A 230686-nucleotide genomic window follows, 5' to 3' on the forward strand; every position below is an offset into this window, starting at 1 on the left:
TGATATCGCAGTATCCAATACAAACCCTAAAGGAAATCAAACGATTCAGGCATCGGTTACTGTAACCAATGATGGGAATTATGATGGGGCAGAAGTCGTTCAGCTATATATCAGAGATAGGGTAGGGAGTATCACAAGACCGGTAAAAGAACTGAAAGGCTTCCAGAAAGTATTTTTGAAAAAAGGAGAATCTAGAAAAGTAACGTTCGATATCACTCCTGAAACGCTTAAATTCTATAACGGAGATTTGAAATATGACTGGGAATCAGGTGAATTTGATATTATGATCGGTACCAGCTCTACAGAGGTGAAGCATTCGAAGATCAATTGGACTAAATAAAAGTTACTCACAGAACTGTATATTGTGTTTTTTTGGCATGATTTTTAATAATACCTCGGTACTTATTATTATATGCAAATCAACATGAAAAAAACAATTTTATTGAGCACGATGTTCCTTGGTTCTTTAGTATTCGCACAAAAAGCACCTGTAGTAGGTGGCGATAGAGATGCACACGGATGTATTGGTTCTGCAGGGTACACCTACTCTCAGATTAAAAAAGACTGTGTAAGAACTTTTGAACAAAAGATCAAGCTAACGGAAGTTGCTCCGAAAGGAAGTTCTACTTCAATAGCTGCTGTTATTTTTAGCAAAGACATGAAAAAAGCTGAGCTTTTCGTTAAGGATGCCGAAGCAGGAAGCATCATCCTAACAAGAGCCGGAGGTAAAGCCAAGGCTTGGAAAAAGGATGGCTATGTATTGGTTCCTTTCAAAAAAAGCGGATACCAGCTTAAAAAAGATAATGTTGTGATCTATCAATAAGACTAGATGGCAAAAAATAGAAAGCTACTCGTATGAGTGGCTTTTTTTTGTAACTTAGAGCAAAACTAATACCCAGTTTGGGGACATAGTTTTACCCATCAAAAAACAAAAAATCTTATATATGAAAAAAACAATTTTATTCAGTGCCGTATTTCTTTGTTCCTTAGTTGTTGCACAAAAAAAAGCTCCAGTGGTAGGAGGAGATAGAGATGTTCACGGTTGTATCGGTTCTGCCGGATATACCTACTCACAGTTAAAAAATGATTGTGTAAAAACTTTCAATCAGAAAATAAAACTAAAGGAAGTAAGTTCAGATAAAAGTTATACTTCTATGACCGCAGTGATTTTCAATAAAGATATGAAAAAAGCTGAAGTCTTCATCCCGGATGGAGCTGCGAAAAGCATTATCCTGAATAAAGAAGGAAAAGAAAAAATCTGGAAAAGCGGAACTCACATTAAAGACAGCTATGTTTTAGTTCCTCACAAAAAAAGCTACCAAATCAAGAAAAATGAGGTAGTAATTTACGAATAAGATCAGATTTCAAAGAATAGGAAACCACTCGGAAGAGTGGTTTTTTTGTGGGTATATATTAATTAGTTTCAAATTGACTTTTATACGACAATTTCTGTCGCTGTACAGCGGTAATTTTACATCATAATAAGACGAATTGAGATTTGTATGATAATAATTTAATAATAAATAGTAAGATTTATGTTAAACCTAAAAAAGTTAATTTTCGTTTCTTAAAAAGTGTTAAATTTGCGCGGTTTCAATAAACTAATTACTAACTCAGAAAACAACAACACGGGAATGAAGAAATTCTATATCAATGCATTCACCTTATGCATGGTTTTGGGCATCTCTGCCCAAGAAGTGGTATGGCAGAAAGACATCAAATCCTCTACCCAGGATTTTCTCAGCCAGGTCACCACAACTATAGACCAACAATATCTTATTACAGGAAGTTCAATACAGTCTAAAAGCCAATCGCAAGCAGCCAGCAGCCAAAAGCAAAACAACGGTTATGATTTCCATTTGGTAAAACTCAACCAGCAAGGAAATGAAGTCTGGGAAAAATATTTCTCCGGTCAGAATCATGACTATTTATCAGCCACAGTTACCACACAGGATGGCGGATTTCTTTTAGCCGGAACCTCTTATTCAGGAAAAGGACTGGATAAAAAAGAGGATTCCAAAGGAGGTTCAGACATCTGGCTGATCAGAATCAATGAATTTGGAGATGAACTATGGCAGAAAACTCTGGGAAGTTCTTCCGATGAAGAAGCCAGAGCGGTGATTCAAACAACCGACTTAGGATTTTTTGTTGCCGGGAATGTACAAAATGCTGCAAAAGGTTACGGTTCCAAAGACGTCTTGATTACAAGGCTGGATAAAGATGGAAAAGAATTATCACAATTAATTTTAGGCGGAAAAGGTTTAGACGAAGTTGAGAAAATGATTCCCACGAAAGATGGTGGAGCATTACTGGGAATTTATTCCAGAAGTTCATCTGTTAAAAACAATAATCAGCAAACAAAGATCAATACAAATAATCCGTCTGACAGAGCAGCAATCCATAACCTATTATCTGCAACCTCCAAGCAGAGCGACAATTTCGGTGAAGGTGACTACTGGATTGTCAAGCTAGACAAAACCGGAAAAGTAGAATGGGAAAAGAACTTTGGAGGGAAAGGAGATGATCACATCAGAACCCTGGCTTTAACTTCAAATGGTTTCATCATTGGTGGCGAATCCAGATCGGAAAGATCAGGAAATAAAACAGTTGGCATTGAAGAAGGTACAGACCTATGGTTGATTTCTTTAAATGAAAGAGGAGATGAACAGTGGCAAAAATCCTACAATTTCAAAAACCGTGATATTTTAATGAGTATGAGTGTCCTTCATTCTGCTGATGACAAGTCTTCCAAAGGAGTATTGTTGGGGGGCTACACTCAGGCTGAAGGAAGAATAGAAACAGATGACGAAACCTTCTGGATGCTGTACTTAGATCAAAATGGCAATGAACAGTGGAGAAAGCATATCACCGGAGAATCTAGAAAAAAAGAGGAAAGGCTTTCCGATTTAAAACTCAACAGAGATGGTTCCATTGTTTTGGCAGGAACCAGTGCAGAAGAGCTTGGCAAAGAGAACTGGAAAATTGTAAAATTGGGAGACAAGCAGGTTGATCAATTGATCGAAAAATACGACATCAAAATCTATCCAAACCCAGTTTCAGAGTATGCTTATGTAGAAATCGGTTTTGATTTCAAAGATGCTGACATTCTTTTGTATGATATGAGTGGAAGACAACTTCAAAGTATAAAAACAAAGAACAGAGTAACTAAGATTAATACTCAGGCTTTGGTTCAGGGAGCATATCTGGTGACGATAAAAACTGATAATAATAAAACGGCGAATGCCAAATTAATTAAGAAATAAACACAAATGAAAAGAGTAATCGCCAAATTAATTTTCTTTTTCCCTATATGTGGTGCCCTTTTTTTGGCAAAAGGACAAGGGAAAAACTATGTAGAAGAACTCAACCGCAGTTTGCCTCAAAGTCCGGGTGTAAGCTCTTTAATGAAATTTGAAGAAGTTCCCGTGAGTCTTTATACAGGGATTCCGGATGTTAATATTCCTATTGAAAATTTCTCCACAAACAGTTCCAAATTAAACCTGAATATATCACTTAATTATCACCCTTTAAGTGCAAAAGTAGATGACGTAGCCTCAGAATATGGTTTAGGATGGAGTCTTTTCGCCGGGGGAATGATTTCCCGTACCATCAGGGATCTGCCAGATGAATCCGATCAGGTGACCGGAAAATATGGAATCTATTTTAATAGTCTGGAAACCTTTACAAATAACTATAATATTGTTAAAAATTATCTTCAGAATGGGAGTGGAAGCGGCTTCAATGATCAGAAGGCTTTTAGACAAATTTTTGAATCGGTTTTGTTCAACAGGTTTGATAATAGCTATGATCTGTACCAGTACAATTTTATGGGCTATAGCGGACGATTTTTTATTAAAAGAGATGAGACAACTGGACTCCTGAAATTAGTAAAACTGGATAAAAATAATTTTAAGATAGATTTTACTTTTGACAGTAAAAATGTGCCTATAAAGTTTGAAATTACTGATGATAAAGGATTAAAATATGTATTTAATGTGGTAGAACAGTCTTCACGTTCCTATCTCATCAATACGACCAATACATCCAATGTGAATACCAATGATAATCTTGAATATCAGAATTTAAATACGGGATTTTATCTTAGTGAAGTGTATGAGGATAGTAAATTATTAGTAAAGTTCAATTATACAAATGGTATTGAGCAGTCTGTATCCACTTTTATTGCTAAAAGAAGAGGGCCGCTTCATCCTTTTGATGGAAGTCTTCAATATTCAGATTGTTATGATGATATTGTCAATACTTTCCCGGCTAATTACGAGACCTCAACAAGTTTAAACCATACCTATAGCCGGTTTTTAGATAATATTGAGGTGAAAGACAGAGCCCGAGTTTACTTTGAATATACAGGAAACAGGACGGACAGCAATCTCACGATGCCTAATAATAACAAAAAACTCAGTACAATCATCATAAAAGATTTTTTTGGCAATGCGCTTACCAAGCAGTATAATTTTGACTATGTATATGATTCAAAAATGATGCTGAAAAAAGTATCCATTCTTGATAAAAATGTACAGGAAGACCATTCTTACACTTTTACTTATGGAGGGAATTCTAAACAGTTACCCTATGCGCCGGAAGATGTAAGAGGGGACTTATGGGGACATTATCGATGTGTACAGCAAACCCCAATTTTAGATTTGCTGGCTCCTCAAACCATGTTTGAATCTTCTCCCGGATGTATCGAGAGGGATGTTCTTACCAAAATGAAGCTGCCTACCGGAGGGGAGATTCGCTATAATTATGAATTGAACAGATTCAATTATAAACCGAGTTCTATTACACAAAGCCAGGATCCGACGGCTAATCCGATTGAGCAAATCACCGATTTTTCATCCAATCTGGGGAACTGGAATACCATGTCATCCTATGTAACGATCAATAATTTTGGGCAAAGTCCTGCTTATTTTTTCACACTCACAGAGCCACAGGAAATCTTATTTTATTCTGAAGGGGGGAGTTATACGAGCGAGCCGTGGTCTTTGAATTTTTACAAACTCAATGAAGCCACCGGTCAGATGGAAAATGCAATGGTTCAGGGGTTAGGTCCGCTTATTGACATAGATCCTAATTATAATCCGTGGCAAAAGAGAAGCTTTCCTGCTGGGAAATATTATGTAACATTAAGTACTGTATCCGGGAATATGCCGCATAACCCTATTCCTACCAATTTTACAGCAAGATTTTCCGGGTATTATCGAAAGGCGAATAATTCATTGAATTATTTGTATGGAGGAGGAATCAGGATCAGAGATATTGAATTCTATAATGAAAAAGTGCTGCAAAAACAGAAACTCTATGAGTATAATGATATTACAAATACTTCCAAGAGTAGCGGGGCATTGGTTTTTCCGATTCCTGTCTTCCAATATGAAGAAGCGTATAACAATATGTATTTATGCATTTCTCCTACTTCCACAGTTAAGAAGGACCATGGTTTAGATATGACCTATAATACGACATCCACCAAAAATGTTCTTTCATCAGAGAAAACAAAAGGAGCTGATGTGGGTTATCAATATATTACCGTTAAGGATATTGATTATACGGCAGCTTCCGATTCATCTGTTTTTAAAGGAAAAACAGTTCATCAATTTTCAAGTCCCATTGACTCACCCAATCCATTGTTTTCTTATTTTGCCATGTCTCCTCCGGCAGCGTATACTCAAAATACCGACTATCGCAGGGGCAATCTGCTGAATAAGAAAGTATATGATTCCAATAACAATATGCTTTTACAAGAAGAGAATACCTATGATGATCATTCTACTACTGAGATCACAGGTATTAATTTTCTGATTAAAAATAATTTTATTTTCAACAGGTTCAATACTTTTCATATTGACAATTATGAGTCATACAAGTTTACCATGAATAAGTGTACCAGTATGCCCTCTTTTTTATGTGAATATACTTCTGCAATAGGATTCGGTGTCAATCCGATGTCTTTTGTTCAATATTATTTTTCTAAGGAAATTGTGGGGAAAACCAATTTAATACAATCTAAGAAAACCCAGTATTTTCCTAATAATAAAACACTGAAAACGGTTGAAGATTACACCTATAACATTAGCGATAATATTGAAAAGAGTAAAACGACTTCATCAGATAATACGATAGATGAGACCTCTTATAAATATCCACTTGAGAAAGGAAATCTGTTTCTTATCAATAAAAATATTATAAGTGTTCCATTAGAAACGGAAACCAAAAAAGACGGATTAATCCTTTCTAAAGCAGAGTCTTTATATCCAGTCAGTCAGGCTGATGCAGATGCAAAAACTTCCGGACTGGCATTGCCTTATCAGATCAATTCTACAGATTTATCAAATACGATCTCAAAAGAATTTACCTATGATAAATATGATGAAATGGGAAATGTACAGCAATATACGGGAAGAGACGGAATTTCGACGGTTATTATCTGGGGGTATAATAAAACCCTTCCTATTGCTAAAATCGTAGGGATTACTTTAAGTGAAATTCCGGATGCTGTTATTGCAGCAGCCGTTAATTCTTCTAATTCAGATGCTGCAAATCCGGCTAATGAATCAGCCTTAATTAATGATTTGGTTACTTTCAGAAAAGCCATTGAAGCCCTTCCGAGAAGAACTCCTCAAATTACCACCTATACCCATAATCCTCTAGTTGGGGTAACCAGTATCACCCCTCCATCGGGAATCAGGGAAAATTATCTGTATGATGATGCCAACAGACCTCAGCAGGTAAAGAATATGGAGCAGCAGAAGGTGAAGGAAATGAAATACAATTATAAACACTAAACCGATGAAAAAACTCATAATCCCAATAGGAATCCTTATCATGGGAACTGCCAAGTCCCAGCTTTCCACGATTCCTGGTACAGAAAATTATGTTCAGACCAAAACGTATCTTGATTATAACGGAACCTCGGTAACAAAATCTTCAGAAACGGTTCAGTACCTGGACGGATTGGGAAGACCCAAACAAATAATCAATATAAAAGCATCCCCATTAGGAAAGGATGTAGTGGTTCCTATTGTATATGATCAGTTTGGACGACAGGTAAAAGAATACCTTCCTATTCCTCAAAGCGGTACATCAAATGGAGCGCTTGTTTCTGATCCCTTTAGTAATGTAAGCAGCAGCCCATATGGTTCGGAAAAGATTTACACAGAAAAGATTTTGGAAAATTCCCCTTTAGACAGAGTTCTGGAGCAGAAACAAGTGGGTAATGACTGGAATACAAAACCTGTCAGGTTTGAATATGCAGCCAATATAGGGAATGATGTCTACAAATTTGTTCCTACAACAGTGTGGGAAAATGGAGCTACTAAGACGGGTTTAACTATATCTGCTTATGATGTCAACCAGCTTTATAGGACTGCTGTCACAGATGAAGACGGGAATAAAACCTATGAGTATAAAAACGGACAGGGTCAGACTATTTTGGTAAGGAAAATGATTTCAGATGCAGAATATGCAGACACTTATTATGTATATAATGAATATAACCAGCTGGCTATTGTTCTTCCTCCCAAAGCTGTTAATCAGAGTATCACAGATGATCTTCTTAATACTCTTTGTTACCAGTACCGTTACGATGGCAGAAGTCGTTTAGTGGGGAAAAAGCTCCCCGGTAAAGGCTGGGAGTTTATGGTGTATGATACCCAGGATAAACTGGTGGCTAGTCAGGATGCAGTCTTAAGTGGAAAAGGGCAGTGGCTGTTCACCAAATATGACCAGCTTGGAAGAGTAGCTTATACAGGAATCAGTACAGGAGGAACAAGAGCAGAGGAACAAATTAAAGTAGAAAACTTTAGATTCAATAATGTTAACAGAATAGGAACTGTAGGTTTTTCCAGCCAGGGAATGGATGTGTATTATGGAAATGCAGATTTTTCCTATCCCGAATCTTCTTCTTTGGTGACTTTATTGTCTGTAAACTATTATGATACCTATCCTGCCTACAGCTTTAATCCCGCCCTCCCTGCCAATACAACGGATATGACTGTTTTGACAGATACCTCTTCTGCTGATGGAAGAAGTACCAGAGGACTTCCTTTGGTGAGTCTGGTGAAAAATATTGAAGATGATAACTGGACGAAGAACTATACCTATTATGACAACAAAGGAAGAGCCATTGGAAGCCATTCTATCAATCATTTGGGAGGGTTTACCAGAATGCAGTCTGAACTGGATTTTGCAGGAGTGCCCAAGAAAACGGTTACTATTCACAAGAGATTGGCAGCCGAGTCTGGAGTTACAATTACAGAACGTTTTGACTATGATAATCAAAACAGAGTATTGGTTCATAAACATCAGGTAGATGATAAACCGGAGCAGACTCTTGCCGAGAATAGTTATAATGAGATCTCCCAGCTTACAAATAAGAAAGTAGGCAATAATCTTCAAAGTATTGATTATTCTTATAACATCAGAGGTTGGCTGACCTATATTAATAAAGATCAGATGTCAATTCCTGATTTAGGAGGAAAACTATTTTCCTACAAAATAAAGTACAATCAAATCAATGGAGTTACCAATCCTGATTCTGCATTATTTTCCGGGAAAAATGTAAAGGAAAAATACAATGGTAATATAGCAGAAGTAGACTGGAGGGCTGTGGAATCTATAGGAGCTAACCCACCCATTGAACCTAAAAGATATGGTTATGCTTATGATGCTTTGAACAGACTTACAGCAGGGTATTATCAAAACCCGATGAACCCTTACAGTAAAGAACATACAGAATCTTTAGCGTATGACCTGAATGGAAACATAACAAACCTTTACCGGACTGCCTCTTTGGAAGGAAGTAATACAACCGCTACAGTGATTGATGAACTGGAATATATTTACGGATCAAATAACCTGACCAATCAGGTTTCTGTGATCAAAGACCACAAGAATAATCCTTCAGGATATGAAGGAGGAGGAGGAACCATTTTATATGACCTTAACGGAAATATGAAGCTGATGCCGGATAAAAACATCGCCAAAATTACCTACAATCACCTGAACCTTCCCGACAAAATTGAATATGGAAATATGGGCCTTGGCGGGGTTCATAACTACCTTTACAGGGCAGATGGAGCAAAGGTTCAGAAAAGGCTGCCAAAATTTGAATGTGGTTTTGTTAACTGCTATACAGTAACCGATATTACAGATTATCTGGATGGATTTCAATATTATCGCAGTGAATCCGATAACAATGGCGGAGGTGGTAGCGGAGGCCTTGGAGAGCTTAGCAGGATCTCCGAAAAATTGAAGTATGCCTATGAACAGCAGGCTTACAGCACAGAAAGTGGAATTGTTTCAGCACAGACTGCTCCTTTAGGAATAGCTGCTGTAAAGACTCCTCAGCTTGTATTCTTTCCTACGGCAGAAGGATTTTATGATTACCAAAAAGATCAGTATATTTACCAGTATAAGGATCATCTTGGAAATGCAAGGATAAGTTTCAAAAGAAACAGCGCAGGTGCTCTTGAAATCACAGATGCTAATGATTATTACCCATTTGGGATGAATCACCTGAAAACCGGAAATGCTTTCTTTGGATCAGGTAGTTATAAGAATTATAAGTTTCAGGAACAAGAGCTTCAGGAAACTGGTTTTTACTCGTTTAAGTGGAGAAACTACATGCCAGATGTAGGAAGATTCTTTAATGTGGATCCTCTAGCAGAAAAATATGTCTATAATAGTCCTTATGCATTTGCAGAGAATCGTGTAATTGATGGTAGAGAATTAGAAGGATTAGAATGGGTATCAAGTAGAAACTTAGAAAACAAGACTGTCAATTTACATCTTACATATAAACCTGTAAATAATACAGTAGGAGTTCTTTCTAATGCTCAAATGTCCGCTTTGACAAGAGATCGTGAAGCTCAAATTGTATCATCTTTTGGAGGGAAAGATTCTGCTGGAAATCAGGTTAATATTACTTTCAGTCAGAGTGATAAATCTACTATGATATGGGAATACAATACTGGTTATGATAAAAATAATGTTGATGATTTTAAAGGACAGAGTCAAGAGTTCTTTGATAATGCTACATATTTTACTAATGGAATGACAGATACTAATAACAATACACAGACAAATAGAACTCAGATTAATATTTTTACTACAGAAGGACTTGGTGTTGATGAAAAAACAGGGCAATTAGATTTTAATAATAAAAATATATCTGCTGTTGCTAAAACAGGTGCTCATGAAACAGGTCATACATTAGGAATAAAACATAATGATAAAGCAACTTTAAAATCCTCTCCAGATAATTTAATGCGAGAAGGAGGTCCAGGCACAAAAATAACTCCAGAACAAAGAACTAATGCTATTAAACTAGTAGAAGAACAACAACCTAAATCAAGACAATGAAAATATTTAATAAAATAATAGTTTGCTGCTTATTTGTTTTTTTAAGCTGTTCTGCTATAAAAACAACCGAAATATATGGCAAGGAAATGGAAATTGTTGATAATGTACGATCAAAAGTTTTAATTAAAAAATTTAATGCACAGGATAAAAATAAATCATTTTTAACTTTCACATCTGAATTTGATAATCTCATAACTGTTAAAAATGAGGATAGCATAATTCTTAATAAAAAGAGTGAGACCATGCCAACGTTAGGATTTACAACAGCCTGTATAATTTTTAATAATAAAGATGTTACAATTACTATTGATAATAAACAGACTATAAAATTGAATAAAGATCAACTACCTAAGTATAAGTTTATATATATTGGGAAAGATAAAAATCATTATAAAATTGAATATACAAATGAAGCAAAGTCTTTTATGTAAAAAAGTCATCTATAGAATACAAAAAACCACTGCGATTGCAGTGGTTTTTGATCTTTAATGATCAAAAACCTTATATTTACCAGTATAAAGATCATTTGAGAAATGCAAGAATAAGTTTCGCAAGAAACAGCGCAGGTGCTCTTGAAATCACAGATGCTAATGATTATTATCCATTTGGGATGAACCATCTGAAGACCGGAAATGCTTTCTTTGGATCAGGTAGTTATAAGAATTACAAGTACAACGGCAAGGAACTTCAAGAGACTGGGATGTATGATTATGGAGCAAGATTCTACATGCCGGACTTGGGAAGATGGGCAGTTGTCGATCCGTTGGCGGAAAAATCAACAAGATGGAGTGTTTATAGCTATGCATACAATAATCCAATAAGGTTTATTGACCCTGATGGAAGGCAAAATAAAGATATTACTATTCCAAGCGGAACTGATCAAAAAGGTATTGATGCTATAATGGCAAATCTTCAAAAATTGACTAGAGATAAATTAACAACTGTTAAGGGTGTTAATGGAAAAACACATGTTTTAATAGATAAATTTGAAAAAAATGGTAAATATGAAAATGGAACTCAATTAATAAGAGATTTAATAACTGATGAACATAATGTTGATATAAGAATTGGTAAAGCTAGTTTTGCTACAGCTAAAAATAAGGAATTAGCATCAAATGGTGTCGGAACAGATTCAGAGATAATATTTAACCCAACAGGAAAGCAGGATATGAGAGTTTTTGGAGAAGATGGAAAGACTATGTATGAAACAGCACCAAACTTTATTGTATTAGGACATGAATTGATACATGTTAAAGATCATTTTAATGGTACACTTAATAAAACTGAGGCTGAACATAGTTATTCAGATTTAAAGGGAATAAGGTTAATTGAAACACATCCTAAATCTGAATTTAGAGCATCTGGATTTCCAGGATTTGTAGGTAAAGATGGATATTCAGAAAATAAGATAAGAGAAGAACAGGAACTAAAATTAAGAGCATCATATGAAAGTTTTAGAGGTCGAACTAGGTAAAAGTATGATAATACTGTTTATGATTTTATTTTCATGTAAGGAAAATAAAGGCACACAAGAAAAAGATAGAAATGATAAACTTTCAGTTGAAATTTTATCAATTGAAAAGAAAAGAGCATTATATAATATTTCAATTTTAGTAGATAATAATAATGATGATAAATATGTAATGTTATATAAGTATCATGCATTTGAAGAAAAAGAGGCTTATCCAAAAGTAATTGAGAACGAAAGAGGAACAATTATTGATTATAATTTTTTTCTTAAAAATCATATAAATCATGTCCAAGATTCTATTATGAACGATCCTTCTATACAAAATACGAATGAATCATTCACTCTTTTTATATTACCTAAAGGAAAAACTAGGGTGACATTAAAGGACATCCCTATATCAAATACAATAAATAAAAAGTATTTACATTTATATTTTAGTAAAATGAAGGAAGAAACATTCAAGATATTACCAAAATATACAAAAGAATATGATATAATTGCGAACGAAAAAGGATTTAGAAATTATAAATTTTCTAAAAAAGTAATTACTTTTTAAAAGAAACTTGTGTTTGGATCCTCCGCTGGCGTGAGCGTTTCGCTCATGTCCAAAAATAAAACGAAAAACCACTGTATTAGCAGTGGTTTTTATATTTGAAATATGTTCAAACAATTATATTCCTTCACCCAATATAATTATTTAAATTTACCCAAACAGATTACCCAAAACTCCAATATCACCCAATATACCTACAGGGCAGATGGAGCAAAGGTTCAGAAAAAGCTGCCAAAATTTGAATGTGGTTTTGTTAACTGTTATACAGTCACCGATATTACAGATTATCTGGATGGATTTCAATATTATCGCAGTGAATCCGATAACAGTGGCGGAGGTGGCAGCGGAGGTCTTGAAGAGCTTAGCAGGATCTCCGAAAAATTGAAGTATGCCTATGAACAGCAGGCTTACAGCACAGAAAGTGGAATTGTTTCAGCACAGACTGCTCCTTTAGGAATAACTACTGTAAAGACTCCTCAGCTTGTATTCTTTCCTACGGCAGAAGGATTTTATGATTACCAAAAAGATCAGTATATTTACCAGTATAAGGATCATCTTGGAAATGCAAGGATAAGTTTTAAAAGAAACAGCGCAGGTGCTCTTGAAATCACAGATGCTAATGATTATTATCCATTTGGGATGAACCATCTGAAGACTGGAAATGCTTTCTTTGGATCAGGTAGTTATAAGAATTATAAATATAATGGAAAAGAACTACAGGAAAGTGGTATGTATGATTATGGAGCGAGATTCTACATGGCAGATCTTGGAAGATGGGGTGTAATTGATAACAAAGCTGAAAAGTACTCGCCAATGTCACCTTATACTTATGCTGGAAATAATCCAATTGCATTTATCGATCCGGACGGAAATGAATTAATTCTTTCATTTGCAACCGCTTCAGCAGAGCAATCTTATAAAGATTTAGTTAAGAATACACTCGGTGGAAAATATGAAGCTGTTTATACTCAAATCGCTGGTACAAGTACATATAAAGTAACTCTCAATATGATTAATAAAGATGCTTCATTGACGAAAGAGCAACAAGCTTTCTATGACAATTATAATGATATTGTTGGAGCGAAAGAGGTTGTTAATCAAGCTATTGTCGAAAAAAGCACGAAAGCTGAAGTAGGAAATTGGCAAACAGGTGATGTTGATATGGGAGATATTGTAGAGTTTGATAAAGCAGGTAAAGGTGGAACAAGCAGTGCGGGAGCACTCATTCACGAACATGTGGAGCAATTTGAAAAATCTAAAATGGGATTATCTAATGGAGATCTTGGAAAGACAAAACCAGATCCATCAGCTGTAGGTGGAAAAAAATATGTCGACTTTCTAAAAGCGCACGATAAAGCCTCCAAAGCAGAGGATAAAGTAAATGGCAATACACGAACTGAAGCAAATAATACTAGTAATAGTAATAATATTAATGTTTTCAAAGAAAAAGACGGAACCAGAACCAATCAAGCTTTATGGTTTCCAAGTACAGGAGGAGCGGAAGTAAAAAAATCAAAATTACCATAATATGAGACAAATAATTTATAGTTTGACATTGCTTTTAGTATTGATGAATTGTTACGCTTCAAATTCTGCGGAGAATAATAGCGTTATCTTTAATAATGAAAAGTGTAATGAAAATTTAGATTTTAAGAAAGAATATTTTTTTCATATTGGAATCGTAGATAGCCTTGTCAGGAAATCACAAAATAAACAATTTACAAAATCATTATTATTCGTTTCAAAATATGCACATGTCTCAGCCGAAAGTATGTTAAATTATGCAAATACATATCCAATGGCAGTATATGAAGATGATAGAAAAGGTTGGTTAGAATGGTATGAGAAAAATAAATGTAATAATATTCAGTTTAAGAAAAAATAACCTCCCAGCTGGCGCGAGCGTCTCGCTCGTGTTCATAAATAAAATAGAAAACCACTGCAATTGCAGTGGTTTTGCTCTTTCATCATCAAAAACTATTATATTTATCAATATAAACACGACTTGGAAAATATCCGTGTGAGCTTTGCCAAAGACAGCGCAGGAGCTTTTGAAGTTACAGATACTAATAATTACTATGCTTTTGGAATGAATCATGTAGGAGGAATTAAAAGTTTATTAGGTGGTTATTTGAACTATAAGTACAATGGAAAGGAATTGCAGGAAAGCGGGATGTATGATTATGGGGCAAGAATGTACATGGCAGATCTTGGAAGATGGGGTGTAATTGATAACAAAGCTGAAAAGTACTCACCAATGTCACCTTATACTTATGCGGGAAATAATCCAATTGCATTTATCAATCCGGACGGAAATGAATTAATTCTTTCATTTGCAACCGCTTCAGCAAGGGAATCTTATGAAAATTTAGTTAGTTCTTCACTTGGTGGAAAATATTCCGCTTCATATACTAGAATAGAAGGGACAGATAAATATAAGGTAACTCTTAACATGGTTAATAAAGATGCATCTATAACCGAAGAACAACAAGCTTTTTATGACATCTATAATAGTGTAGTTGGAGCAAAAGAAACAGTTAATAATAATATTCTCGAAAATAGTGAATTAACAATAATAGGAAGGTTTCAAACTGGAGATATAGATGTTGCAGATATTTTGGAATTTGATAAAGCAGGTAAAGGGGGGACGAGTAGCGCAGGAGCATTATCACATGAACATGCAGAGCAATTGGAAAAATCAAAAATGGGTATTCCTCAAGGAAAAATGGGGGAAATTAAAATAGATAAAGAAGGTAATAAGACATATCCCCAGTTTGAAAAAGCCCATGCTATGGGTTTTAAAGCAGAAAATAAAGTAAATGGAAACAAAAGAATTGAGCCAGAAAAAGGTAAAATGAATATTGATGTATTTCAAGAGAAAAATAAGACTAAAACATCTCAGGCTTTTTGGCCAACAGAATCAGGAGGGTTAAAGGTAAAAAAAACGACAATTCCTTAAATATGAAAAATATTATAATAGCATTACTTTTAGTTAATTGCATATCTAAAACAAACACTGATAATAACATTGCTATAAATAGTGGATGTGTAGAAAATTTTAAATTTAAAAAAGAATATTTTAATCATGTAAAAATAGTTGATAGTCTAATCTATAAAAATCAAAACTCACAATTTAAGAAATCATTATTATTTATATCAAAATATTCATACGTATCTTTCGAAAGCATGGCAAATTATGGGAGACTATATCCTGGTGGTAATTACAAAGAAGACCGGAAAGGCTGGATAGACTGGTATGAGAAAAATAAATGTAACAATATACAGTTTAAAAAAAAATAACCCGGAGGTGTCTATAAATACAATAAAAACCATTGCAGTATAAAGCTTCAATGGTTTTTAGATATTGGAATAAAAATTAATATATTATTCCAGTATAATGATCACTTTGGAAATGCAAGGATAAGTTTCAAAAGAAGCAGCGCAGGCGCTCTTGAAATCACAGATGCTAATGATTATTATCCATTTGGGATGAACCATCTGAAGACTGGAAATGCATTTTTTGGAAATGCTAGTTATAAGAATTACAAGTACAACGGAAAGGAGCTGCAAGAAAGCGGGATGTATGATTATGGAGCGAGATTCTACATGGCAGATCTTGGAAGATGGGGAGTTGTGGATCCGCTGGCGGAAAAGATGACGAGACATAGTCCGTTTAATTATGCATACAATAATCCAATAAGGTTTATTGACCCTGATGGAAGACAAAATGAAGATATCATAAAAGTCAATATGCAAGGTTATGTTCAAGAAGTTATTCCTCACGAAGGACAACATATTGTACAAGATACGGATGGAAACCAATTGAATTTTAATGATTATGGAAATGATCAGGAGCAATTACAAGCTGTTATAGATGAGGCAAATATGATGTCTCCTATAGATCTTCAATATGATGGGTTAAGACTCTTTACTCCTTACTCTGCACAACAGATGGCGGATGGTTTTAACACCATGGGTATTGGAAATATTAAAGATAAGGCTGAATATAGAAAATCTATAGTAGGTACGGGCAGTTTATCATACTTTACCTATGGAGTTAGTTTAGGACATGGTGAATTTGATTTTGTGGGAGAAATGGGTTTTCTTACAAGAAATGGAGATAACTATCCTAAATTAAAGGGACCTACGGATACTCCAGACGATGGGACAGGAGGTTTTGTAAGATTTGAAGGCAGTAATACATTATACAATGTATATGATGCTGGGAATTTTATGACAGGTAAGGCTTTTCAAATGACAGGATATTCTTTAAATATGGTTAAGACAGGTGCTGATATAAGTAGTAGAATAACTTTAAATGGACCTGATACACCAGCAGATCAAAAAGCTGTAACAGCAGGTTATAATTATAATAGGGTGGGATGAAAAAAATAAATATAAAATTAACGGCAGTAATATCTTTTAGTATTTTTATAATTAATATTCTTAAATATTATCTGATAAATATTGAAAAGTTAATCAGTCCTTATGGAGCTGACAATAGATTAATTAGTTTTATAATGTTGCCAATTATTGGAATAGGTATTATCTTATCAATAATCGTAATAATCAAAGGAATGAAGTCATTTAAAGCAAATGCACTAAATATAATTTTATCGCTTCCATTGATAATGTTTTTTGTATATTTTTTTTTCTTGAAGAAATAATTTGTTGTTTAGTAATTAGAGCTGATCATCTCTATTGCCACACGAATCTTTTCGTGAGAAAAAAGTAGCTAGATAATAACCTAGATAAAGAAAAGAACCACTGCTTCGGCGGTGGTTTTGTATAGATGACTGGGGAAACCGGGAGAGATTGTAGAAGTCAATAATTATTATCCTTTTGGGATGCTGCATGACTATACAACTACAAAACAGAATGCTTATCAGTATAAGTACAATGGTAATGAACTACAGGAAAGTGGTATGTATGATTATGGTGCAAGGTTCTACATGGCAGATCTTGGAAGATGGGGTGTGGTGGATCCGTTGGCGGAGAAATACAGAAGATGGTCACCGTATAATTACGTAATGAATAATCCAATAAGATTTATTGATCCGGATGGAATGCAAGTTATGGATCCCGGAGATAGATTTAAAACCTTAAGAGCTGCTGCAAATGATTTTGGAAAAGAATATAATGGTCCACCGCTGCGCAAAGTCTGTGACTTTGAGTAGATAAAAATGCCCCCTCCGCTTCGCAAAGTTTGTAACTTTGCGCTGATAAATAAAGAAACCCTCGCAAAATTGCGAGGGTTTTTTGTGTTTTATAGCGTAGTAATTTTCTACGAATACACTTTTTTAGCTTTAAAATCTCTTATTAAGGCATCAATAACTAAATAGATTTGTTCTTTAGCAGACTTTGGTAAATTACCAATCTCTTCTCCAATCCCTGGAACCAATATCAATAGTTCCTTCTGATGATTAAGCATTTCATTTGCTTTAATGATTTCCCGAATACGGATTTCTATGGTAAGTTGTATTTTTTTTAGAAAATTAAGTGTCCTCTTATTGATTACCTCAGTCTGTTTAAATACCTCTTTTGGTAGAAATCTTTTGTTTTCAGCTGTTGCACTGAAGTTTTTTATTGCTGCCACTGTTTTTTCACGTTCAGCATAAAGCAGCTTTAAGCTAAGGATATCTGCTTCAGGAACCTTTGTGAGTTTAATTTTATCAATATTTCTAAATGCATACATAGCAATATCTTTGGCGTCAGTCTTATCAGATTTTCCCCTACAAATCCCTTTCGATTGTTTGATTTCCAAAGCTGGACATTCTGCAAAGTCAACGCTCAATTCAGAGAGAATCAAGCTAAGGTTCATAGAATATACCCTTGTATTTTCATAACAAAATAAGGTATCTTGGAGACCAATGTCAGCTTTCTTTAATCCCTTCAACAGCATATTAATTCCTTTCTTATCATTAGTAATTCTTCCTTGATCAAGAAGTCTAGCTGTACTATCAATAATTTGATAGTCTAATGTATCCTTTGATACATCAATCCCAATGTAATTGTGATAATTTTCCATAACTTAATATTGTGATTAAACAAAAGTGTTGAATTCTTTAAAGCCTTTATTAGACCTTGAAGTCTATCATTCTATCTAAAGTTATTCAACAAAATTCAAAAAGGAAGCAGAGGACTAATGCGCCAGAAGAGTCTTACTTAGCGAGCGTCTAAGTTCACCTCTGCTTTCTTTTAATAAATTTACTCCCTTTTGAAAATTACAAAGTAAAGGCGAGCTTCTCGCTCGTGTCCACAAATAAAACAAAACCACTGCAATCGCAGTGGTTTTAGTATCTTAGTCAACGAAAACAAAATAAACATGATAAAATATCTGCTCATTCTTTTTCTATGTGCAATTGTCTCTGTTCAGGGACAGCAAGCCATGTCAGCAATTGCTAAAACTCAGGATAGTTCTTATGATATCCAGGATAGTGTCATGGTGAAAACCCGGGATGGTGCGATGATTTCTGCGATGATTGTGAAGAAGAAAGGAGAGAATGGGCCTCTTCCTGTGATTTTCCAGTTTACCATCTATGTTCGCGATACCGGACGGGATCTTCAAAGTTTGAAGAATGCTGCTGATAAAGGGTATATAGGCGTTATAGCCTATGCCCGAGGTAAAAGATTAAGTCCAAATGATATTAATCCCTATGAATTTGAAGCCACTGACACCTATGACGTTATTGATTGGATCAGTAAACAAAAATGGTGCAATGGAAGTATAGGGATGTATGGGGGCAGCTATAATGGTTTCAGCCAGTGGGCAGCCTGTAAAACGATGCACCCTGCATTGAAAACGATTGTCCCGTATGTGGCAAACCGTCCCGGAATGGGGCTTCCTATGGAAAATAATATATTCATTAACCCCAATTATGAATGGGCATTTTACGTCGGAAACAACAGATATCTGGATAATGAAACTGGAAACGACAGACAGCGTTTCAGGTCAATGATGTTTACATGGTGGGATAAAGGCGGGGCATACAACAAAATGGACAGCATTGATGGTACGCCCAACAGATGGTTTCAGCGGTGGATAACACATCCTGATTTTGATGAATACTGGCAGAAAATGGCTCCTTATAAAGACGATTTTAAACAGATCACTATTCCGGTGCTTGCTTTTGACGGATATTATAACGACTCCCAAAACTCCAGTCTTTATTATCTTAAGGAATTACAGAAGTATAGCCCGGACACTCCGTTTTATCTGATCATTGGCCCTTATGGGCATTTTGGAACCCAGCAAGGAGGTGAGAAAGAAGTGAATGAATACAAAGTAGATGAGGTTGCCCTCTTTGATATCAACAAAATTACCTACGAATGGTTTGATCATATCCTGAAAAACGGGCCGAAACCATCAGTCCTTAAAGATAAAATCAATTATGAAGTCATGGGAGCCAATGAATGGCGCAGTGCTTCTTCCTTTGAAAAAATGAACAATGATGTCCTGAAATTTTACCTTTCCCATCAAAAAAAGGGAAGTACTTACTTTTTAGATTCCAAAACTTCCAATAAAAATACATTCCTTTCACAGATCGTTGATTTTAAAGACCGAAAATTGACTGGCAACAGTGATTATTACCCGTCTCCGATAGAGAAAAGTGAGCTGGATACAAGTACTGGTTTCATTTTTACCAGCAATCCTGTAGAAAAACCAACGATTGTAAACGGTTCTTTTGTAGGCGGACTTCATGTTTCTATTAATAAAAAAGATGTAGATCTGGGAGTGACTTTATATGAATTGACTCCCGAAGGAAAATATTTCCATTTGTCATATTACATCGGAAGAGCCAGCTATGCAAAGGATATTACCCAAAGAAACCTTCTGAAGCCTGGAGACAAAACATGGATAGAATTTACCAACAGCCATTTCATAAGCAAAAAACTTCAGAAAGGAAGCAGACTGGTTGTGAAAATTGATGTTAATAAAAATCCGTTCTCCCAATTGAATTATGGAACAGGGAAGGAGGTAAGCACAGAAACCATCAAAGATGCTTTTATTCCTCTGCAGATCAAATGGTACAATGACAGTTATATGAAAATCCCAATATTAAACGACTAAAATATATGAATTGCTCCAAAAATACTATTATATTCTACATTTAAGAATCGACTTAGGAATCAGGAGTTTTAATAAAATTAAAATTTAATCCCCAGTTGCGTAAAGTCTCCAGACCTTGAGTTCCATATATAAGATTAAAGAACTTATATTGTATATGGATGACTACCCTCGCTCCTGTTGACTTGATATGTAAACATTAGAGAAATGAAAATGAAAAGTTATTATCGCTTCATTCCTATTTTATTAGGATTGATAACATTTATATATTTTTACTTGTACAGAATTGTATTCCTAAATAACAATTATTTCTATAAAAATAATGTGCAGGCAAAAATTGTCAGAGTTTATAATTATGAGAACAAATCATTACAATTTTATTATAGCAAAGATTATTGTATAACCACAACTGATACTAAAAATGATACGCTACAGATTGGTGATTCCATCTCCAAAAAGGCTAATACAGGTGAATTTAATGTTTACAGGAAGAATAATAAAGACAAATTTGAGTTTTATAAAAGCTTTAAAAAGTAATAAACCCGCTGCGCAAACCTTCAGACCTTGAGTTTCAGACATAAGATTAAATAATTTATGGATGAGTTTCATTTAATGGTAATGAAAGATTGTTTTTTTTAGTGTAAATTATATAAAATGAATAGGTTATATTTTTGTATTTGAAAAATATGTATATTGGTGTTACCAAATTAAAGCGCAATCCGAAAAGCATATAGAGTAGGAAAAAAATCAAAAAAATGTTATCATGAAAAACTTAAGAAAACTTTCAAAAAGAGAATTAAAAACAGTTCAAGGGGGTATCCCTATGTGTCTGCCAGGATACTTCTGGTGTTCATTCGTGAAAAAATGTATTGCTATAGGATCACCATGCGGACTTATTGATTAATTCGATTCATAAAAATAATGTAAAGAAAAGGCTATTTCAGAAATGGAATAGCCTGTTTTATGTTTTATTCACTCATTGACCTAGGAATCAGGAGCGCCAAGAAAATTTGAATGTAATCCGTTAAAAAAATTTCCACTGTTTGAGCATGGGTGAAATTTAGAGCCGAAGAAGAACCATTTGATCCATGCGAGTTTGGAAATTTTAGGAGTACATTCTAATTTTTAGCGGATGATTCCAGCCTTGAACTTTTGTATACTTTTGCTTTAAGGCAAAAGTATAATTGAAAAAAATATTATTTTGCAGTCTTAATTATAGAACTTTCGTGCGATCCAGAACAAACTATATTCTTGCTGTTTGTATCATTTTTCTCAATGTCACAATATTATTGGTAAATATATACATAATGAAAAATGGTTTTCGTCCTTTTGAAGGAGGTTTAAATTTTTCTATACTATTGATGATTTCAAATCTTTTTATCTTTCCTGCATCTGCAACATTTTTCAAAGACTTAAGAAGCAAGTTTATAATGTTAGTACTGAATATATTAGGAATAGTTGTGGCTGTTTTAGGAACTTTTCTTGCTTTTATGATATAACGATTCAATGCTAGGTTTAGAATAAGGTTGGGTATGATGTATTGTTTATCAATCGACCTAGGAATCAGGAGCGTCAAGAAAATTTGAATGTAATCCGTTAAAAAATTTCCACTGTTTGAGCATGGGCGAAATTTAGAGCCGAAGAAGAACCATTTGATCCATGCGAGTTTGGAAATTTTAGGAGTACATTCTAATTTTTAGCGGATGATTCCCGTCTTGAACTTTTGTATACTTTTGCTTCAAGGCAAAAGTATAAATCAAATCCTTTGCCTAATTCGGATATGGTTGAAAAATCATCAAAACAGGATTTTCATCTCTCACTGAAAAATCGTATTTTTGTGCATCTAAAAAGTAAAAGAACGAATGAATTCCTACAAAAATCCATTGGAAGAGCGCTACTCCAGTGAAGAAATGTTATTTAATTTCTCACACAATAACAAATTCCAGAATTGGAGAAAACTTTGGATAGCTCTTGCTGAAATCGAAAAAGACCTTGGACTTGAAATTACAGACGAGCAGATCGCTGAGTTAAAAGCTAATGCTGAAAATATCGATTATGAGAAAGCAGCAGAGTACGAAAAGAAATTCCGTCATGATGTAATGGCTCACGTTCACGCTTATGGTGATGTGGCGCCTTCAGCAAAAGGAATCATCCACTTGGGAGCAACTTCAGCTTTTGTAGGAGACAATACAGACTTAATTCAAATCCGTGACGGACTTTTAATCTTAAAGAAAAAGTTGGTTAACGTAATGAAGAACTTAGCAGACTTTGCTATTCAATATAAAGACCTTCCCACTTTAGGATTCACCCACTTCCAGCCCGCTCAGCTGACGACTGTTGGAAAGAGAGCAACACTTTGGTTACAGAGTTTGGTTCTTGACATCGAAGAGCTTGATTTCTTCCTTGAAACCCTTCGTTTCAGAGGAGTGAAAGGAACTACAGGAACTGCTGCAAGTTTCCTTGAGCTTTTCAATGGTGACTATTCTAAAGTAAAACACTTAGATAAAGAACTTTCAAAAAGATTCGGTTTTGATAAAGTTTTCGGAGTTTCCGGACAAACTTACGATAGAAAAATTGATGCTAAAGTAGTGGCTTTATTAGGAAATATTGCTCAATCTGCGCACAAATTCACAAACGATTTACGTTTACTTCAAAACCTTAAGGAAATTGAAGAACCATTCGAGAAAAACCAGATCGGTTCATCCGCAATGGCGTACAAACGTAACCCAATGAGAAGTGAGAGAATCGGGGCGTTGGCAAAATACGTAATGTCTTTGACAACGAGTTCTGCAATGGTAGCTTCTACACAATGGTTTGAAAGAACATTAGATGACTCTGCCAACAAGAGATTGACAATTCCTCAGGCATTTTTAGCTGTTGATGCCATTCTATTGATCTGGAACAACATCATGAACGGAATCGTAGTATATCCGAACAGAATCAATAAGCATATTATGGAAGAACTTCCTTTCATGGCAACAGAATACATCATCATGGAAGAAGTAAAAGCAGGGGGTGACCGTCAGGAAATTCACGAGGTAATCAGAGTTCACTCTATGGAAGCATCCAAGAAAGTGAAAGAAGAAGGAAAAGAAAATGACCTTATTGAAAGAATTTTAAATGATGATTCATTAAAACTAGACAAATCAAAACTCAAAGAAGTTTTAGATCCTAAGAACTTTATTGGTTTCGCACCAATCCAGACGGAGGAATTCATTCAAAATGAAGTTCAGCCGATTTTGGATCAGAATAAAGACCTGATAGGATTGGAAGCTGATCTTAAAGTATAAAACATATGCAGCCTTTTGGGCTGCATTTTTTATTTCCAACCCAATGAATATGAAAAAACTGCTAGTAGCCATTCTGTTGACACCAGTCATTTCTTTTGCTCAGGTAAAAGAAACTTTATATTATTTTAAATCCAAAGATTCTCTGGTTGGAGTAAAAAATAAAGACGGAAAAATCATTGTTCCTGCACAGTTTAAAATTTATGGATATCTTAAAGACGGAGATCCGGTAGAAGGAGAGACCATTCATTTTGATGGAACTAAAGCAGGAGAGGAGCAGGAGAAATATGCATGGGGATATATTTATGACAGAAAAGGGAACTATTTGTATCAGCCATTTATGTATGATAACGGAGCGGATTATTTTTCTGAAGGATTGAGAAGATTGGTTAAAAACGGTAAGATAGGCTTTGCAGACCGAAACGGAAAAACGATCATTCCGCCTGAACATGATTTTGCGGTCCCCTTCAACTATGGATATGCTGCATTCTGCGATGGCTGCGCATGGGAAAAGACAGATGATGAGCATAAAGCTGTTGTAGGTGGAAATTGGGGAATAATGAATACTCAGGGACAAATCGTTCAGCCTCTTGCAAAACATTCTGACAAAGAGGTAGAAATTGATGGAGAATATTATCCAAATCCCTTTCGATACAGCGGAAAAGAAAAAACCATTCTTAAGTTCTTTGAAAAACAAAATAAAAAGCTTTCAGACCTTTATCATGTGAATGTTTACAACAAATTATCTGATAAAGAAAAGAAACTCTTTTTTGAAATCGTAGAAAGGCCAAAAGAAAACTTTCCTTATTATCAGGTAAATACCTATAACCATCAAAAAAAAGAATTGGATATGCTGTATCGGTATAAATTTATGGTTTCAGAAGATGGCAGCACATTCTATGCATTAAATAGTTATAATGAGGAAAAAATTCCTTTTGAAGAATGGCTGAAAGAAGAAGTAAAACAAGCTGAACAATTTCAAAAAGAACATCCTGATAACCCAAATAAACTCAAAAGATAACCAGAATTAAACTTAATGAGAAAAAGTATATTCGTATGTATTGTTGCTTTGACATTTGTGAAGAACTATGCACAAACAGATAAAACAGTTTACTCAATAATAGATGCAGCAGCTCAGAAAGTTGCAAAAGAATCAAAAGCATACTCTGTTTCTGTCGGAATTATAAAAGATGGGAAAATCTATACCAAACATTTTGGTGAAATAGACAAAGGAAAAGGCAATAAAGCAAATGATAATACTTATTTTGCTATAGCCTCCATTACCAAACTTTTTACAGGGCAATTGTTGGCACAAGCAGTCCTGGATGGGAAAGTAAGCCTTGATGATGATGTGCGTAAATATCTTAAAGAACCTTATCCGAACTTAGAATATAATGGAGTTCCTATAAAAGTCAGGAATTTAATTTCTTATGAAACCGCCTTACCTAGAAATCTTCCTATTGATGATGAGCTGAGGAAAAACATGACAGATGAAACGGCTTTTCTATATGAGAAGCTTAATGATGGATATACAAAAGAAGACTTTAAAAAAGATCTGGGTACTGTCAAATTAAATATGGAGCCAGGTAAAGAATATAAATACAGCAATACAAGTCTGGAATTAACTGGCCTTATGCTGGAAAATATTTACGGAAAGAGCTATGAAACCCTTTTGAAAGAAAATATCTTTTCAAAAGCAGGGATGAATCATACCAAACTGGAGCTTGATAAAAATGAAGTTCAGGCCAATGGATATCATGAAAATTATCGTTTGATGCCAGTTTCAAGAAGCCTTCTGTGGGGTTCAGGTGGTTCGAAAACCGAATCTACCATGGGGGATATGGTGAAGTTTTTAAAAGAAGAACTGGATTCACAAAACAAAATTGTACAGGAGTCTCAAAGAAATATTAACAACAGTAAAGAAGGCTGGTTTGGGTATTTCTGGGATAGACAAATGATTACAGAATACGGTAAAAGAGGATTTAAACACGGAGGATCATATGGAATAAATACCTTGTTTACTATATTTCCGGAACAAAACATTGGAGTGTGTATCATTGTAAATATCAATGGGCCTGAAACATTTACTGCACTGTATAATGGTACCTCAAGTCTGATAGGAGATCTTATTACAATTTCAGATAAAAAGCAAGTGTATGGGTATTCCGTAAAGGGAGATAAAATCATTTTTTCTTACACACATCCGAAAAACCTGAACGGAAACCTGATTAATACTGTCGCTATCGCAGGTAGTTTCAATAATTGGGACTCTGAAAATAAAGAATATCAGATGATAAAAAAGGATAAAAACCTTTATGAATTGGAGGTTCCTGTCTCGAAATTTGAAAAAGGAAAAACCTACACTTTTAAATTTGTACTGAATAAAGAAGGGTGGATGGATGCTCCTAAAAACGCATCCAATAATGACGGCACCAAAGATAATAATCTGGCATTCGTTTTATAAGAAAAAGATAGAGGAAAAAGAAAGTAAAAGAGTAAATTTGTACTCAATAAGATAGGGGGGATGATAACACCCAAAAAGAGGATCAGTACAGAAAGCAATAATCTGTGATGGATACTCTGAAATCAGAAAAGTAAAAGAAAAATAAATCTAATATTAAAATCTGACATCTAAATTTTTAATAATGTTGCAGAATCAAAATCATCAACAATTAATGACGGATCTTAAGGAACTGGTAGACAAGACAAGGAGTCTGGTTGCGGTTCAGGTAAACTCGGCAATGGTGGTTTTGTATTGGGAAATAGGAAAAAGAATAAATGAAGATGTTTTAGAAAATAAAAGAGCAGAATATGGCAGAGAAGTCATTGTACAGATTTCTCAACAGCTTACATTAGAATTTGGAAACTCTTTTTCTGAAAAGAATATTCGAAAAATGATGCAGTTTGCGTCTGTTTTTAATGATTTTGAAATTGTCGCATCAGCGATGCGACAATTATCATGGACTCATTTCTTGCTCCTTATTCCTATTGCTGAAGATACTAAAAGAAACTTTTATCTTGAAGTCTGTAAGATAGAAAATTGGAGTGTGAGAACTTTAAGAGCCAAAATTAATTCTTTGCTTTTTGAACGGACTGCAATAAGCAAAAAACCTGAGAAAATAATAGATAAAGAACTGAAAAATTGGTCTGAAAATAACATTTTAAATCCTGACTTAGTTTTTAAAGACCCATATTTTCTTGATTTTTTAGAATTGAAAGATACCTTTTCTGAAAAAGATTTAGAAGAAGCCATTATCGTGGAACTCCAAAAATTCATTTCTGAGCTGGGAAGTGATTTTGCATTTCTTTCAAGACAAAAAAGAATCACAATAGATAATAGAGATTATTATCTGGATTTGCTTTTCTATCATAGGAAACTAAAATCTTTAGTCGTTATCGAACTGAAATTAGGTGAATTTGAAGCCAGTCATAAAGGTCAGATGGAGCTTTATCTCTCATATCTTAATAAATATGAAAAAGTAGAAGGTGAAAATCCACCTATTGGTTTAATCCTTTGTTCAGGAAAAAATTCTGAACATATAGAACTAATGAATCTGGAAGGGAATAATATAAAAGTAGCAGAATATTTACTTATATTACCTTCAGAAAAAGTTTTGCTTGAAAAATTGCATCGTTCAATAGAGATAGCAAGAAATAAATTTGAAAATAAAAAATAAATCTAATATTAAAATCTGACATCTAATGTCTAATAACAAAAGAATTTTCGTAGAAAAAAGAGGAATTTTCGATGTTGAAAGTCCAAAAATTTTTGATGAAGTAAAAGCAGTTGTTCCGGCAATTCAAAGTGTGAAAGTATACAATGTATATGATATTTTCAATTTGAATGACGGAGAATTTGAAAAAGTGGTGAACAATACTTTTGTAGATCCTGTTACTGATATTTTACATACAGAAAACCCAGTAAAAACTATTCATTTCGGAATGGAATTTTTGCCTGGCCAGTATGATCAGAGAGCAGACTCTGCACAGCAGTGTATCGCCTTGCTTACAGAAAATGAAAAATCAAAAGTAAGAAGTGGAAAGCTGATCGAATTTGAAGGAGTTTCTGAAGCAGATCTGGTTAAAATCAAAGACCTTCTGATCAACAAAGTAGAATCTCAGGAAAAAGACTTAACCATCTTAAATATCCCTGCAGATGAAACACCATCAAAAGTGATCATCCACGAAAACTTCATCAATTTCAATGATGGAGAACTTGAAGACTTCTATAACAATCATGGTTTTGCACTAGGATTAGATGACCTGAAATTCATTCAGGAATACTTCAAAACTGAACAGAGAAATCCTACGGAAACAGAATTAAAAGTATTAGACACGTACTGGAGCGACCACTGTCGCCACACGACTTTCGAAACAGAATTGTCAGACATTCAGTTTGAAGGTCAGTTCAAACACACATTGGAAACTATTTTCAATGACTATATCGAAAAAAGAAAATTCTTAGGCCGTGAGCTGAAGCCAATTTCCTTAATGGATCTTGCAACAGTATGCGGTAAATATTTCCATAAAACAGGAAACCTGGATAACCTGGTGATTTCTGACGAGATCAACGCATGTACCATCCAGATCGAAGCAGAATACGACGGTAAAAAAGAACCTTGGTATCTGTTGTTCAAAAACGAAACGCACAACCACCCAACAGAAATTGAACCCTTCGGAGGAGCATCTACTTGTTTAGGAGGAGCCATCAGAGACCCATTATCAGGAAGATCTTTTGTATTCCAGGCCATGAGATTGACGGGCGCTGCAGACGTTTTAGAATCGGTAGACAAAACATTACCAGGAAAATTACCCCAGAAAACCATTACAAAACAGGCTGCCAACGGATATTCATCTTATGGTAACCAGATCGGTCTTGCCACTACAATGGTTTCTGAAATCTATGACGAAGGCTATAAAGCGAAAAGAATGGAAGTGGGTTTCGTTACCGGAGCGGTTCCTGTAGACTGGGTAAGACGTGAGAAACCTGAAAACGGTGATTCAATCATTATCTTAGGAGGAGCAACAGGTCGTGACGGAGTTGGAGGAGCAAGCGGAAGTTCGAAAGAACAGGATGAAACCTCTATCCACACGATGAGTTCAGAAGTTCAGAAAGGTAATGCGGTAGAAGAGCGTAAAATTCAGAGACTATTCAGAAATCCTGAAGTGACGAAGCTGATCAAAAAATCAAATGACTTCGGAGCAGGAGGAGTTTCTGTTGCGATCGGTGAGATTGCAGACTCTTTAGAAGTGAACCTTGATGTATTGCCATTAAAATACGAAGGATTGAACGGAACCGAACTGGCTATTTCTGAATCTCAGGAAAGAATGGCGGTAGTCGTAGATCCAAAAGATAAAGAAAAATTCATCAAATTCTGTGAAGCTGAAAACATTGTTGCTGTAGAAGTAGCAAAAGTAACAGATTCAGGAAGAATGCAGATGTTCTGGAAAGGAGACAAAATTGTAGACCTTTCAAGAGCTTTCTTAGATACCAACGGATGTTCCAAGTCTCAGGAAGTGAAAATTACCCACCTTGATGAAGTAAAAGAAGATACTAAAGCTTTCACAGCAGAAAACTTCCTGAACATCTTAAAAGATAAAAACGTAGCTTCCCAAAAAGGACTGTTGGAAATGTTTGACTCTTCAATTGGAGCAACTACAGTGGCGATGCCTTTAGGAGGGAAATACCAGCAGACTCTGATGGAAGGAAGTGTGCAGACCCTACCCATTCTGGGAGCAAAAGACATTAAAACTGTTTCTTTGGCAAGCTGGGGATTTGATGCTGAAATTTCAAAACAAAACTCACTGTTAGGATCATCTTATGCTGTCGTGGAGAGTGTTGCGAAGATCGTTGCCATGGGTGGAGATTACAAAAATATCAGATTAAGCTTCCAGGAGTACTTTGAAAAATTAGGACAAAACCCTGAGAAATGGGGGAAACCTTTAGCCTCTCTTTTAGGAGCTTACGATGCACAGATCAAACTTGGTTTAGCAGCAATCGGAGGTAAAGACTCCATGAGTGGAACGTATCAGGATCTGAATGTTCCACCAACCTTGATTTCTTTTGCATGTGCCAACGGCGATAAAGAAAATATCATCTCTCCTGAATTGAAAAATGCAGGCAATAAACTGTATTTCTTCAATCATATTGCCCAGGAAAACGGACTTCCGAATTATGATGCTTTAAAAGAAGTTTTTGAATTCATCTTCGAAAATATCAAGGCAGGTAAAATTATTTCTGTGAAAACAGTGAAAGAAGGAGGTCTTGCAGTAGCGTTAGCAAAAATGAGCTTCGGGAACAGATTAGGTGCTGAAATCAATGCTGATGAAACCGTTTTATTAGCTAAAAATATCGGAAGCTTAATCATTGAAGCAAAAGAAGAATTAAGCTCAGCTGCTCTTCAGTTGATCGGAGAAGTAAAAGATTCAGGGACTTTAAAAATCAATAACCTTGAATCCAGTATTGTAGATCTGGTATCTGCCAATACAAACACATTCGAAAACCTTTTCCCAACAGTAGAAAAAGAAAAGATCACGATTGAAATTGATGAAAAATCAAACTCAATCCATCCAAGAAATATCATCATTAAAAAACACGGAATTGCACAGCCAAAAGTTTTTGCTCCAGTGTTCCCAGGAACCAACTGTGAGTATGATACACTCAATGCATTCCAGAAAGAAGGAGCTGTAGTAAGCAGCCTGCCTTTGATCAATATCAATCACCAGTTATTGGATGAAAGCATTGATGCATGGGTAGAAGAGATCAGAACATCTCAGATTCTGACATTCTCAGGAGGTTTCTCTGCGGGAGATGAGCCGGATGGTTCTGCAAAATTCATCGTTAACGTTCTGAAAAACGAGAAAATGAAAAAGGCAGTTCACGAATTGTTAGACAGAGACGGGATGATCATCGGAATCTGTAACGGATTCCAGGCTCTGGTGAAGTCAGGGTTGTTGCCATACGGAAGAATCAAAGATCTTGATGAAAACTCTCCAACATTGGCGCACAACGCAATCAGAAGACATATCTCTCAGATGGTGACTGTACAAGTGTTGAATGACGAAAGCCCTTGGTTAAAAGGAATGAAAGGTCAGACTTTCACTATTCCTATTTCTCACGGAGAAGGACGTTTCATGGCTTCAGAAGAAGAAATCAAGAAGTTGTATGAAAACGGACAGATCGCTACTCAATACATAGATCTTGATGGAAACATCGCTCACGGAATGCCATTCAACCCGAACAACTCATTATTCGGAATTGAAGGAATTACCAGCCCATGTGGAAAGATCTACGGAAGAATGGGACACCCGGAAAGATTTGCTGAAGGTCTCATGAAAAATATACCCACCGCGAATTATCACAATATATTCAAAAATGGTGTTGAATACTTCAAATAACAATACAGGAAAAATGATCGTCATCAATGGCGGTCATTTTTCATCTTTAGGAGGTTTCTACGAAGAGATCTCCAATGTTCTGATGAAAGATGCGGATTGGAAAGTAGGAACGCTGGATGGCTTTGATGATATTCTCTACGGAGGTTTTGGCATATTCGAAAACAAAGAAGAAATTGAAATCGTCTGGAAAGAATCACAGAAATCAAAAGAAGATTTAGGCTTTGATATGACCCGTGAATTTTATGAAAATAAAATAAGACAAGGAAAACCTTTCAATATAGAATTGATGCAGCAGAGATTAGATGATTTGAACGAAGGAAAAGGGCAGACCATTTTTGATATTCTTGTTGAAATTATACAATCGCATACCAATATTACGCTGAGGTTGGAATGATAAGTAATGATGCGGATTTTAAACCATTAAGAAGAGTAAAGTTTTTAAGGTAGGTTAAGATTCAGCAAAGATGAATAAAGTAGGTCGTTTAATAATAGCTTCAGCTTTTATCTTAATAATTCTTCACCTCTAATAAAATCTTAATGGTTCAAATAAGTTTACTCAACTAGGACACAAATTGATCTATTGCTGAGTGAAACGCCTTTGTGAACGAAAACATAAAATATAAACCTTTAGCGTCTTTTGCGTTAAAAACTATGCGAATTGAAAGATACTAATAGTTTTCTTACTATTTTTACTTCAACAAAACAGGAAACAATAAAAGCTGAATGAAGAAAATTATTTATGGGCTGTTCTTCGGTGACAGCATTACCTACGGAGAATATGACGGAGTTTTTGGCGGGTGGGTAGATATTCTGAAAAGATATGCCCTGCAGAAATTTCACGAAGGAAATGGAGATGAACTGATCCTGTTCAATCTTGGAATAGGAGGAGAAACTACAGAAGGATTACTGAAAAGGATTCCCCACGAACTGGACGCAAGAAATTCTCCCGACGGGAATATCGTTTTTTTAAGCTATGGAGCCAATGATCTTGCTATAAAAGAGGGGGTGCAGATTGTAGATCCTGAAAAATTTAAAAAGAATATGAAGACAGCCATCATACATGCTGCACAATTTTCAAATGAAATTTATCTTGTAAGCATTCTTCCTTTCTCTCAAAAGATAGATGGAGTAGTAGTAAGCTCAGGGAAGTTAAGAACTAATGAAGAAGTGATCATTTACAACCAGATCCTGAAAGAGCTGGCAGCCGAAAATTCGTTGAAATATATTGATTTTTATGCTGCATTTTTAGAAGATAAAGAGATTTTACTGTCTTCAGACGGTGTACATCCTAATGAAAAAGGCTATGGAATGATGGCCGAACTCGCTATCCCAATCATTGAAAAATATTTATAATGCCACAATTATTTTCTTACGGAACATTGCAGAAGGAGCAGGTTCAAATCGAGACTTTTGGACGCCTTTTACAAGGTGAAAAAGATACTTTATCAGGATATAAACTCAATATGCTTGAAATTACAAATCCGGAAGTATTACGGAAAAGCGGGCAAAAATACCATCCGGTATTGGAGTTTTCAGGGAATGATGATGATCAGGTAGAAGGCGTGCTTTTTGAAGTAACAGAAGCGGAAATCTTCCTGGCAGACGAATATGAAGTAGACGATTATAAAAGAATTGAAGCTGTTTTTAAATCCGGAAAAAAAGGATTTATCTATGTTGGGAAATAGTCATTGCGAGCAAAGCGAAGCAATCCCACTAAACTCTTTTTTTTAATTCAATAGAAACGGGCTTTAGCCAAAACTTAAAAGACTCCTGACACACCGTTGTCACACTCTGTCTTTATCTTTGTCTTACAAAAAAATCAGGAAATGAATAACGTGAAAATAGAACCTTTTAAGATCATCGGGATCTCGGTAAGAACGACTAATGAAAATGAACAGGCAGCAAAAGATATTCCGGTATTATGGGGGAAAATGATGAACGAAAATATAATCAATTCGATTCCTAATAAAATAGACAACACCATCTATTCTATTTATACGGAGTATGAAAAAGACCATACCAAGCCCTATACAACGGTTCTTGGGTGCAAAGTAAAAAATCTTGACAATATTCCTGAAGGAATGGTAGGCTATTCTTTTGACGGTGGAGATTATGTAAAGTTTACGACAAAAGGAGACCTTTCAAAAGGTTTGATCATCAATGAATGGCTGAAAATCTGGGAAATGGATCTGGGAAGAGTATTTACAGCCGATTTTGAAGTCTATGGAGAAAAAGCACAAGACCCTTCAGATGCAGAAGTGGATATCTTAATTGCAGTGAAATAAAATCGAAAAGAAAAATATTGACTCATCAATAATAACAAAGCCTGCTGCATTAATGTTAGCAGGCTTTGTCTATTTTTACTATGGATTACTTATATAAAACATATTTTGTGTAATCATTAATTCCATCGTTATTATGATCTTCATTATCAGTAACAAGGAAGATGAATTTGTTGGATGAAAGTTCAAGCACTTTTGCGGTATTACTGCCTATTGTAACTTCCATATTGGCAGAAGAATAAGAGTAACTAATAGTGGCTTCAGCTTTTTGACATCCGGAACTGACACTGTTATAGTCTGTCATATAATACTTTCCGTCATTTCTGAATTCATAAGTGCTTTTCTTCTTGCAGTCATCAGGAGCATATTCTTTTATAACAGTCGTTTTATCAGTACCGGAAACTGTATATTGGGTTTGTATTTTCCATGTCCCCACAATATTTCCCGTAGTAGAATTTCCATTATTTTCTATAGGTAAAGTATCACTATCATTACCACATGATGAAAGAAGTACTAAACCTAGAACCCCCACCAAAATCTTTTTCATAAATTAATTTTTCGCGAACATAATAAAAAATATCCATTGAAGAACTTTGAATCTATAAAAACAGGTGCTTTATGATATAAATGGTAAAATGTATTTCCCATACACCAGAACCCCAACAATCACTGAGGCAATAGCTGTTAAAACAACAGCTCCTGCAGCAATATCTTTAATAAACCCGATTCTTTTGTCGAAATCAGGTTGAATGATATCACAGATCTTTTCAATGGCAGTATTGAAAATTTCAGCAGTCAGAACTGCAAAAGCAGCAATCAGGACCAAAGCAGCATCTGTACTATTCAGACGGAAATAGAAAATAAAGAAGAGGTTGACAAAAAATGCCAAAAGTTCAATCCGGAAATTCCTTTCTGTTTTTATCATCATAAAAACACCCCGGAAAGCATTGAGAAAACTTTTATGGATAGGAGGTTTTTGCATGATTTCTAACTTTTCACACAAAGATAGACTTTGTATTTTGATAAAAAAATGAATCTTCACGGAAATCAGAGCATAATGTCAAGGCTCAAAACAGATTAAGGATATTTGTTCAAAACTACTCCATATTATTCTTTTCTTTGTTGTATCTATTTATTATATTTGTACAAACTTATTTTATAAATCTATGAAATTTATTATTTCAAGTGGTGAACTGCAGAAGGCTTTGCAAACTGTAAGTGGCGTAATATCAAGCTCTCAATCGAGACCGATTTTAGAAAACTATCTTTTTGAATTAGACGGAAATAATGTTACCATTACAGCATCTGACGGCGAGACAACTCTTGTTACTTCTCTGGAAGTAAAGTCTGATGATACAGGTAAATTTGCTGTTCCTGCTAAAATTTTTCAGGATTTTATCAAGACATATGGAGAACAGCCTCTGACATTTGTTGTAAAAGACAATGCCGAAGGAACTGGCAGCCAGCTTGAGATTTTAGATGAAAAAGATAATTTCGCAGTAGCATTAGACAATGCGGATGACTATCCGGAATTGCCAGAATTCGACGCTTCACAAAGTGTGACGATGCCGGCAGGAGTTTTGTCTGAAGCTTTGACGAATACCCTATTTGCGACAAGTAACGATTCTCTTCGTCCGGTAATGACAGGAGTTCTTTTCCAGTTTGGAGAAAACGAAACCAATTTCGTTTCTACAGACTCCCACAGATTGGTGGTGTACAAAAGAGCAGACCTTATCAATGCTGAACCAATGGAGTTTATCATGCCTAAAAAGCCTCTGAACATTTTCAAAAATATCCTGGCAAGTTCTAATGAAGACGTTACGATCGACTTCAATGAGAATATGGCTAAGTTTACTTTTGGTAAGCATATCTGGATCTGTAGACTGATTGATGGAAAATATCCAAACTATACAGCGGTAATTCCGAAGGAAAATCCAAATGTATTGACGATCAACAGAAACCTTTTGTTGGGAGCGATCAAAAGAGCATCCATCATGTCTAATAAATCTACCAATCAGGTAAGATTTAAGCTTTCTGGAAATATTCTTCACCTTCATGCTGAAGATACTGAATATGCAAACAAAGCAGACATGCAGATTCCTTGTGACTACAACGGAGAAGATATCAATATTGGATTCAGTTCAAAATTCTTAACAGAAATGCTGACGATTTTAGGATCTGACGATATCACCATGAAAATGTCCCAGCCTAACAGACCGGGAATCATCGAACCTCTTGACGGTCTTGAAGAAAACGAAAATATCTTAATGTTATCAATGCCGGTAATCGGATTGTAATAGTAAAGTATACCAATAAAAAAGAAAGCCGGAATTTTCCGGCTTTCTTTATGAATTAGTGTTTGATGATTTTATTTAAAATCAATTTTTTGATTTAGCTCTATAGGATTGTTTTTTTCTCTTAAACTTTTTTGAATTTCAAAAGTTGATTCTCTGAAATTTAACTTTTTCATACCACCATTTCCATCATCAGTCATTGCTTTATATCCTGATGTTTTTATGTATGCATAAGGATCATTATAGAAATCCTGCATAAGCTTTTTGAATACTTCCCAATTGATTTCTTTTCCACCATTTTCTTCTGATGTATATAAATTTTTATGGTCAAATTTTTGAGTTTTAATTAATCGGAATGAATAATCTTCCTTATCATCATATATTTCTATAATCAAACCAGGCAAACCATGAAATATATATGGTCCTTCGGATATTTGAATTTCGTGAGAAAACCATGCTGTCCAATGTCTGCCTCCATATGTTGTTTCAGCTTTTTGACATTTTATATTTCCAATCATTCTGATATCGTCAGTTAATGTCCAATTCATGACATTAGTCATTGGGATATAAAACTTATCCCTGCTTATCATTGATGTGAAATATCTGAAAAATTGATTTGATTTTAGTTTTTTTTTCAGATATATTTGCTCATTAATGTTAGGGTAACCCATTCCATAGCCATTCCCATAATAGATCATAGAATCTGATTTTTTTCTTGTATCATCACGGAAAACTGATTCCTGATTTAAAATATCCAGATAATATATTTTGGATTTTGTTTTTTTATATAATGTTGATGGTCTATAGACAAGTTCATACATAATTGTCAAACTTTGAGAAGGAACAATAATATATGTAAGAAAAAAAAGAAGTAATATGACCTTTTTAAAAGTATATTTTTTATACATTTTAAGTTTATTATAAATCCCCTCTTTTACAAAAAAAAGGGGATAAATTATCTACATACATCTAAAAGCTGCCCATTCTCCTACGGAATTATCTCTTCCAATGTAAAGTCCACATTCAAGTCCATACTGAGCACAAATATCATTGTTGCCCGTACTGCACATGTCACCATAAGATGTTCCGCCTTTTAAATCTCTCAATTCATTTCGTGATAATTTTTTTAATTTTTTCATAATGCATTTATTTTAAAATTTGTAATTTAAATTTATATATAATTTTTTATTTTTAATTGTGGGAAACCGTATTTTCTAAAAAAAATCTATTTATAAGTAAATGAATCTCTGTTGGTTGTGTTTTTAAGTTGTAATATTCTTTAAATTACTATTATTACTTTATTTTGTCACTTTTAAAGAGCCTCTTTTTTAGTAGTTTTGTTCTAAATTAAAACGTTTATTTCGATCAATTTTCATCATGAAAATAAAAATACAGTCTTACCAAACCTCAGATTTTGCCGCAGAGTTCACAACTGAAAATTACAGTGTGATTCTATGGAAAGGGTCCGGTGTTTTTTCTGTGGATGATATCAATTATTCTTATAAGGGATACAATATCCTGTTTCTTTCTCCATACCAGAAGTTGAAGCTGGTGTCGGAGTCTGATGAAAATATCCATGTGCTTTTCTTCCATGGGGATTATTACTGTATAGAATATCATAAAGAAGAAGTGGCATGCAACGGGCTTCTCTTCAATAATATTTATCTGAATCCTGGGATTGAACTGTCTGAAGAGAACTATCATTATATTCTTGAGCTTTTTAATCATATCAAAAAAGAAGCATGTGAAAAACACCATTTTTCAGAATCCATCATCAAAACTTATATACAGCTTATCCTTGCGATTGGCAGTAAACAGAAAAGCAGCATTGAAAACAGTACGATTTCTACTGATAAGCTGCCGAATAAATATGCTGCAGAATTTCAGAAACTGCTGGAAGCCCATTTTAGAAATGAAAAAGAGCTGTCATTTTACAGTGACAAACTGAGCATCACCAATAATACATTAAGCAAAGCGGTAAAAAAAGAATTTGCAAAAACACCTACACAGCTGATCAATGAAAGAATCATCCTTGAATCTAAAAAACTGCTGCACCTAACGTATCGGTCTGTAAAGGAAATTGCTTCGGAGCTTGGGTTTACAGATGAATTTTACTTTAGCAGGTACTTCAAAAAATCGGTGGGATGCTCTCCCAAAAAGTACAGAGAAGAAGTAGGAATTTCTGTGGTGGCGAAAATGTCCATGTAATGTCCTCAAATATCTATGTTGGTGCTCTAAGCATGTGAATACCTTTGAAAAAAATAAATCACATGCAAAACAAGAGACTTTATGACCGTTTATTACAATTGGATACCTGGTTTTTCAATTTTCTAAGAATTTCAATCTTCATCGTTATGGCCTGGATTGGAGGCTTAAAGGCATTTCATTACGAAGCCGATGGAATTGTTCCTTTTGTTGCCAACAGCCCTCTGATGAGTTTCTTCTACAAAAATGCGGGCACTAAAGTTCTTAATGAAGATAAAAAACCTGTTGCAGAATATACTCTGTATAAAAACCCTGAGGGAAAAGTCGTTCAGAAAAACATTGATTGGCATCAGGAAAACGGAACCTATACATTTTCTTATGGATTGGGAACAATGATTATCGTGATCAGTATTTTGGTTGCATTAGGTATTTGGTTTCCTAAAATTGGAGCTGTTGGAGGGGCTTTAACATTTTTAATGTCATTGGTTACGCTGTCATTTCTGATCACGACTCCCGAAGTGTATGTACCCAATCTGGGAGGAGATTATTCCACACCTCAGTATGGATTTCCCTATCTCTCAGGAGCAGGACGTCTGGTCTTGAAAGATATTATCATGATGGCCGGAGGCCTGATAGTATTCTCTGATAGCTTAAAGAAAGCGGTGAGACCATCTCACTAATAAATCTACGAATCAGAAGCGAATCTATTAACGAAAATTTATTATCTTAAAGTCGCTTCTAAATTTCTCTATTTCTCAAAAAAACACGACATTTGTAGCTTGAAAAATCATACTGGAATACAGGGTGGAATTTCAAATAAAAGTTTCAAAATAGGGCGGATGAAATTCTAATACTCATCTGACGAATTAAACAAGTAGATAGATAAACAAATGAAAATATCAAACAACTGGCTGAAGGACTTTGTAAAAACGGAATCAAAAACTGAAAGAATCGGTGAATTCCTTACAGATATAGGTCTTGAGGTTGAAGGGATAGATAAATTTGAAAGTGTAAGAGGCAGTTTGGAAGGAATCGTTGTAGGTAAAGTATTAACCTGCGAGAAACATCCGAATGCTGACAAACTGAAGAAGACAACAGTAGACGTAGGAAACGGAAAAGTATTAAATATTGTTTGCGGAGCTCCTAATGTAGAGGCTGGGCAAACTGTTCCTGTAGCAGTTGTCGGAACTAAAATCTATGACAAAACCGGAAACTTTTTTGAAATTAAAGAAGCAAAAATCAGAGGTGAGGTTTCTCAGGGAATGATCTGTGCAGAAGATGAACTGGGTCTTAGTGAAGATCACGGAGGAATTATGGTGCTGGATGAAACCAAATATGAAGTAGGGAAAAACTTTGCTGACTATTTTGAGCTGACTAATGATGAGGTTTTTGAAATCGGATTAACACCGAACAGAACAGATGCAATGTCTCACTATGGTGTTGCCCGAGATTTGCATGCTTATCTTTCTACAAATCAACTAAAGTCGCAATTTAATAAAGTAGCTTCTGAAGCTTTGAATAATGAGGGAGCTCATGATTTCAAACTGGAAATTGAAGATGCAGAATTGTGTCCAAGGTATATCGGAGCTGTAATTGAAGACGTAAAAGTAGCAGAATCTCCATCTTGGTTAAAAGACAGACTGAAAGCGATCGGGTTAAGCCCAATCAATAACGTTGTAGATATTACCAACTATATTCTTCACGGATACGGGCAGCCGCTTCACGCATTTGATGCAGACAAAATTGCAGATAAGAAAGTGAAAGTAGGAGTCGTAAAACCGGGAACAAAATTTACTACTTTGGATGGGGTGGAAAGAACACTGAATGGTTCTGAAATCATGATCAAAGATGGTAAAGACCATCCAATGTGTATCGCTGGAGTATTTGGTGGTGCAAATTCCGGAGTATCTGAAACGACAAAAACAATATTCCTGGAAAGTGCTTATTTCAATCCGATTGCGGTAAGAAAAGGAGCAAAAGCCCACAGTTTGAATACTGATGCTTCTTTCAGATTTGAAAGAGGAGTAGACCCGAATATTACAAGAACGGCGATCACCCACGCTATTAAAATGATTCAGGAAATTGCTGAAGGAAAATTAGTAGGAGAGTTATTGGAAGAGTATCCTAAGAAAATAGAAGACAACTATGTGATCCTGAGATTCTCTAAAATTGAGCAGATTTTAGGAACAAAAATTCACAGAGAAAAAGTAAAGGAAATCTTAAAAGCATTGGAAATTCAGGTTTTAAATGAAATTCCTAATGGTTTTGAAATCTCTGTTCCTGCTTACAGAGCAGATGTAACAAGAGAAATAGATGTTATAGAAGAGATTTTAAGAATCTACGGATATAATAAAATTGATGCTCCACAGAAAATTTCGTTTACCCCGGTTAAGCTAAGTGCTAACGATCAGGATGAACTTGAAAATACATGGGCAAGAGGTTTACAGAGCCTTGGTTTCAATGAAGTGATGAATAACTCATTAACTTCTGTAAAAGATGAAACTGATGCGGTAAAATTGTTAAATCCTTTAAGCGGAGATTTGGCATTCATGAGAAAGTCTTTATTGGAAGGACTTCTTCAGAATACAGCATACAACATCAATAGAAAGAACCAGGACATCAAGTTCTTCGAATTAGGAAAAATTTATCACAAAAAAGAAAAATACGAAGAAAGAAAACAACTGGCATTATTGGTTTCCGGAAGAGATACTGCAGAAAACTGGCTTCAGCCGAAATCTGCTGTAAGTTTCTATAACCTTAAAGCTTATGTAAAGGTTTTATTGGAAAGACTTGCTGTAGACTATAAAGAAGTTGCTCTGTCTGATGAAAGATTCTCTGATGCATTGGTATATGAAGCAGATGGTAAAGCTTTGGTAAGAATCGGAAAAGTAGCTCCTGCATTATTAAAAGATTTTGATATCGATCAGGATTGTTTCTACGCAGAGATTGAACTGGAATATGCCCAGGAACTTCGTTCTAAAAACGAACTGAAATTCAAAGACATTCCGAAGTTCAACAAAATCAGAAGAGACCTAGCGTTATTGATCGATAAAAATGTAAACTATCAGGATTTATATCAGACCGCTAAAAAGAATAAATCTCCATTCATTAAGAGTGTTAATCTATTCGATGTGTATGAAGGTAAAAATCTTCCTGAAGGTAAGAAGTCTTATGCAATGAGTTTCGAGCTGTTAAACGAAGAAAAAACACTGGAAGAAAAAGAAATTACAGAAGTAATGGATTCTTTGATCAAATCTTTCCAGAAAGAATTCAACGCAGAGTTGAGATCTTAATACTTGAAAATATATATTTCATTATAATTGAAACGGACTTTATAAAGTCCGTTTTTTTGTTTTGAAACTGAGTTTATATGGATAGGCTTTGGCTAAAGCCATTTGAATATTGCTTTTTTAAGTAAACGGGCTAAAGCCCGTTCCTATTGAATATACTATTCGTGATATTTGTGAAATATTAGTGTTATTCGTGTTTAAAATGGAAGGGTTTTGTATTAAAGCTTGCTAAAACAATTCTATCCGAAGCCTTTATCCATTCCGTCAGGAACCTAAATATCTATAATTGTAAAATCTGCATAATCTTCGAGAGTATATTAAAATACAGATTCCTTGCTTTGCTCAGAATGACAAAAACACTGTAAATTTTATCGAAGATAAAATCCCTGCACCTTAAATCCGCTGCATATTAATATACTTGCGTCTTTGCGCTTTCCAATGTATAACTACAGATGGTACTTTCGTCCTTAAAAATAGCCCGGAAAAATATTTAAAATATAAGATGTTAAAGAATAATAAAATTTGCTGCAGCCCGTTTAGATAATATAATTTCCGTAAATTTGGATTAATTCAAAAAGTAAAAAATGAAAAATCTTTTTTTAAGTATATGTACAGCTGCCGTATTGGCTTCATGTGGAAGTATGACAAGCCCGTCTGCCTCTAAAGTAGGAAAGGCTCAGCCTGCTCTTGCCAGTACAAAATGGACATTGGCTGAAACGGTAAAAGGTAAAGTTCCGACATTGAATATTGAAGGAGAAAAGATCACTGGAAATGCAGGATGTAACAACTATTTCGGAACAGCTACCATAGATCCGTCTACAGGAAGTTTTACAGCGGGACAGATGGGATCTACGAAAATGATGTGTAGCAACATCGGAGTAGAGCAGAACTTTATGGATATGATGGGAAAAGCTAACAAATATGTGATTTCCGGTAATACTTTAGAATTGTACAAAGACAATCTTTTGCTATTGAAATTCACAAAATCAGAATAAAAAAACAAAAGGAACTCAATTGAGTTCCTTTTTTATGTTTAGAGTGTTATTAATCTTCCTCTTCTTCGTCGTACTTAGCCAATTCTTCGTCGCACCATTTGAACGCTGCTTCTACTACTTTAGTCGCCTCGTCTGCCATAGTTTCTTCATCATCACCCTCAAGATCATCTAACCACTCAACTTCTTCTTCCTCAACGTTTAAGATAAATCTTGGGTATTCTGTATGAACTACGAATAGATCTTCTGGAAACTCCGAATTATCTGCTAATAAAAACTTTGGTAATTTCATTTTTTTAATGTTTTAACTTTCTCAAAGATAAATAAAATTATTGATTTAAGATTACTTCAAAAACATTTTTGAAACTTTTTCAGCTTTTTTGCTTTCAGAATAATCGTAGAACCCTTCACCTGATTTTACACCCAGTTTTCCTGCTGTCACCATGTTTACCAATAATGGGTTCGGCGCATACTTAGGATTTTTGAAACCGTCATACATTACATTCAGGATAGCAAGACATACATCAAGACCAATAAAATCTGCCAGCTGAAGCGGACCCATCGGATGTGCCATTCCCAATTTCATTACCGTGTCAATTTCTTCCACACCGGCAACACCATTATAAAGAGTTTCGATAGACTCGTTGATCATTGGCATTAAAATTCTGTTGGCCACAAAACCAGGATAGTCATTCACCTCTACAGGAACTTTGCCCAATGTTTTACTCATTTCATAAATTGCATCAAAAGTCTCCTTAGAAGTAGAATATCCTTTGATAATTTCTACCAGTTTCATGATGGGAACCGGGTTCATAAAGTGCATACCGATTACTTTATCAGCTCTTTTAGTGGCTGCAGCAATTTTGGTGATAGAAATAGAAGAAGTATTGGTAGCAAGGATACAGCCTGCAGGAGCCAGCTCATCCATCTGGCCAAAGATCTTTAGTTTAAGATCCATATTTTCTGTAGCAGCTTCTACAATAAGATCTGCAGTTCCTACGGCATCCTTCAATGCTGTAAAAGTAGTGATGTTTCCTAGCGTTTCAGCTTTTTGCTCCTCTGTAAGGTTTCCTTTTGCAATGATTCTGTCAAGATTGGTAGTAATGGTTTTTAAACCTTTGTCCAGAGCTTCCTGAGATACATCTACAAGATTTACTTTAAAACCGCTTTGTGCGAAAGTATGTGCAATACCATTTCCCATGGTTCCCGCTCCGATAACTACAATGTTTTTGATCATTTTTCCTTTATTTTTTATAGATAGTTAAATTTTTTGATTCTGCAAGATCTGACTGTGCAACAATAAGTTCCGGATCAAAATTGACATTTCCTTTATTGCTTTGCTCTTTGCTGTTGTTTTGATTGGAAACAGTAGCCATAAGACCTCTTATAAGCCTTTTCTTTTGATTTTTTGTCAGATAATCTGTCCCCACGTATAATGTATATTCACCTTCTCTGCCCATTCCTTTTTGTATCAGGATTTCCAGGCTTTTGATCTGATATTTTCTCTTGAATTCTTTCAGAAAGCTGGCGACAGGTTTATCAGATGGCGGACCACAGCATACACTTCCATAGCTGATCTGTAAATAATTCTGATTCTTTTGTGAGTAAAAGAATGTAAAAGCTAATAGGGCTGTTGTTATTATTATTTTTTTCATGTTAAAATCGCTTAAAAATAAGCTTAAAATTTTATTTATTAAAATATTCCCAGACTTCCTTAGAAATATCAGAAATCATCCTGCAGTTTGCTGCGTCCGTTTCCATTGAGTTACTGACAAATACAGTTAATGCATAATGTTTGCCATTAGGTAAAGTAACGATTCCTATTTCGTTTTCTGCCCCTGTTAAGCCTGTTTTATTTTTTCCGGAAGCTCCCGTTTTTCTTGCCACAGGAGTATTTTTGGGAAGCTGTTCCACCATTTTGTTGAGTCCCGTTGAAGTAGAGAGCATAACCTTCATCAGATACTCTGTAGATTTCTTTGATACTAATTTTCCGTCGTACAGCTTTTTCAGAACGTCAACTGCAGATTTTGTAGTGCTGTAATTTTCATACTGAACATTCCAGTCTTTGTGCATGGCTTCTTCATTGTATTTAATCTGAAAACCTTTTACTCCTTTAGAATCCATGAACTTCTGAACAGTCTGTGTTCCACCCAATAGTTTGAGAAGAATATCACATCCATTGTTATCGCTTTTGGCAACAGTATATTCGATCACTTCACTTAACGGGATTCCAGCACTTCCTTCAGGATACTTGTCACGAAGCGGCGACCAGGTATTCTCCAGTACATTCGATTTGTTCAATACAATTTTCTGATCCAGAGAAAGTCTTCCCTGATCTACAAAATTCAGAACCGCTGCTGCAATATGAAATTTAAATACACTTTGCATAGGCAGCTTTTTGTCTGCATTTTTATCATACTTAAAACCATTTTCAAAGCCCAGAACAGAAACCCCGACCGTTGCTTTTTTATTCTTAAGAATTGAGTTTATTTTTTGTTCTAATATTGAAGTCTGAGCAAATGAGAATGCAGAGATCAGAAGAAAAAGGAATGCTGTTTTTTTCATAGTGGTATCATTAAAAAAGCCCTCTTCTGAAGACCGGAAGAGAGCTGCAATTTAAGATAATTATTACTATTTTACTTCAAAATAATTCAGATTGACCCCATCATTTTCAAAGAAAATTCTGATCTTGTTTTCTCCTTTCTGTAGAGGTATATTTTTTACAGAAACAGTGTTCCATGTACCTTTGCCTCCTGTTGAATGTAACGGAACAGAATACCTGATGTCAAGAGCGTAAATTTTTCTGCTTTAAATAAAATGTTAAATGATAGGGTGGGCATCTGATAAAAGTAAACTTTCTCACGAAGTCATTATGAAGCCTAACCAATTAATGCTTCGTTTGATTCGGAAAATCCTGTGTAGCATAACGAACTTTAATCTTCGGTAGCATCATGACAGGAGGAATTTTACCTGCAGTAACCAAAACTTGGTCTATTGGTCGCGCTTCAGAAGGGGAATCTGCAACAAATGCTTGAACGAGTCGGCTTCCGGATTGTGGGAGGAGAGTTTTGGGAATAGGAATGGCAAATCGATGCATTGTCAGCATCCAATCAGGGCGTCCACTGATAAGCTTTGTTGGAGGATGAACAATTTGTAAATCCACTGCATCAGCCAAAAGTCCGGTGGTAAATGGTTTTCCCTTGTTGAATAATACAACCGATCTATGTAACACTTTGGCGGATGCCTTTTTATAAAGGTCAATATCCGGGCGGTTCATAGGAATGGCGGAAAGTCCGGCTTGGTCTATTGTTAAAGGATTAATGCCTGTCTTTTCTTTAAGAACGGCGGCCATTTTTAGATAAGGCTTTTCTTCGCTGTAAATCGGTTTTTCTGCGGCATGACGCTCACCAACGTACACCAAAATTTTGCTTTCGGGAAAGGCTTTTACACCACGACGTATAAGGTTTTCGGCCTGTGCTTCTTCACGTTCTTTATCGGTATATCCGCGACCTGCAGTTTCGTAGGAAATGGGCTGGTATCCTATTGTTAAAGCTTGCCTTATAAAATCGGCAAAAACAGGATCATCCAGATAATATCCACTATAGGCATCACCAGCAGCTTTTACAACACCATCTTTGGAGAGTTGTTCCATTTTGGAACTTTCTTCATGGTCATCCGCGTAAGGTCTCAGTGCTTCTACCGCCAGAATCGTGTAACCGAGAGGTTTTAATGCCTGTGCTACTTCAAGAGCAAATGCACGGCCACGTGGATCCAAATGATTTTCGTTAAGAATAACAATACGTGTTTTGCGGGCACGCTTCACAATTTCTGCAATGGCAGGAATTCCTTTGGCTCGTTTTAAACCATCAATTTGTTCTTTAGGTACATGGAAATCTGCTCCTTTCGCTTTATTAAATGTTGGAATTCCTGTCATGGTTGACATAACTTGTGCCCATTGATCCACAATATCAGGATCGTCAATTTGGTCAATACTTTCAACATCTAAACGTTTTAGTAAACCAAATGAAGCATCCATATACTTTCCGTGTGACACATCCTTAATGGATTGTTTGTAAACAGCAATCAGGGTATCGTTGTTTATTTTTTTTATAGGTAAAATACGTTTAGTATGTTGTGCGGATACGATTGTAGCAGATAAAAATGTAAAAAGAAAAGTTAATACATTGGAAATGATGAATTTTTTGTTTTTCATTTAAGTCGATGTTGCTGTATGTAATATGCAATAATAGTTAAAATAAAATCATGAGAAATACTAATATCATTTATACATGAAACTTCTTGGAATTGGAAAAAGTAAAAAGAGACAAGAAACTTTAACATGAATTCATAGTACGTTAAGTAATGCCAAAAGAAATCCCTTTTAGATGCTAAAAGGGATCTGTAATGTAAAGAAATAATGACTATTTTACTTCAAAATAATTCAGATTGACCCCATCATTTTCAAATGCAATTCTGATTTTATTTTCTCCTTTTTTCAAAGGGACATTTTTGAAGGAAAATGTTTTCCAGTTTTCATTTTTTCCGGTCGCATCTAAAGGAACGGTAGCAAGCAACTCTCCGGAAGCCGTTTCAATTCTTATTTTAGAATCAGTAGCAGCCGAATATCTGATATCAAACGTATAATTTTTTGCTCCTTTCGATTGAACCGTATACTGAAGCCATTCTCCGGATTCCGTTTTTCCTACATAATACTGATTGGTAATTGTATCGTTACATTTATAGATATCTACACCGTCATTTCTCATCTGCTGTCCAAAGTTCCATTCAGACCTTTTAGCCGGATCACTTACCCAAAGATTAATGAAATCCTTATCCAGATAAGCGGCCCCGATTCTTCCCAAGTCATATTCCGAAGCAAATACTCTTCCCGGAACCTGATGATTTTTGAATGGCTTTGTTGAAGCATCCGTTGTCTGTCTGAACATCGCATCAATCACATCTTTTTTGATTTCCGTATTGCTCAGTTTATAATTGTCGGCAATTTGCATTAAAGCTTTCTTTGCATATTCTTTAGAAGGCTTTTCACCGCCATTTTTCCAGTAATCCAATAGTTTCTCATACTCAGGCGTGATTTTCACATTGGTAACTCCTGCGATGTTGTCAATCTTTTTCATTGGCCAGAATGCATACCCAATATTATGCTTATCCAAAAGCTGAATCAGCTCAGTAAACCATACATTAGAATTCTCACCGGTTTCCCCCAGCCAGATCGGTATATTATGTTTCTCTCTAAGGTCCAGTGCAAATTTCAGTGTCTGGTCATCATTATAGTTCCAGTATTTATGGAAACTGAACGCCATATTGTTGTCCCAGAGAGCCGGCAGCCCGTTATAATTATTTCCCCATCCATTTCCTTCAATGAAAATGATATGTTTCTTATCCACCTCTCTGATGGCTGCTGTAATATCTTTTTGAAGCTTCCATAGTGGAGCATTAGACATTTCATCAGTACCATTTGGGTTTTTACCTGTGAAATTAATATTAGGTTCGTTGATCAGGTCGTAGCCTCCAATCCATGGATTGTCCTTATATCTTTCGGCCAATTTTTTCCATAGCGCTATCGTTTTTCTCTGATTCTCTTCATTTTCCCACAACGAAGGCTTAGACTTATCATTATCAGAGATATTGGCATCATTTCCCTGACCGCCGGGAGCCGCATGAAGGTCCAGGATCAGATAGATTTTATTATCTGTACACCATCGAAGCAGATCATCAGTCATCTTAAAACCCTCTTCCAGCCACGTATCTTTGCCTTTTACAGCCTCTTTTTCAATCGGAAGAGTATAAAGATTGTAATGCATCGGAAGTCTTATAGAATTGAAGCCTGATTTTGCCAGAAAATCAATATCCTGTTTCGTGATTCCGTTTTTATGATAAGCTTTGTAGAATTCATTCATTCCATCTTCACCAATTAATTCTGCAATTTTCTCCTTAATTTTATACTGAGGTCCTGCAAAATCAGCTGTTTTCAGCATATATCCCTCCTGAAGCATCCAGCCGCCTGGACCAAGGCCTCTCAATTGAATATTTTCACCTTTATCATTAACAATTTTCTGCCCGGAAGTCTTTAATAATTGAGATGTCCCAAATTGAGACAATAAAACTGCGGATAATAGAATAGCTCTTTTCATAGTAGTTTCAATGGTTTAAAATAATAGGAAATATTTTTAGAAATTAGTCATAATGAATGGTCACATCATAATAAGAGTCTACATTCAGACCATTTATTTTGCCGGGAATCCATTGTATATGTGAAACAAAATCTTTCAATTGTTTATTGAATTGTTTTTCAAATATATTGTTTTTTTTGTTTTGAAATTCACTTTCTACTGATAAATCTTTAATTTTTCCGTTTTTAGTGAGTATAAACGTAGCAGAAGTATAAGAGTAATATTTTTCTTTTTTCCTAATGTATTCTTTAGGGATTGGGTGCTTTTGAAGGTAATCAACTTGAATTTTTTCAAACTGATTATCCATTGTGGAATTAGGATAACGTGAAAGCTCATCACATCTTTCATAAGAAAACACTTCATCAGGATGACTTTTTATAAACTGTCGTTTTGCAGTATCTCGCAAAGAGTCCATAAATTTCTTGCCGAAGCTTTTTAGAATAAGCCTGTTCATCTCAATTTCCCTGCAGTTTTCATACTGATCATTAGGAAATCTTACACAGGATATTGGGATTTGTTGGGTTTTTATATGATTCTGGTTCAGAAGTATGATAAATTCTTCTTCTCCCAGATAATCAGAGCCTAAACCGGAGAAAATGGTCCAGGTATAATTTTTATAATTGAAATCATTTTGAGCCTGCTTTTTTTGATCATCACAATCTATCTCGTAACCACTTTTCTTCTGATTACAAGATAGCATTGTAATAGCTGCCAGAAATAGAGCAGACTTTATTTTCATATTAACTGATAAGCTTCATAATTTGCAGAGCTATTTTTAGTGCTTCAGTTCCGTCTTCAAGGGATACTTCTACATTTTTGTCACCTGTGATGGCATCTGCAAAAGAATTTAATTCATCAAGAATAGCATTGTTAGGCTGAATATTCGGATATTCAAACAAGATCTGATTCTTCTCTCCATCAGCATTCTCAATGATCATATCAAATGGAGTAGGGCTTTCAGGAGCATCCTTCATTCTGATCACCTCAGCTTTTTTCTCAAGAAAGTCTACAGAAATATAGGCATCCTTCTGGAAGAACCTGCTTTTTCTCATGGCTTTCATAGAAATTCTGGAAGTAGTAAGGTTGGCTACACACCCGTTTTCAAACTCTATTCTTGCATTCGCAATATCCGGAGTCTTGCTTACCACACAAACACCGCTTGCATGGATGTTTTTAACCTTGGATTTCGCCATACTCAATAGAATATCCAGATCGTGAATCATAAGGTCCAATACTACAGAAACATCTGTGCCGCGTGGATTAAACTCTGCCAGCCTGTGGATTTCAATGAACATCGGATTGCTGATATATTCCTTAGTCGCAATGAAAGCCGGATTGTATCTCTCAACATGTCCTACCTGTGCCTTGATTCCATTTTCCTGGCATAAACGAAGAATTTCTTCTGCCTGCTCAAGAGTCTGGGTAACCGGTTTTTCAATAAAGAAGTGGAGACGTTTTTCAATCGCTTTTAAGGCGTAATCGTAGTGATAAATCGTTGGAGTGACAATATCAAGCATGTCAATCTGCTCCAATAATTCATCAAAATTTTCAAAATATGTATATCCGAATTCGGCTTCTAATTTCTTTCCGTTTTCAACATCTTTATCGTGGAAACCTACAAATTCATATCTATCTGATTGATTAAGAAGTTTTAAATGTATTTTTCCCAAGTGTCCGGCACCTACCAAACCTGCTTTTAACATAGCTGTATTAAATTTTTGTAAATATAGTGAATGTACATTTATAAAATACATGACTTTTCACTTGGAGATATTCAAGATGGAACACGTTTATTCATTAAAGAAATTATAGTAAATTCACGGTCTAAAAAATAACGATGAAAAGACTCATTTTGATGGTACTCTTCTTTGGATTATGTACTGCAGGATGTATAGGAGATAGCCCATATGACCCGCAGGCTAAATGTGGAACTCCAACAAATCTGATATTTGAAAAAGTGAATAACCGGCTTTCCTGGAGCATTATTAGTCAGGGCGAAGGATATTATGAAATACAGTATGGGGAACCTGGTTTTTCTTTAGGAAAGGGAACCACAGTGGTCACCAATAAGAATTCCTATAATCTTCCTCTATATAAAGATAATAAATATGACCTTTACGTGAGAAAAAATTGCGGAATAGACAATGGCCGCAGCAACTGGGCGGGACCTGTTACCGTTTTGGCCGGCAATACAACAACTTGTGTAAAACCGGGGTATGCAACGTATTCAAAAACAACTTCTTCTGTGAATTCTTCTGTTTTTGATGCTACAGTATCCTGGGAAAATGATGGGGTTTCTGCATATGAAACTGTTTTGACAATCAGTTCTGCACCTCCTGCAAGTGGAGATTTGGTGTTTGCAGGTCAAAAAGCCATCTATGTAGGGCTAAGTAAAACAGTGAATTATAACTTTTTTGTGAGAAAAAGATGTGCTGATAATACCTTCAGCGATTTTTACGGACCTTATCCGATAAAGTGGAATTAAGAAATAAGAATAAAGCAGTCATTTTTTGATTGCTTTATTTTTTGTGGATAATTCTTTGCTCCAATTTCTGAAATCTAAAATCTAATTTCTTACTTTTGTCAAATGCAGGATTCGTTTGTACATAAAGGAAAAAGAAAGATTTTAGTTGAATATCTTCGACACAGAATTGGAATTTCGGATGAAAATGTACTTCGGGCGATGAGTGAAGTTCCGAGACACCTTTTTATCGAAAGTATTTTTGAAGATTTTGCCTATGAAGACAGGGCTTTCCCAATTCTGGCACACCAGACCATTTCCCATCCTTCCACGGTGGCGGAACAGTCTGAATTGTTAAAGATAAAGGCAGGTGAAAAAGTGTTGGAAATCGGAACAGGATGTGGATACCAGACCGCAGTTTTATTGGCAATGAAAGCCCATGTATATACTGTGGAAAGGCAGAAGGATCTGTTTGATTTTTCTAAAAAGAAACTCAGAGAGCTGCATCTCTATCCCAAGTTTCAAAGCTTTGGGGATGGTTTTGCCGGATTGCCTACTTTTGCACCTTTTGATAAAATTATAGTGACCTGCGGAGCTTCCACACTCCCTACAGAACTGTTGAAACAGTTGAACATTGGAGGAATTATGGTCATTCCATTAGGACCAACGGATGAGCAGGTTTTATTCAGGTTTACAAAAGTAGGTCCTACAGAATTTGAGAAAGAAGAATTTGGGGCGTATAAATTTGTGCCGATGTTGGGAAATACCAATCAATAATTCTATCAAAAGAACGGAACTGGTAGAGGAACTGGTCTCAAACACCAATTCTTTAGTAAACCGATCTTATTAATAGGAACGGACTTTAGTCTGTTTTTTATCAATAAAAATTCACCAGACTTTAGCCAAGATTTAAAATCTTTTAACTCCATTTCGGAATGAAAATTGATGGAATTAAAACCCCTCGATCTTGAAATTCCTCATCAGGAAAAAATAAAATAGATACTGAACAAACATTCAGATGAAAAGAAATAAATTTTTAATATTAAAGTTCAATAACCTTACTTTTTGCGAGTGAGGTTTTTTATTTACAATCATCAAACAACAGTATAATGAAAGTTTTTATCAATAAAAGAATTCCCGAAACAGGAATTAAAATGCTGGAAGAAGCAGGCCTGGAAATGATAATACCGGAAAATGAAAACCTTTCTTACGAAGAATGGCTGGGCTATTGTAAAAATACAGATACCATCCTAAACGTAGGGGGTGATTTTAAATATGACAAGGAATTTTTTGATGCCTGCCCAAATGTCAAAGCTATTGCTTTATATTCTGTAGGGTTTGATCATGTGGAAATAAAAGAAGCCACACAAAGGCATATTCCGATTGGAAATACCCCTGATGTTTTGAGCAGGGCCACTTCTGATGTAGCTTTTTTACTCATGCAGTCTGTGGCAAGAAGAGCCAGTTATAATTTCCAGAAAGTAAAAGATGGAAACTGGAATGCATTTGATCCTTTGCAAGCTTTGGGACAGGAACTGTACGGAAAAACGCTGGGAGTTTTCGGATTGGGGCGCATTGGCTATGAAATGGCAGAGAAATCAAAGAAAGCTTTTGGAATGAATATCATTTATCATAACCGAAATCATAATGAAGAAGCAGAACGAGAATTGGGAGCAGCTTATGTTTCTTTCGAAGAGCTGATCAAAAACTCAGATGTATTGAGTGTTCATGCCAACTTTACCCCTGAGCATAAAGAATTATTCAATTATTCACTATTTGAACAGATGAAACCGAATGCTATTTTCATTAACACGGCCAGAGGAGGTTTTCACAATCAGAAAGATCTGTATAAGGCGTTGGTAGATAAGGAAATATGGGGAGCAGGCCTGGATGTCACCAACCCGGAGCCGATGGCATCGGATGATCCTATTCTTGGGCTTTCAAGTGTTTGCATTCTCCCACACATTGGATCTGCTACTGTTGAAGCCCGTAACGGGATGGCAAGACTGGCAGCAGGAAATATTATTGCTTTTTCAAAAAATGAAAAAATGCCTTATTGTGCAAATCCGGACGTTTATTCTGATCATTCATCATAACTTGGAATTATTTTTGTTCTGACTATATAAACCTAAAACCTTACCTATCATGGCACCAGAGAAAAATATTAATGAACAAAACAAGAGGTTAGAACAAATGGATTATAATCCTAATGAAGATATATTTAAGAAAGAAAAGCACATTTCGCTTGATGGAGACGGTAATCCTATTTTAGAAGAAGATTTTGACGAGGATAAAATTGATAAAGGTTTAGATATCCCCGGCACAGAGGATGATGATGAAATGGAAGAAATAGGAGAAGAAGATGAAGAGAATAATTACTGGAGTCTCAGCGATAATGAAGATGACCATGAAGAAGAAAACGATGATGTTTTAACCTAAATTTTTACGAAAAACAAACCAGCCTTATTGATTTTCAGTAAGGTTTTTTTATGTTGAATAAGGACTTCCTTGGGTAGGGGGAAATTCCCCTCCCTCGGAGGGGTGGATTCAAAAATTTACAGAATTTTTGAAGACGGGGTGGTTCCATAGTGCAGCACAATAAAACCCTCTAATTCCTTCATTACAACATTTAGATTATTCCTCACATCAAAATCTGTAATTCTGAAAATAAGCAGTCCTAATGACTCAAGAAATTCCTCCCTTATCCCATCATAAACCTGCTTTTCATCATGGCTTGAACCATCTATCTCAATAATAAGTCCCAGAGTTTTCACATAGAAATCAACGATATAATTTCCAATAATCCTTTGTCTGTCAAAATCAATTCTATGAAATTTTTTTGCACGGACTTTCTTCCAAAAGATCACTTCACCCAAAATTCGGGCTTTGCGTTTTTCTTTTAGTAATACTTTTAAATAGGGATTGTAGGGGAGGTTTTCCACGAAATTCCTACGGATTGAAATTCCATTGATAATGGTTAAGATTTCTTTCATGATTGTTTGTGTTTTTAACCACCCCGTCTTTCAAAGTTTTATAAACTTTGAAATCCACCCCTCCGGAGGAGGGGAATTGAGGTACATCTTTTCAAATATAGTATTTAATTCAAATCTTCGTTTTGTGAAAAGGCAAATAAGCAAATGTATTCCCTTCGCTATTTAGCTTACCCCCTTGCCTATATTTTCTAATTTGAATATCTTTAAAACTTCAAACATTGTTTCAACATAGACCTTTAAATAGCAATATGACATTTCAAGAACAGATACAGCAGGGGATTCCTAATCAGCTGCCACAACCAAAACCATACGAGGCCAATATCAACCATGCTCCGAAGCGTAAAGAAATTTTAGGAGAAGAAGAGAAAAAACTGGCATTGAAGAATGCTTTACGTTATTTTGATCCTCAGTTTCACGCAGAGCTGATTCCTGAATTTAAGCAGGAACTGGAAGATTATGGAAGGATTTATATGTACCGTTTCCGTCCGGATTATGAAATGAAGGCGAGACCTATTACAGACTATCCCGGAAAATCTGAGCAGGCGAAAGCGATTATGCTGATGATTCAGAACAATCTGGATTATGCCGTGGCGCAGCATCCTCACGAACTGATTACTTACGGTGGAAACGGAGCTGTTTTCTCAAACTGGGCACAATACCTTTTAACAATGAAATATCTGTCAGAAATGACGGATGAGCAGACGTTGACCATGTATTCGGGACATCCGATGGGGCTTTTCCCTTCTCATAAAGATGCACCAAGAGTAGTGGTGACGAATGGAATGATGATCCCGAACTATTCAAAACCCGATGACTGGGAGAAGTTCAATGCACTGGGGGTTACCCAATATGGACAGATGACCGCGGGAAGTTATATGTATATCGGTCCGCAGGGGATTGTTCACGGGACAACGATTACGGTGTTAAATGCTTTCAGAAAAATTAAAAAAGAGCCGAAAGGAGGACTTTTTGTAACCTCAGGATTAGGAGGAATGAGTGGTGCTCAGCCAAAAGCAGGTAATATCGCTGGCTGTGTTACGGTATGTGCCGAAGTGAACCCTAAAATCACCAAAATTCGTCACGATCAGAAGTGGGTGAATGAGATCTATGAAAATCTTGATGAACTGGTAAAAAGGGTAAGAGAAGCACAGGACAATAAAGAAACGGTGTCTTTGGCTTACCTTGGGAATATTGTTGAGGTTTGGGAAAAATTTGATCAGGCAGATTTAAGAATCGACATTGGGTCAGATCAGACTTCACTTCACAATCCTTGGGCTGGAGGGTATTATCCTGCAGGACAAAGTTTTGAAGAATCGAATATCATGATGGCTGAGAACCCTGAATTATTCAAAGAAAAAGTTCAGGAAACATTGAGAAGACATGCTGCAGCCATCAACAAACATACAGCAAAAGGAACGTATTTCTTCGATTATGGAAACGCCTTTTTATTGGAAGCTTCCAGAGCCGGAGCTGATGTAATGGCGGATAACCCTACATTGGGAAGAGAATTCAAATATCCAAGTTATGTACAGGATATTATGGGGCCTATGTGTTTCGATTATGGTTTCGGACCGTTCCGTTGGGTATGTTCCAGTGGAAATCCGGAAGACCTGCAGAAAACGGATGATATTGCATGTGCAGTATTAGAAGAAATGGTAAAAAACTCTCCTGAAGAAATTCAGCAGCAGATGAAAGACAACATCCAGTGGATCAAAGGAGCACAGGAAAATAAACTGGTAGTAGGTTCACAGGCAAGAATCCTTTATGCAGATGCAGAAGGAAGAATGAAAATTGCTGAAGCCTTCAACAAAGCCATTAGAAACGGAGAAATAGGACCTGTGGTATTGGGGAGAGACCACCACGATGTTTCGGGAACAGATTCTCCTTACAGAGAGACTTCCAATATCTATGACGGATCAAGATTTACTGCGGATATGGCGATTCACAATGTGATTGGTGACAGTTTCCGTGGGGCTACCTGGGTTTCCATTCACAATGGAGGTGGCGTTGGCTGGGGAGAAGTAATCAACGGAGGTTTCGGAATGCTGTTGGACGGAAGCGATGATGCAGACAGAAGACTGAAGTCTATGCTTTTCTGGGATGTGAACAACGGAATCTCAAGAAGAAGCTGGGCAAGAAACGAAGGCGCTATTTTCGCCATTAAAAGAGCCATGGAAGCAGAACCGAACCTGAAAGTGACGATTCCAAACCTTGTAGACGAAAACTTACTGTAATATATACCATTCAGCATTGGCAACCATCAACAAAAAACTGTTTTCACACCTGAACGTAGAGGATAGTGATCCTGTATGGGAGAAGTTTGCTGAGGTTGAATTTTCAAAGAAAAATATATTTCCGGACGATAAAGCCTATCTTGTAGAAGATGGGCTTGTCCGTAAATATTACATCAACAGCACATCGGATATTGACACCGAAATCTGTGCAGAATTTTACTTTCCCGGTGATATTTTTACCGTTGAAGAAAAAAGCTCCGATGCTGTTTACGAATCTATCAACAACGGACTGGCTTGGGAAATCACCCTTGATGAGGTGAAAGATATGTTCGCGGTAAATCCACACTGCCGTTTCGTTCAGAATTACTATCTGAGCAGAAAACTTAATGCTGCTATGAAACGGGAAATGCTTCTGCTGAAAAACACTCCGCAGGATCTCTATGAATACTTGCTGAAGAACAAACCTCATTATATTCAGAATATTCCTCTGAAATACCTGGCTTCCTATATTGGGATTACGCCTATCTCTTTAAGCAGAATCAGAAAGAGGATTCATTAAGGCTAATAAAAAAAATATTATTAGAGTGTCATTCACAACTATATACCTGCTTTATAAGTTGAAGAACTATAGATATATCAACTTTATAAACGCAAAGTTTTTATTTTCAGCTACGCAGTATTTAAGTAAGCAAAGCGTGGATCGATTGAAAATCGATTTGATGAAGCGAAGCCTTATCACTAGCTTGGTCAACGGCTTGCCGTCATCTTTGCACTCTTAAAATCTGGAGTTTAATAATAAAAACCTTTGCGTTCAACAATGATCAGCACGATTCATCAATTCAAAAAATAACTACAGGAATTCAAGATGATAATTCACTTATATCTTTCCTCCTCCTGTCCCAATTAATTATCTTTTGTTTATTGTCTTGCCTTCCGGAAGTCTTTTCCTTTGCTGAAAAAAGAATATGGAAATACAAAAACTCAACTGGGCAGGCATTCGTCTCACTTCTCATCACAAAACTATCTTAATAGATGCGGTGGAAGACTTCTCTTACTATAAACCTGTTTTGGGTGATGCTGTAGAGAATCTTATGGAATTTTCAGAGCATGTGCAGGCAGATTATATCCTCTTTACCCACTTGCATCTCGATCATTTTGACAAAGGAGTGATTCGAAAATGCTTAAAGAAAGACGGAAAGCTAATCGTCTATGCAGGACTGGAATCTGTTGTGAAAAAGTTGGTAGATGATGTAGAAATCATTGTTCTTGATCTTAATGAAACCTTTACAGAAAACAATATCACCTTCAAACCCGTATTTGCCATGGATGGAGTGGGAGAAATACAATCCTCCTGGATCGTAGATGATGGGACTACCAAAATATTCCATGGCGGAGATACCATCTGGCATAATCAATTCTGGAAGCTCGGAAAAGAAAATCCAAACATAGACTATGCCTTCTTACCGGTAAACGGTGTCATTGTCAATTTTGAGATCATCGGATTGGAATATAGTCCTGTTCCCGCTTCTCTTAATCTGAAAGAAGCTTTTGCTGCGGCTCATCTTCTACATGCCAAAAAGCTGGTGCCTATTCATTACGGATTGTTTGCTCATGAGAAATGCTATATTCCTCAGGTTTTTGATGATCATGATTTGAAGAGCGTTTCGGAGGAAGTAGGACAGGAGTATATGATTCTGAAAGATGGAGCCGTGTTGACAGAATCTTAAATGGTATTAGTAAGGAAAATTGTCATTCTGAATGAAATAAAATGTAATGAAGAATCTCAACAGGAATTGGATGGTAAAAAAACTCCTTGGTTCATTTTAGTAAAAACAAATTAGAAAACGCAAAGGCGCAAAAGGTTATTAAAATAAACTTTCTTAAGGCGCAAAGATTTTATCTCCGATAAAATTGATGACGTGTCACTTGCTGGAAATCTCACATTGAGCAAAGTCGAAATGTTCTTGCGCCTTACCATAAAACGCTCAAAAACCTTGCGCCTTTGCGTTTTTCCAATAAAAAAGCTATGAAAAGTTTTCAATAGCCTAGTCTTGATAATCGATGAGTTTATATTCTATTTACTCTGTTTCTATATAGTTTTTCAACTCTTCGAGATCTGTCCAGACATAAGAAGAGCCGTATTGACAAATATAAATACCATCCTCCTCAAAAATAATACTGATATTAGGCATTTTTCCAGTGTTCTCCGCATGCCTGAAATCCCGGAAGAGTTGATGGGCATATTCATATTTTTTCTCAAAAAGAACAGAGTTTTCCAACAACTCCTGAATTTCTGCAGTTTGTCTGTCTGTAAGATTTGTTTTTAATTTATATTCGAATCCCATAATGATTCCTAATATTTCAAAATTAAAATTTTGTCTGAAAATAAGATCTTAAAATTAAAATTGTCGGTAAATTATTTTGAGTTTATTTTTTGAATGTAGGTGTGGGAATTTTCGTCCGTACCAATGTTAACTGTTGTTTTGTTTAAACTCTATGACGAAATCTTTATTGTTTAAATTTCCTTTCAGTATGGCTTCATTTTGTTCAATTATTTCTAAAACACCAAGATCAAATTCTTTATGATGATTAGGGCAAAGAACAACTAAATTTCCTATTATGCTTTGTCCACCATTTTTTACAGGCATAATATGTGCAACTTCAACATAATTGTTACCATTTTTAGTTGAAATTTTTGAATTGCAATCAGGAAACTGACATTTATAATCATATATTTTTTTATATAGATTAACGATTGGGCTATCACTCCGAAGTATTTTGTTTATTTCCAATAGTTGTTTTTTAGGACTTATTTCTTGCATCTTCTGATTCAAATATTCAAGTTGTTCGAAATAATCTCTAATATTATTTTTATTTCTTCCATTTGTAAGCTGATGGTCAATCAATGTTTGGGTAAATATATTATTTGAAATATTTAAAAAGCCCAAACCAAAATTTCCGCAATATTTTTTAAAGTCTAAAAATCCTACTATGTTATTTAATAAAATAGGTTTCTTAACGTAACTGCCTGTACCTACAACATCGATAAAATCTTTATAGTCAGAGTTGAAGTCTTCAATTACGAATGATGCCCATAGATAATAATTTTTAATTTTATTTTCTGTCTTTCCAACAATTAAAAAACATATACTTCCTTCCGCTTTAAAAACACTTTTTTTCCTCGTGTATATCCAAGTTTGCCTTATAGGCTTATCATTCAATTCGATGCCTTCAATTTTTAGATTAAAATCCAAGTCATCCGCAGGATACTCTTGGAGATTATCAGCATTATGGTATTGTATGTAATATTGGGATTCGGTATTCATAAATTTCACTAATACATATATTAGTATATTGCGTTATCTAAACTATATTATCAAATATATAAAAACTATCTAAACTATAATTGTAGGGAAGTTTTAATTTAGAATGTAATTTTGGAAGCTAATATTAGTGGAGAGTGAGATATTTAAATTTCTTCAGTGATGCCATCTTCTTCAATATCGATTCCATCTTTAGCAAGTGTGTCATAATATAGTTTAGTTAATTCTGATGTTAATAAATCATCATTTAATATTTTTATAAATAAATCTTTAGAAACTTTAGTGTCTAAATTGAATTGGGTTTCATCCTCATTTAATCTAATTTTCTTTTTAGTTAAAGGATGTGATTTTGAAAATGCTATGATTTCAATATTAGGAATATTTAATTTTAAAACAGGGGAACTTCTGGCAACTTTTGTAAGCTTACGTGCAAAAGTAATATCATTTACGAGCTCAGTAAGAGAATCTATATTAGCTACAATATTCATTCTTTCGATTACTTCTAAGCTTGATGTAGCTTCTCTAATAATTACATCATGGATTCCAAAACTTTTTTCAATGGATGGTAAATCTATTATTATTATCTGATTATTTACTCTCATGGCTTGAAATTTAGGAGAGATTCTAAGTAATTCTTCATCAAATTTTTCTAATCGATGATTAGATTTTTTTAAAAATGCTCCTCCTCTTCCGATTACTTCAATTGCAGAGACATTTTTGAATAATGTTATTTCATTATTATTATCAGCTAATACAATAATTAATGATTTTATATCGGCAAATTTTGAATGTCTCAAATTGAAATTTGGTAATCTATCATTACCAACTACAGACTCTAATAATCTTAGTTTATCAGGTATTTCTAGATCATATTGATAAAAAGCTTTACCTCTTTCATCAGCTGTTGATAAAGGTAAAACGAAATAATCATTTTTTTCAATTATCATATTATTAATAGAATTGACAAATAATATTTTAAATACAGGTAAATCTTCTGCCTTAATATCTAATTTCTTAGGTTCTTCATTTTCTCCTGTTAATGCATAAATTATTATTTGTAATTCGCCTTGTGGATTTGATAAAAAAGTTAAAGCTTCGTCTAGTTGGGTTTTATTCATTGGGTTTTATTTTTGATGCATAATAAATTCTGTCGTCAAGTTTAAAATACTTTACTCTATCGTGTATTGTTAGTTTCTGTTTTGTTATTAATATCCTTGATTTCCTTATTTCTCCATTTCTGAATTCTCCTTCCACTTTATATATTCTGAACTGCAGTATTGCTAATGTTGGATTTGCATAGAATAAATCAGTTCTTATATAAATTATACTTATTATTAAAAGGATAAATACGAAAACAATTACATATCTTAAATTTTCAAATTGAAAGCATACTAAAGGAATGATATATGTAGTTAAAAATGTCAAATGTTCGTAATCTATATTTTCAACCTCTGAAATTTTAAATGATAGTTCCGGTGTCCCTTTTGATTGATAATGGAAATCAATAAAAGAATATAAGCCGATGATAAGTGCTAATAAACAGAATAATGGGATTATATTATTAACAATTAAATATTCAATACCAACAAATTCAAAATCCTCCTTAAAATAACATGGAATATGAGAAGTTATAATAATAATCATAACAAATAAGAACCATAACGAAAGAAAGAATAATCCAATTTTCCTAGACATATTTTTAATCTTATAATTTTCAAATATATATCTGTTAAAGTATACTTCCTTACGGTTTCCCATAACTCAAAAACTTTCCACTCCAACATTCTGCTCACAACCTCCCCAACCTCTCCGGAGCTCTAAAACAATAGTAAACCAAATCTCCCGAGTTTCAGGGGTGTTTGTGACTGAACAACTTTTAATTACAAAACATTTTAAAACCCTTTCCAACCTTTTCTACCATAAACTCATCTTTATAAGCAAAAGAAGACTATGAAAATTACTATGCCCAAACCCTGCCACGAAAACTGGAATACAATGACCCCTGATGAGAAAGGAAGATTCTGTACCGTCTGTTCCAAAACGGTGAGAGATTTCAGGAACGCTCAGGACGATGAGATCATAGATGTTTTTGCGAAGGCAACGGAAGAGATCTGTGGGAATTTCAATCCGTCACAGCTTAACAGGGATTTAAATTATTCCTATATCAATGCTTTATTGGTGAAATTTACAGTTGGTGTCATGCTGACAACGGGAGGGATGGTACGTGTGAATGCACAACAAAATAAAGCTAATGATACTTTAAAAATTGAAGAAGTGCAGGACGTTGTCTTGTCTGAATTCAGGAAAGAAAGGAGATTACTTGGTTCAGTTTCTGTAGTGTCCATGGATGCTTTAGCCTGCAAAGAAAAGGAAGGTAAAGGAGCCGTTTCCGATGTACCCCAAATATTGTTCAGCCAGATCTCTCCTAATGTGCATCAAGAGACAAGTGCAATACGCATTGGAGGGGTACCTTCAAGCGGAGCAAAACCCTATAATCCATTGTATGTTGTAGATGGAAAAATAAGTGATTATGAGAAAGTAAAAGCACTGGATCCTAATGTAATAAAAACAGTTAATGTTTTGAAGGAAGCTTCTGCAACGGCAAAGTATGGCAAAAAAGCAAAAGGTGGAGTAGTTGTAATTACGACTAAAAGGAAAGATAAGAAATAAACGATATTTCAAATACAATGTGCCAATATTCCTATTATTAATTTATATTAGTATAAAAAATAACCATGAAACTTACCATACCTAGGCCTTGTCATGAGAACTGGGACAATATGACTTCCGAGGAAAAGGGAAAATTTTGTTCTTTCTGCTCTCAATCTGTTTATGATTTTACAGATCTTTCGGATGAGGAAATCAGTAATTTTAATTTTGATCAAAAGACATGTGGCCGGTTCCGGGAAGACCAGCTAGGCAGGAATCTGAATTTATCAATTGCAGGTAAGATGGCAGCAGGACTGCTGATTGCAGGTGGAGGTTTGTCAACATTCCACGCACAGGAAGCAAAATCTCAGGAAATAACAATGTCTAATGTTGCATTCAATAAACTGGCTGATTCGCCAAAAGAAGATACACTTAAAAAGAAGTCTTTTAGGTTGATAATAGGACAGACGGTTTCAGAGCGAAAAGATCATGTCTTAATTTTATTGGACAATAAAAAGAGCTCTGCAGAGGAATATAGACAACTGCCCCCTGGTAGTATTGAGAGTATCAACATTATCAAAGATAAAACTATTTTGGAACAATACGGTAAAGAAGCTGAGGATGGAGTGATAGTCATTACAACGAAGAAAGAAAAACAACACTGAAAAAAATAAAATTTTCTATTACAGATTTACAATTATATAACTCCTAAAAAATAACGATGAAACTTACCATACCAAAACCCTGTCATGAAAACTGGGAAACAATGACAGCCGATGAAAAAGGAAAATTCTGTGGGGTTTGTTCTACAACAGTAACAGATTTTACAGGCTATTCGGATGAAGAACTTTTAATGAGCTTTAAGTCTGATAAAAAGGTTTGTGGAAGATTTACAGATGATCAGCTGGGAAGAAATCTAAACTTCTCATTAACCTCCAAAATAGCCTTAGGATTATTGGCCGCCGGTGGGATGATAACAACTGCCAAAGCACAGGAATTGAAAGGTGAAGAAGTAAAGAAAGTAGACTTTAAAAAAGGACTCCAGGGGGTAGAAGTCATCAACAATACATTAAATAAAACCACGTGGCTGGGTATGCCTACTGAGGAGGAAATTGAGGCTACACAACCGTTGATCCTTCTGGACAATAAAAAGATAAATGAAAAGAAGATGAAAAAAATAAACGGAGATAAAGTGAAAAGCGTAAAAATACTTTCCGGTGAAGGAGCCACTAAATTGTATGGAGCCAGAGGCAAATATGGCGTTATTGTGATTGAAAGTAAAAAATAAGAGCATGCTGAAATTTATGCAATAGGGGTGATTATCATTCGGAATCAATTGTTTTTTACCCAATAAATTAATACATTGAAGGATGAAAAAAATTGGAATTATAGGTTGTGGCTGGTTGGGCGGTCATATTGCAGAAAGATTATCCGGGCAATATGAGATTTTTGCAACCACTACATCTGAGTCTAAAATACAGGATTTATCAGATAAAGGATATCACGTTACACAGGTTAGTTTTGAAGACGATAGATCCAAAACAATAAGAGAATGGGAAATTGCACCGCAATTGGATGCCGTGATTATTACCGTTCCTTTTGCAGGCGTAAGGGGTGCTGAAATCCCATTGCAGGAGAGAGCTCAGAATCTGCTTACATTTCTTGGAGATTATAAAGGGCAGCTCTATTTGATGAGTTCTACCGGCGTATATCCGAATATTGATCAGGAATTTACAGAAGATGACCGATCTGCAGAGGATGTTCCCAGTGAAAGTGCAATAGCAAACAGATTCCCGGAGGTCAATATTTTAAGACTGGCAGGATTAATGGGTGATCAGCGCCTTTTAAAGAATTATAATATTTCAAACTTGGACTTGCTGGTCAATCATATTCATTATGCCGATATCTGTTCGGTTGTTGAAAAAATGCTGGAAAATAAATCTCATTCCAAAGTCTATAATGTGGTGGCCCCTGTTCATCCCAATAAAGAAGAGATCATCAATGCCCAGAAAGATCTGCCTTATTCAGGAGAACGCACGACCGAAGGCCGAATTATTTCATCAGAAAAATTAATTTCAGATCTGAATTTTGAATTTCAATATCCTGATCCGAGGTATTTCCATTTGTAAATGGTTCAGGAAATGGAGTGATTCTGATGACCCCTAAAAAGAAAAAAAGAATGTAAAATAAGAGTTCCGGCGATCGAAGATCGCCGGAACTCTTTATAATATTAAAAGCAAAAGCTTATTTTCCCACGGCTGCAATAGCGGCCTCATAGTTGGGTTCCTGTGAAATATCCGGTACCTGCTCTTCGTAAATAATGTTTCCTGCAGGATCTATCACAACAACAGCTCTGCTCAGTAATCCTTTCATCGCAGAATCTACCAGTTCCACCCCATAGTTCCATCCGAAATCTGAACGGAAATCTGAAAGCATGATCACATTTTTGATCCCTTCCGCACCACAGAATCTTTTCTGGGCAAACGGCAAATCTTTGGAAATACAAAGCACTACCGTATTGGGAAGATTTCCTGCATCCTCATTGAAATGGTGTACAGATGCAGAACAAACTCCTGTATCTACACTCGGAAAGATATTCAGGATGACATATCTTCCTTTGTAGGAATCCAGCGTCTGATCATTCATATTGACATCGGTAAGGGTAAATTTAGGCGCAGGCTTATTCAGGGCCGGCAATTTGGCATAAGTATGTACTTCTTTTCCTCCCATTAAAACGGTATTGGTTGCTTTGGATTTTTGAGCAAAGCCCACCGCAGAGAAGAATAACAAGGTACTGAAAACTAATTTTGAAAACATGAAAATTTATTTTTCAGCTAAATTATTCTTTTTTCAGGAGCTAAGATTAATTTTAATTCAAATAGATCGAATCTATGATCAGATTATTTTTTTCAAAACATTTTACTTCTACCTTTATATTATCAAACGTTGCAGTTTCGAAGTGTCATTCAGAATGACGAAAATCAAATTGTTTGATTTTTGAGACAGCCTCAATTTTATCACATAAAAAAATAGAAAGATTTATGAGTTCAGAAAATACAGCATCATTCCATCACATTTTTAAAAATGAAAACGAAATCCCGGAAGAATATAAAGTACCGGTTATTCATCAGAAAACCTATCTGCTGAATGGTGAGCTGGTAGAATGGAACGGAGAGGTCACCGAAATCTATTCTCCGGTATGCATTCCTACAGAAAACGGATTAGAAAGAAAACTTTTGGGAAGTATCCCGAATATTGGTCCCAATGAAGCGATGGAAGTGCTTGAAGCCTGTGTAAAAGCTTATGATAACGGTCTGGGTGAATGGCCTACAATGTCTGTGGCAGGACGTATCAAATGCATGCAGAAATTCGTATACCTGATGATCCAGCAGAGAGATCTGGTGATTAAACTGCTGATGTGGGAGATCGGGAAAACATTGGCCGATTCTACCAAAGAATTTGACCGTACTGTAGATTATATCAATCAAACCATTGATGCCCTGAAAGACCTGGATAGAGAATCTTCACGCTTTCAACAGGCAGAAGGAACTATTGCACAGATCAGAAGAGCTCCGCTAGGAGTAGTCTTAAGCATGGGTCCATTCAACTATCCTTTGAATGAAATTTTCACCACCCTTATTCCTGCTTTGATTATGGGCAACACCATCCTGTTCAAACTTCCAAAACATGGGGTATTGGCTCACTATCCTTTATTAAACGCTTTTAAAGAAGCATTCCCGAAAGGAACTGTAAATACATTATACGGAAAAGGATCAGAAATAATCACCCCGATTATGGAAAGCGGAAAAGTGAATGTGCTGGCTTTCATCGGGTCAAGTAAAGTCGCTAATGGACTGAAAAAACTGCATCCTAAAGTAAATCGTCTAAGAGCAATTCTGAGCCTGGATGCAAAAAATGCAGCTATTGTTACCAAAAATGCAAACCTGGATGTAGCGGTAAGTGAATGTATTCTGGGAGCACTTTCTTTCAACGGGCAACGCTGTACAGCATTGAAGCTGATCTTTGTACAGAAGGAAGTTGCAGAAGAATTTACCAAGAAACTAAGTGAAGCGGTATCTGCTCTTAAACCTGGACTGCCATGGGAAAAAGAAGTGAAAGTAACTCCGCTCCCTGAAGTAAATAAACCTCCTTACCTGAAAGAATGTATAGAGGATGCTTTACAAAAAGGAGCAGCCGTCCTGAATAAAGATGGAGGGTATACAGAACAATCTTTTGTTTTTCCGGCAGTGGTATATCCTGTAAACAGCGATATGAAGCTGTATCATGAAGAGCAGTTTGGTCCGGTGATTCCTGTTGTTCCGTTTGAGGACATAGAAGAACCGATAGAATACCAGGTGAATGCATCCCATGGAATGCAGGTGAGTATTTTCAGTGAAGATGCGAATGAAGTTGCAAGACTCATTGATCCTTTTGTAAACCTTGTAAGCCGTGTTAATATCAACTGCCAGGCACAGCGCGGACCGGATGTCTTTCCTTTTACGGGCAGAAAAGATAGCGCTGAAGGAACGCTTTCTGTTTTTGATGCACTCCGTTCATTCTCTATCCGTTCTTTGGTTGCTGCAAAACTGACGGATTCTAACAAAGAATTACTCAATACTATCGTCAGAGACCATGATTCCAACTTCTTGAGCACCGATTATATTTTCTGATTCTAAACGGTATCGTATTTAACATAAATAAAAATCCTCAATTAACTGCTGTGTTTTTTGAGGATTTTTTTAACTTAATGCCGGAAATTAGAGTTTTGTGTTATAATAAGGTGGTGTTTTTGTAAATATCACCTAAGGATTAGTGTGTACATCATGTCTTCACCCGAAAAAGAATTTTTAGAGAAAATTGAAAAGCACAAAGGTGTTATTTTCAAGATTTCTAAAATGTATATGGATAATAAGGACGATCAGAATGACCTCTATCAGGAGATCATTTACCAGGCTTGGAAATCATACGGTGATTTTCAAAAGAGAAGTGACTTCTCTACATGGTTGTACAGAACTGCGCTCAACACGGCAATTGTTTTTCTGCGGAGTGAAAAAAAACGTAGTTTTATACAGAACCAGAATATAGATGGGCTGGGCGTTCGGCAGGAACCTTATAATGATACGGATGATATGAAAATGAAAATGATGTATGAAGCCATCCATCAGTTGAGCTCCATTGATAAGGCCCTTATATTTTTCTTTTTAGAGGGCTTTTCGGGAAAGGAAATTTCTGTTCAGCTGGGAATTACCGAAGTGAATACACGGGTAAAATTGAAAAGGGCAAAAGAAAAGCTGAAAGAGATCATTGCCAGACAAGGAGGAGGTTCCAATTAAAACATAAAACATGGAGTTAGAAAACTTTAAAGAACTTTGGAATAAAGATACAGGAAAGGAGTCTCCTGAAATTTCTCTGGAAAAGCAGAGAGAAATACATTCTCCGTTGCAGATGCTGAAAATCAATATGGAAACTGAATTTTGGCTGATGGTCATTACACTGCCATTACTTTTGACCAATTTTCCATTTGCTTCTACAGATTCTAATATTAGAACTATATCAGCATTTGTCACCATCCTGACACTCGCTTTTATCGTTTATTTTTATTCCCGTTTTCGGAAATTGTATAAACTGCTTCGGAAAAACAGCATCAATACGAATTACGATTTATTCAATCTTAAAACACAGCTTCTTATCTCGAAAGAAATTTACATTTCCTATTATATCTCCTACATACCTCTTGGTTTCATTCTGTCATTGATCAAAATTAATTTTCATTTTGACATGGAGTATAACTTGGCCATTTTCGGAATAAGTCTTCTGATTACTCTGTTACTGGTTGCTTTTATTATAAAGTATTGGATCTATTATATGTATGGAAGGTATATAGATGATGTGGTACGCCTTGTAGATGAGCTCAATGATATTGAAGTAAAATCTTTAACCCAGAAGAAGGGAACATGGTTTGAACGTTCACAGAAATTTTTCATGAACAAGTTTGGAATTAAAGGAAATGTAGTGAACACTGTGATATGGTTTGCATCCATGTATATTTTGATCATTGTATTCCTGACAGTTGTACTTTTAATCATCATCATAGCAGGAGCGAAACTGGATTTCCTTGATTTCGGATCATTGCAAAGAGCATTAAATAAACTGAATTAGAAATTATTTTATCTTCTGCAAATTTTCTATCTTTAAAAACTTGAGTTGTAAAAAAATATCAGATGGATGAGATTAAAAATCAGATGTATTCTATAGAAGAATTTCTGGAACTCGTAAAGAATAAACAGGACCGGAAGGCATCCTATGATCCGGATTATAATTATGCGGTATATTCTTCAAAAGATGAATTTAAGCCGGAAATGAAGGTTTTTATCGGGGATCCGCTGGATATTGGTGAGGATGATAGCGAAAGCTTGCCTGATTTTGTTTTTCATAATAAGCTAAAATATATGTGTTCTGATGAGAACATTCAGGATGTTGTGGATCTTGCATTCCGTCAGCGTGCCGAGGTTACATGCTCTCAGCTCATCACGGCATTGAACCATTATCTTGAAAAAGATGATTTTTTAGATTGTAAATAACAGTAGAATAAGATATTAAATAAAGAACCTGATATAAAAAATGTCAGGTTTTTTTTATGCCATATTTTTACTTTTTTATACTAACTGATTGTATTGTAAGAAAATTGTACAAATTAAAAAAAACATACAATGAAGTTTGGCGGTATTTTTCTATCAGTTTTTTTATTTCTTTTGTAAAAAACTGTAACAATTTTTTTAAACGAAAACTAACTCTATAGAGTAACAAGCCATGACCTCACAAGAAAAAGAGTTTATAAGTAAAATTGAACAGCATAAAGGAATCCTATTTAAGATTTCTAAAATGTACATGACTGAAAAAGAGGATCGTGATGATCTTTTTCAGGAGATTACATATCAGCTCTGGAAAGCATTTCCCAGCTTCAGAGGAGATAGCGAATTTTCAACATGGTTGTACAGAATTGCTTTAAATACAGCAATTATTTTCCTTAAATCAGAAAAAAGGAGAAGCTTTATTACCAATGAAGATTTTTCTAACCAGATGATTGTTCAGGAAGACTACGACTATCATAAAGAAGACCGCCTGGTTGAAATGTATAAGGCTATTCATCAGTTGAATCCTATTGATAAAGCCTTTATATTCTATTATCTGGAAGATTTTTCAGGAAAGCAGATTGCAGAACAGATGGGAATTTCTGAAGGGAATGCAAGAGTGAAAATGAACCGGGCAAAAACTAAACTTAAAGATATCTTAAGCCAAATAAAAACAAACAAACATTAAAATCAGTAATCCAATGAATATCGATGAATTGAAAAACACCTGGAATGAAGATATTGTGGAGGAAACTCCTGAAATAAGCACAGAACAAAGAAATAAGCTCAATCTTCCCCTTGAAAAAATACGTAAAAATATGCGTGTGGAATTCTGGTGGGTCATAGGAATCTTTGTCTTTGCCTTTTTAGTCTGCTCATTCTGCCGACCCTTCAAATTACAATTATATATAACGGTCTTAATTGCCTCCATGCTTATTGTCACCGTTTTCTTTTTTAGCAAGTTCTTTAAATTGTATAATGAAATCAGTAATCCTGTACCAAAGACCTATGATTCTCTGAAAGATCTGGTCATGCAGCTGAATCTGAATAAACAGTACTACCTTTCATATTATATCAGTTTTGCACCATTTATGGTATGTGAAATCCTTATTGTACTGGAGTTTATTCCCTGGCCTAAGCCTTTAAGTGAACTGAAGATTGCCGTGATCTTAATTGGTTCTGTGATAGGAGGGCTATTCTTGCTCTTCCTGGCTGGGAAATTTTGGTTTTACCGGTATTACGGAAGATATATTCAACATATTGAAGGTCTTTTGGAAGAATTAAAAAGATAGATAAAAAATATTTCGGCGGGCTAAAAGCCCGCCGAAATATTTTTATTAATTATTGTCCTTTATTTTCCTTTTCTTTTGCGATTTCATTTTTTATCCAATCCAGCTGAGGATCTTTTTTATCAATAATATCCTGCATACTTTCAGTAACGACAACATCAGGGACAACTCCTTTTCGTGAGTCTGAGAAATTGATATTAGGCTGTACAAGCAATAATCCGATAGGAAACCTAATCTCAGAATTGGGAAGCTTTTGATAAGAATAAAAGCCTGCTACAGTTCCATCATTGGCGCCACCTGTTTCTTCTCCCACGAGAGTGGCTCTTTTATCATTCTTAATCTTGGCAGTAATGATAGAAGATGCTGAGAAACTTCCACCATTGATCAATACAAAAACTTTTCCGTGAAAGGCTTGCTTATTAGGCTTTGTAGGTTTATCAGCCTTCATTTTGTAGAAAACCTTTCCATCTTTTTTATAAGTACTGAAAGCCTGTGCAAAGAAGTAACTTGGGTAGGCTATGCTTTTAAGAGCATATTCCAAAGGATTGCTTTTTCTGAAATAATTCGTGCGCAGAGGAGTATCCCTTGAGGTCACCTGGGAAGGTTTGATCAGGGTAAATGGTACTTCTGCCAAATAAGAATAGAGATTATTGATTTCATAGAGAGAGCCTCCATAATTATTTCTGACATCTATGATGAGGTAAGGAGACTTTGCATTATTAATCTTGGCAAATGTTTTTTTATAAAATTCATCCGAATACTCTCTGGAGAAGCTTTTCACTTTTATATAAGCAATGGTACTGTCTTTATCCAGAAATTTGAAACTCCTGTTATAAGAATTACTGGAAGCTACATAGTCATTCAGTTTCTTTTCCTGAGTCTTTTTTTTCATTTCCTTATCCTTTTCAAGATCAGAATCAGATTTTATTTCTCGGGTTAAAGTATAAGTCTGTTTTTCTCCTTTAAAAAGGGTCTCAAAGGTTGCTTTGCTGGGAAAGCCATTTTCAGCAGTATAAAAATTAAAGAATAAATCTTTTAAGAAATAAGGATAAAAAGTAGTATTGTCACCATCACTGCTGATCAGGCTTCTGTACTTCTTGATATACTCTGAAACGGGAACTTTATTGATGGATAAAATTTCAGTTCCGGGTTGTATATGATTAATAGAATCTCTGTTTTGAACAATATACATCTGCTCACCTGAAATATAATATTCGAAACGGCTGAACATTCCCTTCTGATGTTCCAGCTTTTTTAATTCTTTTTTGGTGAATTTTTTTCTGGGAATTCTCAATGAAAGATGTCCCTCACGGATTCCTGCAATAACCGGCTGAAGTTTAAAATAAAACTGAAGAGGAGTGAGCGGCTCTGTGAGAGTCTGTTTTAGGCTGTCAAATTTATGGTCCAATTCCTGCTTGGGAATGTACCAATAGAGTTGAGGGTGCATCTGCTGTAATTTTGAATAAGCATAATCTACATCCTCCTTAAGCTGTTCCGGTGGAATATATGAAGCCCGCTGTTCGTTGTGTTTTTTTATAGAGGCACAGGACGAAAGTATAGCGAGAAGAAATATTACCGAATAATTTTTCAATTTCTTTGAGTTTTTTAAGGTGCTAAAATAGAAAGTTTAAAATTAATCCTGATGTAAATGAATAATAAATTTTCTACAACACCTGATAAAATTAGTTAAAAAATAGAGTAAAATGAAATATGTTTTCATTTAAAAGCAAAAGTTGATACATTTGACACTTATTTTTTGCAGATGATTTATTGGATTATTACGTGTGTGGTTGTCTTAACGGTTACTTTTTTTGTCGTGATCAATATGAAGGTGTTTGGAGGAGTGCCAAAAGGAAAACGGCTAAAACGTATGAGGCAGTCCAAACTTTATAAAAAAGGACAGTTTCAGAATATCAGCCATACACCATCTATTACAGAAGGCTACAAAATGTCAAAGGTGACTTATGATTTCTTTTTGGGTAAAAAAGATCCGTTGCTGAAACCTTTGAAAGACATTCCTTCTATTCATACCAATTTGAAAGCTATAGATAAAAGTACAGATGTTTTTATCTGGCTGGGACACTCATCTTATTATTTTCAGACAGATGGTGTTTCCTTTTTAGTGGATCCTGTATTGAGTTTGTATGGTTCTCCTTTTAAATACTTTAACAAAGCATTCAAAGGTTCTGATATCTTTACCCCTGAAGATATTCCAGATCTCGATTATCTGGTGATTACTCACGATCATTTCGACCATTTGGATTATCCAACTGTAAAATCCATAAAAGATAGAACGGGTATTGCCATTTTGCCTTTGGGAGTAGGAGCCCATTTGGAAAGATGGGGATTTGGAGAAAACAAGCTTATTGAAGAGGAATGGGGGACAGAAGTTACTCTTAAGAATGATATAAAAATTATTTTTACCCCTGCCAGACACTTTTCCGGCAGGAGAATCAGGCAGAATGATACTCTTTGGAGTTCCTATGTTTTGAAGACGCCTACAAAGAAAATTTTCTTAGGAGGAGACAGCGGTTACGATACCCATTTTAAAGAAATCGGTGATCAATATGGCCCTTTTGATTATGCTATTCTTGAAAACGGACAATACGGAGAAGCATGGAGATATATTCATACCTTACCAGAAGATGTTATTCAGGCTAGTACTGATCTCAATGCGAAGCGTATTATCCCCGTTCATGCTGCAAAATTTGCGTTGGCTCTTCACCCATGGAATGAACCTTTACAAAAGATAACAAGTCTTGGAAAAGCAAAAGGACTTAGCATCCTCACTCCGATGATCGGTGAGGCTGTAGATCTTAATCAGTCAGAACAGCAATTTACTGCCTGGTGGGAAAACTGATCAGGCATGCCAGATCTCTTTATATCGTGCAGGGTGGTTTTCAAACTGTTGTCGGACAAAATCACATTCAGGGTCTACAAGCAAATCTTTTTCTTCTGCGTAACGTACCAGCTCATCCAGTAATAGTTTGGCATATCCTTTTCCTTCACGCTCTTCGTCAAGTTTCGTATAATATACGATAAGCAGTCTTCCGTCAACCTCTATGGACATATATCCTGCCTTTTCCCCGTCAATAAGTAGCTGCAACTCATCCTGATATTGAGATACCTGAAACTTTATATTTTCCATAATAATGTAAGATTTGGTTGATTAAAAATAAGTTGAGAAGATTTCCTGAAAAACATTCTCTCCATTAAAATTACGAAATTAAATAATATGAAGTAATGGTTTTTAGAAATCTTAACGAATTTTATAACATAAATAATAAAAATTTGAAATAATAAAATTCAATAGAAGATGGCTTTAGCCCGCCTTTAAAAAATGAAAAGAGATCCAGCGGCTTTAGCCAAAGCTTCAAAATATTTTCATTTTAGAAATCCCAAATTTAAAATCGCAACCTATTGATGACTTGTTGCTTACATGAATTGTTTTTAATAAAATTAAATACATTCCGATCATAATCTTAATGTAATTAGGATTTAATGATTCCATAGAATTATAAAAAATATTTCAAAGATAATCAGTTGTTTGTCATTTTTATTAACAAAAATTGGCATTTGTGTTTAAAAGTTGGCACTTTAATTGACTCTTTCATCATATCTAATTTTAAAGGGGATTGAAATGAAAAAGTTACTATTAACAGCGCTTCTGGTTGGGACATTCGGCTTGAGCTATGCCCAGTCAGATTATTATAATGACTACAGAAGAAGTATTTCGGATGTCAACTGGCAGAAGGTTGTTGCCGATCTGTTGCTTTCTACAGCACAAGCCAATCAGGTGTATGGATTGAATGACAGATATCGTGATTATGATTCGTGGAACAGAGTATATGTGGTGGATCCCGGAAGATGGAGAGGCGACCGATATAACGAACTGGAAAGAATCATGGGCAGAGAGAAGTATATTATCTTTAAAAAGAAATATTACAGAGGACAAAACCCAGTGATTGTTTACGGTAGAAATAAAAAGGATTATAAAAAATACCATAAGCAACAGGAAAAATATTATAAGAATCAAGAGAAATATTACAAAAAACAAAACAAAAATCACGGGCATGGCCGCGATGATGATTGGGATTAAACTATCATCAACTATATATTCACTTTTAAATGGCTGGCATCTTTGTCAGCCATTAATATTATATCAATCAGAATTATTTTTAGTGATTAATTTGTTTGAATTTTATAATTTTGATCTATGGAATCAAATGAGTCACTCAAAGGTTTTTATGAAAGAAATGCTCCCAATCTGGCATCACAATGTATTGGGGTCAGCAAGATGGGACACTTCAATGTGTTTTCACGGGAATATTGTTCCCCATTGACACCCTACAGCAGAAGAGATTATTATAAAATTTCTCTTATCATAGGAAAAGGGAAGCTTCATTATGCTGATAAATGGATTAAAGTGGACCGTCCTGCATTATTGTTTTCAAACCCCATTATTCCATATTCATGGGAAGCAGACGATGAAGATCAGAAAGGCTGGTTTTGCTTGTTTACAGATCAGTTTCTGCATAATGGAAGCCGTATGGGGAACCTTCAGGATTCTCCGCTTTTCAAGATTGGGGGAACTCCGGTTTTCTTTATAGATGAAGAACAACAGAAAACACTTGCGGATATTTATACGAAAATGATGACGGAAATTCAGTCAGATTATATTCACAAATATGATATGCTCAGAGCGTATCTTCATCTGATGATTCATGAAACCATGAGAATGCAGCCGGCAGAAAGTTTTGAACCTTATCAGAATGCTTCCCAAAGGGTTGCTTCCTTATTTATGGAACTTTTGGAAAGACAATTTCCTATTGACAGTCCTGAAGCTTTCTTAAAATTAAAAACGCCCAAGGATTATGCTCAAAGTCTTTCTATCCATGTGAATTCATTGAACCGTTCTGTAAAAGAGATGACTGGGAAAACAACCAGCCAGCAGATTACAGGAAGGATTATTCAGGAAGCCAATGCCCTGCTGCAACATACAGATTGGAATATCTCTGAAATTGCCTACGGATTGGGCTTTGAGGAACCTGCTTATTTTACCAATTACTTTAAAAAACAAACAGGAATTACTCCCAATGCCTTAAGAATGGATGTTGTTTGAATTTTATAATTCTTAGTTTGAATTCTATATCGCAGTTGGCCTCTGCATGTTCTAATTTTGTCCTATAAAATTAAATCATACCTATCATGAAATTTAAAAAATTAGGAAACACAGAAGAGCAATTGTCAGCAATCGGTTTAGGATGCATGGGAATGAGTTTTGCGTATGGGCCCACAGATGAACAGGAAAGTATCAATACCTTACACAGAGCTTTAGACCTGGGGGTAAACTTTTGGGATACCGCAGATATGTATGCCAATGGAGAAAATGAAAAACTGATCTCTAAGGTGTTGGTTCCGAACAGGGATAAGATTTTTATTGCCACCAAATTCGGATTCAGGTTTAAAGATGGTAAAGCTAGTCATAGTGGTGCTCCCGGAACCTATTTTGACGGTTCTCCTGAGTGGATCAGAAAGGCAGTTGATTTAAGCCTTCAAAGATTAAAAATAGATACTATTGACCTGTACTATGCTCATAGAGTAGACCCGAATGTTCCTGTAGAAGAAACAGTAGGAGCAATGGCGGAGCTGGTAAAAGCAGGAAAGGTGAAATATATCGGATTGTCTGAAGCTTCAGCAGAATCTATCAGAAAAGCCAACAAAATTCATCCGATTACAGCTTTACAGTCAGAATATTCTATCCTTACCAAAGATGTTGAAAAAGAGATCTTACCAACGATCAGAGAGCTGGGAATTTCTTTAGTGCCTTATTCTCCGCTTGCAAGAGGTCTTTTCACCAATATTTATGACGTGCAGAACCTTGGTGATGACGACTTCAGAAAATCATTACCGCGTTATCAACAGGAGTATCTTGAAAATAATACCAAACTGGCTAACGAGATCAATGAGTTTGCGGCTTCCAAAGGAGTGAAAGGAACTCAGCTCGCCCTGGCCTGGGTATTGAATCAGGGAGATGATATCATCCCGATTCCGGGTACCAAACGAATCAAATACCTGGAAGAAAATATTGCAGCCGTCAATATAGACCTCTCCCAGTCAGATCTCGATACCATTGATGCCATTCTCAAAAAATACCCGAATGTAGGGGAAAGATACACTGAAGGTTCAATGAAACTGGTCAACAACTAAAGACTAATATAAAAACTGAGTTCCTGCTTATGATGGGAGCTCAGTTTTTTGTTATTATTCTAAATGAGGAATGTATAATAATGAAAAACTAAATTATGAACAGAAGAGAATTAGTAAAGAGTGGTTTATTGGCAGGAACATTAAGTATGATTCCTTTTTCCAGTGTATGGGCAGAAACTCCAAAAACGCCTGAAAAAACAGGGGATGATCTTTCGGGCTTTAAAAAGCTGAAGCTTGGAGAACTGGAACTGTTTGTTCTTACAGATGGATACATTCATGAAGAAAATCTGAACTCATTTGCTCCCAGAGGAACTGTTTCAGAGCTGAAATCAATCCTTAAAGATCATTTCAGACCCGAGAATTATATTGATATGGCTATGAATATTCTATTGGTGAAAACAAAGAATAAACTTATCCTGTTAGATACCGGAATGGGTATTTTTGCTGATGAAAGAACCGGATTTCTATTAAAAAGCCTTCAGAAAGCAGGATTTTCACCAAAAGATATTACTGATATTTTTATCTCCCATGCACACCCTGATCATATTGGAGGCGTCGTTGATAAAAAACAGAATCTGGTTTTTCCGAACGCCAATATTTTCATTTCAAAAATTGAACATGACTTTTGGATGAAAGCCTCTATTAAAGACTTTCATAACAGTGCCCTGAAAGCACAGCCTGAATTTCTTAATAAGATTATCCCCGCTATTCAGAATGTTCTGAAAACAATTCAGCCAAAGCTTACATTCTATGACCTTAATAATCCTTTCTATGATTACTTCAGTTTTCAGCTGGCTCCAGGCCATACCCCCGGTTTGGTAGTGACAACCCTATCTTCTGGAAATGAAAAGCTGATCTACATTGCAGATTTGATTCATTCTGACATAATTCTTTTCCCACATCCTGACTGGGGGTACTTTGGGGATACCGATCTGGATATTGCAACCACCTCAAGAAAAAAGCTTCTTCAGCAGCTGGCAGATACCAAAATCAGAGCATTTGCCTATCATTTGCCATGGCCGGGTCTTGGTTTTACAAAAACAAAATCCGGTGGATTTGAATGGTTCCCGGAAAGTTTTATGAATTAGGTAATAGGTAATAGGTAATAGGTAATAGGTAATAGGTAATAGGTAATAGGTAATAGGTTGCAGGGATTAAGGAGTGGGAAATAGAAATTAAGAATATAAAAAGAAATTATCTTAATCTAAAGTAATGACGTGCTCAGCATTCCCTTCCGGAGGAGGGGTGGCAAAAATTCAAAGGATTTTTGACAGGGTGGTTAATCAGACAGGTTATGGAATCAATAGAAGCGGACTTTAGTCCACTTTCATAAACAAACCGATTCACCCGGCTTTAGCCAAAACGTATAAAATAACAGATCCTCCCGGCAACGAGAGGATCTGCTTCAACATAAGAAAAATTAGAGTTTTATAATCTCCAAGCCTCTCCAAATACAAGCTCAAAAGAATACAGTTTCCTGAACATCAGGTAAGTCATCGTAAGTACAGAGAAAGCAACTATTGCGTCTATTGTAGATGGAAAACCAAGTACCGCGATTTTTGAGAAGAATGCAAAGAGGATATCGAAAAACATCCCTGCAAATACCCATTCTTTTAATCTTAATAGCCTATTGGGTAGTAGTAGAACAAGAACCCCTGCAATTTTGAAAACGCCCAATATATAAATGAAATGAGAGGGATAGCCAAGCTGCTGAGTGATGTCCCAGACAACCGGATTTTTTGTAAGTTCAAAGAAACCGCTGGCTCCGAACCATAATGACATAAAAATGGCTCCCACCCAATAAATGATTTTTGTTGTTTTTGTTTTCATCGTTGTAATTTTTAATGATGATTGCGTTGTATAGAATTTTACTTAAAAGTCGTTTTTGCTGATCCTGATATCTGTCCGGTTTTTACATTTTGAATAAAAGCTATCACCTCCCAGTTTTCTGCTGAGAAACCTTCAGGAATTTTGAAAGTGGTTGTTCCTTCCAGCTGCTTATTCAATGAGATCTGGTTTTGTTTGTGAACAATCTGCCAATGATGCAGATGACGGCCTTCATTTTCCCCTTTACCTACCTGGGTGGAAGAATGCTTTTCAACCAGATTAATGAGAAGCATATTCTTAGGATCTGTAGCAGACGTTTTATACTGTACATTGATATCCTTTTGGGAAACACTTGCCGATAGCTCTACAGTTGTTTTTTTAGCATTAAGCAGGGCTTCCTGAATTGCATTTTTGATAGAATTTTCATTAGACCCTACAAATTCCGTTTTTCCATTGACAACCAGTTGGGGAGTGTAGACCTGTGAGTTCAATATACGGCTGTACTGCTGTTGTCTTTGTGAATTTTCAGCAGTGCTGAATCGGTCTTTCCATCCAAGGCGGTTCCAGTAATCAACATGGTAGGAGAGAAGATAAACGGGTTCATCTTTATATTCTTTTTCAATTTTCCCCATTAATTCATCTGCCGGAGGACAACTCGAGCAGCCTTCTGAGGTGAAAAGCTCCAAAACGGCAAAGCCATTATTTTCAGAAGTTGGGTGCTGTGTCGTCTTTTGGACTTTATCTTTATAAATAAATGCTGATGTAGCAAATAATAATAGAGTGAAAGCGCTAACTGTGATTAAGTTTTTTAGTATCATTTTTTTTAATTTGATTCAAAAGTAGATACTCTGTAAAGGCGGAAGAATAGAAAACAGGTCCAAGCGGACAAATCAAATGGTGAATCCGGAAATTGGGAAGGGAAAGATTTTAAGACTGGAAGCTGGAAGTTGGGAGTTTCTGGAGTGCAAAAAAGGAATAATATTTTATATTTTTTTATATTGAAAGATAAAATAAACAGGGTAGAACTTAAAAATTGAAACACATCAAATAAAAACAAAAGATAACCCTGACCATATCAATCAGGGTTATAATTTATTTTAAAAAGTATATTATGTGTTGGAATGGTTTCAAGTACTTCCAGCATCCATCCTGTAGCTTCCTTACTCCTCTATCTGTTTTCCAGCCAGGCAAAAAAACTATGCGTCTTCTCTTTATTAATAAGAAGTTTTTCGGGAGTTTCTACAGTGAGTTTTACCAATATTTTACGCTGAAAATAATATTCCATCTCTTTAATTGCTTTAAAATTAACAAGATATTGACGGTTGACTCTAAAGAATTGTTTGTCAGAAACTTGTTCCGCAACCTGTCCCAAAGGCTGGGTAAGGGAAAACTGCTGTTTGCCAAATGTTACCAGATGGGTTATTTCATTATGGATATAAAAATAAGCAATATCTTCAGTGAGGACTGTAGTATATTTCTGATTTTTAAAAACGAGAAAATTACTCTTTCCGGCAGGCTGATTGATTTTCTGTATAAGTGATTCCAGATCCGGAAGGTCACTTTTCTGAAAGAATTTTTTTAGTTCATCAACCTTTCTCAGGGCTTCTGCAATATCTTCTTTGGAAAATGGTTTTAAAACATAATCAACGCCTTTGCTTTTAAAAGCGTCCAGCGTATATTGATCAAAGGCGGTACAGAACACCACAGGGCAAGAAATGTCCACCGATTTGAAAATCTCAAATGAAAGACCGTCCGAAAGCTGGATATCCATAAAAATAAGATCAGGTTTGATCGTACTCAATCCTTCAATACTAGTTTCAATACTGTCGTAAACGCCCAATATCTTTGAGTTCGGTTTTAAATCTAAAATTAAATTCTGAAGGGATTTTGCAGCCCTGAATTCGTCTTCAATGATGATGATATTCATAGATTAATGGTAGTTTTATCTGAAAAGTTTTTTCGTCTGAATAGATAGTCACCTCCTTTTCCAGTAAATGCCTGTAACGCATTTTGATGTTGTCAAGTCCTACACCCAGAGAATCTTCAATGTTTACTTTTCGCTGTATAGGATTTTCAATGATAATTTTAGCGTCAGCGTTATAGATTTTAATATGCAAAGGCTTACTCTGCGAAACGATATTGTGCTTGATGCAGTTTTCTACCAGAAGCTGAAGGGTAAAAGGAGGGATGAGGGTTTGACCAATTTCTTTTCCAAGCTCATTGGTAAACTTAATGCCTTCTCCAAAACGGGCTTTCTGAAGAAAAAGATAGGCGTCTACTATTTTCATTTCTTCCTGAACACTGATCAGGTCTAGTTTTCTGCTTTCGAGGGTAAATCTGTAAAAATCAGAAAGTTTTACAATAAAATCAACCGTTTCTTCATCACGGGTTTCTGCCATTAGTTTTAACGTATTCAGACTGTTGAAAAGAAAGTGTGGATTGATCTGTTGCTTTAACAATTCATATTGGGCGCCCAGATTATCACTTTTTACCTTTTCCAGTTCAAGCTGTACCTGCTGGCCTGTATAATTATTCTGAAGCAGATGCAGGAACATATAGCACACCAGATTGATTAAAATACCCCTTACTTCAATCATCAGCATAACCGGCCCGAAATTGATATGAGAAAGAATAAGCTGCTGAATCCATGCCAGCCCAAACATGATCACCATACCAAAAGCGAGCACCACCATCAATCTTGAATACGATATATGCTGTCTTCGTTTTTCTGTACGGTTCAGCATATAAATATTGATATACCACATGATAACAGAAAATGCTGCCGTAATCCCTGAGTTGACCACTGCTTCTTTCCAGTTGAACTCATGAGAAGCAAGCTGAGGTACGGAAGATAAAAGACCCAGAAAAATGGAGCTTATCCAGATAATGACCTGTGAGATTTTTATTTTTTGCTGTTGCATGAAATCTGCTGATTTGAAAAGGTTAAATTAATGTTTTTTATTGAAAATATTATGATAAATAGTAAAGGGAAACTATTGTTCGCATTCACTATTCATTGGGTTTATCAAACATTTATAAAAAGTAGACCTGAGGTTGTCTTTTACGGTCTGCTGACAGGGGTGTAACTCATGAAATACCGGATTCTTTCTTCTTTGTCGGGTGGAGCCGCATTAGACTGATCATTTTTAACATCATAAGAAACATTTCCAGTAGTATCCGCCTGAACAGTTTCAATACTTATTAATTCTCCAGTGATGGTTCCGCCAATATATTGAGGATTATCATGATAGCGCCAGGTAACCAGTTTCATCACAGCACCAGCTTCCGGTGCCTTACTTTCTTTGGATAAAGATTCCAGCGCTTTTTCATTTCCATATAAAGCGGACATAGTCTCTTTCTTAGGATATAAAGATGTTGAAATGAATTTAAGATTCCCCGGGTCAAAAACAGCTCTCACAAGTTCATTGTCTTTATTATTGTTCTCTTTGCTGCAGGCGGTAAGGGAAACAAGGCTTACCAATAAGATGAAGATTGTATTTTTCATTTTTTCTGTAAATTTTGGATTAATCTTTGGGTATTTACTTTCATAGGAACATCAAACAGATAGCCTGTTTTTTCTGCTAATTGTCTGTGGCAGGCAATGCATGATTCTTTGGCGAAAGACGCTGTTTTTCCAGTTGGATGCAGTTCATCTCCTGAGAATTTTGCAAATCCCCAGCCCTCAGTATCTTTATATTGCTGGGCATCTTTTACCATAAACTGTGCATTGATGAATTTTCCCGGTCTGATCTCTCCGCCAGGCAGTTCCTGTTGTTTCCATACAGATTTTACCACAATACTTCCGTCTGGCCATGGATGAAAATTTTCTGTTTCCACGGCTTTTACAGCAATATCATTTCCATAGATAACACGGATAGAGTTGTCAAACAGCGTACTCATGCTAATCACTTTCCAGTTTTTGAAATCAGGAGTGTATTGAACTCCATTGGGAGACACCTGATGTTTTGCCGGAGTAGGAATGGGAGCGGTGGAGAATGAATGAGGTTCCATCTTATGTTGAGCTGATGGGCTTACAGAGGATAATGAAAGAGTATACTTTTTAATGGTTTCAATATCTTGTGCTGTAATCTTAGCGGAAGGGTGCAGAAGCGTATATTCATGGAGAGGCATTTTCTCACTCTGTATCATATTGAGAATAGCATACATCTTTCCCTGATGTTCGGCTGGGGAGTACTTTTCCCACTCCGAAAAATTAAGAACTTCTCTGGCTCTTTTGATGTCTTTGTTCACAGCCCAGGAAACAGGAGCAATTTTATCATACCAGTTTAGATTTTGCTGGTTAGAATGACAGCTGAAACATGAGTTTTCAAGAATACTGATCACTTCCCTTGGTGCTTCAAATTTTCCTGTAACCGGTTTTCCTTCTAAAGGTTTACTGAATAGCTGCAACCCTCCGAAGATTCCTAATATAGCCAGAAAGACTATTGCAATGGAGTTTCTCTTTTTCTTTACGGTATTCATAATGAGTATTGTTTTTATTTTCTGGACCAAAAGTAGGCAGGCAGCCTATGCTGTGAAATGGGAAACAGGATAAGACAGACAAATTAAAAGGTGAATCCGGAATTTTTGGCTCCGAAAACACACAAGAAAAATCCCGGTAATTATGTTACCGGGATATATTGAAATTATAGTTTACAAAATCATACCACCATCTATGATAATCTCAGTGCCGGTCATATAGCTTGAAATAGTATCATCAGAAAAATGAACAACCAATTTTGCAACGTCTTCTGCTGTTCCTATTTTTTTTAGAGGGATTGTATTAATCATCCATTCATTAATTCCTTCCAACGTTTTTTCATCTAAGCCGGCTTTATTCATAATCTCTGTTTTTATAGGACCAGGACTTATCATATTCACTCTTATTTTTCTTGGAGCTAATTCAGCTGCTGCGGTTTTTGCAATAGAGTTCAAAGCCGCTTTGCTTGCCTGATAAACAGAACTGTTGGGCTTATAAGTAGATGCTACAATAGAAGATAAGAATATTACAGAAGCTCCATCATTCAGTAAGGGGATGAATTTGTTTAAAGTAAAATAAGCGCCTCTGAAATTAATGTTCATCACCTGATCAAAATTTTCGACGTCCATATTTTCAATAGGAATCAATCCGCCCGTAATTCCTGCGTTGATAAATAAAATGTCAACCTTTCCGTGTTGATTTTCAACTTCTTGCTTTAGTAAATCAATGTCATCAAGATTTGCCTGATCTGCTACAAAGGGAATTGCTCCCAATTCTTCTGCTGCCTTTTCTACAGCTTCTTTTCGTCTTCCGGTGATGATTACGGTTGCTCCTTCTGAAATAAGTTCTTTTGCTGCAGCGAATCCGATTCCGCTGTTTCCGCCTGTTACAATAGCCAGTTTATGGGTTAATTTTTTCATTGTAAAATTTTTGACAAAGTTATTTCAAAATGGTATACTTTTGTAACCAGTATCACAGAGTATATCAGTATAACGAATGATATCACTTAACTTTACAAGTATGGAAAGAGATCAAACAGAAGAGCTTAGAGCCTTACAGGATACCCTTTATTTTATTGGAGGGAAATGGAGAATTCCGGTGATCAATTCACTTTGTAATGGGAACAGACGTTTCAGGGAAATTGAACGCAGTATTCCCGGAATCACCACCAGAATGCTTTCAAAGGAATTAAAAGATATGGAGCTGAATAAACTTGTTAAAAGAAATGTTTATCCGGAAACTCCTGTTTTAATAGAATATGAACCCACAGAATATTGCCGAACCTTTGGAAATATTATTCAGGAAATGATCAATTGGGGTAGAGAGCATAGAAGAGTGATTGTGGAGGATAGGTAGTGAGAGGTTGCAGATATTAGGTTGCAGGGATTAGGGACTAGGGATGCTTAATCTTGGTGAATAAGTATGTGCTCAACATTCCCTTCCTTTTGCCGGGGTGGTTTTAACACGGAGATTATGGTCACAAAAAAAGCCCCTTAAAAAAGGAGCTTTTAATTTATATCAAAACGAACAATTAAATTCCGTCAATGATTTCGTTTAAAACAGTGCTTGGTCTCATCGCTGCATACGTTTTATACGTATCAGTTTTATAGTACCCTTCAATGTTTTGAGGTTTACCCTGAGCACCAATTAATTCTGCATTGATTACTTCTTCGTTTTCCTGCATTGCCTGAGCAATAGGAGCAAACTTAGAAGCTAATTCAGCATCAGCAGTCTGGTTAGCTAACGCTTCAGCCCAGTACATTGCTAAATAGAAGTGAGAACCTCTGTTGTCAATCTGACCTACTTTTCTTGCAGGAGATTTATCTGTAGCTAAGAATTTAGCATTTGCTTCATCCAGTGCATCAGCTAAAACCTGAGATTTTGTATTCCCCTGAGTCTGTGCTAAATGCTCTAAAGAAGCCTGAAGTGCTAAGAATTCACCTAGAGAATCCCATCTTAAATATCCTTCTTCAAGGAACTGCTCAACGTGTTTTGGAGCAGAACCTCCGGCACCTGTTTCAAATAAACCACCACCGTTCATTAATGGAACGATAGAAAGCATTTTTGCAGAAGTACCAAGCTCAAGGATTGGGAAAAGATCCGTTAGGTAATCTCTCAATACGTTTCCTGAAACAGAGATAGTGTCTTTACCTTCTCTTGCTCTCTTCAGCGTTTCAGTCATCGCATCTTTTACATCAAGAATTCTGATGTCAAGACCTGTTGTATCGTGATCAGCAAGATATTTCTCTACTTTTTTGATGATTTCTCTGTCGTGAGCTCTTCCTTTGTCTAGCCAGAAGATAGCTGGTGTCTCAGATAATCTTGATCTGTTTACCGCTAGTTTTACCCAGTCCTGAATAGGAGCATCTTTAGTCTGACACATTCTGAAGATATCGTCTTTTTCTACTTTTTGAGAAAGAAGAACGTTTCCAGCCTCGTCCTGAACTTCTACAGTTCCGTCAGCAGACAATTGGAAAGTTTTATCGTGAGAACCATATTCTTCAGCTTTCTGAGCCATTAAACCTACGTTTGGAACAGATCCCATAGTGGTAGGATCCAGTTTTCCATGCGCCTTCATATCGTCGATTACAGACTGATAGAAACCTGCATAAGAACGGTCTGGAATGATACAAACTGTATCTTCTTCGTTTCCTTCTTTGTTCCACATTTTACCTCCGCCTCTTACAAGAGCAGCCATAGATGCATCAACGATGATATCAGAAGGTACGTGGAAGTTTGTAATTCCTTTGTCAGAATTTACCATTGCCACTCTAGGTCCGTTTGCCAAAGCAGCTTCAATATCAGCTTTGATGTCAGCTTCCTGAGCATTTCCTTTGATTTTATCGAAAAGATCAGCAAGACCGTTATTTGGATTGACGTCTAAAGACTTGAAAGTCTCAGCATATTTAGTAAATACTTCTTTGAAGAAAGTCTCAACAATAGCCCCGAAAATGATTGGATCAGAGATTTTCATCATGGTCGCTTTAAGGTGAGCAGAAAGAAGTACATTTCTTTTCTTAGCTTCTTCGATGGCTTCCTGAACAAATACTCTTAAAGCATTTAAGTTCATTACAGAAGAATCAATTACCTCACCAGCCTGAAGACCAGCGAAGTCTTTTAATACAGATTCAGAACCGTCGTTTCCTTTAAATACGATTCTGTATTTTGCAGCGTTTTCTAATGTAGTAGAATTTTCTGTACCGTAGAAATCACCATTGTTCATGTGCGCTACGTCAGTTTTGCTGTCAGATGCCCAGTTACCCATTCTGTGAGGATTAGCTTTTGCATAGTTTTTAACAGCTTTTGGAGCACGTCTGTCAGAGTTTCCTTCTCTTAATACAGGGTTTACAGCACTTCCTAATACTTTAGCATATTTAGCTTTGATTGCTTTTTCCTCGTCATTTTTAGGTTCTGCAGGATAGTTGGGAACTGCAAAACCTTTACCTTGTAGTTCAGCAATAGCGGCATCCAATTGAGGCACAGAAGCAGAAATGTTAGGTAACTTAATGATATTAGCGTCAGGTTGAGTAGCCAGTTGGCCTAGTTCTGATAAAGCATCACCAATTTTCTGGTCATCTTTTAAAAACTCAGGGAAGTTTGCTAGAATTCTTCCTGCCAAAGAAATATCTGGTACTGCGATTTCGATATTTGCTGATTTTGTAAAAGCTTTTACAATTGGTAAAAACGAGTGAGTAGCCAGCATTGGAGCTTCATCAGTAAGTGTGTAATAGATTTTTGATTTTTCTGACATTATACTGTTATTTTTTATTTGAAATTTTAAGTCCCACAAATTTAGTAAATATCATTGTTTTATTTAGGATATTTCCATAAAAAATAGAGGCTTTTGAATCTTTAATTGTATATCTGTATAATTTATGCTCGGGTTCTGTTTACATTTATTGGAAAACAATTTTATAATTTTCATAGGCTGCGCTTTTCTTCATAGCAATCTTCGTTTTTTCAGGCTGTTGGTATGGAAAAAATTTTGTTCGGAAAACTGATTATCAGGCGAAAGACTTTTATTTTTACTTTAAGATTAATTTAACCTTTATAAGACAGGAAAAATTTTCTTTTTTGATTAAATTTGAAGAACTAAAAAAATAAATATTATGTCCACGACAATCACTTTAAAAGGAAACGAAGTACACACAATAGGAACATTACCAGCTGTAGGGAGCTCTGTAAAAGACTTTGCATTGGTAGATTCAGGATTAGCGGTAAAAACACTTGAAACTTTTGCAGGAAAGAAAAAAGTATTCAATATTTTCCCAAGCATTGATACTCCTACTTGTGCTGCTTCTTCCAGAAAATTCAACGAAGAGGCTTCAAATCTTGACAATACAGTAGTGATCAATGTTTCAAAAGACCTTCCTTTTGCATTAGGAAGATTCTGTGCAGCTGAAGGATTGAATAATGTAGAAACCCTTTCAGACTTCAGAAGCAGCTTTGGAGATGACTATGAAGTGACTATCACAGATTCTCCTTTGAAAGGTTTATTAAGCCGTGCAGTAATTGTTACAGACGAAAACAATAAAGTAGTTTACACTGAGCAGGTTTCAGAAATTGCCAACGAACCTAATTATGATGCTGCACTTGCTGCATTGAAATAATTGAAATAATTTTTGTAAAAGCCTTGTAAAGTCAATTTTGCAAGGCTTTTTTTGAATATAAAAACGAATCAATAACACCAATGTTACAAGATAATTACAAGAAATATGGAGGATTTTTTCAGGTAGATGAAGAACATTTTGAAGAATTCTATGATCTTCTTCACGATACCAGGCTCCTAAAATCTGATTTTTTTCTGAAACAGGGAGAAAAATGTAAATATCTGGGCTTTGTTAAAAAAGGAACAATCAGGTCTTTCTATATCAATGATCAGGGACGCGAAATCAATTTTGGATTCTATTTTGAAAATGAATTTTTTACCGATTATGAAAGCATTCTTTGTGATACCGTATCCAATATGAACATCCAGGCGCTCGAAAACTGTGAAATTTTACTGCTGAGTAAAGATCATCTGCAGGATTTATACAAAAAGGAAGCCTATTGGCAGCAATTCGGGAGAATGATGAGTGAAAAGATTTATCTGGATGCCAAAAAACGGATTGATGATTTGTTGTGCTTTTCCCCTGAAAGCAGATATCTCAATCTTGTCAAAAAACAGCCTGCACTTTTTCAGAAAATAGCACAGAAACACATTGCCAGTTATCTCGGAGTAACAGAGCAGTCACTCAGTCGGATAAGAAGCAGGATTGTTAATTAACTTAAGTTAACGTCCACTGATATTTTAAACCGTAGCTTTATCATCATCAAACAAACCTTAACACAATTATTATGGAACAAAAAGAATTAACCATTATTTTGGTACACGGAGCATGGGGAGACGGATCGCACTGGCAATACATTATCCCTTCACTTACAAAAGCGGGCTATAAAGTAAGAAGTGTCCAGAACCCATTAACATCGCTGCAGGACGATATTAATAAGACTAAAGATCTTATTGATGCCCAGGACGGAAAAGTACTTTTAGTAGGACATTCTTATGGAGGTGCTGTTATTTCAGGCGCAGGACATCATGACAAAGTAGCAGGACTGGTTTATATTGCTGCTTTTGCACCTGATGCAGGAGACAGTCTGGGCTCTCTTTTAGGAAGGCGTGAGTCGCCGGGTGGAGCAAGTATTTATCCTGATAATAAAGGCTTTTTATGGATTAAATACGATGAATTTAAATCCGCTTTCTGTCAGGATTTAGATGATGAAAAAGCATTAGTGATGTCGTTGTCACAAAAACCTATTCACGGTCAATGTTTTGGAGATGTAGCGGGAGAACCTGCCTGGAAAACTCGCCCAAGTTGGTATCAGATCTCATTGCAGGACCGCATGATCCCTGCAGAAACTGAAAAAGAAATGGCAGAACGTCTTGAGCCTAAGAAAATAATCTCTTTGGATGCGGGACACGCTTCATTAGCATCACATCCAGAAGAAGTTACTCAATTGATTTTAGAAGCGGCAGCTTCCATTTAATACAATAAACAACACAATAATTGATTAAGCCTTGTGAAATTTTACGTAATTTCACAAGGCTTTTTTTAATGAAAAACGATTACAAAATGGTCAAGAGAATTGTAGCCAATATCAAAACAGAAAACCTCACGAAAGCAAACATTTTTTATCAGGATATCCTGGAACTGGATGTTTTGATGGATCATGGTTGGATCAAAACTTTGGGGAATGATGAAGAAACAAAAGTTCAGATCAGCTTTGCCGGGCAGGGAGGAAATGATACCGAAGTTCCGGATCTTTCCATTGAAGTAGATAATGTAGATGAAATATATCGCAAAATGAAAAATGCAGGTTTTGAAATCACCTACGAACTCACTGATGAAGAGTGGGGCGTTCGCCGGTTTTTTGTTAAAGACCCGTTTCAAAAACTGATCAATATACTCTCTCACCAATAAATACATTGTACAATGAAAGCAGAAAGAATTATTCCTGTATTAAGAATCTTCGACTATCAGAAAACAAAAGAATTTTATGTAGACTGGCTGGGATTTGAGATCGTTTGGGAACATTATTTTGATGAAAATACCCCCGTTTACATGGAAGTGAAAAGAGAAAACATCATTTTCCATTTAAGTGAACATCACGGAGACGGAACACCGGGAACAAGAGTCTCAATCTGGGGAGAAGGTGTTCCTCAATATCATAAAGAACTGATTGATAAAAAATACAAATACAACCGCCCCGGACTTGAAAAAACGTTCTATGGAGCCGTATCTTTTACAGTAATTGATCCTTTTGGAAATAAAATTACATTCGAAGAAGAATTTGATGAAGTAAAGCATAAAAATCTTGAATTCTATTCGCATGATTAATTTTTTTCAAATGATATAACTTATTTCGATTATACAATGTTTTTAAATATACATCAGGAATTTGCACCTCCGGAAGAACTTCGGGATACCATACAATGCTTTTGGTATAACAGAAGAGATTACGGAGAAAAACCGTCCGAATTTACAGTACTGCCGGATGGTTATGCTGAAATTATCTTTCATTTTGGCAGTGGATGCAGTATTGTACATGATGGGACTATTCAGGCTTTGCCTTCTCCGTTTATGATGGGGCTGCTCAATCAGCCTGCTGTTTTTTATGCTCAAAACCAATTGGAAATTATTGGGGTAAGATGTTTTCCATGGGCTGTTTTTGAGTTGTTGGGATTATCCTCAGAAAAAACCGAAAACGGAGTCCATACATTCGAGCATCCTGTGGCAGAGCTTCATTTTGTATTAAAAGACCTCATTACCCAAGGGAAGGTAGAAGAAGCCATTTCTCAGATAGCGCAATATTTTCTGAAATTACACGCACTCATTACAGTGGACAGTCTACTCTTCAAAGCAGGAGCAGCCATGAGGAAAAACTATGGAGCTATTCCCGTGAATCAGATAGCTGAGTCGGCTCATACAACAGTTCGGACATTAGAAAGAAAGTTTAAACAATCTTCCGGTCACACTGTAAAAGATGTATCCGGAATTATGCGTTTTGAACAGATAAGAAATCGATTATGGCATGCTCCGGAAACTCATATTGCTGCTCTGGCGCAAGAATTTGGATATACGGATCAATCGCATTTAAGCAGAGAATTTAAGCGGTATAGTGGTACAACACCCGCTGTTTTTGCCCATGAGGCCAGAAAAAGGAAGCAAATTGTAAACAATGATTTTGTCGCATTTGTACAAGCCTGATACAATTGCATTCCTGAATTTTGTGACATAATAAATACATCAAAAATTATGACACTTAAGCATAAAAAAATAGCCATTATCGGAGCAGGTCCGGTGGGTTTAACCATGGCAGTTTTGTTACAGCAGAAAGGCGTTGAAGTAAATGTCTATGAGAGAGATCTGAATGCGCAGACAAGGGTTTGGGGCGGCACATTGGATCTTCATCAGCAATCAGGACAGAAAGCCATGAAAAAAGCTGGACTTCTTGATCGATATTACGCTGCCGCATTGCCTATGGGAATCAATATTACTGATAAGCAAGGTAATATACTGTTTACAAAGAAAATTACACCCGAAAATCAATACGACAATCCGGAAATCAACAGAAATCATTTGAGAGAAATGCTGCTTGGCAGTCTGGAAGATCATACAGTAATCTGGGATATGAATTTTACCGGGATGGATGAAAGTGATGGCAAATGGCTGCTTCATTTTGAAGATAAGCCTGATGTGACTGCCGATCTGGTGATTGGTGCTAATGGAGGAATGTCCAGAGTAAGAAAATACGTAACAGATGCTGAGGTGGAAGAAACCGGAACGTTTATTATTCAGGGAGATATTCCGGAGCCTGAAAAAGTATGTCCCGAATTTTTTGAATGGTGTGATGGAAAAAGACCAATGGCGGCTTTTGAAGGCAATTTATTGGTAGCCAATCCATATAATAATGGAGCTTTGACTTATGGAGTTATATTTAAAAAACCTGAAGAATGGAAGGATGGCTGTACTTTGGATTTTAAAAATACAGAAGAGGTCCGTCAGTTTCTTTCCGAAAGACTTTCTTCATGGAGTAAGCGTTACCAGCAGTTATTTCGTTCAACTTCCTTTTTTGTAGGGCTGCCAACACGAAGAATTCCATTAGACAAACCCTGGAAAAATAACCGTTCTCTGCCGGTAACACTTATTGGAGATGCCGCACATCTCATGCCGCCTTTTGCAGGGCAGGGAGTGAATAGCGGGCTGAGGGATGCTTTAATTTTATCAGAAAATTTAACGGATGGAGAATATTCAACCCTATCCGAAGCTATTGGCGCATACGAAAAAAAGATGTTTGTCTATGCCAAAGAAGCACAACTCGAATCTGGTAAAAATGAACTGGAGATGCGCGACGTCAACTTTTCTTTTACAAGTCTTATCCAATAGTTGATGATTCTAAAGGGGCAATTAATGATCCGGATCATCAAATAGTAAGATGAATAAAACTTACCTTTACATTTTAATAATAGAATGAAACGTTCAGGAACAGCAGATCTACCTCTTCACTACGGCAAAGTACCGCCGTGGCTGTATGAGCGTATGTCTGTGCTCGGACTTTCCATTATTGAAGTCATTCTCATGGATTACGGTAAAGACGAAGTATTGCGCCGGCTGGCAGATCCTTTCTGGTTTCAGAGTTTTGGAGCAGTGATGGGAATGGATTGGCATTCTTCGGGAATTACCACTTCCGTTATGGGAGCTTTGAAACGTTCTATTAATCCCAATTCACAATCTTTGGGAATTTATATCTGTGGCGGAAAAGGTAAACTTTCCAGGGAAACCCCGTCAGAACTGATCCGGATTGCAGATAAAACCGGACTGAACGGAACAGACCTGGTAAGAGCCAGCAAGCTTTCTGCAAAGGTTGATAATACTGCCATACAGGATGGTTATCAATTATACCTGCACAATTTCATTCTTTCAGATAATGGAAACTGGAGTGTCATTCAGCAGGGCATGCATGAATCAGACGGAACAGCAAGACGGTATCACTGGCATTCTGAAAATATCACATCATTTATAGAAAAACCGCATACAGGAATTAATGGGATTTCAAGAGGACGAATTCTCAATCTTACTGATACCCATGCTTCAGACAACAGAAAAGGAATTCTGGATATTTCTCATACCGATTCAGTAGATGTCATGAAGGATTTTGCAAGACTGATTCTTCCTGCCCATCATGATGTTCAGGCTTCTGACGTAGATCTGAAAAGATTGGGAGCGCTTTTATATGTCACCCGTGAGCAGCAGCCTCAGAATTTTGAAGATTTACTGATGCTGGAAGGGGTGGGACCCAGAACCATGCAGTCCTTAGCTTTGGTAAGTGAAGTTATTCACGGAGCACCATCCAGATTTGCAGATCCGGCTAGATTTTCCTTTGCGCATGGAGGTAAAGACGGTCATCCTTTCCCGGTTCCTACCAAAACCTATGATGAAAGTATCAGTATTCTCAGAAAAGGAATAGAAAAATCCAAACTGGGAAATTCTGATAAATTGAATTCTTTGAATAAGCTTCACCAGATCGTAGCTACAGCAGAAAAAGATTTTACTCCGGATTTTGATATTCAGGAAGTCATTGAAGAAGAAAGACAAAACTCCTGGCGTTTTGGTGGAAAAACAGTGTTTGGAGATGCTCAGAAACCCAATCCTCCAAAATCCATACAGCTTTCACTATTCTAAGCTTTCTATCTCCTAACGTTCTGGTGATGTCAAATAAATGTTTCACCATTCCCATCCTTTGGAGGGGTGGCGGAAATTCAAAAAAATTTTGACGGGGTGGTCAATGTGTTCAAATAACTGTTTAAATTTCATCTGCTTTCAAGTATCTATTATTTCAGTGTCATAGATAACCTTTTATGAATACTTAAATAACTTTGTTTAATATTTTTTATCTTTAATTCAATTAAAAATTTTATTTTTAAAAACTTAAAAAAAATTGACCAAATGACGAATCAAGCCCTGGAAATATGTTACGATTTTCCTTTCTTTTTCCCTGAAGAACTTGCTGAAATATTTCAGGCTCATGAAAAAACATCATTCCAAAAAGGTGATTTTATTCTTGAAGAAGGAAAAACAGCCAATGAATATTATATTCTCGAAAGCGGATTGGCACGTTCTTACGTTAATGATTTCAACGGAAATGAAGTAACCACCCATTTTTTTACCGAAAATGAAGTCATTATCGAAGTTTTATCAATGTTTCAACGGGTTCCGTCCCAGGAAAATATCGTTTGTATTACAGACTGTGAATGCTGGAGGCTGGATTATGACACCTTTCAGGAATTATTCCATAAAATCCCTAACCTCAGAGAATGGGGGAGATCCTGGATGTCCCAGGAACTTTTTGCCTATAAACAGCGTTCTGTAGAAATGTTTACCCTTTCAGCAACCAGAAGATACCTTAATCTCCTGGAACAGAAATCTAAAGTCATACAATTTGCTCCCTTAAAACAAATTGCTTCCTACCTGGGAGTGACAGACACTTCTCTGAGCCGTATTCGTAAAGAAATCGTTTCCCATCCTAAGAAAAATTAAATCTTGCCTTATGACAAGTAGATTTTCATTACACCTTGGTAATTTTGGATAACAGTTTAACACTAAAATTACAAAAAATGAAAGTCAATCAAATCTATGTGAACCTTCCGGTAAAAGATGTGCAGAAAACAAAAGAATTCTGGACGAAGGTAGGTTTTCCAATCAATGAACAATTCTCTGATGATAAAGCAACCTGCGTTGTGTTGAATGATACCATCTATGTGATGTTTCTGCAGGAAGAATATTTTATGACCTTTACCAATAAACCTGTTGCCAAAGAGAATACCAGTCAGGTTCTTGTAGCAGTAGGTCTCAATAGCCGTGAAGAAGTTGATCAGGTAGTAAATATTGCAGTAGAAAATGGAGCATGGCAGCACGAAGAACCTCAGGATTACGGATGGATGTACCAGAACTCTTTCTGGGATTTGGATGGGCATGGCTGGAATATCACTTTTGCCGATATGTCTCAAATGCCAACAGAATAAAATACACCACTAAAAATTACAAAATGAATATTAATGATATTTACGTCAATTTACCAGTAAAAGACGTTCAAAAGACCAGAGCATTCTGGACGGAGCTTGGCTTTTCTATCAATGAACAGTTTTCAAATGATAAGGCAATATGTGTAGTGATGAAAAAAGATCATATCTATACTATGTTTCTTAAAGAAGATTTTTTCCAGACATTTACCAACAGACCTTTTGCCAAAGGAGATACTACACAGGTACTCCTTGCCATCGGAGTAAACAGTCGTGAAGAAGTAGATCATATGGTAAAAACTGCTATTGAAAACGGAGGATCAAAATATGGTGAGCCTGTAGATTACGGATGGATGTATCAAAGCAGTTTTGCAGACATCAACGGCCATCAGTGGGAAGTTATGCATGGGGATGCTTCCCAAATGCCTGTAGAATAATTTGTTATTATAAATACGCATCACATGGAAACACAATCAAACGATATAGAAATCATAAAAAATCAGGTAGCCAGTACCTATTATGTGATTACTTCGAATATCGATGGCATTTCCCATGAAGAATCTATGATTTTTCCCAATGGTGAAGCTAATTGTATGAACTGGATTCTTGGACATTTGATTCATATAAGAAATCCCTTATTGAATATTCTTGGAGAAGAATCTGTTTGGGACAGCGAAAAATTTTCATTTTACAACAGAGGTGAAATTGCTTTAGATCACAAAGATAAATTAATCAACTTCGAAGATTTAAAATCGTATTTAAAACAATCTCAGGACAGATTGGAAGCAAAACTCAATACGATTGAAAGTTTTCAGCCCGAAATGATTAAAGACATATCAACCCTAAGTCTTCATGAAATTTACCATAGCGGACAGCTGGGTTATCTCCGCAGAATTTTAGGAAAACCAGGCGCCATAAAATAAATCGGGCACTTAAAATTTTCAGACTAATTTTCATAGCGATCTGTGACAACAGATACAGTAGAATCATAAATAATCATCTGTACAATCTGTGTGAGAATCATTTTCAACACAAAGTTGAGAGTCTTTGCTTTGCTCGGAATGGCAAGTACACGATTGAAATATTAGCACTATCTTTTAGATGAGTACAATTTTATCGGAGATAAAATCTTTGCGCCTTAAAAACGTACAGTTTGTAAAATACCTTGCGCCTTTGCGTTTCTCCAACCCTCTAATATCTAATATCTAACTTCTAATCTCTAATTAAAAAATGGACACACCAAAATCAAAAAAAATGGAAGTCATTATTCCGGCTTACAGAATGCATTCCCAAAGCTTTATGAATGTTTTGGAAGGCATCTCGGAAGAAGACGCTTTGAAAAGAATTGAAAATAAAACCAATCATATTGTCTGGATGGCCGGAAACTTTGTCAACATGCGTTATGGTTTGGGCTGGGTACTTGGACTTCGGGATGAAGACCCTTACAGTGACTTGTTTTTTCAGGGAAAAGCTTTGGATGAAAGCTTTCAATATCCAACTTTAACAGAACTGAAGGAGAATTTTCATGCAATCTCCGCAAAAGTATACCAGAAACTGTTTGAAGTAACTGATGAAGAACTGGACGAAATATTTGAAATAGGAATGAATATCCCCTTCGTTAAAGAAACAAAACTCAATTTTGCAGGAATGTGCATCGGCCGTGAAGACTACCTGTGCGGACAGATAGGCTTGATGCGCAGAATTTTAAACTATCCGGGAATGAAGTATGATGTGGATGAAAACCTTACGTATTAACCGATGAATCCAGTAGAAAAAGGCTATAAGAAAGTCAACGGAATCCAATTGTATTATGAAATCTATGGATCTGGAAAACCTTTGGTTCTGATTCATGGAGGAGGTTCTTCTATGCTGTACGATTTTGAAGAGGTTATTGTAAGACTGAAGAATAGCTTTCAGTTAATAGGAATCGATCTGCAAAATCACGGGCGAAGTGAGCATCGTGATATTCCTGAAACATTTGAACAGGATGCGGATGATGTTGCCGGACTTTTGGCAGAGCTCAACATTCAAAAAGCCTCGTTCTGGGGATTCAGCAACGGTGGAAATACGGTGATGCAGGTTGCTCATCGCCATCCGGGAATCGTAGAAAAACTGGTTGTTGCCTCAGCATTTTATAAAAGAAACGGAATGATAGACGGATTTTTTGAAGGAATGCAGGAAGCTACATTTGAATCTATGCCGGAGCCTTTCAAAATTAATTTTTTAAACCTCAACCCGGACTTTTCAAAGCTGGAAAACCTTTTTGAGAAAGACTGCAGAAGGATGCAGACTTTTGAAGATTGGAATGATGAAGTGCTGGCTTCCATACAATCGCCTGCATTATTTATCAGTGGAGATAGAGACGTTATGAAACCGGAGCACGCAGCAGCGATGTGGCGTTTGGTGAAAGACTCACGATTAATGATCCTTCCCGGAACTCATGGCGTATATATGATGCCTGACTTTGACGGAAGTATTGATGAAAATTTAATAGACTTTACAGTCAAAGAAGTAGAAAAATTTTTAAACCATTAAGACCTTTAAAATAGTATGTTGAGGGAAGGTAAATCATAATAATCGATACGCCTTTAAATTAAAACTCTGCTTACTATTCATAGTAAATTAATCAATCCTTAATGGACCAATAGTAGAACCTTTATTTTATAATAATAACTTTAAAATTAAAAATCATGGCTAAATTAAATCCGTATCTGAATTTTGACGGAACAGCTGAAGAAGCGTTCAATTTTTACAAAACTATTTTTGGAGGTGAATTCGTCGGAGGAATTCATAAAATGGGAAATGCTCCAGGCACCGAAAACCTCTCAGAAGAAGAAAAAAACAGAGTAATGCACATCGCACTGCCTATTGGGGGTGACCTTTTAATGGCATCTGATATTGTACCCGGATTTGGGCAGACCCTTACCGTAGGGAACAACAATTATGTTTCTATTTTCCCTGATTCCAGAAACGAAGCAGACAGACTTTTCAAAGAACTTTCTGATGGCGGAAATGTAGAAATGCCGATTGAAGATCAGTTTTGGGGAGACTATTTCGGATGCTTTCAGGATAAATATGGTGTTCATTGGATGGTGAACTATAATGAAGAATATGCAAAATAATCCTATATTTAACTAATGATAAAAGAGATGAAGCTGTCTCAAAAGTGTCATTCTGATAGAAATGAAATGGAGTGGAGAATCCCATATGTTTGGGAATCAGTAATATTCTTGCTTCGTCAGAATAACAGAAACCCAATTTTTTGACTTTTGAGACAGCTGCAGCTCTTTATTTAAACTTTAAAAAAATAGAACTATGGATCCAATTAAAATAGACATTACAATTTTAGCACCGGTTGAAAAGGTTTGGAATTATTTCAATGAGCCAAAACATATTACAAAATGGAATTTCGCTCACGAAAGCTGGCAGTGCCCTAGTTCTGAAAATGACCTTAAGGTAGGTGGTAAATTCAAGACCAGAATGGAAGCTAAAGACAAAAGCTTCGGATTTGATTTTGAAGGAGTATATGATGAAATTATTCCTCATGAAATGATCAGATATCATATAGAAGACGGACGTAAAGTAGAAGTCGTTTTCGATAAAATAGATGAAAATACAACGAAAGTCATTGAGATTTTCGAGCCCGAAAAGCAAAATTCCGTGGAAATGCAGCGAGATGGCTGGTATGCCATTCTTAACAACTTCCACAAATATGTAGAGAATCATTAACTATATTTTTTTGTAGCCATGATCAATTTAGTTATCATGTCAAAGAGTTTAAATTTCATTTATACTTTTAATTATGACCCTCAAGAAGAATTTCTTCATGGGGTTATTGCAATACCTGCAAGAAGAGCTTTAGAAAAAGAAAAAATAAATTCTTTAGAAAAACTATCAGATTATTCTGAAAAAGAAATTATGCAGCTTCATGGTTTCGGGAAAAATACGATGGTAAAACTGAAGAACTATATGAAAGAAAATCAGGTAGGCTTTAAGGAAGTATAATACTATATAAACGAAATTGTATGCTTTTGCAGATAAAAACGACTTTTTTTAAGTGCAAAAGCATACAATTTCGCTTGCTCTATGTTTTTTGAAAAAATAGAATACCCTAATAAAATGTAAAATTATGAATAAAGATATTTTCCCATGTCTCTGGTATGACGGAGACGCTAAGCAGTCTGCTGAATTTTATTGTAAAGTTTTTGGAGGCGAAATTACAGCAGATACCCCTGTAGTGATGAATGTTGACCTGTTCGGACAGAGGCTGATGCTTCTGAACGGAGGTCCGGAATTTAAAAAAAATGCTTCCATCTCTTTCATGGTGATCTGTGAGACAGAAGATGAGGTTCAGAAATACTGGGACCAGTTACTGGATGGCGGTATGGCCCTGATGGAACTGGGTTCTTATTCCTGGAGCAAAAAGTACGGATGGGTTCAGGATAAATACGGTGTAACGTGGCAGCTGTTTTTGGGAGAGAAAGCAAGTGATCAGAAAATAATTCCTACTTTGATGTTTATCCATCAGAACAATGGAAAAGCAAAAGAAGCAATAGAGCTGTATACGCGGACTTTTCCCAACTCAAGCATAGGAAATATATTGACCTATGGAGCAGGAAGTGAAGGGCATGATATACCGGAACCGGCAGAAAATATTCAGCATGCTCATTTTGTTATTGACAATTACAGCTTATTCTGTATGGATAATTCTTATGATCATCAGTTTGATTTTAATGAAGGAATATCATTGGTTGTAATGACGGATGACCAGCAGCAGACTGATCATTATTGGAATACCCTGACGGCAGATGGAGGCAGAGAAAGTATGTGTGGCTGGTTAAAAGATCAATATGGAATGAGCTGGCAGATTGTACCTAAAAGACTCATTCAGCTAATGAACGACTCCGATCAGGAAAAAGCTTATAAAGTAGTTCAGGCAATGATGAAAATGCAGAAAATCATCATTCAGGATTTGGAAGATGCTTATCATTCTTAATTTATTTTCGGCGTATTGTTTGATATGATTTAGAGAAGAGATTTGCTTATGAAAACACAGAACAAGTCAAAATCTAAGTCAAAAGTCCCTAAAGAAGGGTTGTTTCCGGAAATTATCCGGAACGATTATAAGGGAAGCCGGAAGCTGCTGGGTAAAAAAGCAGTTATTTCCGGAGGAGACAGCGGTATCGGACAGGCTGTAGCCATTCATTTCGCCAGAGAAGGGGCAGACCTTGCCATTATCTATAAAGAAAGTGACAAAGATGCCAAAGAAACTAAAAGCCTTGTTGAAAAGGAAGGTCAGAAATGTCTTTTGATAAAAGGAGACCTTACCCGAAAGGCTTTCAGAACCAAATGCGCAGAAAAGATTAAAACAGAGTGGAAGAACCTTGATATCCTTGTTAATAATGCAGGAATTCATACCTCAAAAAACAGTCTGGAGAAAATCTCTGATGAACAGATTCAGGAAACGTTTGATACCAATATCCTTTCTATGATTTCTGTCACCAGAAATTTTCTTCCGCTGATAGGAAAAGGAGGACGGATCATCTGTACAACTTCTGTCACCGCTTATCGCGGAAGTGATCATTTAATTGATTATGCTGCGACCAAAGGAGCGGTCTTATCTTTTATCCGCTCATTGGCAGATAACCTTGCTGAAAAGGAAATTCTGGTCAACGGAATAGCACCGGGACCTATATGGACTCCACTTGTGAAAGAAGCTTTCGAAGACCTCTCCAGGTTTGGAAAAGATACTCCGCTGAAGAGAGCAGGACAACCTTCAGAAGTGGCGCCCGCTTATGTTTTTCTTGCTTCTAAGGATGCAAGTTATATTACAGGAGAAATAATTCACATCAACGGTGGTGATTTTGTCGGAGGATAGAAAAGAAGTTAGGAGTGATTGTACAATAAATCTCTCACTCTCCAACCCAATCACCAGCAACCTAAAACTTAAAAAAATATATGGAAAAATTATCATACGAAATAGAAATTAATGCCGAACCTGAAAAAGTATGGAGTGTGCTTTGGTCAGATATTACTTACAGGCAATGGACAACAGCTTTTACAGAGGGTTCTTTTTATGAAGGGGCTCTTGAAGAGAAAAGTATCGTTAAATTCCTGGATCCCAAAAACAACGGAATGTACAGCCGGGTAGAGAAAGTAATTCCTAATGAAGAAATAAAATTTTTGCATCTTGGTGAAATTTATGAAGGCATTGAAGTTGCTCAGGATTGGGGGGAGGCAACAGAAGCTTATTTTCTTGAGGAGAACGAAGAAGGAACATTACTGAAAACAGAAATTCAGACTCCTGCAGAGTTTAAAGAATTTTTTGAAGAGAAATTCCCGAAAGCGATGCTTATTGTTAAGCACTTATCGGAAAATCAGCTGTAGTCATACATGAAGGAGGTTTATGAAATATTCTAACCAATCATTAAAATATAAAATATGGAAACCTTATCATACGAAACAATAATTGATGCTCCCTTACAGAAAGTCTGGGACATTCTCTGGAGCCCTGAAACATATAGTGAATGGACCCGGTATTTCGGTGCCGGATCTGTCATGAAATCCGACTGGAAGGTAGGTGGCAAAACCTATTTTCTGAATGCTCATGGTGAAGGAATGGTTTCAACCATAGACAGTCTGGAAGAACCCAATCAGATTGTTTTCAAGCATTTGGGAATGGTAGATAAAAATGGAACAGAGGATACCCAAAGCAAAGAAGTAATGGAGTGGAACGGAAGCTTTGAAAAATATTTTTTGATCGATTTTGGAGGAAAAACAAAACTTCATGCCGAAGTTCAGGTTGAAAAACAATGGGAAGATCATATGAACACAGGTTTTACAAAAGGTCTGATGGTCGTGAAAAGCCTCGCTGAAGGAGTAAGCCTTGATTCAGTATAATGAAGTTTAGAATTTAAGGTTTAGAGTTTAAAGTTGAGAGTTGATGATGATCTAATCATAGTCTTAAGTTTTATATTTTAATCCCGTATTCCTGCTACCTATCACCTATTATCTCTCACCTAAAAAATATGAAACTATTAGTAATTCTTTTCGTAACATGTATTCTGGCGTTGCTGGGAACTTTTTTATTTCAGGGGAAACCAGATTTTATATTTTCAGGCAATCTGGGAATGGCAGTCTTTATTGTGTTTACAGGTTTTTCACATTTTAAATTTCAGAAGGGAATGGCGATGATGATTCCTGATCTTATGCCTGCAAAAATGTTTTGGGTATATTCTACAGGAGTCCTTGAAATTGCAGCAGGAATTGGTCTTATGATTCCGGCCATTCGTGAAATAACAGCAATTTTACTGATCATTTTTTATGTATTGGTTTTTATTGCCAATATCAATTCTTCCAGAAAAAAGATTAATATTTTTAAAGCAGATTATACAGGTCCTGGGATGAAATATCTTTATTATCAAAGGATACCCATGCAGATTATTTTAATAGTCTGGACCTGGTATTTTGGAATTTATTTACACTAAGTAAAAGACAGTCTTTAAGGCTGTCTTTTTTAATAAAATCATATTTTTTTATTTAATTGATAAAATAGTGTAACGTTTTATAGGGGTAAGGTGTCTTATTGTATAAGTGCATTTATTTTTTATTGTTTTAAAATAAGTGCTTTCTATAACTTTAACCTTAAAAACAGAAGTTATGCACCTAAATCACAAAATTTTCGGTACAGCCATAATTGTACTATCTACTATGATGATCAACGCACAAAGTTCTACAGCCAAGCTGCCTGGAGATCCTACTTTACCATCTTCCAAAGCTAATATTGAGAAACTTATCTCTTATGATAAAGGAAACTTTACCTACAAAGTTGAAGATTACTTTGCAAGACCAAAAGCTTCAGGATTTAAAATCTCTCCTGACGGGAAATATCTTTCTTATAAAGAAAAAGATCAGGACAAAAAAAATCATGTCTATGTAAAAGACTTAAGTACGGGAAAAGCTACCAAAGCCATCGTAGAAAAAGACGATCTGATCAAAGGCTACGGCTGGCTGAATAAAAAACGTCTTTTTTATACTCAGGATAAAGGAGGAAACGAAAATATTCACTTGTATGCTACAGATATTGATGGAGGAAACCAAAAGGATTTGACACCCTTTGACGGAGTTAAAGTAGGTTCTATTATTCCTGTAAAAGATACTGACTTCGTTGTGGTTACCATGAATAAAAACAATAAGCAAATCTTTGAACCTTTTAAAATCAACTATATTACCGGAGAAACTACCCAGTTGTATGAAAATAAAGATGTAAACAGTCCTATTGATGATTATATTTTTGATAAAGATGGAAATCTGAGAGGCTACAGCGTTCTGGAAAACGGGCTGACAACAAAAACATATTATAAAGATCTGCAGACAGGGAAATTCAACCTGATTAAATCTGCGGACTGGTCTGATACCTTTGGAATCATCAGCTTTAATGACAATTCTAAAAATAAAGATGAAGCGTATGTGGTGACCAATCTGGATAGTGATAAGGCAAGAATCGTCCTGTATGATCTAAAGAAAAATGCAGTGATCAAAGAGGTTTATTCCAATCCTGTATATGATGTGAGCTCAATAAGCACGGCTGGCAAAAACAGAAACTATGAACTGGATTATATCAGCTATGAAGGAACAAAAGGAGAGACTATTCCGGTAAGTAAATTTTATAAAGAAATTGATGCCCAATTAAAATCTCAATTTGAGGGCAAAGAGTTCGGTATCGCTTCTTCAGATGATAACAATGATAAGCTATTAGTTGTTGTGGGAAGTGATAAGCTTTATGGAACCTATTATGAATATGACACAAAAACGAAACAGACCAAACTTCTTTACAACCTGATGCCTCAGCTGAAGGAAGAAGATATGGCTGAAATGAGACCTATAGAATTCAAAAGCAGAGACGGAGTTACTATTCATGGATATATCACACTGCCTAAAGCAGCATTGGACGGCAAAAAAGTTCCAATGATTGTGAATCCTCACGGTGGTCCTCAGGGGATCAGAGACAGCTGGGGATTCAATCCTGAAGCGCAATTATTTGCGAGTCGTGGATATGCTACCCTTCAGGTCAATTTCAGGATTTCCGGAGGCTATGGTAAATCATTCCAGAAATCAGGTTATAAACAAATCGGAAGAAAGGCGATGGATGACGTGGAAGATGGAGTAAAATATGCAATCAGCCAGGGATGGGTTGATAAAGATAAAATAGCCATCTATGGAGGAAGTCATGGAGGATATGCAACATTAATGGGACTTATTAAAACTCCGGATCTGTATACTTGTGGAGTAGATTATGTTGGAGTTTCCAATATTTTCACTTTCTTTTCTTCCTTCCCGGAATATTGGAAACCTTATAAAGAAATGGTAAAACAGATCTGGTATGATCTTGATAATCCTGAAGAAGCTAAAATTGCTAAAGAGGTTTCTCCAGTGTTCCAGATAGACAAAATCAAGAAACCATTATTTGTAGTACAGGGAGCTAATGACCCAAGGGTGAATATCAATGAATCTGATCAGATTGTAAAAGCGATGCGTGCCAAAGGTTTTGAAGTTCCTTATATGGTAAAATATGATGAAGGACACGGATTTGGAAAAGAACCCAACAGAATTGAACTTTATAAATCAATGCTAGGATTCTTTGCAGAAAATTTTAACAAATAAACTATTAATTTTATAATGATGGAAACGGAAGGCTTTTGCCTTCCGTTTCCTGTTTATAGAGGTAGTGATAACATTATTTAACACTATATAACGGTATGATGACTCAGAAAAAAATGTTTTCTGCAGAAATTTGTGGAATCAAAAAAGATATTATGATACACAGATTATTTTTACTATTGTTTCTGACAATTACGATAACATATTCCAAAGCTCAGGGCAATGCTGGAGAACAGGTTAATATCAATGCTCAAAAACCATTAAAACTTTCAGTTCCTTTAAAGGACAATACCCGTGAAAGTATTGAAATTCCCTTTGAAGTAGATAACGGAATCATTTATGTACAGGCAGAATTCAATGGAGAAAATGGTACATTCATACTGGACAGTGGAGCTCCTGATCTTATATTGAATTCAGATGCAGAAAATATGGTTTACGATTCATCCAATAAAAGTGATGCCTCAGGCGTGGGAGGGAAGGTAAAAAAATCAGGAACTGCCCATATACAATCATTCGACTGGTATGGAATTACTCTTTCTGATGGAGATGTACTTTCTGTTTCCATGTCTCATCTTACAAAGAGAAAGATTTTAGGATTAATAGGATATCGTATATTTAATGATTACGCTTTAACCTTTGATTACAAAAAATCAAAGATTACCGGAACATTAAAAACATCCTTATCTCAGGAAAAAGAACGAAATGGAAAGCTTCTTGCAACAATTCCGTTTGAAATGTATAAGCATATTCCTGTACTTCAGATAGAAATTAATGGAAAGATGTATAATATGGGTCTGGATACAGGTGCTGCAGCCAATTTATTTTATGAAAAATATGTTCCCGAACTGAAAGAGTCCATCATCAGATATAAAGAATCTGACCTTACCGGAATTGGTGGAAAAGTTAAGGCAAAGAAAGGACGCGTTAAAAAAATAACCATAAGAGGTGTTGAATATAATAAGCTGAATTTTATTTTTGAAGATGCTACGCTTACTGCTCTCAACCAGGGCAGTACGTTAAAACTCGATGGTCTGTTAGGGTATGAATTCTTAAAGACCTATAAAACAACGATCGATTTTAAAGCTAAAGAAATCCGTATTTATGAGTAATGAACAAAAAACTGCTATTGAATTCAATAGCAGTTTTTTATTAGTCTATTATTAACCTATATCCGGTAGCTCTTATATTGATGATGCTTATTCTTGGATCATCGGCAAGCTGTTTCCGCAATTTGGAGATGAAAACATCCAAACTTCGTCCGTTAAAAAAATTATCGTCTCCCCAAAGCTCGAGTAATGTTTCTTTCCTGGAAAGAATGCCATCTTTATTCGTTGCTAAGCGATAAAGAATTTCACCTGACCTGGGAGATAGGCTGATTTCTTTTTCTTTATGGCTTAATTTGTATGTGGCAGAATTGTATTTATAATTTCCGATGGCAATTACTTTTTCAGGATTAGCAGATGGAGCAGATACATTCTTAACCAAACGGTAAATTCTTGCGGCTAATTCTTCTATGCTGAAAGGTTTTCGCATATAATCATCGGCACCAATTTCAAACCCTTTTAATACATCTTCTGTTAATACACGGGCAGAAAGAAGAATCAAAGGAATGCTGTTCCCCTGTTCTCTTAGTGTTTTGAGAAAAGTATAACCATCCAGTTTCGGCATCATAATATCGGCGACTACAATGTCAAAGTTTTCATTATGGATCGCTTCCAACCCATCTATGCCATTGGTAACCCATGTTACCGAAAAATGATCTCTGGTAAGCATATCAGCTGTGACTTCTCCTAATAATGGATCATCTTCAAGGTATAGTATTTTTATTTTAAGGCTCATAGGCTACTATTTTGATTTCTATTAAGGAACCTTCACCCTCAGGCTTCAAAACTCTGATGCTTCCTCCTTGATTTTTTAAAGTTTTTTTCACAAAACTCAGACCAAGCCCAAAACCTTTTACATCATGCAGGTCATCATTACTGATCCTGAAATAAGGTTCAAAAATTTCATCAGAATATTCACTGGGAATTCCTATTCCATTGTCTTTAACCAGAATTATTGTCTTTTTTCCTATTTGTTTTGCTGAAATAATAACTACTGGTTTTTTTTCTGAGTATTTTAAAGAATTGTCAATCAGATTTAGAAAAACTTGTTTCAGTTGTTCAGCGTTTCCTTTGATATAAATAGATTTATCAACTTCTTGAAATAGAATAGTTGCTTCATAGCTGTTGATAATAGTTGATAACATACTTTTTGTTTCCTCAAGTAAACTTAATAAATGAATTCCAGTGGTTAGCTGTTTATCTTTTGTGTCCTCTGCTTTGGCATTTTTGAGTATTGAATCTACTAAAAATGAAAGCTGTTGAGCCGCTTTTTGGATAATTGTAGCATATTTTCTGGCACCTTCTGGTTCCATGACAATATTATGTTTTTCCAATCCTTCTGCAGTAATCAGTAAAGTAGAAATAGGGATTTTTAATTCATGGGTCATATTTCTTGTAAAGATTTCTTTATTTTTTAACACCTTTTGGTTCAGGAGTAAAGTACTGTAAAGAATATAAAAAGTACCGATAAAGAGAATAATATAAAGGATGGAGAAAAGAATGATCCCCGGCATCTTATTCATGATGATGATTCTTGTTAGATGATCGATATGAATGCGATAGGTATTGTCATCATTGGAAGGGGTAACTTTGCCCGTCGTATTTTTTTCTTTAATAGGAAGATTTAGGGGATAGGTGCGTTTGGAGATTGCATTTTCATGATAAATAACTACTTCTTCATTGGATAATTCCGGAATTGATGTTTTAATATCTTTATATAATATCCTGTCCATAACATTGCTGTTAGGATCAAAAGAGGATGTTTTATAAAGAGTATCCTTCTTAATTTCAATTTTTAAAAGCTCAGTACTCGTTTTCTTTTTATTCGCTTTAGTTTTCGTTTTCGTTCCATTTTTAACCGTTTGTGCCACAAAATTCTGAGAATTCAAATTAGGATATAAATCGAACCGTATTTTTCCCTCACCAAATATAGAATCCAGCTTTTTTTTGTCACCATCAGAATTTCTTACCAAATTGTTAAATAGAATTTGGGTCATTTCAAATTTAGTCTGTTCAAGAAACTCTTTTCTTTTATTTTGAAAGCTGTTTATTACCCAATATCCCTGAAAGACAAGTATGATAATGGTTGTAATAATAAACAGTGGTTTTCCAAAACGTATTAAGAATTGACGCATATTATTTTTTTTTACTCTCTCGAAATTACGCATTATTAGGTACAAAAGATCGATAGGATAACACTATTTAACACTACATAACTTTGTGATAACCTTTATTTTCCTTTTTCTTCAGGAATTTTGCTCCCAATCTTAAATATACATTCAAAATGAATTTAAAAATGATCAGTGTAATGATTGCTTTACTTTTTAGTACTGCAGATCAGGCGCAAAAACAACAAATTCGACACCATCATCGTTCCGAAGTAGCTTCTCCTAAAAAGAAATTTGAAAAATTAAACTCTAATAAGACCTTAGACAGTCGGTATAAACTTAAAACCAATCCTGTACTTCCTTTTGATTCTATTGATTTTGAGATAGGTACAGATAATAGAATATATGTTAAAGGAAAAATAAATGATAGTGAAGAACTCAAATTCTTATTTGATACAGGGGCTACTGATATGGTTTTTAATCCTAATTCCTCTCATAAAATCAACCTGGATTATGATAAAGATGTTCTCAATACAGGAGCAACAAGTTCCGAATATGTAAAGTTCAGTACAAAAAATAAATTCCAAATTGGTCATAAGGTCATTGAAAATGTAAATTTTGTTGCCATTCCTTATCCTGCTGATTTTTGGGACGGAGTTATTGGATTAGATTTTATCAAAAGGAATATTACAAAAATTGATTACAAAAAGAAAAAAATATTTTTATATGATTCTGATTATCATCCAGATGAAGGAGAAATAGCATTCGAGATCAAATACCTATTAGGGGTTCCCACCATTACGGTTCCTGTCACTATAAATGCTCGTGTATATGAAGTGTCTCTTGAAGTTGATACAGGTTCAGATAGGGTATTGGATCTGAATACTCCTTTTGTAAAGAAACATGCTTTGCTAAATAGTATTCCTTCATTTGCGACATCTACAATTGTTGGTACTTCTGCTGAAGTGGGAAAACTTTATAATGTAAAGTTTGATAAAATTAAGATCGGTGATTATTGTTTACCCTTAATTCCAGGAGCATTTTCAACCATTAGCAGTGGTGTTCAGGCTAGTGAGAAGATGGATGGTGTCTTAGGAAACAACTTTTTGAAACGTTTTAATATGACATTAGATCTGAAAAGAAATATAATGTATCTGGAACCTAATGATCTTATGTATTCTCCTTTTTATGACTTTTTAGTAAACGGAAAATAGTTAAGATAGGTTTCCATAGGTTAAAATAAGCGGCAAGTGCCGCTTTTGTTTTTCTTGTTTACAAATAATATTATTTTAATGGTTAAAGAATGTACAGCTTATAAATACTATGAATAAAAGAAAAATTGATTTATAAGAAAAATATTTTAAATTTATTAAAGTAAAACCAAAAGGATAGCCGTCATAACAATATGGAGGTTGTCGAAAAAATAACAATGCCACAGAAGGAGAAAGAAAGCATCATCTCACAGACCGTTTCCAACTACGGAGGAAAGCTGATGTCTTATATTCGTCCCAAAGTGAAAAACACGGAGGATGCGGAAGATATTCTACAAGAGGTGTGGTATCAGTTCAGTAGCCTTACGAATATTTCTGAAATCGTAAATGTTGGAGGCTGGCTATACAGGGTGACGGCAAATAAAATCACAGACCGTTACCGTAAAAAGAAAACAGAAAATCTTGAAGATTTCGTATATGAGGATGAAGACGGCAGTTTTTCTATCAAGGATATTCTTTTGATGGATGAGAGCGCTGGCCCTGAAGTGAAGATGTTTCAGGATGAGATCTGGAAAAAACTGTTTGAAGCACTTGATGAACTTCCCGAAAAACAAAGGCTGGTCTACGTAGAAAATGAATTGAACGACAAAACCCTCCAGGAGATCGCCGATGAACAGGGAGAAAATATCAAGACCATCATCAGTAGAAAAAACTATGCTGTGAAGCACTTGAGAAACCGATTGAGAAAGTTATACGAAGATTTAAAAAGTTAGAAAAAGAAATTATGAATTATAGACACAAGAAGGGTTGGATTTTTTTATTGTTATGTCCACCAGTAATCTTAGCTGCAGTTACATGGATTGTGATGCTGCTTTGGAATTGCCTTCTTCCTGAAATTTTAGGAGTAAAAACAATTACATTCTGGCAGGCAATGGGAATACTGATCCTTAGTAAAATTCTTTTTGGAGGCTTCCATTTCGGTAAAGGAATGAAAGACTTCAAGGAAAGAAAAATGAGAGAAAGAATGGCAAGCTGGTCCCCTGAGGAAAGAGAAAAATTTAAGGAAGTTTGGAGAAATAAATGCTCAGGAGGATTCTTCAACAGAAACAACGAATAATTTAAAAAACTTTAAAGAAGTAGTAAAGTAAAATTACAATTCATTCGTCTTTATAAAAAACAAGAAGTAGTAAAATTTAAAATTTAGAAAAAATGAAAAATTCAGCATTAAAAGGAGCTCTCGGAGCACTAGCCGTTGTGGGTGTAGCATTAATTGCTAAAAAAGCAGTACAAAGAAAAAGATTTATCAAAAGTATTTTTGATGAGTATGGAATCAAAGAAAAATCACCTTTCGGACTGGCAGATAAGATCAGAGAAATGAATGAGGAAGACTACCAGGAACTGAAAGGGAAATTCAAAAAAGAATTCCATTCAAGATGCTGTAAAAAGGATAATACCTGTGAAGCATAAGAAGTAAAAACTAAATTGAAATTGTTGAACTCCGGCGCGGGAAGCAAAGCTTCCCGCGCCGGAGTTTTTTATTTAAAATAGTTCTTAAAAATGCTTTTTAACACTACATTTGCTTGTTATTAAAAGCTATTTCCGGTTATTATGAAACTCAAGAATACCTCTATTACAATATTATCGTTTTTCTCGATCATCATTAATGGACAAAACTCGAAGCAAAAAGAATATATTTTCTTTTTGCACAATAAATTCCTGGAAGACCATTCTTTTGAGGAAAAACACCCAAAATATGGTGTCGCAGAATATGAAACAATACTTCATAAACTAAGAGATCAAAACACCATTGTTATTTCTGAGAAAAGAAAAGCTGATACAGAACCATCGGTTTATGCTGAGAAAGTGAAGAAACAGATTGACAGCCTCATGAAAAAAGGAATTCCGGCCGGAAGAATTACAGTAGTTGGCACCTCTCAGGGAGGATATATTGCACAATATGTATCTTTTTATGAGAAAAATCCACAATTGAAATTTGTGATTATTGGAGCGAGCTTCAAAGATGATTCTTTGGAAAAAAATAAAAACTTTAAGCTTTATGGAAGAATTCTTTCCATTACGGAGAAATCAGATGATGGACATGTGCCGTTATCGAAGGAACAAAGGTTGATCAGATCCAATATTAAGGATTTTAAAGAAATAGAGCTGAACACAGGATTGAATCATGGTTTTCTGTTTAAATCTCTCAACGATTGGGTTATCCCTACTAAGGATTGGATTTCTCGTAAATAGGTATTGGTAAGTCTATTACCTTTTAGTGGTTATCATTGAAGTTGTTGCGAAATGATCTTCGTGATCTTCGGGAAATACCTCTAATCGAAGTTGAGATTCCTTGCTATGCCCGGAATGACAAAAGTGCCGTTGAAATCTCCATTTCACTTTTAGAGAAGTACAATTTTATCGGAGATAAAATTTTTGCGTCTTAAAAATATTCAGGTAGCTAAAAAAACTTGGCGCCCTTGCATTTTTCAACCAATAGATTACGAGCTGTATTGAGATTGCTTCACCTTCAGTTCGCAATGACTTTTTTGAGCTATATTTTCAACAAAATTTTTGTTGGAAATATCAAACACAAAGAAAAATAAATCCTTATTTTTGTAATGCTCAATGAAAGATTACTACTATTTTCTCGGTATTTCCCAGGATGCTTCTGAAGAAGACGTCAAAAAAGCGTATCGAAAACTATCTTTAAAATATCATCCTGATAAAAATGACAATGATGATTTTTTTGCAGACCGATTCCGTGAGATTCAGGAAGCTTATGAAACCTTAAGTGATTCTGTCAGAAGACGTGCTTATGATCAAAATCTTGAAAATCATCAGCGAAGTTTCAGATATAATATTCCACCGGTTATCAAAACTTTTACAGCGAATAAAATTCATGCGAAAAAAGGAGAGGAGATTATCATCAACTGGCAGACGAGCAATGCGGATGTAGTGAAAGTATTGCCTTTCGGATTAGAAAAGCCGTATGGAGAAAGGATCTTTAAGATCACAGAATTTAAAGATGGAAAATTCCAGCTTTTGCTTCATGCAACAAATTCTCTTTTGCACAAAACAGTGGTTCAGGGAATTACCATTACAGAGGTTTTTGAAAACGATTCTGAGAAGTTCAAAAGCACTGTAGAAGAAATGTTGAAACCACAACCCAGAACAGTAATGAACAGGTATGGACAGCCTAAAATAATGATGCTGATTTGGGGGATTATTATAATAGCAATTGCTATATATATGTTAATCCGAAGCTTTGGTTAGCCTAAGCCATTTTTTTTCTTCCCGGACATTTTTTGCATCTTTTCCCTTTTTTGAACTTTTTGCAGCAAGATTTCTTTTCACAGAACATCTCTTCGTTTTTGAATGAGTAAGGAGCCAAAGGCGCTACTTTAAATGGTACAATCATATTCATGTTGCAAATATATTAATTTAGAATAAATATAATTAATAAAATTTCATAAAATTCATAATCCCTGATGGATACCACCGGAAACCCGCTTTTACAAGGGAAAAACAAAGCCTGATTCTTTACCAGATTGCTTGTTATGTTCTCCAAAAATTGAAGTTAAGCTTAGGTTTTAAGTAAATAAAAGCGAATTTGATAGAAAGAGAAGATTACTAATAGTTTGCAGTCTTGTTAAATTAATACACAACTATTTTATTGGAAATAAATTGATACTTTTCTTACATATTATGCACGGAATAGCGGTGATCTTTATTTAAACTAACATGAACTTTGCCAGAAGTTTATTAAAAATAGAGTAGGTCGAATGGCTTCATTGTTTTTGTGAATTATCACTCATGGAATCCTCTTGTACAATCGTTCAAAAAAATGTAATTTTACGAATCTTTTTACAAACAAAATCTAATAAATAAAAATGAATACAGAACAGTTTGTGAGCCGTCACATTTCCCTTAATGAAGCCGATAAGCAGGCGATGTTGGAAAAACTTGGCGTTTCTAGTATTGAAGAGTTAATTTCTCAGACCATCCCATCTTCTATCCGTTTAGAGAAAGATCTTGAGATCTCAGAACCGCTTTCTGAATACGAAATGTTGAACCACTCAAAAGAATTGGCATCAAAAAATACAGATTATACAAGTTATATCGGTTTTGGATACCATAATACCCTTTTGCCTTCAGCAATCCAAAGAAATATTTTTGAAAACCCCAGCTGGTATACGGCTTATACTCCGTATCAGGCAGAAATTGCACAGGGAAGACTGGAAGCTCTTCTTAATTTCCAGACTGTAGTGTGTGATCTTACAGGTTTTGCATTGGCTAATGCATCTTTGCTGGATGAATCTACTGCAGCTGCTGAGGCGATGCACATGTTCTTCAACAACAGAACGAAAGACCAGAAAAAAGCAGGAGCGAATAAATTCTTCATTTCTGATCTTGTTCTTCCTCAAACAGTTTCTGTATTAAAAACAAAAGCTGAAGGATTAGAAATCGAAATCGTAGTAGGAGATCATAAAGCGCATCAGTTTGATGGTTCTTATTACGGTGTTTTACTACAATATCCTGGTAAAAACGGAATCGTTTTAGATTACACAGAAGATATCGTAGACTATAAAAAATTAGACCTTCAGGTAGCAGTTGCTTGTGATCCGATGGCTTTGGTGAAACTAAAGTCTCCGGCAGAAATGGGAGCAGACTGTGCAGTAGGAACTACACAGAGATTTGGTATTCCATTAGGATACGGAGGTCCTCACGCTGCATTCTTCGCTTGTAGAGAAGATTATAAAAGAGATATTCCGGGAAGAATTATCGGGGTTTCTCAGGATATGTACGGAAAACGTGCATTAAGAATGGCTTTACAGACAAGAGAGCAGCATATCAAAAGAGAAAGAGCAACTTCAAATATCTGTACAGCTCAGGTTCTTTTGGCAGTAATGGCTGGAATGTATGCTGTTTACCACGGTCCAAAAGGATTAAACTATATCGCAGATCAGATTCACTTTAAAGCAAACGCTTTGAAGAATGGTCTTAAAGCATTAGGATATCAGACCGTAGAAGAACCTATCTTCGATACGGTGAAAATGACGATGTCTGAAGATGAGAAAGCAAGATTAATAAGATTGATGCAGGATCATAGACTTAACCTTAACTATTTCACAGAAGGGGTAGTAAGTATTGCGATCAACGAAAGTACAACATTAGAGAAATTAAACTATCTGATGGCTTCTTTCGCTCAGTTTAAAGACAAGCAGACTTTCAAATTAGAAATAAAAGAAGGATACAGCATTCCTGAAGAAAACTTAAGAAAAGACGAAATTCTTACAGAATCAGTTTTCAACAAATACCATACGGAAACAGAATTGATGCGTTACATCAAGCGTCTTGAGAGAAAAGATTTATCATTGACACACTCTATGATTTCTTTAGGATCTTGTACGATGAAACTAAACGCAGCAACTCAAATGTTACCGCTTTCATGGGAGAATTGGGGAGCTGTTCACCCATTTGTACCCGTTAACCAGGCTGAAGGGTATCAGGAAATGATTCGTGAACTGGAGAAAGATTTGGCAGAAATTACAGGTTTTGCCGGTACTTCTCTTCAGCCTAACTCCGGAGCTCAGGGAGAATATGCAGGATTAATGGTTATCAGAGAATATCACATTTCAAGAGGAGACCACCACAGAAATGTAGTATTGATCCCTCAGTCTGCACACGGAACAAACCCGGCTTCTGCTGCTATGGCAGGAATGAAAATTGTTGTTGTGAAAAACCTTGAAAACGGTGAAATCGACTTCGAAGATCTTAAAGCTAAAACAGAACTTCATTCAGCAAACTTATCAGCTGTAATGATTACATATCCGTCTACTTACGGATTCTTTGATGCCAACATTAAAGAAATTACCAACCTTATCCACGAGCATGGAGGACAGGTATATATGGATGGTGCCAACATGAACGCTCAGGTAGGATTTACAAGCCCTGGAAATATCGGAGCTGACGTTTGCCACCTTAACCTTCACAAAACTTTCGCAATTCCTCATGGAGGTGGAGGTCCTGGAGTAGGTCCTATCTGTGTTGCTAAACACTTAGTACCTTTCCTTCCTTCTAACGCAAATATCAGAATCGGATCTAAAGAAGCGATTGAAGGTATTTCTGCTGCACCGTACGGTTCAGGATTGATCCTTAACATTTCTTATTCTTACATCAAGATGCTAGGAACTGAAGGGTTGAAAAAGGCTACAGGACATGCGATCATGAATGCGAACTACCTGAAAGAAATTTTAGCAGAGCACTTCCCAATCTTATATTCAAACGAGAATGGAAGAGTAGCTCACGAATGTATCGTAGATTTCCGTCAGTTCAAATCTTTAGGAATTGAAGTGGCAGATGTGGCGAAGAGATTAATGGATTATGGTTTCCATGCTCCAACGGTTTCTTTCCCGGTTGCAGGTACATTGATGATTGAGCCTACAGAATCTGAAAGCAAGTCTGAAATCGACCGTTTTGCAGAAGCATTGATCTCTATCAAAAAAGAAATTGATGAAATTGCCAACGGAGAAGCAGATGCAGCGAACAACGTATTGAAAAATGCTCCTCACACAGAACAATTGGTGATCTCAGATTCTTGGGATAAACCATACAGCAGAGAAAAGGCAGCGTATCCGCTAGAGTGGGTAAGAGACCACAAATTCTTCGCTACTGTAGCAAGAGTAGATGAAGCTTACGGAGACAGAAACTTAGTTTGTACTTGTGAGCCTATTGAAGCTTATATGTAATCTCAGTTTTTTTAACATAAAAAATCCCTTTCAGTAATGAGAGGGATTTTTGTTTTATAGTCATTGCGAGCAAAGCGAAGCAATCTTTAACTCGGAAAAGTCAATTTTAGTTTATTAATCAAACAATTTATATTTTTCAATATAGTGTTCTTTTGCTTTAAAGTGCCCTGATTTTTTATTATAAAGAAAAACGTATTCTACAGGAATCTTTTTGAAAGGATTGTTCACAGAATAAGTAAACTTTTTGCCATTAATAATTGTTGAATCATACCAATCTCCAGATGGAGTCTGTCCCTGAATCAATACTAATTTTCCCGTGAAAGCAATATCGTTTAAACCATCATTATTGAAGTCTTTTGCTTTTAATTTTAGCTCATTAGGCTCATATATTTTGCTGTCTTCGTGAGCATCATAAGTCCTAAGGCTATATTCATAATATCCTTCATACACATTTTCCAAAGAATCTGCTGTTACCTTATAAAGCTCATGTCCGCCATTTCCATGTCCTGTTACAATAGTTGCCAGTAAAAATGGGTTTTCTTTTGGGAAAACAGAAACAAATTCATATCGTTCAGCAGCGAATGTTTTGACCAGCTTCCCATTTTTCGTTAATAATAACTGGTATTTCCAAGGGTATTGTGAAGTAGACCCAGCCTTCCAGTCATACTCAATAAAATAATAATCCTGATGTGAACCATTGATCTTTACTTTCCTGAATACTGTTATTTTTTCACTTTCCTGCTGAGACGGGCTTTCATGAATATGAAGATCAAAGGCCTGTCTAAGATTTGGAATAAACCTCGAAGAATCTTTAATTGCCGGATAATCTGTAAGATATTTAAATGAGATAGGGACTTTAGGTTTTACTACTACTTCTTCTTTATTTGTATTCTGAATTTGAATTATCTCTTCTTTTTTAGCTTCCTGCTTTTGAGTACAGTTAAGGACAAGTAAAGGAAAGATTACTGCCAGAGGTATTTTTTTCATAGGTTTATTAGTTGCGGAAGGAAATTTTTTGAAATTTATTATATTTTAATGAAATGCCAGTCATTTAATTGCTATTTTAAAAATAAAATCACCTCCCAAAATTGAGAGGTGCCTTAGTATTTAAATTCTGGTTTGTTATCTTCTTTTAAAGCTGTAGGCCAAAATGATGGCGACGCCCATTGTGACGCAGGTAATAATTGAAATGGTTTCAATTGAAATTCCACTTTTCATCTGTGTGTTTTCTTTTTCACAAGAATAAAAGAATAATACTGCTATAAATAGACAGCCCGAGAGTAATTTTTTTGTCATACATGTATTTGTTTGGTTCTTAAAGTTTTACATCAAAAAGTATACCGAATTTGTAGACTAAAAAATCCTTTGTTTAAAGGGTTTTGAACATATTGATTGGCTGGCAGTAAATGATTTAACGTAAAGAATTAGGACAAATAGTTAATCTTATGGACAATTTTTTTTATCAATCCCCGGTTTCCAAAATAGCAAAGTAAATGATTGATCAAAAGTACTGAAAAAGGAAACAGATTACCGAAGAAATTGTTAAAATTAGCCATGGTAATAATGAAAAAAATAAGCGAAAAAAGGTTTAACTTCCATAGCTTTACTTGGTAAGTAAGTGTTTTGTTGTTTTCATTATAAGTGAATTTCCCATTATCAATTAGAGATAAATAATGCCAATTGGATCTTTCTGTGAAAAGACCTTCACTGAAAGAAATAAACTCCGGTCCGCAAAGAATATTTTGAACATTTTTTTCTTTTAATAGATTGTGTACTACATAAATAACCTGATAAGATGTTTTATCATTGATGATTTCTCTTTCAAAAGTATAAGTAAATGGAAACATGTAATTTTATGCTTTTTTGCTTGCTTTACCCTCATTCCAATAATAACTGTCCGGATAGATTCTCGCGCCAAAAACAGCCGTCCCCACCCGTACAATCGTGGCTCCTTCTTCAATAGCTGTTTCCAGGTCTCCGCTCATTCCCATGGAAAGTTCTTTCATTTCCACATTGGAAATATTTTCCTGTATAATGTCCTGCTGAATATTTTTCAGAATTTTAAAGCACGATCTTACTTTCTCAGTTTCTGCACTGAACAGGCCGATTGTCATTAATCCTTTTATTTTCAAGGTAGGGAAGCCGGCAACTTTTCGGGTCAGTTCAATCGCTTCACTGGGATCAACTCCGAACTTGCTTTCTTCATTTGAGGTATTCACCTGAATCAAGACATCAATCGTTTTGTTTTCTGCCAAAAGTCTTTGGTGGAGCTTTTCGGCCAGTTCCAGCCGATCTAGAGACTGAACGCAGATCACATCATATTTCAGAATATCTTTGATTTTATTGGTCTGAAGATGTCCTATAAAGTGGTTTTCATGAGGGGTATTCTTTAAGTCATCATATTTCTCCTTCAATTCCTGTACTTTGTTTTCAGCAATTAAAGTCTGGGAGTGTTCCAAAGCGATTTTGATACGCTCTGCAGAAACTGTTTTGATGGCCAGTAATAGCTTTACTTCATCAATATTCCTTCCGGATTTTTCACAGGCACTTCTTATCCGGTCGTTGATGACGGAGAGGTTGTGGAGAATATCTTCTTTCATGATGACATTGTTTCTTTGGCTTCCAGTTTTTTGATTAAAGCCGCTTTAACCGCTGTTAGAGCATGGTCCTTTGCTTCGGCAAAAGAAATAGAATACTTTCTTTCAACCGTTCTCATATCTTCGGGAAACTGAACTAATAATTGATCATAGAAAGTATCCAGGATCTCGGCAGAAGGCATTTCATAATTGATCTTTAACTGGAAGCGTCTTAATAGAGCAGTATCAATAATTTCAGGATGATTGGTGGCGCAGATTAAAAGTGAATTTTCAGGATAATAATCAATCAATTGAATCAAAGTATTAACCAGTCTTCTCATTTCGCCCACATCTTTATCATCACTGCCTCTTGCTTTCCCGATCTGATCCAGTTCGTCAAGAAAAAGTACAGATCTTTCTCTGGCGGCTTTATCAAAGATCATTTTAATATTCTGGGAGGTTTCACCAATACGTGATGAAACAATATTACTCAGATTCAGGATAATGATATTTTTACCTAAGGCATTGGCAATCGCCTTTGCTGTCATTGTTTTTCCGCATCCTGAACTTCCCTGAAGCAGAATCTTATTATTAACAGGAAGACCGTACTCCTGCAGTTCTTTAACATAGGTGTTTTCCTTGATAAGCTGTACAAGCTGCTCCTTGCTGTTTTTATCGAGAAATACTTCATTAAGGGTTACCTCTTCTTTATCTTGAATAATAAGATTATACAGATTCATAATGACAATTAAATAAGCAAAGATAAAACTTTATTAAATGCTGAAAGAAATCCTGAATAATAATAAACCGCTAGGCCAGAAAGAGGTTCGTAATGAATTGTGAATATAATATATACACTTTCATACAGAATAGAACGACTTGAAAATATCCATAGAAATCTGGGATTAAAAAAGATGAGGTTCTCAGTTGTAAAACAAAAATAAAGCCGGACTTGCGAACGGCTTTATTCATTTGGATATAAAAATTTGTTGTGAAACTAAGATCTTTTTGTTTATGTTTTTGGGCCCTTTTACCCAATGAGTAAAAGAGCAATCTGATCTCTCAGACTAAAAACATAAAACAATATAATTAGTATAGATATTCTATAGGCTTGTTTTATTTAGAATTAGTTTCTTTCTCTTCTTACTGTCATAAGATATGAAGCGATTACTACTAGACCTGTTGCGATTCCGATATAAGTTATCATTTTGTATTATTTTTAATTATTTGACTTTATTTTATCAATCTTTCAATTGCAATATTACTACTTTCAAATCACGTGCCAAAGTAAAATATTATGATGTTTATCAGTGTATTACGAGGGTTGTTGCTCCCTTATTGATGAAAATTTGTTTACATTAAATTAATACATTATTGAAAATTTATTAACACTTTTATTATTCTATCTGTAAAATTATGTGAAAATGTTAATCGTTTTTCGACTTCTATATTGGAGTTGATAAAACAAATAATAAATAATGCGTAGCATAATATCATTGTAAACCATATTTCTTGAATGTATATTATTCACCTGAAATTGATTTTTATGTTAAGAAAATTTATTTTTAACCCTCGTTTTTATTTTGGATTTTTTGTCAGCTGTCACATTTCATGACATGGAGAAATATTATTTTTATGCCATAACTGAAAAATAAACTTACCTATTGGCTTATTTTTTCTGATCACATACCTCTTTTAAAAAATAGATATAACTAAAAATAAGACACTTAAATCATTCAAGTGTCTGTGAGAACCATTGCTGGATTACTGACGTTTTGAGAACGCTGGATTTTTATAGAATAAGAAAGAGCAGACCAACACTTGCCATCTGTGGAGTAAAGAAGGAATAATCCCTCTTTCCTTTTTGGGAATTACCGGAATGCTTTTGCTACTTTTGTAGAAAGAATGAATGTATGGGACGTAGTTATGTTTTTCTTGCGCTGGCAATTGTATTTGAAATAATCGCTACTTCTTTCCTGAAAAAATCCGAGGAGTTTTCCAGGTTGTGGCCGTCTTTAATAACCGTAATCGGGTATGCGTGTGCTTTTTATTTTCTGAGCCTTACCCTTCGCCAGATCCCTGTAGGAATTACCTATGCGATCTGGTCCGGAGTCGGCATTGTCTTTATAACGATGATTGGGGTAATAGCATTCAAACAGATTCCTGATCTGCCTGCGATTATTGGTATTGTTCTGATTGTCCTAGGCGTGATTATTATTAATGTATTTTCAAAAATGGGTACTCATTAAAAAATAATCTCCTGATGCTTTTGCATCTGTTTCCAATGTTGAGACCTTGTTTTGTATAAAAAAAACTTTCCCAGCTTATATTTGAACTTTAAATAGCCACGGAACTCAATGCCGCCAAATAATGTAAAGGGAATTGCAGGATTTTCCTCTAATGATTTTCTTATCCCTTTACTGAATACGGTAGGACCTGTAGTAGCATGTATATTATGGGGATAGCGGTGACTGTTTATATTATCAATCATCAATTCTAATGTTTTCTTTAGAAAAGGATGATTTTTATTGAAAATAAGTGCCCATTGGACATACAGATTTTCGTGTCTTTCTACACTGATTACAGCTTCATCGTTTTCTTTAACCAATTCTCTGAACGGTTTGATAATACTGCTGTCGATATCAAGATATATGCCTCCTTTCTTATATAAAACAGCATATCTGAAAAAATCAGCTTTTGAAGCACCAATTCTCAGTTTACGATAAGTTTCAATATATTCAGGAGGAAATTCTTCTGTGAGAAATTTTTCTATGTCCTGATCATCATAAAAGTAATACTTGTATTCCGGATTTTTTCTTTTCATATTCCAGATATGATAACGCGTAATCAGAGGAAGTTTTTTAGTTATAAAAGTCTGAAATATCTGTTTAGGTACTGCCATATTCAATTTTATTCAATTCTTAAAGGAAAATCCCGAAATCATTTTAATAAACCATTCGCATAATTGGTAATAAGATTTTTCATGAATGAGAATACTCTTAATTTGTGTTTCTGAAGTTTTGATTGTATTTTGGATGAATGGTTAAATCCCAATAGATAGAAATTTTAATTTTTTTTTAATATTTTTTTTCAGATCCTGATAATGAGCTAGAAAACTTTAACATTGAACTATCGATTGATCTTATTTTACTCTTCGTTTTTCAAAAGGATTATAAGAAATTCCCACATTGAAATAGAACGAAGGTTTATAAGTGCCTTTCCATATATAATCATTAAAAGAGTCCTGCTTATTAAATGCTCTGGAATTGATATTTGCTCTAAGTCCTGTTTTAAAAGTTCCTATGAAATTTCCACCCAGATTATGCTCATAGATCGCTCCCGAGTTGAGAGCAACCTGCCGGAATTCGTAAGTAGTATTATTCCGGTAAGTATAAAAGGATGTATTGTCCATTTCTGTTCCCAGCGAAATTCTTCCGTTGGAGAAAACATCTTTTCTGACCAATACTTTTTTCGGAAGCAGAATGTCAAGAACCCATCCGTTGTTGAATCTGTTTTCTAAAGTGAAAATAGGAAGGACAGGAATTTGGCTACTGGGATCAATAATACCAGCCAGTCCGAGGGACATTTTTGTTTTTGGAGTTGCTTTTAAAATTAAAGAAGCCGTTACCAATCCTCTTATCCGTTCAAAATGCTGATCACTTCCATCTACAGAAATATTGGCCGAATATATTGCTGTCTTCTTAAATAGCCTTGAAAAATAGACTAGATTAATAGCTTCCGAATGATAGTGAAAGTTTTCCTCCGTTTCAGTTCCTGGGATTACCGGATTTTCATTACTGATCGAGGTGTAACGATAGTTCAAGGCAGTGCTCAAAAGCCAGCTCTTCTTCTTGATAAAGTAGATATTAGCATCCGCTTTCACTTGTTGGAAGCTTTTTACCTTGTTATCCGGCAGATCCTGTCCGTGAAGTTGTGACGAGAATGAAGAGGGGGTAACCAATATATACTCAATATTGAAGTTTCTCGACTGTGGGATTTTATCAGCATAAAAAGCCCGGACCTTCAGAGGAATACTGTCTTTTTTTTGAGCATACATGATACTTTTAAAAGGGAGCAGCGCCAAAGGGATAAGTGCTCTTCTCAATGTTTTCATGGGCAGTTTATTGTAAGGGGGTGAATGATCGATTGAAAAAAATTAAATGAAAAAATTTTGTCATAGAAAATGTCCAGACTGTTTTCAATGATAGTATCAGTATATCCGGAGGTATCCTGAATATAGGTTTCTTCTACAAATACAAACCAGAGTTCTGAGAGATCGTATCTTCTTCTAAACTCTTCAGAAGCATTACTGTCAGGTACAGCAGAGTATTTCAGATCACAAAACAGGATTCCTTTTTTACCATTCTGATGTTCCACAATATTGATAGGATGGTGGAGGTAGCTGAGGATTTTTATTTTTGGGTCAAAACATTCTACAAAATGATGTAAATCAATGAGCTGTATTACTTTTTCTTCCTGTTGGGATTCTGTCATAAAGAAACATTCTAATGATATTTCCTGGGTCAATTCGTGAAAAGCGGTCAATTCCATATGCATTCATTTAACAATGCAAAGGAATATAGAAAAGAAGCGCCCGAATTTGTTTTTATACAAAATGGCAGGTATTTTATACAAAACCCTGACCGTAAATAATTCGTATAATAAAATGCAGGTTTTGTATAATAAAATAGTTGTAAATTACGTTATTGTCTATTTTTGTTAATGATAAAATGAGCCCAGAATATGAAATACAGCCCGTGGAAATTTGAAGAAACCTTTGTAATGGATTTTTTGGTGGAAGGGAAGTATAGATTTCAAAGACATCTGCTGTTTCTGGTCTTTTTTTTCTTTTTGCTCTACAGTGCAAGGTTCTGGCATTGGTACTCGGGAATCTATCAATATTACGTTCTGTTTTTTGTATATACTATTTTGATTACAATGGTTTACATTAATATATATGTATTGGTTCCCAGATTCTTCTTTAAAACAAAATACGTCACCTATCTTGTTTTACTTGTTTTGATGGGAGTAGTGGGACTCAATTTTATAGGGTATAGTTTTAGATTATTCTTCGAAGAATTCAGAATAAAAAATATTCTTAAAGAAAATGAAAAAGGAGGAATCTATGAAGGTGTTCTGATGTGTATTCCGATTATTATGACAACGACTACGGTAAAGCTTTTACAGAAATGGATCAGTGATAATAAAAGGATCAATGAACTAAGCAATCTTACCCTGAATATGGAACTGAATGAGCTTAGAAATCAGATCAACCCGCATTTTCTGTTTAATATGCTGAATAATGTAAAAGCACTCATCAGAACAGATCCGGCAAAAGCATCGGTGGTCATTGTAAAACTTTCTGAATTTCTAAGATATCAGCTATACGAAAACAGTGAAGAAAAAACGTTACTAACTTCAGAAATTGATTTTCTGTCCAATTTTTTAAACCTTGAAAAAATAAGACGTGACAACTTCTCTTTTGATATTCAGACAGATGCTGATAAAAGAACAGTTAACAGTACCTTTATTCCTCCAAACCTATTTACTACTTTCGTTGAAAACGCGGTTAAGCACAGTGTAGACCTCAGTGGAGAAGAGTCTTATGTGAAAATAGACATCAATATCGAGGATAAACAGCTTTATTTTAGATGTGTCAATTCAAGGAGTGCCGGCTATGTTGTTTCGGACAAAAAAAATAGCGGACTTGGGCTCGCCAATATCACAAGAAGACTGGAACTTCTTTATGGCGGGACTTTTAACCTGCAGATAGAATCAGGTGATAAAGAATATAGTGTAAAATTAAAAATTCCCGTGTGATGAACTGTATTATAGTTGATGATGAGCCTCTGGCAAGATCCGAAATGAGATCGTTGATTGCCGAAATTTCCAGTATTGATATCCTTGGTGAGTTTTCCAATGCACCCGCTGCCCTTGAGTTTCTTAAAGATAATGACGTAGACCTTATTTTCCTCGATATAGAAATGCCCATGGTAACAGGCCTTGAGTTTGTAGAAATGCTTCCTAAAAAATCACTGGTCATCTTTACAACTGCCTATTCTCAATATGCATTGAAGAGTTATGAACTGGAAGCTGTAGATTATCTTCTGAAGCCCATTGATCCCCAAAGATTGGAAAAAGCGATTGATAAAGCATTACTTTACACTGAGCTTTTGTCTAAAGATACGGTGAAGAATACAGTAGAATCTAATACTGCAGACTTTTTATTCATCAAAGCAGAGCGAAGATTTTATAAAATCAGTTTTTCAGACATTAAGTTTATAGAAGGTCTTAAAGACTATGTGGTCATTCATACCCAGCAGCAGAAACTGATCACTGCGATGAATCTGAAAACCATTCATCAGAAAATTTCCGGTGAAACCTTTATAAGAGTCAGCAAATCATACGTTGTGAACATGAATTATATTGATTCATTTGACAATCATAATATCTATATCGAAGACTTCGAAATTCCCCTTGGTGAAGTATATAGAGCCGATTTTTTCACAAAATTTGCGGGAGGACTCCTGAATTCAGACTGATAGATGAGTAATAATCAGAGTTTCTGATACAAACTAAAGATATACATCATCTGTGAAAAAATGTGTAATATCAATGGGGAAAAATGTATTCAATAGAAACGGGCTTCAGCCCGTTTAAATAAATCAAATCCATCAACGGCTTTAGCCAAAACTTGGAATGTCATCATTTATTTTAATAAAGCTTCTGATCCTTTTCACAAAAGAAACTTCTCCTTTTTCCGACCCCCGTTTGTTTTTTGATAAGTTTCTGCCCACATACCGGACAAACGGATTTGGTATGAACCAGCCAGTGCTTTTTCAAAACAAATTCTCTTTTCCATTTCAGAAAATCAAAACTGTAATTTCTGGCTTCGGCAATAAGTTCTTTTCTTTTTTTAGCAGGAAGATTACCCAACAGACTTTCCGGCTGAACTCCGATTCTGAAAAGGACTTCATTTTTAATAATATTTCCGACTCCCGAAAAAATATCCTGATTCATCAAAGCATCACAGACCATCATTTTCGGATTGGATTTTAATTTCTCTTCAGCTTTTTTAGAATTCCACTGATCACTCATTATATCAGCTTCCCAATCAATGGTGGAAAGATATTCAAGAGGTACGGATTTTACAGAACAAGTGTAGAAATAGATGCTTCCGGTAGAGAAAAATAGTGCTAAACGCAGGCTTTTATCCGGTTTGGTCTGCTCATTAATACTGTAAGAGCCAAACATTAATAAATGGATACGAATGGCTGATTTTTCAAAAATAAGGTAAGTCTGTTTTCCAAAAGTCCGGATTTCAAGGAGAGATTGACCAATGAACACCTCTTTTTCGAATTTGGCATTTCCTGAAACTTCTGTCACTTGCTGACCTGCAAATGGCTGCAGGCTTTCTTTCATTAATATGATGGATGGACCTTCAGGCATACGTTTATTTTGAGATAAAGATTCAAATAATATTCCATAATTGGATAAAATCTAAAGTTTTATCCCAAAATAAACCTATTCACAATAGAGTCAGACGAGTTTTTGTCCTACAAATCGGATCACTGAACCCGTCCCATTATGAAATAGCCCTTCATTGAGTTCTATCTCTGTTTCTGCTAATTCAATAATTTGATAATCAGGAAAATCAGCTTTGATCTCATCAATAGAAAATAATGATTCAATATCCTTGGGGCCGCCTACCTTTTCATTTCTTGCGATATATTCAAGATGACTTTTACTGAATGCTTCAAAAATAATAAATCCTCCTTTACGCAAGTATTGATCCAGCATTTGATGGATTGAAGACTTAATGTCTGCAGGAAAATGAGCGTAGATCAGCGCAATGGCATCAAATTGCTCAGGCTGGTAATTCAAGGTAGAAAGCTCTCCCACCTTGTAATCAATGGTCGTTTGCAATTGTTCGGCAAGCTGTAATGCTTTATTGCGTCCATTTGAGCTGATATCAAAAGCTGAAACCTGCCATCCTTGTGTTGCTGCAAAAACAGCGTTTCGCCCTTCACCTTCTGCAGGGAAAAGTATTTTGCCGGGTTTTAATGGAACCAGTTGCTCTTTCAGATAATTATTCGGTTCTGTTCCATACGCAAACTCTTCGTTGCTGTATCTGTCATCCCATCTGTTGAGCCATGTATTGTCTGTCATGATAAAAAGAATTTAAAATTTAAAAGAAGAATGATGAATATTCTTCCGCTTATTAATTGTATCAAATGTAGAATATTTCCTGAAGCTTTCCGATCCCTGAAAAACGTTTACTATAATAGATTTTTTGAATGACAGATCTCTCTAATAAAAATCTAAATACTATTCCGTACAATTAAAATTTGGAGTAATTTTGAAAAATGATGAATTTAAACCAGATTTTCACCAATCAACGTACAGGAAACAATCCACAGACTAGGGCTTCAAGAACTGATTTTCAAAGAGATTTTGACCGAATTATTTTCTCTTCTGCTTTCAGAAGGTTACAGAACAAAACCCAGGTTTTTCCTCTTCCCGGAAGTGTTTTTGTACACAACAGACTTACTCATTCCCTGGAAGTTTCATCTGTAGGAAGAAGTTTAGGAAGTATTATTGGTGAATTTATTGCAGAAGATTTTAAAAGTGAACTTACTGAAGATTCAAAGAATTTTTATCTCTATAATTTAGGAAATGTAATTGCGGCTGGATGCTTATGTCATGATGTGGGAAATCCTGCTTTCGGGCATTCCGGAGAAGATGCTATTGCAAGCTATTTTGAAAGAAATGAGAAAGATCTGAAGTCAAAGTTCAATGAAAAGGAGTGGGCAGATCTGGTCAACTTTGAGGGAAATGCCAATGCGATCAGAGTACTGGCACAGCAGCAGCAGGGAAAAGATGCGGGAGGTATTCAGCTTACTTTTTCAACGCTGGCAAGTATTGCAAAATATCCATGTGAGGCAGTAGCCAAGAAAAAAGGAATCATTCACAGAAAGAAATTCGGGTTTTTCCAGAATGAAAAAGATATTTTCCTGGAAATTGCCAAAGGAACCCAGCTTATTTCTGAATGTGAAGAACCTCATATTTTCAAGAGACATCCGTTTGTATGGTTAGTAGAAGCTGCGGATGACATCTGTTATAATATCATCGACATGGAAGATGCCCACCGATTGGGCATTGTTTCAACTGCAGATTGTAAAAATCTATTTTTCGAACTGGTAAAATCTGAAACAGATGATGTTCAAAGAATCGAAACAAAACTAAATTCTATCTCTAACGAGAATGAACAGATTTCTTATTTAAGAGCAAAAGTAATCAATGCATTAATCAATAAATCTATTGAGATGTATAAACATAACTTTGAAACGATTCTTGAAGGAAATCTTGATAACGGTCTGCTTGATATCTATAAAAACGAAAATAAAGCATTACAAGATATTGCCAGTTTTTCGGTGGAAAAAATTTATAATCATAAAGCGGTTGTGGAAATTGAAAATGCAGGGTATAATGTAATGTATGAATTGCTGGATCATTTCATCCCATCCATCCTAAAACCGGAAGATGAAAGAAAGTCGTATGATAAGAAAGCATTGAAACTGCTTCCAAAACAATTCGTCTACGAAAATGGAACAGACTATCAGAAAGTCCTTGGAATCATAGATTTTGTTTCCGGAATGACAGATAATTATGCTACGGATTTATATAGAAAAATCAAAGGAATAGACATCGGGATGACCATGTAAATTCTATTTATTGTAATAATTCAGAAGCCTCTTCGATTAATGACTGCATTAAAGTGGAGGCTTTTTTATGCTTTAAAATAGGGGCAATCTGACCTGCCCAAAAGAAAACGAAATCATTTTTTTGCTGTTCCAAAGCTGCTTTTCTCAGCGCTCCCATAAAATGAGTCTGCAAAGGAAAGGGAAGTGTTTTGTCCGTTGCTGCCAATACATCTCTTGTAATTTTTGAGGTAATTCCACGTCCCAATCTTCCGGTGTAAGCTCTGGTAAGGGATGTAGATTTTGCAGCGTCAGAAAATAAAAACTCTTTGTGAATAGGTAAAGCTCCGGATTCCTCAGTGGCCAGAAAAGCAGTTCCAATTTGTACAGCTTCTGCTCCTAATTGAAAAGCTCCGGCAATTCCACGCCCAGTGGCAATTCCTCCGGCAGCCACGATAGGTATTTTTACTTTATCTTTAATCAATTGAATCAGGACAAAAGTTCCCGTTGTAGAAAGCTCAGACTGATCCAGAAACGAAGGACGGTGGCCGCCACTTTCAAAACCGGAAGCTATAATCACATCTACTCCTGTTTTTTCCAGCGCAATAGCTTCATCCAGTGTTGTAGCATTTCCGAATACAACAGTTCCCTGCCGGTGAAGGTCTTCAATAATGCTTTCGTTCAGCAATCCAAACATAAAGCTGAATACTTTAGGCTTAATATCAAAAATGACTTCCAGCTGATTCTGAAACCTCGATTCGAAAGGAGATGGAGGTGCGGGAATATCCGTATTTAAAAGATCAAAGTAAGGTTTAAAACTCTCAACAGCCTTTTGGTATTGTTTTTTGGTATGTTCTTCATCAATAATATCATGATCATTTACCCAGAGATTGAGGTTGTAAGGTTTATCCGTTTTCGACTGTATTTCTCTGTGAATATCATAAATTTCCTGTGGCAACAAAGTATACGCTCCAAATCCTCCCAAGCCGCCAAGATTGCTCACCGTCGTTGTCAGTTCAACAGTAGACAGCCCTCCGCCAAAAGGACCTTGCAGAATAGGGTATTCAATTCCTAATAACTCTGTAATTCTATTTTTATTCCACATGATTTTGTTGATTTAAGGTTGTACGTTAGTCAATGTCTTATTAACGATGAGCCACTCGTTGTCTATCTTATTGAAAGTTATAAAATTATAATAATTAAAATCATACATCTTTACATGCAATTTTACTGTGGCAATCGAATTAATGACGTCTATTGAAATAATCATTGCTTTAAAATTTTTCCCGGATTTTTCCGGGCTTACCCGGTTTCCAACTCCTTCAATATATTGTTCTGCAGTTTTGAAATATGCAGCGCCATCGATATCTCCGAAAAGAAGTGCCTCTTTATAGAAAGCTTTTTTTAGAAGTTCAGTATTCCCCTCATAAATCCCTTTGAAATAATAATTTTCAATGACATTTCTTATTTCAGCTTCTGATGTTGTGTTGGTTTTCATATCCTTTATATTTTGTGCATGACTGTTCAATGGAAAACTGAACAGCCATGCAATAATTAATATTAGTTTCATGATAAATGATGCCCGGCACCCATTCCTCCGTCAACGTTGATGATCGCTCCGGAGATTAATTTGTTTTTAGCAATAGCATGAATCATCTGAGCGACTTCTTCCGGTTCTCCGATACGGTTGATCAGGTGAAGTCCTGCATTATTATCCAGATCTGCACCATGCATTGGAGTTCTGATTAGTCCGGGAGCCACCGTATTGACGCGTATATTATCTTTTCCAAATTCTGCAGCCAGCTGCAAGGTCAGAGCATGAATAGCTCCTTTGCTCGAAATAGGTGCCGTGGAGGGAGACTCTGCAATAGCGTGATATACTAAAGGTGTTCCCACATTGATAACCACTCCGTCTTTTTGTTTGATCATTTGAGGAATAACAGCCTGTGTTGTGAAGAATGTTCCTTTTAAATTTGTTGTTAAAAATCGATCCAGATAGTCTTCAGTAACTTCCAGGAATGGTTTGTTCTCATAAATTCCTGCATTATTGATCAGGACATCAATTGATCCAAATCTATCAAGTGCTGTTTTTACCAATGCTTCGCCTGTTGATTGCTCTGAAACACTTCCGGCCACCATGGCAAGGTTGTCTCCGGCTCCCAATTCATGATAAACTTCCTCTAATTTTGAAGCTGTTTGTGAATTGATGATTACATGATCGCCTCTGTCTAAGAAATAACGGGCTGTTTCCAATCCTATTCCTGATGATGCTCCTGTTACGATTACGGTTTGCTTTTTCATTTCTGATTTATTTTTTTTCTGTTGAAAATCCTTGTTCTTTTAATACTGAAACCTGTTCTCCGGCATATCCCCAGTTATCATCTTCAATTTCATTGATGACAATGTGGGTCAAATGGGGATCCTTGTTCAAAACTGAAGTCACAGCTTCACTTATTTTTCTGATTAATTGTTGTTTTATTTCGCGGTTAATGTCTTCGCGAAGTACCTCTACTTTTATGAATGGCATGATGGTGAATTTTTAAGATTAATTGATATTTGAATGGCATTAATGAGCTGCTGCAATAAGATGAATATTTAAATCAAAATTGTTGTAGATCAGGGTGTCACCCAGGTTGGTGAAGAAATTGGATGATCTGAATTTGATATTGAATTTCGTTCTGTCGACCACAATTTTAGTATCCAGAACTGCTGTATTGTCTGTTGCTACAATGTGCAGGCTGGTGTCGATAGGATGTTTAATTCCTTTTATTGTAAGATCTCCTTTTACGTAATAGAGATTCTGATCACCCGGTTCAGCATGCGTGATTTCAAAAAAAGCTTCAGGAAACTGATCAGAATTAAAGAAATCATCCGATGCCAGATGTTGGGCAAATTGTGTATTGGTTTCAGAATCCTCAATATCAAGGATTTTAATGGTGCGGGTATCAATGACAAACTTTCCTGATACAAGTTTCCCGTCTTCGAACTTGAAGTTTCCTTCTTTTACACCGATTGTTCCATGATGAGCTCCGGTTACCTTTCTTCCGATCCAGTTGATTGTACTGATTTCATGATTGATTTTAAAATTTTTTGTGTCCATTTTTTATTGGGTTTAAATAATGACACAAAGTTCAGCCGATCGAAAGAAATAGTTACGTGATGTACCTCACAAAATAGGAACAAGAATAAAAGGTTTTTTATTGATGAAGTCTGCTGAGGGTTTCTCTGGTTACTCCCAAATAAGAAGCAATCAGATGTTTCGGAACGAGATTGTACAGTTGAGGATACATGGATAAAAGCTCCTGATACCGGAATTTAGCATCATTATTCATAAAAGATAGCAGACGTTTCTGTGCTGCTACATATCCTTTATTCGTTCTCCATCTGAAAAAATGTTCTACCTCATGAATTTCATTGCAGATTTTCTCCCTGTCTTCGTTAGAAATAGAGAGAATGCTTGCATTGGTGATACAATCTACATTAATGGTAGCCCTTGTTGTATTGTAAAGCGCATCAAAATCTGTTACCCACCAGGTTGGCATGGCAAACTGAAGAATAAACATTTTCATGCTGTCATTAACGTAAAATGCTTTCAGGCAGCCTTCCAGAACGAAATATTCATGATTGACGAAATCGCCCTCCGATATTAAGCTTTGTCCTTTTTTTAAAGTAATCAGATTAAAATGTCCAAGAACATAATCCAGCTGCTCTTCAGTGAGAGATGTGAATTTTGAAATATGATCTTTTAATATTTCTTTAGAATTGATCATGATGTGTAATGAATATTCAAAAATAAGTCTTTTTCGGAATAATTTTAATTTAAAAATAAGTAAGAATGTTTAAGCTTGATTTTCAATGAGTCGTGTTCTGGGTCTTACATTTATTTTTCTTATATTTAAGCAGGCAGTAATAAAAAATGTTTTTAACGAAACAGGATTTAGTACGACATATTATTAAAAATTAAAACTATGAGTATATATTTAGCGCCCTTTATTTTCTTTGGGCTTATTATTTTATTCGCTTCGTTTTTTGTCGTTAAGCAGGAAACGGCTGCTATTATCGAACGTTTCGGAAAGTTTCGGGGGGTGAAACATTCAGGGCTTCATCTTAAACTGCCAATCATAGATCAGATCGCCAAAAGACTGAATCTGAGAATTCAGCAGCTGGATGTAATGATTGATACGAAAACATTAGACAACGTTTTCATCAAAATGAAAATTTCCGTTCAGTATCAGGTCATCAGAGAGCAGGTAGGAGATGCGTTCTACCGTTTGGAAAATCCTGAAAATCAAATTACCTCTTTTGTATTCGATGTGGTACGTGCTGAGGTTCCGAAACTGAAACTGGATGATGTTTTTGTAAGAAAAGACGATGTGGCAATTGCCGTGAAAAGTGAACTTCAGGAAGCTATGAATAGCTATGGGTATGATATTATCAAAGCTTTGGTCACAGATATTGATCCGGATGAGCAGGTAAAACATGCGATGAACAGAATCAACGCGGCAGAGAGAGAAAAAACAGCTGCAGAATACGAATCTGAAGCACAAAGAATCCGAATTGTAGCCGTGGCAAAAGCAGAAGCAGAATCTAAAAAACTGCAGGGGCAGGGGATTGCCGACCAAAGAAGGGAAATTGCAAAAGGACTTGAGGAGTCTGTAAGAATGCTGAATAATGTAGAAATCAATTCACACGAAGCATCAGCGCTTATCGTTGTCACGCAGCATTATGATACATTACACTCCATAGGAGCAAGTAACAGAAGCAATCTGGTTCTTCTTCCCAATTCACCTACGGCTGCAAGCAGTATGCTGAATGATCTTGTAGTAGCAATGACCACTGCAAATACAGTAGGAGAGGCTAGTAAAGGCAAATATCCGGATCCACCTCAAAAAGAATCAGGATTTTAGGAAATAAAAATTGAAACCAATTTTAATAAAAAAATCTCCCGAAGTTTTCGGGAGATTTTTTATTATTTCTTCGTTTTAGAAACCTGTTCTATCAATGTATATTTGATGGAAGAAGCATCTGCCGGAGGATTATCGATTTTTTCTGTTTTTACTTTTAAAACATATTCGTAACCCGGCTCATATGTGAATCCTTCGATATTGCTGTAAAAATTAGTCCAGCTTTCAGAAGCATTTTCCTTTACCTGCATACATTTCATACGTCCCGCTCCTGCGGAGCAATCTACCGTCTGTGGTCCTACAATAAGTGTTTTTTCGTTGGCTGCCATTCCTGCTTTTTTCGTTTTAGAAACCTGCTTTACCAAGGTGTATTTTATAGAAGATCCGTCAGCTGGAGGATTGGCAATTTTTTCTGTTTTTACCTTTAAAACATATTCATAACCCGGCTCATACGTAAATCCTTCAATATTGCTGTAAAAATTGGTCCAGTTTCCAGCAGCATTTTCCTTTACCTGCAGACATTTCATAGGAGCTACTCCTGTACAATTGGCTGTTTGTGGTCCTACGATGAACGTTTTTTCATCGCCAGCGGATGCACCGGCTGTTGTTGTACATTGCGTCATTGCAAATAATGCTAATGCGGGTGCTGCCCCTTTTAGAATTGTTGCTATACTTTTCATAAACTTGATTTTTCCCATACCTCGCAATTACTATGCCGAAATTGGCTTTCCTCAATTTGTAGTACTTCTGCTATTGCTTTTTATTTTTTTAATCATTTAATTTGAATTTATTAAAATGCTAGCCAAAAAATAAATACTAAAATACATATGAATAATCAAATGCAAGTTGAAAATTACAGGATTCAAAAACCTGAAATGTGGGCAGGAAATATTGGAGATCAGGAAATAATAGACCTGATCAAAGACTCCGAGTTTGCCAAAAGACAAATTGATGAAGGCCGGGATTACTGCTACTTTTTAGATAAAAAATACTATACAAGCAATACAGAAAACAGTGAGTATGTCTGCATGGCATATACCCTGAACGAACCGGGGAATCTGGAGAGGGCCTCCGCTTCTGATGTGATTGTTGAAGAAAATGAAGTTTATCAGATTCATAGGATCAGTGTTTTGAGAGAGGGGGTGCTGATAGACAAAATTCCGGATACTAATATTAAAGTTCTTGACAGCGAAAATCAAAGCAGCGGAGGGGTGCTGAGCAGTAATAAAAAGATCAATATTACGATTAAAGATCTCAGGCTGTATGATGTATTGATCTTAGAAGATTCAAGGATTAAAGAATTTACGGACCGCGATTTTCTCAGAAAAGAATTCTCAAAATATGTATGGGTAAGTCCTGATAATTATTGGGCATATGGCAGTTTTAAGTTTACTTTTATCAATGATCGTGAGCAGGCTATTGCCTACAAAAAAACATTTTTCAGAGATGAGCAGGGCAATGTTCTGGAACCGGAAACTAATCTTTTGAAAAAAGGAGAGAGGTTTGTGATTGAAGAGCAGAATTATATCAATCCTGTAGATTCCGGGCGTGAGATTTTTCCTTATATAGATTTTGCTACAGATAGCAACTGGAAAGATCTGTCTAATTATATTGTTCCTATTTATGAGGAGATTTTTAATGCCTCTTCTTTAAAGGATTTTGCTCCGAACCTGATTGAAAAATTAGATGCTATTGCTGATCAGGATGAGAAACTTCAGTTTGCAATAGAATATGTTCAGAACCATGTTTACTATATCTTCAATGCTGATGAAATGAATGGGCATAAGCCACAGGAGCCTTCAGTAACCTACGAAAACAAGCAGGGAGATTGTAAAGCGAAATCAGTTTTGCTAAAAGTAATCCTTGATTATATAGGGGTAGAAGCGTCTGTAGTGCTGGTGAATTTCAATACAGATTATTATATCAAATATTATCTGCCTTCCCTTTTAAACTTCAATCATGTTGTGGTAAAAGTAAATTACAAAGGGCAGGAATATTTCATTGATGCGACGATTCGTGATGAATTCGGATTGATAGAAAACAGAGGGTTCATGTTTTTTATGCATTATCTTGAAGTGAAAAAAGATCAGGAGCTGCAGGTGAGAAAACCTTATAAATTTCCTTATTTCTGTATTAATGAAAAAATAGATTTCAATGTCCAGGGGACTACAGGAAAGTTTATGCTGTCAACTACTTATAAAGGAAACAGGGCCAATGCCATGAGAAGGTATTTTAAAAGTACCAATAAAAGAGAAATTATAGACAGCTGGAACAGCTTCCTTTTCTATGCACTTAATTATTCCAGTGACAGAAACGGTACAGATGTACGAAGCGTATTCAAAGATGCCGCCATTGACGTGGTGAGTGATGACAAAAGGCTGAATGAGGTTAAGATTCAATATACTGCTATTGTTGATAACCCTTATTATGTAGATCCAGAAAAAAACCGTTTCCTGATGTACTTTGACCGGAATGTAGTGAAGGCAAGTGCCAGGGATTTTATGCATGAAGATTTACCATTCTGGCATAATTTCGACAGTGAGAGATATGAAATTAACCTGCATACGGATCAGAAAATTGATACAGATGAAAAATATACTATTCAGGAAAGTACCATTGCGAATCCGTATTTTGACTATAAAAGCCGTAAAAAGGTGAACAAGAATGGAGCAAGCGTATCTATTGAACACCATCCTCTGATCAATACTGAAATTCCGAAAAGTGAGTTTGAAAAGTTCAGAACCGACCATCATACCGTTGCAGACAGTAATTTCGGACTGGGAATTGACATTATAGAACCAGGTTTGATGAACAGGCTTAAATTCAGTTTTAAGAAAAAATTTAAATAAAATTCAGTTTAAAGTTCGATGTTTCAGCGGGCGGCGAAGCCGCCCGCTGAAACATCTTATTCTAATTGTTATATTCGTTTAATCCCCAAAAAGACACAAAATCATTTATGTATAAGATATTTTTTCTTACCTCTTTTGCTGTATTTTCTCCTTTCATCAATGCACAGAAATTAACCAAAGAAAATGTTACCGGATTCTGGAAACTGAAAGAAGCTGGGTTTTATGAAAATAAAAAGAAAGTGATAAAACAATTTGATAACTGCCGTTTGATGCGGAATTATGCGATTAGAGAAGATGGTTTTGCTGTTTATAATTATGTAGAAGGAAGTACTGGTGATTGCAGCCCATCTGAACCTAGACTTTCTTTTTGGAGAATTGTAGAAAACAGAATCCAGTTTTATGCAGATGAGCAAAATATCCTCGAAGAGGTAGAAGTGACATTGAATAAAGATAATACCATGACTTTTTCAACCTATAATCCTACACGGATCAAAGTAGATGGTGATGCTCTTGCTGAAAAAATGGTAAACACTGTTCATTACGATATTCTTGAAAAAAAATACTGATTATAAATAATAGACTTTCTGATCTATGAATTATGTAACGATAATATATCTTCTGAATCTTATACTGTATGCAGTCTATTTTTTTGGAAGAACAGGAAGTGAGGTTGCTATGTCCGGCTTAGATTATGCCGTTTCGGGGATTTTATCTCTTTTTTTAATCTTTGCCGGATATCTGAATGCAAAGAAAGGAATGATCTACAGGACCGTTCTGTGGATGTTTTTTGTGAATGTTTTCCTGTTGATCTGCTCAGGCTTGTTTGATCAGTTTGGAAATGATTTCAATATCCTGTCTACGGGCAATAGTGATAGTTTTCTTTTTACCCTGGCGCTTATTGTTTATAATGGGTATTTGTTTCCTTTAACGGTCATTCTTGAGGGCTCTGGTCTATCATTGGTATTCCCGGTGATGCTGTCACTTATTTTGCCTTCACTGGGATATCTGATAGGGAAGAAGCTTTATCCAGGCAAGCAAAATTCCACTGAGTTGTAGTCATTGTGAACCGAAGATGAAGCAATCTCAATAGAAAAGTGGAGGTTGGAAAACGCAATGGCGCTAAGTTTTTTTCAAGCTAAATGTCTTTAAGGCGTAAGAATTTTATCTCCGATAAAATTAAAAACTGCCTGTTTTTTGATCTCTCGCAGATTGAGCAAATGCTTGTGAAAAAATCTGGGAAATCTCCATAATCTGCGAGAAAAATAATAACGTATCATTTGCTTAAAATCTAAGATTTTCTTTCGCCTTAAAATATACTCAAAGTATGAAGTTCCTGCGTCTTTTCGTTTCCCAACACCCAGTACTTTTTGTATATAAGAGACAAGAAAAAAAAATTAAGGCTGTTCCTGCTTCTGAGGTCGATTGCCAGCCCCAAAGAATTTCTGTTTACCAATAAGCAATTCGAAAAACAATCTGAAATCTGAAATTAAAGACCATAAAGGATATTTAAAAGTAGCCGGTTTGTTTCTTTCAATCACAGCATGACTGAACCAGGCAAAGCCGTAGCCTACAATCGGAATATACCATAGAAACCTTTCCTTTCCGGAGCTGATGACATACCATATAACGAAAAATACGAGAAAAGTTCCGATAAAATGAAAAATTCGGGTTCCTGTTTTACTGTGTTCTGTAAGATAAAACTGATAAAACTCTTTGTAGGTTTTGATTCTTTCAGCCATGGTCGTCTAGTTTATTGATTATATTGTAGTTAAAGCAATAATTCTGCCGATTTTGTAATAAGAGATAAAAAGAAAAAGGCAAAATCGCAAATCAGTCTCTCCATTGGGTTTAACTTTTTTGCCATTTTGCCTTTCGCAGTTGTGCTAATTATTCCTTAGCTATTCCTTAATTCTTTTCCAAGTTTACTGTTTTTGTAGCCATAGCAGAAGTAAATCACCATGCCAATGAGGAACCACATTCCGAACCAGAACCAGTTTTCATGGCTCATTCCGGTGAGAAGATACAAACATGAGCTTAATCCAACCAATGGAATCAATGATAAGTTCTTGATAAAAGCAACTACACATAAGACCAAATTGATGATAATAAAGAAGAAAATAGATGCTCTGAATTCTCCTTCTTTAGGATCTGACCAATTCATCAGATTATCAAAAAATTCTGGCTGCCATTTATAAAATACAAGTAATGCACCAATGAAAACAATAGGGAAAATGATTTTACCATTCACATAAGGAAGGTGAAATCTGCCCTTTATTTTTTCTTTAGCAGGAAGAAGAAGTACCCCTGCACATACCAATACGAATGCGAAAATAGTTCCGATGCTTGTAAAATCCAGAATAAATGTTTTATCGGTAAACAAGATAGGAATACCTACTACAATTCCGGTAACGACAGTTGCATAGGATGGTGTTTTATATTTAGGATGTACCTTCTGAAACCTTGCAGGCATCAGCCCATCACGGCTCATTGCATACCAGATTCTCGGCTGTCCCATCTGGAACACCAATAGTACAGTGGTAATGGCAACGATGGCAACGAAAGAAACCACAAGTTCCATCCAGGCTACATTAGCATTGGTTTTTTCAAATATGAATGAAAGCGGATCTCCCACACCATCAAATTTCTTGTAATCTACCATTCCTGTTAATACAAGTGTCAATGCAATATAGATCACAGTACACAGTACAAGAGAGATGATCATTCCTTTTGGTAGGGTTTTTTGCGGATCTTTGGTCTCTTCAGAAAGCACACTTAAGGCATCAAACCCAATGTAGGCGAAGAATACTCCGGATACAGCACTCATTACTCCGGCGAAGCCATTCGGCATGAAGGAAGGTGTTCCGGTTGTAGGGCTAATAGGGGTCCAATTTTCAGTACTGACATACGCACATCCCACAAAAATTACCAGTATAATCACTGCTAGTTTTAAGATAACCAGCGAGTTGTTGAAGTTTTTACTTTCTTTTACCCCTACATAGCAAAGCCATGTTATCAAACCATTAATCACTAAAGCCGGAATGTCTACGATGAATTTCAAGCTTCCAATCAATGGAGCCGTGTTCCATGCATTCAACAGTTCTTTATTCTCTGAACCATATTGAACGGCTTTTCTAGCTTCCGTATAGCTGCAGGTAAGGTAATCTGGAATATGCATCCCGAGGCGTCCCAGGAAACTGGTGAAATAATCTGACCAGGAAAAGGCTACATAAATATTCCCAAAAGAATACTCCATAATCAGGGCCCAGCCGATTATCCAGGCGATCAGTTCTCCAAAACTGGCATAAGCATAGGTATAGGCAGAACCTGCGGTTGGAATTCTGCTGGCAAATTCAGCATAGCATAAAGCGGTAAATCCACAGGCAAAACCACAAATCAAATATAGAAGGATAACACCCGGGCCACCTCTGAAAACGGCTTCCCCCAGACTGCTGAAACTCCCAGCTCCAATAATAGCCGCAATACCAAAAAATACGATGTCCCATACCCCTAAGACTCTTAAAAGTCCTGTTGAAGTATCTGTATCTGAATAGATTTTTCTTCTAAAAAGTTGACTCATTCAATAACTATATTTGATTTGAAAAAAAGCAAATGTAATGATTTTTTATTTTGATGTTAACAGTTGTTAAAAACATTTGAATAAAAATAGTTTACCGGAAATCTTTAATCCTTATAAACAGGTATTTCCACATAACTGTCGTTGTACCATTTTATTTCCAGAGGCTCACCAGCATCTTTTACAGTTTCATCACTTACATTTTTTCCTGTACCATGATTGACCTGCCAGTTCTTATTTTTATTAACCCCTACCAATAAGACCAGTTTACTTCCCTTTTCTATTTTTTTGCTCATGAAAAATGAGTTTTTGATCGGGATCTTCTCCTTTTTGCCAGGCTTAAGCAGATGACGTTTGGAATTGTTTTTTGCATAGCTGGCTCGGGTAAGATGCGTAGATAATAAAAATGTCTTACCATCCGGCTGTACCTGATATAATGAGGTTTTGGGATCAAAATCCTTCTTGTTGATGGAAACGTTGAATATTCCGGATAAATTACCGCTTACTATAACATCTCTGTCCAGAATTTCACTTTCAAAGTAAAGAGAATTAGTTACATACACACTATCCTGTTTGCTTACTGTATGATAAAGATATTTCGGTTTTCTGTCTTTAAAATCAATGGTCTGTTTGGTAAATTGTTCAGTTCCGGGTTTTTCAAAAACCGAAGAATCGTTTTTACGATCCTGAAGGTAAAATTTAAGAGAAGACGAGTGCATTTTATCAAGAGTAGGAACATGTTTCCATGTATTGCTGTTCATAATCTGAAAATTGACTTTATCTTTCAGAAGTTCGGGTTTTTTGCCATCCTTCAGAATATAATCGAACCATGAAAAAGCAAGTTTATCAATACTTATTCTGGCTACAGGATCTATGAGTAGATTTCCATAGCCGTAAACATAAACATAATTGTATCCATAGCTTTGAGCTGCTGCATGATCATAAGGTCCTATCACTAAATAGTGATTAGGGTTTTTGTTGTATTTGTGATGTTCTTTATAATAGTATAATGCTCCGATCTGATCAGCATCATAATAGCCTGTAGTCGTTAAAACCGGAATGTTTATTTTGGCAAAATCTTTTTTATAAGGAACCATATTTTGCCAGTATTTATCATAACCAGGATGATCCAGCCATCTTTGGAATATTTTATTGGGTTTCCCGCTTAAAGAATCCAAGGCTCTGAATGATCTGCCACTTTTGTACCATGCTGTATTGATAGAATCCCATTTTGTATCATTATTAAAGCTTATTTCATCAGTCAGCTTATTATTGGTGACATAGTGAATCCATTGGATCATATAGGCCTTGAATACATTATTTTGATCAGGATAATCTATTCCGATTCCTACCGAAACCTGAGGTACAATGGTTTTCAAAGCAGGGTGTAGTTTTTTGGCAGCTGCCCATTGGCTGAATCCTAAATAACTTCCGCCTATCATTCCTACTTTACCATTGCTCCACGGTTGTTTGCTTACCCAGTCTATTACTTCATAAAGATCCTGTGCTTCATCTTCAAACGGATTATTGGGGTCATTGCTGTCTCTTTTTCCGCGGGTGTTAACCACAGCTCCTACGTAATTGTAAACTGCCGCTCTTTTCCCCATTCCTGCATCTACAAGTTCTCCGGCATAAATATTATTGGTAAGAATAACGGGAAGAGGAGACGTGTTTTCTTTTTTTCGTACAATCGTAATGGTGAGTTTTGTTCCTTTTTTTAAAGTAAGGATTTGGGTTTCGATAATGAATTTTTCCTGCTCCTTTGCTCTAAACAGCTGCATAATCTGGGGCTTGATGCTTGAGTGGGTCTTATAATTGACATAGTTTTTACATAAAGCCAGAGCGGAAGAATAGTCTATACTGTCCTTATCTTTTTGTTTGTCAAGTGCTGCTTTCAGTGTTTTTTTATGCACTTTTACATCTGAATCAATATCCAGAGTAGCCCCTACTTTGGCAGTCAGCGGCTCGGATAAACTTTCATATTTTGTAGCAAAGGCGGCTTGAAGAGCATCGGGAAACAAAATTTTTTTATCCTTTTCCATCAGCTTGGCCATACTGTAGATTTCATAAGCAAGATATTTGTTCCCTGCCATGTTATGATCTGCATATTCCTTACGGTAATCAGCTAAACTTGCAATAGAATTTTTGTAATCCTTCGCAGCGAGCTGTAAACGAAACAGATTATCTAAAAATGTGAGCGGATACTTCGGTTTGTTTTTAGGAGATTGATATTCAGTAATTACCTTTAAAGCAAGTTCGGGGATTTGTTTTTCCAAAATTACAGAATCTGTTACTGCTGCTTTCGGAAAGTAAAACTTCTGGGCCTGCATTAGATTGACAAAAAATAATGCTAAAAGTATTTTAAATTTCATTAATGTTATGTTTTGAGCTTCTGATGAAAAGTATCCCATCAAACTCAATTGGTTATTTTTTAGCGGACTAAATTAAGAATTTTTATCATTAAAGTATGAAATGATTTCGTTGTTGTTTTATCATATAAAGTCTGCTAAAATCTGCTCAAACAAAGGTTTTTTTTACTCTTTATAAACAGGGATTTCCACATAGCTGTCATTGTACCATTTTATCTCAAGAGGTTCCCCGGAATCGTTTATCGTTTCGTCACTTACATCCTTGCCTGATCCATAATTGATCTGCCAGTTAGGGTTTTTATTAACCCCTACCAATAAAAGCAGTTTACTTCCTTTTTCTATTTTTTTGCTCATAAAATAAGAGTTGTTAATCGGAATTTGTTCCATTTTATTCGGTTCAAGGAGTTGTCGTTTTTCATTATTCTTCGCATAGCTGGCTCTCACAATATGAGTAGATAGTAAATAGGTTTTTCCATCCGGTGAAAGCTGGTACAGATAAGTATCCGTATCAAAGTCTTTTTTGTTGATGGAAATATTAAAGGTTCCGGACAGATTTCCGCTGATAATTATGTCTTTATCAAGAACTTCGCTTTCAAAAGCAACAGAATGAGTCATTTTTATACTATCTTTTTTGCTGACTTTGTAGTAAATGTCTTTCTGGTCTCTGTTTTTAAAATCAACAATCTGAGTTGTGAAGTTTTTAGTCTCAGGCTTATTAAATACCGAAGCCGTGTTTTTCTTGTCCTGAAGGTAGAACTTCACGGAAGAAGTATGCATCTTGTCAAGATCAGCCACATGTTTCCAGGTATTGGTATTCATCACCTGAAAATTGATTTTATCTTTTAAAATTTCCGGTTTTTTACCTCCTTTAAGAATATAATCAAACCATGAAAAAGCAAGATCATCGATACTTATTCTGGCTGCCGGATCAATAGGATTGCCATTCACATAAGTAAATCCGAAACTTTGTGCCCCTCCATGATTGTAAGGACCTATGACCAGATAATGATTTGCATTTTTGTTGTATTGGTGATGTTGCTTAAAATAATAGAGTGCACCAATCTGATCATCATCATAATATCCTGTCGTGGTTAGGATAGGAATATTGATTTTGGAAAAATCCTCTTTGTAAGGAACCATTTTTTGCCAATACTGATCGTATCCAGGATGATCCAGCCATCGTTGGAATATTTTGCTGGGTTTTCCGCTTATCGTATCTAAAGATCTGAATGACCTACCGCTCTTATACCATTTTGTATTGATAGAATCCCATTTTACGGCGTTGGCAAAATCTTTTTCATCAGTAAATTTGTTATTGGTCACATACTGTATCCATTGCAGCATATAGCTCATGAAGATATTATTCTGAGCAGGATAATCAATCCCGATTCCTACTGCAACCTGTGGTACGATAGTCTTTAATGCCGGATGCAGTTTTTTTACTGCCGCCCACTGGCTGAAACCCAGATAGCTTCCGCCGATCATTCCGACTTTTCCGTCAGACCATGGCTGTTTGCTTACCCAGTCTATCACTTCAAAGATGTCTTCCGACTCATGCTCAAAAGGATTGTTTACATTATTACTGTTCCTTTTACCTCGGGTATTGACAATTGCTCCTACATAATTATAAACAGCTGCTCTCTTTCCAAAGAGTTCATCAAACGAACCTGCATAGATATTATTGGTAAGAATAACAGGAAGTGGGGAAGTATTTCCCTTTTTTCTAACAATGGTAATCGTTAAGGTATTTCCGTTTTTTATCTTAAGATCTTTGGTTTCAATGATGAATCTCTCTTTGTCTTTTGATGCCAGTAATTCTATAACCTGAGGTTTGATGCTGGCATACGTCTTATAATTGATATAAGATTTGCATAGCGCAAGGGCTGTTTTGTAATCAATACTGTCTTTGTCTTTTTGCTTATCCAGTACTTTTTTCAGTTGTTTTCTGAATTCTGCCACGTCTCCATCAAGGACAAGTTTAAGTCTGGGAGTCAGCTTTTCCGGAAGGCTTTCATATTTTTGAGTAAAGACTTTCTGAAGAGCATTGGAAAAGGAACTATTGTTTTCCTTTTGTGCCATTTTAGCCATACTGTACAATTCAAATCCCATCAATCTATAGCCAGCCATATTGTGATCGGCAAACAGATTTCGGTTTTCGGAAAGAGAGGCAATCGATTTTTTATAATCTTGCGTAGCCATCTGCAAACGGAAAAGGTTGTCCATAAGGTCAATATTATTTTCCGGTTTGTACTTTGCAGATTGAAGGAGCGGAATCACTTGCTGAGCGAGTCCCGGAATCTGTTTTTCCAATGTAACAGAGTCTGTTACAGCGGTCTTTGGAAAGTAAAACTTTTGTGCCTGTATCAGGTTTACAAAAATTAATGCTAAAAGTATCTTAAATTTCATGTGATGGTGTGTTTATGGTATGTTTTTAGCTGTTGTTCAGAAAGTATCAAACTTAAATATGTTTTTGATAACTATTTATTAAAATTGTTTACATTTTATCAGACGAAAGTAGTAAATTTTATCATTGAACAGTGAGAAAATTTTCATTGTTGTAAAATCACTATTTATCACCATTAAGTTTGTTAAAACTTGCTTAAACAATAAGTTTTTAATATTTTCGTTAACTTATTTAGACTAATATTCTTATATCAAGAAGAATGAAATCAAAAAAAATACTCTTAGCGGCTGCAGTAATTTATTTCGGAATCTCCGATGCTCAACAGTCCCAATATTTTACCCAGAAAGAAAACTACAGGTTCAATCTAGCCGAAAATCTTTATCAGACCAAAATATACAATGCTTCTCAATACGAATATGCAAGACAATATTTCTACAATCAGAATTTGTCCCGTTCGAAAAAGGAAGCTGCGCAGTTTTTTGATAATGTAATCGGTGTGATTCTTCAGAAAAATCATGCTGAAGAAGGGTTAACAGCTTTCATGAAAGAATACCCGAATTCTGCTTATTTTGCACAGGCTAATCTTCCGTTGGCAGATTACTACTTAGCGAAAAAAGATTTTGAAAAAGCGTTGGAGACTTTGAAAAAAGTAAATCAGTACCAACTTTCGAAAGAGGAAAATACACAGTATATTCTGAAGCTTGGATATGCAAAATTCATGATGGGTGACTCTAAGGGAGCAACGGATGCTCTGGAAGAAGCCTATAAAACAGCAGATCAGTCCCAAAAGGGAGATATCGCTTATATGCTGGGGCATTTATATTACAGCAACAGACAAAATGATAAAGCTTTCCAGTATTTTGATTCTATAAAGGATCAGGATAAGTTCTCTAAGCTTGTACGTCCTTATTATGTACAGATGTACTATAATGATAAGAACTACGATCAGGCAATTACGGAAGGAACCGCTCTATTGAAAGAAAATATTTCTGACTCTTATAAAGCGGAAGTTCATAAGATCATCGGAGAGAGTTATTTTATGAAAAATGACTATACTTCTGCCTATCCACATTTGAAAGATTATCTGAGCGTACAGCAAAATCCATCTGAAAACGATTTGTATGAGATGGGATTTGTGGCTGCACAGTTAAAAAAATATGATGAAGCGGTTTCTTATTACAACCAGCTTCTTAACAGCAATTCGGCTTTGGCACAGAATGCTTATTATCAGTTAGGAAATGCATACCTGGCAGTAGATAAAAAGCAGGAGGCTCTTTCTGCATTCCGTTCTTCTTACCAGATGGATTATGATGCGAAAGTGAAAAAACTGGCTCATGAGCAGTATGCTAAGTTAAGTTACGATATCGGTAACCCTTTTGAAAGTCCTTCAGCAGTTATCCAAAGTTATATCAACGATAACCAGAACGGAGCCAATGCTTCAGAAATGAGGTCACTACTCGTGAAATCATATCTGTACTCCGGAAATTATAAAGAAACTCTGAACGCGATTGACAAATTGCAGAGTTCTACTCCTGACATCAACAAGGTGGATCAGGAAGTTTCTTATTTATTAGGGACTGAAGAATTCAACAAAGGAAATTATGATGAGGCTGAGAAATATTTCTTAAGAAGTCTTGGTTTTAATATCAATAAAGAATTCAACAGCAGGGCTTTATATTGGCTGGCTCAGGTATATTACCAGAAAGGAAATTATCCGTCTGCCATTGTTCGATATGAAAAGCTTCTTACTGAAAGCTTCCCTGAAAAACAACAGCTGCCTTATGATTTAGGGTATGCTTACTTTAAATCCAAAAAATTTGATCAGGCTGCTACCTACTTCAAGCAGTATCTTACCAATCCGAAACCGGAATTTAAAAATGATGCAGAGCTTCGTTTGGCAGATATCCATTATGCCAATAATGATCTGAATGAAGCGATTGCTATCTATGATAAAAATGAAGATGCAACGGATTATACTGTCTATCAAAAAGCGATGGCTTTAGGATTTAAAGGAGATACACAGGCGAAGATCACTAACCTTAAAAACCTTTTATCGAAATATCCGGATTCCGAATATTACGATGATGCCCAATATGAAATAGGAACAGCATATGCTGCTCAGGATGACTTTGCCAATTCGAATGATTATTTCGGAAAAGTGATTAAATCATCATCAGACAAAGACCTGATCGCTAATGCTTCCATTTACAGAGCACAAAACTATATCGATCAGAACCAGAGTGACAAAGCACTTTCTGAGTTGAAGTCTTTGGGCGAACAGTATAAAAATACGGCGTATGCTCAGAAGATCGTTCAGGCGGCAAAACCTATCTTCACGAAAAACGGAGACGTTTCCGGATATGAAGCTTTTGCTAGAAATATCGGGGTGAATGTAGATGCTGCTGAAATTGATGAGATCAACTTATCTACCGGAAAACAATACTTCTCGAAGAAAGATTATAAGAACGCTATTTCTTACTACGAAAAGTACCTGACCCAAAACCCAACAGGGGAAGGATTGTATCAGGCGAAGTATGAATTGGGAGAAAGTTATTATCAGACTAATAATTCAACTAAAGCTTTACTTGTACTTCAGGAAGTAGCTGGAATTCAGAACGATTACCAGGATGATGCACAAACTCGTTTAGCTCAAATATTTATTGCACAAGGGAATACTGCGGAAGCGAAAAAGTATCTTGAAGGCATTAAAAATTCTTCCGATATCAGCATTAAAAACTATGCGAATGTGGAGCTGATGAAACTGTACGCTGAAGAAAAGAACTTCTCTGAAGCTGAAAAATTAGCCAATGCAGTGATCGCTAATTCTAAAAACTCAGCAGCAGTAATTGAAACGGCGAAAGTCATTAAAGCAAGAAGTCTGATGAACTCAGGAAAAGATAAAGACGCACAGTCTGCTTATGTTTCTCTTGAAAAATCATCCAATACTTCAGTAGCTGCAGAAGCTTTGTATGCGAAAGCATATTATCAGAATAAAGGAAAAGCATTTAAGTCTTCTAATGAAACGATCTTTAAGCTTGCCAATAACTATGCTTCGGAAGAATTCTGGGGAGCAAAAGCCTTGGTATTGATGGCCAAAAACTATATCGGCCTGAAAGATAACTACCAGGCAAGTTATACATGCGACCAGATCATTGCGAACTATAAGGATTTCCCTGAAATCGTTGCAGAAGCAAAAGAAGTTAAAAAACAAATTAAGAAATAGTACATGAAGGTTTTTAAAATTGCCCTATATTCTTTTTTAATTTCTGCTTCTCTTTGGAGTTGCATTCCTTCATACAGTGCATATCCTAAAGAGTATAACCATGCGAAAGCTGAGTTTCCAAAACAAAAGGCTTTTGTAGTAAATAAAGAGCTTAAGAAAGAATTTGAGATTTTAAAACATTCTGATATTTATGAAATCGTAGAAGACAGTACCCATGCAGCTAAAATAACCCTGCATCCGATGCTGACGCGTACTCCTCCATGCGGAAATCCTATGATTGGAAGTATGCTTACAGTCGGATTACTGCCTTCGGGATTTCCGTACGACATTGCTTACAGTTATAATGTAGCTGAGAACAGTACAACGAAAAATTATCAATACAAATTACAAGTTTATCAAAGCCTTTGGCTGTTTAATATATTCAGACTAGGGAAAACTTTTTCAAAACAGTCAGGGAAAGCTTTATTAGGCAGTTATATTGCTTCCAATAAATAAAAACCCGGTATATATTTTTTTCAAATAAAGAAAATATGAACAAGAAAATTCAAATATTATCCATATTATTTTTAGGGGTTTCGTCGGTGGCGTTTTCCCAGATCAAGGAGGAAAAACTGGTTCTTAACAAAAAAAGAGAACCCGAAGTGAAGAAGATCGAGAAGAAGAAGACTTCTGTGGAAACTATCAAAAATTATCCACCGGAAGAGAAATCGCAGACTCCTGTGAAATACACCATCACAGATGTTCCTGCTGTTTCTGATTTCAAAACTTCAACCATTCAAGGAGAGGACGTAGCTCCAAAATTTGATGGAACTGCCCAGAATAATTACCTCCAGTTTGGAATGGGTAATTACGGAAAAATATTATTGGATGGAAACATATCCAAAACCCTTGAAAATAAGTTCGAAGTAGGAGCGGATGTTCATGTACTTTCTACGAATGGTCTTAAAAAAGAGTATGACTGGAAATCCGGGCAGACTTCAGCGACTATCGGAGCTTTCTTAAACTCTTACGGAGAAAAAGGAAAATTCAATATCAATGCTGAATATGGTTTAGACAACTATAATTATTATGGGATCTATGCCATGCAGCCTACCGGTGAACTTGATCTTAAGCAAAAGGTGAATCAGTTTAAAGTAAACGGGTACTATGATTTTTACTCCAATGAAATCTTAAATGATGTAAGGGTAAAATCATCATTCCTGAAAGATCATTTTGATGCTTCGGAAAACCAGGTTTCCATTTTGGCTAATTTCTCCAAGCATGCTGTTGAATTAGGAAAATCAGGAATCAATCTGAATGCTGACCTGGGAGTAGGATTGGACGCTGTGAAGACTGATTTTGCGATCAGAGATAAAAATTCTTCCAATTTCTTCAATACAAACCTGACTCCAAAAGTAACGTTCAGAAAAGGAGACTCTTATTTGATGTTAGGATCTTCATTCTCTTTCCTGAATGCTAAAAATTCTAACGATCAGCTGGAACAGCAAAAAAATAATAAAGCGTATTGGTTTCCTCAGGCAGAATTCCAGTTTGCGGCTGCTAAAGAATTCAAATTCTATGGTGGGGTAGACGGAGGTCTGAAACTGAATGCGTATGGAGATATGCTGCAGGCGAATCCATTCATCCTTTCTGACCAGTTTTTAAAGCCTACAGAGACGAAATATCATTTTTATGTAGGATTAAGAGGGGATATCGATGAAACGCTGAAATATGACTTCTCTGCAGGGTACGGAAAGATGAGAGATATTATGTTCTTTAAGGCTAACGGTCTTTTTGATAATAATTCTGTTAACCGTTCTGCATACAACTTTGCCAATACATTCTCTGCTGTATATGATGACGGAAATGTAAGCGATATCAAAGGAAGTGTACAGTATTTCCCATTAGAAAACCTGATTTTAGACGGAGAATTAAGATTTACAAAATACGATCTTAAGAATTACGACAATATTTATAACGTTCCGTTGTTCAATGCGAGCATTGGGGCAAAATATACAATGCTTGACAAAAAGTTATTGTTAGGATTCAAAGGAATCTTTGCAAGTGACAGAACGACAAACTCTTTTGCAATTGAAGGAGCAGGATCTCCGGTAATCTACCAGTCTACGGAGAATACAAACGATAAAGTAGGGGGTTACGCTGATTTAAATCTTTCTGCAGAGTATAAAATTCACAAAAACTTCAGTGTTTTTGCACTCGGAAATAACCTTCTAAGCTCAAAATACCAGACCTACAAAGGCTATAAAGTCCTGGGTGCACAGATTTTGGGAGGAGTGAAAATTACGTTCTAAACTTTAAAATATTTCAATAAAACAGAAACCTTACATTTAAGGATGTAAGGTTTTTTTATGATGTTGATGTGAGTTTATTCTGATCAGAAAACGGTATGTTTTATCAGCGCAGAGCTTCTGCCGGATACTTTTTCTATTTTTAAGAGAAGTAAATAGACATACATCCGCCATGTAATTTATTAATTACCATTATTTGTCTTTAACAGTTGGTAAAACATCATTTAATAAGGTAACCAGCACTTTTCCGGGTTCTTCCCAAGGAATTAAATGTGCTGAATTTTCAAACCAGATTCCTTTTTTTACAGGAGCTTTTACATTTTGTAACCATGTATTTGTGGGTTCAGAAGGAGTTGTGAAATCATGACGTCCCATGAACATAAAAACCGGGATAGGAAATTTTTTTACGGTTTTGAAATCAACGTTTAAAAACTCCGGTAAAAGTTTTTTCAATGTAAAAAGACTTCCGCCGCCAAGGGCATCAAGATCCTTTTCAGAATATTCTGAGAAGAGGAGAGGTGCCTGGAAATAATACCTTGAATTATTTCTGAAAGCCGTTAAACCACCATAATATTGCGGCCATTTCCTTGCAATAATAATTCTCTCCCGTGTAACCGGCTGATTTCCGGGATAGGGTGCGATAGATTTCAATTCTTTTATGGCGGTTTCATTTTTTAAACGGGTTGCTTCTTTTAAAGCAAATTCCACGCTTAAACGCTCATTATCTTTAGTATTGATAATCTGACCTATTCCAACATAGGAATAGAAAAGATCTGGTCTTTTTAAGGCAGCATTCATGGAAACAATAGTTCCCCAACTGTGGCCCATCAATATCACTTTTTTCTTATTGTATTTTTTCTGAATATATTCCGTCAGCTGAATCACATCTTTTACATATTGGTCAATATGTATGGTTTTCCCCAAAGTAACAGTATCATTAGTAGCGTAGGTTTTTCCTGCTGCTCTCTGGTCATAATTAACTACCGTAAAATACTCTTCAATGGGTCGCTGAAACATCCACATAACCGGAGCTACCGGAGAGGCAGGGCCTCCGTGAACAAACAGTATAATTGGATTTTCTTTATTCTGTCCTCTTACATATACCTGCTGTTTTATACCTTCTATGGTAACAGGATAGCTTTCCTGAATCCCATTGGGGGAAACAATGGAGTCGAGATCCTTAATGATTTCTTTAGCTTTGGCATACTCATCATTGGATGGGGTATTCTGTGCAAAAAATACAGCTGTCCAGAAAAACAGAAAGGCTGATAATATTTTAATTCTCATAATTTTTGATCTTTGAAATGTGCTTTATATTTATGATATGAGTCTGAAGTTTATTTTGAATGTTACATATTTTGTTTTTTAAACATCTGAACTTTAAATGTTTGCTCTTTTTCTTCATAATATTCCTCATTGATCGGGTTGCAAAAAGATAATCTACTTATCAATGATTTTGTAATTAAACTTTTGCAGGCTTTATAAATTGTAAAAAAATCAGTATTTTCGCAGTCGAAATCATAACAATGGTATTTTGAGATGACTCATTATTTATTGTTTTATGAACACGGCTGCATAGTTTAATGGATAGAACTTTGGATTTCGGCTCCAACAGTGAGGGTTCGAATCCTTCTGCGGTCACTTAAGGAGACAACTATTTTTTAGTTGTCTCTTTTTTATAGCCATAAATATCTCTTTATCAAATCCTTATAATCTGACTTTTTGTGTTCGACATTTTAAGCGTAAAATACTTGGCCTGTTTGAAATAAACAGTCTAAAAGTGCCACAATGGGCTTGTAATCTACAATCATTAAGTGTTCGAAATCTCCTTAATGTTTGAACTTTTTCTTTCTTCTGATTTGTTGTGATTTTTTGCTATTAAATATAGTAATTCTAATATAATTTTAGTTTCATCATCGCTTACCAAGATCTCATTTTTAGCCAAAATAATAATTGCTTGTTCTACTGAAACATTTCTATCAGTGAAATTTATTTTTTCCAATATTTTTTTGTTGCTTTTTTTTGAGAATATTTTTGAGAATGCATGATTTAAACCTAAAGAGAGACTTCCTGTTTTATAATCAATATCAATCGGAGGAATAAGATCCACCAGATGTTTTTTATCCGAAATATCAAACTCTGAAAAATTTTGAAAAATTTTGACTAATGCTTTATCCTTTATTTGATTATTGTTATCAATAGCTTTTAATTTATTATAAATATTACGGCTTTCCATTTTAAGGTTTTTTGTATTGACTTGATTCTCTTTTTTTAATTCGTTATAATCATCAATTTTTAAAATTCCGGCTATAAGTAATTTTCTACCTTTAGAAAGAGTTAAATTCTCCTCTTTTATTTTTCTTTCTACTAAGTATTGAGTGTGTAAATAAGTTGTCTTCTGAGTCTTTATATTCTGATCTTCCAATATTTTCTTAAATAATTCAATACAACTATTTGATAGTATTAATTCTTGAAGTTTATTTTGATAACAATCATTAAGTAAAACTGCGCCAATCCTAATACTGCAACCACTATTGCAATGGTAGTAGGGATATCTTTTCCGCTTACCTTTTGAAAAACTCCCAGTAAGTTTTTGGCCACAAACAGGACAAGTCAAAAAGCCTCTAAGGAAAAACATTGCTCTTAAATCATCTCTTTTAGCCGTAATTTTTCTTTCTGTATTAATCACAGACTGTACCTGATAAAATAATGACTCTGAAATCAAGGGCTCATGTAGTCCCGGGATAATTTGATTTTCATTAGAGTTATGCTTTATTAATATATGCCCACAATAAACTGGATTACGCAAGACTCTGAAAAAATACGATCTTGAACATATAAGTCCTTTATCATTAGCTATTCTATTAATTTCAGATATTTTATGGTCATTCATAGCAACTTGATTGAAAGCCCATTTTATAATTTCGGCTTCAGGCTCTTTAGGAACAATAGTTTTTTTTCCATCCATTAATGTTACATTGAGGAAACCTATTGGAGCATTATCAGGATATCGTCCCATTAATTTTGCCCGACGAATGCCATTTGAAACATTTTGAGATCTCCGAGTATTTTCTGCTTCTGGAAAAGCTAAATGTAGAGCTTGCAAAATTATATTTTCTGGCACAGATAAATCAATGTATTGATCAATTGCCATTGGTGTCGTTTTATATTTTCGTAGTTTTCCAATCATTTCATAAGCATATTCGATATTTCGACTAAATCGATCCCATTTTATAAATAATATGTTCTTATCTTCTATTGGTTTCTTTTTAATTTCGGAGAATAATTCTTTCCATTTAGGCCTATTAAAATTTTTAGCAGAGTAGTCATCGCGATAAATTCCTTTGACTTCAATATTGTTATATTTACAATATTTCAGTAATCGATCTTCCTGATCAGGCAATGAGTAACCTTTTCTTTTCTGTTCGTCAGTACTTACTCTGACGTATAAGTAAGCTGTTTTTATAAATGTGACGTAATTAATATCTAATTTAAAAACATTTAAGTTAGGTGTTTATACATCGTCCATACACTACAGACCAAATAATGAAACTAACAAGAATTTTTAATGATACTCATGAAAGTGTTTTATAGACTCTGTTTGAGAGTATCATTGTCGAATAGTTTAATTAGATTTCCAACAGCGTCAACATCTTCGAAATGTATAGCAACAGGAATTACTTCATATCCTAATAAAGAAGAAGTTTTAACTCGATGACGGCCGTCCTCAAATTCAATTTTTTTCTCAAATGCGTTGAAATGTATTTTTGGCGGATCAAGATATTCTTTACTGATCCAATGTTGTATGATTCTATATATTCTTTGATTATTATTACTTTTAATATTCTCGGGAAGGAATAACGATGTCATATCTATCTCTCTAAAATTAGAATTTTTAAGCAGTTCCTCGGTTCTTACAAAATGTATTTTAAAAATACCTTCTTCCGAAAGTAAGTCAGAAGCTTTTATAGAAGAACTGTTTTCATTAACTGCCCAGTAAGGTTTAGGTGCCAATAATATTATTTCCTCAACCGTTTTTACTAAGAATTCTTTTATTAAATCAGCCATAATCAAAGGTAATAATTCTTATCAAGAATCATTTCCGTATTAATATTGTCCCAAAAAACTTTTTTTTCTTTCCCACTCTGCGTATTCAAGATAGTGACCGATTTTATCATTTATAAGACGTTTAATAGGAAGCAGAGAAATACCTAGAGATGACCTGCCCACAATAGATAATATATTTCTCCATTCGGCAGCATTGATGTCCCCAAAACTGACATCACCTCTTACTACAGTCCCTCCATTACCTATCCAGTAAATCTGTTCAAATAACTTTACATCTTGTGTAAAGGTTAGGAATAATAAGATTATTTGCTCAAATAATTCTTTGAATGAATTTCTGACAATATTAATCAACAGATTCATACGATCCTGATTTTCATAATTATCAATACAATACTTTCTCAAAAAAGTAGCTGCTCTTTCACGATGCAGAATATCTATATTCTCAAAAAACACGTTGCAATCATGTGTTCCAACTGCAATAAGATAACTTTCTTTAGAAGCGAAATGGTCTAAGGTCTTTGATAATGAGGACTCAATATCTTTAATCTGCCAAATGAGCTTTAATTTTTTATTGTTTCCTGAATTCTTGTTATTATCATCTTTATAAAAGTAGTCAGTGTAATCCGTAAGAAAGCTTGTATCTTGTTGCAGTATGTTCAAAAATATTTTACCATTATAATCATAAAGACGATGAATTTTACTTTGCTGAATAAATAGCTTTTTGACTAATTCTAAATCATTATTTATTAACTCCAGACTTTCTTCAAGAAAGTTTGTTTGAACTATAATTTTGATGTTTTCTAACTCGTCTTTTTCTGCTATAATGTTAATGAGTTTATGGAAAATTGTAGAGTCTATTCTCAAAAACTTGTGCAAGTATTCAAAGTAGATGTAAGTTCTTTCACTTATCTTTCTAATACTATCAATAAGTCTTTTAATATAGGAATGGTTAATTAATGAATCATCTAAATAATAGAAGTAAGATACTTCCCAAGATGCTTGATGTTGATATTTCTCTTCGGTTATTATACTCCAAAGGGAAACGCTCTCTTTTTCATTTTTAAGATTATTTTGAAAAATATTTATTGGTATGTAGCCTACTGAGTTATCGTCTTTAATAATTTCCTTTAAAACAGCAAGGCCGAGCTCTTTATTATGTTTGTAGTTTTCATCAACCACAAAATCCAAAGATTTATTATATTCGTAGTCATTTGCTGCTTGATCTTTTAAATATTTGAAAGTAGTATAAAACTTAGTTGCTTCTGATACATTACAAAATACAAATGAAGATCGAATTTCTTTTTCTTTTAATCGATCATATTCGCGATAATCCTCGTAATCATATCTTTCTTTGTCTCTAATTCTGTCCCAGTCTAATTTTAGATATGCTGTGTAAATGTCATTAGTATATTTATTCAATAGTCTACTGAATGCATCATTCTTGATTTTATGTTTTTTCCATAATCTGATTTGATTTTGAACATACCTACAATCGACAAATGATTCTGATTGCAAATGTTGCTCAATAATTTGAAGGACAAAGGGCATATCAAAAGTCATTAATTCCTTTGAAATCCCTGGATAAGGCTCTCCAAAGTTTAATAGTAAGCTTAAGGCCTGCTTAGGATAGCGACTGAAATATTGATTAAATGTAATCCAGATCTTTTCTCTAAGGTCTTGTATTTTTTTATCATTAGGTGTACGATAGATACGAGTTGTAACAATATCCTTATGAAATCCGTGAGATGTAAACTCAATTTTTAAGAATGTTTTTGACAACTCAAAAAATGCTGCAGCAAAAATGGTTTCATTTTTTTGTAATTTTTCAATCAGGAGTTCAAAAAGAATATTCTGTCTTAAAAAATCCCTTGATTCGTCCTCTCTATCGAAACCTATTACCTCTACTATTTTGTGAATAAGCTCTGGAAGGTGCTGTGGTTTCTTTTTAGCATACTCAAAACCTAATACTAAAGATTCTTTGAGATAATCGGTATTACGAAAAAAATGACCAAGAAGCTTTATTATTTTATTTTGATTGTATACAAAATCATTTGGTTCGTAGCTTACATTATATTGATCCAGTTCAGGATTTGGCAGAGGTTGAAGTGTTAGGTATATAAATTCAAGGGTCTGATTTTGAAGATAAAACCAAAAAGAGGACAAAAATTTAATCGCTTTTTCCTCTTCAGTGTTTTTAACTTTATTCCAGTATTTTACAAGTGAATCATACAATTTCTGCTTTATATGACTATGATTAAACATATTGTTAGCAGATATTACATTTTCATCAAACCTTTTTTGATGAGATTCAAAGTAGTTGTCAACCAGAATATCAAAAGATAATAGCTTGTCTTTGATAAATGTTCTATAAAAAAAATAAATTGCTAGATTTTGTTCACCTATTTTGACATGATTATGTTGGATTTCGACGAGTTCTAATCTGTCAAGTTTTTCTATGGCATGAAAAAAATCTGAATAACCAATATCAAAATGGTTGAGGATTGATTCTGTTATTTCTCTATCATGAAAAGGAATTGTGTGAAAAAAGGCTATTAGACCTAAACATTTAATGTTGAAATCATTCGAGAACTCTCCATTGTCTTTTATAAACGTGCTAAAATACATTTCAAACAACCCAGAAATATCATTTAACACATTAATATCTTTCTTAGCAATTGCCAACTGTGTTGCCATTATTGCAATTCTTGGGTTTCCATTAGCAATGTTAACGATAGTGTATAAATAATCGTGGTTCGTAATATTAAAAGGTTCAGTTTTAATAATATCTGTGATTTGTTCATCACTTAATTTTTGTAGATGTAATTTGTGAGGTAAAAAGTCAGTACATAAAAGTTTAAGACTTTCATAAGCGTAATCGCGAACTGTGCAAATAATTTTTAAATTTCCATTTCTTATTCCTTTATTAAAGCCTAAAATTTGGTTAAAAGCATCCATTCGGTTTGCATCATCTACAAAAAGTATGTAATCTTTATCATCATTAAAGTATTGATTTAAATCGTCTAATAATGAATGATGCTTATAAGAAATACAGAAAGACTGATATGACTTATTTTCAGTAACAAAATTCTTGATGCATTCTAAAACTAATTTCGTTTTACCAACGCCCGGAGCTCCAGTTAAAATAATAAAGTCATGCCTTAATATATCGGTTTTCAGTGTATACAGCTCTGATTCTCGATGTAAGAATGGGTTATCTAAAGAAGTTGCAATACTTTTAGAAGCTTTATTGTATTCATTTATGAATACATCCATTGATACGATCTGCCCGGTATCTAAAGTAATACCAAGGTAGTGGCTAGCCAGATCTCTATGCTGCAAGTGGAGTTCCATGGCTAAGGAATCTAAAGTGTTGATCGTAAGGTTGATATTTGTGTGTTCAAGAACTTTGTGTAACTTTTCAATTTCATTAGTCTTCAGTTTAAAGTTTACACATAAAATAATTTCTTCTATTTTTTCAGAACTAATTGTAGTTTTGGAATGATCGATACAATTCGAAATATCTTTTATCAATTTGTTGACTCCTTCTGAAATATTTGTGGAATATTCTACAAAAAGATATTTTTCGTTTGGGAGAAGTATTAATGTATCGGGGGTCCCTTTGATTGTTTTTTGTTTACCGTGCTGGCTTCCTGTTCTGGAAAAAGCTCTATATTTTGGATTTTTTCTCAGAAGAAAACTATCACACAGTTCCTGAAAAACTGTTTCGTTGATTTCTTTTAATGCATTCTCGATGGACTGTAGCCTACTCATTAGGTTTTTGGTTGAAATATGATTGTCAATTTAGCAATTTTTATTAATCACTTGATAAATTTTCCCCTTTAAAGTAACATAATAATCATAGATTGTTAGATAATAAATACAATGATTGAATTGATTTTCCTGATTAATTTAATGAAGCCTATTATAGTTATAAAATCAGATTTTTTATTAAAAACTAAAATCTATTAAAATTTATAAATCAATCATTTACACCTACGCATTTGATAATTATGTGATTCCATATAGTGGAATTCACGAATAAATGATTTTTTTTAACAAAATAAATTATGTTCTATTTTATTTTCGTAATTTTTCAGAATAACCATAAAAATTCATAATGTATATATCTGCTCTAAAAGTTTGGAACTTCAGAAAATATGGAAGTCCAGATTTTGATCTTAATGCTCCACATTTAACAGTACCTTTTAATAAGGGAATGAATATTTTAATTGGGGAAAATGACTCAGGTAAGTCAGCGATAATTGATGCGATCAAGCTCGTTCTTAAAACACATGCATACGAATGGATAAAAGTTGAAGAAAGTGATTTTTTCAGTATTGGAAACCAGATTTCGTCGATTTTAAGGATCGAGTTAGAATTTTCAGGAATCACTAATGCTGAGGCGTCTAATTTTACGGAGTGGTGTGGGACTCACGATGAAGTAATTAATGTTGAAGGAAGAGATGAGACTTTCCGGAGACCAAAATTAATTTTGATATATCAAGCGGGATATAAAGATGGACGTATACTTCCGGCTGATGTTAAAGCAGGAATGGATGGTGTTGGAAATATCCTAACTGCTGAAGCAAAAGATTATCTTAAATGTACTTATCTAAAGGCTTTGAGAGATGCAGATAATGAGTTGGCAGCTAAAAAGAATTCTAGGTTATCCCAGATTTTGAAAGAACACAAAGAATTTAAAATTAAACAGGAGAATGGGCTACACGAATTTGAGGAACTTTTTGAAGGAACAAGCGATCAGATTAGAGATAAATTTAAAGATGAGGGCCAGGCATATCATGCGAATATAAAAAAAGTGGTTGATGATTTTATAGGTTCTTTTATAGATGAGAGTTCAAAATCTGTATTTGATTTAGGACCTACTAGAATCAATAATATCCTTGAGAAGTTGTCACTTGGTATTATTGATGCCAAAAACTTAGGACTTGGTACAATGAACCGTTTATTTATGGCAGCTGAATTATTACATCTTCGAAAATCAGACTGGAATGGTTTAAAGCTTTGTATGATCGAAGAGTTGGAAGCTCATCTGCATCCGCAGGCTCAGCTAAAAATTATTAATCGATTAAAGAGGGAGGAGGGAATACAGTACATATTGACAAGCCATAGTCCTAACATTACTTCTCAGGCAGATTTACGAGAAATTATTGTATGCAAAAATAATAAGGTTTTTCCACTAGGTGAGGGTAATACAAAGTTGGATAGAAAAGACTACAAATATTTAGAGCGTTTTCTAGATGTGACTAAAAGTAATCTTTTCTTTTCTAAGGGCAATATTATTGTGGAAGGCTGGTCTGAAGAAATACTTCTTCCTACATTGGCTATTAAATTAGGTATGGATTTAACAAAAAAAGAAATATCGATTATTAATGTTGCTTCCACCGCATATCTTCATTTTGCCAAAATATTTTTAAGGGAAGATGGCGAAAAAATGAATGTTCCTGTTTCCATAATCACTGACTTTGATAACAGACCAGATGAATTTGGAGTTTTTAAATCTTTACTCAGAGAAAATCAAACATTTAAAAATAAATTCTGCAATGTAAATGCATTAAAACGTGAATTGAAGTCTACTGATGTAAAATTAAATATAGCTCTACAATGGACGCTTGAATGGTGTTTATACAAATCTTGCCTGTCGAATATCTTTAAGGAGGCGGTATCACGAGTTCATAGCAAAACAGAAGATTTTAAAACAGAAGATGGCAATTTTAAAGATTCATTTGAAAGAAAATTTATAAAGAAATTATCTAAAGGTGAGGGAACCTCGCCAATTGATAAAGTTGCGGTTATGAATGTTTTTACCGAATTATTGGAAAACGATATTACTATTACAACTGAGCAAATTGCTGAAGATAACTATTTATCATACTTAGTGAATGCTATAAAACATGTACATGATTATGAGAATTGATCCCTTAGACCTTAGAAGAGCAGAAGAAATTTTCATAGATGGAGAAGAGTTTGATAATGAGAGGAAAAAGTTTATTAATAATATGGATACTGTCGATTTATTGGCAGTTCCAGGCAGCGGCAAGACTACGGCTTTATTAGCAAAATTATTTTGTTTGGCAAAACAAATGCCTTTGGATAAAAATCAAGGTGTATTGGTCCTTTCGCATACAAACCATGCTATTGAAGAAATCGAAAAGGTCTTAAAGCCCTTATGTCCACAGCTATTTTCTTATCCTAACTTTGTGGGAACTGTTCAGAGTTTTGTTAATAAATTTGTTGCCAATCAGGCATGTTTCGAACTTTATGGTAGTTATATACGTAAAAATGATGACGAAATGTATTTTTATGAGGTTGAAGTTTTTTTTAGAAGCCTTGTTTATTCGGGGAAAGGTATACAACCTCCTAATCTCAAAAATAAGCTTTTTGGTATAGTTAATAGAGGTTTTACAGGTTCGTCGAGAGAAAAAGAAAATAATATTTTAGATTTTCTAAAGAACTGTTCATATGACTTGGAGAGTAGAAAAATTAAAATCGGGAATACGTCAAAACTAATATATTCTGGTGTTAATATAAATTATTATCTTGAGCTGGAGAGTTGGAAATTAGGCCTTTTATCTCAAGGAATTCTTTCATACAAGGACAGTTTTGATATTTCAAAAAGATATCTTAATCAAGGTAGTTCAAGCGAGCTTAAGGCTATATTACAACATAGGTTTAAATATGTTTTCATAGATGAAATGCAAGATCTTGATTTTGATCAGGCCCAATTAATAGAAGATATTTTCTTCACAGATACCTCTGAGACAATAATTCAGAGAATTGGCGATCGTAATCAGGGAATTTATTCAAGCACGTCTTTGCATAGTGAAGAGGTTTGGAAAACTAGGAATGAGATTGATCCGGAAAGATTTAATGAAGACTTAAGTTTAAATAATTCTCATAGATTGACTCCAATAATTGGTTCACTAGTTGATGGGTTTGTTTTAAATCGAAATGAGGGTTATAAAGTGGTAGGATGTTCCAACCATAATGCTATTGCTCCTCATCTTTTGGTGTATAAAGATGAATCGGAAGCAGATATACTAAAAGAAAAGTTTATAAACTTGATAAAGCATTACGGTCTAGAAAAAGATTCCAAAAACGTTGAGAGAGGATTTCATATAATTGCTTGGACGACAGAAAAGGAAGAAGGTTCTGAAAGATGGCATTTGAGAAAATTATTTCCAGAATATTCTCGTGAAAGTAGGCAGAAAAAAGAAGATTTTGATTGTTTGAGAAAGTATTTATTTTTATTTGATCATAGTAAGCAAACCTTTGAGTCAATTCGAAAATCAATTTTGAACGGAATTATTAGGATTCTCAGAATTGAGAATATTAATGTGACAGGAAATCCTTCAAAGAAATTTCGTAAATCTACCTTTATACAAATGCTTAAAAGCAAAGGAGATGAATACTATGAGTCTTTTAAAATTAGATTGTATGGTTGGTGCCACTCAGTAGTCGTTGAAAAGAATTATGAAACGGTCTTTATTGATTACTCCAATTTTATTATTAATGAGTTGAGTGATTTAATTCCAGATTTCAGGATTACAAATTCTGGAGCATTTATTAATAAAGAATTCCATTTCAATATTACTGAGTTAGTTGAACATAATGAGGTTAGGGAAGATAATGATATTTCAGTTAAGTTAGGATCTATTCATTCAGTAAAGGGGCAGACTCATTGTGCAACAATGTATATTGAAACCGAATATTATACTAGTGAAATCGATAAGTTGAATGTTTTCGTCAAAGGAACTAGAAATCGACCAGATTTTATAGGTAAGAATCCGTTATTTTTTCAGGAACAGGATTTTTCAGATATGAAAAAGGCAAGGTCAAATGAAGCTTTAAAAATGATGTATGTCGGTTTCTCAAGACCAACGGATCTTCTTTGTTTTGCAGTTCGCAAAGAAAAGGTAGAAGATAATCTAGACAAGTTTGCGGAGTCTGGCTGGAATATAGTTTCAGTTAGTGGTTAATTTAAAAAATAATCATTACAGTGTTACTGATCAAGTAAACTAATAATAAAAATGAACTTTACAATATAATCGGGTGCAATAATTATATAATTAATTAGTGTCAAGATAACCTATCTTCCCTAAAAGAAAAGACATTAGTAAGAATACTTTTAGAGATGAAAAATTTGAAATACAAAATACATTATATTTATGATAATACAACTTTGAAAAATATATTCGCAGTAGATGGAGGGAAAGTTTTTGATCATTACAACTTTGAAACCATTTATCTGAATGATAAAACCAACCACTTTAATGTATAAGTTTTTTTTATGAAAGCTCTTCTAAAATTATCTTTTCAAAATTACAACGGGAATCTGATTTGGGCTGGAAAATATGTTTATCCCCAATCGCATTTAGAGGCTGGAATTTCGGAATTAAGACAAAAAGGATACTGGATCAGTTCTTTTCCTGAAGGGGATGGGCTCACTTTTAAAATTAAAGAAGGAGAAGAGGAAACGTTTAGTGATTTTGAAATCGCATTTCCATGGATGAATATAAAATGTTATCAAGAAAATGAAGAATTTAACTTTGTGCAGGATCTTAATAATGAACAAATTATAATCTTGCCTTTATCCCGTCTAAAAATAGACCATCCAATTTACAGTAAAAATTTGTGCATATTTCCGTTAGGTGAGTTTCCTGTTAAAAATTTAAATATGCAAATTCCGGAAAAAGTGGATTTAAATAATTTATCTAAGTTCTTGCCTAACAGTAGAGCATTTATTACCTCGTTGACTGAGATTGACGAAACAGCTTTTACACAAAATGCGGTTGTTGTTTTTCGTGATTCTATTACAATTGAAGATTATTTTGCTATGCAACAAGGAGATGATGTTGAACTTATTAAAAAATATAGCGAGAGAGCTGAATCAGCCCTTGATTTAATCAGGTTTTTTGAGTGCAACTATACTGTGCCAGAATTTCTTCCAGCGAAAGCTGGTATCTGGGATGATAGATATTCAACAGCATTGGTGTATTTTCCAATTTATGATATAGGTTTTGTGCAATCCCGTGAGGTAGAAATAAAAACTTTTATAAAAGGGATTGGGCCAGACATTCATAGTGGTTTCCAGATTAATCACCTACCTATTTTTTTATATGATGATGATGAATTGGGAGAGGTTGGAAAATTTTGTAAATACGCACTTAAATTAAACACAGCAATAGCCGAATCCGATAATCAAAGTATCAAATTTATACAAATAATGACACTTCTAGAATTTATCGGTGACCCTTATGGATACAAAGCCTTTAAAGATATCAAAGGAAAAATAATAGCATACATTGCCAAGGATAAAAGCGATTACCACAGATTGTCGAAAGATTTTATTTACTATTCTAAAGAGTTAAGAACAGAAATCATACATAACGGGAAGAGAATAGAAGATCTTTTAAGTAATAGCAAAATACTTGGAATATTTGAATTTTTTCACAAAATCACTAACACTATCATTTGGGATTTGATGATGCATTACGATATGTCATGGGCAGATTATCAAGATGAGAGAAAAATAATTCAGGACGAATTTACCGATTAAATAAAACTAGCTATGACCATATATGAAATTGCAACAAAAATCAATGAATTGACCTCTGAACTTGGTACTCCATTGTCCAATCTTCAGAAAATTAGGTATAAAAGATTAAAAAGTAGACCTAATACATGGCAGATATTTTCTGCAAGAACTATTAAAAGTGATTATGCATATCATTCAGGAGGCAGAACAGAATTTCAATTTAATATTGCTGATGATTTTATTCAAGATCAAACAGTTTTCAGATATGGCTTGGCATTTTCTCTTCAAGAAGATAGAAATGTTTCGGATTCGGAAGCAGAATTTTCCATCAAAATAGAGAGGCTAAATAATTTTATTCTAAGTGATCCTGATTTTTTTGATGATTTCTCAATGTGGTATTATTCTCCGGTTGATTTGGAGGATTTTTTCAATGATGTTAGACCGATAGACGATGTGATGTCAGAGCCAGGTAATTTTATTTTTATTGGAAAATTTTTCCGTAAAGGACATGATCAGATCGACATAGATGATATTGAGGAAATTATTAAATGCTTTGATGGTCTGATTGAGCTGTATGAAAAAGTTACATTTGGAGATATTGCTATTGAAAAGAGGTTTGCAAGATTAACCTGGAATACTAATGGCTGGGTAAAGCCTTCAGGTCCTTTAGGGAAAAGTAAAAATAAAGATACCCATGAAGGCAAATATGGCTATGGTCACGAAGAATGGCTTTTTGACACTAGTAAGCTGATTGATGGTTATCATTACGGTTTCTTAGAACCTATAAGGAAGCAACAAAAAGCATTTATTAATAATCAGTATAATGTTTGGCTTTATGCCATAGATAATGATTCTAAAAAACGTTATTGGATAGGCGAAATAGATGATATTGAAGTATTGAGTGTTGAGGAGGCTGAAGAAATTAAACAAATATATATTTATAGACATTGGCACGCCGAAATGCAAAAGCAAATTCGTGAAAGCGGTGCAAATTCAGACGGATTTTCTAACTGGGAGGGTGTCGATCTTTTTAATATCAGATTTCTGCCGGAAAAACTTCGGTTTAATGCTGACTATTTTGAGCTTCCTAAGAATAGTAAAGTGCAAAGCTTATCTCGGTATACCTTTGGAAAGTTTACAGAGGATCTAACCCCAGAGCTAATAGCAAAAGGATTTGAGTTTCCTTTCCTAAATATCAATGATGAGATTTTAGATGATGAGGCTGATAATGAAAAAATAGAAACTATTACTTATGAAAGAGTCGCTAAACCTATCGAGGTTCAGTATGTTCATAAGGCGATAAGCAAAAGGTTGAAATCTTCATTAATAAAAATATATGGCGTTGAAAATGTTCAGGACGAATTACCTGCAGGCTATGGAAATAACAAAATTGATATGGTTGTTAAAATAAGTGACCAGTATGTGTTTTATGAAATAAAGTCCTACAATTCTTCTCGAACTTCTATCAGAGAGGCATTAGGTCAACTTCTGGAGTATTCATGTTGGGTTGATAACATTAATGCCAGTAAGTTAGTAATTGTATCGCAGAAGCTAGGAGATACCGAAGATGCAATAAAATATATAAGTCATTTGAGAGATAATTTTAATCTACCAATTTATTTTCAGACTTTTGATTTAGATTCTGAAGAATTATCTGATGAGTTTTAAAGACACAGAGATACATTGTTAAATCGGTAAATTGTTTGAAAGCAGATATATTAAAGAATTTTTTGATTATACTATCGTAATAAAATTAATTATTATACTACCTTATTTTTTATTATAGATTATTGTCGAAAGTTCTGCAAGTTTATTCAGATCCTCTACAAAATTTTTCGAAAAATGTACCGCTGAGGTCACAATACAAAATGAACAACCTGCTGTTTTACAGTGGGTTGTTTTGTTTTTAAGTTGTTGCTTTTATAATGGGTCAAGGTAAATGTGATAACTAAAATAATCTCTGAAATTATTCATTAGCCTTTGTTCTATCACAATAATCATCTCAAACATAAAGATAATCATATACTTTAATGCCAAGTTATTATTCCAGGAACCACATTTCAAATAAGCTTCCTTTTTCCAAGGGTCTGTAATTTAAATACCCTTTGTGTGCTTCGATAATGCTTTTGCTGAGCGTTAAACCTATTCCGGAGCCGCTGACCCTGGTTGTAAAAAAAGGAAGGAAAATTTTATCTTTAATTTCGTTTGAAACTCCGATTCCATTGTCTTCAACGCTTAGAACGATTCTTTTATTAAGAATTTTAATCTCTGTTTTGATGATCTTTTCAGAATTGTCTGCAACAGCATAGATGGCGTTTATATAAAGATTTATTAAACATCTTTCAATCATTTTCTGATCTGCCGAAATCGTTTGGTCTTCTAATGAATTGATGATTGTAATATTGTTTTTCTCAAATTCAGGTTTTAGAAAATTCAGGGCAGATTTTACAATTTGAGTTAAAGAAATGGTTGTAAAAACGGGTTTTGGTAATTCGGCAACTTGCCGGTAATCGTCTACGAAATTCAGTAATTGTTTTGATTTTGAACTAATAATCGTTAAGCTTTCCTTCATTTCCTGTTGATCTTCTTTTTCAACAACATCTTGATTGGCAATGTATTCCAGATTCTGAATTAAACTGTTGACTGGCGTCAGCGTATTCAGAAGTTCATGAGAAATTACCTTCATCAGATTGTTCCATGCGTGCTTTTCTTTCTGTTCGATAATTCTTTGAACAGATTCCAGACTGATGATACAGAAACGATTTTTAACATTCTGTACTTTTTTTGTTCTCAGAGAATACGACTGTTTCACATTTTCATTGATCGAAATATCAAAGAATTCCTGAGAGTTTTCGTAATTCGCCTGTTCAATAATCTTATAAAAATTGGGCGTTTTAGATTCATATAATTCCCATGAATTGTATTTCGGAATTTGCAGAATTTCCAAAAAAACGGGATTTACATAAAACACTTCCCATTTATTATTTTTTTCGGAAAGAATCATCAATCCAATTTCCAATTGACTCAAAATTTCTTCATACAGAAGCTTATAGGAAGAGTATGAGAGGTGTTCTTCTTTGCTTTGGTAATAAAGTTTTACGGCATTGTCAAACAAACTGTTTTCCTCTGTTTTTGGGAAAAGAGAAAAGTCTTTTTTCTGAATTGCCAACACTATTTTTTCAGTTTTCTGAATAAATGATAAGGCTGAAAGTTGGGCTAAAATAATACACGCAATAGCAATGATTGTAAATAAACCGAAATTGATCCACTTATTTTGTGAATAAAAATCAAATGCAAAAATCCCGCTAACGACTGCCAGCAAGATAAAAACTAACCAGATAAGCTGCTGTTTTTTCATTTACAATTCAAATTTTTCCATTCTTCGGTAAAGTGCGGCTCTGGACAATCCGAGATCTTCGGCGGCGAGAGAAATATTTCCTTTATGCTTTTTCAACGCTTTTTTGATGAGAATTTCTTCCATTTTCTCGATATTCAGGTTGATTATTGGATTATCACTTTCTTCGTCCTGTGGCATGAGTAATTTAAGGTTTTTATCGTTAGAAAGAATTAAGCTTCTTTCAATGCAATGATCCAATTCACGGATATTTCCCGGCCAGGAATAATTTACCAATTCCTCAAGTAATGTTTCGTTAAGGGAAAGCTCTGTTTTATGATATTTCTGCTTGTATTTTTCCAGGAAATAGGTTCCCAGAGTTGGAATATCTTCCAATCTATCTCTAAGATTTGGGATCTGCAATTCTACAGTGTTGATTCTGTAATAAAGATCTTTCCTAAAACGGTTTTCGGACACCGCTTTTTTGAGATTTTCGTTAGTCGCAAAAATAAATCTTATGTCTAATAATCGTTCTTTATTTTCGCCAAGTCTTGATAATTTTCGATTTTGGATAAGACTTAATAATTTGGTCTGAAGGTGGGACGGAAGATTTCCTATTTCATCCAGAAATACGGTTCCATTTTGGGCATTTTCGATCTTTCCGGAGTAATCTTGATGGGCATCGGTAAAAGCTCCTTTTTTATAGCCGAATAATTCCGCTTCAAAAAGATTTTCCGAAAGACTTCCTAAATCAATGTGTACAAAAGGCTGGTTTTTTCTTTCTGACAATTCGTGAATATGTTCCGCCAAAACATATTTTCCGGTTCCATTTTCTCCTAAAAGCAGAACATTAGCATCAGTGGCAGCAACTTTTGTAATTTGATCCATCACGGCCTGCATTGCAGCAGATTTTGTATCCAACTGATATTGACTGGTTTTGATGCTTACATTTTCCCACTGATTCAGTTTTTTATTCTTTCGTGAAATATCAACGGCCAGATTGACGGAAGCATATAATTTTTCATTATTCCAGGGTTTTAAAATAAAATCTGATGCACCGTTTTTAAGGGCTTCAACAGCCAATTCTACTTCACCATATGCTGTCATGAGAATGATAGGGAGTTGAGGTTCTAAGGTTCTGATTTCCTGCATCCAATACAGTCCGTCTCGTCCGTTTTCAAATCCTTTTCGGAAATTCATATCCAAAAGAACGGCATCGATTTGCTGCTCGGCCAAGAACTTCAGAATATTCTTCGGCTGGCTGAGACAGCTGACCTCCGTGAAAAATTTCTTGAGCCAGACTCTTGCCGAAAATAAAATATCCTCGTCATCATCAACAATTAAAATATGAGCTTCTTTTTTTCGCATTTTTGAATGTAAATTAAGGCTTTGATTAGGATCACTCTGACAATTTTATCAGTTAACTAATAACTATTTATCAATTATAATTTATTATTTATAATTATCGTGTCCGTTTTCGCACAAAAAGTGTCCGATAATGAACAGTCCTGAAATGAATAAAATTATTTTTGTTCACGTTTTCAGACTCTTACGGGATTATAAATCTCTGGTATTTGATTTGTCTAATATATTGTAAGTAAATTAGTTATCTCAAATATGGATACGAAAATAGTAAAAAAGAAGTCTACATTAAAATTAATATTAATCATCGTTGCTTCTGCGCTGGCAGTTTCAGTTTTTGGTTGGTATTTTCTGAATCAGAAAAAAACGTATAATGTGAAATCAGAAGATATTCAAGTGGATGAAGTTACAGTAGGAAGATTTGAAGATATGTTGATGGTAACCGCACAGACCCAATCTTTAAATTCATCATTAGTGAACGTTTTGGAAGGCGGTGCCGTGAAAGAAATCTTTGCAGAAGACGGACAGATGGTAACCAAAGGCCAGCCGCTCGCACGAGTTTACAATCCGAATACAGAATTCAATTATCTGAATCAGGAGACGGGAATTATGCAACAGATCAGCCAGATGAGAAGTACGCTTTTGGAACTTAAAAACCAGGAATTCAATCAGGATAAGGAGTTGCTTCAAGCTCAGAACGATTACAATACGGCATTGCAAGCTTTCAACCTTCAGAAAAGACTGTATGACGCGGAAATCGGAAAGAAAACGGATTATGATATTAGTCTTCAAAATTTAAACTATCAGAAACAGAGAAAAGGAATTGTGGAAAAAGGGGCTTCCAGTGAAAAAGCTTCCAGAAATTCTCAATTCTCAGCGATCAATAATTCTATTAATCAAATGGAGAAAAGTTTAAATATTCTTCGTTCCAACAAAAACAATTTCCTTATTATGTCGCCTGTTTCAGGAAGATTGTCATCCTTCAATATTACGCTTGGGCAGAATCTGACAAGTGGCGAAAGTATAGGAAAAGTAGATTTAATGGGCGGGTACAAACTCATTGCAAAAGTGGATGAATATTACATCAATAAACTCCAAAACGGAATTAAAGGAAGTCTGGAAAGCAATGCAAAACAGTTTGAAGTTATTATTACAAAAATTCTTCCGGAAGTGAAAGAAGGACAGTTTTCTGTGGAACTAACTTTCATTGATGTAAAACCTGAAAACCTGAAAATAGGAATGACCTTCGGAGTAAAATTAAAATTATCTGCCGATACCCAAAGTATGATGATCCCGAAAGGAAATTTTTATAAAGATACCAATGGAAAATGGATTTTTGTTCTGAAAGGGAACAAAGCTGAAAAGCGAAACATCAGTCTGGGAAGAGAAAACCCCCTTTATTATGAAGTTGTTTCCGGATTGAAACAAGGCGAAAAAGTGATAAGCTCTGATTATTCTGAGATGAAAAAATATGAAATGCTTGACATTCAAAAGTAAATACTGAAGAACAAGAATAAATACCAAACACAAGAAATCAAAAAACAAACTTTAAAAAATTAATAAAATGATAAATATTCAAAACATTTCAAAAGTTTATAAAACCGAAGACGTTCAAACCAACGCATTAAACAATGTAAGTCTACGCATAAAAGAAGGTGAATTTGTAGCAATAATGGGACCTTCAGGCTGTGGGAAATCAACTTTTCTTAATATTTTGGGATTGCTGGACAGTGCTTCATCAGGTTCTTATAAGTTTGGTGAAACGGAAACTATTAATCTAAATGAAAGAAAAAAATCTGATATCAGAAAGAAAAATATTGGTTTCATTTTTCAGAATTTTAATTTGATTGATGAATTGACGGTCTACGAAAATATTGAACTTCCATTAATATACAACGGAGTTTCGGCTTCTGAAAGAAAAAGACAAGTGGAGGAGATCATGGACAAGATCAACATCGCTCACAGAGCAAAACATTATCCACAACAGCTTTCAGGAGGTCAGCAGCAAAGAGCTGCTGTTGCAAGAGCACTGGTAACGAAACCAAAACTGATTCTTGCCGATGAACCCACAGGAAATCTTGACAGCTCTAACGGAAACGAAGTAATGAATCTGTTGGCAGAACTGCATAGAGAAGGTTCTACCATTGCAATGGTAACGCACTCTTCTTACGATGCCGGTTATGCTTCGAAAATTGTGAATATGAAAGATGGCGAGATTTTTTCAGAAGAGCATTCTTCCCAGAGGAAAGATGTTTTCGAAAAAGCAGATGCTAAGAATTTTGGATAATAAAATTCTGTAAAAAATACATTCATTCATCCTTATTTTTCAAAAATTACAGAGAGCAGTTTAGCGCTGTTTCTCTGTAATTTATCACCATTTATTACCTCTATTATGATAAACAATTGGCTCAAAATTGCCTTCATCAATTATAAAAAGAATTGGCTCTCAACCATCATCAATTTGTTTGGATTGACGATCGGGCTAACCGGATTTATGCTCATCCTGATGCATTGGAATGACGAAGAATCCTTCGAAAAATGGAATCCTAAGAAAGACCAGATCTACTATTTCCAAACGTATCATAAGCCGGAAAATTCTTACGGAAATAATATTTCTATTCCGATGGCCAGACGGGCGAAAGAAGTAATTCCGGGTGTTGAAGATTACGTTCTGTTCAATGGTTCCGGAATTGGTGTGAAGATGACCACAAAGGTTAAAACCGTTTTCCAGAAAGATGGAATGACGGGTACAGAAAGTTTTTTCAAATTCTTTCCTTTCAAATTGGTTGCCGGAAGTTATAAAGATGCCCTGAAAGGAGAAAGTGTAATTGCGCTTTCCACAGATGCTGCCAAAAATCTCTTTGGAAAAATAAATGTTGCAGGAGAAAGTGTAAAATTTGACAACAAAAACTATGTAGTGACTGCAGTTTATGAGTTACCGAAAGAAAATAGCCAGATAAAGCCCGAATTTATCATTAATCCTGTAGAACAGATCAAAGGTGATGAAAAGAATTGGGGGAACTTCAATTACGGATCTTTTTTTATGCTAAAAAAAGGAACAGATCCTAAAGTTGTACAACAAAAATTTATAAAAGATATTTTTGAATATCGTGCAAGTCTGGATAAAGATGCTTCAGGAATGACCATTCAGCAATATCTTGATTTGTATGGACCTACGGACAGCGTATTGACTCCATTGGATGAAATAAAACTTCATACAAAAACATCTTGGTTCGGAAATCCGGATTTTAAAACTTTAATGATTCTTTTCACACTTTCCGTTTTGATTGTTGTGTTATCAGCTATTAATTTCATCAATCTAAAAACGGCGCAGGCTTCTCAAAGAGCAAAAGAAATCGGGGTTAGAAAAGCGATTGGAAGTACAAGATCCAACCTTGTTCTGCAGTTTTTGATGGAGACATTTGTCATCTGCATCGCGTCATATTTGCTTTCATTGGCTTTAACGGAGCTTCTTTTACCAAGCTTCAATAAGTTTTACGACAAAGAAATGAAGATGAACGATTGGCATATTTACTTTTACTCATTTGTGATGGTCATTATGGTGACGCTGATCTCAGGATTGATACCGGCAACCTACCTGGCTAACTTCAAAGCCATAGAAACCTTAAAAGGAAATTTTGCAAGAAGCAAGCATGGCGTTTGGTTGAGAAATGGAATTCTGACCTTACAATTGATCATCTCTTCATTTTTTATTATTGGCGGACTGATCGTTAATCAACAGGTGAAATATATGATGAATAAAGACTTGGGTTACAGCGGAAAACAGATCGTCATGATCAACTTTAATGAAAACGATCCAAAACCTTGGCTGAAATATGAAAGACTTAAAACAGAGATGAGAAAAATCCAGGGCGTAACCGATGTTTCTTACGGAGAAGTAATTCCTGGAAGTGGCAGATCAAGCAGTTCCAATATTGATTTTATGGATAAAAGTATTCAGGGACAGCATGGATCTATGGATTATAATTATCTGAAATTTCTTAATGTTAAACTAAAAAAAGGCCGCTGGCTGGATCCTAATCTTTCGTCTGATACAGTAAATAATGTGTTGGTTAATGAAGCTTTTGTAAGAAAATTCGGCTGGAAAGATGAAGATGCTTTAAAGAATGAAATTAAACCGGGATTTGATAACAAAAAGTATAAGATCGTAGGTGTTGTAAAGGATTTCAATATCAGAAGTTTAAGAACGGAAGTAGAACCGATCATATTTTTCCATTACAGAGAAACAGAATGGAAGAGGTTTAATGTCTATAATATTCAGTTGAAAATAGATCAAAATGATATCGATGGTACAGTAAAAAGATTGAAGACCTATTGGCAGAGTAATGTGGAGTCGGGGTATCCTTTCGATTATTATTTTCTGGATAAGAAATTTGCCGAAACATTTGAAAAATATCAAAAACAGCAGACGCTTTTCACCATCTTGAATGCAATGGTTTTAATAGTTGCATTGTTAGGTTTATTCGCTTTGTCATCATTAATGATTGAGCAGAAGTTGAAGGATGTTGCCATCAGAAAAACACTGGGAGCATCAGACAAAACATTGATTTTTGGGTTGACGAAACAGTTCCTTTGGATTACATTTACTGCCGTTGTTATCAGCATTCCGATCAGTTACTATTTGATGAATGAATGGCTGAAAGACTTTGCTTACAGAATAGATATGCCGGTCTGGCCGTTTATTTTCAGCCTTATTGTGTTGCTTTTACTTACGTTTTCTGTGGTAAGTATCAAAGCGTATCAGGCCACAAAAGTGAATCTTGTAAAATACCTGAAATACGAGTAAGCCGTTAATCATAAGCTTTTCTATCAACTATTAATTATCAACTGTCAGTCAATTTATTATGAAAAAACTATTCTTCATATTCATCATCAATGTTTTTCCGGCTCAGCAGGTTTGGACGCTTGACCAATGTCTGGATTATGCAGCCACAAATCATCCGTTGATAAAGCAGGCTACCGTTACTATTCAGAAAAATGAGCGTCAGATTTCTGCTGCAAAAGGAATGTTGCTGCCGTCCGTTGAAGCTGGAGTTAATCATAATTACAATTTCGGATTAGGGATCAATCAGAATAACAACCAAAGAGAAGCGATAAATACGCAATACGACAAAGTGTACGCACAAGCCAATTGGGAACTGATGAACTGGCGAAATTATCTCAATATTTCTTTATCAAAAATTAATAAAGAGAGTTCAACTTACAAAATGAAGCAGGCGCAAAACGAAGTAAAGCTGAATGTTATCCAAATGTTTTTCAAATATCAGAACAGCAAAAGCTGGCTGGATGTTCTGGAAACCCAAATCTCAGGAATCGAAGATCAGATCAAGCGCACCGAGAAAGAAGTTGAAATTGGAAACCGACCAAAAAGCGATGTGTATGACATCAAAGCAAACCTCGGAACTTTGCAGGAACAGTGGGTTTCTGCAAAGAATGCCCGGGATCTTTCTAAAATAAATTTATTGAATGCGCTGGCTATCACAAACGATTCTTTAGATTTTAAAATGAACGAAGAAAATCTGTCCGATTTTAACTTTAATGATCCCGAATTTCTAAAAACTCTTTTGGAGAAAAACCCTGCTTACAAAACAGTAGTCACAGAAATAAATGCTGCTGAAAAGAATATCAGCATTGCAAGATCTGCCTATCTGCCGACGCTTAATGGTTCTTATAACTGGTCAAGTTTTTACAGCAAGGTTTTGGGTGAATCTGCCGACCCTTTTTCAGATCAGTTTAAACGAAATAAAAGCCAGGAGGTTTCATTCGGACTTTCGATTCCGATATTTAATAAACTGCAAGTGAAAAACAGTGTTGAAATTGAAAAACTGAATGTTATTCATTATAATTACGAGAAAGAAATTGTAGTTAATAACCTTACACAAAGTATCAATTCCATCAAGATACAGTTCAAGAATTCTGAGGAAAAATATACTTTGCTGAAATCGAATTTTGAAAATCAGAAATTATCTTTCCAAAAATCAGAAGAAAAATACAAAGAAGGATTGATGGATGCATATACATTTTTTGTGGTGAGAAATAACTGGCTTCAGGCAAATTATAATCTGATCAACAGTAAAAACGAAGTGATGCAGCAAACGGAATTATTAAAAGTACTTCAGTTTAATTATTGATTGGTCAAAATTTCTTTTCTAATTGAGTAATAGGAGACAATTGAGACATTAGGAAATGATCATTTCATTAAAAGGATATTAATACTGCCTCAGAAAGCCAGATGCTTTTTGGGGCAGTTTATTTTTAAGATAAGTGGCTCTATTTATTCTCTTTTTTAAGTATAAATCCATAAATTACACAACTTTCTACGATTCTAAAACGAAATAAATGCAAAATTTAAAGTTAATAACTTCCATTCTTGGGCTATGTTCAGCCATGGTGTTTTCCCAGAATTATAAAACTTCCTCAACAGTATTGGAAGGGAACGAATTTCCGAAAGTTAACGCAGAAAGGCAAGCTCAGTTTAAAGTTTATTTTCCGGATGCAAAATCTGTTGTTTTAGAGGGAGGAGATGGGATGCAAAATTTAAAATCGGTTACCGCTAAAGATGAAGAGGGCTTTTGGAATATCTCTACTGCTCCAATGGAAATTGGATTTCATTATTATTGGTTCAATGTGGATGGCAAACGCACAAATGATCCCAATACAGAACTTTATTTCGGTTATAGTCAGCCTACAAGCGGAATTGAAATTCCTTCAGGTGAAGATTTTTTCTTCAGGAAAAATGTAAAGCATGGAAAAATTGTTGATGACAGTTTACATTCAGAAATAACCAAAGGAAAAAGAAATTTCAAAGTATATCTTCCTCCCGGTTACGGAACTGAAAAATTCCCGGTTTTATACCTTTATCACGGAACTGGTGAAGATAGTACAGGTTGGGAAAAACAAGGATATATCAAAAACATTCTTGACAATCTTTTTGCTGAAAAAAAGGCGAAAGAAATGATTGTAGTAATGGATTACGGTGTTGCCCTGAACCCTGAGGAAGAAAAAATACCGGACAATTATCCAAGAACTGTTCTTTCCACTAAAAACCTTGACAAGATCGTCATTAAGGAATTGATTCCCTACATCGAAAAAAAATATAGAACTAATGGTAAAAGGGCAATTGCCGGCCTTTCTCGCGGGAGTTATCAGGCAATGTTGATCGGGGCAAACAATCCGGAGCTATTTTCAGCAATCGGATCTTTCAGTCCTGTTATTTATGAAGGAACAGACATTGAGCCTTTTAAAGAACTTCCTATCAGTAATTTATTAAAATCACAACAAAAACCCTTTTTCTTCATCGGAATTGGTGAAAAAGAGGACGCTAGATTTCTTGAGTATAATCAAGCGATTATCACTTATTTTAATCAAAATGGATACCTGTATTCTCAATACACATCTCCCCAAACATACCACGAATGGCTGACTTGGAGAAGATGCCTTTATCAGTTTGTGCAAAAGATCTTTAGATAGTTTGAGGGTAGTTGTAAGAATAGTTTAAGGATATCATTGCCAAATCTATATGATCTATTGTAATTCTATATTGAGGATCTTTATTTAAAGTTTCATAAGATAATGCGGATTAGAAAAGATAATTTTTGATCCTTATTAAACATCTATTTTCAATTATATTTTTAGCTATAAAACAATACTAAAAATCTCACATAAAAAAGACCAATAACCGGTCTTTTTTATGTGAGATTTTATTTACATAGCCTTCATATTAAGTCTTGTATCAGCAACTTTTGTTAAAAGAGCATCACATTTTTTTTCTTCATCCAAGGTGGCCAGGAAATTTTTAAGACAGAAATTCTCCTTTAAAACTTTGGCATATGCTGCTAATGTCCCATAAGTGGCAATTTCATAATGTTCTACTTTCTGCGCTGCTGCTATAATACCTGCATCCCTTACAGACCCGGCTTCTGTTTCTTCCATAATGCTCTTGCCTTCATCCAGCAGTCCTTGCATAGCATCACATTTCTTGGCTTGAGGCTTTTTTTTGAGGGATTTAAAACATTCCTCCAGTCTTTTTACATGAATTTCAGTTTCCATTAAATGACCTTCTATCGCAGTTTTAAGCTTTTTATCTGTAGCATTTTTTTGCATTTTAGGTAATGCTTTCACAAGAGCTTTTTCAGCCCAGTAAATGTCTTTTAGTGAATCCTCAAATAAGTCTTTCAGCTCCTTGGCTGCATTTTTTTTAGCTGGTGTTTTTGTTGATTTTCGCGTGCTTGTTTTTTTTGTAGTGGTTTTGGTTGCCATAATAATAGATTTAGTGATTAGCGTTTAAGATGTACAATTTTAAGGCCGTTTTGATGGGTGCATCATCTTGGAGCTTTTTCTTTCTTATGATCTGGCTCATAAAAAAATAGCCTTGTTTTACATACATTAGAGACATCATTACCAGACAACATTGCATTTCTTTTTACAGTTTCAGTTTTGAAATATTGTTTTGTACAAAATCCCCCTTTAATTATGAAAAAGAACCTTTTTGACCAGTTTTCAGACTGGGCTGTATGTTTTACAGGAAGTGCAGGTGCATTTGTTGGAGCAAGTTTGATGGTGGTTGTCTGGGCAGCTGCCGGTCCTATATTTAAATTTTCAGAAGTTTGGCAGATGGTCATCAATACCGGAACTACTATTATTACCTTTCTTATGGTATTTCTGATTCAGAAAGCACAGAATAAAGATTCGAAGGCTATTCAGATTAAACTCAATGAGCTTATTGCAAGCCATGAGAGCGCAAGTAATCAGCTCGTTGATATAGAAGATCTGACCGAAGATGAACTTGACCAGCTTCATAGATTTTATGAAAAATTAGGGAAATTTCCTGGCGGTAAAAATAAATCGGCTGGAAAAAGTAATCATCAACCCAGAACAGATCGCTATAAATAATAGGATTCATAGCAATGAATCTCTTAATAAAAGACACCAATCTAGAATATCACGGATAGTAGGATTCAGATCACTCCTATTATTCATTAATTTCTACCATAACAAAAAGTATTGATATGAAAAGTAAAAAAAATCAAAATGAAAAGCTTAATCAGTTGGAGTCATTAAGTACATCCAATGATGGTGAGAAGCTGACCACCAATCAGGGCCTGAAAATTAATAATAATCAGGATTCTCTGAAATCAGAAGAAAGAGGTCCCACATTACTGGAAGACTTTATTCTCAGAGAAAAGATTACCCATTTTGACCATGAAAGAATTCCTGAGAGAATTGTTCATGCACGGGGATCAGGAGCTCATGGTATTTTCAAGCTTCATAAAAGCATAGAAAAATATACAAAGGCTGGATTTTTAACTGAGGTCGGAAAAGAAACCCCCGTTTTTGTAAGATTCTCAACCGTTGCAGGAAGCAAGGGAAGCACAGATCTTGCAAGAGATGTCAGAGGATTTGCCGTTAAATTCTATACCGATGAAGGAAATTATGATCTGGTAGGTAATAATATTCCTGTATTTTTTATTCAGGATGCCATGAAGTTTCCGGATCTGGTTCATGCTGTAAAGCCTGAGCCCGATAACGAGATTCCACAGGCAGCTTCTGCCCACGATACATTCTGGGATTTTATATCATTAATGCCCGAAAGTATGCATATGATTATGTGGACAATGAGCGACCGTGCCATCCCACGGAGTCTTAGAATGATGGAAGGTTTTGGCGTTCACTCATTCAAATTTATTAATAATGAAGGAGCTGTTCATTTTGTGAAATTCCATTTTAAGCCTAAGCTTGGAATTCATTCCGTAGCATGGGAGGAAGCACAAAAAATATCGGGTATTGATCCTGATTTTCACAAAAGAGACCTTTGGGAAGCCATTGAAAATGGAAACTTTCCTGAGTGGGATTTCGGTGTACAGATTATTCCTGAGGAAGATGAACATGATTTTGACTTTGATCTGCTGGACCCTACCAAACTTATTCCGGAGGAATTGGTTCCTGTAGAAATCATAGGAACGATGACCCTGACTAAAAATCCTGAGAACTTCTTTGCAGAAACGGAACAGGTTGCCTTTCATCCGGGACATCTTGTTCCGGGTATTGATTTCAGTAATGACCCTTTACTTCAGGGCAGGTTGTTTTCCTACACAGACACACAATTGTCCAGATTAGGGTCCCCTAATTTTCATGAGATTCCTATTAATCGCTCTGTTAATACCGTTCATAACAATCAGCGCGACGGTCATATGAGACAGCAGATTGTCAAGGGAAAGGTAAGCTATGAACCCAATTCTATTGGCGGAGGCTGTCCTTATCAGGCAATGATGAAAGAGGGTGGTTTTGCATCACATCAGGAAAGGATTTCAGGAACTAAAATAAGAGCCAGAAGTAAAAGTTTTGTAGATCATTATTCACAGGCTAAATTATTTTACAACAGCCAGTCAGAACCTGAAAAGAAGCATATTCAGAAAGCTTTGATTTTTGAACTCTCCAAGGTCACTATTCCTGAAATCCGAGAAAGGGTAGTAGGACAGCTGGGATATATCAATAAGGATCTTGCTGAAAAAGTTGCTGCTCAACTGGGGGTGAAAGTGAAAAAACTGGATCAGCCTAATCAAAGTGTTCCGGCAGATGTAGACCCTGATACCTTACAGAGTAAAGTCCATGAGCCGAAACCTGATGTATCGGAAGCTCTCAGCATGCAGAACACCGTTAAAGATACCGTACAAAGTAGGGTAATTGGATTTATTGTAGCCAATGGATTTGATGCAGCTTCTGTAGATGCCCTAAAAAATAAATTGGAAAGTCTTAATGCGCGGGTGGACTTTATTGCGCCAAGCCTGGCCCCTGTGAAGCCTAAAAACGGAAATCCGGTCAGTCCTAAACATACATTGACAAATACGGCAAGTGTATGCTTTGATGCCTTGTACATTTGCCCTGGAGGAAATTCGGTGAAAGAACTTTTAAACCCTGAAAATAAGCAGGTGGTGTTACATTTTATCAATGAAGCTTACAGACACTGTAAAGCAATCTATTTTGGAGCTGAAACAGATGAAGTGTATAAGGCCAGCAATATCAGTAATAAAAAGCACGATGATCCTGCGGTGATTACCAATGCTCATAAGAACGGGGATGAAAAATTTATAAAAGCAGTAGCGGGGCACAGGGTATGGGAATTTGAAAAAGAACGAAGCAGGTAAAGTATTATCAAATGTATTTCGCTTATCAACAGAAGGAAAGGTGTGATATATGTAAGAACATTATAAATAGATGTAGCATATTGTATTCTAAAGTACTCATCTTTGTATACTGGTATTCAGTCAATCAGGAATATTAAGAGAAAGTTTTTACGACAATTATTGCATAACCTGACTGTACAGCTATACTTCATAGAATAAATACAAACCGTGAAAAGTACGTGAAATTCGTAGTTATATTCAATTAAATAATGAGCTTATTAAAATCAAAAACAGTAGAACTGTTTTTCAGTATTTTAATTAAAAAGGAATAAGAGGCCATGGCCTCTGTTCCTTTATCTATAAGCCATTCACAGGGATGTAATCGATATGAGATAGCTACCCGATAAAAACCGAATGTCATCCTATAAAGGGAAATAACAGGCAGTTACACTGTCCCCAGAGGTACAGGGACTTGTGCCCATTAATAATACATAATCAAGGCATGAAAACAATCCATCTTTTTCAGTTTAAAAATTCCATTTCCCGTAAAATTCCATTTTTTAAGGATGAATGCAGGTTGGATAATCTGAATGATTTAATGACTTATGATTTAATGAATACTGAAAAGGTCACCGAATTTATTATCGATGTTCCAGAAGATTTCATTTTTGAAGATACTCCAAGGAAAGATATTATAATGATGTGCAAAAATACCAATGAAATGATTGAGCATTATTTTGCTACAACAGTGGATGATTACGATGTTATTTAATAGTAGTGGCAGCGTAAAATGATTTGTAAAGCAGATAAATAGTAAATAATTTATATTATGAAATTTCAACAAAACTTACTCGACTACATCAGTACTTCACTTGTTACGATAGGAGAGACCGTATCTATAGCAGAAAGTGTAACTTCAGGATTACTGCAGTTGGCTTTTTCGGAGATGCCTAATTCAAGCTTGTTTTATAAAGGGGGGATAACCACCTTTACATTACCTGAAAAGCGCATATTTCTGAGCAGTAACCATATTGATGGACAGGAAAATGATTTTGAGACCCAGCGTATGGCGGATATCATGGCTATAAAGGTGGCTTCGTCATTTGGAACAGACTGGGGAATATCATCTACAGGCTATGCAGCTTCTGCAAGGAATTCAGGATTTCATGTTTTTTCGTTCTGTTCGTTCAGTTATAAAGGGGAGATCATACTTTCCAAACGAATAGAACTTCATGATAAAGCCAAGGCCCTGGATGCTCAGCTGTATTACACAGAATTCATTCTAGGATGTTTTAAAGGTGCTTTGAATCAAATACTGATCTAAGAAAATTAAATGAGTGAAAGCCGATCATTAATTAAAATATTATAAGGCAAGATAAAGACTTCAATGGTACAGCGATACAAGATGATCTTGATGTCTTACTATCTTAGAAGAAAAGTGGAATTATTAACTGATAAAGTTTTTATGAATGAGAAACGGTTCATTTCGTCTTAAGAATATGGGTCAGATCTTCCAGATAATCAGTTTGTACTTCTTGTATTTCAAGAAGTTTTTTGTTTTGACTCACAAGAAGATGGTCTATTTTCTCACTCAAAAGCTGTATTTCCAGTTCGGCTTTTAGATTAATCTTATAATCGTGTTCAGCTCTTATCCTGTCTTTTTGTTCCAGCCGGTTTTGACTCATCATTATAATGGGAGCCTGAATAGCCGCCAGACAGGAAAGAATCAGATTAAGCAGTATAAATGGGTATGGATCAAATGATTGTATTGCTAAAAGCCAGACGTTTGCCGCGACCCAAACGAGTATAAATGAGAAAAAAGCCAGAATAAATGTCCAGCTTCCTCCAAAAGAAGCTACATTATCGGCTAGTTTTTGAGAAAAACTAATCTTGGCTTCTATTTCATCTTGTATATTTTCCGAAAGGATAGAGTTGTTTTTGATCGCATTTATGACATCAAGATCTATACTTTCAAGTTCTCCTTTTTCTTCAACAATTAGAGAGGTGAGATACAGCCTTCTGTAATGGTTAAGCTCTGTAATAGATATATAGTCATCTTGGGTTATATCCGGGAAATTCTGTTGTATAAGCATAAATATTCCTTCTCTAATGTCTTCACCTTTTATTTGTTCTCCCTCCGGAATCTTTTGCTGGCTAATATGACTCGTTTTCATTGTTAAATGTGTTAACTAATTGACTATTTACTCTCTGAATACATGATTTCTAATATTGCCATAATCATTTATTCCAGTGACGAAATAATGTTCTATTGTTTTTTGAGCTTTTTTGCATGCCTGTAATAGATCATCTTTGGATGTTTTTTCAAAAATAAAATCATCATGAATCTTAACAACATACTCCGTTACTATTTCAATATTCATCAGTCCAAATTCTGTCAGATCATTTTTCAACCTATGTTCTTCCTTAAAAAACGGAATTTTATGGAAGATGGAATTTTTAAACTGAAAAAGGTGTATTATTTTCATTGTACAAATATTTAATAGCTATGGATGTAAGCGAAGGATTATTTAAGGAATTTTTCTTTCATTTTTCCGTTAATCCATCTTTTAAGCATGACGCGCTCTGACGGCAACTGGTACATACCTCCTGAAAGTATATGTAATAAACTTTCCCAAAGGTTATTCTTTTTACTGAATTCATGACTGTAATCTGTTAATATTTTCAAATATTCCTGTTCGTACTCCCTTGCTTCTTTTAAAGTGTAATCTTTCGGGATATCTTTAATAATATCCACTGTAATTTTGTTGAAGATTTTAGGGTTATATCTTTCAATAAAGTCGGATTCAAGTTTGCATATGCTTGTAAGCGGAGCGAGTAAAGATAAAATTTCATCGTAAAAATTGCATATGGCCGCTTTCCAGGATAACCTTTCTTCTTCTGGCAGAAGTTGATTAGCCATCTGAATGAGTTTTTGATGATTACCTTCCAGGCCGTTCATATAGATTTTGTTTTGCTGCCAGAATAGAGGAGAATTGATTTTATTTTTTTGTATAATATTCGCCAGTATATATTCAAACTGGAACCTGATATATTGTATGTTATCATGAAGATCAACGAGTACAGACTGCCACAGATTATGTTTGCTGAGACCGCAATGCGTACTGAATACCAACCTGGATTTGTTATTGAGGTTCTGTAATTCTTTTAACATTCGGAGAATTTCCTTTGCATCTCTTTCCAAAGTGATATTGGTATTTCTGATGTAGAATAAGGAGACAAACTGAGAATAATAGGCCTTTCGCGAAGTATTCTTTTTACTTCTAAGCCCAAATCTGTTTTTGGGTTTAGGATGTTTATTTAATTTTTTCATTAGAGAATCATTTTTTTATATCCTTTTTTCGAAAGATTTTTGTTGCATACTAAGGGAAATAAGATATTGTCTTAAGTCTTTGATCGTGATATCTTTCTCTGCAAAAGAAAAGAATAGTGGTGTTTCATCTAGCAGCTCATACAGTTCAGGGAATTTTTTCTGAATTTCAAGCGTTTTTTTAAATATCCTTTTTGTTAAAATGGACACAGTGTGTACTTTATTCATAGCCGCTTTTTATTATGGTTAATATCATTTTAAAGCGTTTATTTCCTTTTATGGAATGAGGTTGATGAGCCGGAATGACAATGCATTCACCTTCTTCCATAAAATAAGAGGCTCCATCTATGATGATCTCAGCCTTACCTTCGATAATCTGTATAGCAGTATCAAAAGGGGATATTTTCTCTGGAAGCCCTTGCTCATCATCAAAAGACAGGATATTGATAGTACCTGTTAATTTTCCCAGTATCGTTCTGCTGACCACAGAATTTGAAATATATTCTACAATCTGGCTGATAACATATACTTTGGATTTCTCAATTTCTTTATGATTCATCACAGTTGGTTTAAGAGTAAAGTGTCATTGTATGGTAAATAAAAAGGATGGAACTGCCTGACTTTCCATCCCTTTTTCAGTTAGAACCTTTTTTAATCGATTTTCACTGCATTCGCAAAAAGTTTATGAAAGATTAATTTCTTTTAAAATGGTAAGAACCTCTTCACGGTTTTTTCTTAGTCTGTTTCCAATTCTTTCAAGCATTTCCTTTTCTTTACCTTCTTCAAGCTTCAGATCGTAATCTGTCAGTATTGAAAATTTTTCTTTTAGATGTTTTGACTGCACATTCCAGTCTCCCGGAATTTTGAAAAATTTGTCACCTTTGTTGTGGTTTGTGTCCATAATGTGAAGTTTAGTGTAACTTAATTGCTACTATACAAAGTTGATTGTTTTATAATCTATTGTATTACAGATTGCTTTTTTAATGTTGTACATATCACACTTTTGTCAATTTTTCAGATTTGTATTGCTGATGAAACAAAGTGGCTCTGTAAAAAGAGAGAAATGTTCCTATTATAAGGATAATAAATGATTGATAATTTGTATCTTAGTGCATTATTACGTTGAACTTTCAATTTGGAGGATTTAAGTTCCTGCCTATTACTTTTTTTCAGGAGTTAAAATTTCTGATATAGCATCTCTGAAGCACTTCTGACCGTTCATATACCCTGTTTTTAAAATAGAAATATAAACCTGTTGATTTTCTCAAAAGCTACGGTTCATCCTTATAAAAAATAATTACTGTTTATATGAATACAAAAAAATATTTATGGATGTGGACCTTCTTAGTGCCCATTCTGGCGTGGGTTTTTTACTTTGGGAACCCTGTTTTTGCTTCCGTTTATTATTCTGTGATTCTTACTTTATTTCTAATGGGAAGTGTTCTTGCAGCAGTGTATCACTCTGAAGTTATAGCCCATCGTCTTGGTGAGCCTTTCGGAACTTTACTTCTGGCATTTGCTATTACGGTAATAGAAGTTGGGTTAATTATTTCCATCATGCTGGGAGCTAAAGGTGTAGAAACGATAACCCTTGCCAGAGATACGGTCTTTGCAGCAGTGATGATCATCCTTACCGGAATCATCGGAGGTTGTATTGTGATAGGCTCTTTAAGATATCGAGAACAAAGCTTTACATTGCAGGGAGTAAGTACTGCACTCATCACCCTTACCTCTGTTATTATTTTTGTGCTTATTCTGCCCAATTATACAATAAGTCATCAGGGAGGCGAATATACCCGGTTTCAGCTTCTTTTTATAGCCTTGATTTCTTTAGGGCTCTACCTCGGCTTTACCATGATCCAGACGCTTAGGCACCGAAGCTTTTTCATTTCTCCACAAAATAAGCTATCCGGAAGCCAATCGGTACAGAATAGTCACGAAATGATTTCCCGAAAACAATTGTATATCAGTTGTATATTGTTAATCTTATGCCTGGGAATAGTGGTTTTATTGGCAAAGCTCCTTTCGAAGGATGTTGAACATATTGTGATTTCAGCTGGTGCTCCAAAGTCTCTGGTGGGTATCATTATTGCCGGTATTGTTCTTCTTCCGGAAGGGATGGCAGCATTCAGAGCGGCAAAAAGTGATGAAATCCAAACCTCATTAAACCTTGCTTTTGGTTCTGCTTTGGCAAGTATCGGACTAAGCATTCCTGCCATTGCCATTATATCCGTAATGACTGGAATACGAATGACATTAGGAATAGATATTAAATCCACGATACTTTTGGGACTGACGCTTTTTATTATTACCGTTTCACTGGCAACAGGCAGAACCAATATCATGCAGGGAATTGTACTGATCGCTATATTTTTAATCTACCTTTTCATTACGATAGTCCCATAATTATTAGGTTGTTATTTTGGAAAACAAAGCCTTGCCATGAGATCGCTGACTGTTGATTCCGCTCCCTGATTAAGATTAACATTCTTCTCTTCAAGACCGTCATAATATTCACCCGTTACAGGATTGTAAATGATCTGATGTAAATGATTCTTTCCTAAAAACCAATCAAAAGCAGTCCTCATCATCTGTAAGTATTTTTCATCTTTAAAAACCCTATAGAATGTAGATAAGGCCAGTATGGTATAGGCAACATCAATGGGCTGCTCACCGCCAATTGATCTTGAATAGGCGGGAATGTATTGGAGTGTTCATATTTTCCTGCTATTGTCCCTTGAGATTCTGTTAAAAGTGTAAACTTTTTGTAGGGAATCTTTGCAACAGCTCTGTAAAATAAATGTATTTTTCCGTTTTCCTGAATAACTGCGGGATTTAAAACACCTTCACTTTCAAAAGCTAATTCTGTTTTTCTAAGTATAATCCCCTCTTTTTTCAGAGCTACCATTTAGTTACCGGTATTTCGGGCTTCATTTTCCCTGTCTTTTCGTTTGTTCATTTTATCTTCTCGTTTCTCTTTCAGGGATTTTACAGCTGGAGTTTTGTCTGATTTCTTTTTTCCGTCTTTTTCTTTTGACATTATGAAATATTTTTGTTCCCTGTAAATTTCAACCATTAAAAAAGGAAAGCGTTGTAATAGTCTTTGAATTTGTTATATAAATCATAGATATTCCCGATTTAATAGACTAACTTTGAGTAAATTACTGTTAATGAAGTAATTGATGAGGATAATGAAGTTGTACATAAAATATATGGTAAGCTTGCGCTGCAAAATGGTTGTCCATCAGGAACTGGAAAGACTGGGCATTAAAAATGCTGTTGTCGATCTGGGAACTGTAGTCCTGCTGGACGATATTAGCCCCAAACAAAGACAAATACTGAAAGAAAACTTGCTTAAAACAGGGCTTGAGGTATTAGATGATAAAAAAAGTATCCTGATAGAAAAGATAAAAAATGTTGTCATAGAAATGATTCATTATTCAGATGCACTTCCAAAAGAAAATTTCTCAGATTACATAAGTGAAAAACTAGGATATGATTATACCTACCTGGCCAATACCTTTTCTGAAGTGAAAGGAATGACGCTGCAGCATTTTATCATTATTAATAAAGTAGAAAAGGTAAAAGAATTGCTGCTATATGACGAGCTCAATCTTACAGAAATCTCTTATAAACTAAACTACAGCAGTGTTGCCCACCTCTCTAATCAGTTTAAAAAAATTACGGGCCTTTCCCCCTCATTTTACAAGCAATTGAAACAAAAACGCTTAGGAAACCTGGAAGACTTGTAAGGTTGTGGATAAGATGCAAGAGGAGATCAAGAAAGAAACACCGGTTCCAGCGAAACCAGTAGTTCCCCAATAATACACAAACCTTCTTTTTCAGAGGGCTTTTTGTTATATTTGGGGAAAGACTTAATATGAAAACTTTTAATTTTAGAGATGCTATCCAAATAATCGTAGATGAAATAAATGATGCTAAGAAAAAATCAACCCTGTTTCATAAAGCTTCTAACATAAATGAATCTGGTGTAGAAGTTGAATCGTTGATAAGATCAAAGTTAAGCCTTTTTCTTCCAGAAAGATACATGGTAAAGCAAGGGCAGATTATAGATGAAGTTGGCAATGTGAGTAATCAGTATGATATCATAATTTTTGATAGATTAAACACTCCTAAGTTTTTTGAATCAAGTAATGGAACGGTTTATTTTCCCATTGAATCAGTTTTGGCTATTGGGGAGATAAAGAAGACATTAAAGCAGGAGCATACAGAACAATTTGCAAAAAATTTAATTCATTTTAGAGATGGAATGAAAAGAAAACTAAATGAAAATACATTCCATGGAGTTTCTGCTGTAAATGCAGATTTAAGAGATGTTTTAAGGTTTAGTATTAATCAAAAATATAAAAATCCTTTGTATACATTTATTTTTGCAATAGATGGAGACTTAAAAAAAACGGTTTTTGGAGAACCCAAGGAATATTTTATCAACGATATATTGATTTTGAATGAAGGTTTTAGAATGTTTGGAACAACAAGTAATGGGAGCTTTAAAAATCTTGTAGCCGATGATGGAATCAATGTTACAGATATGTTGGATTACAGAAATTCTCCAGTTGATGTATTGGCAATATTTTTAAATAGACTTATTGAGCACTTAAACAGATGTCATGTAGATCCATTTACAATATCAAATTATATCACAGGTGGAGATCAGCTGATGTTTGAAAATTCCAAGACTACACGATATGATATAACAAAGCTTCTTAATATTAATGAATTTATTAAGAAAACTTCTGAAAGTGAATGAATTAAGTAGTGGTAATGTTTTCCCTTTAAGTGCGAAGAAAGCATTCTGAAATTGATGTACGTATTCAATTTCCAATTCATCATCATAATCTCCTAATTTGATTATCCAGCCTTTAGATGGTCTGCAAGTAAAATCCTGGTGAGAAATCCCGCTGTCTAAAGTATATACAAATTGGTTTGCAAATTCATCATTTGGATCATATTTTTGATCTTTAAATCCTATGCTAGACTCAAAACCAAACTTCAGAAGCCAGTACCCGGTTAAGGGAATGGGTATATAGTAGTCAGGATCTGTATCGTTAATCAATATCATATCTCCCAGGTCATAAAGCTCTATAATATTTCAGTTTTATCTTTTTATTGATAATCAGCTTAGAACGTTTAGGTTAAAAATATTTAGGGAAAACTGATTAATAAGTTTTATAATGTAAAGACAGAGTATTCATTATAAAAAGACCTTTTTCTATCATAAAAAAATCTCCCCTGCCAAAGCAAGGAAGACTTATCCAGAAAATCATCTAAGACTATTTCCGGTACTAACTATAACACAATATCGATCTTTACATTGATATTACCACGGGTAGCTTTTGAATAGGGACAGGTTGCATGGGCTGTTTCCACAACTTTTCTGGCTTCATCCATTGGCAGTCCCGGTAAATGGATCTGTAAATGAGCCTGCAGGAAAAATCCTTCGTCATTGGTAGCCAAATCTATAGAAGTATTGACCGCCAGATCTGGAGGAAGAAGAACTCCGGTTTTGGATGCCTCTAAATGCATCGCTCCAATAAAACATGCCGACCATCCCGCTGCCAATAACTGTTCCGGATTGGTACCGTTTCCTTTCGTGCCGGGGGATGTCAGTTCTATGTTGAGTTTACCATCATTGCTTTTTGCCTCCCCATTTCGTCCTCCGGTTACAACAACATTCCCGGAATATAATATTTTGCTAATGTTTATTACGGTTGTATTTTCTACTTCTTGAATTTTGTTTGATTCCATATTTTTATTATGTATTTAGATTGAACAAGATGACTGTGACTGTTAAAGCTTTTTTCTTAGATCTTTGAATGCCGCTCTAAGCTCTTCTGTAAAGACCTGTGGCTGTTCCCATGCCGCAAAGTGTCCTCCTTTTGATGCTTTATGATAATAGTATAATGTAGGGTAGGCACTTTTTGACCAGCTTTCCGGAGCTTGGTAGATCTCATGGGGAAATACTGAAATGGCTACAGGAACCTTTATATCTTGTGTTTTTTGTGCTTCAGAACTGAAGTTGTTCTTATTATTTTCCCAATAGAAGCGTGAAGAGGATGCACCGGTATTGGTAAGCCAATACAGGGTGATGTCATCCAGAATGGCATCACGGCCTATTACATTCTCAGGATGAAGGTTGCTTTCACTCCATTCGGCAATCTTTTCGTAAAGAAATGCTGCTAAAGCACCTGGTGAATCAGAAAGTAAATAGCCCGTAGTCTGTGGGCGTGTTACCATCATTCCTCCATACGCTGCATTTCGTACAAAGAAAGTACTCATTGCGTTATAAGCCTGCAGTTCCGAAGCCGAAAGTCCGGCTGGCGCTGGATCACCGGCATTGATAGGTTTTACCAGATCAGAAGGAATCGTGGCCGGCATTGTCAGATGGATGCCCAGGAGACCTGAAGGAGCCTGTTTTGCCAATGCATCAGATATTACAGAGCCGTGGTCACCCCCTTCGGAAACATATTTTTTGTAGCCAAGTCTTTTCATCAGCACATCCCAGGCTTTGGCAACGCGATCAGGATTCCAGCCCAATTCCGTAGGGATTTCTGAAAAACCATATCCCGGAATAGCAGGGATGATGACATCAAACGCATCACTTGCTTTTCCTCCGTACTTTACGGGATCAGTCAGGGGACCGATCGCATCGATGAACTCTAGCGGAGAACCTGGCCAGCCATGGGTAAGGATGACAGGCATCGCGTTGGATTCTTTTGAACGCACATGAATAAACTGAATATCAATGCCATCAATCTTTGTTACAAATTGTGGAAGAGCATTGAGTTTATTTTCTACTTTTCGCCAATCATATCCGTTGCCCCAATAAGTAATCAGTTCTTTTAACTGTGCGAGTTGAATTCCCTGGGAAGCATCTTTCACAGTTTCTTTATCCGGGAATCTGGTTTCAGAGATTCGTTTTTTCAGTTCGTCCAGCTGAGATTGCGGGATGTTGATGTGAAAAGCCCGGATACTGGAATCATATTTTGATGATAAAGAAGTCGCCTTATTATTTTGCGCTTTGGAAATGGCGGGAGTACTTAAAGTAAACGTGGCTGCTAACAGGAGGGTAGAAATTGTTGTTTTCATTGTTTTTGTTGTATTAGATTTAGATTGGTTTTTCTTTTTTGATGAGACAAAATTATGCTCCGAGATGTGCCTGGGAAACGGGTAATTTGTTCAAGTAGTCATATTTCGTATCGAAATAGACATTCCGGATGGTGAGCAGGAAAATGATTTGGGATATAAGGATGAACCTGGTGAAAAAGAAATACTAAGGAAAGCTGTTCATTTCTCATTTTTTTTGTAGTTTCGTTGTTCTGCCTATCACATTATATTCGCTTTTATGAAACGAAATTTTATCAATCAGGAAGAACTTTCTGATAAATTCTGGAATATTGAATATTCAGGAACTACACAAAAAATAGCATTCGGGAAAACCGGAACCAAAGGACGTGAAACGGTTAAAGAATTTGCCGACGAAAAAGAATGCATTCGGGAATCTGAAAAACTCATCAGCCAAAAAATAAAAAAAGGATATACCGAAATTCAGGAGAACGAAGAAGTTCCTCAGAAAAAAGAACTTTCAGAAAATGAAAAAGCAGCTATTTATTTCTGGGAAGCGATCGAAAAATCCAATACCTATAAAAAAGCCCATTGGAGTGAATATGATATGAATGAACACCTTGAAAATCTAACGGCTTATCTTGCCAAATTTGGAAAAGAAAGACTTGTTCTTTTTGAAAAGACACTTCAGGAAAAATTGAGTGAACTGTATACTGCCGAAATTGCTGAGCTTTCCTTTATCCTTGAAGGTGATTTCAGGACAGAAAACGGAACGTATGTCTTTGATGGCTGCCTTTCTGATGACGGATTTATTTATTTCCGCTGCTGGCTGCTCCTTAAAGGAAAAGAATTTTTTGAAGACATTACAAAGGATATCCAGTCATTTGTAAGTGGAAAATACAGCTTTAATATCGGTGATTGCTGGGGGGAGGGACTTCTGTATGTCTCAGATGAAGCTTACTCAGAAAATCATGACAACGATGATGAGTCAGAAATAAGAGATACAGTGTATGAACGGTATCCGGATAATCATTATGACAGTATGGACCGCCAGATGAACAGGGAGCCAAAAGAGGGGACTGATCTCCAGAAGATGTACCCGAAATTGGTAAAAGAGATCTGTGAATTGAGAAAATAAAAGGCTTCTTAAAAAAAGATAAAATAAGCTCCGTTTTATATACAAAAACGGAGCTTATTTTATGATGGTATTTCTTTGAAAGACTATCCGTGAGCTTCTACAGATACATCATTCCATTCTTCCCAAAGTTTTAATCGCTGTTCATAATTGTGTTTTACAAATGGAAGAGCTACTTTTCCAAGCAATAGACGCAAAGGAGGATTTTCCGTTTCTACCAATTTTATAAGGGCCGGTACTGTAGCATCTACACTTCCAAAAGAGGTTTCAGATTCTGCAAAGGCTTTTTTAACGCCATCATATGCCGGATTGCTTTGGGTGTTAATTCCTGTATGCCAGATATTGGAGGCATAGCCGTTAGGTTCTACCAAAGTCACGTGAATTCCAAATTCTTTCACTTCCGTAGCTAAAGTTTCACTTAATCCTTCAAGAGCAAACTTAGAAGCATTATAAAGTCCCATAGTGGGTAATGTTGCCAATCCTAAAATGGAAGAAACCTGAATGATATGGCCACTTTTCTGATCTCTCATGATAGGAAGAACCGCTTGTGTAAGCCATAGTGTTCCAAAGAAATTGGTTTCAAACTGAGCTCTGGCTTCCTGCTCATTCGTTTCTTCCACAGCCCCCGTTAATGCATATCCTGCATTGTTGATTAGGACATCAATGCTGCCAAAGTGCTGATGTACTTTCTGAACCACAGTTAAAGATTCTTCCCGTTTGTCTACATCTAATGTTAAAGGCAATACAGAATCTCCGTATTTATCTTTTAAATCATTCAGGGTTTCTACGTTTCTGGCAGTTGCTGCTACATTGTATCCTTTTGCTAAAAAGGCTTCTGCCCAGGCTTTTCCAAAACCTTTTGATGCTCCTGTAATTAAAACTGTTTTTGACATTGTTTTGTTTTTTTATTAATTGTTATGAATATACTTTTTTATAAAGTTTAATTATATTATTTTTGACCGATCGGTCATTTTTTAGGTAAAAAAAATTACCTGCTATTTTCCTCAATCATTTTTTTTAGACTATTGCCAACAACCTCCATTTTCTCATTACTGCCAGATACTCTGGACATTAAATGACCTCCTTCAAGCATCGCAAAAAGAATGGTTGCAAAATCTCCCGGATTCAAGTCTGCTTTGAACTCTTTATTGGCAATTCCCTTTGTAATAATACCTGAAAGTAGGTCCTGGCCTTGTTTAATGGAACGGTTCACTTTTTCTTTGACTATAGGATTGGTATCGTCGGCCTCTGTTCCAAAATTTAATAAAGGACAGCCTCCAACAACCGGTGGGTGATTGGGATCACTGAAGAAATCGATATAAGCCAATAATTGATCTTTGCAAGTTTTATGTCCGCTCAAAGTCATTTGAAGCTTATCGCTTAAGATTTTCATATTATGCTCAACGGCTGCGCAGGCAAGAACTTCCTTATTTTCAAAATGAACATACATACTGCCTTTAGACAATTTGGTTGCCTCCATAATATCACTCATAGAAGTAGCTGCAATTCCTTTTGTATTAAAAATTGGAGCGGCTTGCTCTATAATGAACTGTCTGGTTTCTTCCCCTTTTGCCATAATGAATCATAATTAGGATACAAATATATGACCGATTGGTCATAAAAACAAAATGTTTTTTACTTTTTTTAATACGCATGCTTTAAGTTAATGATAATCAATACGTTGATTTGCATTTATCTAAGTGGTTTAATTAAGCCTAATAGAATGTCATTCAGCAGGAATGACATTTAGGAATTTTACCTGCATTATCTATTGTAAACCCTTCTTCAAAAAGCTTTCTTTTATGATTGATTCTCCAATCTTTAAGGGCAAATATGACGGGATTTAAGGTGGCAGAGCAGGCTTCAGGCTGATCAATAATTTTAACAGGATAACAATATATAATATACTGAAAAGGCAGGAGACCTCAATTAAATTTTTAAATTTACCTAAAATTAATGCAATGGCAAACGATAAATTGAATGTTCGGACACTCCGCGAGCTCTATCAGCAGCTGGATCTCCCTATTGATTATCTGGAGAAGGAATCTGGCTTTACCATTCATTATTTGGAAGAAACGTTTAATGATTTACCCTTCCGTTCAGAACCTTTCCGCCCGAATTACTTCAGCTTTTTGTTTATAAAAAACGCATTTGGATATTATACGATTGATGATCAGCGGTTTGAAGTGACCTCAGATACCGTATATTTTACTAACCCCGGAAATTACCGGATTTTCGAATGGGAAAAACTGGAGCATACGTGTCTTATAACTTTTGGAGAAGGCTTTTTGAAAGAATATGTGCATGATGATGTCTATCGGGATTTCTCTTTTCTTCTGTCTGAAGTTATTGCTCCACGTGTTTTGACAAAGCAGCAATTCAGCCAGATAGAAGAATTATATACATTGATACACAAAGAATATAAAGGACATTCTTTATATAAAAATAAGATTATCGGAGCCCTTGTGATTGCATTGCTGTTAAAGATCAAAGAATACTTTTTCCAGGATTATGATCCTATTTATGAAGGGAATCGCAGTTCACAGATCGTTAAAACTTTCAAACTGAATGTAGAACGGCATTTCAGAGATCTGATCAGCGGAAAAACCAATGTTCAGTTAAGAGTTCAGGACTATGCTGATCTGCAGACCTTACATGTCAATTATCTGTCAAGTGTTATCAGCAGTAAAACAGGGAAAACAATCAGTTCATGGATTGCTGACAAAGCGACTACTGAAGCCAAAGTAATGCTTCAGAATGAGGAACTCAGCATCAAAGAGATTGCAGCCCGTTTAGGCTTTCTCGAAACCCCTCATTTCAGCAATTACTTCAAAAAACACACCTCAATAAGCCCCGCCGAATACAGAAAACAGTATTTTGGCCACCGATCTTAGATATTTGCAATACCTGCTATGATTCTTGTACGTTCTCAGGGGGCGTAATGTACCAACTTTGTCCTATCAAAATTAACATTGATACAACAAAGTAATATGAGTACATTAAACAACAAAGTGATCCTTGTGACCGGAGCGTCAAGAGGAATCGGAGCTGAAATAGCACAACAACTTGCTTCAGCAGGAGCAAAAATCATCGTCAATTATGCAGGCGGAAAAGACTCTGCAGAACATGTAGTAGCCTCAATAAAAGCCAATGGAGGCGAGGCCATTGCCTTACAGGCGGATGTAAGAAATCCGGAGGCTGTACAACAATTATTTGATCAGGCGATCAGCCATTATGGGAAACTGGATGTTCTCGTAAACAATGCCGGTATTATGATTACCAAGCTGATCAAAGATACTACTGATGAAGACTTTTCACGTCAATTCGACATTAATGTAAAAGGAACATTCAACACCTTAAGAGAGGCGGCTGCCAAGCTGGCCGACAATGGAAGTATCATTAATTTTTCATCTTCTACGACAAGACTGATGATGCCTTCTTATGGGACTTATGTCGCAACCAAAGCAGCTGTAGAACAATTGACCCGCGTATTTGCAAAAGAAGTGGGGGGAAGAGGAATCAACGTCAATGCAATCCTTCCCGGACCTACCAATACAGAACTTTTTACTACCGGTAAATCACAGGAGGTGATTGACAGACTGGCTTCCTTAAATGCGTTTAACCGTTTGGGAGAGCCCGCTGATATTGCTAAAATCGTAGTTTTCCTTGCCGGAGATGATGCGAAATGGATCAGCGGACAAGCCATTGGAGTAAACGGTGCTATGGCATAATACATCATTAATCGTATACATTATGAAAACTTTACCAATTGCTGCGGCATTCGGCCTTTTCGGAGCCATTGCCGTCACCATTTCTTTTTCACAGCAGTGGCCCACCTGGGTGATGTTCATAGCCTGGGTAAGTTTCTATATTTTCGGTAAAAAGTGGCAAAGCTCTTTTTGGGCCTTCTTACAGATTGTACTGGGAATGGGGATGGCAATACTGATACAAGTGACGGCAGGATTTTTAGAACAATTTATCGGAGCATTTGGATTTCCGGTGTCTGTATTCTTTTACATAGGATCATTAGCCTACTTCGCAGGAACTAAAAAGTTAAATAACATACCTGCATGGTTTTTAGGATTAATTATTTTATTCGGAGTTCATCCGCCACTGGAACCGCTCCCTATATTAAAATTACTGATTCCCATCATTTCAGGGTTTTTATTTGCCTGGCTGAATAACAAGGTCGTTGAAAAGATCAATGAAAGACAATTATCGGAATCACCCGCTCAGTAACATCTATTTATATCATTATTATTTAATTTAAAAATCAAAAACAATGAATTCATTACAAAATAAAGTAGCCATTATTACAGGCTCAGGAAGAGGTTTAGGAAAAGCTATTGCAGAACGTTATGCCGCTTTGGGCGCTGATATTGTGTTAAATTATTCAAGAGATAAAGCTTCCGCCGATGAGGTAGAAAGTAACATCAAAGCGATGGGAGGTAATGTAATTTCTGTACAGGCAGATGTAAGCAAAGTAGCTGAGATCAGATATCTTTTTGATGAAGCCAGAAAAGCATTCGGGAAAATAGACATCGTCGTTGCGAATGCCGGTATTGAAATGGTAGAAACTCCTGTAACTGAGTTTACGGAAGAACAGTTTGACAGATTGTTTTCAATCAATACCAAAGGTGCTTATTTTACGATGCAGCAGGCCGCTTTGAATGTAGAAGATAACGGACGTATTATCTATGTGGCATCAAGTACTACAGCTTTTCCCGTTCAGGGCATGGCAGTATATGGCGGCAGTAAAACGACACCGAGATATCTGGTGGATGTGCTGTCAAAAGAAATAGGACACCGTGGAGTAACTGTAAATACTATTATCCCTTTCGCTGTAGATCATTCAGGAATTTTTGCAGAAGAAGGAAGCTATCCCGAATTAAGAAAATCATTGATTGAAAGCTGCCCGATGGGTAGGCTGGCTGAAGTAGAAGATGTCGCCAATATTGCTGAATTTTTCGCGAGTGATCTTTCTTCGTTTGTTAACGGACAGCATCTACTGGTGAATGGAGGTGCTAATCAATAAAGTATAATAATGAATACCATGAAACTATTCAGTATGGTACTGATTATGTTTTGCAGCCTGCATGCCTGCGGACAGCAAAACCAGCATCATCACAGAAAAATAAAGAATATGGACACTTCAAAAATTAAAAATACTGCCGTAAAACAAGCCGTTGAAGCTTTTCAAGCGAGTGATATAGAAAAATGGACTTCTCTTTTTGCTAAAAATGCCCTATTACTGGACGATGGGAATCCGCGAAGTCTGAAAGAATTTTCTACCCATGCCATTACTATTGAAAACTTTGTAAGCATAGATAAGGTAGAGGATAGTGGAAATTCTGTATATGGAGCATTCCACAGTGATGAATATGGAGATTTTAAAGCATATTTTAAATTTCATTTTAATAAAGAAGGAAAAATAAGCAAGCTTGAAATAGGACAGGCAGATTATTAAAAACTTAATGATAAGCAGAAACTCCCAATTATTGGGAGTTTCTGTTGTTCTCACCGGTTCCGGATTGTACAACCCAAGAGTACACGATGATCAATTTGTCCATGTAATATCCCTTTCTGTGCATGTTTTAGCGGTTTCTCACGCGATAACTTTGCAGTAGTAAAATAATAAAAGGAGGTTATAATATAGCATCCATTACCATTAAATCATCATACTATGAACATTATTAACGTTCCATCGAGAGAAGAAGTAGGTCAGGATTCACAGGCAATTTTTGATCAGATAACAAAAGCAATGGGTAAAGTTCCTAATCTTTATGCAACCATCGGTTACTCATCTCATTCATTAAAAGGGTTGTTAGGATTGGAAGAAGAACTGAACAAAGGAGTATTTACAGCAAAAGAGAAAGAGGCTGTCAATCTGGTGGTGTCTGAAGCCAATCATTGTGACTATTGTCTGGCTGCCCATACCATGATTGCCGGAATGAAAGGAATTTCAAGAGAAGATATCCTGAATTTCAGAAAAGGGTCAATAGATGATCCGAGATTAAATGCAATTCTTGAACTGGCAAAATCAATTTCGGAACAAAAAGGAGATGTAGATCCTGCTAAACTGGAGAATTTCTTAGCTGTGGGATTTGACAATTCAGCGGTGATGGAACTGATTGGGTTAGTGATTCTAAGAACATTCACAAATTATGTATTTGCTGTAACAAAAATACCTGTTGATTTCCCCTTAGCAGATCAACTTGATTAATTATTACAATATTGATAAATAATATAGTAATAAGTATTTAAAGCCTTTAATACAGAGATTTTTTTATTTAAGAGAGTCAAAATATCCAACTCGAAAAATCAATTGATAGGCTAAGAATCTTCGTCAAAAATAAAAGAGCCTATTTCAATTTGAAATAGGCTCTGCTTTTAAATTAATGACCAGTTAAAGCTGATTATTAATTTCTTATGGTAGAAATATGGATGGATTTTTGACCATTAAGATCTATAATTTCAATGTTGCCAATCATTTCATTATAAATTCGGGTTGCTGCATCATTACACTGATACCCTTCAATGAAAACAGGGGTGTCTTTGGGAAGATTATTCTGCTCATTGAGCATTTCCAGCGATAGACTATCAGGATAACCCGCATTCTTTTTAAACTTGATTTCTATCAAACCGTTATCAGCCAGGTAATCAAACTTTTTGAGGTTGGAAGGCAGATTGGCTTTAGATTTAAAAACATTTACCTTCTCAATACTGCTTTTGTAAAGGTCAAACATGCTGGCAGTCCCAATCGCATCATTATAAACGGCAAACTTTACAGAAGTGTTTTTTTGCGCTGGCAGTATTGCTGAAGATAAAATAAGGAATATATATAATAGCTTTTTCATAGTAAATATAGATCGTTAAATGTTAAATAAAAGATTAATGGCAGCAGGTTAATTCCTGTTTTTTACCATAATCCAGCCTGTATATTGTATAGGAGTCTGTTTTTTGTTGGTTTCATTCCAGCCCATATCAAACCAGTAGTTTCCTGTAGATACTTTTTTGCCGCCAACACTACCGTCCCATTTGTATCCATTTAATTTACTCCCCTCGTGAATTTTACTTCCATACCTGTCATAGATGCTGAATGTGAAATTGGGTTTCCCAGATAAAGCAGAATAATCAAGGACATCATTGATTCCGTCACCATTAGGAGTAATGATGTTGATCAGATTGGGAACTGTAATTTCTACTTCCAGAGGGGTACAATTGTAAGCATCTTTTACATAGAAAGTAGTAGTTCCGCGGGGTACATTGGTAAATACATTTTCATTCTGCCAGTTGATTTTATCCATCGAATATTGATAAGGTGCTGTTCCTGCAATGACAGTTAAGGTAACTGTATTATTGCTGATATTAATATCCGAAATGACAGGATGCTCGGAAGGATACACCTTTACAGTTTGTCTGGTCGTACATTCTCTGGTTTTGAGATCTACCCAATAAGTTCCCACTCCCACATTCTTGATAGACTGCGTTGTAGCTCCGGTACTCCATAGATACGAGGTAAAGCCGGGGCCGGCATCTAACGTGGTGGTATTTTCCATACAGATAATTTTATCCTTTAATACATCTGAGTAAGTAGGAGGGATTACAGTGAGCGTCACTTCTGCAATTCTGTAACATCCGTTGGCGTTGCTTACCTTGATGTAGACCACCCCATCAGGAGCAATATAATTGGCTGGTGTCAGAATCTCATTTGTTCCGTTCTCGGCATCAGTAGGAGAAGGATAATATTGTTTGATAATCCCTGGTTGTATACTGACTCCTGCATTTGTTAAATTAAATAACCCAAGCACCGGATTAGAAGGATCAAAGCATGATCTTAAGGCAGCGTCTTTGACGATTGGGCTTTCAGAAACCGTCAAGGTTAATGATACCTGCTCACAATCTGTAAAGTCCGGGTTGTTTCCACAAAACTTGTAAACAATAGTATCTGTACCCATATAACCGAAATTTGGGACATAAGTAATCACTCCTGCCGGATCAATGGTTGCTGTACCGTTTGCTGGGGGTGTTAGAATTGTTACCGTACTTGGAACATAGCTTTGAGTAGAATTGGTAAACTGAGGAACTATCGACTGATATCCTTCACAAACAGTCATTGCTTTGGTAGACTCCTCAAGACACGTATATACCTTATAAACCGGGGTAACGGCCGGAGTACATGTACCGACTGCAATTTTCACCGTATAATTCCCCGAAACCAGTGGAGTATAAGTATTGCCATTGGCTCCTGTAATAGGGTTTCCGTTCAGGTACCATTGATAAGTATCATAGCTGTCATCCACTTCCAGTACAATACCGGGAATACATTCTCCGGTCTGTTTGGCGATCAGTGGAATAGAAGAGAACCCCGCAAAATATCCTCCATATCCGGATGTACTGTATCCTCCGTTAATACCTGCAGTTACAGCTTTATCAGAGATAACGGTTACATTTCCGGTAATAGATGGGATGGCATAAGTTACCCAGTTGGAATTTCCCGTTAGTGCAAAAGGACCTTCCGCTGCAGCAGGAGGGAACCCGTTTACGGTTACGTTAGCTCCTGCTTCCGTTAAAATATTCAATTTTACGATAGTTCCGGTGGGGACAGTACTTGTTGTTCCCACTCCCGTTGGCATTTCATTGATTTTCCCGATTTCGTCAATCTTTCTGGGTAAAAAACAGTTTAATGGCGGAATATAGTTGAAACCACACGTTGCACTGCTGTTATTCACTGAAACCAATTGATATAAATAAATATTTTTTGAAGTCGTAATAAACATATTAAAATGCCCGGAAGTTCCCTGCTGAACATAATTGCTCCCGGAGATCCTGTAAAAATCACCACTGTTGATCGTCGCAATAGGAGTGTTGGAACCGTTGATGAATATTTGGGTGTGATCTTCTGTGGCAACGACGATACCGCCTTCCAGATCAGCATCAGTAGATCTGGTTCTTACCATGGCGAAAGTACTTCCAAGCCTTTCGGTAGGTACAGATTGATCAAGAATAGCATCAGATCCTGAACTGGTAATATTTCCAAAATTTCCGTTGACATTTCCGTTCGTCAGAGTAATCGGTTTATCAGAAACAATTTTGGCCCCGATAAAAGCCGATTGATTCTGTCCCCCTGTTCCTGGACCCCCTGCAAAAATGAAGGACTGTCCTTTATTAAGAGTAACAGTTTGCGTATTGGTTGCTGGTGCTGCTCCAAAGAAAGTTATATTTCCACTCCATGTAGTGGTTACAACGGTGTTGTTTTCTGTTGCCAATATTCCTGCCGTAAAGTTATAACCGGTAAGCGATGAGGTTGTAGGTGTTCCGGCTACATAAAATTCTTTACCAATTCCTGCTTTTCCTTTACTTGTTATAATTTCAGCATGCGTAGTACCGCTTACGATTCTTAATGAACAGTAGAACGGCTTTGTCCCCTGCACATGCAGCCCTTTATTGATAACACTGTAAGCATCTGATGTAACATTAGCCGCTATATTAGCGATAGGAACAACAAAAGTCTGAGGCGCTCCTTTACTGATGGTTACGTTACCAATCGGAATGTTATTACTGTTAATAGTAACCACAAAAGGCGTCGTGGAATCGGTAGAAAGATATAATGCCTGTGTATAACTTGTTGAGGCAAAATAGGGAGCAAACCAATGGTCCGTGTCTCTTTGGGCTGAAACAGAGATGCCCAATAGCATAAATATTAAACTGAATATAATGTTTTTCATGAATTACAGAGTTTTGATTCTAAAAATTGAAGTTTCATTGACAAAATGGATTATGATTCTTTTATAAATTTCTTCTGAACAGTGATCCCTCCATCTTCAATCTCTATCATATACATCCCGTGAATCAGATTGCTCACATCAATAGCATTGTTGAGGATTACTCCCGTTGATATCAGTCTTCCAGTGGCACTGTAAATTTTATACTGGGCTTTGAAGCTAATATTTTTCACATACAGCACAGAACTTACCGGATTAGGATAAATGTGAATATCCGTTTGGTTAAGAGAATTAGGAACTGCTTTTTTAGAGATTCTGACTGTATAATCTTCCACCTCACCATTTTTGAAGTGGGTACAGTTCACAGGAATACCATCTTTTTGTAAAGCAACTCTCATGACTACATACTTGTAATCTGTTAAGCTGATAAAGGCATTGTCCGGAACAGAGAACGTAGAACTTACAGTTGTATTTCCATTAGGTCCATCTGCCAGAATTCTTTCATTAATATCAAACTCTCCGTTTCTGTTGAAGTCAATCCAGACTGCAATCCCCACATTGGTTCCTGAGCTTAAAGTTTTATCAATGGTAATTTGGTTACCCTTTGATCCCTGAATCAATTCTATAAACTTCAAAGGATTTCCTGTGAAATCTGAATAAGTAGACGCAAGAGATTCATTGATCATTTCCTTATTGCCATTAGGTTTTACGGTGACTTTTGAAATAAATTCTGTGGTAGAATTAGCCGCTGACATCGGACAGTAGATTACTGTAGGAGTGGTGAAATAATACAGTTTGGTGAAATTTCCAGGTACCCCGTTACAGATATTGGCAATCTGCATTTCATATTTGGTAAGTTCCAATAGACCGGTGATGGTATAAGTATTCGTCGTAGCCGTAACATCTGTCCAGCTCGGAATACCTACTTTTCTGTATTTTAATAGATACGTTGCTCCCGGAAACGGATCCCATGTAACCTCTGCGGTTGTAGGGGTAATTTGACTAATAGTTAGTCCCGGTGGAGGTATTTCACAAATTCTTTCCGTTGTAAATATTTTTGGATTAGACCAAGGATTGGCAGCTGTTTCTCCGTTACAGATATTCGCGACCTGTACTTCGTAAGTTTTGAATGAATCAAGATTTTGAATCATATATGAATTTGCCGGAGGTTGAGGAACCGTTGGAACATTCCACGGAATACTGCCTACTTCTCTCCATCTTAAAATATAGGAAGCACTTGGAACAATCGGGTTCCAGGTGATAACTGCTGAATTAGATGTTACATTGCTTATGGTCACGAAAGGTGGAGTAGGATCACATCTCGTTGTAAATACTGTAACAGGGGTATACAATCCGATTCCTGTCCCACCACACACTGCAGCAAGTCTTACTTCATAAATTGTAGCAGGAGTTAGAGTACTGATTGTTATTGGCGGATTTCCTCCTAAAACAGACAGGTTTAAAGTTGTCCATGCAGAAGCGGGAGTTGTAACAGGTCTGTATTCTAAGATAAAAGCATTAGTGCTGGCTGCAGAAGTCCAGTTGATATTAACAGAATTGTGTGTGATATTGGTGAATACTGGATTTCCTGGTATAGCATTACTGCAGGGTCTTAATTGTATGGCATAATCTTCTACTTCGCCATTTGCCGCATCAGCACACATGATTGGAGCACTGGTTCGTTTCAGGACAACTCTCATGGTCGTTGTTAACGGACCTGTATAAATTCCTGTTGAAGGAACATCAAAATTTATTGTTACAGGAGTTGTTGTGCTTGCAGCAGAAGACATTATTTTTTCGGAATCGGTAAAAATTCCGTCCCTGTCCCAGTCAACCCATGCATTCACGGCATCTGCATATTGAGTTCCTGCCCAGGCTTTGGAAACCGATAACTGATTTCCCTGAGAACCTATTTCCAGATTAATAAGAGTGGCTGCTGTTGTATAGTTAATGTAGTTTGTTTGAACAGAAGTATTATCCATTACCGGGAAATTAACAGGTGTAACTTTCACATTAGAAATATAATCGTTCGTACCTGTTCCAGTCATGCTGCAATACGTTAACGGCGGGGTTGTAAAGCTTATGCTTGGGGAGAAAGCTCCCTGATTCCCACCACAGATGGTTGCGATCTGTACCTGATACGCTGTTTGTTCAGAAAGACCTGTAATCGTATGAAAGCTTTGTCCTGCAGGAAGTGTTAGACCTGCAGCATTTGGAAGCCAAGCTCCTGAAGTTCCCTGTCTCCATCTGATAGTATAAGTGGCATTAGCTGTAGGCAGCCATGATACATAAGCAGAGTTGTGGGTAAGGTTATTGACAGCAATATTGGTCGGCGGAGCAGTAGTACAAGGCTGAAGATCAATAAATTTTACGTAATAATCCTCAACTTCCCCGTTTCCGGTTAAAGGCCCGCAGGCACTAGCAGGTGTTGAAGAATATACGATAACGCGCATTTTTACCTTACTTGTCCCTAAGTAAGCATTAGCCGGAACTGCAAAAGAAGCAGTAACAGGAGTGGTGCTGGTATAACCAAGATTCATAATCCTTTCACCACCAGGAGTTGTGGATGCGTTATTATCAAAAATGCCATCTCCGTTAAAATCTATCCACGCATTGGTAGAATAAGTTCCTGATACAATAGATCTTCCAACAGATAATGTATTATTTGTAGAATTTCTCAGGAGCGTAATTGTTTTTGTAGGATCTAAAGAATAATCCGTATAAGTTGTTGGTCCGGAGTTGTTGCTTGTCAAAGGAACATTAGATCCAATCATAGTCACATTGTTGATATAACCATTCGTAACCGTTGCTGTCACCGAATTACAATAGGTCAATGCAGGGGTTGTGAAACCAATAGGGGTAGAAAATGCACCTTGTATTCCGCAGATGGTTGCAATCTCTACTTCATACTGAGTCTGCTCAGTTAAGGAGGTCAGCGTTATACTATTGGTAAAAGGAGTGGTTACATTGATGGTTTGCCATGTAAGAGAAGGAGGTGTCCTATATCTTACCACATAAGTGGCGTTGGATGCTGCAGTCCATGTAATATTTGCTGAGGTTGCAGTAACATTATTCACTGCAATATTGGCAGGAGGTGTATTGGTACAGCTTGGTAATACTGTACCTGTTAGCTGTACTCTTGGAAGAACGGCATATCGGCTTATAGCAGTAGGAGGATTCGCCGGGTCCGGATTTGTTGTTGTATTATAATAAATCATACCGCGGTTATTCCCTGCAGAATAGCTGCCCCAGTTGGCTGTACACGAGGTTCCTGTAGAATTTTCATCGACACCGATCACTACGTTGCTCACACCATCCCATAAAAAAGGGGTACTTAAAGGAATTTCAACCCATGTACCGGCAGTCATTGTTGGTAAAGTACCGGAATATACTTGTGTTAAAGATGGAGAAGGTATCCAGCTTGTAGTGGTTGCAAAATCTGTTTGTACAGTATTCCCCATATAGATCACCCATTGATTATAATTGGCCTGGGCTGCTGCAGTGGTAGAAACAAAAAATCGTATTGCTGTTATATAATTATTCGTTCCGACTGCTGCTCCGATTTCTGAAGCTAAATAAATCTGCTGAGAATAATTAAATCCTGAGCAGGAATAAACGGGTAAAAAAGCATGCGTAGCGGTACCACCTCCGATCTGTCCCGGTGTAAAAGCATTACCACCCACCCAAGGTGATTTGTCTGTTACTGAACACACAGACCTTACCCACCAGTAATACGTCGCTCCGGAAGTAAGTGAGCTGATGTTGGCACTTGTTCCCGGATTGGTAGTCCCTGCTGTTGCTGCAGTGGGCGGGGTATTGGTGGTACTGTAATAATATTCATATCCATTGGCTGGTGCTGGCGCCGGAGCAAGTGGAGCAGTCCAGTTAAGCGTAGCTGAAGTAGGTGCAATATTGGTTGCAGTTAAAGCAGCAGGCTCAAAACAGGTAGGAGCTTGAATAACCTGCACTTCATCCAATAGCACGTCATCATAAAAATTTCCGTTTCCTGCTACATCTTTATCTACGGTAAATCTTAATTGGATGGTAGCTCCTACATAACTTGCTGCCAGAGCTACCCCTGCAGTTCTCCATTCAGGAGAATTGGTATCATTGGACCAGATCTCTACCCATCCGGAACCATTATTTACGGCAAGTTTGAGTTGATTGTGATCGGCTAAAGGTACAGTGCCATTAAGTGCAGTTAAATGATCTTTAAACCATTCAAATTTGATATAAGGATTCGATAATCCTGCTAAATTGATCTGCGGACTTATCAGTTCCACAGTGTGTTCACCGGCGTAGGGCGTAGAGGCGTCAACCCATGCAAAACTTCCGGCAGGTTTTCCACCGTTTCCGGTAGCTCCGTATCCTGCTGATCCTGTAAACTTCCACTTGACATTAGCATTCGTAGACGTTGAGGTAGGGTTCTGGCTGGTCCAGCATGTGGGAAGTGCACCGGTACTGAATGATTGTAAAAAAGGTACCGGAACAGGTGTGCAGGTCTGCCCGAGGGCATGGGATGTAAAAATCAATAAAAATAAGATAATGGGTAAAATTTTTCTCATATAGTTTCATTTTTAGTTAGAATCCATTCTTCAATTAGCGTCTAGCCTCTTTTAGAAGATATACAGGGTTCTTCTATAGATTTTGGAAATCCATAGAGAGATTATTCTGTTTTTAAGTCACAGAGGCGATAAGCTGTTAAAGTGTATCACTGTATTTCCATTACATCTTAATAAAAATTGATGATTGAATAAACAGAGATAATAGTAGAAGTAGGAGAGGTGAAGTGATTGGTAATAGATTTACCTGCAGGTTGGTGACAGTTTGATATTTTTAGATAAAAATCATTCACATTACTGCTTTTTAAGTTGCGATGTTTGTCGTTTTTTAGGTTTCTTTCATTGTATGTAATTTTTTAGATTAATTTTTGCTGTTATGATTTGGGTAAAAATAATTTAATAAAAATTTAATAGTACTATACTTTCGTATAGTTTTAAATCAAAAGGTGATGAATTAAGTTAAAGTTAACCCCGCAGAAATGCTTTTAGGAAGGAGAATAGCTACGTTTTATTCTGAGAATAAAAATTTTTTCAAATATCTGTTTTGACTTTTTACCTGTTTATTACGCTTGTGGACCTATACAGCCCGGAAAAATGTTTTTGCAGATGTGGGAAATTCAATAAAATAACAAATTGTAGATTTTTTTATTATTAAAACAAATGCTTTATAGTTTTAAATTTAATTATAATTAAGTTTTAATAGATTTTTTATTTAGCTTAATTATGAATATGTTTGCAAAAAGTAGTCTAATAAAATAGTTTTGTACCCCTATTATCATGTCAAAAATATGAGTGATAAAATAAATTCGTTGTATCGTAACAATACGTTGGGATTACCCATTTCTGAAGAAAAAAATGCATTGAAAAAGTACTTTAATGTGCTGAAAGCAGTATCGGAAACAAGTTTGGGCTGTGTTTATATTGCAGATCTTAAAACAAGAAAATTGGAGTTCATTTCAGAAAATCCTTTTCTTTTTTCAGGCCTGAGTTCTGCTGAGGTGGAAAAAATGGGTTATAATTTTTTTCGGAAATACACCAAAAAAGAAGACCTTGAGATCTTAAAAAAAGTTAGCATTTATGGGTTAAAGTTTTTCGAATGCCTCTCGCCGGAAGAAAAGAAAGTACATACCATTACCTATGATTTTCATCTTAAATATACTAATAGTGTAGATGTTCTTGTCAATCATAAGATTACACCTGTAGAGCTTTGTGATGAGGGCGAAATTTCTAAAGTCGTCTGTGTAGTATCCTATTCTCTTAACCGGACTGCAGGAAATATCCGGATTTTATCCAATACATCGGAAACTTTCTGGAAATACAATCTCTTTACGGGAAAATGGACTGAAGAATGTAAAATTACCTTAAAAATAAGAGAAATTGAAATTATAAGACTCTATCTTCAGGGATTAAAAATAGAAGAAATTGCAGAACAATTGTTTGTGTCACCTAGTACAGTGAAGTTTCACAGGAGCAAATTGTTTGAAAGAATTGGTGTGAAAAATATAATAGAAGCAATATCCTACGTAATCACAAATAATTTGATTTAAACTTTACTTTGTAAATATTTTTCAGGCAGCAAGTGCTGAAAAATAAGATATTTTTCCCCAGGTTGTTTTCAGTTTTTAAGATATTGAAAACGGTATATTTTCAACACAATGCCATTTTTGAGAATTGCCCCTCTACAAAATTATAGAGGGATAATAATTCAGAACAGCTTAATTAAGCTGATAATTGGCGATCACTAAACTCAGGATAAAGTGAACATAGTTTTCTTCTACGTCTTTTCTGTTGATCAGTCTGTTTTTGTACTCATAAGAATTCAGGTCTCTGGATAATTTCTGATACGTTTCAAAATCATCACCTTTTATCTTTACTCTTACATTACCATCTCTTCTGTTGACAATTACGTTATCTAAAGTTCTGACTTTAAATAAAACTTCACATAATGTTGGACGAGCCCTCATTGACCCGATATATCTTTCAACTATATTAATCTTGAACGAATCAAATATAATGGTATTAAAAACAATTTTAGAATTTGGCTCCTGAGTGTTGAGTTCAAGTTTATAGTGCATTACTTTTAAATTTTCGCAAATATAAGTTTAATTATACCAAAAAACAGACTGTTTTAATAGATCATTCCCATAATAATGATTGAATTTTATTCTTCTGAAGGAAAAGTGTATGAAAATGTGAATATTAGTAGCTTATAAATGAGGGTGAAACAGAGGTGGAATGAATTTTTTCTTTTCTTTATTTTTTTCCTTATTCGCATTTCCGTAATTTTATTGTCTGTATAACAAAATACATATAATACCAATATAATGGATAGATATAGTTATGGAATGGTTGGCCTTGGAGTAATGGGGCGGAATCTTCTTTATAATATCGCTGATAACGGGTTTTCAATCGCAGGATTCGACCTAGATCAGGAGAAAGTTAAAGAATTAGAAGAAGGAGCTGCTTCTGAAATGAAAGTAAAAGGTACAGGCTCTTTAGAAGATTTTGTATCAGCATTAGAAACCCCAAGGAAAATTATTCTTATGGTTCCTGCAGGAAAGCCTGTAGATGCAGTCCTGGAAAATATTACCCCGCTTTTGGACGAAGGTGATATCGTGATTGATGCAGGAAATTCTTATTTCGAAGATACCAACAGACGCGTTGCCGATCTGGCATCAAAAAAGCTGCACTTTATGGGAATGGGAGTATCTGGAGGTGAAAAAGGAGCCAGAACAGGTCCCAGTATCATGCCCGGAGGAGACCTGGAAGCTTTCAAACTTCTGAAACCAATGCTTGAAGCTATCGCTGCGAAAGTAGACAATGAAGCATGTACAGCTTATATGGGGAAAGGATCTGCAGGGAACTATGTGAAAATGGTACACAATGGTATTGAATATGCCATCATGCAGCTTATCAGTGAAGCTTATGATCTTCTTAAAAGAGGAGCAGGCTTAAATAACGATCAGCTCTATCAGGTTTTCAAAGAATGGAATAACGGTGAAATGAACTCTTTCCTGATTGAGATCACCAGAGACATTTTTACCCAGAAAGATACATTTACAGATCAATATCTTGTTGACCAGATTTTAGATAAAGCAGGAGCAAAAGGAACCGGAAAATGGACTTCCGAGCAGGCTATGGAAATCGGAGTTTCTATTCCTACAATTGATATTGCGGTAACTTCAAGAATTTTATCAGCATATAAAGAAGAGAGAGTTCAGGCTTCCAAAATATACGCTGAGAAAGAAATAACAAAACCGGAAGATATAGAATTGTTTATTAAGGAAGTGGGTGATGCTCTTTTCCTTTCTACATTGATCAGCTATGCACAAGGATTATCTTTATTGGTAAAAGCATCTGAAGAATATGGTTTTGAAATTCCATTGAAAGATGTTGTGAAAATCTGGAGAGGAGGATGTATTATCCGTTCGGTATTATTGGAAAAATTCTATTCCGCCTATACACAAAACCCTAATCTTTCTAATATTCTTCTTGATCGCGATATTTCTGAACTTGTAAAATCAAAAATTAAAGCCCTGAGAAAAACAGCAAGTTATGCTGCTGCCAACGGAATTTCAAGCTTAGGAATTCAAACGACCTTAGGATATTTTGATGCTTATACTACAGAATCATTGCCGGTGAATCTGATCCAGGCTCAGCGTGATTATTTCGGAGCTCATACTTATCAGCGTATTGATAGAGAAGGAGTTTTCCATACATCTTGGCAAACTGCAAACCCATAAAATTCGGAAAAAATGAATCAAAATAGAGTCTTGCAGCCAACAAATATTGTTATTTTTGGTGCTACAGGAGATCTGGCAAAAAGAAAACTTTTTCCGGCATTTTATAACTTATATATCGACGGGAGAATGCCCAAAGGCTTTAACATTATTGCTTTGGGAAGGGCAGAAAATACCGATGAGAATTTCAGAAATTATGTCAAAGAAAATCTTGAGAGTTTCTCCAGAAAGAAAGTGACTTCTGAAGATTGGGCTGGTTTTCAGGCTCATATTACTTACTTTCAGCATCAATTGGATGAGGAAAATTCTTATAAGAGTCTTCAGCAGAAGTTACAGGATTTTGATGCCGTATACGGAACAAGAGCCAATAGATTGTTTTACCTATCAATAGGACCTAATTTCATTTCAACGATTTCCAACCACATCAAAAGTACATCATTAGCTTCTGATCCGAAAAGAGACCGTATTATTATCGAGAAACCTTTTGGTCATAATAAACAGTCGGCGATTGAACTTAACAGTCTTCTGGCAAAAACATTTGAAGAAGAACAGATCTATCGTATCGATCATTATTTAGGAAAAGAAACGGTACAGAATATCTTGGCTTTTAGATTCGGGAATTCTATTTTTGAACCATTATGGGATCATAAATACATAGAATCTGTACAGATTACTGTAGCCGAGGAAGTAGGGGTTGAGACAAGAGGGGCTTTCTACGAACAGACGGGAGCTTTGAGGGATATGATTCAGAATCACCTATTGCAGATCCTGTGTATGGTGGCTATGGAACCACCGGCATCATTACAGTCAGGTGAGATCAGGGATCGTAAAGTGGATGTTTTGAAATGTATTCGCAGAATCTCTTCCGATCAGGTTGATCATTATGCGGTACGAGGCCAGTATGCAAAAAGTATCGTAAACGGAGCGGAAGTAAAAGGATACCGCCAGGAAACCGGAATTGCAGAAGATTCCAATACGGAAACTTTTGCGGCCATAAAATTCTATCTGGATAATGAAAGATGGCAGGATGTTCCTTTCTATGTTCGTACCGGAAAGAAAATGAAAGAAAAGCATTCTTATATTACCATTCAGTTTAAACCGCTTCCTCATTCGACATTTTCGGATAGTCCGCACCATTTGTCAGCTAACAGACTGATTATTAATATTCAGCCGGCAATGGATATCAGATTGCAGTTTATGACAAAAAAGCCTGGCTTAACATTAGATTTGAAACCTGCAGAAATGATTTTTGATAATTTTGCCTGCCAGGAAGATACTCCGGAAGCTTACGAAACCCTTTTACAGGATGCTCTTTTAGGAGATCTTACTTTATTTATGCGTTCTGATCAGGTGGAAGAGGCGTGGGATGTTGTCACAACAATACAGGAAGCCTGGGAAAACAATAAAGATTTATCTTTCCCCAATTATAAAGCGGGAAGCTGGGGCCCTGAAGATAGTAATGCTTTGGTGGAAAGACAAGGACACAGCTGGGTATAATATAAAATTTAAACAGAAAAAAAAATGAATATTACAGTATTTGACGACTTGGAAAAACTGTACACAAAGGCTGCAGATACTTTTGTTGACCTTTCGAAAAAATCTATTCAGAAAAATGACCGTTTTGTGGTGGCGCTGAGTGGAGGTTCTTCTCCAAAAGCCATTTTCAAGCTATTGGCGACCCAAAAGTATGCTGAACAGATTGAATGGAATAAAGTGTACTTCTTTTGGGTTGACGAACGATGGGTTCCTTTAAATGATAATAAAAGTAACTTCCGAATGACGGATGAGGCGCTTCTCAGTCAGGTTCCTGTTGATAAAGCTCATATTTTTCCTATGTATGCTGAAGGAATAACTCCTGAGGATTATGCAATCTCATATGAACAGCAGATAAGAAATGTTCTTGGTGATGAAGGCGTTTTTGACTTTATCCTTTTAGGAATGGGAGATGATGGTCATACAGCATCTTTATTTCCTGGTGAAGCGGTTTTGGAGGAAAAAGAAAAATGGGTATCTGCTTATTATCTGAAACCTCAGGAAATGTTCAGAATCACTTTGACTGCACCGTTGATCAATAAAGCGGAAAATATTCTGGTTATTGCATTTGGTGAATCCAAAAAACATGCATTGAATGAGGTGTTAAACGGGGAATACAATCCCGCATTATATCCACTGCAGCTCATTGACAGAAAGCAAGGATTTGAATTTTTTACAGACGAAAAAGCAAAAGGCTAATAGTCTTTATTCTTTTAAAAAATAGAACCCTTACAGACTTGTAAGGGTTTTTTTATATAAGATGATATTATTTTTTAGAGATTATTTTGTCGGCCATTTCCATATATCCGGTATCTGATGTATCTTCAAGAATGATCTCGGGTTTCAGGCCTTCTCCTACTTTATCATATTCTTTTTTATTCCTGTCAATTGTATTGCCTATAGTCAGTGCGATAAAAGCCCCGTCCGAAAGTTTGTATTCCTGATTTCCAGATGTCAATCCCTGGGTTTTCTCCCCAATGATTGTTGCATTTTTCTGTCCTACAAAAGCAATCGCACAAAACTCTCCGGAGCTTGCCGTTTTTTTATTAACCATTACAACAATAGGCTGGGTGATAGGTTTGGGTGCCTTTTTGACAGTAAACTGGTGGGTAACTGTTTTTCCTTCCGAAAATTTTCCGTCTTTATAATTGAAAAAAAAGCGGCTTCCTGCAGTATCTACAGTTCCTATTACGTTGCTCTGATTCAGCATAGGAGCAATGGATGCGAGCATGGGATAAAGCATTCCGCCATAGTTGTCTCTGAGATCCAGGATCCAGCCTTTAGGATTTTGAAGGGCCAGTTCTTCAATTTTTGTATAAAATATATTTACAAATTCGTCCCATTCTTTGAAATTATAACAGGCGATAGGGGGAACTTTAATGTAGGCAATCTTTCCGCTGGTCATTTTTGATTCAATAACAGGAAACTCCTGGCCGGTGGCTCTGTATCCAAGAACATAAGCCTTAACTAATTCCGGAGGATAGAAATTGGAATGAGCGTCTTTCAGGGCGCTTAGTGCATCTTTGATGATGGGATAGGTAGACTTGATGTCCTTCAGATCCTTTGCTTTGAGGCGGCTGTCGGTATATAAAGAATCCCATTTAATACGGTTTTTATTCACAGATTTAGCCTTCATAATATCAAGAGCTTTCACTACATAGTTCTGAATACTGTCTGTTTGTGCATGAAGGGTTTGTCCGATTGAAATAAGAAAAATTACAACGATAAAACACAATTTGTTCATTACTGTCAATTAAGTGGGGTAAAAGTAGTATTTTTTACTGTGTAATGATGTATTAATCGTAAAGTTATCAGAATATGGATGAATAAGTAAATATGAGTTTTAGTATGCATCAATAAAAATTCCACAACATCCCAATATCAGGACCTCATGGAATTTTTAATTCTGGGTAATCTATAAAAGAATGTCTCAGCTATTCCAACACGGAACCATCAGTATATACAATTTTCTGTACGTCAAAATCAAAAATTAAATCTTCAAATTTTGCAGACGCTATTTTTTTATCATCATTAGAGAATTGGTTATAATCGAAAGCAGCATCACCTTTAAAAGTAGTATTTGCTGCAATTCTGTCATCTGTAAAATCCATGCTGTAAGAATCTCCGATCTGTTCCCCCAAAGCATTAAAAATCTTAAAACTGATCTTCGCCGCTTTTATCTCTTTAGATGATTTGTTCTGGACAGCATATTTGAATAGATTGTAATCCTCCAATCTTCCGGCATCAAAGTTACTTGGGACATATTCTTTGGCAAAAATAGTGACGGTAACAGCATTTTTCATTTTCTGTTTTCTTTCCTCAGCTTCCTTTTTTGCTTTTTCTGCTAAAGCATCCTCTTCGGCTTTGAATTTTTTTGCTTCATCCAGAATATTCTGATACGTCTTGTTCTCCAATGACTCGCCTTTTAATTTAGCTCTTATCAGCCATCCTGCGAATAATCCGGCATCGTTCTCATTCCATTTTTTGCTTTCCCCTATCTCTTTAAGATCCTCAGTTATTGTTGCTTCATTATATTTTTTACTGGTAGGATTTGAGCAGGCAGTTAAAAATATCAAACCGGCTAGTATTACAATTTTTTTCATGATTTTCTTCTCTGATTATTAGGTTTTACAATATTAGTGACCTCTGTAATTTAAAAACAGCATCATTAGAGATCTAATGATACTGCCGCATTTAATGTTTTTACCTTAGTTGCTTGTGTTCGAAATGTTCATTTTTTCCAACTCAAATAGTGCTTCTATATAAAATGGTTATTAGTTTGAAGCAAATATACAAATTAAGACACTATGTAGTGTCTAAAAAAGAAAAAATTTTAAAAAAATTTCAATTAGAATTTTGTCCTATCGATAAAAGTCAATGTTAGAAGGCATTTAAAATAGGTTTTAGGATCAAAAAAATAAATTTAATTCAAAAAATTGAAATGTAAGAGGTATTCATTGAGTATAAAAATCCAAAAAATGCTTTTCAGAAATAAAAACAGCACCATTATATTGATAATGATGCTGCTTGAGTAATGTTTTACCTCAGTTATTGAATGTTAAAACATTTTGAACTGAGGGAACTAACGATACAATTTGAACTCTCTTAATCATGCAACTTCAATCGTCACTTTAAATAAAAATGGTTATTAGTTTTTGCAAATATATAAATTTAGACACTAAAAAGTGTCTAACATGAAAAAAATTTCATAAACTTGTAGAATTGAAAGTTTACCATGGAAAGAAAGTCAGTTGCAGGAAGTATCCGGAACAAAGAACGCAGTAAAAAAAAATTTTTAGATGCAGTGGGAAAGATACTTCGAACAAAAGGGTATACTGGATTGAAGGTGAATGATATTGCAGCTGCAGCTGGGGTAGATAAGAAGATGATCTATAATTATTTTGGGGGGATGGATGGTCTGATAGACGAATACATCCGATCCCAGGACTATTGGAGTAAAATAACTACAGAAGAAGTTGAAAAAATAAAACCCAAATTAGATGATGGCGGCAAATCATTCATGGAAAACATGCTGCTTTCCCAGTTTGATTATGTTTATGAAAACAAAGAAGCACAAAAATTACTGCTATGGCGCTTATCTGAGCCCCGAAAAGCATTGAGAAAACTGACTGATACACAGGAAGAAAATGGTGAATATATTTTTAAACTCCTGATGGATTCCCACTTCAAAGAAAATGCAGAAGATGTGCGTTCTGTTATGGCGATTATGGTTTCAGGGCTTTATTATCTGAATATGTATGCTGCTATCAATGGTAGCATTTTCTGTGGAATAGACGTCAACAGTTCTAAAGGAAGAGATAAAATCAAAAAAGCGATTTCTTTTTTAATAAACCACACTTATGAAAACCTGTAATGTTCAGGTAATAGAAATGGAAATTGTAATGGAGGAAAGTTTTCAGTAAAAAAACAAACCATTAGAAATCTAATGGCTTGTTATGGGTTGTGTTTCTACCTTAGTTGTTTCGTGTTCGAAATTGTCTTAAAGTAAGGGAACATAATAATACAATTTAAATTGTTTATTTTTTCAACCTGAATAGTGTTTTAATATATAGATGGTCTTAGTTTCTACAAATATATATAAATAAGACACTGTAAAGTGTGCAAAATGATGTTTTTTTTAAATTTGCTTTTAATTTGTTGATTTTCAATGTAATTATTTTTATTGTTGAAAATAAAACCTTCTTATATCGGGTAATAACTCCCCATTTGCATTCCCAAAAACAAAATATTACCGTCTTTTCAAGCCTTGAAATATGAATTTCATTCACAAAAAAGTACATGTTGCGTATTATATCCTTTTAAAAGATTTATTTACTTTCTTCAAAAAATAAAAAAACGGCATCATTATAGAAAATGACGCCGTTGGGTTGTGTTGTTACCTCAGTCGTTAATGTTCGAAATATTTTAAACTGAGGGAACTAACGATACAATCTGAACTCTCTTAATCATGCAACTTCAATCGTCACTTTATATAAAATGGTTATTAGTTTGTGCAAATATATACAATTAGATGTAATTAGACACTTCTTGGTGTCTAAAATAATAAAAAAAATTCTTAAACTTGTATGATAGAATCTTGAATTATGGAAAGAAAGTCAGCATCGGGGAGTATTAGGAACAAAGAACGCAGTAAAAAGAAGTTTTTGGATGCCGTTGGGAAAATTCTGAAGACGAAAGGATATGCCGGTTTGAAAATCAATGATATTGCTGCGACAGCTGGGGTAGATAAAAAGATGATCTACACCTATTTTGGCGGAATGGACGGCTTGATGGACGAATATCTCCGTACACAAGATTTTTGGGTGAAAGCAACAAGTGAAGAAGTCGAAAAAATGAAGCCGAACCTTGAAGACGGAGGAAGACAGTTTATTGAGCATATGCTGCTGTCACAATTTGACTATGTGTACACCAACAAAGAAGCTCAGAAATTGTTGTTGTGGACGATATCTGAACCCCGAAAATCATTAAAAAAACTGATCGATACTCAGGAAGAAAACGGTGAATATATTTTTAAATTATTGATGGAGTCCCGTTTCAAAGGAAATATGGAAGTGTATCGTTCTATTATGGCAATTATGGTTTCAGGGCTTTATTATTTGAATATGTTTGCTTCCCTGAATGGCAGTATTTTTTGCGGAATAGATGTCAACACGCCAGAAGGACGTGCCAATATTAAAAAAGCAATATCTTTTATGGTAGATCAAACGTATGAGGGATTGTAATATTTGAAAAGGTATTATGCTGTAAGAAAATAAAAAGAGGCAGAAACTGCCCCTTAGTTTTCATAATTGATGAGTAATTGACCAGCAATTGTTGACGGATAGTCACTCAGTTTATGTATTGTTTTAATAAGATATCATTAATTTTAGCCAGTAGGTTTTGTCTCATTTTTGAATTTCTTTGATTAAGAAGAATGATGAAACCCCAGTTTTTAGCTCTGTTGTAGCATATAATTGAAGATTGTCCCATAGAATCTCCTGATTTTAAATAAAGGGTGTCACCATCATCTGTAGAAATGTTTACCCCGAGTCCCATTTCTCTTTTTTCATCTTTATAGAAGATGTTTTCTGTAAGGATTGCCGCTTTACCGATGGTTGTTTCCTTATTGAGAACCTCTTTTAAATAGAGAAGCATATCAGAAGCGCTTGACTTTACCAATCCCGCAGGAGCTGTAATGTTCCATTTGAAAAACTCCTGAATACCGCCCTCAGGATTATGACCCACAGTTCTGTTTTTTACGTCAAAATCTTTAGTGAATGTATTATTCATCTGCAAAGGTTTTATTATTTTCATTCTGATAATTTCGTCGTAGCTCTTGCCATATACTTTTTCTACTATTTGTCCCAGCAGGGTATATCCAATAGTAGAGTAGCGGTATTTGCCATAATCAGCCAGCTCACTGCAATTATTGATAATATCGGCTAATGTTTTCTGAGTTACACTACTGACAGGTTGTTGTGGATTAAGCTCTACGAGTTTTCCGAAATCAACATCAGGCAAGCCTGACTGATGAGAAGCCAGATCTGAAATTTTTATTTTATTTCTAAGGTTTTTATGGAGAACATAGTCTTTGGGAAGATAATTGTCTATATAATCATCCAATTTTATTGTATGGTCAAGAGCAGCTTGTGCAATTAAATTAGACGTTAAAATTTTAGTAATGGATGCAATTTCAAATAGGGAATTTTTATCAATTTTAATTGGTGTTTCTGCATTCAGATTACCATATGCGGTAAAGTATTTCTCATTATTTTTGATCAGACCAACGCTGATTCCTACCTCAGGGTTTTTTTGAAAATTATCCTTTATTAATGAATCTATCTTTTGGTTTACATTCTGTCCAAAAGTAAAAGTGCTTAATAATAGCACGGCTAAAAAGTTGAATGAAGTTTTCATTGTATCGTTATTGAGGGTTAAACATTATTATGATACAAATGTGAGAAAGAAGCCTATTCTATGCGACCGAGTACATGTAATCGGGCGGATTTGGTCAGAAAAATGAGTTCGGATACTTTGAAAAAAAGTACGAGTAATTACAACGTTTTGTTTTGTAGTGTTTTACGATGGGTTGTTGGCGTGTTTCCAATATGTTTTTTAAAAGCAGTATTAAAAGAAGATTTTGAATTAAATGGGAATCTGTAGAAAAGTAATTGTATTTCTGAGCATTCAAAGATTGGAAAGAACATCACTTATTAATCTCAATAAAGGTTCGCTGGTGTCTATTGAAGTGATGATGAGAAAAACCGTAAAAAGATAATTGCTCGTTTTAGGCTTTGTTTTGACTGTAATGAGAAAAAATGCAAAAAAAAATGAAAAGAACAGAGAGATTACTGTTACAATAATTAATAAATTACTCTTATCCATTTATTATTTTTTTGTTCATAATTGGGTAGTCTTTTTTTGTTTGCATCTGAACTTTTATAAAAATTAGATTGAAGTAATCTATTTTTTTACTACCCGTTCAAACCGTAGTGCTAATGCTATAAACGATCTGAAATCAACAGGCCGTAAATCATGATTTTATGTTGTTTTTTGATATGGAGAAAATGGAGTTTGTAAAGATAAATGACCCTATATGAAAAGGCGTTTCACAGAAATAGGAGACCATAAAGGCCTCCTACTTTTTATTACGGATATTGATGCGGTTAGAAGATCCTACCTGTTTTTTCAATATTATCCTTTGTGATAAGGACATCCGGAAGCAGCAAGAGAATTTCCTGCAGGAGCAAAGAACTGCTCTTCAATTACTTTTCTCTGGTCTTCAGGAATATCTTCCAGTTTACGAAGCGTATTTACCTGGATATGAGGCCAGCTCGTAGTACCTCCGTCATTTCCGAAATCAAATTCGAAAAATACAATTTGCTCATATTGAAGCTGAAGAATTTCTTTTCCGTCTTCAATTACCGTTTCAATCCACATATCCATATCCACTTCAACAGTAGGAACAAAGCGATTCACAAAAGGAACATTTAAAACGCCTCCCTGCGCTCCGGTTTTCATTTTTGATGACATCTTAACATGAACGTAATTGCTCACTTCCTGACCTCTTAATGTATCTCTAAGCCTTAGATCAGGTCTTACAGAATAAGGATATAAATCGTCTGCCAATATTCTCTGGGTATAAATTTTGTTTGAACCCGGATCATTTTTATCATTTAAAGTTTCATGTACCCAGTCCGGTGCAGGCTTATCAAGATCAATGATATTGTCAGAGGTTACTCCTGCGTTACCCATCGTCCTTGAAATGGAGAGATGATTAGTGTCCCATGCTTCTTTGCCATAAGGGAATTTAGGGGAACCGTCAATTAAATAAATAGTATCACCTTCAGAATTACTTTGAGCAGCAATATCTCCCAATAAAGTAATGGTACTTCCATGAGGAATGACGCCACTTCGCGAAATAGAGTAGTCCGGAATAAAATAAGGGCCATCAACCCCTGCTCCCGGCTTTATTTCCTGCGCTGGAATAATCTCATAATAAGGCTGTCCCGGCTCCAGCTGGCTCAGTAGGATATATTTTTTTTCTTCCCCGTCTGGTGTTACCCTTACCAAAGGTTCATCTCTGTATTCTCCTGTATATCCATACTTTTCAGCATCTTCTGTAGAAATAGCATGAATACCACGGTCTCTTTTAATAGATTCCTTCGTTGCAGCATGATTGTAGACGTCACTCAGCCATAGATACATCCCGTTTTCTTCATGAATAGGGGTGTATTTTAATGCGTTTTGTCCTTCTACAGTATTAACACTTTTAATACTTTGCTCGTATTTAACAGCTCCGCAGAAAAGTTCACTTGCACCACCACGATTACGAACTCCACCAGGAACGATGGAAAATGTTAGCTTCTCAATATATTCTTCACTGTCAAAAGCAAATTTACCGGGAATGGTCCCGGAATTGGTGCCAGGAGAAGGCATAATGGTAGTATGTACTCCGCTCGCTAATGAAGGTTTGGTAATGTCTTTATTGTAATTCACATTATAACTTACCCAAGTTCCATCAAGCGCTTCAAGAATTCCATAATCTACACTGTTTTCTATTGCCTGCAGATTTTCTTCTCTAAACGGTCTTACAGGATCATCGATAAGAAGTTTTGAATATCCGTCCATTAATTCTGCCAAAGATTCCTGGTTCTTACCAGGCATTTTACGGAATAACTGTTCACCTCCCGCTTCGGGACTTTCTTTTTTTCTTTTAAGCATGATGTATCGTTTTTTTAGGGTTATAAATTGATGTATTCGAAAGTAGGACCTGCATTAGTCTGAGAATCCAATGGTTGTTTCATCAGACCCACTGCCTGCTCTTTCAGGGCATACATGTACATAATGGATTTTTCCAGTTCCCTTTGATTTCCTTCCACAGCACTTTGAATGGCATCTAACAAACGCTTATAGGTTTTATTAAACTCAACGCCCTGGGCATAGAGCTCTTTGTTCTTTTTATAGTCTTCCAGCTTAGGATTAGGTTTCATCGGGTATGCCTGGTTCCAGTCTACAGGTAAATCTTTCCCGGTGGGTGGTGTAGTGACAGGCATCATTCCGTTTTCATCCATAAAAGGTTCATAGTTTCCTCCAAGATAAAAATGCTCATGGAAAACTTCTTTAAATCTGAAATAGTGAGCCAATTCTACGCCTTCTTCAAACTGTGACGGATCAACATCAAAAATAGAATCGTCAGCTCCTTCACCTTGCCCTTTGATTTCCTGGAAAACGGCGATTACCCCGGCCAAAGCTTCTACAGAGTGTAATTTCCCTCCGCTTCCATAATATTGCTCAGGACGGATTTGTTTTTCCGGCTTTCCTGTGAAAATTCCTCCTTTATTTAGATCCTCAAAATTTTTCGGAAGGCTTCCATGTTCTTTGTAATAAGCCATGATTTGGAAAACAACAATGTAGAAGAATAAAACATCATAATACTCACCAATGGTGTGTACATTTGCCATGATGAAACCTTTCATATTTTCAAGAGTCCAGAAGTTGTTTTCCTGTATGGAAGCTCTTTGAGAATATAATTCAGAAGTTTCTGTTTCGTAATCATATTTAGGAGCTTTTATCAAAGTTGTACTTGGACTTTCAATTGCAATAAATGTAGCAATACTGTTGCTTGAGAATGTTTCCAGACCCACATAGAAATCAACGTTCATCGGCAATTTCATAGGATAAGTAGGGTAGTTCTGCTGTTTGTTTACAGAAGGTTGGATATCGATTGCATTCAGGACATTACAAACCATAATCAGGTGAAGCATTTCTTCCACGGCAACACTTCTGATAATCTGGGAAGCCAGAGCATTGGTTCCATCCTTTATGGAATACAACGCAGTAAGATAAGGAGGGATGGTAGAGTGTTCGATGAGAATGGCTGTCTGTAAAAGGTCCTGTAAAACCGGACGGTAATCAACATCGGCTAAACCTTTTTTTACTCCTGAAATCTCTGAACCTGATTGAGATTCCAGATAAGCATTAAATTCTTGAATCTGATCATTGAGCAAAAGGCTCGTTACCATTTTGCTGTGATGTTTTAATCCTTCAACCCAATCTTCTTTGCTAAGCGTTGAATCAAATAATAAAGAAGATAAGGAAATGGCTTCTGTAACCACAGCGTTTCGTGCAGCCATTCTTCCTGTTGTTAATAAGGTTTCCTGTGGCTGTGTTGTTTTATTAATAAGTCTTTGTCTCATGTTTTTATTTTTTTAGTTGAATTTCAAGATCAGCAAGGATAGATTCTACCGAACGGATCGTGAATGCTGATAAGGTTAAAGTAGGATTTGAAGTTCCCAGAGTTGTCATATTTCCAGCTCCTACAACGTATAAATTCGGGTGATCCCAAGTTTTACAGTAGCTGTTGGTTACAGAATCTTCTGCTGTAGAACCCATTCTGTGAGTTCCCACAATATGGCCTGCACCGTTGTAAGAATATCTTTCTCCATTGTAGATTACAGAATTTTTGTCTTCCACAGTATATTTTGTGAAATCCTCAATGTTTAATCTTTTAAACATTTGATCAGAAGCATGTTTCGCCTGTTCCATGGCTTTCATTTCGTATTCCGTCAGTTCATAATGAATAACAGGACGTGGAATTCCAAGGACATCCAGATATTGATCGTTAATGGTAACCCTGTTGTTTGGATTGGGAAGCTGTTCAATTTCAAAATGAAATAGTACCTGCTTAGAAAGTCTGTCGGTGAGCTTTTCTCTTAATTCTGCCCCAAAACGTTTATCTTTGATAAAGTAGGCCACATCAGAACCTGGAGAAAATGCCGGCCATCCCCATCCCCAGTTGTCAAGCGGAGAGATCCACGCTGAAAATTCACCTCTGAAATTTCCATCACGGAAAGATGAAATGTTTGTAGTCGAACCGGGACCTCTGTACGGATATACCGGTTCTGGGAAAAGTCCCCACGTAAGCATTACCATATGATCCATCAGGTTTCTTCCTACCTGGTCACTGCTGTTAGCAGCCGTTTTTACAACGTTGTTAATGGTATATTTGGAGTTCAGTAGAATTTTTGGGTTTTCAAAAGCATTAGCAGCCAAAATCACAATGGCATCTGAAGTATCAATGGATTCTTCAACAAAATCTGTTTTCTCTTTTGAAGTATATCTTCTTAAATGAACCTTGGATATTTTATCTTTATCATTTTGGTCAATGCTTAGCCTATATACTACACTCTGAGCCTGAATCTGCATATATGGATTACGCTTAAGGTTTTCATTCTCATTGATTTTATATAAAGCTTTTTTCAATGTTTTCAAAGCATTGTATTTAGCCTGGACAGGACAGATAGGAACACACGAAGCATTTCCTTCACAGCGTTCTCCCATATAAGGGTTCCATACAGAGCCAAGAGCTTTGTATTCTTCCTTTTCTGAGCTATCTAAAACAAGTTTATATCCCGTTTCTTTAGGTTCAGCTTTGATGATCTTTGTCTTTCCGTATTTTGGATTCGGAATGGAATTTCTTCCCTGTGGAGATGGGATCATCATTAAAGGAATTTCTCCGGAACTTAGTTTCACGCTTGTGCCTTTAAGCCCCTCAATAATCTTATGATCCATATAACTCTGAGGAATTTCTTCCATAGGGAATACGTAATTTCCATAATATTCTTCCATTTTTTCATCAATAGGATATTCCTGTCTGGAAACATCTCCGGAAACTCCGATTTCGAATTCTGCCATTTCATAATAAGGCCTTAATTCATCATAGCTTATCGGCCAGTTGACAGGAGTTTTTTCATCAGAGTCAGGCTTTGGAATAGTAATGCCATACTTTTCAGTAAGTTTGAAATCGTTGGGAAGCATTCTTGGAGTAGTTCCCAGCCAGTGAAGTGTCGTTCCGCCACCCACTCTGATAGCATCACTGGCAAAAGGCATTGGCCCAAACTGAACCAGATATCCTTTTTTATCGGGATACGGTTGAACAATATGTTCCATATCGAGAACATTGGGGGAAGGAGCTTGCTTTAAATTTGGATAAGGAGAATTGGGAACTTTGGCTTCCTCTCTGTAAAAAGTACGGATATATTCATTATATGTGGTCATTGAGGATACGGAATCCAGTTCCAGTCCTGCTTCCAGTCCCGCCTCATACATGAGTATTGAGATTTCCTTAATATTATCCGATTTTCCGGCATCTGCACGATGGATCATTTTTCCTTTGGTTATATCAAATACGTGATCGGACAATAGTTTTGCGATTAATGACCCTGCGATCCCCGTTCCTACGATGATCACATCTTTTTTGTTATTCGTCTGGCTCATGAGTTACTGTTTACAGGTTTAATATTCCATGATTTGTAGCCAGGCTGTTTTGCTCCGGGTGGATGGGAGTGCATCAGGTTCCAGACAAGACCCTCTTTGTAAGAAAGATCATTGATATAAGCTCCTTCCCAGGTTCCCAGATACCACATGGTAATCATCTTCCCGGCAATATCATTCATTCCCGGTTTTGCTATAATTTCGGATTGAATGGCGTTTTTTAACTGATCTTCATCGGAAGAGCTTTCGAGAATATTTTTAGAAACAGTAAGAAATTCTACAAAAGTAGCAGCATCTAAGCTTTTGAGAACGTAAGTGTAATAAGTTTCTGCCAAACCAGTAGACTGTAATTCGTTGACCGTAAATCCGGCAAGCGCTTCCGAGATAGACATAAACACGTCGAAATAATAATCGTCGACGTTGAGGATTTTGTTAATAATGTTCATTTCGTTAAAAATTTGGGTTAGATATCTTCAACTCCTTTCAACAGGAGATGTTCATGCTGATTGATCTACAGCTGCCGGATTTTTCAGATACCATCTCTTTTTTCAGAAAGGAATGCATGTCTTTCAAGCGATCCATAGTTATCAATTTTTGTTAAATCGAAATTAATCAGATCCTGGTAGATAAGATTCAGTATTTCTACGTAATTTATAGTAGTTATTGTTTGTGAATTTGTACATAATCCTTTATACAAAAGGGTTTTCTGGATTTTTGTTTTCACCTAGTTTAGAATTAATTTAAATAATATGGTAGGATATTTTGTAGTTAAAATAGGTATAGATGATGCTGGTATTTGAAAATAAAACACTGAAATTGTGTGAGATGAAAATGTTTTTAAATCTAAAGATGAATAGTCTTATCTTAGGCGTCAAAGAAATAAAATACTGCAGGTGTTTCTATAATTATAATAATTGTTTCAAACCATGAAAAAACTTACTTTAACCATACTATGCCTGACCTCTTTTGCCTTATCAGCGCAACAACTGAAGGATAAAAAAGAAATCGCTTTTCATTTGTCCAAAAATCTAAAAGAACAGTCGGCACATCAATCCGTTCAGCTTGAAACAGACAGAATATTTAATAAGTTGGTTGCTGTCAGAAGAAATTTTCATGAAAATCCGGAACTCGCAGGCAAGGAAGTGCAAACTCAGGAAAAGATAAAACAGTATCTGCTTGATTTAGGATTGGAAGTTCAAACGGATGTTTATGGATATGGCGTTGTAGGAATCCTGAAAGGGGATAAGAAAGGAAAAAAAATAGCATGGAGATCAGATATGGATGCATTACCCAATGATTATCCGGATCCGGAGACTTTCAAATCGAAAGTAAAAGGTGTTCAGCATGGTTGTGGTCATGATATTCATATGGCGGTTGGGCTAGGAATTGCTGAAGTTCTCGCAAAAAATAAAAAGTCATTAAAAGGAACCGTTTATTTCATATTTCAGCCTGAAGAGGAAACATTCAAAGGCGCAAAAGAAATGCTGAATAGCGGGTTGCTTTCCAAAATACATCCTGAAGAAATTTATGGATTGCATGTAACAGCAATACCAGCCGGACAGATCATGGTGAAACCCAATGAAATGTTTGCCTATCAAAAGAAAATAAAGATTCAGTTGAAAAATGGATTGTCCGAAGAACAAATAAAGGAATTAACAAAAAAGATCAGCAATTCTTTATTTCGTGCTTCTGCCGGAAGTAAACCATGGGAAATACAATCGATAGTTGATCCTACAATCGGACTGACAAATCCGGATACTATTTTCAAAGATTATCTCTTCATAGACGGAAAATTAGCGGCCTATTCTAAAAATAATGAATCTTTTCTTGAAGCCTATGTATATGAGACGAATTTCTCTCATGTAGATAAGATAATTCCAGAAGTACAAAAGGTTATTGAGGATAATGGTTACAAAGACCAACTTCTCTCTGTTTCATTTACGCAGGGAAATCCAACCGTTATCAATAATGAAAAATTGACCCGTTCAGCAGCAGAGATCCTTCAGAATATGTATGGGAAAAATACAGTTGTTATAGCTTACGGGCAGGTTCCGTTTTTTAATGATGACTTTGCTTATTTTCAACAAAAAATTCCGGGAGTTTACTTCTTTCTTGGTGGTTCTAATTTTGAAAAAGGAGTGATTGCAATGAATCATTCTCCTAATTTTCAGGTGGACGAGGAAAGCATCAGAACCGGAGTAAAATGCTTTTCATCGTTCATTATAGAACGTCTTAATAGCAATTAAGCTGCAATTATTTCAAACAAAATCCCAGGTAAAGAAATGTATTCTATATAAAAAATGCTGTCCTCAAAAAAGAACAGCATTTTTAATTTCTTACTCTACAACAATACTTTCAATGCCTTTCTGTAATGCTGTGTCCTGAATAACCGGAACAGAAAGCCCTTCTGCACGGACCACAGAAATATCCGTCATTCCCATAAATCCTAAAGTTTGTTTTAAATAAGGAACTACAAAATCATAAGCTTGTCTTTCTCCTTCAGAATAAACACCGCCACTTGAAAAAGCAAGATATACTTTCTTGTTTTTCACCAAACCTTCAGGACCGTTTTCACTGTAACTGAAAGTTTGTCCTGCCCTTGCAATATGATCAAGCCATGACTTCAGTGTAGAAGTGATACTGAAATTATAAAGAGGAGCTTCAATGATGATAATGTCAGCCTCATGAAGCTCAGCAATCACCGTATCAGAAAGTTTTACAGTTTCCAATTGCTCAGAAGTACGGTTTTCAGCCGGGGTGAAAAATGCATTGATATGGGCTTCTTCCAAATGAGGAAAAAGAGGATTGGTCAAATCACGTTTTTTGAAAATACTGTCAGGATATTTTGCGGTAATTTTTTCTACAACAGCATTTCCCAGTTTTTTGCTGACTGATGATTCGCTTCTTGGGCTTGAGATAATATGAAGTACTTGTTTCATTTTTTTATTTTTTTAAAATTGATGTTTCAAAATTATCTATATTTACTAATAAAAAGATAGTAGTTACCAAAAGGTTAGTAATAACATTTAGGTTAGTAACAATAAAAAAAAAAGAATGGAAGAAGAAAAAATAGTGTATTCACGGCCACAATGCAGCACTCATCTGTCTGCAACTGAGGATGCTTTGTATGTTCTTGGCGGGAGATGGACCATACGGGTTATGATTGCTATTTTGGGTGGACATACACGGTTCAATGAATTGCAGCGGACCATCAATGGAATTTCGGCACGAGTATTATCCAGCGAATTAAAAAAACTGGAGGTTAATCATTTGGTAGAAAGAACGGTTCTCAGCGATCACAAGCCCGTTTTGGTAGAATATGTTCCTACAGAATACAGTGAATCACTGAAAGATGTAATTGCTGCCCTGGCTGATTGGGGGGTAAAACATAAAAAGAAAATTACAGCCTGATAACACAACAGAAGAGTAGGTTGGTACCGTGAAATACTGCATTTTTTGTTCTATTTTATGGGTTGTACCATTAATCATACTTTATATACTTTTACTCAATTAATAATGACAAGATGATCATATGCGAAGACTTATTATTTTCCTGGGGAGCCAGTCTGGAAAAATATGAAGCTGGAGATGTTATTTTTCAGGAAGGAACTGCGGCAAAATATTATTTTCAGATAAAGTACGGCACTGCGAAACTGAATACTTTTTTAGAAGACGGAAAAGAATTTGTTCACGGGCTTCCTTTTGATGGTCATTGCATCGGTGAGAGTTACTTATTTACAGACCATCATTACGCAGTCAATGCGATTGCAGTGACCAGCTGTGAAGTGATTAAGATTTCTAAAGCCAAATTCCTGCAAATACTATTGGAAACTCCTGCATTAATGCTGGAGATTAATAAATATACAGCCGACAGGATGCATTTCCGGTATTTAGTTTCCAGTTTTCTGGCAATTCCGGATCCTATTATAAAACTTAGTAAGCTTTTTGATCATATAAAAAACTATTTCGGTTTTGAAGAATCTTACTCATTTCTGATTCCCTATACCAGACAGCAAATAGCGACTCTTACCGGTCTTCGGGTAGAAACGGTGATCAGATATGTCAAAAAAATGCAGGAACAGAAACTTGTTAAAATTGAAAGCTCTAAAATTTACTATTAGTCTTCAGTGATTTATTTTAAGATCAATACAGGCTGATGGGTATTTTGGTAAATTCCCTCAGAAATACTTCTGCTTGCCAGATAATACAAAAAGCTGTGCTCACCGGGTAATGCAATAATAAGGTCAGCTGCATGGGAGGTGGCGAAAGTCAGAATACCATTAATAACATCTTTATCATAAGAATAATGAATACTGCTCGGAATTTCCGTTAAATGTTCGCGGATATAGTTTTCCAGTTCCCGTTTTTTATCCTCATCCTCTTTTTCACTGGTCTTGATGTTTAAAAACAACAACCGAACATCTTGTTTATGAATAACAGATTTGTGATGAAATAATCTCTGTAATCTTTTAATTCCCTTTATATCACAAGGAATAAATATATTTTTAATGGGGGTGTAGTGATAGCTGTTGGGAACAATTAAGGTCTTTACAGGGCTCGTTCTTGCAATGCTTATAATATTATCAGAAACAAAGCTTTCATTGGAAGAGGTTGCGTCGTCACTGCCCAGAATAATGAGTTCTACAGACGGTTCATTCTTTAAAAGCTCATTGATACTTCTGGTAAGAGCCCAGTCACTTAACACTCTGGAAACCTTGAGGTCAGGGTGTTTTTCTGTAATGATACTGCTTAACTGGTCAAATAATAACTCTGTTCTTTGAAGCAGATTATTGAGACTTTCTTCATTGACAAAAGAATGCCCCTCTGCAATATGCAGATAATCAAACTCAGATTCTCCCGCTGTTTTTAGTAAGATGATGTTTTGATATTCATAGGTTTCTGCCCAGTCTGCGGCAACTCTTACTGCATTTTCCGTAGTTGATGTAAAATCAATGGGTACAAGGATTGTTCTCATAGTATATCATTTTTTGATCCTGATTCTTCCAGATTTGCTGTCATTTTTTTTACTAACAGAAGAGCTTTGCTGATCTCTTCTTCATCAATATCTCCAGCTGCTTTTTTATAAAGATTCAATGCCCATGGATAAACAGTTTCTACAATCTGTTTCCCTTTCACAGTTAAGAAGATCTGCTTATTCCTCCGGTCGTTTTTATATGCTATCCGTTCAACCAGATCCCGCTTTACAAGGCTGTTGATAAGATAAGTGATGCTTGATTTGTCTTTGCTTACTTTATTCCCTATTTCCTGCTGGTTGATGCCATTATTGCGTGAAAGTAATCCCAGAATCTCAATCAGTTCAAAAGAAAGATCCGGATCATATTCATTAATGGTAGTCTGAATCTTCTGTCGAAGGCGGCTTTTCATTTCACTCATGGCCAGGCCTAGCTCCAGAGCTAGTTCCGAAATATTATTCTGTTGTACAGGCATACTTTTACAATATAATATAGCAGGATAAGATGCATATCGAAAAGATTTTATTGCATAGCTTATCCTAACAAATATACGTAAAATTAGTTTTAATTAAAACTAATTAGGTGTAAAATAGTATATGTCAGCTTGTAAATAAATTGAAATGCAATCTTACTCCTGTATGATGACTATAAGATCCGGAAAAGATCACATCGCTACATGCCACTAAAGACGAAGAGTTCTACCATCCGATTGTACCTTGAAAGTATCAAATAAAAAAGCAGAGACTAACTCTCTGCTTTTTCTTTTTTAACGGCTTGATTCATAATAAGGATAATCCCCAATAGAAAACAGGCGATGATCAGGTAACGCCAGGAAAGGTCTTTTTGATCAGTTACCGTTCCACTCACTGAAATGATAAAACTTGTTATTGAAGTAATCACATACACCAATCCACCCATCAGTCCGCCGGCAGTTCCTGCATTTTTAGGAAAGTACAGCATACTTGTCGTAAAAAATGAGGTAAATAAAATTCCGGAACAGATATGAATGAAAAACGCAAAAGGAATCATAATGAAAAGACTTTGTGCATAGTAACTGGTGATGATCAAACCTGTAATCAGGACCAGCTGCAGAAGGATAGGCTGTAAGATTCTTGGTTTAAAATCAAGAGTCAGCCTGCGTTTTCCGATAAACCCTCCGATCATCCAGGAAAAACCTAAAATCAAGGTACAATATCCAATGACTACCGGGGTGAAATGAAAGGTATTTTCAATAATAAAAGGTCCGGTAATATTAAATAACATCACAATAGAGTAGCTTAATCCCAAAATGAAAATTCCAAGCATGAAAATCCTGTTCTTAAGCATCATTTTGTAAAGACTAATATTCTCTGACAGATCCAGTTTCTTTTTCTGAGGAAGACTTTCACCACTGAAGAACCATTCGAAAAGGAAAAGAAGTCCGGCGTACGCAGCAAGAAAATAAAAATTAGCATGCCAGTTAAAAAGTTTTTCAAGATAGCCCCCTAAGAAAGGCGCCAGAATTGGTCCGCACGACCATACAATTGTAAAATAACTCAGATAGTGCTTCACTTTCTCCGAATCATAAAGATCTACAAAAATAGCACGGGTTGCGACTACAAGAACGGAAACAGCTGCTCCCTGAAGAATACGAAGCAGACAGATCAGTAAAATACTGTTTGTCATTGTAATTAAAATACTGGTCAGAATCAATAGAAACAATGCTATCAATTTGGGACGATAACGGCCGATACTGTCCAGAATTCCTCCTACAAATAATTGTGAAATTCCGTAGCTCAGAAGATATGAAGTTAAAGTGATCTGGATATCTTTTTCTGAAACCATCATTTCTTTAGCCATAGAAGGAAACGATGGTAAATAAATGTCCGTGACAAACCCCGAAAGCGGGATCGACACGAAAGCCATAATAGTAATTAATCTGATTCTTTTTTCAGATGCATCTTTCAACATATTCATTCATTTTTTACCATGCAAAAATAGCTCAAGAAATATAAATATGGATTTTAAAAGACAAAGTAAAAATTACAAAAATCAAATATTAGGATAAGTTCTTAAATTTTAAAGGTGAGGTTTGGGCGTGTTTTTTAAAAAAATTATTAAAATGAGCCGGCTGGTCAAAGCCTAAAGTATAGCCTATCTGAGCAATATCCCAATTCGTATACTTCAGCAGGTTTTTAGACTCTTCAAACATCTTTTCCTTAATGATCTGTGTTGTAGTAAGATTAGTGACAGATTTTACGGAAGAGTTCAAATGATTGACATGCACATTGAGATGATCGGCAAAATCAGAAGGACTTTTTAGCGCAAGTGGATAGGCAGGAGAATCCAAAGGAAACTGTTTATTGAGTAATTCGTCAAATAGCTTGTAGAGTCGTACGTTCCCGGGAAGCTCATTGGGATTGATATCTTCTAAACGGTTTTCCAGTGCCAGATGCATAACAGATGCCAGATTGCTTTTGATACTGTTGCATCGGAAAGGGTAGGAAGAATTATTCATCCTATAGATTTGATCAAAATAAAGAGTAGCCAGTTCGGTCTGTTCGTCCGTCAAAAAAACAACTGGCTTGCTCCATTCTTTGAACATCGAAGTTTTTTTAAACAGGTTAAATTCTGAATTTCCATTAAAAAATTCCTGATTGAAAAGACAGAAATATCCTTCCTGAAAATCACTTTCACATTCCCAGGAATACGGGATACTTGGAGAAGGGAAAAATAAAGCCGGACCGTCAATATACAACTGATGTGTACCATAATGAATGGTGCCTTTTCCTATGATAAAACTTATTTTATAATAATCACGGCGGTTATAGGGACTCTTGAAGCTGCAATATCTCCGCATCGAAATATTGAAATGGGATTTTCCTGTTTCAAACTCCTCTGAATCAAACATTTTGACCTCGTTTTTACGGATGCGTCTGTAATAGTCTTCTATAGTTTCCAATTGATCACTCATAGGTAAAAATTATAAAAATCAAAGATAGATAAACCAATGTTCACTTACATTAATTTTAAGTGAAATAATAAAAATGAGAATTATAGCTTAGTTCAATAATATCAATATTAAAAAGCGCTTACTTATTATAAAATATGCAGAAACATCCGTGTAAACCTGAGAAATCTGTAGTTAAAAATCTATTTTTTATTAATCTCCAATTCTAAAATATGCGACGGAAGCTGAAAAGGACCCGCCTTTGAACTGACTGTAGATATAAAACCTATTTCTTTTAAAAACTCCTGAAGCGGATCGTGATCCAGCATATTGATCCAAATAATATCTGTAAAATTCACTGCCGATCTGCATTTTTTCCAAAGTGACTGTCTTACTTCCTGTGAATCAAATGCTGATGGAACGACAAAACTGATTTCTGTAGCCCTTTTTCCATTAGGTATTCCGGGATGCAAAGAACCACTTTTTATAATACTGTACCCGATGGGTTTCTGATCAGTATACGTCATAATCAGCTGGTTAGAAAGGTTGTTCAGTTCATTGATCATCTTTCTTGGGTCTATTTCATGGTGGATGTATTTTTTAATGTCTTCTTCACTTACAAACTCCTTGTACAATGTATAAATTGAAGAATCAATAATGGTTATAAGATCAGAAATTCCCTCTTCAGAACCTACCTTAAATTTTGAAATGATATCCATGGGGCTTTTTTTTATTCAAAATTATAAGTTTAATCCTTTCAAAAGGGATACAGTTCGTTAAAATATAACCAGTACAGGAAGGTATTTTTGTAAATTTGTTCAGTACAGCTGTTGTGTTATGATGAAACCTTATAAGTATGAAGTTTTTACGAAAGTAATAGAGGATCAGATCCGCAATGGAATCCTGCAGAAAAATGAAAGACTTCCTTCTGTTCGGGAGATTAAAGAAAAATACAGACTGAGTACAAGCTCAGTACAAAATGGATTTGAATATCTCATGATCAAAGGGTTGATCCGGAGTAATCCTCGGTCCGGTTACTTTGTTGCAGGAATTCAGGAAGAAAATATTCCGGAGGCAAAGACAACGCTGCCTGCGGTTGTGAGAGATGAGGGATTTATGAAAAATATGATGCTGACTTCCAAAAGAA

At 35.6% G+C, this 230686-nt stretch carries 220 protein-coding genes, 1 tRNA gene and 1 pseudogene (2 of these 222 only partly in view); 133 read left to right on the forward strand and 89 right to left on the reverse strand.

What is annotated here, in order from left to right; all coding sequences use genetic code 11:
- From bglX to AC07UM_RS13935, 15 genes and pseudogenes are all read left to right on the forward strand, one after another.
- On the forward strand, nucleotides 1–340 hold the 3' end of the coding sequence (bglX, locus tag AC07UM_RS13865; RefSeq protein ID WP_494683712.1) for a beta-glucosidase BglX. It extends 1988 nt beyond the left edge of the window; 340 of the gene's 2328 nt are visible here — the last part of the coding sequence; its start codon lies off the left edge, out of view; the stop codon is at nucleotides 338–340.
- A gap of 84 nt (nucleotides 341–424) precedes the next feature.
- Nucleotides 425–823 carry a hypothetical protein gene (locus AC07UM_RS13870; protein WP_494683713.1) on the forward strand — a complete coding sequence of 133 codons (399 nt, stop codon included), beginning with the start codon at nucleotides 425–427 and terminating at the stop codon, nucleotides 821–823.
- 121 nt (nucleotides 824–944) lie between these two features.
- Nucleotides 945–1355 (forward strand): hypothetical protein, encoded by a 411-nt coding sequence (locus AC07UM_RS13875; protein WP_494683714.1) that lies wholly within the window; start codon nucleotides 945–947, stop codon nucleotides 1353–1355.
- Nucleotides 1356–1634: 279 nt separating this feature from the next.
- A complete protein-coding gene (locus AC07UM_RS13880) occupies nucleotides 1635–3263 on the forward strand; it encodes a T9SS type A sorting domain-containing protein (protein WP_494683715.1) in 1629 nt (542 codons plus the stop codon).
- Nucleotides 3264–3269: 6 nt separating this feature from the next.
- Entirely contained in the window at nucleotides 3270–6803 is a 3534-nt protein-coding gene (locus AC07UM_RS13885) for a hypothetical protein (RefSeq protein WP_494683716.1), read from the forward strand.
- A 4-nt stretch (nucleotides 6804–6807) separates the two neighbouring features.
- On the forward strand, nucleotides 6808–10380 hold the full coding sequence (locus AC07UM_RS13890) for a DUF6443 domain-containing protein (RefSeq protein ID WP_494683717.1): 3573 nt from the start codon (nucleotides 6808–6810) through the stop codon (nucleotides 10378–10380).
- A complete protein-coding gene (locus tag AC07UM_RS13895) occupies nucleotides 10377–10811 on the forward strand; it encodes a hypothetical protein (RefSeq protein WP_494683718.1) in 435 nt (144 codons plus the stop codon). Before AC07UM_RS13890 ends, AC07UM_RS13895 begins: the two co-directional genes overlap by 4 nt.
- A gap of 95 nt (nucleotides 10812–10906) precedes the next feature.
- Entirely contained in the window at nucleotides 10907–11854 is a 948-nt protein-coding gene (locus AC07UM_RS13900) for an RHS repeat-associated core domain-containing protein (RefSeq protein ID WP_494683719.1), read from the forward strand.
- A complete protein-coding gene (locus AC07UM_RS13905) occupies nucleotides 11826–12407 on the forward strand; it encodes a hypothetical protein (protein WP_494683720.1) in 582 nt (193 codons plus the stop codon). The genes AC07UM_RS13900 and AC07UM_RS13905 overlap by 29 nt, the downstream gene beginning before the upstream one ends.
- Before the next feature lie 102 nt (nucleotides 12408–12509).
- Complete coding sequence (locus AC07UM_RS13910) at nucleotides 12510–13931, forward strand: RHS repeat-associated core domain-containing protein (protein ID WP_494683721.1); 1422 nt, start codon at nucleotides 12510–12512, stop codon at nucleotides 13929–13931.
- Between the two features lies 1 nt (nucleotide 13932).
- Nucleotides 13933–14289: a hypothetical protein gene (locus AC07UM_RS13915; RefSeq protein WP_494683722.1), complete on the forward strand. Its 357-nt coding sequence runs from the start codon at nucleotides 13933–13935 to the stop codon at nucleotides 14287–14289.
- Nucleotides 14290–14409: 120 nt separating this feature from the next.
- Nucleotides 14410–15363: an RHS repeat domain-containing protein gene (locus AC07UM_RS13920; RefSeq protein WP_494683723.1), complete on the forward strand. Its 954-nt coding sequence runs from the start codon at nucleotides 14410–14412 to the stop codon at nucleotides 15361–15363.
- Nucleotides 15364–15365: 2 nt separating this feature from the next.
- Entirely contained in the window at nucleotides 15366–15704 is a 339-nt protein-coding gene (locus tag AC07UM_RS13925; RefSeq protein WP_494683724.1) for a hypothetical protein, read from the forward strand.
- Between the two features lie 156 nt (nucleotides 15705–15860).
- Nucleotides 15861–16790, forward strand: coding sequence for an RHS repeat-associated core domain-containing protein (locus AC07UM_RS13930; protein ID WP_494684258.1), 930 nt, complete (start codon nucleotides 15861–15863; stop codon nucleotides 16788–16790).
- A 425-nt stretch (nucleotides 16791–17215) separates the two neighbouring features.
- Nucleotides 17216–17485 (forward strand): annotated as a pseudogene (locus AC07UM_RS13935) (RHS repeat-associated core domain-containing protein); the annotation flags it as partial.
- 203 nt (nucleotides 17486–17688) lie between these two features.
- Here AC07UM_RS13935 and AC07UM_RS13940 read toward each other — a convergent pair.
- Entirely contained in the window at nucleotides 17689–18432 is a 744-nt protein-coding gene (locus AC07UM_RS13940) for an IS110 family transposase (RefSeq protein WP_494683725.1), read from the reverse strand.
- 297 nt (nucleotides 18433–18729) lie between these two features.
- Here AC07UM_RS13940 and AC07UM_RS13945 point away from each other — a divergent pair, with 297 nt between their 5' ends.
- The 12 genes from AC07UM_RS13945 to AC07UM_RS14000 all read left to right on the forward strand — a co-directional run bounded on the left by AC07UM_RS13945 (nucleotide 18730) and on the right by AC07UM_RS14000 (nucleotide 33442).
- The gene (locus AC07UM_RS13945) at nucleotides 18730–20475 is read left to right on the forward strand and encodes a CocE/NonD family hydrolase (protein WP_494683726.1); all 1746 of its coding nucleotides are present in this window, start codon (nucleotides 18730–18732) and stop codon (nucleotides 20473–20475) included.
- Between the two features lie 760 nt (nucleotides 20476–21235).
- Entirely contained in the window at nucleotides 21236–21376 is a 141-nt protein-coding gene (locus AC07UM_RS13950; protein ID WP_494683727.1) for a bacteriocin-like protein, read from the forward strand.
- A 403-nt stretch (nucleotides 21377–21779) separates the two neighbouring features.
- Nucleotides 21780–21971 carry a hypothetical protein gene (locus AC07UM_RS13955; RefSeq protein WP_494683728.1) on the forward strand — a complete coding sequence of 64 codons (192 nt, stop codon included), beginning with the start codon at nucleotides 21780–21782 and terminating at the stop codon, nucleotides 21969–21971.
- 363 nt (nucleotides 21972–22334) lie between these two features.
- On the forward strand, nucleotides 22335–23762 hold the full coding sequence (gene purB / locus AC07UM_RS13960) for an adenylosuccinate lyase (RefSeq protein WP_124535247.1): 1428 nt from the start codon (nucleotides 22335–22337) through the stop codon (nucleotides 23760–23762).
- A gap of 49 nt (nucleotides 23763–23811) precedes the next feature.
- Entirely contained in the window at nucleotides 23812–24780 is a 969-nt protein-coding gene (locus AC07UM_RS13965) for a WG repeat-containing protein (RefSeq protein ID WP_494683729.1), read from the forward strand.
- A gap of 15 nt (nucleotides 24781–24795) precedes the next feature.
- On the forward strand, nucleotides 24796–26223 hold the full coding sequence (locus tag AC07UM_RS13970) for a serine hydrolase (RefSeq protein ID WP_494683730.1): 1428 nt from the start codon (nucleotides 24796–24798) through the stop codon (nucleotides 26221–26223).
- 211 nt (nucleotides 26224–26434) lie between these two features.
- Complete coding sequence (locus AC07UM_RS13975) at nucleotides 26435–27436, forward strand: PDDEXK nuclease domain-containing protein (protein WP_494684259.1); 1002 nt, start codon at nucleotides 26435–26437, stop codon at nucleotides 27434–27436.
- A 25-nt stretch (nucleotides 27437–27461) separates the two neighbouring features.
- Nucleotides 27462–31157, forward strand: coding sequence for a phosphoribosylformylglycinamidine synthase (locus AC07UM_RS13980; RefSeq protein WP_494683731.1), 3696 nt, complete (start codon nucleotides 27462–27464; stop codon nucleotides 31155–31157).
- Nucleotides 31135–31551, forward strand: coding sequence for a barstar family protein (locus AC07UM_RS13985; RefSeq protein ID WP_494683732.1), 417 nt, complete (start codon nucleotides 31135–31137; stop codon nucleotides 31549–31551). Before AC07UM_RS13980 ends, AC07UM_RS13985 begins: the two co-directional genes overlap by 23 nt.
- 329 nt (nucleotides 31552–31880) lie before the next feature.
- Nucleotides 31881–32510: an SGNH/GDSL hydrolase family protein gene (locus AC07UM_RS13990; protein ID WP_494683733.1), complete on the forward strand. Its 630-nt coding sequence runs from the start codon at nucleotides 31881–31883 to the stop codon at nucleotides 32508–32510.
- Complete coding sequence (locus AC07UM_RS13995) at nucleotides 32510–32842, forward strand: gamma-glutamylcyclotransferase family protein (RefSeq protein ID WP_494683734.1); 333 nt, start codon at nucleotides 32510–32512, stop codon at nucleotides 32840–32842. Before AC07UM_RS13990 ends, AC07UM_RS13995 begins: the two co-directional genes overlap by 1 nt.
- 141 nt (nucleotides 32843–32983) lie before the next feature.
- Nucleotides 32984–33442 carry a GyrI-like domain-containing protein gene (locus AC07UM_RS14000; protein ID WP_494683735.1) on the forward strand — a complete coding sequence of 153 codons (459 nt, stop codon included), beginning with the start codon at nucleotides 32984–32986 and terminating at the stop codon, nucleotides 33440–33442.
- Nucleotides 33443–33527: 85 nt separating this feature from the next.
- Here the strand turns inward: AC07UM_RS14000 and AC07UM_RS14005 are convergent, their stop codons facing one another.
- A complete protein-coding gene (locus tag AC07UM_RS14005) occupies nucleotides 33528–33986 on the reverse strand; it encodes a lipocalin family protein (protein WP_494683736.1) in 459 nt (152 codons plus the stop codon).
- A gap of 69 nt (nucleotides 33987–34055) precedes the next feature.
- Entirely contained in the window at nucleotides 34056–34421 is a 366-nt protein-coding gene (locus AC07UM_RS14010) for a diacylglycerol kinase family protein (RefSeq protein ID WP_494683737.1), read from the reverse strand.
- 184 nt (nucleotides 34422–34605) lie between these two features.
- Between AC07UM_RS14010 and dnaN the strand changes: the two genes are divergently transcribed.
- Nucleotides 34606–35736 carry a DNA polymerase III subunit beta gene (dnaN, locus tag AC07UM_RS14015; RefSeq protein WP_103232859.1) on the forward strand — a complete coding sequence of 377 codons (1131 nt, stop codon included), beginning with the start codon at nucleotides 34606–34608 and terminating at the stop codon, nucleotides 35734–35736.
- A gap of 71 nt (nucleotides 35737–35807) precedes the next feature.
- Here the strand turns inward: dnaN and AC07UM_RS14020 are convergent, their stop codons facing one another.
- On the reverse strand, nucleotides 35808–36641 hold the full coding sequence (locus AC07UM_RS14020; RefSeq protein ID WP_494683738.1) for a GLPGLI family protein: 834 nt from the start codon (nucleotides 36639–36641) through the stop codon (nucleotides 35808–35810).
- Nucleotides 36642–36692: 51 nt separating this feature from the next.
- Complete coding sequence (locus tag AC07UM_RS14025) at nucleotides 36693–36872, reverse strand: bacteriocin-like protein (protein WP_494683739.1); 180 nt, start codon at nucleotides 36870–36872, stop codon at nucleotides 36693–36695.
- Between the two features lie 238 nt (nucleotides 36873–37110).
- Here AC07UM_RS14025 and AC07UM_RS14030 point away from each other — a divergent pair, with 238 nt between their 5' ends.
- From AC07UM_RS14030 to AC07UM_RS14045, 4 genes are all read left to right on the forward strand, one after another.
- Nucleotides 37111–37941 (forward strand): AraC family transcriptional regulator, encoded by an 831-nt coding sequence (locus tag AC07UM_RS14030; protein ID WP_494683740.1) that lies wholly within the window; start codon nucleotides 37111–37113, stop codon nucleotides 37939–37941.
- Nucleotides 37942–38003: 62 nt separating this feature from the next.
- The gene (locus AC07UM_RS14035) at nucleotides 38004–38618 is read left to right on the forward strand and encodes a DUF417 family protein (RefSeq protein ID WP_494683741.1); all 615 of its coding nucleotides are present in this window, start codon (nucleotides 38004–38006) and stop codon (nucleotides 38616–38618) included.
- Between the two features lie 210 nt (nucleotides 38619–38828).
- Nucleotides 38829–41231, forward strand: a complete 2403-nt coding sequence (gene pheT / locus AC07UM_RS14040; protein ID WP_494683742.1) for a phenylalanine--tRNA ligase subunit beta — start codon at nucleotides 38829–38831, stop codon at nucleotides 41229–41231.
- 581 nt (nucleotides 41232–41812) lie between these two features.
- Nucleotides 41813–42223 (forward strand): META domain-containing protein, encoded by a 411-nt coding sequence (locus AC07UM_RS14045; RefSeq protein WP_494683743.1) that lies wholly within the window; start codon nucleotides 41813–41815, stop codon nucleotides 42221–42223.
- A gap of 49 nt (nucleotides 42224–42272) precedes the next feature.
- Here AC07UM_RS14045 and AC07UM_RS14050 read toward each other — a convergent pair whose 3' ends face one another.
- The 9 genes from AC07UM_RS14050 to AC07UM_RS14090 form a co-directional block, all read right to left on the reverse strand.
- Entirely contained in the window at nucleotides 42273–42512 is a 240-nt protein-coding gene (locus AC07UM_RS14050) for a DUF8828 family protein (protein ID WP_002977986.1), read from the reverse strand.
- Between the two features lie 51 nt (nucleotides 42513–42563).
- A complete protein-coding gene (locus AC07UM_RS14055) occupies nucleotides 42564–43454 on the reverse strand; it encodes a 3-hydroxybutyryl-CoA dehydrogenase (RefSeq protein WP_494684260.1) in 891 nt (296 codons plus the stop codon).
- A gap of 10 nt (nucleotides 43455–43464) precedes the next feature.
- Complete coding sequence (locus tag AC07UM_RS14060; protein ID WP_494683744.1) at nucleotides 43465–43875, reverse strand: hypothetical protein; 411 nt, start codon at nucleotides 43873–43875, stop codon at nucleotides 43465–43467.
- A gap of 31 nt (nucleotides 43876–43906) precedes the next feature.
- Complete coding sequence (gene bla-A / locus AC07UM_RS14065) at nucleotides 43907–44785, reverse strand: CGA/CIA family class A beta-lactamase (protein WP_494683745.1); 879 nt, start codon at nucleotides 44783–44785, stop codon at nucleotides 43907–43909.
- A gap of 66 nt (nucleotides 44786–44851) precedes the next feature.
- Nucleotides 44852–45019, reverse strand: coding sequence for a carbohydrate-binding domain-containing protein (locus AC07UM_RS14070; protein ID WP_494684261.1), 168 nt, complete (start codon nucleotides 45017–45019; stop codon nucleotides 44852–44854).
- An 88-nt stretch (nucleotides 45020–45107) separates the two neighbouring features.
- Complete coding sequence (locus AC07UM_RS14075; protein WP_494683746.1) at nucleotides 45108–46433, reverse strand: hypothetical protein; 1326 nt, start codon at nucleotides 46431–46433, stop codon at nucleotides 45108–45110.
- Nucleotides 46434–46641: 208 nt separating this feature from the next.
- The gene (locus AC07UM_RS14080; protein WP_494683747.1) at nucleotides 46642–48372 is read right to left on the reverse strand and encodes a cellulase family glycosylhydrolase; all 1731 of its coding nucleotides are present in this window, start codon (nucleotides 48370–48372) and stop codon (nucleotides 46642–46644) included.
- 43 nt (nucleotides 48373–48415) lie between these two features.
- Nucleotides 48416–49150, reverse strand: coding sequence for a hypothetical protein (locus tag AC07UM_RS14085; protein WP_494683748.1), 735 nt, complete (start codon nucleotides 49148–49150; stop codon nucleotides 48416–48418).
- Between the two features lies 1 nt (nucleotide 49151).
- On the reverse strand, nucleotides 49152–50114 hold the full coding sequence (locus AC07UM_RS14090; protein ID WP_494683749.1) for a Gfo/Idh/MocA family protein: 963 nt from the start codon (nucleotides 50112–50114) through the stop codon (nucleotides 49152–49154).
- Between the two features lie 134 nt (nucleotides 50115–50248).
- Here AC07UM_RS14090 and AC07UM_RS14095 point away from each other — a divergent pair, with 134 nt between their 5' ends.
- The 4 genes from AC07UM_RS14095 (at nucleotide 50249) to AC07UM_RS14110 (ending at nucleotide 53311) form a co-directional block, all read left to right on the forward strand.
- Nucleotides 50249–50896, forward strand: a complete 648-nt coding sequence (locus tag AC07UM_RS14095; protein WP_494683750.1) for a hypothetical protein — start codon at nucleotides 50249–50251, stop codon at nucleotides 50894–50896.
- Nucleotides 50897–50998: 102 nt separating this feature from the next.
- Entirely contained in the window at nucleotides 50999–51649 is a 651-nt protein-coding gene (locus AC07UM_RS14100) for a protein-L-isoaspartate(D-aspartate) O-methyltransferase (protein ID WP_494683751.1), read from the forward strand.
- Nucleotides 51650–51981: 332 nt separating this feature from the next.
- Complete coding sequence (locus AC07UM_RS14105) at nucleotides 51982–52968, forward strand: 2-hydroxyacid dehydrogenase (protein WP_494683752.1); 987 nt, start codon at nucleotides 51982–51984, stop codon at nucleotides 52966–52968.
- A gap of 49 nt (nucleotides 52969–53017) precedes the next feature.
- Nucleotides 53018–53311, forward strand: a complete 294-nt coding sequence (locus AC07UM_RS14110) for a hypothetical protein (protein WP_103234119.1) — start codon at nucleotides 53018–53020, stop codon at nucleotides 53309–53311.
- A 116-nt stretch (nucleotides 53312–53427) separates the two neighbouring features.
- On the opposite strand, the gene AC07UM_RS14115 is transcribed toward AC07UM_RS14110, so the two are convergent.
- Nucleotides 53428–53865, reverse strand: a complete 438-nt coding sequence (locus AC07UM_RS14115) for an endonuclease domain-containing protein (RefSeq protein WP_494683753.1) — start codon at nucleotides 53863–53865, stop codon at nucleotides 53428–53430.
- 248 nt (nucleotides 53866–54113) lie between these two features.
- Between AC07UM_RS14115 and hutU the strand changes: the two genes are divergently transcribed.
- From hutU to AC07UM_RS14130, 3 genes are all read left to right on the forward strand, one after another.
- Nucleotides 54114–56099 carry a urocanate hydratase gene (gene hutU / locus AC07UM_RS14120; protein ID WP_494683754.1) on the forward strand — a complete coding sequence of 662 codons (1986 nt, stop codon included), beginning with the start codon at nucleotides 54114–54116 and terminating at the stop codon, nucleotides 56097–56099.
- A 16-nt stretch (nucleotides 56100–56115) separates the two neighbouring features.
- Nucleotides 56116–56658: a Crp/Fnr family transcriptional regulator gene (locus AC07UM_RS14125; protein ID WP_494683755.1), complete on the forward strand. Its 543-nt coding sequence runs from the start codon at nucleotides 56116–56118 to the stop codon at nucleotides 56656–56658.
- Nucleotides 56659–57064: 406 nt separating this feature from the next.
- Entirely contained in the window at nucleotides 57065–57826 is a 762-nt protein-coding gene (locus AC07UM_RS14130) for an MBL fold metallo-hydrolase (protein WP_494683756.1), read from the forward strand.
- A gap of 351 nt (nucleotides 57827–58177) precedes the next feature.
- Here AC07UM_RS14130 and AC07UM_RS14135 read toward each other — a convergent pair whose 3' ends face one another.
- From AC07UM_RS14135 to kwaA, 4 genes are all read right to left on the reverse strand, one after another.
- A complete protein-coding gene (locus AC07UM_RS14135; RefSeq protein ID WP_494683757.1) occupies nucleotides 58178–58444 on the reverse strand; it encodes a hypothetical protein in 267 nt (88 codons plus the stop codon).
- Between the two features lie 126 nt (nucleotides 58445–58570).
- Nucleotides 58571–59425, reverse strand: a complete 855-nt coding sequence (locus AC07UM_RS14140; RefSeq protein ID WP_494683758.1) for an HNH endonuclease — start codon at nucleotides 59423–59425, stop codon at nucleotides 58571–58573.
- A gap of 143 nt (nucleotides 59426–59568) precedes the next feature.
- Complete coding sequence (kwaB, locus tag AC07UM_RS14145) at nucleotides 59569–60540, reverse strand: anti-phage protein KwaB (RefSeq protein ID WP_494683759.1); 972 nt, start codon at nucleotides 60538–60540, stop codon at nucleotides 59569–59571.
- Nucleotides 60533–61180 (reverse strand): anti-phage protein KwaA, encoded by a 648-nt coding sequence (kwaA, locus tag AC07UM_RS14150; RefSeq protein ID WP_494683760.1) that lies wholly within the window; start codon nucleotides 61178–61180, stop codon nucleotides 60533–60535. The genes kwaB and kwaA overlap by 8 nt, the downstream gene beginning before the upstream one ends.
- 192 nt (nucleotides 61181–61372) lie before the next feature.
- Between kwaA and AC07UM_RS14155 the strand changes: the two genes are divergently transcribed.
- From AC07UM_RS14155 to AC07UM_RS14170, 4 genes are all read left to right on the forward strand, one after another.
- Nucleotides 61373–62092 carry a TonB-dependent receptor plug domain-containing protein gene (locus AC07UM_RS14155; protein ID WP_494683761.1) on the forward strand — a complete coding sequence of 240 codons (720 nt, stop codon included), beginning with the start codon at nucleotides 61373–61375 and terminating at the stop codon, nucleotides 62090–62092.
- 65 nt (nucleotides 62093–62157) lie between these two features.
- Complete coding sequence (locus AC07UM_RS14160) at nucleotides 62158–62736, forward strand: hypothetical protein (RefSeq protein WP_494683762.1); 579 nt, start codon at nucleotides 62158–62160, stop codon at nucleotides 62734–62736.
- A 56-nt stretch (nucleotides 62737–62792) separates the two neighbouring features.
- Complete coding sequence (locus AC07UM_RS14165) at nucleotides 62793–63359, forward strand: hypothetical protein (protein WP_494683763.1); 567 nt, start codon at nucleotides 62793–62795, stop codon at nucleotides 63357–63359.
- Nucleotides 63360–63441: 82 nt separating this feature from the next.
- Nucleotides 63442–64200, forward strand: a complete 759-nt coding sequence (locus AC07UM_RS14170) for a Rossmann-fold NAD(P)-binding domain-containing protein (RefSeq protein WP_494683764.1) — start codon at nucleotides 63442–63444, stop codon at nucleotides 64198–64200.
- A 115-nt stretch (nucleotides 64201–64315) separates the two neighbouring features.
- Here the strand turns inward: AC07UM_RS14170 and tpx (AC07UM_RS14175) are convergent, their stop codons facing one another.
- A complete protein-coding gene (tpx, locus tag AC07UM_RS14175) occupies nucleotides 64316–64888 on the reverse strand; it encodes a thiol peroxidase (RefSeq protein WP_494683765.1) in 573 nt (190 codons plus the stop codon).
- Nucleotides 64889–65112: 224 nt separating this feature from the next.
- On the opposite strand from tpx (AC07UM_RS14175), the gene AC07UM_RS14180 reads away from it, so the two are divergent.
- The 6 genes from AC07UM_RS14180 to AC07UM_RS14205 all read left to right on the forward strand — a co-directional run bounded on the left by AC07UM_RS14180 (nucleotide 65113) and on the right by AC07UM_RS14205 (nucleotide 69995).
- On the forward strand, nucleotides 65113–66741 hold the full coding sequence (locus tag AC07UM_RS14180; RefSeq protein ID WP_494683766.1) for an NADP-dependent glyceraldehyde-3-phosphate dehydrogenase: 1629 nt from the start codon (nucleotides 65113–65115) through the stop codon (nucleotides 66739–66741).
- A 153-nt stretch (nucleotides 66742–66894) separates the two neighbouring features.
- Nucleotides 66895–67404, forward strand: coding sequence for an RNA polymerase sigma factor (locus AC07UM_RS14185; protein ID WP_494683767.1), 510 nt, complete (start codon nucleotides 66895–66897; stop codon nucleotides 67402–67404).
- A 10-nt stretch (nucleotides 67405–67414) separates the two neighbouring features.
- Nucleotides 67415–68230, forward strand: coding sequence for a hypothetical protein (locus AC07UM_RS14190; protein ID WP_494683768.1), 816 nt, complete (start codon nucleotides 67415–67417; stop codon nucleotides 68228–68230).
- A gap of 62 nt (nucleotides 68231–68292) precedes the next feature.
- Complete coding sequence (locus AC07UM_RS14195; RefSeq protein WP_494683769.1) at nucleotides 68293–68652, forward strand: DUF7716 domain-containing protein; 360 nt, start codon at nucleotides 68293–68295, stop codon at nucleotides 68650–68652.
- Nucleotides 68653–68881: 229 nt separating this feature from the next.
- Entirely contained in the window at nucleotides 68882–69391 is a 510-nt protein-coding gene (locus AC07UM_RS14200) for an RNA polymerase sigma factor (protein WP_494683770.1), read from the forward strand.
- A gap of 13 nt (nucleotides 69392–69404) precedes the next feature.
- On the forward strand, nucleotides 69405–69995 hold the full coding sequence (locus AC07UM_RS14205) for a hypothetical protein (RefSeq protein ID WP_494683771.1): 591 nt from the start codon (nucleotides 69405–69407) through the stop codon (nucleotides 69993–69995).
- Nucleotides 69996–70044: 49 nt separating this feature from the next.
- Here AC07UM_RS14205 and AC07UM_RS14210 read toward each other — a convergent pair whose 3' ends face one another.
- Nucleotides 70045–71583 (reverse strand): S41 family peptidase, encoded by a 1539-nt coding sequence (locus tag AC07UM_RS14210; protein WP_494683772.1) that lies wholly within the window; start codon nucleotides 71581–71583, stop codon nucleotides 70045–70047.
- Nucleotides 71584–71754: 171 nt separating this feature from the next.
- Here AC07UM_RS14210 and AC07UM_RS14215 point away from each other — a divergent pair, with 171 nt between their 5' ends.
- Nucleotides 71755–72852 (forward strand): MBL fold metallo-hydrolase, encoded by a 1098-nt coding sequence (locus AC07UM_RS14215; protein WP_494683773.1) that lies wholly within the window; start codon nucleotides 71755–71757, stop codon nucleotides 72850–72852.
- Here the strand turns inward: AC07UM_RS14215 and AC07UM_RS14220 are convergent, their stop codons facing one another.
- Nucleotides 72853–73140 (reverse strand): GNAT family N-acetyltransferase, encoded by a 288-nt coding sequence (locus AC07UM_RS14220; protein ID WP_103234390.1) that lies wholly within the window; start codon nucleotides 73138–73140, stop codon nucleotides 72853–72855. It abuts the gene before it with no gap.
- 492 nt (nucleotides 73141–73632) lie between these two features.
- Between AC07UM_RS14220 and AC07UM_RS14225 the strand changes: the two genes are divergently transcribed.
- The 4 genes from AC07UM_RS14225 to AC07UM_RS14240 all read left to right on the forward strand — a co-directional run bounded on the left by AC07UM_RS14225 (nucleotide 73633) and on the right by AC07UM_RS14240 (nucleotide 77290).
- Entirely contained in the window at nucleotides 73633–74091 is a 459-nt protein-coding gene (locus tag AC07UM_RS14225; RefSeq protein ID WP_494683774.1) for a hypothetical protein, read from the forward strand.
- Between the two features lie 117 nt (nucleotides 74092–74208).
- Nucleotides 74209–75114, forward strand: a complete 906-nt coding sequence (locus AC07UM_RS14230) for a helix-turn-helix domain-containing protein (protein ID WP_494683775.1) — start codon at nucleotides 74209–74211, stop codon at nucleotides 75112–75114.
- Between the two features lie 86 nt (nucleotides 75115–75200).
- Nucleotides 75201–76202: an aldo/keto reductase gene (locus AC07UM_RS14235; protein ID WP_494683776.1), complete on the forward strand. Its 1002-nt coding sequence runs from the start codon at nucleotides 75201–75203 to the stop codon at nucleotides 76200–76202.
- A gap of 95 nt (nucleotides 76203–76297) precedes the next feature.
- Entirely contained in the window at nucleotides 76298–77290 is a 993-nt protein-coding gene (locus AC07UM_RS14240) for an MBL fold metallo-hydrolase (RefSeq protein ID WP_494683777.1), read from the forward strand.
- A gap of 340 nt (nucleotides 77291–77630) precedes the next feature.
- Here the strand turns inward: AC07UM_RS14240 and AC07UM_RS14245 are convergent, their stop codons facing one another.
- From AC07UM_RS14245 to AC07UM_RS14275, 7 genes are all read right to left on the reverse strand, one after another.
- The gene (locus tag AC07UM_RS14245) at nucleotides 77631–78032 is read right to left on the reverse strand and encodes a DoxX family protein (protein ID WP_494683778.1); all 402 of its coding nucleotides are present in this window, start codon (nucleotides 78030–78032) and stop codon (nucleotides 77631–77633) included.
- Between the two features lie 38 nt (nucleotides 78033–78070).
- Entirely contained in the window at nucleotides 78071–78847 is a 777-nt protein-coding gene (locus tag AC07UM_RS14250; protein WP_494683779.1) for a DUF1223 domain-containing protein, read from the reverse strand.
- A 350-nt stretch (nucleotides 78848–79197) separates the two neighbouring features.
- Nucleotides 79198–79956 carry a LytR/AlgR family response regulator transcription factor gene (locus AC07UM_RS14255; protein WP_494683780.1) on the reverse strand — a complete coding sequence of 253 codons (759 nt, stop codon included), beginning with the start codon at nucleotides 79954–79956 and terminating at the stop codon, nucleotides 79198–79200.
- Complete coding sequence (locus AC07UM_RS14260) at nucleotides 79937–80950, reverse strand: sensor histidine kinase (RefSeq protein ID WP_494683781.1); 1014 nt, start codon at nucleotides 80948–80950, stop codon at nucleotides 79937–79939. The genes AC07UM_RS14255 and AC07UM_RS14260 overlap by 20 nt, the downstream gene beginning before the upstream one ends.
- Before the next feature lie 140 nt (nucleotides 80951–81090).
- Nucleotides 81091–81534, reverse strand: coding sequence for a hypothetical protein (locus AC07UM_RS14265; RefSeq protein WP_494683782.1), 444 nt, complete (start codon nucleotides 81532–81534; stop codon nucleotides 81091–81093).
- On the reverse strand, nucleotides 81531–82511 hold the full coding sequence (locus AC07UM_RS14270; RefSeq protein WP_494683783.1) for a heme-binding domain-containing protein: 981 nt from the start codon (nucleotides 82509–82511) through the stop codon (nucleotides 81531–81533). Before AC07UM_RS14270 ends, AC07UM_RS14265 begins: the two co-directional genes overlap by 4 nt.
- 171 nt (nucleotides 82512–82682) lie before the next feature.
- Nucleotides 82683–83429, reverse strand: coding sequence for an SDR family oxidoreductase (locus tag AC07UM_RS14275; RefSeq protein WP_494683784.1), 747 nt, complete (start codon nucleotides 83427–83429; stop codon nucleotides 82683–82685).
- A 100-nt stretch (nucleotides 83430–83529) separates the two neighbouring features.
- Here AC07UM_RS14275 and AC07UM_RS14280 point away from each other — a divergent pair, with 100 nt between their 5' ends.
- Nucleotides 83530–83865: a winged helix-turn-helix transcriptional regulator gene (locus AC07UM_RS14280; protein WP_494683785.1), complete on the forward strand. Its 336-nt coding sequence runs from the start codon at nucleotides 83530–83532 to the stop codon at nucleotides 83863–83865.
- Between the two features lie 175 nt (nucleotides 83866–84040).
- On the opposite strand, the gene AC07UM_RS14285 is transcribed toward AC07UM_RS14280, so the two are convergent.
- Complete coding sequence (locus AC07UM_RS14285) at nucleotides 84041–86260, reverse strand: NADP-dependent isocitrate dehydrogenase (RefSeq protein WP_494683786.1); 2220 nt, start codon at nucleotides 86258–86260, stop codon at nucleotides 84041–84043.
- Between the two features lie 358 nt (nucleotides 86261–86618).
- Here AC07UM_RS14285 and tpx (AC07UM_RS14290) point away from each other — a divergent pair, with 358 nt between their 5' ends.
- From tpx (AC07UM_RS14290) to AC07UM_RS14405, 24 genes are all read left to right on the forward strand, one after another.
- Nucleotides 86619–87119: a thiol peroxidase gene (gene tpx, locus AC07UM_RS14290; protein WP_494683787.1), complete on the forward strand. Its 501-nt coding sequence runs from the start codon at nucleotides 86619–86621 to the stop codon at nucleotides 87117–87119.
- Nucleotides 87120–87199: 80 nt separating this feature from the next.
- The gene (locus AC07UM_RS14295; RefSeq protein ID WP_494683788.1) at nucleotides 87200–87775 is read left to right on the forward strand and encodes a Crp/Fnr family transcriptional regulator; all 576 of its coding nucleotides are present in this window, start codon (nucleotides 87200–87202) and stop codon (nucleotides 87773–87775) included.
- A 71-nt stretch (nucleotides 87776–87846) separates the two neighbouring features.
- Nucleotides 87847–88536, forward strand: a complete 690-nt coding sequence (locus AC07UM_RS14300; protein WP_494683789.1) for an alpha/beta hydrolase — start codon at nucleotides 87847–87849, stop codon at nucleotides 88534–88536.
- 86 nt (nucleotides 88537–88622) lie between these two features.
- Nucleotides 88623–88970, forward strand: a complete 348-nt coding sequence (locus tag AC07UM_RS14305) for a VOC family protein (RefSeq protein ID WP_494683790.1) — start codon at nucleotides 88623–88625, stop codon at nucleotides 88968–88970.
- A 12-nt stretch (nucleotides 88971–88982) separates the two neighbouring features.
- Nucleotides 88983–89387 (forward strand): glyoxalase superfamily protein, encoded by a 405-nt coding sequence (locus tag AC07UM_RS14310; protein WP_494683791.1) that lies wholly within the window; start codon nucleotides 88983–88985, stop codon nucleotides 89385–89387.
- Between the two features lie 36 nt (nucleotides 89388–89423).
- Nucleotides 89424–90257, forward strand: a complete 834-nt coding sequence (locus AC07UM_RS14315; protein WP_494683792.1) for a DUF6597 domain-containing transcriptional factor — start codon at nucleotides 89424–89426, stop codon at nucleotides 90255–90257.
- Nucleotides 90258–90305: 48 nt separating this feature from the next.
- Nucleotides 90306–91436 (forward strand): FAD-dependent oxidoreductase, encoded by a 1131-nt coding sequence (locus AC07UM_RS14320; protein ID WP_494683793.1) that lies wholly within the window; start codon nucleotides 90306–90308, stop codon nucleotides 91434–91436.
- Between the two features lie 84 nt (nucleotides 91437–91520).
- Nucleotides 91521–92732, forward strand: coding sequence for a DUF763 domain-containing protein (locus AC07UM_RS14325; RefSeq protein ID WP_494683794.1), 1212 nt, complete (start codon nucleotides 91521–91523; stop codon nucleotides 92730–92732).
- A 264-nt stretch (nucleotides 92733–92996) separates the two neighbouring features.
- A complete protein-coding gene (locus AC07UM_RS14330; RefSeq protein WP_494683795.1) occupies nucleotides 92997–93587 on the forward strand; it encodes a Crp/Fnr family transcriptional regulator in 591 nt (196 codons plus the stop codon).
- Nucleotides 93588–93664: 77 nt separating this feature from the next.
- Nucleotides 93665–94072 (forward strand): VOC family protein, encoded by a 408-nt coding sequence (locus AC07UM_RS14335; protein ID WP_494683796.1) that lies wholly within the window; start codon nucleotides 93665–93667, stop codon nucleotides 94070–94072.
- Nucleotides 94073–94095: 23 nt separating this feature from the next.
- Nucleotides 94096–94506 (forward strand): VOC family protein, encoded by a 411-nt coding sequence (locus AC07UM_RS14340; protein WP_494683797.1) that lies wholly within the window; start codon nucleotides 94096–94098, stop codon nucleotides 94504–94506.
- A 24-nt stretch (nucleotides 94507–94530) separates the two neighbouring features.
- Nucleotides 94531–94992, forward strand: a complete 462-nt coding sequence (locus AC07UM_RS14345) for a hypothetical protein (protein WP_494683798.1) — start codon at nucleotides 94531–94533, stop codon at nucleotides 94990–94992.
- Between the two features lie 307 nt (nucleotides 94993–95299).
- Entirely contained in the window at nucleotides 95300–95824 is a 525-nt protein-coding gene (locus tag AC07UM_RS14350) for a DinB family protein (RefSeq protein WP_494683799.1), read from the forward strand.
- A 3-nt stretch (nucleotides 95825–95827) separates the two neighbouring features.
- Nucleotides 95828–96604 (forward strand): alpha/beta fold hydrolase, encoded by a 777-nt coding sequence (locus AC07UM_RS14355; protein WP_494683800.1) that lies wholly within the window; start codon nucleotides 95828–95830, stop codon nucleotides 96602–96604.
- A 155-nt stretch (nucleotides 96605–96759) separates the two neighbouring features.
- Entirely contained in the window at nucleotides 96760–97191 is a 432-nt protein-coding gene (locus tag AC07UM_RS14360) for a VOC family protein (RefSeq protein WP_103233231.1), read from the forward strand.
- Nucleotides 97192–97384: 193 nt separating this feature from the next.
- Complete coding sequence (locus tag AC07UM_RS14365) at nucleotides 97385–97798, forward strand: SRPBCC family protein (RefSeq protein ID WP_494683801.1); 414 nt, start codon at nucleotides 97385–97387, stop codon at nucleotides 97796–97798.
- Between the two features lie 36 nt (nucleotides 97799–97834).
- On the forward strand, nucleotides 97835–98074 hold the full coding sequence (locus AC07UM_RS14370) for a helix-hairpin-helix domain-containing protein (RefSeq protein ID WP_494683802.1): 240 nt from the start codon (nucleotides 97835–97837) through the stop codon (nucleotides 98072–98074).
- 124 nt (nucleotides 98075–98198) lie between these two features.
- Nucleotides 98199–99065 (forward strand): VOC family protein, encoded by an 867-nt coding sequence (locus AC07UM_RS14375; protein ID WP_494683803.1) that lies wholly within the window; start codon nucleotides 98199–98201, stop codon nucleotides 99063–99065.
- A gap of 48 nt (nucleotides 99066–99113) precedes the next feature.
- Nucleotides 99114–99947 carry an SDR family oxidoreductase gene (locus AC07UM_RS14380; RefSeq protein WP_494683804.1) on the forward strand — a complete coding sequence of 278 codons (834 nt, stop codon included), beginning with the start codon at nucleotides 99114–99116 and terminating at the stop codon, nucleotides 99945–99947.
- Between the two features lie 80 nt (nucleotides 99948–100027).
- Entirely contained in the window at nucleotides 100028–100456 is a 429-nt protein-coding gene (locus AC07UM_RS14385) for an SRPBCC family protein (RefSeq protein ID WP_494683805.1), read from the forward strand.
- 54 nt (nucleotides 100457–100510) lie between these two features.
- Nucleotides 100511–100969, forward strand: coding sequence for an SRPBCC family protein (locus AC07UM_RS14390; RefSeq protein ID WP_494683806.1), 459 nt, complete (start codon nucleotides 100511–100513; stop codon nucleotides 100967–100969).
- Nucleotides 100970–101097: 128 nt separating this feature from the next.
- Complete coding sequence (locus AC07UM_RS14395; protein WP_494683807.1) at nucleotides 101098–101556, forward strand: DoxX family protein; 459 nt, start codon at nucleotides 101098–101100, stop codon at nucleotides 101554–101556.
- Nucleotides 101557–101728: 172 nt separating this feature from the next.
- Entirely contained in the window at nucleotides 101729–103732 is a 2004-nt protein-coding gene (locus AC07UM_RS14400) for a S9 family peptidase (RefSeq protein WP_494683808.1), read from the forward strand.
- Nucleotides 103733–103884: 152 nt separating this feature from the next.
- A complete protein-coding gene (locus AC07UM_RS14405) occupies nucleotides 103885–104838 on the forward strand; it encodes a pepsin/retropepsin-like aspartic protease family protein (protein WP_494683809.1) in 954 nt (317 codons plus the stop codon).
- Nucleotides 104839–104878: 40 nt separating this feature from the next.
- Here AC07UM_RS14405 and AC07UM_RS14410 read toward each other — a convergent pair whose 3' ends face one another.
- Entirely contained in the window at nucleotides 104879–105568 is a 690-nt protein-coding gene (locus tag AC07UM_RS14410; protein ID WP_494683810.1) for a response regulator transcription factor, read from the reverse strand.
- Nucleotides 105558–106967 (reverse strand): sensor histidine kinase, encoded by a 1410-nt coding sequence (locus AC07UM_RS14415; RefSeq protein WP_494683811.1) that lies wholly within the window; start codon nucleotides 106965–106967, stop codon nucleotides 105558–105560. Before AC07UM_RS14415 ends, AC07UM_RS14410 begins: the two co-directional genes overlap by 11 nt.
- A gap of 149 nt (nucleotides 106968–107116) precedes the next feature.
- Here AC07UM_RS14415 and AC07UM_RS14420 point away from each other — a divergent pair, with 149 nt between their 5' ends.
- The 7 genes from AC07UM_RS14420 (at nucleotide 107117) to gcvP (ending at nucleotide 114900) form a co-directional block, all read left to right on the forward strand.
- A complete protein-coding gene (locus tag AC07UM_RS14420; RefSeq protein WP_494683812.1) occupies nucleotides 107117–108154 on the forward strand; it encodes an aspartyl protease family protein in 1038 nt (345 codons plus the stop codon).
- 215 nt (nucleotides 108155–108369) lie between these two features.
- On the forward strand, nucleotides 108370–108924 hold the full coding sequence (locus AC07UM_RS14425) for an RNA polymerase sigma factor (RefSeq protein WP_185145132.1): 555 nt from the start codon (nucleotides 108370–108372) through the stop codon (nucleotides 108922–108924).
- Between the two features lie 11 nt (nucleotides 108925–108935).
- Nucleotides 108936–109268, forward strand: a complete 333-nt coding sequence (locus AC07UM_RS14430) for a hypothetical protein (RefSeq protein ID WP_494683813.1) — start codon at nucleotides 108936–108938, stop codon at nucleotides 109266–109268.
- 92 nt (nucleotides 109269–109360) lie between these two features.
- Nucleotides 109361–109618, forward strand: coding sequence for a hypothetical protein (locus AC07UM_RS14435; protein WP_494683814.1), 258 nt, complete (start codon nucleotides 109361–109363; stop codon nucleotides 109616–109618).
- Nucleotides 109619–109759: 141 nt separating this feature from the next.
- A complete protein-coding gene (locus tag AC07UM_RS14440; protein ID WP_494683815.1) occupies nucleotides 109760–110401 on the forward strand; it encodes an alpha/beta hydrolase in 642 nt (213 codons plus the stop codon).
- A 375-nt stretch (nucleotides 110402–110776) separates the two neighbouring features.
- Nucleotides 110777–111424, forward strand: a complete 648-nt coding sequence (locus tag AC07UM_RS14445; RefSeq protein ID WP_494683816.1) for a J domain-containing protein — start codon at nucleotides 110777–110779, stop codon at nucleotides 111422–111424.
- A 617-nt stretch (nucleotides 111425–112041) separates the two neighbouring features.
- Entirely contained in the window at nucleotides 112042–114900 is a 2859-nt protein-coding gene (gene gcvP, locus AC07UM_RS14450; RefSeq protein WP_494683817.1) for an aminomethyl-transferring glycine dehydrogenase, read from the forward strand.
- A gap of 114 nt (nucleotides 114901–115014) precedes the next feature.
- On the opposite strand, the gene AC07UM_RS14455 is transcribed toward gcvP, so the two are convergent.
- From AC07UM_RS14455 to AC07UM_RS14470, 4 genes are all read right to left on the reverse strand, one after another.
- On the reverse strand, nucleotides 115015–115887 hold the full coding sequence (locus tag AC07UM_RS14455) for a hypothetical protein (RefSeq protein WP_494683818.1): 873 nt from the start codon (nucleotides 115885–115887) through the stop codon (nucleotides 115015–115017).
- A 437-nt stretch (nucleotides 115888–116324) separates the two neighbouring features.
- A complete protein-coding gene (locus AC07UM_RS14460; protein WP_494683819.1) occupies nucleotides 116325–116747 on the reverse strand; it encodes a hypothetical protein in 423 nt (140 codons plus the stop codon).
- Nucleotides 116748–116753: 6 nt separating this feature from the next.
- Nucleotides 116754–117500 (reverse strand): YggS family pyridoxal phosphate-dependent enzyme, encoded by a 747-nt coding sequence (locus tag AC07UM_RS14465; RefSeq protein WP_494683820.1) that lies wholly within the window; start codon nucleotides 117498–117500, stop codon nucleotides 116754–116756.
- Complete coding sequence (locus tag AC07UM_RS14470; RefSeq protein WP_494683821.1) at nucleotides 117497–118216, reverse strand: AAA family ATPase; 720 nt, start codon at nucleotides 118214–118216, stop codon at nucleotides 117497–117499. The genes AC07UM_RS14465 and AC07UM_RS14470 overlap by 4 nt, the downstream gene beginning before the upstream one ends.
- Nucleotides 118217–119389: 1173 nt before the next feature.
- Between AC07UM_RS14470 and AC07UM_RS14475 the strand changes: the two genes are divergently transcribed.
- Nucleotides 119390–119725, forward strand: coding sequence for a DMT family transporter (locus AC07UM_RS14475; protein ID WP_494683822.1), 336 nt, complete (start codon nucleotides 119390–119392; stop codon nucleotides 119723–119725).
- Here the strand turns inward: AC07UM_RS14475 and AC07UM_RS14480 are convergent.
- The 3 genes from AC07UM_RS14480 to AC07UM_RS14490 all read right to left on the reverse strand — a co-directional run bounded on the left by AC07UM_RS14480 (nucleotide 119722) and on the right by AC07UM_RS14490 (nucleotide 122027).
- Nucleotides 119722–120378: a glycosyltransferase family 32 protein gene (locus AC07UM_RS14480; protein ID WP_494683823.1), complete on the reverse strand. Its 657-nt coding sequence runs from the start codon at nucleotides 120376–120378 to the stop codon at nucleotides 119722–119724. The genes AC07UM_RS14475 and AC07UM_RS14480 overlap by 4 nt on opposite strands.
- 240 nt (nucleotides 120379–120618) lie before the next feature.
- Complete coding sequence (locus AC07UM_RS14485) at nucleotides 120619–121590, reverse strand: hypothetical protein (protein WP_494683824.1); 972 nt, start codon at nucleotides 121588–121590, stop codon at nucleotides 120619–120621.
- Nucleotides 121587–122027, reverse strand: coding sequence for a hypothetical protein (locus tag AC07UM_RS14490; protein ID WP_494683825.1), 441 nt, complete (start codon nucleotides 122025–122027; stop codon nucleotides 121587–121589). The genes AC07UM_RS14485 and AC07UM_RS14490 overlap by 4 nt, the downstream gene beginning before the upstream one ends.
- A gap of 192 nt (nucleotides 122028–122219) precedes the next feature.
- Here AC07UM_RS14490 and AC07UM_RS14495 point away from each other — a divergent pair, with 192 nt between their 5' ends.
- Both AC07UM_RS14495 and AC07UM_RS14500 read left to right on the forward strand, forming a co-directional pair.
- A complete protein-coding gene (locus tag AC07UM_RS14495) occupies nucleotides 122220–123296 on the forward strand; it encodes a sensor histidine kinase (RefSeq protein WP_494683826.1) in 1077 nt (358 codons plus the stop codon).
- Nucleotides 123296–124018, forward strand: coding sequence for a LytR/AlgR family response regulator transcription factor (locus AC07UM_RS14500; protein ID WP_494683827.1), 723 nt, complete (start codon nucleotides 123296–123298; stop codon nucleotides 124016–124018). Before AC07UM_RS14495 ends, AC07UM_RS14500 begins: the two co-directional genes overlap by 1 nt.
- A gap of 172 nt (nucleotides 124019–124190) precedes the next feature.
- Here the strand turns inward: AC07UM_RS14500 and AC07UM_RS14505 are convergent, their stop codons facing one another.
- Both AC07UM_RS14505 and AC07UM_RS14510 read right to left on the reverse strand, forming a co-directional pair.
- Complete coding sequence (locus tag AC07UM_RS14505) at nucleotides 124191–124925, reverse strand: DNA-formamidopyrimidine glycosylase family protein (protein ID WP_494683828.1); 735 nt, start codon at nucleotides 124923–124925, stop codon at nucleotides 124191–124193.
- A 90-nt stretch (nucleotides 124926–125015) separates the two neighbouring features.
- Nucleotides 125016–125645, reverse strand: a complete 630-nt coding sequence (locus AC07UM_RS14510) for a class I SAM-dependent methyltransferase (RefSeq protein WP_494683829.1) — start codon at nucleotides 125643–125645, stop codon at nucleotides 125016–125018.
- A 200-nt stretch (nucleotides 125646–125845) separates the two neighbouring features.
- Here AC07UM_RS14510 and AC07UM_RS14515 point away from each other — a divergent pair, with 200 nt between their 5' ends.
- The gene (locus AC07UM_RS14515; RefSeq protein WP_494684262.1) at nucleotides 125846–127201 is read left to right on the forward strand and encodes a deoxyguanosinetriphosphate triphosphohydrolase; all 1356 of its coding nucleotides are present in this window, start codon (nucleotides 125846–125848) and stop codon (nucleotides 127199–127201) included.
- Between the two features lie 7 nt (nucleotides 127202–127208).
- Here the strand turns inward: AC07UM_RS14515 and AC07UM_RS14520 are convergent, their stop codons facing one another.
- The 6 genes from AC07UM_RS14520 to AC07UM_RS14545 form a co-directional block, all read right to left on the reverse strand.
- Complete coding sequence (locus AC07UM_RS14520) at nucleotides 127209–128282, reverse strand: NAD(P)H-dependent flavin oxidoreductase (protein ID WP_494683830.1); 1074 nt, start codon at nucleotides 128280–128282, stop codon at nucleotides 127209–127211.
- 12 nt (nucleotides 128283–128294) lie between these two features.
- Entirely contained in the window at nucleotides 128295–128747 is a 453-nt protein-coding gene (locus AC07UM_RS14525; protein WP_494683831.1) for a nuclear transport factor 2 family protein, read from the reverse strand.
- Nucleotides 128744–129478, reverse strand: a complete 735-nt coding sequence (locus tag AC07UM_RS14530; protein WP_494683832.1) for an SDR family NAD(P)-dependent oxidoreductase — start codon at nucleotides 129476–129478, stop codon at nucleotides 128744–128746. The genes AC07UM_RS14525 and AC07UM_RS14530 overlap by 4 nt, the downstream gene beginning before the upstream one ends.
- 7 nt (nucleotides 129479–129485) lie before the next feature.
- Entirely contained in the window at nucleotides 129486–129704 is a 219-nt protein-coding gene (locus AC07UM_RS14535; RefSeq protein WP_236854114.1) for a tautomerase family protein, read from the reverse strand.
- A gap of 39 nt (nucleotides 129705–129743) precedes the next feature.
- On the reverse strand, nucleotides 129744–130277 hold the full coding sequence (locus AC07UM_RS14540; RefSeq protein ID WP_494683833.1) for a YceI family protein: 534 nt from the start codon (nucleotides 130275–130277) through the stop codon (nucleotides 129744–129746).
- A 97-nt stretch (nucleotides 130278–130374) separates the two neighbouring features.
- Nucleotides 130375–130947, reverse strand: a complete 573-nt coding sequence (locus AC07UM_RS14545; protein WP_103232258.1) for a Crp/Fnr family transcriptional regulator — start codon at nucleotides 130945–130947, stop codon at nucleotides 130375–130377.
- Between the two features lie 198 nt (nucleotides 130948–131145).
- Here AC07UM_RS14545 and AC07UM_RS14550 point away from each other — a divergent pair, with 198 nt between their 5' ends.
- Nucleotides 131146–132084 (forward strand): SPFH domain-containing protein, encoded by a 939-nt coding sequence (locus tag AC07UM_RS14550; RefSeq protein WP_494683834.1) that lies wholly within the window; start codon nucleotides 131146–131148, stop codon nucleotides 132082–132084.
- A gap of 62 nt (nucleotides 132085–132146) precedes the next feature.
- Here AC07UM_RS14550 and AC07UM_RS14555 read toward each other — a convergent pair whose 3' ends face one another.
- Complete coding sequence (locus tag AC07UM_RS14555) at nucleotides 132147–132761, reverse strand: DUF4377 domain-containing protein (RefSeq protein WP_494683835.1); 615 nt, start codon at nucleotides 132759–132761, stop codon at nucleotides 132147–132149.
- A 147-nt stretch (nucleotides 132762–132908) separates the two neighbouring features.
- On the opposite strand from AC07UM_RS14555, the gene AC07UM_RS14560 reads away from it, so the two are divergent.
- The 3 genes from AC07UM_RS14560 (at nucleotide 132909) to AC07UM_RS14570 (ending at nucleotide 135986) form a co-directional block, all read left to right on the forward strand.
- Nucleotides 132909–134930 (forward strand): hypothetical protein, encoded by a 2022-nt coding sequence (locus AC07UM_RS14560; protein ID WP_494683836.1) that lies wholly within the window; start codon nucleotides 132909–132911, stop codon nucleotides 134928–134930.
- A 107-nt stretch (nucleotides 134931–135037) separates the two neighbouring features.
- Complete coding sequence (locus AC07UM_RS14565) at nucleotides 135038–135496, forward strand: lipocalin-like domain-containing protein (RefSeq protein ID WP_494683837.1); 459 nt, start codon at nucleotides 135038–135040, stop codon at nucleotides 135494–135496.
- Nucleotides 135497–135521: 25 nt separating this feature from the next.
- The gene (locus tag AC07UM_RS14570) at nucleotides 135522–135986 is read left to right on the forward strand and encodes a hypothetical protein (protein ID WP_494683838.1); all 465 of its coding nucleotides are present in this window, start codon (nucleotides 135522–135524) and stop codon (nucleotides 135984–135986) included.
- A gap of 338 nt (nucleotides 135987–136324) precedes the next feature.
- On the opposite strand, the gene AC07UM_RS14575 is transcribed toward AC07UM_RS14570, so the two are convergent.
- The 4 genes from AC07UM_RS14575 to AC07UM_RS14590 all read right to left on the reverse strand — a co-directional run bounded on the left by AC07UM_RS14575 (nucleotide 136325) and on the right by AC07UM_RS14590 (nucleotide 143279).
- Nucleotides 136325–136669, reverse strand: coding sequence for an Mpo1-like protein (locus tag AC07UM_RS14575; RefSeq protein WP_494683839.1), 345 nt, complete (start codon nucleotides 136667–136669; stop codon nucleotides 136325–136327).
- Between the two features lie 155 nt (nucleotides 136670–136824).
- Nucleotides 136825–138507: an APC family permease gene (locus AC07UM_RS14580; RefSeq protein WP_494683840.1), complete on the reverse strand. Its 1683-nt coding sequence runs from the start codon at nucleotides 138505–138507 to the stop codon at nucleotides 136825–136827.
- Between the two features lie 104 nt (nucleotides 138508–138611).
- Complete coding sequence (locus AC07UM_RS14585; protein ID WP_494683841.1) at nucleotides 138612–140876, reverse strand: CocE/NonD family hydrolase; 2265 nt, start codon at nucleotides 140874–140876, stop codon at nucleotides 138612–138614.
- A gap of 162 nt (nucleotides 140877–141038) precedes the next feature.
- Entirely contained in the window at nucleotides 141039–143279 is a 2241-nt protein-coding gene (locus tag AC07UM_RS14590) for a CocE/NonD family hydrolase (protein ID WP_494683842.1), read from the reverse strand.
- Between the two features lie 257 nt (nucleotides 143280–143536).
- On the opposite strand from AC07UM_RS14590, the gene AC07UM_RS14595 reads away from it, so the two are divergent.
- From AC07UM_RS14595 to AC07UM_RS14605, 3 genes are read left to right on the forward strand one after another with little or no spacing between them, the layout of a single operon-like run.
- Nucleotides 143537–146500 (forward strand): tetratricopeptide repeat protein, encoded by a 2964-nt coding sequence (locus AC07UM_RS14595; protein WP_494683843.1) that lies wholly within the window; start codon nucleotides 143537–143539, stop codon nucleotides 146498–146500.
- A gap of 3 nt (nucleotides 146501–146503) precedes the next feature.
- A complete protein-coding gene (locus AC07UM_RS14600; RefSeq protein WP_494683844.1) occupies nucleotides 146504–146995 on the forward strand; it encodes a hypothetical protein in 492 nt (163 codons plus the stop codon).
- 35 nt (nucleotides 146996–147030) lie between these two features.
- The gene (locus tag AC07UM_RS14605; RefSeq protein WP_494683845.1) at nucleotides 147031–148791 is read left to right on the forward strand and encodes a TonB-dependent receptor; all 1761 of its coding nucleotides are present in this window, start codon (nucleotides 147031–147033) and stop codon (nucleotides 148789–148791) included.
- A gap of 189 nt (nucleotides 148792–148980) precedes the next feature.
- Here the strand turns inward: AC07UM_RS14605 and AC07UM_RS14610 are convergent, their stop codons facing one another.
- The gene (locus tag AC07UM_RS14610; RefSeq protein ID WP_494683846.1) at nucleotides 148981–150075 is read right to left on the reverse strand and encodes an alpha/beta hydrolase; all 1095 of its coding nucleotides are present in this window, start codon (nucleotides 150073–150075) and stop codon (nucleotides 148981–148983) included.
- Nucleotides 150076–150357: 282 nt separating this feature from the next.
- On the opposite strand from AC07UM_RS14610, the gene AC07UM_RS14615 reads away from it, so the two are divergent.
- Nucleotides 150358–150429: transfer RNA gene (locus AC07UM_RS14615), tRNA-Arg, on the forward strand.
- A gap of 169 nt (nucleotides 150430–150598) precedes the next feature.
- On the opposite strand, the gene AC07UM_RS14620 is transcribed toward AC07UM_RS14615, so the two are convergent.
- The 3 genes from AC07UM_RS14620 to AC07UM_RS14630 all read right to left on the reverse strand — a co-directional run bounded on the left by AC07UM_RS14620 (nucleotide 150599) and on the right by AC07UM_RS14630 (nucleotide 156627).
- The gene (locus AC07UM_RS14620; RefSeq protein ID WP_494683847.1) at nucleotides 150599–152191 is read right to left on the reverse strand and encodes a recombinase family protein; all 1593 of its coding nucleotides are present in this window, start codon (nucleotides 152189–152191) and stop codon (nucleotides 150599–150601) included.
- Between the two features lie 185 nt (nucleotides 152192–152376).
- The gene (locus AC07UM_RS14625) at nucleotides 152377–152856 is read right to left on the reverse strand and encodes a hypothetical protein (protein ID WP_494683848.1); all 480 of its coding nucleotides are present in this window, start codon (nucleotides 152854–152856) and stop codon (nucleotides 152377–152379) included.
- 39 nt (nucleotides 152857–152895) lie between these two features.
- The gene (locus AC07UM_RS14630; protein ID WP_494683849.1) at nucleotides 152896–156627 is read right to left on the reverse strand and encodes an nSTAND3 domain-containing NTPase; all 3732 of its coding nucleotides are present in this window, start codon (nucleotides 156625–156627) and stop codon (nucleotides 152896–152898) included.
- 346 nt (nucleotides 156628–156973) lie between these two features.
- Here AC07UM_RS14630 and AC07UM_RS14635 point away from each other — a divergent pair, with 346 nt between their 5' ends.
- From AC07UM_RS14635 to AC07UM_RS14655, 5 genes are all read left to right on the forward strand, one after another.
- Nucleotides 156974–158791, forward strand: a complete 1818-nt coding sequence (locus AC07UM_RS14635; protein ID WP_494683850.1) for an ATP-dependent nuclease — start codon at nucleotides 156974–156976, stop codon at nucleotides 158789–158791.
- Entirely contained in the window at nucleotides 158781–160853 is a 2073-nt protein-coding gene (locus tag AC07UM_RS14640) for a UvrD-helicase domain-containing protein (RefSeq protein ID WP_494683851.1), read from the forward strand. The genes AC07UM_RS14635 and AC07UM_RS14640 overlap by 11 nt, the downstream gene beginning before the upstream one ends.
- Nucleotides 160854–161008: 155 nt before the next feature.
- Entirely contained in the window at nucleotides 161009–161155 is a 147-nt protein-coding gene (locus AC07UM_RS14645; RefSeq protein WP_494683852.1) for a hypothetical protein, read from the forward strand.
- 9 nt (nucleotides 161156–161164) lie between these two features.
- Nucleotides 161165–162433: a hypothetical protein gene (locus AC07UM_RS14650; RefSeq protein ID WP_494683853.1), complete on the forward strand. Its 1269-nt coding sequence runs from the start codon at nucleotides 161165–161167 to the stop codon at nucleotides 162431–162433.
- Between the two features lie 12 nt (nucleotides 162434–162445).
- The gene (locus tag AC07UM_RS14655; RefSeq protein WP_494683854.1) at nucleotides 162446–164080 is read left to right on the forward strand and encodes a hypothetical protein; all 1635 of its coding nucleotides are present in this window, start codon (nucleotides 162446–162448) and stop codon (nucleotides 164078–164080) included.
- 373 nt (nucleotides 164081–164453) lie between these two features.
- On the opposite strand, the gene AC07UM_RS14660 is transcribed toward AC07UM_RS14655, so the two are convergent.
- Entirely contained in the window at nucleotides 164454–165770 is a 1317-nt protein-coding gene (locus AC07UM_RS14660; RefSeq protein WP_494683855.1) for a sensor histidine kinase, read from the reverse strand.
- Entirely contained in the window at nucleotides 165771–167114 is a 1344-nt protein-coding gene (locus AC07UM_RS14665; RefSeq protein WP_494683856.1) for a sigma-54-dependent transcriptional regulator, read from the reverse strand.
- A gap of 249 nt (nucleotides 167115–167363) precedes the next feature.
- On the opposite strand from AC07UM_RS14665, the gene AC07UM_RS14670 reads away from it, so the two are divergent.
- The 5 genes from AC07UM_RS14670 to AC07UM_RS14690 all read left to right on the forward strand — a co-directional run bounded on the left by AC07UM_RS14670 (nucleotide 167364) and on the right by AC07UM_RS14690 (nucleotide 174599).
- Nucleotides 167364–168605, forward strand: a complete 1242-nt coding sequence (locus tag AC07UM_RS14670; protein WP_494683857.1) for an efflux RND transporter periplasmic adaptor subunit — start codon at nucleotides 167364–167366, stop codon at nucleotides 168603–168605.
- 67 nt (nucleotides 168606–168672) lie between these two features.
- Nucleotides 168673–169395: an ABC transporter ATP-binding protein gene (locus AC07UM_RS14675; RefSeq protein WP_494683858.1), complete on the forward strand. Its 723-nt coding sequence runs from the start codon at nucleotides 168673–168675 to the stop codon at nucleotides 169393–169395.
- 105 nt (nucleotides 169396–169500) lie between these two features.
- Complete coding sequence (locus AC07UM_RS14680) at nucleotides 169501–171915, forward strand: ABC transporter permease (RefSeq protein ID WP_494683859.1); 2415 nt, start codon at nucleotides 169501–169503, stop codon at nucleotides 171913–171915.
- A 58-nt stretch (nucleotides 171916–171973) separates the two neighbouring features.
- Nucleotides 171974–173260 carry a TolC family protein gene (locus tag AC07UM_RS14685; protein WP_494683860.1) on the forward strand — a complete coding sequence of 429 codons (1287 nt, stop codon included), beginning with the start codon at nucleotides 171974–171976 and terminating at the stop codon, nucleotides 173258–173260.
- A gap of 208 nt (nucleotides 173261–173468) precedes the next feature.
- Nucleotides 173469–174599: an alpha/beta hydrolase-fold protein gene (locus AC07UM_RS14690; RefSeq protein ID WP_494683861.1), complete on the forward strand. Its 1131-nt coding sequence runs from the start codon at nucleotides 173469–173471 to the stop codon at nucleotides 174597–174599.
- A 234-nt stretch (nucleotides 174600–174833) separates the two neighbouring features.
- Here AC07UM_RS14690 and AC07UM_RS14695 read toward each other — a convergent pair whose 3' ends face one another.
- On the reverse strand, nucleotides 174834–175388 hold the full coding sequence (locus AC07UM_RS14695; RefSeq protein WP_494683862.1) for a YciE/YciF ferroxidase family protein: 555 nt from the start codon (nucleotides 175386–175388) through the stop codon (nucleotides 174834–174836).
- A gap of 213 nt (nucleotides 175389–175601) precedes the next feature.
- Between AC07UM_RS14695 and AC07UM_RS14700 the strand changes: the two genes are divergently transcribed.
- From AC07UM_RS14700 to AC07UM_RS14715, 4 genes are all read left to right on the forward strand, one after another.
- A complete protein-coding gene (locus AC07UM_RS14700) occupies nucleotides 175602–176021 on the forward strand; it encodes a low affinity iron permease family protein (protein ID WP_494683863.1) in 420 nt (139 codons plus the stop codon).
- Between the two features lie 116 nt (nucleotides 176022–176137).
- On the forward strand, nucleotides 176138–178273 hold the full coding sequence (locus AC07UM_RS14705) for a catalase (RefSeq protein ID WP_494683864.1): 2136 nt from the start codon (nucleotides 176138–176140) through the stop codon (nucleotides 178271–178273).
- A 481-nt stretch (nucleotides 178274–178754) separates the two neighbouring features.
- Nucleotides 178755–179024, forward strand: a complete 270-nt coding sequence (locus tag AC07UM_RS14710; RefSeq protein WP_494683865.1) for a heme oxygenase — start codon at nucleotides 178755–178757, stop codon at nucleotides 179022–179024.
- A gap of 57 nt (nucleotides 179025–179081) precedes the next feature.
- Nucleotides 179082–179576, forward strand: coding sequence for a CinA family protein (locus tag AC07UM_RS14715; RefSeq protein ID WP_494683866.1), 495 nt, complete (start codon nucleotides 179082–179084; stop codon nucleotides 179574–179576).
- A 157-nt stretch (nucleotides 179577–179733) separates the two neighbouring features.
- On the opposite strand, the gene AC07UM_RS14720 is transcribed toward AC07UM_RS14715, so the two are convergent.
- From AC07UM_RS14720 to AC07UM_RS14745, 6 genes are all read right to left on the reverse strand, one after another.
- Entirely contained in the window at nucleotides 179734–180426 is a 693-nt protein-coding gene (locus tag AC07UM_RS14720) for a DUF1003 domain-containing protein (protein ID WP_494683867.1), read from the reverse strand.
- 27 nt (nucleotides 180427–180453) lie between these two features.
- Nucleotides 180454–180738 carry a heme oxygenase gene (locus AC07UM_RS14725; protein WP_494683868.1) on the reverse strand — a complete coding sequence of 95 codons (285 nt, stop codon included), beginning with the start codon at nucleotides 180736–180738 and terminating at the stop codon, nucleotides 180454–180456.
- 38 nt (nucleotides 180739–180776) lie between these two features.
- Nucleotides 180777–181583, reverse strand: a complete 807-nt coding sequence (locus AC07UM_RS14730) for a hypothetical protein (RefSeq protein ID WP_494683869.1) — start codon at nucleotides 181581–181583, stop codon at nucleotides 180777–180779.
- A gap of 15 nt (nucleotides 181584–181598) precedes the next feature.
- Nucleotides 181599–181808 (reverse strand): hypothetical protein, encoded by a 210-nt coding sequence (locus AC07UM_RS14735; RefSeq protein ID WP_494683870.1) that lies wholly within the window; start codon nucleotides 181806–181808, stop codon nucleotides 181599–181601.
- Entirely contained in the window at nucleotides 181801–182139 is a 339-nt protein-coding gene (locus tag AC07UM_RS14740; RefSeq protein ID WP_494683871.1) for a cupin domain-containing protein, read from the reverse strand. The genes AC07UM_RS14735 and AC07UM_RS14740 overlap by 8 nt, the downstream gene beginning before the upstream one ends.
- A gap of 123 nt (nucleotides 182140–182262) precedes the next feature.
- Entirely contained in the window at nucleotides 182263–182481 is a 219-nt protein-coding gene (locus AC07UM_RS14745) for a hypothetical protein (RefSeq protein WP_494683872.1), read from the reverse strand.
- Nucleotides 182482–182888: 407 nt separating this feature from the next.
- Here AC07UM_RS14745 and AC07UM_RS14750 point away from each other — a divergent pair, with 407 nt between their 5' ends.
- Nucleotides 182889–183986, forward strand: a complete 1098-nt coding sequence (locus AC07UM_RS14750) for a calcium:cation antiporter (RefSeq protein ID WP_494683873.1) — start codon at nucleotides 182889–182891, stop codon at nucleotides 183984–183986.
- Between the two features lie 11 nt (nucleotides 183987–183997).
- On the opposite strand, the gene AC07UM_RS14755 is transcribed toward AC07UM_RS14750, so the two are convergent.
- From AC07UM_RS14755 to AC07UM_RS14765, 3 genes are read right to left on the reverse strand one after another with little or no spacing between them, the layout of a single operon-like run.
- Nucleotides 183998–184171, reverse strand: a complete 174-nt coding sequence (locus tag AC07UM_RS14755; protein WP_494683874.1) for a hypothetical protein — start codon at nucleotides 184169–184171, stop codon at nucleotides 183998–184000.
- Entirely contained in the window at nucleotides 184168–184488 is a 321-nt protein-coding gene (locus AC07UM_RS14760) for a hypothetical protein (protein ID WP_494683875.1), read from the reverse strand. The genes AC07UM_RS14755 and AC07UM_RS14760 overlap by 4 nt, the downstream gene beginning before the upstream one ends.
- Nucleotides 184489–184620, reverse strand: a complete 132-nt coding sequence (locus tag AC07UM_RS14765) for a hypothetical protein (protein WP_262509918.1) — start codon at nucleotides 184618–184620, stop codon at nucleotides 184489–184491.
- A 151-nt stretch (nucleotides 184621–184771) separates the two neighbouring features.
- Here AC07UM_RS14765 and AC07UM_RS14770 point away from each other — a divergent pair, with 151 nt between their 5' ends.
- Both AC07UM_RS14770 and AC07UM_RS14775 read left to right on the forward strand, forming a co-directional pair.
- Nucleotides 184772–185332: a helix-turn-helix domain-containing protein gene (locus tag AC07UM_RS14770; protein WP_494683876.1), complete on the forward strand. Its 561-nt coding sequence runs from the start codon at nucleotides 184772–184774 to the stop codon at nucleotides 185330–185332.
- 128 nt (nucleotides 185333–185460) lie between these two features.
- Nucleotides 185461–186351 (forward strand): DUF6602 domain-containing protein, encoded by an 891-nt coding sequence (locus AC07UM_RS14775; protein ID WP_494683877.1) that lies wholly within the window; start codon nucleotides 185461–185463, stop codon nucleotides 186349–186351.
- Nucleotides 186352–186890: 539 nt separating this feature from the next.
- Here the strand turns inward: AC07UM_RS14775 and AC07UM_RS14780 are convergent.
- The gene (locus AC07UM_RS14780) at nucleotides 186891–187349 is read right to left on the reverse strand and encodes an organic hydroperoxide resistance protein (protein WP_494683878.1); all 459 of its coding nucleotides are present in this window, start codon (nucleotides 187347–187349) and stop codon (nucleotides 186891–186893) included.
- A 42-nt stretch (nucleotides 187350–187391) separates the two neighbouring features.
- Complete coding sequence (locus tag AC07UM_RS14785) at nucleotides 187392–188690, reverse strand: epoxide hydrolase family protein (protein ID WP_494683879.1); 1299 nt, start codon at nucleotides 188688–188690, stop codon at nucleotides 187392–187394.
- Between the two features lie 256 nt (nucleotides 188691–188946).
- On the opposite strand from AC07UM_RS14785, the gene AC07UM_RS14790 reads away from it, so the two are divergent.
- Nucleotides 188947–189804, forward strand: a complete 858-nt coding sequence (locus AC07UM_RS14790; RefSeq protein ID WP_494683880.1) for a DUF4240 domain-containing protein — start codon at nucleotides 188947–188949, stop codon at nucleotides 189802–189804.
- A gap of 83 nt (nucleotides 189805–189887) precedes the next feature.
- On the opposite strand, the gene AC07UM_RS14795 is transcribed toward AC07UM_RS14790, so the two are convergent.
- Together AC07UM_RS14795 and AC07UM_RS14800 are read right to left on the reverse strand one after the other, a co-directional pair.
- A complete protein-coding gene (locus AC07UM_RS14795) occupies nucleotides 189888–190694 on the reverse strand; it encodes an SDR family NAD(P)-dependent oxidoreductase (RefSeq protein WP_494683881.1) in 807 nt (268 codons plus the stop codon).
- Between the two features lie 95 nt (nucleotides 190695–190789).
- Nucleotides 190790–191377, reverse strand: coding sequence for a TetR/AcrR family transcriptional regulator (locus tag AC07UM_RS14800; RefSeq protein WP_494683882.1), 588 nt, complete (start codon nucleotides 191375–191377; stop codon nucleotides 190790–190792).
- Between the two features lie 385 nt (nucleotides 191378–191762).
- Here AC07UM_RS14800 and AC07UM_RS14805 point away from each other — a divergent pair, with 385 nt between their 5' ends.
- From AC07UM_RS14805 to AC07UM_RS14835, 7 genes are all read left to right on the forward strand, one after another.
- A complete protein-coding gene (locus tag AC07UM_RS14805; protein WP_494683883.1) occupies nucleotides 191763–192695 on the forward strand; it encodes a helix-turn-helix domain-containing protein in 933 nt (310 codons plus the stop codon).
- 96 nt (nucleotides 192696–192791) lie between these two features.
- On the forward strand, nucleotides 192792–193532 hold the full coding sequence (locus AC07UM_RS14810) for an SDR family oxidoreductase (RefSeq protein WP_494683884.1): 741 nt from the start codon (nucleotides 192792–192794) through the stop codon (nucleotides 193530–193532).
- Nucleotides 193533–193554: 22 nt separating this feature from the next.
- A complete protein-coding gene (locus AC07UM_RS14815) occupies nucleotides 193555–194040 on the forward strand; it encodes a DUF1097 domain-containing protein (RefSeq protein ID WP_494683885.1) in 486 nt (161 codons plus the stop codon).
- A gap of 43 nt (nucleotides 194041–194083) precedes the next feature.
- The gene (locus AC07UM_RS14820) at nucleotides 194084–194836 is read left to right on the forward strand and encodes an SDR family oxidoreductase (protein WP_494683886.1); all 753 of its coding nucleotides are present in this window, start codon (nucleotides 194084–194086) and stop codon (nucleotides 194834–194836) included.
- An 18-nt stretch (nucleotides 194837–194854) separates the two neighbouring features.
- Nucleotides 194855–195268 (forward strand): hypothetical protein, encoded by a 414-nt coding sequence (locus tag AC07UM_RS14825; RefSeq protein WP_494683887.1) that lies wholly within the window; start codon nucleotides 194855–194857, stop codon nucleotides 195266–195268.
- 7 nt (nucleotides 195269–195275) lie between these two features.
- Entirely contained in the window at nucleotides 195276–195428 is a 153-nt protein-coding gene (locus AC07UM_RS14830) for a hypothetical protein (RefSeq protein WP_494683888.1), read from the forward strand.
- A 56-nt stretch (nucleotides 195429–195484) separates the two neighbouring features.
- Nucleotides 195485–196024, forward strand: a complete 540-nt coding sequence (locus tag AC07UM_RS14835; protein ID WP_494683889.1) for a carboxymuconolactone decarboxylase family protein — start codon at nucleotides 195485–195487, stop codon at nucleotides 196022–196024.
- A 196-nt stretch (nucleotides 196025–196220) separates the two neighbouring features.
- Here the strand turns inward: AC07UM_RS14835 and AC07UM_RS14840 are convergent, their stop codons facing one another.
- From AC07UM_RS14840 to AC07UM_RS14850, 3 genes are read right to left on the reverse strand one after another with little or no spacing between them, the layout of a single operon-like run.
- Nucleotides 196221–196658 carry a hypothetical protein gene (locus AC07UM_RS14840; RefSeq protein ID WP_494683890.1) on the reverse strand — a complete coding sequence of 146 codons (438 nt, stop codon included), beginning with the start codon at nucleotides 196656–196658 and terminating at the stop codon, nucleotides 196221–196223.
- A gap of 48 nt (nucleotides 196659–196706) precedes the next feature.
- Nucleotides 196707–199529: a T9SS type B sorting domain-containing protein gene (locus tag AC07UM_RS14845; RefSeq protein ID WP_494683891.1), complete on the reverse strand. Its 2823-nt coding sequence runs from the start codon at nucleotides 199527–199529 to the stop codon at nucleotides 196707–196709.
- A 50-nt stretch (nucleotides 199530–199579) separates the two neighbouring features.
- Nucleotides 199580–204091, reverse strand: a complete 4512-nt coding sequence (locus AC07UM_RS14850; protein WP_494683892.1) for a fibronectin type III domain-containing protein — start codon at nucleotides 204089–204091, stop codon at nucleotides 199580–199582.
- Between the two features lie 785 nt (nucleotides 204092–204876).
- Here AC07UM_RS14850 and AC07UM_RS14855 point away from each other — a divergent pair.
- Nucleotides 204877–205635 (forward strand): response regulator transcription factor, encoded by a 759-nt coding sequence (locus tag AC07UM_RS14855; RefSeq protein ID WP_494683893.1) that lies wholly within the window; start codon nucleotides 204877–204879, stop codon nucleotides 205633–205635.
- 168 nt (nucleotides 205636–205803) lie between these two features.
- Here the strand turns inward: AC07UM_RS14855 and AC07UM_RS14860 are convergent, their stop codons facing one another.
- The gene (locus tag AC07UM_RS14860) at nucleotides 205804–206163 is read right to left on the reverse strand and encodes a prevent-host-death protein (RefSeq protein WP_494683894.1); all 360 of its coding nucleotides are present in this window, start codon (nucleotides 206161–206163) and stop codon (nucleotides 205804–205806) included.
- A gap of 249 nt (nucleotides 206164–206412) precedes the next feature.
- On the opposite strand from AC07UM_RS14860, the gene gnd reads away from it, so the two are divergent.
- From gnd to pgl, 3 genes are read left to right on the forward strand one after another with little or no spacing between them, the layout of a single operon-like run.
- Nucleotides 206413–207831 (forward strand): NADP-dependent phosphogluconate dehydrogenase, encoded by a 1419-nt coding sequence (gnd, locus tag AC07UM_RS14865; protein WP_494683895.1) that lies wholly within the window; start codon nucleotides 206413–206415, stop codon nucleotides 207829–207831.
- Between the two features lie 12 nt (nucleotides 207832–207843).
- A complete protein-coding gene (gene zwf / locus AC07UM_RS14870) occupies nucleotides 207844–209325 on the forward strand; it encodes a glucose-6-phosphate dehydrogenase (RefSeq protein WP_152289505.1) in 1482 nt (493 codons plus the stop codon).
- A 24-nt stretch (nucleotides 209326–209349) separates the two neighbouring features.
- Nucleotides 209350–210060, forward strand: coding sequence for a 6-phosphogluconolactonase (gene pgl / locus AC07UM_RS14875; protein ID WP_494683896.1), 711 nt, complete (start codon nucleotides 209350–209352; stop codon nucleotides 210058–210060).
- Nucleotides 210061–210127: 67 nt separating this feature from the next.
- On the opposite strand, the gene AC07UM_RS14880 is transcribed toward pgl, so the two are convergent.
- Together AC07UM_RS14880 and AC07UM_RS14885 are read right to left on the reverse strand one after the other, a co-directional pair.
- Nucleotides 210128–211105 (reverse strand): S41 family peptidase, encoded by a 978-nt coding sequence (locus tag AC07UM_RS14880; RefSeq protein WP_494683897.1) that lies wholly within the window; start codon nucleotides 211103–211105, stop codon nucleotides 210128–210130.
- Between the two features lie 190 nt (nucleotides 211106–211295).
- Nucleotides 211296–211964 (reverse strand): hypothetical protein, encoded by a 669-nt coding sequence (locus AC07UM_RS14885; RefSeq protein WP_494683898.1) that lies wholly within the window; start codon nucleotides 211962–211964, stop codon nucleotides 211296–211298.
- 632 nt (nucleotides 211965–212596) lie between these two features.
- On the opposite strand from AC07UM_RS14885, the gene AC07UM_RS14890 reads away from it, so the two are divergent.
- On the forward strand, nucleotides 212597–213235 hold the full coding sequence (locus AC07UM_RS14890; RefSeq protein ID WP_494683899.1) for a TetR/AcrR family transcriptional regulator: 639 nt from the start codon (nucleotides 212597–212599) through the stop codon (nucleotides 213233–213235).
- Between the two features lie 730 nt (nucleotides 213236–213965).
- A complete protein-coding gene (locus AC07UM_RS14895) occupies nucleotides 213966–214604 on the forward strand; it encodes a TetR/AcrR family transcriptional regulator (protein WP_494683900.1) in 639 nt (212 codons plus the stop codon).
- Nucleotides 214605–214710: 106 nt separating this feature from the next.
- Here the strand turns inward: AC07UM_RS14895 and AC07UM_RS14900 are convergent, their stop codons facing one another.
- The 5 genes from AC07UM_RS14900 to AC07UM_RS14920 all read right to left on the reverse strand — a co-directional run bounded on the left by AC07UM_RS14900 (nucleotide 214711) and on the right by AC07UM_RS14920 (nucleotide 222083).
- On the reverse strand, nucleotides 214711–215778 hold the full coding sequence (locus AC07UM_RS14900; RefSeq protein WP_494683901.1) for a serine hydrolase domain-containing protein: 1068 nt from the start codon (nucleotides 215776–215778) through the stop codon (nucleotides 214711–214713).
- A gap of 777 nt (nucleotides 215779–216555) precedes the next feature.
- The gene (locus AC07UM_RS14905; protein WP_494683902.1) at nucleotides 216556–218085 is read right to left on the reverse strand and encodes a peroxidase, FMP-type; all 1530 of its coding nucleotides are present in this window, start codon (nucleotides 218083–218085) and stop codon (nucleotides 216556–216558) included.
- Nucleotides 218086–218105: 20 nt separating this feature from the next.
- Nucleotides 218106–219560 carry a ferritin-like domain-containing protein gene (locus tag AC07UM_RS14910; RefSeq protein WP_494683903.1) on the reverse strand — a complete coding sequence of 485 codons (1455 nt, stop codon included), beginning with the start codon at nucleotides 219558–219560 and terminating at the stop codon, nucleotides 218106–218108.
- 4 nt (nucleotides 219561–219564) lie between these two features.
- Complete coding sequence (locus tag AC07UM_RS14915) at nucleotides 219565–221640, reverse strand: GMC oxidoreductase (RefSeq protein ID WP_494683904.1); 2076 nt, start codon at nucleotides 221638–221640, stop codon at nucleotides 219565–219567.
- The gene (locus AC07UM_RS14920) at nucleotides 221637–222083 is read right to left on the reverse strand and encodes a hypothetical protein (RefSeq protein ID WP_494683905.1); all 447 of its coding nucleotides are present in this window, start codon (nucleotides 222081–222083) and stop codon (nucleotides 221637–221639) included. The genes AC07UM_RS14915 and AC07UM_RS14920 overlap by 4 nt, the downstream gene beginning before the upstream one ends.
- Before the next feature lie 480 nt (nucleotides 222084–222563).
- On the opposite strand from AC07UM_RS14920, the gene AC07UM_RS14925 reads away from it, so the two are divergent.
- Nucleotides 222564–223883, forward strand: coding sequence for a M20 metallopeptidase family protein (locus tag AC07UM_RS14925; RefSeq protein WP_494683906.1), 1320 nt, complete (start codon nucleotides 222564–222566; stop codon nucleotides 223881–223883).
- A gap of 90 nt (nucleotides 223884–223973) precedes the next feature.
- Here the strand turns inward: AC07UM_RS14925 and AC07UM_RS14930 are convergent, their stop codons facing one another.
- On the reverse strand, nucleotides 223974–224576 hold the full coding sequence (locus AC07UM_RS14930) for an FMN-dependent NADH-azoreductase (RefSeq protein ID WP_152289513.1): 603 nt from the start codon (nucleotides 224574–224576) through the stop codon (nucleotides 223974–223976).
- Nucleotides 224577–224691: 115 nt separating this feature from the next.
- On the opposite strand from AC07UM_RS14930, the gene AC07UM_RS14935 reads away from it, so the two are divergent.
- Both AC07UM_RS14935 and AC07UM_RS14940 read left to right on the forward strand, forming a co-directional pair.
- On the forward strand, nucleotides 224692–225048 hold the full coding sequence (locus tag AC07UM_RS14935; RefSeq protein ID WP_494683907.1) for a winged helix-turn-helix transcriptional regulator: 357 nt from the start codon (nucleotides 224692–224694) through the stop codon (nucleotides 225046–225048).
- Between the two features lie 113 nt (nucleotides 225049–225161).
- A complete protein-coding gene (locus AC07UM_RS14940) occupies nucleotides 225162–225758 on the forward strand; it encodes a Crp/Fnr family transcriptional regulator (protein ID WP_494683908.1) in 597 nt (198 codons plus the stop codon).
- A gap of 11 nt (nucleotides 225759–225769) precedes the next feature.
- Here AC07UM_RS14940 and AC07UM_RS14945 read toward each other — a convergent pair whose 3' ends face one another.
- The 5 genes from AC07UM_RS14945 to AC07UM_RS14965 all read right to left on the reverse strand — a co-directional run bounded on the left by AC07UM_RS14945 (nucleotide 225770) and on the right by AC07UM_RS14965 (nucleotide 230258).
- Nucleotides 225770–226612, reverse strand: coding sequence for a universal stress protein (locus AC07UM_RS14945; RefSeq protein WP_494683909.1), 843 nt, complete (start codon nucleotides 226610–226612; stop codon nucleotides 225770–225772).
- Complete coding sequence (locus tag AC07UM_RS14950) at nucleotides 226609–227085, reverse strand: MarR family winged helix-turn-helix transcriptional regulator (protein WP_494683910.1); 477 nt, start codon at nucleotides 227083–227085, stop codon at nucleotides 226609–226611. Before AC07UM_RS14950 ends, AC07UM_RS14945 begins: the two co-directional genes overlap by 4 nt.
- A gap of 269 nt (nucleotides 227086–227354) precedes the next feature.
- Nucleotides 227355–228560 carry an MFS transporter gene (locus AC07UM_RS14955; protein WP_494683911.1) on the reverse strand — a complete coding sequence of 402 codons (1206 nt, stop codon included), beginning with the start codon at nucleotides 228558–228560 and terminating at the stop codon, nucleotides 227355–227357.
- Nucleotides 228561–228648: 88 nt separating this feature from the next.
- Nucleotides 228649–229563, reverse strand: coding sequence for a helix-turn-helix domain-containing protein (locus AC07UM_RS14960; RefSeq protein WP_494683912.1), 915 nt, complete (start codon nucleotides 229561–229563; stop codon nucleotides 228649–228651).
- Nucleotides 229564–229742: 179 nt separating this feature from the next.
- Nucleotides 229743–230258 carry a hypothetical protein gene (locus tag AC07UM_RS14965; protein WP_494683913.1) on the reverse strand — a complete coding sequence of 172 codons (516 nt, stop codon included), beginning with the start codon at nucleotides 230256–230258 and terminating at the stop codon, nucleotides 229743–229745.
- Nucleotides 230259–230376: 118 nt separating this feature from the next.
- Between AC07UM_RS14965 and AC07UM_RS14970 the strand changes: the two genes are divergently transcribed.
- Nucleotides 230377–230686 carry the beginning of an aminotransferase-like domain-containing protein gene (locus tag AC07UM_RS14970; RefSeq protein ID WP_494683914.1) on the forward strand. 1106 nt of this gene lie beyond the right edge of the window, so 310 of the gene's 1416 nt are visible here — the first part of the coding sequence; its start codon is at nucleotides 230377–230379; its stop codon lies beyond the right edge, outside the window.

The sequence above is a fragment of the Chryseobacterium sp. GW821-FHT04C04 genome, assembly GCF_059420365.1.

Coding starts and splice junctions, on each gene's coding strand:
- AC07UM_RS13870 (WP_494683713.1), top strand. CDS start 425: ATGAAAAAAACAATTTTATTGAGCACGATGTTCCTTGGTTCTTTAGTA.
- AC07UM_RS13875 (WP_494683714.1), top strand. CDS start 945: ATGAAAAAAACAATTTTATTCAGTGCCGTATTTCTTTGTTCCTTAGTT.
- AC07UM_RS13880 (WP_494683715.1), top strand. CDS start 1,635: ATGAAGAAATTCTATATCAATGCATTCACCTTATGCATGGTTTTGGGC.
- AC07UM_RS13885 (WP_494683716.1), top strand. CDS start 3,270: ATGAAAAGAGTAATCGCCAAATTAATTTTCTTTTTCCCTATATGTGGT.
- AC07UM_RS13890 (WP_494683717.1), top strand. CDS start 6,808: ATGAAAAAACTCATAATCCCAATAGGAATCCTTATCATGGGAACTGCC.
- AC07UM_RS13895 (WP_494683718.1), top strand. CDS start 10,377: ATGAAAATATTTAATAAAATAATAGTTTGCTGCTTATTTGTTTTTTTA.
- AC07UM_RS13905 (WP_494683720.1), top strand. CDS start 11,826: ATGAAAGTTTTAGAGGTCGAACTAGGTAAAAGTATGATAATACTGTTT.
- AC07UM_RS13910 (WP_494683721.1), top strand. CDS start 12,510: ATGTTCAAACAATTATATTCCTTCACCCAATATAATTATTTAAATTTA.
- AC07UM_RS13915 (WP_494683722.1), top strand. CDS start 13,933: ATGAGACAAATAATTTATAGTTTGACATTGCTTTTAGTATTGATGAAT.
- AC07UM_RS13925 (WP_494683724.1), top strand. CDS start 15,366: ATGAAAAATATTATAATAGCATTACTTTTAGTTAATTGCATATCTAAA.
- AC07UM_RS13940 (WP_494683725.1), bottom strand. CDS start 18,432: ATGGAAAATTATCACAATTACATTGGGATTGATGTATCAAAGGATACA.
- AC07UM_RS13945 (WP_494683726.1), top strand. CDS start 18,730: ATGATAAAATATCTGCTCATTCTTTTTCTATGTGCAATTGTCTCTGTT.
- AC07UM_RS13950 (WP_494683727.1), top strand. CDS start 21,236: ATGAAAAACTTAAGAAAACTTTCAAAAAGAGAATTAAAAACAGTTCAA.
- AC07UM_RS13955 (WP_494683728.1), top strand. CDS start 21,780: ATGAAAAATGGTTTTCGTCCTTTTGAAGGAGGTTTAAATTTTTCTATA.
- purB (WP_124535247.1), top strand. CDS start 22,335: ATGAATTCCTACAAAAATCCATTGGAAGAGCGCTACTCCAGTGAAGAA.
- AC07UM_RS13965 (WP_494683729.1), top strand. CDS start 23,812: ATGAAAAAACTGCTAGTAGCCATTCTGTTGACACCAGTCATTTCTTTT.
- AC07UM_RS13970 (WP_494683730.1), top strand. CDS start 24,796: ATGAGAAAAAGTATATTCGTATGTATTGTTGCTTTGACATTTGTGAAG.
- AC07UM_RS13975 (WP_494684259.1), top strand. CDS start 26,435: ATGACGGATCTTAAGGAACTGGTAGACAAGACAAGGAGTCTGGTTGCG.
- AC07UM_RS13980 (WP_494683731.1), top strand. CDS start 27,462: ATGTCTAATAACAAAAGAATTTTCGTAGAAAAAAGAGGAATTTTCGAT.
- AC07UM_RS13985 (WP_494683732.1), top strand. CDS start 31,135: ATGGTGTTGAATACTTCAAATAACAATACAGGAAAAATGATCGTCATC.
- AC07UM_RS13990 (WP_494683733.1), top strand. CDS start 31,881: ATGAAGAAAATTATTTATGGGCTGTTCTTCGGTGACAGCATTACCTAC.
- AC07UM_RS13995 (WP_494683734.1), top strand. CDS start 32,510: ATGCCACAATTATTTTCTTACGGAACATTGCAGAAGGAGCAGGTTCAA.
- AC07UM_RS14000 (WP_494683735.1), top strand. CDS start 32,984: ATGAATAACGTGAAAATAGAACCTTTTAAGATCATCGGGATCTCGGTA.
- AC07UM_RS14005 (WP_494683736.1), bottom strand. CDS start 33,986: ATGAAAAAGATTTTGGTGGGGGTTCTAGGTTTAGTACTTCTTTCATCA.
- AC07UM_RS14010 (WP_494683737.1), bottom strand. CDS start 34,421: ATGCAAAAACCTCCTATCCATAAAAGTTTTCTCAATGCTTTCCGGGGT.
- dnaN (WP_103232859.1), top strand. CDS start 34,606: ATGAAATTTATTATTTCAAGTGGTGAACTGCAGAAGGCTTTGCAAACT.
- AC07UM_RS14020 (WP_494683738.1), bottom strand. CDS start 36,641: ATGTATAAAAAATATACTTTTAAAAAGGTCATATTACTTCTTTTTTTT.
- AC07UM_RS14025 (WP_494683739.1), bottom strand. CDS start 36,872: ATGAAAAAATTAAAAAAATTATCACGAAATGAATTGAGAGATTTAAAA.
- AC07UM_RS14030 (WP_494683740.1), top strand. CDS start 37,111: ATGAAAATAAAAATACAGTCTTACCAAACCTCAGATTTTGCCGCAGAG.
- AC07UM_RS14035 (WP_494683741.1), top strand. CDS start 38,004: ATGCAAAACAAGAGACTTTATGACCGTTTATTACAATTGGATACCTGG.
- pheT (WP_494683742.1), top strand. CDS start 38,829: ATGAAAATATCAAACAACTGGCTGAAGGACTTTGTAAAAACGGAATCA.
- AC07UM_RS14045 (WP_494683743.1), top strand. CDS start 41,813: ATGAAAAATCTTTTTTTAAGTATATGTACAGCTGCCGTATTGGCTTCA.
- AC07UM_RS14050 (WP_002977986.1), bottom strand. CDS start 42,512: ATGAAATTACCAAAGTTTTTATTAGCAGATAATTCGGAGTTTCCAGAA.
- AC07UM_RS14060 (WP_494683744.1), bottom strand. CDS start 43,875: ATGAAAAAAATAATAATAACAACAGCCCTATTAGCTTTTACATTCTTT.
- bla-A (WP_494683745.1), bottom strand. CDS start 44,785: ATGAAAAAAACAGCATTCCTTTTTCTTCTGATCTCTGCATTCTCATTT.
- AC07UM_RS14075 (WP_494683746.1), bottom strand. CDS start 46,433: ATGAAAAACAAAAAATTCATCATTTCCAATGTATTAACTTTTCTTTTT.
- AC07UM_RS14080 (WP_494683747.1), bottom strand. CDS start 48,372: ATGAAAAGAGCTATTCTATTATCCGCAGTTTTATTGTCTCAATTTGGG.
- AC07UM_RS14085 (WP_494683748.1), bottom strand. CDS start 49,150: ATGAAAATAAAGTCTGCTCTATTTCTGGCAGCTATTACAATGCTATCT.
- AC07UM_RS14090 (WP_494683749.1), bottom strand. CDS start 50,114: ATGTTAAAAGCAGGTTTGGTAGGTGCCGGACACTTGGGAAAAATACAT.
- AC07UM_RS14095 (WP_494683750.1), top strand. CDS start 50,249: ATGAAAAGACTCATTTTGATGGTACTCTTCTTTGGATTATGTACTGCA.
- AC07UM_RS14100 (WP_494683751.1), top strand. CDS start 50,999: ATGCAGGATTCGTTTGTACATAAAGGAAAAAGAAAGATTTTAGTTGAA.
- AC07UM_RS14105 (WP_494683752.1), top strand. CDS start 51,982: ATGAAAGTTTTTATCAATAAAAGAATTCCCGAAACAGGAATTAAAATG.
- AC07UM_RS14110 (WP_103234119.1), top strand. CDS start 53,018: ATGGCACCAGAGAAAAATATTAATGAACAAAACAAGAGGTTAGAACAA.
- AC07UM_RS14115 (WP_494683753.1), bottom strand. CDS start 53,865: ATGAAAGAAATCTTAACCATTATCAATGGAATTTCAATCCGTAGGAAT.
- hutU (WP_494683754.1), top strand. CDS start 54,114: ATGACATTTCAAGAACAGATACAGCAGGGGATTCCTAATCAGCTGCCA.
- AC07UM_RS14130 (WP_494683756.1), top strand. CDS start 57,065: ATGGAAATACAAAAACTCAACTGGGCAGGCATTCGTCTCACTTCTCAT.
- AC07UM_RS14135 (WP_494683757.1), bottom strand. CDS start 58,444: ATGGGATTCGAATATAAATTAAAAACAAATCTTACAGACAGACAAACT.
- AC07UM_RS14140 (WP_494683758.1), bottom strand. CDS start 59,425: ATGAATACCGAATCCCAATATTACATACAATACCATAATGCTGATAAT.
- kwaB (WP_494683759.1), bottom strand. CDS start 60,540: ATGAATAAAACCCAACTAGACGAAGCTTTAACTTTTTTATCAAATCCA.
- kwaA (WP_494683760.1), bottom strand. CDS start 61,180: ATGGGAAACCGTAAGGAAGTATACTTTAACAGATATATATTTGAAAAT.
- AC07UM_RS14155 (WP_494683761.1), top strand. CDS start 61,373: ATGAAAATTACTATGCCCAAACCCTGCCACGAAAACTGGAATACAATG.
- AC07UM_RS14160 (WP_494683762.1), top strand. CDS start 62,158: ATGAAACTTACCATACCTAGGCCTTGTCATGAGAACTGGGACAATATG.
- AC07UM_RS14165 (WP_494683763.1), top strand. CDS start 62,793: ATGAAACTTACCATACCAAAACCCTGTCATGAAAACTGGGAAACAATG.
- AC07UM_RS14170 (WP_494683764.1), top strand. CDS start 63,442: ATGAAAAAAATTGGAATTATAGGTTGTGGCTGGTTGGGCGGTCATATT.
- tpx (WP_494683765.1), bottom strand. CDS start 64,888: ATGTTTTCAAAATTAGTTTTCAGTACCTTGTTATTCTTCTCTGCGGTG.
- AC07UM_RS14180 (WP_494683766.1), top strand. CDS start 65,113: ATGAGTTCAGAAAATACAGCATCATTCCATCACATTTTTAAAAATGAA.
- AC07UM_RS14185 (WP_494683767.1), top strand. CDS start 66,895: ATGTCTTCACCCGAAAAAGAATTTTTAGAGAAAATTGAAAAGCACAAA.
- AC07UM_RS14190 (WP_494683768.1), top strand. CDS start 67,415: ATGGAGTTAGAAAACTTTAAAGAACTTTGGAATAAAGATACAGGAAAG.
- AC07UM_RS14195 (WP_494683769.1), top strand. CDS start 68,293: ATGGATGAGATTAAAAATCAGATGTATTCTATAGAAGAATTTCTGGAA.
- AC07UM_RS14200 (WP_494683770.1), top strand. CDS start 68,882: ATGACCTCACAAGAAAAAGAGTTTATAAGTAAAATTGAACAGCATAAA.
- AC07UM_RS14205 (WP_494683771.1), top strand. CDS start 69,405: ATGAATATCGATGAATTGAAAAACACCTGGAATGAAGATATTGTGGAG.
- AC07UM_RS14215 (WP_494683773.1), top strand. CDS start 71,755: ATGATTTATTGGATTATTACGTGTGTGGTTGTCTTAACGGTTACTTTT.
- AC07UM_RS14220 (WP_103234390.1), bottom strand. CDS start 73,140: ATGGAAAATATAAAGTTTCAGGTATCTCAATATCAGGATGAGTTGCAG.
- AC07UM_RS14225 (WP_494683774.1), top strand. CDS start 73,633: ATGAAAAAGTTACTATTAACAGCGCTTCTGGTTGGGACATTCGGCTTG.
- AC07UM_RS14230 (WP_494683775.1), top strand. CDS start 74,209: ATGGAATCAAATGAGTCACTCAAAGGTTTTTATGAAAGAAATGCTCCC.
- AC07UM_RS14235 (WP_494683776.1), top strand. CDS start 75,201: ATGAAATTTAAAAAATTAGGAAACACAGAAGAGCAATTGTCAGCAATC.
- AC07UM_RS14240 (WP_494683777.1), top strand. CDS start 76,298: ATGAACAGAAGAGAATTAGTAAAGAGTGGTTTATTGGCAGGAACATTA.
- AC07UM_RS14245 (WP_494683778.1), bottom strand. CDS start 78,032: ATGAAAACAAAAACAACAAAAATCATTTATTGGGTGGGAGCCATTTTT.
- AC07UM_RS14250 (WP_494683779.1), bottom strand. CDS start 78,847: ATGATACTAAAAAACTTAATCACAGTTAGCGCTTTCACTCTATTATTA.
- AC07UM_RS14255 (WP_494683780.1), bottom strand. CDS start 79,956: ATGAATATCATCATCATTGAAGACGAATTCAGGGCTGCAAAATCCCTT.
- AC07UM_RS14260 (WP_494683781.1), bottom strand. CDS start 80,950: ATGCAACAGCAAAAAATAAAAATCTCACAGGTCATTATCTGGATAAGC.
- AC07UM_RS14265 (WP_494683782.1), bottom strand. CDS start 81,534: ATGAAAAATACAATCTTCATCTTATTGGTAAGCCTTGTTTCCCTTACC.
- AC07UM_RS14270 (WP_494683783.1), bottom strand. CDS start 82,511: ATGAATACCGTAAAGAAAAAGAGAAACTCCATTGCAATAGTCTTTCTG.
- AC07UM_RS14275 (WP_494683784.1), bottom strand. CDS start 83,429: ATGAAAAAATTAACCCATAAACTGGCTATTGTAACAGGCGGAAACAGC.
- AC07UM_RS14280 (WP_494683785.1), top strand. CDS start 83,530: ATGGAAAGAGATCAAACAGAAGAGCTTAGAGCCTTACAGGATACCCTT.
- AC07UM_RS14285 (WP_494683786.1), bottom strand. CDS start 86,260: ATGTCAGAAAAATCAAAAATCTATTACACACTTACTGATGAAGCTCCA.
- tpx (WP_494683787.1), top strand. CDS start 86,619: ATGTCCACGACAATCACTTTAAAAGGAAACGAAGTACACACAATAGGA.
- AC07UM_RS14295 (WP_494683788.1), top strand. CDS start 87,200: ATGTTACAAGATAATTACAAGAAATATGGAGGATTTTTTCAGGTAGAT.
- AC07UM_RS14300 (WP_494683789.1), top strand. CDS start 87,847: ATGGAACAAAAAGAATTAACCATTATTTTGGTACACGGAGCATGGGGA.
- AC07UM_RS14305 (WP_494683790.1), top strand. CDS start 88,623: ATGGTCAAGAGAATTGTAGCCAATATCAAAACAGAAAACCTCACGAAA.
- AC07UM_RS14310 (WP_494683791.1), top strand. CDS start 88,983: ATGAAAGCAGAAAGAATTATTCCTGTATTAAGAATCTTCGACTATCAG.
- AC07UM_RS14315 (WP_494683792.1), top strand. CDS start 89,424: ATGTTTTTAAATATACATCAGGAATTTGCACCTCCGGAAGAACTTCGG.
- AC07UM_RS14320 (WP_494683793.1), top strand. CDS start 90,306: ATGACACTTAAGCATAAAAAAATAGCCATTATCGGAGCAGGTCCGGTG.
- AC07UM_RS14325 (WP_494683794.1), top strand. CDS start 91,521: ATGAAACGTTCAGGAACAGCAGATCTACCTCTTCACTACGGCAAAGTA.
- AC07UM_RS14330 (WP_494683795.1), top strand. CDS start 92,997: ATGACGAATCAAGCCCTGGAAATATGTTACGATTTTCCTTTCTTTTTC.
- AC07UM_RS14335 (WP_494683796.1), top strand. CDS start 93,665: ATGAAAGTCAATCAAATCTATGTGAACCTTCCGGTAAAAGATGTGCAG.
- AC07UM_RS14340 (WP_494683797.1), top strand. CDS start 94,096: ATGAATATTAATGATATTTACGTCAATTTACCAGTAAAAGACGTTCAA.
- AC07UM_RS14345 (WP_494683798.1), top strand. CDS start 94,531: ATGGAAACACAATCAAACGATATAGAAATCATAAAAAATCAGGTAGCC.
- AC07UM_RS14350 (WP_494683799.1), top strand. CDS start 95,300: ATGGACACACCAAAATCAAAAAAAATGGAAGTCATTATTCCGGCTTAC.
- AC07UM_RS14355 (WP_494683800.1), top strand. CDS start 95,828: ATGAATCCAGTAGAAAAAGGCTATAAGAAAGTCAACGGAATCCAATTG.
- AC07UM_RS14360 (WP_103233231.1), top strand. CDS start 96,760: ATGGCTAAATTAAATCCGTATCTGAATTTTGACGGAACAGCTGAAGAA.
- AC07UM_RS14365 (WP_494683801.1), top strand. CDS start 97,385: ATGGATCCAATTAAAATAGACATTACAATTTTAGCACCGGTTGAAAAG.
- AC07UM_RS14370 (WP_494683802.1), top strand. CDS start 97,835: ATGTCAAAGAGTTTAAATTTCATTTATACTTTTAATTATGACCCTCAA.
- AC07UM_RS14375 (WP_494683803.1), top strand. CDS start 98,199: ATGAATAAAGATATTTTCCCATGTCTCTGGTATGACGGAGACGCTAAG.
- AC07UM_RS14380 (WP_494683804.1), top strand. CDS start 99,114: ATGAAAACACAGAACAAGTCAAAATCTAAGTCAAAAGTCCCTAAAGAA.
- AC07UM_RS14385 (WP_494683805.1), top strand. CDS start 100,028: ATGGAAAAATTATCATACGAAATAGAAATTAATGCCGAACCTGAAAAA.
- AC07UM_RS14390 (WP_494683806.1), top strand. CDS start 100,511: ATGGAAACCTTATCATACGAAACAATAATTGATGCTCCCTTACAGAAA.
- AC07UM_RS14395 (WP_494683807.1), top strand. CDS start 101,098: ATGAAACTATTAGTAATTCTTTTCGTAACATGTATTCTGGCGTTGCTG.
- AC07UM_RS14400 (WP_494683808.1), top strand. CDS start 101,729: ATGCACCTAAATCACAAAATTTTCGGTACAGCCATAATTGTACTATCT.
- AC07UM_RS14405 (WP_494683809.1), top strand. CDS start 103,885: ATGATACACAGATTATTTTTACTATTGTTTCTGACAATTACGATAACA.
- AC07UM_RS14410 (WP_494683810.1), bottom strand. CDS start 105,568: ATGAGCCTTAAAATAAAAATACTATACCTTGAAGATGATCCATTATTA.
- AC07UM_RS14415 (WP_494683811.1), bottom strand. CDS start 106,967: ATGCGTCAATTCTTAATACGTTTTGGAAAACCACTGTTTATTATTACA.
- AC07UM_RS14420 (WP_494683812.1), top strand. CDS start 107,117: ATGAATTTAAAAATGATCAGTGTAATGATTGCTTTACTTTTTAGTACT.
- AC07UM_RS14425 (WP_185145132.1), top strand. CDS start 108,370: ATGCCACAGAAGGAGAAAGAAAGCATCATCTCACAGACCGTTTCCAAC.
- AC07UM_RS14430 (WP_494683813.1), top strand. CDS start 108,936: ATGAATTATAGACACAAGAAGGGTTGGATTTTTTTATTGTTATGTCCA.
- AC07UM_RS14435 (WP_494683814.1), top strand. CDS start 109,361: ATGAAAAATTCAGCATTAAAAGGAGCTCTCGGAGCACTAGCCGTTGTG.
- AC07UM_RS14440 (WP_494683815.1), top strand. CDS start 109,760: ATGAAACTCAAGAATACCTCTATTACAATATTATCGTTTTTCTCGATC.
- AC07UM_RS14445 (WP_494683816.1), top strand. CDS start 110,777: ATGAAAGATTACTACTATTTTCTCGGTATTTCCCAGGATGCTTCTGAA.
- gcvP (WP_494683817.1), top strand. CDS start 112,042: ATGAATACAGAACAGTTTGTGAGCCGTCACATTTCCCTTAATGAAGCC.
- AC07UM_RS14455 (WP_494683818.1), bottom strand. CDS start 115,887: ATGAAAAAAATACCTCTGGCAGTAATCTTTCCTTTACTTGTCCTTAAC.
- AC07UM_RS14460 (WP_494683819.1), bottom strand. CDS start 116,747: ATGTTTCCATTTACTTATACTTTTGAAAGAGAAATCATCAATGATAAA.
- AC07UM_RS14465 (WP_494683820.1), bottom strand. CDS start 117,500: ATGAAAGAAGATATTCTCCACAACCTCTCCGTCATCAACGACCGGATA.
- AC07UM_RS14470 (WP_494683821.1), bottom strand. CDS start 118,216: ATGAATCTGTATAATCTTATTATTCAAGATAAAGAAGAGGTAACCCTT.
- AC07UM_RS14475 (WP_494683822.1), top strand. CDS start 119,390: ATGGGACGTAGTTATGTTTTTCTTGCGCTGGCAATTGTATTTGAAATA.
- AC07UM_RS14480 (WP_494683823.1), bottom strand. CDS start 120,378: ATGGCAGTACCTAAACAGATATTTCAGACTTTTATAACTAAAAAACTT.
- AC07UM_RS14485 (WP_494683824.1), bottom strand. CDS start 121,590: ATGAAAACATTGAGAAGAGCACTTATCCCTTTGGCGCTGCTCCCTTTT.
- AC07UM_RS14490 (WP_494683825.1), bottom strand. CDS start 122,027: ATGGAATTGACCGCTTTTCACGAATTGACCCAGGAAATATCATTAGAA.
- AC07UM_RS14495 (WP_494683826.1), top strand. CDS start 122,220: ATGAAATACAGCCCGTGGAAATTTGAAGAAACCTTTGTAATGGATTTT.
- AC07UM_RS14500 (WP_494683827.1), top strand. CDS start 123,296: ATGAACTGTATTATAGTTGATGATGAGCCTCTGGCAAGATCCGAAATG.
- AC07UM_RS14505 (WP_494683828.1), bottom strand. CDS start 124,925: ATGCCTGAAGGTCCATCCATCATATTAATGAAAGAAAGCCTGCAGCCA.
- AC07UM_RS14510 (WP_494683829.1), bottom strand. CDS start 125,645: ATGACAGACAATACATGGCTCAACAGATGGGATGACAGATACAGCAAC.
- AC07UM_RS14515 (WP_494684262.1), top strand. CDS start 125,846: ATGAATTTAAACCAGATTTTCACCAATCAACGTACAGGAAACAATCCA.
- AC07UM_RS14520 (WP_494683830.1), bottom strand. CDS start 128,282: ATGTGGAATAAAAATAGAATTACAGAGTTATTAGGAATTGAATACCCT.
- AC07UM_RS14525 (WP_494683831.1), bottom strand. CDS start 128,747: ATGAAACTAATATTAATTATTGCATGGCTGTTCAGTTTTCCATTGAAC.
- AC07UM_RS14530 (WP_494683832.1), bottom strand. CDS start 129,478: ATGAAAAAGCAAACCGTAATCGTAACAGGAGCATCATCAGGAATAGGA.
- AC07UM_RS14535 (WP_236854114.1), bottom strand. CDS start 129,704: ATGCCATTCATAAAAGTAGAGGTACTTCGCGAAGACATTAACCGCGAA.
- AC07UM_RS14540 (WP_494683833.1), bottom strand. CDS start 130,277: ATGGACACAAAAAATTTTAAAATCAATCATGAAATCAGTACAATCAAC.
- AC07UM_RS14545 (WP_103232258.1), bottom strand. CDS start 130,947: ATGATCAATTCTAAAGAAATATTAAAAGATCATATTTCAAAATTCACA.
- AC07UM_RS14550 (WP_494683834.1), top strand. CDS start 131,146: ATGAGTATATATTTAGCGCCCTTTATTTTCTTTGGGCTTATTATTTTA.
- AC07UM_RS14555 (WP_494683835.1), bottom strand. CDS start 132,761: ATGAAAAGTATAGCAACAATTCTAAAAGGGGCAGCACCCGCATTAGCA.
- AC07UM_RS14560 (WP_494683836.1), top strand. CDS start 132,909: ATGAATAATCAAATGCAAGTTGAAAATTACAGGATTCAAAAACCTGAA.
- AC07UM_RS14565 (WP_494683837.1), top strand. CDS start 135,038: ATGTATAAGATATTTTTTCTTACCTCTTTTGCTGTATTTTCTCCTTTC.
- AC07UM_RS14570 (WP_494683838.1), top strand. CDS start 135,522: ATGAATTATGTAACGATAATATATCTTCTGAATCTTATACTGTATGCA.
- AC07UM_RS14575 (WP_494683839.1), bottom strand. CDS start 136,669: ATGGCTGAAAGAATCAAAACCTACAAAGAGTTTTATCAGTTTTATCTT.
- AC07UM_RS14580 (WP_494683840.1), bottom strand. CDS start 138,507: ATGAGTCAACTTTTTAGAAGAAAAATCTATTCAGATACAGATACTTCA.
- AC07UM_RS14585 (WP_494683841.1), bottom strand. CDS start 140,876: ATGAAATTTAAAATACTTTTAGCATTATTTTTTGTCAATCTAATGCAG.
- AC07UM_RS14590 (WP_494683842.1), bottom strand. CDS start 143,279: ATGAAATTTAAGATACTTTTAGCATTAATTTTTGTAAACCTGATACAG.
- AC07UM_RS14595 (WP_494683843.1), top strand. CDS start 143,537: ATGAAATCAAAAAAAATACTCTTAGCGGCTGCAGTAATTTATTTCGGA.
- AC07UM_RS14600 (WP_494683844.1), top strand. CDS start 146,504: ATGAAGGTTTTTAAAATTGCCCTATATTCTTTTTTAATTTCTGCTTCT.
- AC07UM_RS14605 (WP_494683845.1), top strand. CDS start 147,031: ATGAACAAGAAAATTCAAATATTATCCATATTATTTTTAGGGGTTTCG.
- AC07UM_RS14610 (WP_494683846.1), bottom strand. CDS start 150,075: ATGAGAATTAAAATATTATCAGCCTTTCTGTTTTTCTGGACAGCTGTA.
- AC07UM_RS14625 (WP_494683848.1), bottom strand. CDS start 152,856: ATGGCTGATTTAATAAAAGAATTCTTAGTAAAAACGGTTGAGGAAATA.
- AC07UM_RS14630 (WP_494683849.1), bottom strand. CDS start 156,627: ATGAGTAGGCTACAGTCCATCGAGAATGCATTAAAAGAAATCAACGAA.
- AC07UM_RS14635 (WP_494683850.1), top strand. CDS start 156,974: ATGTATATATCTGCTCTAAAAGTTTGGAACTTCAGAAAATATGGAAGT.
- AC07UM_RS14640 (WP_494683851.1), top strand. CDS start 158,781: ATGAGAATTGATCCCTTAGACCTTAGAAGAGCAGAAGAAATTTTCATA.
- AC07UM_RS14645 (WP_494683852.1), top strand. CDS start 161,009: ATGAAAAATTTGAAATACAAAATACATTATATTTATGATAATACAACT.
- AC07UM_RS14650 (WP_494683853.1), top strand. CDS start 161,165: ATGAAAGCTCTTCTAAAATTATCTTTTCAAAATTACAACGGGAATCTG.
- AC07UM_RS14655 (WP_494683854.1), top strand. CDS start 162,446: ATGACCATATATGAAATTGCAACAAAAATCAATGAATTGACCTCTGAA.
- AC07UM_RS14660 (WP_494683855.1), bottom strand. CDS start 165,770: ATGAAAAAACAGCAGCTTATCTGGTTAGTTTTTATCTTGCTGGCAGTC.
- AC07UM_RS14665 (WP_494683856.1), bottom strand. CDS start 167,114: ATGCGAAAAAAAGAAGCTCATATTTTAATTGTTGATGATGACGAGGAT.
- AC07UM_RS14670 (WP_494683857.1), top strand. CDS start 167,364: ATGGATACGAAAATAGTAAAAAAGAAGTCTACATTAAAATTAATATTA.
- AC07UM_RS14675 (WP_494683858.1), top strand. CDS start 168,673: ATGATAAATATTCAAAACATTTCAAAAGTTTATAAAACCGAAGACGTT.
- AC07UM_RS14680 (WP_494683859.1), top strand. CDS start 169,501: ATGATAAACAATTGGCTCAAAATTGCCTTCATCAATTATAAAAAGAAT.
- AC07UM_RS14685 (WP_494683860.1), top strand. CDS start 171,974: ATGAAAAAACTATTCTTCATATTCATCATCAATGTTTTTCCGGCTCAG.
- AC07UM_RS14690 (WP_494683861.1), top strand. CDS start 173,469: ATGCAAAATTTAAAGTTAATAACTTCCATTCTTGGGCTATGTTCAGCC.
- AC07UM_RS14695 (WP_494683862.1), bottom strand. CDS start 175,388: ATGGCAACCAAAACCACTACAAAAAAAACAAGCACGCGAAAATCAACA.
- AC07UM_RS14700 (WP_494683863.1), top strand. CDS start 175,602: ATGAAAAAGAACCTTTTTGACCAGTTTTCAGACTGGGCTGTATGTTTT.
- AC07UM_RS14705 (WP_494683864.1), top strand. CDS start 176,138: ATGAAAAGTAAAAAAAATCAAAATGAAAAGCTTAATCAGTTGGAGTCA.
- AC07UM_RS14710 (WP_494683865.1), top strand. CDS start 178,755: ATGAAAACAATCCATCTTTTTCAGTTTAAAAATTCCATTTCCCGTAAA.
- AC07UM_RS14715 (WP_494683866.1), top strand. CDS start 179,082: ATGAAATTTCAACAAAACTTACTCGACTACATCAGTACTTCACTTGTT.
- AC07UM_RS14720 (WP_494683867.1), bottom strand. CDS start 180,426: ATGAAAACGAGTCATATTAGCCAGCAAAAGATTCCGGAGGGAGAACAA.
- AC07UM_RS14725 (WP_494683868.1), bottom strand. CDS start 180,738: ATGAAAATAATACACCTTTTTCAGTTTAAAAATTCCATCTTCCATAAA.
- AC07UM_RS14730 (WP_494683869.1), bottom strand. CDS start 181,583: ATGAAAAAATTAAATAAACATCCTAAACCCAAAAACAGATTTGGGCTT.
- AC07UM_RS14735 (WP_494683870.1), bottom strand. CDS start 181,808: ATGAATAAAGTACACACTGTGTCCATTTTAACAAAAAGGATATTTAAA.
- AC07UM_RS14740 (WP_494683871.1), bottom strand. CDS start 182,139: ATGAATCATAAAGAAATTGAGAAATCCAAAGTATATGTTATCAGCCAG.
- AC07UM_RS14745 (WP_494683872.1), bottom strand. CDS start 182,481: ATGGACACAAACCACAACAAAGGTGACAAATTTTTCAAAATTCCGGGA.
- AC07UM_RS14750 (WP_494683873.1), top strand. CDS start 182,889: ATGAATACAAAAAAATATTTATGGATGTGGACCTTCTTAGTGCCCATT.
- AC07UM_RS14755 (WP_494683874.1), bottom strand. CDS start 184,171: ATGATGAGGACTGCTTTTGATTGGTTTTTAGGAAAGAATCATTTACAT.
- AC07UM_RS14760 (WP_494683875.1), bottom strand. CDS start 184,488: ATGGTAGCTCTGAAAAAAGAGGGGATTATACTTAGAAAAACAGAATTA.
- AC07UM_RS14765 (WP_262509918.1), bottom strand. CDS start 184,620: ATGTCAAAAGAAAAAGACGGAAAAAAGAAATCAGACAAAACTCCAGCT.
- AC07UM_RS14770 (WP_494683876.1), top strand. CDS start 184,772: ATGAAGTTGTACATAAAATATATGGTAAGCTTGCGCTGCAAAATGGTT.
- AC07UM_RS14775 (WP_494683877.1), top strand. CDS start 185,461: ATGAAAACTTTTAATTTTAGAGATGCTATCCAAATAATCGTAGATGAA.
- AC07UM_RS14780 (WP_494683878.1), bottom strand. CDS start 187,349: ATGGAATCAAACAAAATTCAAGAAGTAGAAAATACAACCGTAATAAAC.
- AC07UM_RS14785 (WP_494683879.1), bottom strand. CDS start 188,690: ATGAAAACAACAATTTCTACCCTCCTGTTAGCAGCCACGTTTACTTTA.
- AC07UM_RS14790 (WP_494683880.1), top strand. CDS start 188,947: ATGAAACGAAATTTTATCAATCAGGAAGAACTTTCTGATAAATTCTGG.
- AC07UM_RS14795 (WP_494683881.1), bottom strand. CDS start 190,694: ATGTCAAAAACAGTTTTAATTACAGGAGCATCAAAAGGTTTTGGAAAA.
- AC07UM_RS14800 (WP_494683882.1), bottom strand. CDS start 191,377: ATGGCAAAAGGGGAAGAAACCAGACAGTTCATTATAGAGCAAGCCGCT.
- AC07UM_RS14805 (WP_494683883.1), top strand. CDS start 191,763: ATGGCAAACGATAAATTGAATGTTCGGACACTCCGCGAGCTCTATCAG.
- AC07UM_RS14810 (WP_494683884.1), top strand. CDS start 192,792: ATGAGTACATTAAACAACAAAGTGATCCTTGTGACCGGAGCGTCAAGA.
- AC07UM_RS14815 (WP_494683885.1), top strand. CDS start 193,555: ATGAAAACTTTACCAATTGCTGCGGCATTCGGCCTTTTCGGAGCCATT.
- AC07UM_RS14820 (WP_494683886.1), top strand. CDS start 194,084: ATGAATTCATTACAAAATAAAGTAGCCATTATTACAGGCTCAGGAAGA.
- AC07UM_RS14825 (WP_494683887.1), top strand. CDS start 194,855: ATGAAACTATTCAGTATGGTACTGATTATGTTTTGCAGCCTGCATGCC.
- AC07UM_RS14830 (WP_494683888.1), top strand. CDS start 195,276: ATGATAAGCAGAAACTCCCAATTATTGGGAGTTTCTGTTGTTCTCACC.
- AC07UM_RS14835 (WP_494683889.1), top strand. CDS start 195,485: ATGAACATTATTAACGTTCCATCGAGAGAAGAAGTAGGTCAGGATTCA.
- AC07UM_RS14840 (WP_494683890.1), bottom strand. CDS start 196,658: ATGAAAAAGCTATTATATATATTCCTTATTTTATCTTCAGCAATACTG.
- AC07UM_RS14845 (WP_494683891.1), bottom strand. CDS start 199,529: ATGAAAAACATTATATTCAGTTTAATATTTATGCTATTGGGCATCTCT.
- AC07UM_RS14850 (WP_494683892.1), bottom strand. CDS start 204,091: ATGAGAAAAATTTTACCCATTATCTTATTTTTATTGATTTTTACATCC.
- AC07UM_RS14855 (WP_494683893.1), top strand. CDS start 204,877: ATGAGTGATAAAATAAATTCGTTGTATCGTAACAATACGTTGGGATTA.
- AC07UM_RS14860 (WP_494683894.1), bottom strand. CDS start 206,163: ATGCACTATAAACTTGAACTCAACACTCAGGAGCCAAATTCTAAAATT.
- gnd (WP_494683895.1), top strand. CDS start 206,413: ATGGATAGATATAGTTATGGAATGGTTGGCCTTGGAGTAATGGGGCGG.
- zwf (WP_152289505.1), top strand. CDS start 207,844: ATGAATCAAAATAGAGTCTTGCAGCCAACAAATATTGTTATTTTTGGT.
- pgl (WP_494683896.1), top strand. CDS start 209,350: ATGAATATTACAGTATTTGACGACTTGGAAAAACTGTACACAAAGGCT.
- AC07UM_RS14880 (WP_494683897.1), bottom strand. CDS start 211,105: ATGAACAAATTGTGTTTTATCGTTGTAATTTTTCTTATTTCAATCGGA.
- AC07UM_RS14885 (WP_494683898.1), bottom strand. CDS start 211,964: ATGAAAAAAATTGTAATACTAGCCGGTTTGATATTTTTAACTGCCTGC.
- AC07UM_RS14890 (WP_494683899.1), top strand. CDS start 212,597: ATGGAAAGAAAGTCAGTTGCAGGAAGTATCCGGAACAAAGAACGCAGT.
- AC07UM_RS14895 (WP_494683900.1), top strand. CDS start 213,966: ATGGAAAGAAAGTCAGCATCGGGGAGTATTAGGAACAAAGAACGCAGT.
- AC07UM_RS14900 (WP_494683901.1), bottom strand. CDS start 215,778: ATGAAAACTTCATTCAACTTTTTAGCCGTGCTATTATTAAGCACTTTT.
- AC07UM_RS14905 (WP_494683902.1), bottom strand. CDS start 218,085: ATGCTTAAAAGAAAAAAAGAAAGTCCCGAAGCGGGAGGTGAACAGTTA.
- AC07UM_RS14910 (WP_494683903.1), bottom strand. CDS start 219,560: ATGAGACAAAGACTTATTAATAAAACAACACAGCCACAGGAAACCTTA.
- AC07UM_RS14915 (WP_494683904.1), bottom strand. CDS start 221,640: ATGAGCCAGACGAATAACAAAAAAGATGTGATCATCGTAGGAACGGGG.
- AC07UM_RS14920 (WP_494683905.1), bottom strand. CDS start 222,083: ATGAACATTATTAACAAAATCCTCAACGTCGACGATTATTATTTCGAC.
- AC07UM_RS14925 (WP_494683906.1), top strand. CDS start 222,564: ATGAAAAAACTTACTTTAACCATACTATGCCTGACCTCTTTTGCCTTA.
- AC07UM_RS14930 (WP_152289513.1), bottom strand. CDS start 224,576: ATGAAACAAGTACTTCATATTATCTCAAGCCCAAGAAGCGAATCATCA.
- AC07UM_RS14935 (WP_494683907.1), top strand. CDS start 224,692: ATGGAAGAAGAAAAAATAGTGTATTCACGGCCACAATGCAGCACTCAT.
- AC07UM_RS14940 (WP_494683908.1), top strand. CDS start 225,162: ATGATCATATGCGAAGACTTATTATTTTCCTGGGGAGCCAGTCTGGAA.
- AC07UM_RS14945 (WP_494683909.1), bottom strand. CDS start 226,612: ATGAGAACAATCCTTGTACCCATTGATTTTACATCAACTACGGAAAAT.
- AC07UM_RS14950 (WP_494683910.1), bottom strand. CDS start 227,085: ATGCCTGTACAACAGAATAATATTTCGGAACTAGCTCTGGAGCTAGGC.
- AC07UM_RS14955 (WP_494683911.1), bottom strand. CDS start 228,560: ATGTTGAAAGATGCATCTGAAAAAAGAATCAGATTAATTACTATTATG.
- AC07UM_RS14960 (WP_494683912.1), bottom strand. CDS start 229,563: ATGAGTGATCAATTGGAAACTATAGAAGACTATTACAGACGCATCCGT.
- AC07UM_RS14965 (WP_494683913.1), bottom strand. CDS start 230,258: ATGGATATCATTTCAAAATTTAAGGTAGGTTCTGAAGAGGGAATTTCT.